The organism is Shewanella yunxiaonensis (assembly GCF_018223345.1).
Lineage (GTDB): Bacteria > Pseudomonadota > Gammaproteobacteria > Enterobacterales > Shewanellaceae > Shewanella > Shewanella yunxiaonensis.
On sequence record NZ_CP073587.1, the window covers coordinates 2,457,202 to 2,687,887 of the forward strand.

210 protein-coding genes, 8 tRNA genes and 1 pseudogene (2 of these 219 running past the window's edge) are annotated in these 230,686 nt (G+C 47.5%); 76 read left to right on the plus strand and 143 right to left on the minus strand.

Annotated elements, in window-relative coordinates; translation table 11 throughout:
- Together purK and KDN34_RS11215 are read left to right on the plus strand one after the other, a co-directional pair.
- On the plus strand, positions 1-228 hold the end of the coding sequence (gene purK / locus KDN34_RS11210; protein ID WP_212593868.1) for a 5-(carboxyamino)imidazole ribonucleotide synthase. Its footprint begins 855 nt before the window's first position; 228 of the gene's 1,083 nt are visible here — the last part of the coding sequence; its start codon lies beyond the left edge, outside the window; it ends in the stop codon at positions 226-228.
- A gap of 30 nt (positions 229-258) precedes the next feature.
- Positions 259-1,422: a sensor domain-containing diguanylate cyclase gene (locus KDN34_RS11215; protein WP_212593869.1), complete on the plus strand. Its 1,164-nt coding sequence runs from the start codon at positions 259-261 to the stop codon at positions 1,420-1,422.
- Between the two features lie 9 nt (positions 1,423-1,431).
- Here the strand turns inward: KDN34_RS11215 and KDN34_RS11220 are convergent, their stop codons facing one another.
- The 4 genes from KDN34_RS11220 to KDN34_RS11235 all read right to left on the minus strand — a co-directional run bounded on the left by KDN34_RS11220 (position 1,432) and on the right by KDN34_RS11235 (position 7,311).
- Complete coding sequence (locus KDN34_RS11220) at positions 1,432-2,025, minus strand: transglycosylase SLT domain-containing protein (protein ID WP_407695769.1); 594 nt, start codon at positions 2,023-2,025, stop codon at positions 1,432-1,434.
- Between the two features lie 145 nt (positions 2,026-2,170).
- Positions 2,171-2,566, minus strand: a complete 396-nt coding sequence (locus tag KDN34_RS11225) for a hypothetical protein (RefSeq protein WP_212593870.1) — start codon at positions 2,564-2,566, stop codon at positions 2,171-2,173.
- Between the two features lie 29 nt (positions 2,567-2,595).
- Positions 2,596-4,188, minus strand: coding sequence for a glutamate--cysteine ligase (gene gshA, locus KDN34_RS11230; protein ID WP_212593871.1), 1,593 nt, complete (start codon positions 4,186-4,188; stop codon positions 2,596-2,598).
- A 261-nt stretch (positions 4,189-4,449) separates the two neighbouring features.
- Entirely contained in the window at positions 4,450-7,311 is a 2,862-nt protein-coding gene (locus KDN34_RS11235; protein WP_212593872.1) for a M16 family metallopeptidase, read from the minus strand.
- Between the two features lie 437 nt (positions 7,312-7,748).
- On the opposite strand from KDN34_RS11235, the gene KDN34_RS11240 reads away from it, so the two are divergent.
- On the plus strand, positions 7,749-8,993 hold the full coding sequence (locus tag KDN34_RS11240) for a dicarboxylate/amino acid:cation symporter (RefSeq protein ID WP_212593873.1): 1,245 nt from the start codon (positions 7,749-7,751) through the stop codon (positions 8,991-8,993).
- A gap of 105 nt (positions 8,994-9,098) precedes the next feature.
- A complete protein-coding gene (locus tag KDN34_RS11245) occupies positions 9,099-9,266 on the plus strand; it encodes a hypothetical protein (protein WP_212593874.1) in 168 nt (55 codons plus the stop codon).
- A gap of 611 nt (positions 9,267-9,877) precedes the next feature.
- Here KDN34_RS11245 and KDN34_RS11250 read toward each other — a convergent pair.
- From KDN34_RS11250 to recA, 11 genes are all read right to left on the minus strand, one after another.
- Positions 9,878-9,969, minus strand: a tRNA-Ser gene (locus KDN34_RS11250).
- Positions 9,970-9,975: 6 nt separating this feature from the next.
- Positions 9,976-10,052: transfer RNA gene (locus KDN34_RS11255), tRNA-Arg, on the minus strand.
- Between the two features lie 27 nt (positions 10,053-10,079).
- Positions 10,080-10,156 (minus strand) — tRNA-Arg (locus KDN34_RS11260).
- 37 nt (positions 10,157-10,193) lie between these two features.
- Positions 10,194-10,270 (minus strand) — tRNA-Arg (locus KDN34_RS11265).
- A gap of 27 nt (positions 10,271-10,297) precedes the next feature.
- Positions 10,298-10,374: transfer RNA gene (locus KDN34_RS11270), tRNA-Arg, on the minus strand.
- A gap of 29 nt (positions 10,375-10,403) precedes the next feature.
- Positions 10,404-10,480: transfer RNA gene (locus KDN34_RS11275), tRNA-Arg, on the minus strand.
- 19 nt (positions 10,481-10,499) lie between these two features.
- Positions 10,500-10,591: transfer RNA gene (locus KDN34_RS11280), tRNA-Ser, on the minus strand.
- A 208-nt stretch (positions 10,592-10,799) separates the two neighbouring features.
- The gene (csrA, locus tag KDN34_RS11285; protein WP_133039664.1) at positions 10,800-10,997 is read right to left on the minus strand and encodes a carbon storage regulator CsrA; all 198 of its coding nucleotides are present in this window, start codon (positions 10,995-10,997) and stop codon (positions 10,800-10,802) included.
- A 524-nt stretch (positions 10,998-11,521) separates the two neighbouring features.
- Positions 11,522-14,143, minus strand: a complete 2,622-nt coding sequence (alaS, locus tag KDN34_RS11290) for an alanine--tRNA ligase (protein WP_212593875.1) — start codon at positions 14,141-14,143, stop codon at positions 11,522-11,524.
- 331 nt (positions 14,144-14,474) lie between these two features.
- Positions 14,475-14,909 (minus strand): regulatory protein RecX, encoded by a 435-nt coding sequence (locus KDN34_RS11295; RefSeq protein WP_212593876.1) that lies wholly within the window; start codon positions 14,907-14,909, stop codon positions 14,475-14,477.
- Between the two features lie 11 nt (positions 14,910-14,920).
- A complete protein-coding gene (recA, locus tag KDN34_RS11300; RefSeq protein ID WP_212593877.1) occupies positions 14,921-15,991 on the minus strand; it encodes a recombinase RecA in 1,071 nt (356 codons plus the stop codon).
- Positions 15,992-16,290: 299 nt separating this feature from the next.
- On the opposite strand from recA, the gene mutS reads away from it, so the two are divergent.
- Positions 16,291-18,879 (plus strand): DNA mismatch repair protein MutS, encoded by a 2,589-nt coding sequence (gene mutS / locus KDN34_RS11305; protein WP_212596626.1) that lies wholly within the window; start codon positions 16,291-16,293, stop codon positions 18,877-18,879.
- Positions 18,880-18,935: 56 nt separating this feature from the next.
- Here mutS and KDN34_RS11310 read toward each other — a convergent pair.
- From KDN34_RS11310 to KDN34_RS11360, 11 genes are all read right to left on the minus strand, one after another.
- Positions 18,936-20,164 (minus strand): IS3 family transposase gene (locus tag KDN34_RS11310; protein ID WP_212593878.1). Its coding sequence is split into 2 segments (ribosomal slippage): positions 18,936-19,813 and positions 19,813-20,164, totalling 1,230 coding nucleotides; the frame shifts between segments, so codons are not numbered across the junction.
- A 98-nt stretch (positions 20,165-20,262) separates the two neighbouring features.
- Positions 20,263-21,153 (minus strand): RNA polymerase sigma factor RpoS, encoded by an 891-nt coding sequence (rpoS, locus tag KDN34_RS11315; protein ID WP_228730484.1) that lies wholly within the window; start codon positions 21,151-21,153, stop codon positions 20,263-20,265.
- A gap of 132 nt (positions 21,154-21,285) precedes the next feature.
- Positions 21,286-22,161 (minus strand): peptidoglycan DD-metalloendopeptidase family protein, encoded by an 876-nt coding sequence (locus KDN34_RS11320; protein ID WP_407695803.1) that lies wholly within the window; start codon positions 22,159-22,161, stop codon positions 21,286-21,288.
- 89 nt (positions 22,162-22,250) lie between these two features.
- Complete coding sequence (locus tag KDN34_RS11325) at positions 22,251-22,889, minus strand: protein-L-isoaspartate(D-aspartate) O-methyltransferase (protein ID WP_212593880.1); 639 nt, start codon at positions 22,887-22,889, stop codon at positions 22,251-22,253.
- Complete coding sequence (gene surE, locus KDN34_RS11330; protein ID WP_212593881.1) at positions 22,886-23,632, minus strand: 5'/3'-nucleotidase SurE; 747 nt, start codon at positions 23,630-23,632, stop codon at positions 22,886-22,888. Before surE ends, KDN34_RS11325 begins: the two co-directional genes overlap by 4 nt.
- A 6-nt stretch (positions 23,633-23,638) precedes the next feature.
- On the minus strand, positions 23,639-24,703 hold the full coding sequence (gene truD / locus KDN34_RS11335) for a tRNA pseudouridine(13) synthase TruD (RefSeq protein ID WP_212593882.1): 1,065 nt from the start codon (positions 24,701-24,703) through the stop codon (positions 23,639-23,641).
- Entirely contained in the window at positions 24,697-25,197 is a 501-nt protein-coding gene (gene ispF / locus KDN34_RS11340; protein ID WP_212593883.1) for a 2-C-methyl-D-erythritol 2,4-cyclodiphosphate synthase, read from the minus strand. The genes truD and ispF overlap by 7 nt, the downstream gene beginning before the upstream one ends.
- A 23-nt stretch (positions 25,198-25,220) precedes the next feature.
- Positions 25,221-25,955, minus strand: a complete 735-nt coding sequence (gene ispD / locus KDN34_RS11345; RefSeq protein ID WP_228730323.1) for a 2-C-methyl-D-erythritol 4-phosphate cytidylyltransferase — start codon at positions 25,953-25,955, stop codon at positions 25,221-25,223.
- A 45-nt stretch (positions 25,956-26,000) separates the two neighbouring features.
- Positions 26,001-26,303 carry a cell division protein FtsB gene (ftsB, locus tag KDN34_RS11350; RefSeq protein ID WP_212593885.1) on the minus strand — a complete coding sequence of 101 codons (303 nt, stop codon included), beginning with the start codon at positions 26,301-26,303 and terminating at the stop codon, positions 26,001-26,003.
- Positions 26,304-26,418: 115 nt separating this feature from the next.
- Entirely contained in the window at positions 26,419-27,714 is a 1,296-nt protein-coding gene (gene eno, locus KDN34_RS11355; RefSeq protein ID WP_212593886.1) for a phosphopyruvate hydratase, read from the minus strand.
- Between the two features lie 188 nt (positions 27,715-27,902).
- On the minus strand, positions 27,903-29,540 hold the full coding sequence (locus KDN34_RS11360; protein ID WP_212593887.1) for a CTP synthase: 1,638 nt from the start codon (positions 29,538-29,540) through the stop codon (positions 27,903-27,905).
- Here KDN34_RS11360 and KDN34_RS11365 point away from each other — a divergent pair.
- Positions 29,425-29,664: a hypothetical protein gene (locus KDN34_RS11365; RefSeq protein ID WP_212596715.1), complete on the plus strand. Its 240-nt coding sequence runs from the start codon at positions 29,425-29,427 to the stop codon at positions 29,662-29,664. The two genes, KDN34_RS11360 and KDN34_RS11365, sit on opposite strands and share 116 nt — an antisense overlap.
- A 15-nt stretch (positions 29,665-29,679) precedes the next feature.
- Here the strand turns inward: KDN34_RS11365 and mazG are convergent, their stop codons facing one another.
- From mazG to rlmD, 3 genes are all read right to left on the minus strand, one after another.
- A complete protein-coding gene (gene mazG, locus KDN34_RS11370) occupies positions 29,680-30,465 on the minus strand; it encodes a nucleoside triphosphate pyrophosphohydrolase (protein ID WP_212593888.1) in 786 nt (261 codons plus the stop codon).
- 34 nt (positions 30,466-30,499) lie between these two features.
- Positions 30,500-32,707 carry a GTP diphosphokinase gene (gene relA / locus KDN34_RS11375; RefSeq protein ID WP_212593889.1) on the minus strand — a complete coding sequence of 736 codons (2,208 nt, stop codon included), beginning with the start codon at positions 32,705-32,707 and terminating at the stop codon, positions 30,500-30,502.
- 120 nt (positions 32,708-32,827) lie between these two features.
- Positions 32,828-34,162 carry a 23S rRNA (uracil(1939)-C(5))-methyltransferase RlmD gene (gene rlmD, locus KDN34_RS11380; protein WP_212593890.1) on the minus strand — a complete coding sequence of 445 codons (1,335 nt, stop codon included), beginning with the start codon at positions 34,160-34,162 and terminating at the stop codon, positions 32,828-32,830.
- A 95-nt stretch (positions 34,163-34,257) separates the two neighbouring features.
- Here rlmD and barA point away from each other — a divergent pair, with 95 nt between their 5' ends.
- Complete coding sequence (gene barA / locus KDN34_RS11385; protein WP_212593891.1) at positions 34,258-37,026, plus strand: two-component sensor histidine kinase BarA; 2,769 nt, start codon at positions 34,258-34,260, stop codon at positions 37,024-37,026.
- A gap of 4 nt (positions 37,027-37,030) precedes the next feature.
- Positions 37,031-37,630: a YjaG family protein gene (locus KDN34_RS11390; RefSeq protein ID WP_212593892.1), complete on the plus strand. Its 600-nt coding sequence runs from the start codon at positions 37,031-37,033 to the stop codon at positions 37,628-37,630.
- A 73-nt stretch (positions 37,631-37,703) separates the two neighbouring features.
- Here KDN34_RS11390 and recN read toward each other — a convergent pair whose 3' ends face one another.
- On the minus strand, positions 37,704-39,365 hold the full coding sequence (gene recN / locus KDN34_RS11395; protein ID WP_212593893.1) for a DNA repair protein RecN: 1,662 nt from the start codon (positions 39,363-39,365) through the stop codon (positions 37,704-37,706).
- A 200-nt stretch (positions 39,366-39,565) separates the two neighbouring features.
- Here recN and KDN34_RS11400 point away from each other — a divergent pair, with 200 nt between their 5' ends.
- Positions 39,566-40,477 (plus strand): LysR family transcriptional regulator, encoded by a 912-nt coding sequence (locus KDN34_RS11400; RefSeq protein ID WP_212593894.1) that lies wholly within the window; start codon positions 39,566-39,568, stop codon positions 40,475-40,477.
- A gap of 42 nt (positions 40,478-40,519) precedes the next feature.
- Here KDN34_RS11400 and KDN34_RS11405 read toward each other — a convergent pair whose 3' ends face one another.
- The 4 genes from KDN34_RS11405 to KDN34_RS11420 all read right to left on the minus strand — a co-directional run bounded on the left by KDN34_RS11405 (position 40,520) and on the right by KDN34_RS11420 (position 44,915).
- Positions 40,520-41,488, minus strand: a complete 969-nt coding sequence (locus KDN34_RS11405; protein ID WP_212593895.1) for a PstS family phosphate ABC transporter substrate-binding protein — start codon at positions 41,486-41,488, stop codon at positions 40,520-40,522.
- A 181-nt stretch (positions 41,489-41,669) separates the two neighbouring features.
- Positions 41,670-42,971: a phosphate regulon sensor histidine kinase PhoR gene (gene phoR / locus KDN34_RS11410; protein ID WP_212593896.1), complete on the minus strand. Its 1,302-nt coding sequence runs from the start codon at positions 42,969-42,971 to the stop codon at positions 41,670-41,672.
- Between the two features lie 74 nt (positions 42,972-43,045).
- Positions 43,046-43,735, minus strand: coding sequence for a phosphate regulon transcriptional regulator PhoB (gene phoB / locus KDN34_RS11415; protein WP_212593897.1), 690 nt, complete (start codon positions 43,733-43,735; stop codon positions 43,046-43,048).
- Positions 43,736-43,982: 247 nt separating this feature from the next.
- Positions 43,983-44,915: a porin gene (locus KDN34_RS11420; protein WP_212593898.1), complete on the minus strand. Its 933-nt coding sequence runs from the start codon at positions 44,913-44,915 to the stop codon at positions 43,983-43,985.
- A gap of 290 nt (positions 44,916-45,205) precedes the next feature.
- On the opposite strand from KDN34_RS11420, the gene rdgC reads away from it, so the two are divergent.
- A complete protein-coding gene (rdgC, locus tag KDN34_RS11425) occupies positions 45,206-46,120 on the plus strand; it encodes a recombination-associated protein RdgC (RefSeq protein ID WP_212593899.1) in 915 nt (304 codons plus the stop codon).
- A gap of 75 nt (positions 46,121-46,195) precedes the next feature.
- Here rdgC and KDN34_RS11430 read toward each other — a convergent pair whose 3' ends face one another.
- Positions 46,196-48,007, minus strand: coding sequence for a M61 family metallopeptidase (locus KDN34_RS11430; RefSeq protein ID WP_212593900.1), 1,812 nt, complete (start codon positions 48,005-48,007; stop codon positions 46,196-46,198).
- Positions 48,008-48,153: 146 nt separating this feature from the next.
- Here KDN34_RS11430 and KDN34_RS11435 point away from each other — a divergent pair, with 146 nt between their 5' ends.
- The 5 genes from KDN34_RS11435 (at position 48,154) to KDN34_RS11455 (ending at position 54,670) form a co-directional block, all read left to right on the plus strand.
- Positions 48,154-50,307, plus strand: coding sequence for a tetratricopeptide repeat protein (locus KDN34_RS11435; RefSeq protein ID WP_212593901.1), 2,154 nt, complete (start codon positions 48,154-48,156; stop codon positions 50,305-50,307).
- Between the two features lie 145 nt (positions 50,308-50,452).
- Positions 50,453-52,006, plus strand: coding sequence for a GGDEF domain-containing protein (locus KDN34_RS11440; protein WP_212593902.1), 1,554 nt, complete (start codon positions 50,453-50,455; stop codon positions 52,004-52,006).
- 33 nt (positions 52,007-52,039) lie between these two features.
- Entirely contained in the window at positions 52,040-53,395 is a 1,356-nt protein-coding gene (ppnN, locus tag KDN34_RS11445; protein WP_212596628.1) for a nucleotide 5'-monophosphate nucleosidase PpnN, read from the plus strand.
- Positions 53,392-54,159, plus strand: a complete 768-nt coding sequence (gene xni / locus KDN34_RS11450; protein WP_212593903.1) for a flap endonuclease Xni — start codon at positions 53,392-53,394, stop codon at positions 54,157-54,159. The genes ppnN and xni overlap by 4 nt, the downstream gene beginning before the upstream one ends.
- Before the next feature lie 58 nt (positions 54,160-54,217).
- The gene (locus tag KDN34_RS11455) at positions 54,218-54,670 is read left to right on the plus strand and encodes a DUF3192 domain-containing protein (RefSeq protein ID WP_212593904.1); all 453 of its coding nucleotides are present in this window, start codon (positions 54,218-54,220) and stop codon (positions 54,668-54,670) included.
- 65 nt (positions 54,671-54,735) lie between these two features.
- On the opposite strand, the gene KDN34_RS11460 is transcribed toward KDN34_RS11455, so the two are convergent.
- Positions 54,736-57,561 (minus strand): prolyl oligopeptidase family serine peptidase, encoded by a 2,826-nt coding sequence (locus KDN34_RS11460; protein ID WP_212593905.1) that lies wholly within the window; start codon positions 57,559-57,561, stop codon positions 54,736-54,738.
- A gap of 248 nt (positions 57,562-57,809) precedes the next feature.
- Here KDN34_RS11460 and KDN34_RS11465 point away from each other — a divergent pair, with 248 nt between their 5' ends.
- The gene (locus tag KDN34_RS11465; RefSeq protein WP_212593906.1) at positions 57,810-58,817 is read left to right on the plus strand and encodes an isocitrate dehydrogenase; all 1,008 of its coding nucleotides are present in this window, start codon (positions 57,810-57,812) and stop codon (positions 58,815-58,817) included.
- Positions 58,818-58,945: 128 nt separating this feature from the next.
- A complete protein-coding gene (locus KDN34_RS11470) occupies positions 58,946-59,299 on the plus strand; it encodes a hypothetical protein (protein ID WP_212593907.1) in 354 nt (117 codons plus the stop codon).
- Between the two features lie 19 nt (positions 59,300-59,318).
- Here the strand turns inward: KDN34_RS11470 and rlmM are convergent, their stop codons facing one another.
- The 7 genes from rlmM to pomA all read right to left on the minus strand — a co-directional run bounded on the left by rlmM (position 59,319) and on the right by pomA (position 65,865).
- Entirely contained in the window at positions 59,319-60,401 is a 1,083-nt protein-coding gene (gene rlmM, locus KDN34_RS11475) for a 23S rRNA (cytidine(2498)-2'-O)-methyltransferase RlmM (RefSeq protein WP_212593908.1), read from the minus strand.
- 57 nt (positions 60,402-60,458) lie between these two features.
- The gene (locus KDN34_RS11480; protein ID WP_212593909.1) at positions 60,459-60,842 is read right to left on the minus strand and encodes a DUF423 domain-containing protein; all 384 of its coding nucleotides are present in this window, start codon (positions 60,840-60,842) and stop codon (positions 60,459-60,461) included.
- Positions 60,839-61,489 carry an alpha/beta fold hydrolase gene (locus KDN34_RS11485; RefSeq protein ID WP_228730324.1) on the minus strand — a complete coding sequence of 217 codons (651 nt, stop codon included), beginning with the start codon at positions 61,487-61,489 and terminating at the stop codon, positions 60,839-60,841. Before KDN34_RS11485 ends, KDN34_RS11480 begins: the two co-directional genes overlap by 4 nt.
- Positions 61,470-62,381 carry a transcriptional regulator GcvA gene (locus tag KDN34_RS11490; protein WP_212593910.1) on the minus strand — a complete coding sequence of 304 codons (912 nt, stop codon included), beginning with the start codon at positions 62,379-62,381 and terminating at the stop codon, positions 61,470-61,472. Before KDN34_RS11490 ends, KDN34_RS11485 begins: the two co-directional genes overlap by 20 nt.
- A 180-nt stretch (positions 62,382-62,561) precedes the next feature.
- On the minus strand, positions 62,562-64,016 hold the full coding sequence (gene thiI / locus KDN34_RS11495; RefSeq protein ID WP_212593911.1) for a tRNA uracil 4-sulfurtransferase ThiI: 1,455 nt from the start codon (positions 64,014-64,016) through the stop codon (positions 62,562-62,564).
- A gap of 135 nt (positions 64,017-64,151) precedes the next feature.
- Positions 64,152-65,093, minus strand: a complete 942-nt coding sequence (locus KDN34_RS11500; RefSeq protein ID WP_212593912.1) for a flagellar motor protein MotB — start codon at positions 65,091-65,093, stop codon at positions 64,152-64,154.
- Positions 65,094-65,097: 4 nt separating this feature from the next.
- A complete protein-coding gene (gene pomA, locus KDN34_RS11505; protein WP_212593913.1) occupies positions 65,098-65,865 on the minus strand; it encodes a flagellar motor protein PomA in 768 nt (255 codons plus the stop codon).
- Between the two features lie 394 nt (positions 65,866-66,259).
- Between pomA and xseB the strand changes: the two genes are divergently transcribed.
- The 5 genes from xseB to dgcS all read left to right on the plus strand — a co-directional run bounded on the left by xseB (position 66,260) and on the right by dgcS (position 71,634).
- Positions 66,260-66,499: an exodeoxyribonuclease VII small subunit gene (gene xseB / locus KDN34_RS11510; RefSeq protein ID WP_212593914.1), complete on the plus strand. Its 240-nt coding sequence runs from the start codon at positions 66,260-66,262 to the stop codon at positions 66,497-66,499.
- Positions 66,500-67,381 carry a (2E,6E)-farnesyl diphosphate synthase gene (gene ispA / locus KDN34_RS11515; protein WP_212593915.1) on the plus strand — a complete coding sequence of 294 codons (882 nt, stop codon included), beginning with the start codon at positions 66,500-66,502 and terminating at the stop codon, positions 67,379-67,381.
- Positions 67,382-67,402: 21 nt separating this feature from the next.
- Positions 67,403-69,280 (plus strand): 1-deoxy-D-xylulose-5-phosphate synthase, encoded by a 1,878-nt coding sequence (gene dxs / locus KDN34_RS11520; RefSeq protein ID WP_212593916.1) that lies wholly within the window; start codon positions 67,403-67,405, stop codon positions 69,278-69,280.
- Positions 69,281-69,407: 127 nt separating this feature from the next.
- Complete coding sequence (locus KDN34_RS11525; protein ID WP_212593917.1) at positions 69,408-70,541, plus strand: patatin-like phospholipase family protein; 1,134 nt, start codon at positions 69,408-69,410, stop codon at positions 70,539-70,541.
- Between the two features lie 214 nt (positions 70,542-70,755).
- Positions 70,756-71,634: a diguanylate cyclase DgcS gene (gene dgcS, locus KDN34_RS11530; protein ID WP_212593918.1), complete on the plus strand. Its 879-nt coding sequence runs from the start codon at positions 70,756-70,758 to the stop codon at positions 71,632-71,634.
- A gap of 47 nt (positions 71,635-71,681) precedes the next feature.
- Here dgcS and KDN34_RS11535 read toward each other — a convergent pair whose 3' ends face one another.
- Positions 71,682-73,133, minus strand: a complete 1,452-nt coding sequence (locus tag KDN34_RS11535; RefSeq protein ID WP_212593919.1) for a RimK family protein — start codon at positions 73,131-73,133, stop codon at positions 71,682-71,684.
- A gap of 67 nt (positions 73,134-73,200) precedes the next feature.
- On the opposite strand from KDN34_RS11535, the gene KDN34_RS11540 reads away from it, so the two are divergent.
- On the plus strand, positions 73,201-74,304 hold the full coding sequence (locus KDN34_RS11540) for a GNAT family N-acetyltransferase/peptidase C39 family protein (RefSeq protein WP_212593920.1): 1,104 nt from the start codon (positions 73,201-73,203) through the stop codon (positions 74,302-74,304).
- Positions 74,305-74,326: 22 nt separating this feature from the next.
- Here the strand turns inward: KDN34_RS11540 and tilS are convergent, their stop codons facing one another.
- From tilS to rpsB, 17 genes are all read right to left on the minus strand, one after another.
- Positions 74,327-75,715, minus strand: a complete 1,389-nt coding sequence (gene tilS, locus KDN34_RS11545) for a tRNA lysidine(34) synthetase TilS (RefSeq protein WP_212593921.1) — start codon at positions 75,713-75,715, stop codon at positions 74,327-74,329.
- Positions 75,716-79,189: a DNA polymerase III subunit alpha gene (gene dnaE, locus KDN34_RS11550; protein WP_212593922.1), complete on the minus strand. Its 3,474-nt coding sequence runs from the start codon at positions 79,187-79,189 to the stop codon at positions 75,716-75,718.
- Between the two features lie 85 nt (positions 79,190-79,274).
- Positions 79,275-79,892 (minus strand): ribonuclease HII, encoded by a 618-nt coding sequence (gene rnhB / locus KDN34_RS11555; RefSeq protein ID WP_212593923.1) that lies wholly within the window; start codon positions 79,890-79,892, stop codon positions 79,275-79,277.
- Entirely contained in the window at positions 79,892-81,043 is a 1,152-nt protein-coding gene (gene lpxB, locus KDN34_RS11560) for a lipid-A-disaccharide synthase (RefSeq protein WP_212593924.1), read from the minus strand. Before lpxB ends, rnhB begins: the two co-directional genes overlap by 1 nt.
- Positions 81,044-81,056: 13 nt before the next feature.
- Positions 81,057-81,827 (minus strand): acyl-ACP--UDP-N-acetylglucosamine O-acyltransferase, encoded by a 771-nt coding sequence (gene lpxA / locus KDN34_RS11565; protein WP_212593925.1) that lies wholly within the window; start codon positions 81,825-81,827, stop codon positions 81,057-81,059.
- On the minus strand, positions 81,824-82,285 hold the full coding sequence (gene fabZ, locus KDN34_RS11570) for a 3-hydroxyacyl-ACP dehydratase FabZ (protein ID WP_212593926.1): 462 nt from the start codon (positions 82,283-82,285) through the stop codon (positions 81,824-81,826). The genes lpxA and fabZ overlap by 4 nt, the downstream gene beginning before the upstream one ends.
- A 32-nt stretch (positions 82,286-82,317) precedes the next feature.
- A complete protein-coding gene (lpxD, locus tag KDN34_RS11575; RefSeq protein WP_212593927.1) occupies positions 82,318-83,343 on the minus strand; it encodes a UDP-3-O-(3-hydroxymyristoyl)glucosamine N-acyltransferase in 1,026 nt (341 codons plus the stop codon).
- Between the two features lie 3 nt (positions 83,344-83,346).
- On the minus strand, positions 83,347-83,817 hold the full coding sequence (locus KDN34_RS11580) for an OmpH family outer membrane protein (protein WP_212596630.1): 471 nt from the start codon (positions 83,815-83,817) through the stop codon (positions 83,347-83,349).
- A gap of 112 nt (positions 83,818-83,929) precedes the next feature.
- The gene (gene bamA / locus KDN34_RS11585; RefSeq protein WP_212593928.1) at positions 83,930-86,410 is read right to left on the minus strand and encodes an outer membrane protein assembly factor BamA; all 2,481 of its coding nucleotides are present in this window, start codon (positions 86,408-86,410) and stop codon (positions 83,930-83,932) included.
- Positions 86,411-86,441: 31 nt separating this feature from the next.
- The gene (gene rseP / locus KDN34_RS11590) at positions 86,442-87,815 is read right to left on the minus strand and encodes a sigma E protease regulator RseP (protein ID WP_212593929.1); all 1,374 of its coding nucleotides are present in this window, start codon (positions 87,813-87,815) and stop codon (positions 86,442-86,444) included.
- A gap of 16 nt (positions 87,816-87,831) precedes the next feature.
- Positions 87,832-89,019, minus strand: a complete 1,188-nt coding sequence (gene ispC / locus KDN34_RS11595) for a 1-deoxy-D-xylulose-5-phosphate reductoisomerase (RefSeq protein ID WP_212593930.1) — start codon at positions 89,017-89,019, stop codon at positions 87,832-87,834.
- Positions 89,020-89,024: 5 nt separating this feature from the next.
- Positions 89,025-89,882 (minus strand): phosphatidate cytidylyltransferase, encoded by an 858-nt coding sequence (locus KDN34_RS11600; RefSeq protein WP_212593931.1) that lies wholly within the window; start codon positions 89,880-89,882, stop codon positions 89,025-89,027.
- A gap of 23 nt (positions 89,883-89,905) precedes the next feature.
- Entirely contained in the window at positions 89,906-90,730 is an 825-nt protein-coding gene (uppS, locus tag KDN34_RS11605; protein ID WP_212593932.1) for a polyprenyl diphosphate synthase, read from the minus strand.
- Positions 90,731-90,811: 81 nt separating this feature from the next.
- Complete coding sequence (frr, locus tag KDN34_RS11610; RefSeq protein ID WP_407695804.1) at positions 90,812-91,333, minus strand: ribosome recycling factor; 522 nt, start codon at positions 91,331-91,333, stop codon at positions 90,812-90,814.
- Between the two features lie 65 nt (positions 91,334-91,398).
- Positions 91,399-92,127 carry a UMP kinase gene (gene pyrH / locus KDN34_RS11615; RefSeq protein ID WP_212593934.1) on the minus strand — a complete coding sequence of 243 codons (729 nt, stop codon included), beginning with the start codon at positions 92,125-92,127 and terminating at the stop codon, positions 91,399-91,401.
- Positions 92,128-92,196: 69 nt separating this feature from the next.
- Entirely contained in the window at positions 92,197-93,072 is an 876-nt protein-coding gene (gene tsf / locus KDN34_RS11620) for a translation elongation factor Ts (RefSeq protein ID WP_212593935.1), read from the minus strand.
- A 128-nt stretch (positions 93,073-93,200) separates the two neighbouring features.
- Entirely contained in the window at positions 93,201-93,929 is a 729-nt protein-coding gene (gene rpsB, locus KDN34_RS11625; protein ID WP_212593936.1) for a 30S ribosomal protein S2, read from the minus strand.
- A gap of 368 nt (positions 93,930-94,297) precedes the next feature.
- Between rpsB and map the strand changes: the two genes are divergently transcribed.
- The 3 genes from map to dapD are packed head-to-tail and all read left to right on the plus strand — an operon-like array spanning position 94,298 to position 98,533.
- Positions 94,298-95,098: a type I methionyl aminopeptidase gene (gene map, locus KDN34_RS11630; protein WP_212593937.1), complete on the plus strand. Its 801-nt coding sequence runs from the start codon at positions 94,298-94,300 to the stop codon at positions 95,096-95,098.
- A gap of 21 nt (positions 95,099-95,119) precedes the next feature.
- Entirely contained in the window at positions 95,120-97,693 is a 2,574-nt protein-coding gene (glnD, locus tag KDN34_RS11635) for a bifunctional uridylyltransferase/uridylyl-removing protein GlnD (protein WP_212593938.1), read from the plus strand.
- Between the two features lie 15 nt (positions 97,694-97,708).
- Entirely contained in the window at positions 97,709-98,533 is an 825-nt protein-coding gene (dapD, locus tag KDN34_RS11640) for a 2,3,4,5-tetrahydropyridine-2,6-dicarboxylate N-succinyltransferase (RefSeq protein WP_212593939.1), read from the plus strand.
- Between the two features lie 70 nt (positions 98,534-98,603).
- Here dapD and purU read toward each other — a convergent pair whose 3' ends face one another.
- The 3 genes from purU to KDN34_RS11655 form a co-directional block, all read right to left on the minus strand.
- Positions 98,604-99,440, minus strand: a complete 837-nt coding sequence (gene purU / locus KDN34_RS11645; RefSeq protein ID WP_212593940.1) for a formyltetrahydrofolate deformylase — start codon at positions 99,438-99,440, stop codon at positions 98,604-98,606.
- A gap of 98 nt (positions 99,441-99,538) precedes the next feature.
- Complete coding sequence (locus KDN34_RS11650) at positions 99,539-101,041, minus strand: PTS transporter subunit EIIC (RefSeq protein ID WP_212593941.1); 1,503 nt, start codon at positions 101,039-101,041, stop codon at positions 99,539-99,541.
- A complete protein-coding gene (locus KDN34_RS11655) occupies positions 100,987-101,457 on the minus strand; it encodes a flavodoxin (protein WP_212593942.1) in 471 nt (156 codons plus the stop codon). Before KDN34_RS11655 ends, KDN34_RS11650 begins: the two co-directional genes overlap by 55 nt.
- A 115-nt stretch (positions 101,458-101,572) precedes the next feature.
- On the opposite strand from KDN34_RS11655, the gene KDN34_RS11660 reads away from it, so the two are divergent.
- The gene (locus tag KDN34_RS11660; RefSeq protein ID WP_212593943.1) at positions 101,573-101,740 is read left to right on the plus strand and encodes a hypothetical protein; all 168 of its coding nucleotides are present in this window, start codon (positions 101,573-101,575) and stop codon (positions 101,738-101,740) included.
- 13 nt (positions 101,741-101,753) lie between these two features.
- On the opposite strand, the gene truC is transcribed toward KDN34_RS11660, so the two are convergent.
- Complete coding sequence (gene truC / locus KDN34_RS11665; protein WP_212593944.1) at positions 101,754-102,560, minus strand: tRNA pseudouridine(65) synthase TruC; 807 nt, start codon at positions 102,558-102,560, stop codon at positions 101,754-101,756.
- Entirely contained in the window at positions 102,538-102,855 is a 318-nt protein-coding gene (locus tag KDN34_RS11670; protein ID WP_212593945.1) for a YqcC family protein, read from the minus strand. Before KDN34_RS11670 ends, truC begins: the two co-directional genes overlap by 23 nt.
- A gap of 104 nt (positions 102,856-102,959) precedes the next feature.
- Here KDN34_RS11670 and KDN34_RS11675 point away from each other — a divergent pair, with 104 nt between their 5' ends.
- From KDN34_RS11675 to KDN34_RS11695, 5 genes are all read left to right on the plus strand, one after another.
- On the plus strand, positions 102,960-103,976 hold the full coding sequence (locus KDN34_RS11675; protein ID WP_212593946.1) for a DUF3549 family protein: 1,017 nt from the start codon (positions 102,960-102,962) through the stop codon (positions 103,974-103,976).
- Positions 103,973-104,350 carry a DUF3301 domain-containing protein gene (locus tag KDN34_RS11680; RefSeq protein WP_212593947.1) on the plus strand — a complete coding sequence of 126 codons (378 nt, stop codon included), beginning with the start codon at positions 103,973-103,975 and terminating at the stop codon, positions 104,348-104,350. Before KDN34_RS11675 ends, KDN34_RS11680 begins: the two co-directional genes overlap by 4 nt.
- A 797-nt stretch (positions 104,351-105,147) precedes the next feature.
- Positions 105,148-105,378: a DUF2789 domain-containing protein gene (locus tag KDN34_RS11685; protein ID WP_212593948.1), complete on the plus strand. Its 231-nt coding sequence runs from the start codon at positions 105,148-105,150 to the stop codon at positions 105,376-105,378.
- 478 nt (positions 105,379-105,856) lie between these two features.
- Positions 105,857-106,198 carry a hypothetical protein gene (locus KDN34_RS11690; protein ID WP_212593949.1) on the plus strand — a complete coding sequence of 114 codons (342 nt, stop codon included), beginning with the start codon at positions 105,857-105,859 and terminating at the stop codon, positions 106,196-106,198.
- Positions 106,198-106,971 carry a Zn-ribbon-containing protein gene (locus KDN34_RS11695; protein WP_212593950.1) on the plus strand — a complete coding sequence of 258 codons (774 nt, stop codon included), beginning with the start codon at positions 106,198-106,200 and terminating at the stop codon, positions 106,969-106,971. The genes KDN34_RS11690 and KDN34_RS11695 overlap by 1 nt, the downstream gene beginning before the upstream one ends.
- Positions 106,972-106,979: 8 nt before the next feature.
- Here the strand turns inward: KDN34_RS11695 and syd are convergent, their stop codons facing one another.
- The gene (gene syd, locus KDN34_RS11700; RefSeq protein WP_212593951.1) at positions 106,980-107,627 is read right to left on the minus strand and encodes a SecY-interacting protein; all 648 of its coding nucleotides are present in this window, start codon (positions 107,625-107,627) and stop codon (positions 106,980-106,982) included.
- A 59-nt stretch (positions 107,628-107,686) separates the two neighbouring features.
- On the opposite strand from syd, the gene queF reads away from it, so the two are divergent.
- Complete coding sequence (gene queF, locus KDN34_RS11705; protein WP_212593952.1) at positions 107,687-108,544, plus strand: NADPH-dependent 7-cyano-7-deazaguanine reductase QueF; 858 nt, start codon at positions 107,687-107,689, stop codon at positions 108,542-108,544.
- Here queF and KDN34_RS11710 read toward each other — a convergent pair.
- Positions 108,483-109,277 (minus strand): 4'-phosphopantetheinyl transferase family protein, encoded by a 795-nt coding sequence (locus tag KDN34_RS11710; protein ID WP_212593953.1) that lies wholly within the window; start codon positions 109,275-109,277, stop codon positions 108,483-108,485. The two genes, queF and KDN34_RS11710, sit on opposite strands and share 62 nt — an antisense overlap.
- 326 nt (positions 109,278-109,603) lie before the next feature.
- Here KDN34_RS11710 and KDN34_RS11715 point away from each other — a divergent pair, with 326 nt between their 5' ends.
- Together KDN34_RS11715 and KDN34_RS11720 are read left to right on the plus strand one after the other, a co-directional pair.
- On the plus strand, positions 109,604-110,590 hold the full coding sequence (locus KDN34_RS11715) for a DUF4382 domain-containing protein (RefSeq protein ID WP_212593954.1): 987 nt from the start codon (positions 109,604-109,606) through the stop codon (positions 110,588-110,590).
- 232 nt (positions 110,591-110,822) lie between these two features.
- Complete coding sequence (locus KDN34_RS11720; RefSeq protein ID WP_212593955.1) at positions 110,823-111,311, plus strand: glutathione peroxidase; 489 nt, start codon at positions 110,823-110,825, stop codon at positions 111,309-111,311.
- A gap of 1,192 nt (positions 111,312-112,503) precedes the next feature.
- Here the strand turns inward: KDN34_RS11720 and ubiT are convergent.
- Positions 112,504-113,037 carry a ubiquinone anaerobic biosynthesis accessory factor UbiT gene (gene ubiT / locus KDN34_RS11725; RefSeq protein WP_228730326.1) on the minus strand — a complete coding sequence of 178 codons (534 nt, stop codon included), beginning with the start codon at positions 113,035-113,037 and terminating at the stop codon, positions 112,504-112,506.
- 123 nt (positions 113,038-113,160) lie between these two features.
- Here ubiT and ubiU point away from each other — a divergent pair, with 123 nt between their 5' ends.
- Together ubiU and KDN34_RS11735 are read left to right on the plus strand one after the other, a co-directional pair.
- A complete protein-coding gene (gene ubiU, locus KDN34_RS11730; protein WP_212593956.1) occupies positions 113,161-114,162 on the plus strand; it encodes a ubiquinone anaerobic biosynthesis protein UbiU in 1,002 nt (333 codons plus the stop codon).
- A gap of 10 nt (positions 114,163-114,172) precedes the next feature.
- Positions 114,173-115,024 carry a U32 family peptidase gene (locus KDN34_RS11735; protein ID WP_212593957.1) on the plus strand — a complete coding sequence of 284 codons (852 nt, stop codon included), beginning with the start codon at positions 114,173-114,175 and terminating at the stop codon, positions 115,022-115,024.
- Here the strand turns inward: KDN34_RS11735 and KDN34_RS11740 are convergent.
- Positions 115,021-115,716, minus strand: coding sequence for a DUF998 domain-containing protein (locus KDN34_RS11740; protein WP_228730327.1), 696 nt, complete (start codon positions 115,714-115,716; stop codon positions 115,021-115,023). The two genes, KDN34_RS11735 and KDN34_RS11740, sit on opposite strands and share 4 nt — an antisense overlap.
- A gap of 451 nt (positions 115,717-116,167) precedes the next feature.
- On the opposite strand from KDN34_RS11740, the gene KDN34_RS11745 reads away from it, so the two are divergent.
- On the plus strand, positions 116,168-117,538 hold the full coding sequence (locus tag KDN34_RS11745) for a YjiH family protein (RefSeq protein ID WP_212593959.1): 1,371 nt from the start codon (positions 116,168-116,170) through the stop codon (positions 117,536-117,538).
- Between the two features lie 166 nt (positions 117,539-117,704).
- Positions 117,705-119,408 (plus strand): annotated as a pseudogene (locus tag KDN34_RS11750) (GNAT family N-acyltransferase); the annotation flags it as partial.
- A 76-nt stretch (positions 119,409-119,484) separates the two neighbouring features.
- Here the strand turns inward: KDN34_RS11750 and KDN34_RS11755 are convergent.
- The 7 genes from KDN34_RS11755 to KDN34_RS11785 form a co-directional block, all read right to left on the minus strand.
- Entirely contained in the window at positions 119,485-119,775 is a 291-nt protein-coding gene (locus KDN34_RS11755; protein WP_212593961.1) for a TapY2 family type IVa secretion system protein, read from the minus strand.
- Positions 119,772-120,164 carry a type IV pilin protein gene (locus KDN34_RS11760; protein WP_212593962.1) on the minus strand — a complete coding sequence of 131 codons (393 nt, stop codon included), beginning with the start codon at positions 120,162-120,164 and terminating at the stop codon, positions 119,772-119,774. Before KDN34_RS11760 ends, KDN34_RS11755 begins: the two co-directional genes overlap by 4 nt.
- Positions 120,165-120,170: 6 nt before the next feature.
- Positions 120,171-123,761 carry a pilus assembly protein gene (locus tag KDN34_RS11765; protein WP_212593963.1) on the minus strand — a complete coding sequence of 1,197 codons (3,591 nt, stop codon included), beginning with the start codon at positions 123,759-123,761 and terminating at the stop codon, positions 120,171-120,173.
- A 3-nt stretch (positions 123,762-123,764) separates the two neighbouring features.
- Positions 123,765-124,208 (minus strand): pilus assembly PilX family protein, encoded by a 444-nt coding sequence (locus KDN34_RS11770; RefSeq protein ID WP_212593964.1) that lies wholly within the window; start codon positions 124,206-124,208, stop codon positions 123,765-123,767.
- Position 124,209: 1 nt separating this feature from the next.
- The gene (locus KDN34_RS11775; protein WP_212593965.1) at positions 124,210-125,190 is read right to left on the minus strand and encodes a PilW family protein; all 981 of its coding nucleotides are present in this window, start codon (positions 125,188-125,190) and stop codon (positions 124,210-124,212) included.
- Between the two features lie 7 nt (positions 125,191-125,197).
- Positions 125,198-125,743 (minus strand): type IV pilus modification protein PilV, encoded by a 546-nt coding sequence (gene pilV, locus KDN34_RS11780; protein WP_212593966.1) that lies wholly within the window; start codon positions 125,741-125,743, stop codon positions 125,198-125,200.
- A gap of 322 nt (positions 125,744-126,065) precedes the next feature.
- Positions 126,066-126,629, minus strand: coding sequence for a hemerythrin domain-containing protein (locus tag KDN34_RS11785; RefSeq protein ID WP_212593967.1), 564 nt, complete (start codon positions 126,627-126,629; stop codon positions 126,066-126,068).
- Between the two features lie 272 nt (positions 126,630-126,901).
- Between KDN34_RS11785 and nfo the strand changes: the two genes are divergently transcribed.
- On the plus strand, positions 126,902-127,753 hold the full coding sequence (gene nfo / locus KDN34_RS11790; protein WP_212593968.1) for a deoxyribonuclease IV: 852 nt from the start codon (positions 126,902-126,904) through the stop codon (positions 127,751-127,753).
- A gap of 54 nt (positions 127,754-127,807) precedes the next feature.
- On the opposite strand, the gene thrC is transcribed toward nfo, so the two are convergent.
- Genes thrC through thrA form a run of 3 tightly spaced genes read right to left on the minus strand, consistent with a single transcriptional unit; the run spans position 127,808 to position 132,538 of the window.
- The gene (gene thrC / locus KDN34_RS11795; RefSeq protein WP_212593969.1) at positions 127,808-129,091 is read right to left on the minus strand and encodes a threonine synthase; all 1,284 of its coding nucleotides are present in this window, start codon (positions 129,089-129,091) and stop codon (positions 127,808-127,810) included.
- 34 nt (positions 129,092-129,125) lie between these two features.
- Positions 129,126-130,073 carry a homoserine kinase gene (thrB, locus tag KDN34_RS11800; protein ID WP_212593970.1) on the minus strand — a complete coding sequence of 316 codons (948 nt, stop codon included), beginning with the start codon at positions 130,071-130,073 and terminating at the stop codon, positions 129,126-129,128.
- Complete coding sequence (gene thrA, locus KDN34_RS11805) at positions 130,070-132,538, minus strand: bifunctional aspartate kinase/homoserine dehydrogenase I (RefSeq protein WP_212593971.1); 2,469 nt, start codon at positions 132,536-132,538, stop codon at positions 130,070-130,072. Before thrA ends, thrB begins: the two co-directional genes overlap by 4 nt.
- A gap of 529 nt (positions 132,539-133,067) precedes the next feature.
- Here thrA and slyD point away from each other — a divergent pair.
- The gene (gene slyD, locus KDN34_RS11810; RefSeq protein ID WP_212593972.1) at positions 133,068-133,694 is read left to right on the plus strand and encodes a peptidylprolyl isomerase; all 627 of its coding nucleotides are present in this window, start codon (positions 133,068-133,070) and stop codon (positions 133,692-133,694) included.
- A 57-nt stretch (positions 133,695-133,751) separates the two neighbouring features.
- On the opposite strand, the gene trpR is transcribed toward slyD, so the two are convergent.
- Positions 133,752-134,027, minus strand: a complete 276-nt coding sequence (gene trpR / locus KDN34_RS11815; RefSeq protein ID WP_212593973.1) for a trp operon repressor — start codon at positions 134,025-134,027, stop codon at positions 133,752-133,754.
- A 171-nt stretch (positions 134,028-134,198) separates the two neighbouring features.
- On the opposite strand from trpR, the gene KDN34_RS11820 reads away from it, so the two are divergent.
- The gene (locus KDN34_RS11820) at positions 134,199-134,651 is read left to right on the plus strand and encodes a c-type cytochrome (RefSeq protein ID WP_212593974.1); all 453 of its coding nucleotides are present in this window, start codon (positions 134,199-134,201) and stop codon (positions 134,649-134,651) included.
- A 50-nt stretch (positions 134,652-134,701) separates the two neighbouring features.
- On the opposite strand, the gene KDN34_RS11825 is transcribed toward KDN34_RS11820, so the two are convergent.
- Positions 134,702-135,361: a cytochrome b/b6 domain-containing protein gene (locus KDN34_RS11825; protein ID WP_212593975.1), complete on the minus strand. Its 660-nt coding sequence runs from the start codon at positions 135,359-135,361 to the stop codon at positions 134,702-134,704.
- A 359-nt stretch (positions 135,362-135,720) separates the two neighbouring features.
- On the opposite strand from KDN34_RS11825, the gene hpf reads away from it, so the two are divergent.
- On the plus strand, positions 135,721-136,056 hold the full coding sequence (gene hpf, locus KDN34_RS11830; RefSeq protein ID WP_212593976.1) for a ribosome hibernation-promoting factor, HPF/YfiA family: 336 nt from the start codon (positions 135,721-135,723) through the stop codon (positions 136,054-136,056).
- A 256-nt stretch (positions 136,057-136,312) separates the two neighbouring features.
- Positions 136,313-138,253, plus strand: a complete 1,941-nt coding sequence (gene pheA, locus KDN34_RS11835; protein WP_212593977.1) for a prephenate dehydratase — start codon at positions 136,313-136,315, stop codon at positions 138,251-138,253.
- A 60-nt stretch (positions 138,254-138,313) separates the two neighbouring features.
- On the opposite strand, the gene KDN34_RS11840 is transcribed toward pheA, so the two are convergent.
- The 10 genes from KDN34_RS11840 to ffh form a co-directional block, all read right to left on the minus strand.
- The gene (locus KDN34_RS11840; RefSeq protein ID WP_212593978.1) at positions 138,314-138,649 is read right to left on the minus strand and encodes a hypothetical protein; all 336 of its coding nucleotides are present in this window, start codon (positions 138,647-138,649) and stop codon (positions 138,314-138,316) included.
- A gap of 114 nt (positions 138,650-138,763) precedes the next feature.
- The gene (locus tag KDN34_RS11845; RefSeq protein WP_212593979.1) at positions 138,764-139,849 is read right to left on the minus strand and encodes a hybrid-cluster NAD(P)-dependent oxidoreductase; all 1,086 of its coding nucleotides are present in this window, start codon (positions 139,847-139,849) and stop codon (positions 138,764-138,766) included.
- A 55-nt stretch (positions 139,850-139,904) separates the two neighbouring features.
- Complete coding sequence (hcp, locus tag KDN34_RS11850; protein WP_212593980.1) at positions 139,905-141,563, minus strand: hydroxylamine reductase; 1,659 nt, start codon at positions 141,561-141,563, stop codon at positions 139,905-139,907.
- Between the two features lie 225 nt (positions 141,564-141,788).
- Positions 141,789-142,928, minus strand: a complete 1,140-nt coding sequence (gene tyrA, locus KDN34_RS11855) for a bifunctional chorismate mutase/prephenate dehydrogenase (protein WP_212593981.1) — start codon at positions 142,926-142,928, stop codon at positions 141,789-141,791.
- Between the two features lie 13 nt (positions 142,929-142,941).
- Entirely contained in the window at positions 142,942-144,033 is a 1,092-nt protein-coding gene (locus KDN34_RS11860; protein ID WP_212596632.1) for a 3-deoxy-7-phosphoheptulonate synthase, read from the minus strand.
- A 200-nt stretch (positions 144,034-144,233) separates the two neighbouring features.
- A complete protein-coding gene (rplS, locus tag KDN34_RS11865) occupies positions 144,234-144,587 on the minus strand; it encodes a 50S ribosomal protein L19 (RefSeq protein WP_133038059.1) in 354 nt (117 codons plus the stop codon).
- Positions 144,588-144,626: 39 nt separating this feature from the next.
- Entirely contained in the window at positions 144,627-145,364 is a 738-nt protein-coding gene (gene trmD / locus KDN34_RS11870) for a tRNA (guanosine(37)-N1)-methyltransferase TrmD (protein ID WP_212593982.1), read from the minus strand.
- Between the two features lie 16 nt (positions 145,365-145,380).
- Positions 145,381-145,911: a ribosome maturation factor RimM gene (gene rimM, locus KDN34_RS11875; protein WP_212593983.1), complete on the minus strand. Its 531-nt coding sequence runs from the start codon at positions 145,909-145,911 to the stop codon at positions 145,381-145,383.
- Positions 145,912-145,932: 21 nt separating this feature from the next.
- Positions 145,933-146,181, minus strand: coding sequence for a 30S ribosomal protein S16 (rpsP, locus tag KDN34_RS11880; RefSeq protein WP_212593984.1), 249 nt, complete (start codon positions 146,179-146,181; stop codon positions 145,933-145,935).
- A 168-nt stretch (positions 146,182-146,349) separates the two neighbouring features.
- Positions 146,350-147,723, minus strand: coding sequence for a signal recognition particle protein (ffh, locus tag KDN34_RS11885; RefSeq protein ID WP_212593985.1), 1,374 nt, complete (start codon positions 147,721-147,723; stop codon positions 146,350-146,352).
- A 270-nt stretch (positions 147,724-147,993) separates the two neighbouring features.
- On the opposite strand from ffh, the gene KDN34_RS11890 reads away from it, so the two are divergent.
- The 3 genes from KDN34_RS11890 to KDN34_RS11900 all read left to right on the plus strand — a co-directional run bounded on the left by KDN34_RS11890 (position 147,994) and on the right by KDN34_RS11900 (position 150,889).
- Positions 147,994-148,782, plus strand: a complete 789-nt coding sequence (locus KDN34_RS11890; protein ID WP_212593986.1) for a cytochrome C assembly family protein — start codon at positions 147,994-147,996, stop codon at positions 148,780-148,782.
- 100 nt (positions 148,783-148,882) lie between these two features.
- Entirely contained in the window at positions 148,883-150,151 is a 1,269-nt protein-coding gene (locus KDN34_RS11895) for an HlyC/CorC family transporter (RefSeq protein ID WP_212593987.1), read from the plus strand.
- Positions 150,152-150,286: 135 nt separating this feature from the next.
- Positions 150,287-150,889, plus strand: coding sequence for a nucleoside deaminase (locus tag KDN34_RS11900; RefSeq protein ID WP_212593988.1), 603 nt, complete (start codon positions 150,287-150,289; stop codon positions 150,887-150,889).
- A gap of 53 nt (positions 150,890-150,942) precedes the next feature.
- Here the strand turns inward: KDN34_RS11900 and acpS are convergent, their stop codons facing one another.
- The 11 genes from acpS to rpoE form a co-directional block, all read right to left on the minus strand.
- Entirely contained in the window at positions 150,943-151,320 is a 378-nt protein-coding gene (acpS, locus tag KDN34_RS11905; protein ID WP_212593989.1) for a holo-ACP synthase, read from the minus strand.
- A gap of 3 nt (positions 151,321-151,323) precedes the next feature.
- Positions 151,324-152,061, minus strand: coding sequence for a pyridoxine 5'-phosphate synthase (pdxJ, locus tag KDN34_RS11910; RefSeq protein ID WP_212593990.1), 738 nt, complete (start codon positions 152,059-152,061; stop codon positions 151,324-151,326).
- Between the two features lie 43 nt (positions 152,062-152,104).
- Positions 152,105-152,785: a DNA repair protein RecO gene (gene recO, locus KDN34_RS11915; RefSeq protein ID WP_212596633.1), complete on the minus strand. Its 681-nt coding sequence runs from the start codon at positions 152,783-152,785 to the stop codon at positions 152,105-152,107.
- A gap of 6 nt (positions 152,786-152,791) precedes the next feature.
- Entirely contained in the window at positions 152,792-153,778 is a 987-nt protein-coding gene (era, locus tag KDN34_RS11920) for a GTPase Era (RefSeq protein ID WP_212593991.1), read from the minus strand.
- Entirely contained in the window at positions 153,771-154,454 is a 684-nt protein-coding gene (gene rnc / locus KDN34_RS11925) for a ribonuclease III (RefSeq protein ID WP_212596634.1), read from the minus strand. The genes era and rnc overlap by 8 nt, the downstream gene beginning before the upstream one ends.
- Positions 154,454-155,365: a signal peptidase I gene (gene lepB, locus KDN34_RS11930; protein ID WP_212593992.1), complete on the minus strand. Its 912-nt coding sequence runs from the start codon at positions 155,363-155,365 to the stop codon at positions 154,454-154,456. Before lepB ends, rnc begins: the two co-directional genes overlap by 1 nt.
- A gap of 156 nt (positions 155,366-155,521) precedes the next feature.
- A complete protein-coding gene (gene lepA / locus KDN34_RS11935; protein WP_212596635.1) occupies positions 155,522-157,312 on the minus strand; it encodes a translation elongation factor 4 in 1,791 nt (596 codons plus the stop codon).
- A gap of 108 nt (positions 157,313-157,420) precedes the next feature.
- Positions 157,421-157,912, minus strand: coding sequence for a SoxR reducing system RseC family protein (locus tag KDN34_RS11940; RefSeq protein ID WP_212593993.1), 492 nt, complete (start codon positions 157,910-157,912; stop codon positions 157,421-157,423).
- A gap of 10 nt (positions 157,913-157,922) precedes the next feature.
- Positions 157,923-158,855, minus strand: coding sequence for a MucB/RseB C-terminal domain-containing protein (locus tag KDN34_RS11945; RefSeq protein ID WP_212593994.1), 933 nt, complete (start codon positions 158,853-158,855; stop codon positions 157,923-157,925).
- Positions 158,856-158,864: 9 nt separating this feature from the next.
- Positions 158,865-159,473 carry a sigma-E factor negative regulatory protein gene (locus KDN34_RS11950; protein WP_212593995.1) on the minus strand — a complete coding sequence of 203 codons (609 nt, stop codon included), beginning with the start codon at positions 159,471-159,473 and terminating at the stop codon, positions 158,865-158,867.
- A gap of 27 nt (positions 159,474-159,500) precedes the next feature.
- Complete coding sequence (gene rpoE / locus KDN34_RS11955; protein WP_212593996.1) at positions 159,501-160,079, minus strand: RNA polymerase sigma factor RpoE; 579 nt, start codon at positions 160,077-160,079, stop codon at positions 159,501-159,503.
- Positions 160,080-160,281: 202 nt separating this feature from the next.
- On the opposite strand from rpoE, the gene nadB reads away from it, so the two are divergent.
- Complete coding sequence (nadB, locus tag KDN34_RS11960) at positions 160,282-161,892, plus strand: L-aspartate oxidase (protein WP_212593997.1); 1,611 nt, start codon at positions 160,282-160,284, stop codon at positions 161,890-161,892.
- Here nadB and KDN34_RS11965 read toward each other — a convergent pair.
- The 10 genes from KDN34_RS11965 to rppH form a co-directional block, all read right to left on the minus strand.
- Positions 161,880-162,278: a protein YgfX gene (locus KDN34_RS11965; protein ID WP_212593998.1), complete on the minus strand. Its 399-nt coding sequence runs from the start codon at positions 162,276-162,278 to the stop codon at positions 161,880-161,882. The genes nadB and KDN34_RS11965 overlap by 13 nt on opposite strands.
- A gap of 7 nt (positions 162,279-162,285) precedes the next feature.
- A complete protein-coding gene (locus tag KDN34_RS11970; protein ID WP_212596636.1) occupies positions 162,286-162,525 on the minus strand; it encodes an FAD assembly factor SdhE in 240 nt (79 codons plus the stop codon).
- A 77-nt stretch (positions 162,526-162,602) separates the two neighbouring features.
- Positions 162,603-163,511: a transcriptional activator NhaR gene (nhaR, locus tag KDN34_RS11975; protein ID WP_212593999.1), complete on the minus strand. Its 909-nt coding sequence runs from the start codon at positions 163,509-163,511 to the stop codon at positions 162,603-162,605.
- A 15-nt stretch (positions 163,512-163,526) separates the two neighbouring features.
- Positions 163,527-163,910 (minus strand): hypothetical protein, encoded by a 384-nt coding sequence (locus tag KDN34_RS11980; protein ID WP_212594000.1) that lies wholly within the window; start codon positions 163,908-163,910, stop codon positions 163,527-163,529.
- Positions 163,907-165,082: a Na+/H+ antiporter NhaA gene (gene nhaA / locus KDN34_RS11985; RefSeq protein ID WP_212594001.1), complete on the minus strand. Its 1,176-nt coding sequence runs from the start codon at positions 165,080-165,082 to the stop codon at positions 163,907-163,909. The genes KDN34_RS11980 and nhaA overlap by 4 nt, the downstream gene beginning before the upstream one ends.
- A 118-nt stretch (positions 165,083-165,200) precedes the next feature.
- The gene (thyA, locus tag KDN34_RS11990) at positions 165,201-165,995 is read right to left on the minus strand and encodes a thymidylate synthase (RefSeq protein WP_212594002.1); all 795 of its coding nucleotides are present in this window, start codon (positions 165,993-165,995) and stop codon (positions 165,201-165,203) included.
- Positions 165,995-166,822 (minus strand): prolipoprotein diacylglyceryl transferase, encoded by an 828-nt coding sequence (lgt, locus tag KDN34_RS11995; protein ID WP_212594003.1) that lies wholly within the window; start codon positions 166,820-166,822, stop codon positions 165,995-165,997. The genes thyA and lgt overlap by 1 nt, the downstream gene beginning before the upstream one ends.
- A gap of 34 nt (positions 166,823-166,856) precedes the next feature.
- Complete coding sequence (locus KDN34_RS12000) at positions 166,857-167,660, minus strand: sulfite exporter TauE/SafE family protein (protein ID WP_212594004.1); 804 nt, start codon at positions 167,658-167,660, stop codon at positions 166,857-166,859.
- Positions 167,661-167,705: 45 nt separating this feature from the next.
- Positions 167,706-169,940: a phosphoenolpyruvate--protein phosphotransferase gene (gene ptsP, locus KDN34_RS12005; protein WP_212594005.1), complete on the minus strand. Its 2,235-nt coding sequence runs from the start codon at positions 169,938-169,940 to the stop codon at positions 167,706-167,708.
- A 24-nt stretch (positions 169,941-169,964) separates the two neighbouring features.
- Positions 169,965-170,492, minus strand: a complete 528-nt coding sequence (gene rppH, locus KDN34_RS12010) for an RNA pyrophosphohydrolase (protein ID WP_212594006.1) — start codon at positions 170,490-170,492, stop codon at positions 169,965-169,967.
- 675 nt (positions 170,493-171,167) lie between these two features.
- On the opposite strand from rppH, the gene mutH reads away from it, so the two are divergent.
- Complete coding sequence (gene mutH, locus KDN34_RS12015; RefSeq protein WP_212594007.1) at positions 171,168-171,842, plus strand: DNA mismatch repair endonuclease MutH; 675 nt, start codon at positions 171,168-171,170, stop codon at positions 171,840-171,842.
- Between the two features lie 122 nt (positions 171,843-171,964).
- On the plus strand, positions 171,965-173,038 hold the full coding sequence (locus KDN34_RS12020; RefSeq protein ID WP_228730328.1) for an adenylate/guanylate cyclase domain-containing protein: 1,074 nt from the start codon (positions 171,965-171,967) through the stop codon (positions 173,036-173,038).
- A gap of 7 nt (positions 173,039-173,045) precedes the next feature.
- Here KDN34_RS12020 and oxyR read toward each other — a convergent pair whose 3' ends face one another.
- From oxyR to KDN34_RS12040, 4 genes are all read right to left on the minus strand, one after another.
- Positions 173,046-173,960 (minus strand): hydrogen peroxide-inducible genes activator, encoded by a 915-nt coding sequence (oxyR, locus tag KDN34_RS12025; protein ID WP_212594008.1) that lies wholly within the window; start codon positions 173,958-173,960, stop codon positions 173,046-173,048.
- A gap of 170 nt (positions 173,961-174,130) precedes the next feature.
- Entirely contained in the window at positions 174,131-175,639 is a 1,509-nt protein-coding gene (locus KDN34_RS12030) for a Na+/H+ antiporter NhaC family protein (protein WP_212594009.1), read from the minus strand.
- A 474-nt stretch (positions 175,640-176,113) separates the two neighbouring features.
- A complete protein-coding gene (locus tag KDN34_RS12035) occupies positions 176,114-176,479 on the minus strand; it encodes an Hpt domain-containing protein (RefSeq protein WP_212594010.1) in 366 nt (121 codons plus the stop codon).
- Positions 176,480-176,615: 136 nt separating this feature from the next.
- Positions 176,616-177,524 (minus strand): TIGR01212 family radical SAM protein, encoded by a 909-nt coding sequence (locus KDN34_RS12040; protein WP_212594011.1) that lies wholly within the window; start codon positions 177,522-177,524, stop codon positions 176,616-176,618.
- 467 nt (positions 177,525-177,991) lie between these two features.
- On the opposite strand from KDN34_RS12040, the gene gltB reads away from it, so the two are divergent.
- The 7 genes from gltB to KDN34_RS12075 all read left to right on the plus strand — a co-directional run bounded on the left by gltB (position 177,992) and on the right by KDN34_RS12075 (position 187,351).
- On the plus strand, positions 177,992-182,440 hold the full coding sequence (gene gltB / locus KDN34_RS12045; protein WP_212594012.1) for a glutamate synthase large subunit: 4,449 nt from the start codon (positions 177,992-177,994) through the stop codon (positions 182,438-182,440).
- Between the two features lie 7 nt (positions 182,441-182,447).
- Positions 182,448-183,854 (plus strand): FAD-dependent oxidoreductase, encoded by a 1,407-nt coding sequence (locus KDN34_RS12050; RefSeq protein ID WP_212594013.1) that lies wholly within the window; start codon positions 182,448-182,450, stop codon positions 183,852-183,854.
- Positions 183,855-183,977: 123 nt separating this feature from the next.
- Positions 183,978-184,670, plus strand: a complete 693-nt coding sequence (locus KDN34_RS12055) for a 5'-methylthioadenosine/adenosylhomocysteine nucleosidase (protein ID WP_212594014.1) — start codon at positions 183,978-183,980, stop codon at positions 184,668-184,670.
- Between the two features lie 4 nt (positions 184,671-184,674).
- On the plus strand, positions 184,675-185,661 hold the full coding sequence (locus KDN34_RS12060) for a cobalamin biosynthesis protein CobD/CbiB (protein WP_212594015.1): 987 nt from the start codon (positions 184,675-184,677) through the stop codon (positions 185,659-185,661).
- A 60-nt stretch (positions 185,662-185,721) separates the two neighbouring features.
- Positions 185,722-186,102, plus strand: coding sequence for a DUF2721 domain-containing protein (locus tag KDN34_RS12065; protein ID WP_212596638.1), 381 nt, complete (start codon positions 185,722-185,724; stop codon positions 186,100-186,102).
- A 212-nt stretch (positions 186,103-186,314) separates the two neighbouring features.
- Positions 186,315-186,788 carry a nuclear transport factor 2 family protein gene (locus tag KDN34_RS12070; RefSeq protein WP_407695805.1) on the plus strand — a complete coding sequence of 158 codons (474 nt, stop codon included), beginning with the start codon at positions 186,315-186,317 and terminating at the stop codon, positions 186,786-186,788.
- A gap of 101 nt (positions 186,789-186,889) precedes the next feature.
- Complete coding sequence (locus KDN34_RS12075) at positions 186,890-187,351, plus strand: hypothetical protein (RefSeq protein ID WP_212594017.1); 462 nt, start codon at positions 186,890-186,892, stop codon at positions 187,349-187,351.
- Positions 187,352-187,391: 40 nt separating this feature from the next.
- Here the strand turns inward: KDN34_RS12075 and tyrS are convergent, their stop codons facing one another.
- Positions 187,392-188,591 (minus strand): tyrosine--tRNA ligase, encoded by a 1,200-nt coding sequence (tyrS, locus tag KDN34_RS12080; protein ID WP_212594018.1) that lies wholly within the window; start codon positions 188,589-188,591, stop codon positions 187,392-187,394.
- A gap of 123 nt (positions 188,592-188,714) precedes the next feature.
- On the opposite strand from tyrS, the gene KDN34_RS12085 reads away from it, so the two are divergent.
- The 4 genes from KDN34_RS12085 (at position 188,715) to KDN34_RS12100 (ending at position 192,119) form a co-directional block, all read left to right on the plus strand.
- On the plus strand, positions 188,715-190,118 hold the full coding sequence (locus KDN34_RS12085; RefSeq protein ID WP_212594019.1) for a peptidoglycan DD-metalloendopeptidase family protein: 1,404 nt from the start codon (positions 188,715-188,717) through the stop codon (positions 190,116-190,118).
- Positions 190,119-190,132: 14 nt separating this feature from the next.
- A complete protein-coding gene (locus KDN34_RS12090) occupies positions 190,133-191,242 on the plus strand; it encodes an anhydro-N-acetylmuramic acid kinase (protein ID WP_212594020.1) in 1,110 nt (369 codons plus the stop codon).
- Positions 191,243-191,353: 111 nt separating this feature from the next.
- Positions 191,354-191,695 (plus strand): DUF2750 domain-containing protein, encoded by a 342-nt coding sequence (locus KDN34_RS12095; RefSeq protein WP_212596639.1) that lies wholly within the window; start codon positions 191,354-191,356, stop codon positions 191,693-191,695.
- A 10-nt stretch (positions 191,696-191,705) separates the two neighbouring features.
- Positions 191,706-192,119 carry a hypothetical protein gene (locus tag KDN34_RS12100; protein WP_212594021.1) on the plus strand — a complete coding sequence of 138 codons (414 nt, stop codon included), beginning with the start codon at positions 191,706-191,708 and terminating at the stop codon, positions 192,117-192,119.
- Between the two features lie 68 nt (positions 192,120-192,187).
- Here KDN34_RS12100 and erpA read toward each other — a convergent pair whose 3' ends face one another.
- The 3 genes from erpA to clcA all read right to left on the minus strand — a co-directional run bounded on the left by erpA (position 192,188) and on the right by clcA (position 195,116).
- Positions 192,188-192,538 carry an iron-sulfur cluster insertion protein ErpA gene (gene erpA / locus KDN34_RS12105; protein ID WP_212594022.1) on the minus strand — a complete coding sequence of 117 codons (351 nt, stop codon included), beginning with the start codon at positions 192,536-192,538 and terminating at the stop codon, positions 192,188-192,190.
- Positions 192,531-193,337 carry a DUF6776 family protein gene (locus KDN34_RS12110; protein ID WP_212594023.1) on the minus strand — a complete coding sequence of 269 codons (807 nt, stop codon included), beginning with the start codon at positions 193,335-193,337 and terminating at the stop codon, positions 192,531-192,533. Before KDN34_RS12110 ends, erpA begins: the two co-directional genes overlap by 8 nt.
- Positions 193,338-193,547: 210 nt before the next feature.
- Positions 193,548-195,116: a H(+)/Cl(-) exchange transporter ClcA gene (gene clcA / locus KDN34_RS12115; protein ID WP_228730329.1), complete on the minus strand. Its 1,569-nt coding sequence runs from the start codon at positions 195,114-195,116 to the stop codon at positions 193,548-193,550.
- A 343-nt stretch (positions 195,117-195,459) separates the two neighbouring features.
- Here clcA and KDN34_RS12120 point away from each other — a divergent pair, with 343 nt between their 5' ends.
- The 3 genes from KDN34_RS12120 (at position 195,460) to nhaD (ending at position 199,359) form a co-directional block, all read left to right on the plus strand.
- Complete coding sequence (locus KDN34_RS12120) at positions 195,460-196,479, plus strand: aspartate carbamoyltransferase (RefSeq protein WP_212594024.1); 1,020 nt, start codon at positions 195,460-195,462, stop codon at positions 196,477-196,479.
- 27 nt (positions 196,480-196,506) lie between these two features.
- Complete coding sequence (hemL, locus tag KDN34_RS12125) at positions 196,507-197,790, plus strand: glutamate-1-semialdehyde 2,1-aminomutase (protein WP_212594025.1); 1,284 nt, start codon at positions 196,507-196,509, stop codon at positions 197,788-197,790.
- 321 nt (positions 197,791-198,111) lie between these two features.
- The gene (nhaD, locus tag KDN34_RS12130) at positions 198,112-199,359 is read left to right on the plus strand and encodes a sodium:proton antiporter NhaD (RefSeq protein ID WP_212594026.1); all 1,248 of its coding nucleotides are present in this window, start codon (positions 198,112-198,114) and stop codon (positions 199,357-199,359) included.
- A gap of 48 nt (positions 199,360-199,407) precedes the next feature.
- Here nhaD and KDN34_RS12135 read toward each other — a convergent pair whose 3' ends face one another.
- Both KDN34_RS12135 and KDN34_RS12140 read right to left on the minus strand, forming a co-directional pair.
- Positions 199,408-200,358 (minus strand): general secretion pathway protein GspB, encoded by a 951-nt coding sequence (locus KDN34_RS12135; protein ID WP_212594027.1) that lies wholly within the window; start codon positions 200,356-200,358, stop codon positions 199,408-199,410.
- A complete protein-coding gene (locus KDN34_RS12140; RefSeq protein WP_212594028.1) occupies positions 200,358-201,977 on the minus strand; it encodes an ExeA family protein in 1,620 nt (539 codons plus the stop codon). The genes KDN34_RS12135 and KDN34_RS12140 overlap by 1 nt, the downstream gene beginning before the upstream one ends.
- 160 nt (positions 201,978-202,137) lie before the next feature.
- On the opposite strand from KDN34_RS12140, the gene KDN34_RS12145 reads away from it, so the two are divergent.
- Both KDN34_RS12145 and KDN34_RS12150 read left to right on the plus strand, forming a co-directional pair.
- Positions 202,138-203,382 carry a multifunctional CCA addition/repair protein gene (locus tag KDN34_RS12145; protein ID WP_212594029.1) on the plus strand — a complete coding sequence of 415 codons (1,245 nt, stop codon included), beginning with the start codon at positions 202,138-202,140 and terminating at the stop codon, positions 203,380-203,382.
- Between the two features lie 182 nt (positions 203,383-203,564).
- Positions 203,565-203,831: an Lpp/OprI family alanine-zipper lipoprotein gene (locus tag KDN34_RS12150; RefSeq protein WP_212594030.1), complete on the plus strand. Its 267-nt coding sequence runs from the start codon at positions 203,565-203,567 to the stop codon at positions 203,829-203,831.
- Positions 203,832-203,949: 118 nt separating this feature from the next.
- Here KDN34_RS12150 and KDN34_RS12155 read toward each other — a convergent pair whose 3' ends face one another.
- The 3 genes from KDN34_RS12155 to folB are packed head-to-tail and all read right to left on the minus strand — an operon-like array spanning position 203,950 to position 205,631.
- Positions 203,950-204,756 carry an undecaprenyl-diphosphate phosphatase gene (locus KDN34_RS12155; protein ID WP_212594031.1) on the minus strand — a complete coding sequence of 269 codons (807 nt, stop codon included), beginning with the start codon at positions 204,754-204,756 and terminating at the stop codon, positions 203,950-203,952.
- Positions 204,757-204,772: 16 nt separating this feature from the next.
- Positions 204,773-205,270 (minus strand): 2-amino-4-hydroxy-6-hydroxymethyldihydropteridine diphosphokinase, encoded by a 498-nt coding sequence (gene folK / locus KDN34_RS12160; RefSeq protein ID WP_212594032.1) that lies wholly within the window; start codon positions 205,268-205,270, stop codon positions 204,773-204,775.
- Positions 205,271-205,280: 10 nt separating this feature from the next.
- Positions 205,281-205,631 carry a dihydroneopterin aldolase gene (gene folB, locus KDN34_RS12165; RefSeq protein WP_212594033.1) on the minus strand — a complete coding sequence of 117 codons (351 nt, stop codon included), beginning with the start codon at positions 205,629-205,631 and terminating at the stop codon, positions 205,281-205,283.
- 231 nt (positions 205,632-205,862) lie between these two features.
- Here folB and plsY point away from each other — a divergent pair, with 231 nt between their 5' ends.
- On the plus strand, positions 205,863-206,462 hold the full coding sequence (plsY, locus tag KDN34_RS12170; protein ID WP_267459527.1) for a glycerol-3-phosphate 1-O-acyltransferase PlsY: 600 nt from the start codon (positions 205,863-205,865) through the stop codon (positions 206,460-206,462).
- A gap of 7 nt (positions 206,463-206,469) precedes the next feature.
- On the opposite strand, the gene tsaD is transcribed toward plsY, so the two are convergent.
- A complete protein-coding gene (tsaD, locus tag KDN34_RS12175; protein WP_212594034.1) occupies positions 206,470-207,483 on the minus strand; it encodes a tRNA (adenosine(37)-N6)-threonylcarbamoyltransferase complex transferase subunit TsaD in 1,014 nt (337 codons plus the stop codon).
- Between the two features lie 204 nt (positions 207,484-207,687).
- Between tsaD and rpsU the strand changes: the two genes are divergently transcribed.
- From rpsU to KDN34_RS12200, 5 genes are all read left to right on the plus strand, one after another.
- A complete protein-coding gene (gene rpsU / locus KDN34_RS12180) occupies positions 207,688-207,903 on the plus strand; it encodes a 30S ribosomal protein S21 (protein WP_006080725.1) in 216 nt (71 codons plus the stop codon).
- Positions 207,904-207,911: 8 nt separating this feature from the next.
- On the plus strand, positions 207,912-208,355 hold the full coding sequence (locus tag KDN34_RS12185; protein WP_212594035.1) for a GatB/YqeY domain-containing protein: 444 nt from the start codon (positions 207,912-207,914) through the stop codon (positions 208,353-208,355).
- Positions 208,356-208,436: 81 nt separating this feature from the next.
- Positions 208,437-210,155: a DNA primase gene (gene dnaG / locus KDN34_RS12190; protein ID WP_212594036.1), complete on the plus strand. Its 1,719-nt coding sequence runs from the start codon at positions 208,437-208,439 to the stop codon at positions 210,153-210,155.
- A gap of 136 nt (positions 210,156-210,291) precedes the next feature.
- Entirely contained in the window at positions 210,292-212,145 is a 1,854-nt protein-coding gene (gene rpoD, locus KDN34_RS12195; RefSeq protein ID WP_212594037.1) for an RNA polymerase sigma factor RpoD, read from the plus strand.
- Positions 212,146-212,320: 175 nt separating this feature from the next.
- Positions 212,321-212,397: transfer RNA gene (locus KDN34_RS12200), tRNA-Ile, on the plus strand.
- Positions 212,398-212,505: 108 nt separating this feature from the next.
- Here KDN34_RS12200 and amrS read toward each other — a convergent pair.
- A complete protein-coding gene (gene amrS, locus KDN34_RS12205) occupies positions 212,506-213,543 on the minus strand; it encodes an AmmeMemoRadiSam system radical SAM enzyme (RefSeq protein WP_228730330.1) in 1,038 nt (345 codons plus the stop codon).
- Between the two features lie 65 nt (positions 213,544-213,608).
- Here amrS and amrB point away from each other — a divergent pair, with 65 nt between their 5' ends.
- Together amrB and amrA are read left to right on the plus strand one after the other, a co-directional pair.
- Positions 213,609-214,394 carry an AmmeMemoRadiSam system protein B gene (gene amrB / locus KDN34_RS12210; RefSeq protein WP_212594038.1) on the plus strand — a complete coding sequence of 262 codons (786 nt, stop codon included), beginning with the start codon at positions 213,609-213,611 and terminating at the stop codon, positions 214,392-214,394.
- A complete protein-coding gene (amrA, locus tag KDN34_RS12215) occupies positions 214,366-214,965 on the plus strand; it encodes an AmmeMemoRadiSam system protein A (protein WP_212594039.1) in 600 nt (199 codons plus the stop codon). The genes amrB and amrA overlap by 29 nt, the downstream gene beginning before the upstream one ends.
- A 10-nt stretch (positions 214,966-214,975) precedes the next feature.
- Here amrA and dinB read toward each other — a convergent pair whose 3' ends face one another.
- Positions 214,976-216,046: a DNA polymerase IV gene (dinB, locus tag KDN34_RS12220; protein WP_212594040.1), complete on the minus strand. Its 1,071-nt coding sequence runs from the start codon at positions 216,044-216,046 to the stop codon at positions 214,976-214,978.
- Between the two features lie 109 nt (positions 216,047-216,155).
- Between dinB and KDN34_RS12225 the strand changes: the two genes are divergently transcribed.
- Positions 216,156-217,379, plus strand: a complete 1,224-nt coding sequence (locus KDN34_RS12225) for an ISL3 family transposase (protein ID WP_212594041.1) — start codon at positions 216,156-216,158, stop codon at positions 217,377-217,379.
- Between the two features lie 83 nt (positions 217,380-217,462).
- Here KDN34_RS12225 and KDN34_RS12230 read toward each other — a convergent pair whose 3' ends face one another.
- The 14 genes from KDN34_RS12230 to KDN34_RS12295 all read right to left on the minus strand — a co-directional run bounded on the left by KDN34_RS12230 (position 217,463) and on the right by KDN34_RS12295 (position 229,476).
- Positions 217,463-219,469 (minus strand): methyl-accepting chemotaxis protein, encoded by a 2,007-nt coding sequence (locus tag KDN34_RS12230; protein ID WP_212594042.1) that lies wholly within the window; start codon positions 219,467-219,469, stop codon positions 217,463-217,465.
- A 126-nt stretch (positions 219,470-219,595) separates the two neighbouring features.
- On the minus strand, positions 219,596-219,766 hold the full coding sequence (locus KDN34_RS12235) for a hypothetical protein (RefSeq protein ID WP_212594043.1): 171 nt from the start codon (positions 219,764-219,766) through the stop codon (positions 219,596-219,598).
- A gap of 118 nt (positions 219,767-219,884) precedes the next feature.
- Complete coding sequence (gene bfr / locus KDN34_RS12240) at positions 219,885-220,352, minus strand: bacterioferritin (RefSeq protein ID WP_212594044.1); 468 nt, start codon at positions 220,350-220,352, stop codon at positions 219,885-219,887.
- Positions 220,353-220,362: 10 nt separating this feature from the next.
- Complete coding sequence (gene bfr / locus KDN34_RS12245) at positions 220,363-220,836, minus strand: bacterioferritin (protein WP_212594045.1); 474 nt, start codon at positions 220,834-220,836, stop codon at positions 220,363-220,365.
- Between the two features lie 213 nt (positions 220,837-221,049).
- Positions 221,050-221,274, minus strand: a complete 225-nt coding sequence (gene nqrM / locus KDN34_RS12250) for a (Na+)-NQR maturation NqrM (RefSeq protein WP_212596643.1) — start codon at positions 221,272-221,274, stop codon at positions 221,050-221,052.
- A 182-nt stretch (positions 221,275-221,456) separates the two neighbouring features.
- Positions 221,457-222,713: an NADH:ubiquinone reductase (Na(+)-transporting) subunit F gene (gene nqrF / locus KDN34_RS12255; protein WP_212594046.1), complete on the minus strand. Its 1,257-nt coding sequence runs from the start codon at positions 222,711-222,713 to the stop codon at positions 221,457-221,459.
- 44 nt (positions 222,714-222,757) lie between these two features.
- On the minus strand, positions 222,758-223,366 hold the full coding sequence (gene nqrE / locus KDN34_RS12260) for an NADH:ubiquinone reductase (Na(+)-transporting) subunit E (protein ID WP_212594047.1): 609 nt from the start codon (positions 223,364-223,366) through the stop codon (positions 222,758-222,760).
- Positions 223,367-223,371: 5 nt separating this feature from the next.
- On the minus strand, positions 223,372-224,004 hold the full coding sequence (locus tag KDN34_RS12265; protein ID WP_212594048.1) for an NADH:ubiquinone reductase (Na(+)-transporting) subunit D: 633 nt from the start codon (positions 224,002-224,004) through the stop codon (positions 223,372-223,374).
- Entirely contained in the window at positions 224,004-224,789 is a 786-nt protein-coding gene (locus KDN34_RS12270; protein ID WP_212594049.1) for a Na(+)-translocating NADH-quinone reductase subunit C, read from the minus strand. Before KDN34_RS12270 ends, KDN34_RS12265 begins: the two co-directional genes overlap by 1 nt.
- Positions 224,782-225,981: an NADH:ubiquinone reductase (Na(+)-transporting) subunit B gene (locus KDN34_RS12275; RefSeq protein WP_212594050.1), complete on the minus strand. Its 1,200-nt coding sequence runs from the start codon at positions 225,979-225,981 to the stop codon at positions 224,782-224,784. Before KDN34_RS12275 ends, KDN34_RS12270 begins: the two co-directional genes overlap by 8 nt.
- The gene (locus KDN34_RS12280) at positions 225,978-227,312 is read right to left on the minus strand and encodes a Na(+)-translocating NADH-quinone reductase subunit A (RefSeq protein WP_212594051.1); all 1,335 of its coding nucleotides are present in this window, start codon (positions 227,310-227,312) and stop codon (positions 225,978-225,980) included. The genes KDN34_RS12275 and KDN34_RS12280 overlap by 4 nt, the downstream gene beginning before the upstream one ends.
- A gap of 564 nt (positions 227,313-227,876) precedes the next feature.
- Complete coding sequence (luxS, locus tag KDN34_RS12285) at positions 227,877-228,386, minus strand: S-ribosylhomocysteine lyase (RefSeq protein WP_212594052.1); 510 nt, start codon at positions 228,384-228,386, stop codon at positions 227,877-227,879.
- 65 nt (positions 228,387-228,451) lie between these two features.
- The gene (locus KDN34_RS12290; protein ID WP_212594053.1) at positions 228,452-228,751 is read right to left on the minus strand and encodes a BolA family protein; all 300 of its coding nucleotides are present in this window, start codon (positions 228,749-228,751) and stop codon (positions 228,452-228,454) included.
- Between the two features lie 83 nt (positions 228,752-228,834).
- Positions 228,835-229,476: an alpha-ketoglutarate-dependent dioxygenase AlkB family protein gene (locus KDN34_RS12295; RefSeq protein WP_228730331.1), complete on the minus strand. Its 642-nt coding sequence runs from the start codon at positions 229,474-229,476 to the stop codon at positions 228,835-228,837.
- A gap of 83 nt (positions 229,477-229,559) precedes the next feature.
- Here KDN34_RS12295 and KDN34_RS12300 point away from each other — a divergent pair, with 83 nt between their 5' ends.
- Positions 229,560-230,686: the 5' portion of a methyltransferase gene (locus KDN34_RS12300; protein ID WP_212596644.1), read on the plus strand. It continues 4 nt past the right edge of the window; the window shows 1,127 of its 1,131 coding nt (coding positions 1-1,127); it begins with the start codon at positions 229,560-229,562; the stop codon falls past the right edge of the window.

Consider the following 230,686-nt stretch of genomic DNA (forward strand, 5'->3'; position numbering starts at 1 on the left):
GTAAATCTTATCGGTATTGATAAAGATGACCGCTGGTTAAGTCTGCCCAACGCAGAACTTTTCTGGTACAACAAAGAAGTAAGACCTGGCCGAAAAGTTGGGCACCTTAATCTGTCGGTACATAATCGGGTACATTTGGCAGACAGCATTAATCAATTGAAATTGTGGATGCCACAGCAATATCAGGCACCACTAGATTGGATTATGGCGGAGTTTTTTAACGCCTGATCGCAAGTTTTATGCAACAGGACTGCAGCATTGACACCATTTACCAGTTTCAGACCCTTGGTGAAAACCGGCTTCCTCTGGTGGTTGCTGGTGGTGTCTTTGCTGCTGATTTCGTTACTGTTCTGGGCTTTCAGTGGCGGTCAGCAGGTACCTTGGTTGTTACTGATCGGGGTCTGTACTATTTTCATTCTTGCCAGCACCTTGGGGTATTTTCTCTACCAGGGACAAATGAATCGTCTGCAGCAGCAGTTGCAACAATTGCAGGAGTTGGGCGACGCTACCAGTGAATTACTGGCGTTACCGGCAAAGTGCGAATCTGAATCGAGTTTTCTGAATGCCTTTTTAAGTAAGGCGGTAGCACTGGTAGAAGGTGCAGAGATGGGGTCCGTGATTGTAATCCAAGGGCCCGATCGTAAACTGCATTTTGCTGCAGCTTACGGCCAAGAACTTAAACAGTTACAACAACTTAATATGCTATTACCGCAGACATTCCAATATCGGCTGACGGGTGGTCGCTGTGATCGCGTCATTATCATTAATGATACCGACAATACAGATGATCAAATTGCCAGGCAGCTGTTTGGTGGCCAATTGATCCGTGCGACACTCTCCAGCCCGATATATGTTGAAGGAAAACTTTACGGGTTGCTCAATCTCGACAGTACAGAGCCAGATTGTTTTAATGACTATGATTCAACGGTCATTGATATTCTCTCCAAAGAGGCGGCCAATGCCGTCGCCTTATATCAGAAATCCCAGCAAATTCATCAGCTCAGCTGTTACGACCAGCTCACCGGGCTCGCAAATCGCAGTTATTTCGATCAGCAAGCGTCACAGTGGCCATTGCGCCAGCAGTTACAAAGCTATCTGATCCTACTGGATATCGATGAGTTAAAACGGATTAACGAAGAACAAGGTCATGATCATGGTGACGAGGTGTTGCGGCAACTGGCGAATATATTGCGGCAGAAGTGGCCAGCCAAAGCACTGATGTGTCGTTTAAACGGCGACAAATTCGCGATACTTTCCTATGGCGAACACACGCAATTATCAGAATGGCTGCAACAAATCCGCAACGATTATGCTATGCAGCAACCGGGAATTAATTTTAGTTGTGCCACAGTGCCATTCAACGGTAACGTGGCGGAAAGCATTGATTTAGCAGCGAGAGTGATAGACAAACACCGTCAATAAGCCCACCTCTTAACCGAAAAATAACCGCCACAGCCAAGAGGAATCCAACTCATCTTTGCACCCGCGGTACTGGATGGCGTAACGTTTGGCTCGCGCTTCAACTTTATCGGATACCTTGATTAACCAGCGTTTGCTGCGATAGCTTCCGCGCTTAAAACCACCCCAACCTTCGTGGTAATTGAGGTAAAGATTCTTGGCATCCCACTTTGAAACGCCATTGATTTTATGGGTTTTAGAAATAAACCATCCCATAAAATCCATTGCATCATCAAAGTCACTGCGACTGGACCAGCTGTTGCCTGTTTCGCGGACATAGTCGTCCCAAGTCATGGTTTTGGCTTGAGCATAGCCATAGGCGTCACTGGCACGGCCAATAGGAATGAACCCCAGAAAATACTCCATCGGTGGCGCGGCATCGTGTTTGAATGAGCTTTCCTGATACATCATTGCCAACGGTACATGCACAGGTACGCCCCATTTGTCGCGGGCATCCACTGCAGCATCGTACCAGGAGCGATGTTCGTTAAAGATGGAGCAGATGTTGTCTGGATCTTTAGGCGGTGACGCCGCACATCCAGACAATAAAACAACAGCCAACGCCAAAGGCGCGGCCCGCAGGCAAGAAAAACATATGATACGGTCACAAACCACGAGCATTACCCATTGTTTTGGGAAGTACTTAGGCTACGTCCCAGATAACATCAATGCTAGTTTCACCTGAATTATCAGCGAATTGCAACCATGAAAATCAATTATCAGTTGGCAGTTCGCATTCTGCACTTTCTTGTGAACGGATCTGCGGCTGCCAGTAACCGGTATCATCCCCACTGTACTGGCGATCGGTATTAAATTTTGCCGCCAATTGATAACGCTGCCCGGCTTGCACCTTAACGTTGATATCTTTGGGGACTCTGGCCGCCAAGCGCACTTTCAGCTCAGGGGCATCAATCAGCTCCGAGACACGAAAAGTATGCATGCCTGGTGATAACTGGTAATTCGGTTTCGATATCACCGGCTTGCCATCAACATGCGTCACTACCAACCGGTAAAATTCCTGCGCGGGGACTGGCTCAGCATAAGTCGAAACGATGCCACAGGCTGTGGCATCATCAGGTGACGAGGCGCATCCACTCAGAAACGGCATGGATAACGCCCATATTAACGGCCAAAATTTCACGTAAACTGCACATCCTTCGCTGTTGTGGTATTGAAATACTGCGCCAGGAAATCATCGAAATTCAATGTATCTTCCTGCTCCTGCTGTTGCTGCTTAGCGATTGAAGCGGCAGCTTCCGCCTCAAATGAAGCAATAGATGCGGTCGATAGGGGATAATCAAGCAATTGCTGACGATACTGTTCAGCCAAGGCTTTCACCCAAGCGCCATGTGATTGACCACTTTCAGTCAACCGCGACAACACCCGCCCAGAAAGGGTCTTGTTAGGATCTTCCACCGCTTGCTGCCAGAATGCCAGGGCTTCACGGTATTGGTAAGTGTCATTACCATCGAGCAGCTCTGCTAACATTGACAGCTTGGCAAACAGCGCCTGTAACCACTGATGTCTGGAAATTGCCTTTCCATCACGTTGTAACATTAAATCGGGTTTACGACCTTCGAGCACTACTGCCTTCAGGTTGGCGGCGACTTCTTTCTCGCCAGCATCATCAGTTACGGCTGACGGTGATAACAGGCAGTACAACAAAAACAGGTCCAACAGCCGCAATTGCGATGCTTCAACGCCAACCGGACTGAAAGGATTGACATCGAGTGCTCTGACTTCAATATATTCAACACCTGCACGCGCTAATGCTTCAGAAGGCTTTTCTCCGTCATGCGCTACCCGTTTCGCACGGATAGGCGCATAAAATTCGTTTTCGATCTGCAAAATATTGGCGTTAAGCTGACGATATTCGCCATCAACTTTGACGCCAATGTTGGCAAATTTCTGCGAGGGCATTTTAATGGCTGCGCGGATGCCATCCAGATACTCAGTTAACGAGTTATAACTGATGGAGAGCTTTTCCTGTTCTTTATTGGTATAACCCAAATCACTCATGCGCAACGACGTGGCATAAGGTAAGAACAGGGTTCCCTGCCCCATTTTTTCAAATGCCAATTCGGTTTTCTGTCCCTTGATAAACGAGCCACACAACGCCGGTGAAGCGCCAAACAAATAGGGCAAAACCCAAACTAAACGGCGGTAATTTCGGATCAATCCAAAATAGCGTTCTGATTTAAAATCACACAGAGTCAAATGTTTATCACTCTGTTCATATAACAACTGCCAAAGCTCATCAGACACTGAAAAGTTAAAATGCACCCCGGCAATAATCTGCATCAGAGCACCATAACGATAAGTCAATCCCTTACGGTAAAGGCGCTTCATTTTGCCGTTATTTGAGGTGCCATAATAGGCAATGGGTATTTTTCGCTCATCCCCGACATAACAAGGCATACTCACCGGCCATAACTTCTGGTCATTGAGATGACGTAACGCAAATGCATGAGTTTCCGTCAGACCTTTAAGCATTTCATCAATATCACCGCAAACCGGAGTAATAAATTCCAGCAAGGCTTCACTGTAATCAGTGGTAATGCGGGAATTGGTCAGGGCGGCGCCCAACGCGGCTGGATGAGGGTCCATCGCAAGCTGATTATCAGCATCAATCCGCAACGTTTCCCGTTCGATCCCTCGCTGCATACCCAACAGGGCTGCGCGGCCGCCAGCATTGGAGAGCTGTGCTAATGTTTCGCTAAATGGCTTCAAATTGATTATCTCTTTTCCGGCGACTGCATAAATACCATTACAGTCGAGACACCCGAATTCCCAGAGAATCGAGCTCTGGTCGCGACGGACATTCCGGTGCTGCTTGTAAGATGCTGCCCAACATAAGGCCTAAGAGGGCTGTCAGGCAAGTGCAATTTATTCGGACACAGAGCGATGACAGTTACTAACCATCATCGCTCTGTTAATTATCTGACCACCTTTTGGGGGTGATCATCTGGATATGGGGGTTGAAATTCGGTATTACAAGGGCAGGTTTACTACCTTATAACCTAACGCTTGCAACCCCGCCTCAATTTTAGACTTATCCCCTACCACCAACATCTGCATTGATGCAGGATCCAGCCACTGTTTAGCCAGTTGGTTCAGCTGTTCTATGCTTATCTGTGCAATAATTTTATCCTGCTCTGCGGTAAAATCATGCGGCAACTGGTATTTCTGGATCATGCGGATAAAACCAGCTTTCTGATAGGGCGTTTCATAATCCAGAGCTTTCCCTTGGCTGATGGATGCCCGCATAAATGCTTGCTCATCAGGCGTCATACCATTCGCGTAGTAATGACTGATTTCTTTCATAAATTCCGCCAGCGCCTTATCGGTGACATCCGTTCGCACGCTGGCGGTGGCTTCGAAATACCCCAGCTCACTGCCGCCGGCGAAGAAGCTACGAGCGCCATAGGTGTAACCTTTATCCTCACGAAGATTCAGATTGATACGGCTGTTAAAGGCGCCACCGAGCGGGTAATTCATCAGATAGGTTTTAAAGAAATCGCCAGTGGCATCATAGGGTAAAGCCCTTTTACCAATGCTGATCACGGATTGTGCGGCCCCGGGTTTATCAATCAGGAAAACCACACCTGGATGACTTTCCGGTAATGAGCCTGCTGCAGGTAATGGCATGGCCGTCCCTTGCCACGCAGTCAAAGGCTGCAGTTTTGCCAGCAATTGTGCTTCAGGCAAATCGGTGACAGTAACCATCTGGGCATTACCTGCACGATATTGCTCGGCATAAAAGGCCTTAACATCAGCTAACGTGATACCGGCAACGGTTTGCAACGTGCCGCCGCTACTGATTCCGAGACTGTTGTCACTACCAAATAACAGTTTGGAGAACCCTTCATTGGCCAGATAGTTAGGATCTGACGCCATATGCTGCAGTGTCTGTAACGTTTGCTGTTTGACACGGTTGAAGTCCGTGTCTTTGAACCCTGGTTCTAGCAAACGTTCTTTGACAATGGCTATCGTCTTATCCAGATTTTCTGTCAGTGATGTCACGCGGATCACGCTCTGGTAGTCGCTGGCACTGAAGCTGACACTTGATCCCAGTAATTCCAGGGCCTGGGCCAGATCTTCACTACTACGTTTTGCACTGGATTCATTAAGCATATCGGCAGTGAGTGCGGCCAGTCCGGATTTATTCAAAGGCTCCAGACGATGACCACCATTCAGGTACACGATCAGTTCGGTGGTGGGAGTTTCAGTGCTCTGCGTTCCCATGATTGCAATGTGATCCGTCAACTTCGCATCCCAAAGTTCAGGAACCTTCAGCACTGGGGCTTTGGCCGCTAGCGGCATGACATTGCGATCAAAGCTGCTGTGCTCCGGTAGCGCGGCGGCGGACAAGCCCATCACAGCCTTATCGGCAATAGCGGGCTTGGTCGGGGTAAAATTATCTGCTGCTGCGACTAAGGCTTCGCCGCCCTTAGGGACCACACTGATGACAACTGAGGGTTTACCTCTGACGTATTCACGGAACACGCGCATAACATCATCTTTAGTTACGGCATCATAACGCGCCAGATCGTTGCCAATCTGATTGGGATTACCGGTAAAGGTCTGGTTTGCAGCTAATGAAGAAACTTTGCCAGAAACACTTTGCAACGAGAAAATAGAGTGCGCCCGAAACTGAATTTTTACCTTCTGCAAATCCTCATCTGTCACACCCCGGGTCTCAAATTCATCGATAGATTGACGGATCAGCTTTTCGATGGGAGCCAGGGCGCTGCCTTTAGCTGGATTTGCCAGTGCGTAAACTGTCAGTTTGCAAGATAATTCCTGACAAGGATGACTGGCGCCAGCCTGTACGGCATAACCATCTTTCACCAGGTTCTTATAGAGGATCGATGTCTTGCCACCGCCTAAAATATTGGCCAGTAAATCCAGCGGAGCCTCATCTTTATGGCGGGCGTATACCGTTGGGAAACCGATCTGGATCAGCGGCAAATGGATATTATCTTCCATCGACACGTAACGGGTCTTGTCCAAAGTGACCAAGGGTTTTGCTAACGGTGTAACGTCTGGTCCGCGAGGAATGTCACTGAAGTACTTATTGACCCAAGTAAGTGTTTGATTAACGTCGATATCGCCGCCAATGGTTAAGGTCGCGTTGTTAGGGCCATACCAACGACGGAAAAAGTCTTTTACATCCTGAGCAGTGGTACGATCTAAATCTTCGGGCCAGCCAATCACAGGCCAACTGTAAGGATGTCCCACCGGATAAAAGGCCTGCTCAAACCGTTCATTCATCCGCCCATAAGGGCGATTATCTATTCGCTGTGCTCGCTCGTTTTTTACGGTAGCGCGCTGAACCTCAAATTTTTGCTCCGTCAATGCAGGAAGCAAATAACCCATACGATCGGATTCGAGCCACAGCATTTTTTCCAATTGATTGCTGGGAACAGTTTCAAAATAGTTAGTACGATCACTATTGGTCGTACCATTCAGTTCACCGCCCGCTTCAGTGACCACTTTAAAATGCTGCTCATCGGCGACGTGCTCAGAACCTTGAAACATCATGTGTTCAAACAGATGGGCAAATCCGGTTCTTCCCGGCAGTTCACGGTCTGAACCGACATGATAAGTTATATCAACTTTGACCAGTGGATCAGAATGATCCTCATGTAACAATACCGTCAGTCCATTCGCTAAGCGATATTTCCGATAGGGAATACCGATTTCCCCAGCTTTTGGCGTGTAGGTCTCTACCAACGTCACGCCAGCGGGCAGTTGAGCTGCAGCAGTAGCCCCGACCTGTTGCGGCAACTGCTCTGCGGCGCATCCTGCTAGTGCCGCAGATACTGCTGCTACCAATAACCATCGTGTCATCTGTTACTCCTTAACATTTCATTGAACCCGTCTGGATTATAAATGGTTAATTTACACCTTTGTTAAGACTAACCGGTGTCGGTGATAAAGCTTAAGGCTGTAATTTGTAAATGGAAGTTTCGCCAGATTAACTGCACTGCTGGATGTTGAGAGCAGAACGGCTTAACCGCGCTAAAATAACTGATTCATCGCTAAAACAAAGCGGCGAAAAGTTACCCCAACGAAATAGTCGCAACCGTTATGGTTAACATCAATTTAAACTTTAAAACAATTAAGACAAATTTTATTATGACTATAAGCTATAAGAAAAGGTTTTATCTGGGGCTAATAGCAAAGGATTACAATTCCTATTCGCGACTATGACTCAATATTACTTCCTCATGGCCGACACCATAATCACAACAGGTCGATAACGACCAATAAACCCTGGATTTCACATGATTTGGCAAACTTATCAACGTATTCCATTTTGGCAAAAAGTTATCACCGGCTTTGTCCTGGGCGCACTGTTAGGTGTGATCCTTGGCGATAAGGCCACAATATTAAAACCACTAGGTGATCTGTTCATTAAAGCCATCACCATGCTGGTCGCACCTCTAGTATTTTGTGCCATCGTTTCCAGTATCACTGCATTAGGCAGCGAAGTTGGGCTTAAACGCCTAAGTGCCAAAACCCTGGGCATGTTTATGCTCACCGGCACCATTGCCTCCCTTATCGGTTTGGCCGTAGGTAGTGTTATCGATATGGGGGGCACCATGAATCTGGCGGCTACTGAGGTGCGCGAACGCAATGTGCCAGGCTTCGCACAAGTGTTACTGGATATGATCCCGCTGAATCCATTCCAGTCGCTTGCGCAAGGTAAGGTCTTACAGATTATAGTGTTTGCAGCATTGGTCGGAATTTCCATCAATATGGTGGGCGAAAAAGCAAAACCACTCAAAGACGCCATCCACTCCGGTGCTGAGGTGATGTTCCAACTGACACGGCTGGTACTTAAATTAACTCCAATTGGTGTCTTTGGGTTGATGGCCTGGGTAGTCGGTAAATATGGTCTTTCAACGCTAGCGCCTTTAGCTAAATTTATCCTGGCGATTTATATCGCCGCACTGCTACACATCATTTGTGTCTATGGCGGCTTAGTGAAATTTGCTGCAGGCCTCAGCCCCTTGCAATTCTTCCGTAAAGCAATGCCTGCCCAGCTGGTTGCATTCAGCACCGCATCCAGCTATGGCACTTTGCCTGTCACTACGCGTTGCACGCAGTCGATGGGCGTATCGGAACGTTACAGCGCCTTTGTACTACCGCTTGGTGCCACCATGAATATGGATGGCTGTGGCGGCATCTACCCGGCCATTGCCTCTATTTTTATCGCTCAGATTTATGGCATTCCATTGGATATGACGGATTATATGCTGATTGCCATTACCGCTACGGTCGCGTCCGTAGGTACTGCCGGCGTTCCAGGCAGTGCTATGGTGATGTTAACCGTAACATTAGGTGTGATCGGTCTACCACTGGAAGGGATAGGATTTATCGCTGCAATAGACAGGGTAATAGATATGATCCGCACTTGTACCAATATCACTGGTGACATGATGACGGCTGTTGTGGTCGGCAAGTCAGAAAATGAGTTTGACCAAGCGCAGTTTTACCGCGCCGAGAATCAAGCAGAAGCCGCCTAACAAGGCTAGGTAACATACTATTAAGGCCGCGTTATAGCGGCCTTTTGCTTATCTGAAATAACCACTGCTATCATAATGCCAAGCAATTGAAAGGAACCTTTGTCTATGGGGCGTTTTCTTTTTTTACCGCTCATTTTATGTTTATTGTGGCTGGCATTTTTACGCTACAACGGCATTCCGATATCACAGGGAGCCCGAGGCTTTGTATGGATCATTGGGGTTAGTGCTATCATCATCTGCATGCTTGCATTAGCCATCTGGCTAACCGCTTAGCTTGTAAACAATACCGCCGTTTTGACTCTTAGATAATGTTAACTGGCAGGAGTATGAATGGCGGACTGAAAATGGCTAAACGGCGAACGACATCCACGCTAAAGCGTTCTGAATGACCGCCGGATGCTCATCCTAGACCGGGAGGCTGCCGGCATCCGACAGAAGTCAGAAGGGAATTCCCCGCTGATATTATGGCTGGCCGTATCCGAGGGCTGCTATATGGCAGAGCAGATAGGGAAATCTGCAACAGGAAAAGAACCAAAATGGTCAGGATAACCGAGACGATTTACGCGAACGGTGACATGAAAATTTCCACTGCAAACATTACCCATATCTGCCGGCTACCCCGCATGACCGCTGCTATTACTATTCCAGCGAAATGCAGTAACATGAGTTTGACCTTGACTAGTAAGGGAAATGTCATCGCCATGCTAACTCAGTTACTGGCTATCCACCCAACGGAACCAGTGAAGCATGATGGGATGATGCGCAAGAGCTCGCTCGGCTATGAATCCGCCGGAGACATACACACCTGACCCTATGGAAAAACGATTTAACAAACAGTCGGGAAATAGTGGACACTACAGTCCAGTGCCACTCAAGGAATAAAATGGCGGAGAAGGAGGGATTCGAACCCTCGATGGGAGATAAAGCCCATACTCCCTTAGCAGGGGAGCGCCTTCGGCCACTCGGCCACCTCTCCGCAAATTGGTGCGCATGGAAGGAGTCGAACCTCCGACCACCTGGTTCGTAGCCAGGTACTCTATCCAGCTGAGCTACATGCGCATAATTTGAAAAAAAATAGGCAGACAATGGTGCGCATGGAAGGAGTCGAACCTCCGACCACCTGGTTCGTAGCCAGGTACTCTATCCAGCTGAGCTACATGCGCAGTTGATTGTCTGTTAAGCGCAGGCGATAAATCCCAATGGTGCGCATGGAAGGAGTCGAACCTCCGACCACCTGGTTCGTAGCCAGGTACTCTATCCAGCTGAGCTACATGCGCATGGAATCAATGGGAAATAAAGCAGAATGGTGCGCATGGAAGGAGTCGAACCTCCGACCACCTGGTTCGTAGCCAGGTACTCTATCCAGCTGAGCTACATGCGCAGAACGTATTCTTTACTGCTAAAACGAAATGGTGCGCATGGAAGGAGTCGAACCTCCGACCACCTGGTTCGTAGCCAGGTACTCTATCCAGCTGAGCTACATGCGCAGTTTTTTCGTTAAGAAAATGGCGGAGAAGGAGGGATTCGAACCCTCGATGGGAGTTAAAGCCCATACTCCCTTAGCAGGGGAGCGCCTTCGGCCACTCGGCCACCTCTCCGCTTTTTCTTGGCGCACATATTACTGTTTGAAGAAAATAAGTCAAACGCTTTTTGGGAAAGGCAAACCGTTTGCCCTGTTTTTAATCATATCGCGCAATAACGCTGCAACACCGCCAAAAACAAGGCTTTTTAGATGTTGAGTAAATAAAAAGCCAGCTATCAAAGCTGGCTCTTCAGACTACATCAGGCAGATCCAACAGCATAGGATCAATAGTCGCCGCCTTCAGAAGAAGAGCCGCTCTTTTCGGACTGAATGCGTTGATAAATCTCTTCACGATGCACAGAGACTTCTTTGGGCGCATTTACGCCGATACGCACCTGGTTGCCTTTTACCCCCAACACAGTCACTGTGACTTCGTCACCAATCATCAGTGTTTCGCCAACTCGGCGGGTCAAAATCAGCATTAGATTGCTCCTCTATTATCCATATCTTTATTACGGCGCTTATCCGTTCTGATGTCTATTATAAGGTGAGCTTAGTACAAAATAATAGTATTCAATACTAAAACCCTTGTTTTGCGATACCTTATTTAGTCAAAAACCGTGATGCAGCACGCGAACAGCCCTATCAGCATATGCGTCAGTTATTCATCTGACGAATATGTCGTCTGTAAATTCCGCAGCTTAACAATGATAAATTTAAGCATGCGCCGCCTACTTATGTCACACATAGCTGTTTTTTATGAACACTCACCGACACGATTCGGGGTTCCGTAGCAACAGCTAGGGGGGCCAAAAACTAAAGTCCATTGGATTCCCTGTTCGCAAGTTGCTGGCAATAACGTTCGCGCTCATCTCATGTGATATCAAAAATAGGTCGGCGCTAAATCAATGGGCTCCACAGAACCCATTGATTTAGCGCCGACCGTTTACTGACGACTGAGAATTACACTGATAAAAGGCGTTCACCAGTCGCTCAGATTAATGACTTACAGACGTTCCTGCAGCCAAGGTAACACCGATGCCAGAGCAGCGGGGAGTTTTTCTGGTTCGCTTCCGCCAGCCTGAGCCATATCAGGACGGCCACCACCTTTTCCCCCCACCTGAGCGGCAACCATTGCCACCAAGTCACCCGCTTTGACTTTAGCAGTAAGATCCTTGGTCACACCCGCGATTAGGTTAACCTTGTCATCATGAGCAGTGCCAAGAACCACGATACCTGATTGCAATTTTTGTTTCAGTTCATCCTGCAATCCGCGTAAAGCGCCCGCATCAACCCCTTCCAGCAATTTAACCAGTACCTTAGTGCCTGATACATTAGTCGCTTCAGTGACTAAATCAGCGCTTGCAGCAGCAGCCAATTTATCTTTTAGCTGCGAAATTTCTTTCTCCAGTTGCTTAGCGCGATCTAATTGCGCTTTAAGCTTAGCAACAACAGAGTGAGTATCACCTTTGAGCAATGCCGCAGCTTCAGCCAGTTCCTGTTGCTGCTGGGCAATATATGCCATGGCAGCTGCGCCAGTGACGGCCTCAATACGCCGAATGCCAGCAGCAATACCACTTTCAGAAACAATCTTGAAAACGCCGATATCACCGGTACGCCCCACGTGGGTACCACCGCATAATTCCACAGAAAAATCGCCCATAGTCACGACGCGAACACGGGTATCATATTTTTCACCAAACAGCGCCATTGCCCCTTTGGCTTTCGCCTGTTCCAGATCCATTTCTGCGGTCTGCAATTGATGATTGCGGCGGATCTGTGTGTTCACCAGATCTTCCACTTCTTGCAGTTGCGCTGCAGTCATCGCTTCAAAATGAGAGAAGTCAAAACGCAACCGTTCAGGTTCAACCAACGAGCCTTTTTGCGCCACATGAGTTCCCAAGACCTTGCGCAGGGCTGCATGTAATAGGTGTGTCACAGAGTGGTTTAACTGCGTCCGGTGACGCAACTTTTTGTCTACTAATGCTTTTACGGTCTGACCTAGCTTGAGACTACCGCTAGTGAGTACCCCAATATGCCCGATTGCCTGAACATATTTCTGGGTATCTTGTACATCAAACTCAGCAGCCTCAGCCAACAGTTGGCCTTTATCGCCTACCTGACCACCTGACTCACCATAAAAAGGGGTATTGTCGAGAATAATTACGGATTCCTGTCCAGGCAATAACGCATCTACCAGTTGACCGTTCACATAGATTGCCTGAACCTTGCCTTCACCGGTTAATGCGTCATAACCACAGAAATGACTGTTGATATCAGTTTTGATACCTGCATTGTAGTCCGCAGCAAATTGACCCGCAGCTTGAGCGCGGCTGCGCTGAGCCGCCATGGCGACATCGAAACCAGCTTCATCTACGGTAATGTTGCGCTCACGACAAACGTCTGCAGTCAGATCTAATGGGAAGCCATAGGTATCGTATAGTTTGAAGGCTGTTTCACCATCAAGTACATCGCCTTTAAGATCGGCTAATGCGCCATCGAGGATACCTAAGCCACGTTCCAGTGTGCGAGCGAACTGTTCTTCTTCGGCTTTCAAGGCATTTTCAACAACGCTTTGGGTTGCTTTAAGATCTTTAGCCGCATCGCCCATCACTTCAATCAGAGTGGGCACTAATTTGTAGAAGAACGTATCTGTGGCACCGAGCTTGTACCCGTGGCGCACGGCACGGCGAATAATACGGCGCAACACATAACCTCGACCTTCGTTGGACGGCATTACACCATCAGCGACCAGAAAGGCACAGGAACGAATATGGTCGGCGATTACCCGCAGGGATTTTTCTTCAAGATCACTGACACCAATGATTTCTGCCGCCTTGGCAATCAGAATTTTGAATACGTCGATTTCATAGTTGGAATGTACCTTCTGCATAATCGCAGAGATACGTTCGAGTCCCATGCCGGTATCTACTGACGGCTTCGGCAATGGCAGCATACTACCGTCTGCTTGACGGTTGAACTGCATGAACACGATATTCCAAATTTCGATAAAACGATCACCGTCTTCTTCTGGTGTACCTGGACGGCCACCCCAGATATGTGCGCCGTGATCGTAAAAGATTTCCGTACAAGGACCGCAAGGACCGGTATCGCCCATCTGCCAGAAATTGTCGGACGCATATGGCGCGCCTTTATTGTCGCCGATGCGAATAATATCTTCTGCCGGAATACCTATCTCTTTATTCCAGATATTGAAGGCTTCATCGTCATTCTGGTAGACGGTAACGCACAGCTTTTCTTTTGGAAGTTTTAACTCTTCAGTCAAAAAGGTCCAGGCAAAGCGAATCGCATCGTGTTTGAAATAGTCACCGAAACTAAAATTACCTAACATTTCGAAGAATGTATGGTGACGTGCAGTGTAACCGACGTTATCCAGATCGTTATGTTTACCGCCAGCTCTTACACAACGCTGCGCGGTAGTCGCGCGGCTGTAACTGCGTTTATCATTGCCAAGGAACACATCTTTAAACTGGTTCATCCCGGCATTAGTGAACAGCAGTGTTGGGTCATTCCCTGGCACCAGGGAACTGCTGTCTACTACCTGATGACCATTTTTTCGGAAAAACTCCAGAAATGCACTTCGCAGTGCGGCGGTGGTCTGATACATGAAATCGTCCTGAATAACTTGGGCTGTAAACTACAAAAAATGGCCTGGAGCTAGGCTGCCGGCCACTGTTACGCGTAATAGTCAGTCATTATAAGCGTGCAGGCACAGAATACCAATCAGAATCACCCAGGTCAGAGTGGATATATTAACAACAAAAAGGACATCAGCCCGATATTTAGCGCGATAGCTAACCAAGCAAGGAGCAATGAAAAACCGGGTAATTAAGAAGAGTGGTAAACGCGTAAAAAATCTAAGGCTGAAAAGCCCCTTTTAGAGCAGTAACCTGTATTAGTAACCACTATTTGTATGAAACAAGTTAACTGTGTGATGCTTACTCGTAAGGATCATAATCAAGTCCATAAGCTATCTGATCATAGCTAAAGCCTTGCCCTATCAAGTGCCGAATCCGTCTAGCACGTTCTTTAGCATCAACTGCGCTGGCATTGTTGCCATACTTCTTTAACGCTCTTTCACGAGCTAACGCAAACCAATCACAATCAGCAGCAGCTAACGCCCCATCAATACAGTCTTTAGATAACCCCTTTTGTAATCCACTTTGGCGAATGCGTGTCGGTCCATGCCCTTTGGCAATCTGAGCGCGAACTAAAGCACCGGCATAGCGTGAATCATCGATAAAACCCTTGGCTTCTAATGTACTGGCAGCCACATCAATATCTGTTTTGGTAAATCCTTTATCTGCCAGCCGGGAACACAATTCTCCCCGACTGTAATCGCGGCGCGCTAGCAGCGCAACCGCGATATCCATCAGTGAATCGCTCAGAAGATTTCTCCGGTTTCCATATCGATATTATCTTCACCAACGGTTTCAGTAGCCGCTGTTGCACCAACACCACCTTTATGCAGCAGCATTTCCCGCAACTGGGTATCAATCTCCTGCGCCACTTCTGGATTATCCTGCAGGAATTTGCCCGCGTTGGCTCGGCCCTGGCCAATTTTATCGCCTTTGTAGCTATACCAAGCGCCAGCCTTTTCAATCAACTTATGAGCCACACCAAGATCGACCAATTCACCAACTCGGTTGATGCCTTGACCATATAAGATCTGGAAATCGGCTTGTTTGAATGGTGCAGCAACTTTGTTTTTCACCACCTTAACGCGCGTTTCGTTACCAACGACTTCATCACCTTCTTTGATAGAACCCGTACGACGAATATCCAGACGCACGGACGCATAGAATTTCAGCGCGTTACCACCGGTTGTGGTTTCCGGGTTACCAAACATCACCCCAATCTTCATACGGATTTGGTTAATAAATATAAGCAAGGTGTTGGATTGTTTGAGATTACCAGCGAGCTTACGCATGGCCTGACTCATCATTCGTGCTGCCAAGCCCATGTGAGAGTCACCAATTTCCCCTTCAATTTCTGCTTTGGGTGTTAACGCTGCTACCGAGTCGACGATGATGACATCCACAGCACCACTGCGAGTCAGAGCATCACAGATTTCCAGTGCCTGCTCCCCAGTATCTGGCTGAGAACACAGCAGATTATCAATATCTACCCCTAACTTACGGGCATAAATAGGATCCAAAGCATGTTCGGCATCGATAAAAGCACAAACCTTGCCTTCCCGTTGCGCGGCAGCGATCACTTCTAAGGTAAGCGTAGTTTTACCAGAAGATTCAGGTCCGTAAATTTCAACGATACGGCCTAATGGTAAGCCTCCAGCCCCTAATGCGATATCCAGAGAGAGCGAACCGGTGGAAATCGTTTCCACATCCATGCTTCGATCTTCACCCAATTTCATAATCGAGCCTTTACCAAACTGCTTTTCAATCTGGCCCAACACGGCGTTTAACGCTTTCTCTTTATTCGGATCAATCTTCATTCTGGTTCCCTCTTACGACAACCAAATTGTTGTCTGAAATGCCTGTCTGCACCCAATCGGGTATAAATCGTTATCACGTTTATCCAGTAGTATACTGTACAATCATACAGTATCAAGTCCTGTGTATGATTAATTTATTTGCATTAATAATGCATTAGCAACAATGTCCTTTTTGTATCAAAGAGATGGCAAAATTTGTGAGAGTAAACTTCATCACTTTCAAATAACTGTTAATATTGCCATCCAGATTGCGGACATCATTGTCCGGATAACGAAGGAAAGACCCGCACAAGTTTATGATGCAAAATTCAGCTATTAGCCTCGATGACGATCTCGAAAAGCACACCCCCATGATGCGGCAGTACCTGTCGACGAAGGCCCAACACAGCGATATGTTGCTGTTTTATCGCATGGGAGACTTTTACGAGCTGTTTTACGATGACGCACGTCGCGCCTCCGAGCTGCTGGGGATCTCATTGACTGCTCGAGGTAAGAGTGGCGGAGAGCCGATTCCCATGGCGGGCATCCCCTATCATGCAGTGGAAACCTACCTGGCGAAACTGGTGCAACAGGGCGAATCCGTGGCAATCTGTGAACAGATTGGTGACCCTGCGTTGGCAAAAGGACCGGTTGAACGGAAAGTTGTACGTATCGTTACCCCCGGAACACTGACTGATGAAGCATTGCTACAAGAGCGGCAGGATAACCTGCTAGCTGCAGTTTATGAGGGGAAAACCGGCTTCGGCTATGCCACGCTAGATGTTGCGTCAGGACGTTTCATCGTTACAGAACTGGAAGATCTTGAAAGTCTAGAAGCTGAGTTGCAACGAACCAGACCCGCAGAGCTGCTATATAGCGAAGATTTCTCGCAGCAACAACTGCTAAGCAGCATCAAAGGTAAACGTCGCCGTCCAGAGTGGGAATTTGATTTTGATACCGCCATGCGCTTTTTATTGGATCAGTTCGGTACCAAAGACTTACAGGGATTTGGCATTCATCAAGCGCGCTTGTCGCTGCAAGCGGCTGGCTGCTTAATGCAATATGTGCGTGATACTCAGCGCACCGCCCTGCCCCATATCAATGCGATTCATCAATTCAGCCCAAGTGACAGCATAGTGCTGGATGCGGCCACCAGACGAAACCTGGAGTTAACACAGAACTTATCTGGCGGTCGCGAAAATACCCTTGCATCGGTATTGGATGCCACCGCAACGCCAATGGGTAGCCGTATGCTGCAACGCTGGATCCATCAACCACTACGCAGTCGCACATTGATTGAAGCACGGCATAATGCAGTGGCAGAATTACTGTCTTGCGGACAGTATGAACAGCTGCACGACGTGTTGAAATCGCTGGGAGACGTTGAACGAATTGTCGCCCGTTTAGCGATCCGTAATGCCAGACCGCGGGATCTAGCGCGTTTGCGTCAGGCCTTAGAACTGCTTCCTGAGATCCAACAACAACTCAGTACGATGAAGCAACCACACCTGCGTTACCTCAGCGAGCAGATCAGCGAATTTCCTGAGGAATTGTCACTGTTACAGCGCGCCATCATTGATAATCCGCCCGTACTAATTCGTGATGGAGGTGTCATTCGCGAAGGCTATAACGCTGAACTTGATGAGTGGCGAAGCTTGAGCGACGGCGCGTCCGATTATTTACAGCAGTTGGAAGTACGAGAAAAAGAACGAACCGGTATTGCAACATTAAAAGTTGGGTTTAATCGGGTACATGGTTATTACATTGAAGTATCCCGCGGACAATCGGCACAGGTTCCTTTGAGTTACCAACGTCGTCAGACGCTGAAAAATACCGAACGCTATATTATTCCTGAGTTAAAAGAGTATGAGGAGAAAGTGCTTTCGAGTCAGGGCAAAGCCTTAGCACTGGAAAAACAGTTATGGGACGAACTGTTCGACCATCTGCTACCCAAACTTTATGCACTACAGTGCTTCGCGGTGGCAGCATCAGAACTGGATGTGTTGAGTAATTTTGCTGAACGGGCTGAATCCTTTGGTTACTGCCAGCCTAACCTGACTGACAGCACCGGTATTGATATCGACGAAGGGCGACATCCTGTGGTCGAAAGAGTGAGTCAATCGCCTTTTATCGCGAATCCGGTTGTCCTAAATCCAAACCGACGAATGCTCATTGTGACCGGTCCCAATATGGGCGGTAAATCCACCTATATGCGTCAGGTAGCCTTGATCACACTGATGGCCCACATCGGCAGTTTTGTCCCAGCAGCGCACGCCACGATTGGCCCGGTTGACAGAATTTTTACGCGAATTGGGGCCTCTGATGACCTGGCTTCAGGCCGCTCTACCTTTATGGTTGAGATGACAGAAACGGCAAATATTCTGCACAATGCCACGGCCAATAGTTTGGTACTGATGGATGAAATTGGTCGAGGTACTTCAACCTATGATGGGATGTCATTGGCCTGGGCAGCCGCAGAATACCTGGCTCGTCAATTAGGAGCCTTAACGCTGTTTGCCACCCACTATTTCGAATTAACGCAGCTATCTGAGTTATTACCACAGGTCATAAATGTGCACCTGGATGCCATGGAACATGCCGACACCATTGTGTTTATGCATGCCGTACAGGAAGGCGCGGCCAGTAAAAGTTATGGGTTACAGGTAGCGGCGCTGGCTGGCGTACCGACGACGGTGATCAAAGCTGCCAAAATGAAATTGAAAGAGTTGGAAGCGAGAGACAGCCACCAGCACCAAGGTGCCGTTACACCGCTGCAATCCAGCCTGCCATTTGAAAATGAAATTTCAGAAGTGGAACTAACGCTTAAGCGACTCAACCTTGATGAACTGACGCCAAAATCGGCACTGGATTTGTTATACAAACTGCAAACATTAGCGAAACAGCACTAAACATCTCCTTAGCTGAATAACAGTAACTGTCCCGTCCTAAGATAGGTTGACAGTTTTTAGGCCAGCTCCCGTAGCTGGCCTTTTCTATTGTGCACCTGATTGGGTGTTGCCATATCTAAACTCAGGTGTGGTCTCATTTCGTTATATATCGCTATCGATTCTCGAACAAGTCTCTTCAGCTCTTCCAGCGTTTTACATCGATACAGGAAAAACTCTTGCTTCAGTATGCCATTGACTCTTTCCGCTAGTGCATTTTGATAGCAATCATAACCGTCTGTCATTGACGGCTGAATATGGTTCGCTATCAGTTCATCCTGATAAACGGCTGCGCAATACTGCGCTCCCCGGTCTGAGTGATGCACTGCATTAGCGATATAGCGCTTATCCCTAACCGCCATTTTCAGCGCTTTCACCACGCTGTCTGCTTTCATGTCTGTACTCAAGTGATGACCGACTATCTTGCGTGATACGGCATCGGTAACCAGTGACAGATAGTGCACGCCTTGGTCTGACTCAAGATAAGTGATATCGCTGACCAGTACATGCGCTGCATCATGCAGCCCGTCTGCTTTCAGCAGGTTGGGATGCTTCTTCATCCAGTGCTTGCTAAACGTCGTTTTGGTGTAACTTCGCTTAGGCTTCACCAGCAAGCCCTCATTTCTCAAATAGGTAAAGAATCCATCCCGTCCGAGTTTGATATCCTGTTCAATCAGCATAGGTTTTATCAATGTGTAGAGCTTGCGTGTGCCCAATCGCGGCATATATTTACGCCAGTATTGTACGGAGTCTTTGATGACCGATAATTCCGTTCTCCGACTATTCATCCGGGCAACTGCCTGGTAAACACCTTGCCTTGAAATACCGACAGCACGACATACGGCTGCCAGGTTTATTTCTCTTTTGGCTTTGGCTTGCCAGACATACCGGATAAGTACTTTTTTCTTAAACCAGCTCCGTATTCATTATCCATGATATCGACCATACCATTGAGGATTTGGTTACGCAGTTTCTCTTCGGCTAACTCACGCTCAAGGCGTTTGATAGTTTGTGCTGGGGTTTCTTTTGAATGTGGCATAAGGGGATGCTGAAAAGGTTTCGACCAATCGAGTCTACCATGCTTTCTGAGCCAAACGAGTACGGTTGTCTTACCCTGAATGCCAAAGCGCTGCTGGGCTTGTTTGTACGTCATCTCGCCTTTTTCGACACGCTCTACGACACCTAATTTAAAGGCTAAGGTGTAATCACGTTGCGTGCGCTTACGGCTTGAGTTAGTTGATGTCGCCATAAAGAAGTCCTCTTTATGTCAACGTATTTCAGGACGGGACAAACTGACACAAAAAAGCGCACGTTTATGTGCGCTTTTTAATCCAAACAGCGACTGAATTACATTTTAAACAGGGCTTCTACTGACAACCCTTGCCCTGAAATCATATCACGCAGACGTTTTAACGCTTCCACCTGGATCTGTCTGACTCGTTCTCGAGTCAGACCAATTTCAGCGCCGACATCCTCCAGCGTTGCTGGCTCATATCCCAGCAGACCAAAACGGCGCGCTAACACTTCCCGCTGTTTGGTGCTTAGTTCATTCAGCCATTTCACCACAGATTTAGAGATATCCTCATCCTGTACCTGCGCATCTGGTGTATAGCTATCATCGTCAGGCAACACATCCAATAAAGCTTTTTCATTATCACCACCGATGGGTGTATCCACCGACGTAATTTTTTCATTAAGCTTAAGCATGCGACTAACGTCAGCACTTGGCAGTTCTAACTTTGACGCGATCTCTTCCGCAGTAGGCTCATGGTCCAACTTGTGTGCTAGTTCCCTGGCGGTACGCAGATAAACGTTAAGTTCTTTTACAACATGAATAGGTAAGCGAATAGTACGGGTCTGATTCATAATGGCCCGTTCAATAGTTTGACGGATCCACCATGTAGCATATGTAGAGAAACGGAAGCCTCGTTCTGGGTCAAATTTTTCTACGGCTCGAATGAGGCCGAGATTACCTTCCTCGATCAGGTCAAGCAGTGCTAACCCGCGATTGTTATAACGACGGGCAATTTTTACTACCAATCGTAGATTGCTTTCAATCATTCGGTTGCGCGATTTTTCACAACCGCGGAGAGCTTTGCGCGAAAAATAAACTTCCTCTTCGGCAGTTAATAAGGGGGAAAAACCGATTTCACTTAAATACAGCTGAGTGGCATCTAAATTCTTTTGCAGATCATCCTGTACACGCTCTGCTAAGGCATCAGCCTGCTGTAAATCCATCTCAACTGAAAAATCTTCAAATTCTTGCACGGAAGCGTTGGTATTATTTCGGCTCATAATGTGCTCTCCCAAAATTTGGATAAACAATCTACATCTGGCGTTTTCCTCCAATGCCAAAGTGGCGCCAAACCATCAACGTTTGGGTAAATATTTTAGTGGGTTAACAGATTGACCATGGTAACGAATTTCAAAATGCAACATTACTTGGTCGGTACCTGTACTTCCCATCGTGGCAATAGTCTGTCCTGCGGACACGTTTTGCTGTTCCTTAACTAAGATTTTATCGGTATGGGCGTACGCACTAAGATAATCATCACTGTGCTTGATAATGACGAGATTCCCATATCCTCGTAAAGCATTACCCGCATAGACAACCCGACCATCTGCAGCGGCTTTTATAATATCGCCACGGTTACCGGCAATCTTTATCCCTCTATTGCCTTGCTCGGTACTAGAAAAAGTTGCTACCACATTCCCGTTCGCTGGCCACAACCATTGACCAACTTCGTCAGGTAAGATGGTACCTGAACTGTGGATAATTCCGTTAACATCTTGTTTACTAGTGGTTACAGAGTACGCAGACTTGTGATCGGAATCAAGTGTTTTTTGTGATGCCGGTCGCACTGACTGAACTGTTGCATTTTTTAATTTATCATTTTGTTTTTTATTAATTTTATCTCCATAGTTTTCATTCTTACGTTTGGAGTAATTGCTCAAATTATGTACTTTTTTATTTGATGAAATGGGGTTCAGGTGAAGTATCTGCCCAGGGTAAATGGTGTAAGCACTGTCTAGACGATTTATCTTGGCCAACTCTTGATAATCTTTATCCGCTGCCCAGGCGATTGAATAAAGGGTATCACCTTTATTCACTTTGTAAGTTTTAGCTGAGTTGAGATAGCCCTTTGCAATAATCGGGTGGGATCCGTTAACCGAATAAACGGGAGCGGGATGATAAGACTGGAAGCTACAAGCTGAAACGGACAATATCGCGGCAACGATTACCACGCCATAGCAGAGCCTTCGGCACAATATTTGAAAAGCGCTATGACGTTCTTCCTGGGACACTCCATTCCTCTCTAATCGCTTGACGCAATTTATGCCAAAGCCCCACTGACTAATGGTACAAATCGAACCGATTCAATCACGCTGGATGTATATTTTTCTCCCTGCCGGATAATTCTCAGCAATTGCTGATTATCTTCCCCCACAGGCACTATCAGAACACCGCCATCCGCTAACTGTTGCAATAAGGCTTCTGGGATCTCAGCAGCAGCGGCAGTAACCACAATTGCATCAAATGGTGCACGATTGACCCAACCTTGCCACCCGTCACCATATTTAAACGATACGTTGTGCAGATCTAACCGTTTCAGTCGCTGTCTGGCCTGTATTTGAAGACTTTTAATGCGTTCAACTGTGTATAACTGCGGAACTAGTTGCGCCAGAATTGCGGCTTGATAACCTGACCCTGTGCCAATTTCCAGCACCTTTGTCGGATTGACCGCTAACACCTGTTCGGTCATACGTCCAACGATATAGGGCTGAGAAATGGTCTGCCCAGAACCTATTGGTAAAGCGGTATTCTCATAAGCCTTGTGCGCCAGTGCACCATCGACAAACATCTCCCGAGGAGTTGCTGCCAACGCCTGTAGCACTGCGGGGTGAGTGATACCCGCCTCGCTTAATTTTCGGGTTAACTGTAATGCCGCAGATGCAGATGCTGCGCGACTCATAGTTTCTCAATCCACTGTTGCAGTTGTGATAGCTGACGATAGGCGGTCAAATCTACTGTTAACGGCGTAATAGATACAAAGCCCTGCGCCACAGCATAAAAATCGGTATCGTCGCCCACATCCAGTTCTATTCCAGGAGGGCCAAGCCAGAATATCTCACGCCCATGAGGATCGGTAGTTCGCACCATATCCTCCGCTTTGTGTCGCGTTCCCAGTCGGGTAACTCTGATCCCCTGGATCTGATCCATAGGTAAGTCCGGCACATTAATATTGAGGATCTGATCGGAGGCGATTGGAAAGCGTTTCAGCCCTTCAATAATTTTCAGCGTGTATGCGGCGGCAGTACCGTAATGCGTTAATGCCCGCCCCGCTAAAGATACTGCTACTGCTGGTAAACCCAGAAAACGCCCTTCCATAGCAGCCGCCACCGTACCTGAGTATAAGGTATCATCACCCATGTTCGCGCCAGCATTAATACCGGATACCACCATATCAGGCTCGCCATTACAGAGTTCACGTATGGCTAAATGCACGCAATCTGTGGGGGTACCGTTAACCGAGATATAACCGTTATCTAACTTATTAATCCTTAAAGGATTAGTCAAGGTCAACGAATTACTTGCACCAGAGCAGTTACGATCTGGCGCGACAGTTTGCACCGAAGCAACCTGCGACAGTGTCTCTGTCAGCACTTTAATCCCTGGAGCCATGACACCATCATCATTACTGACCAGAATCTTCATCGTCGCTTACCCGCCCTGATTTGCTTCTTTTTCGGCAACGGCCTGTTGCCAGCGCATTTCTGCAACATCGGTATAATCCAGCACTTCGCGCAATACCGAGGTGGCATAAGCCCCCGCGGGTAATACAAAGCTAACTTTCAAGCCTTCCGGGATCAAAGACCAACTCATCGCTTGCGGACACAGAAATAATGGTCGCCGCTCCTGAGATAACCCCACATCTTCTAGCCCCTTAAGATCATCGGCATAGGCTTCCAGGACACGACTTTCAAATGCTAAGGCATCGCCAGTACACAACGGTGTACCTCGCCCCCATAATGGTGCCGACAGTTGAATATCCTGCTCCGCTAAACGTCGTTTAAGGACTTCATCCCACTGTTCTGCCACAAAAAAACTGTTGCTTCCAGCCAGCATCACACAATCGCCAGCCAACAATGCTTGAGAATGCTGCGATAATCTGGTGGAGGTCACGGCGTTAAACAGCATAGATCGCAATGCTGACAGATAGAGTGAACGTTTATTACGGTCTTTAACTTTTCTCCCAGCCAACATTTCGCGAGCTTTAGTGATATTGCCCCCTTGATGACCGAATCGCTGCTCGCCAAAATAGTTAGGCACACCATGTTCACGGATCTGCTGTAAACGCTTTTGGACGTCATCAGGATCACTGAGTTCTCTTAAAATCAGCGTAAACCGATTACCGGTCAATGCACCAATTCTCAGCTTTTTGCTATGACGATGACTGGCTAACACTTGCAAATTGTCGGCATTCAATTGTTGCCAATCAGGCGTTTCTTTTCCCGGAATGCGTATACCAAACCATTGTTCTGTGACTGCATTTTTATCTTTCTGACCAGCAAAGGTCACTTCTTTAGGATGTACACCAGCAAATTTAGCCAGCATTTCCGCTACCGCAGCGGTATTTAACCCGCTCTTTCGAATATGCAGTAAGTGATGTTCGCCTTCACCAGTTGGTGCAAATGGCAGCAATTCCTGTACTAAAAAATCTTCGTTGTAGGTTCGCAGATTCCCACAACTATGAGGCTTTCCATATAGATAATGGAGTTCTACCACGCGACATGCTCCTCTGCAGCTGATTGCAGCAGTACTACCGCTTCGACCGCAATACCTTCTTTGCGACCAGTAAACCCAAGTTTTTCAGTAGTAGTCGCTTTAACATTAATCGCATCTAGCTCTGCCTGTAAATCGACCGCCAGTACCATTCTCATCGCGTCGATGTGCGGTGCCATTTTAGGCGCTTGCGCAATAATGGTGACATCAAGATTGCCCAGGCCAAAACCGCGCTGCCTAACGAGCTCAAAACAATGACGCAGCAACACCCGACTGTCAGCTCCTTTAAACTGAGGATCTGTATCAGGGAAATGGTGTCCTATATCCCCGAGAGCCATCGCCCCCAACAACGCATCTGCTACGGCATGCAGCACCACATCACCATCCGAATGTGCAACCAAACCCGTTTCGTAAGGCACAGTAACACCGCCGAGGATCAACGGTTGAACACCGCCGAATTTATGGACATCAAAACCATGTCCGATACGTATCTTCATCAATTACTCCAGTTGCTCCGGACTTAACGCTGCTCTCGCTGATGACGCAGATATAACGTTGCCAATGGCAGGTCATCCGGATGCGTTATCTTAATATTGTCACTCCGGCCGGTTACCAGCCCGGGATGAACCCCCGCCCACTCCATAGCCGAAGCTTCATCCGTCACCTGAATACCGGCTGCAATCGCTGCTGCGAGATTCCGTTGTAGTTCTTGCGCAGGAAATAACTGGGGTGTGAGCGCATGCCAAAGTGCTTCGCGAGATACCGTGGACGCTACACAACCATCAGCAGAGGCTCGCTTCATGGTATCGCGCACTGGCGCTGCCAAAATGGCACCTTGAGGAAATTGTTGCCGTGCCGCCAACAGCCTATCGATATCCTGATGAGTCAAACATGGTCTTGCGGCATCGTGTACCAAAGCCCAGGCATTGGTCTCATGGACATTTTGTAATGCGGCCAGAACCGAATTCGCACGCTCAAGTCCCCCCTCAACGGTATGAAGTTTTGGGTGTTGAGCTTGTGATAATGTTGAAAAGAATTGATCCTGTGAATGTAATGCCACAACTACCCGTGCAATATCAGGGTGGTCCAACAATAGTTGCAACGTAATGCCAAGAATGCAGCTATCCAACAACGGCAAATATTGTTTGGGACGATTGGCGCCCATACGACTGCCAATACCTGCTGCCGGAACGATAGCCACTACGGATTGAGACGCATATGCTTCATTATCAAACTGCGTTTCAGATTGTTTCATGGTGCCCTGCATTTAAGAAATATAGACGATGAACAGCACGATATATCAGTTACTAGACACGGTCATTGAACGTTGATCGCCACCAACCACCCGATAAAAAGTTTCACCCTTTTTAATGAGCCCCAGTTCATTGCGCGCACGTTCTTCAATAGCTTCTTTGCCACTGCGCAAATCAGAAATTTCCTCTTTTAACGCCTGGTTTCTGGCATCCAGTTCATCGTTATTCTGTTGCTGCTCGGCAATCTGATGATCCAAATGATAATACTCAGTGAGGCTATTTTCGCCCCACCATAAGCGATACTGCATCAGACCAAGCAACAGGCATCCTAACAAGAGCAAAGGTTTCATAAGTCGCGTGCAACCATTCCTGATAAAACGTTCTGCGACAGATAGTACAACAAAAAAGGCCACCAAGTGGCGGCCTTTTTGCATCAGTTTATATCTGTGTCGCTAAAAAGCAGGCTTATGCCTGACCTTTAATCGCTGACCGCCCCCAAAAAGGTGCCTTTTCACCTAACTGTTCTTCGATACGTAACAGTTGGTTGTACTTGGCAATACGATCTGAACGGCACAGAGAGCCGGTCTTAATCTGTCCAGCAGCAGTACCTACCGCAAGATCCGCAATAGTAGCATCTTCAGTTTCGCCGCTGCGGTGAGAAATCACAGCCGTGTAACCAGCCGCTTTTGCCATGCGAATCGCAGCCAGGGTCTCAGTCAGTGAGCCAATCTGGTTGAACTTGATAAGAATGGAGTTACCGATACCCTGTTCGATACCGCGAGCCAGGATTTTAGTGTTGGTCACAAACAGATCATCACCCACCAACTGAATTTTGTCACCGAGGATCTTGGTCAGATACGCCCAACCTTCCCAGTCAGACTCATCAAGACCGTCTTCAATAGACACGATCGGATATTGTTCTGTCAGTGATTTAAGGAAATCTGAGAATTCTTTGTCGGTAAACACTTTGCCTTCACCGGCGAGATCGTACTTACCATCTTTGTAAAACTCTGACGCCGCACAGTCCAGAGCCAAAGTCACGTCAGTACCCAGATTATAACCGGCTGCCGCAATCGCTTCTTTGATAACAGCCAAGGCATCAGCGTTAGATGACAGGTTCGGCGCAAAACCACCTTCATCACCAACGGCAGTATTCAATCCTTTGGCTTTCAGGACTTTCTTCAGATTATGGAAAATTTCAGAACCCATGCGCAATGCTTCACGGAAATTTTTTGCACCTACAGGCTGAACCATAAACTCTTGAATATCGACGTTATTATCAGCATGTTCACCACCGTTGAGAATATTCATCATCGGCACCGGCATGCTGTACTGACCGGGTGTACCATTCAGCTCGGCGATGTGGGCATACAATGGCATCCCCTTGAAGGCTGCGGCAGCTTTGGCGGCAGCCAATGATACGGCCAGAATTGCGTTAGCACCGAGTTTATCTTTGTTTTCGGTACCGTCCAGTGCAATCATGATGTTGTCAATCTCAGCTTGGGCTGTAGCATCTTTGCCCAACAGTGCATCACAGATCGGGCCGTTAATGTTAGCCACGGCTTTCAGAACGCCTTTGCCTAAATAACGGCTTTTGTCACCATCACGCAGTTCCAATGCTTCACGGCTACCGGTAGAGGCGCCTGATGGCGCTGCCGCCATACCGATAAATCCACCTTCCAGATGCACTTCAGCTTCTACAGTGGGGTTACCGCGCGAATCCATGATTTCGCGACCAATGACTTTAACGATCTTAGCCATAATATCCTCAGTTCAGAGATAAAGATTAAAAGATAAAACCCATACCCATATAGCATCCCCATGACATGGGTACAGGGCTTTTGATACTGCCGCAATGTCTCATCATACGACATTCTCGGACGCTTGATGAGGCATCGCAGGATTAAATAAAAAAGCCGGTGCAATTAACTCGCACCGGCTTGTATGTTTTAGCCTAATTTGCTTTTTTGATAGGCGCTGGCTGCCGCGACAAACCCTTCAAACAGCGGATGACCATCGCGCGGTGTTGAAGTAAATTCCGGATGGAACTGCCCGGCGACAAACCAAGGGTGATCCGGCAATTCAATCATCTCAACCAATTTACGATCTGACGATAAACCACTGAACACCAACCCCGCCTGTTCAAGTCTAGGAACATAGGTGTTATTCACTTCATAGCGATGGCGATGACGTTCAACGCAATTTTCACTGCCATAAGCCGCTGCAGCTTTGGTGCCTGGTATCAAATGACACAACTGAGCCCCCAGTCGCATAGTACCGCCCAGATCTGAGTTTTCGCTGCGGTGTTCAACATGGCCTTCTTCATCAATCCATTCGGTAATAAGACCAACCACTGGGTAAGGTGTTTTGGGTTCAAATTCAGTAGAGTGGGCACCTTCCATGCCAGCAACGTGACGAGCAAACTCAATCAGTGCCACCTGCATACCCAAACAAATACCGAAATAAGGCAGCTTATGTTCACGGGCGTATTGAGCAGCCATGATCTTGCCCTCAATACCACGAGAACCGAAACCACCTGGGACCAGAATACCATCAAGCCCTTCCAGTACTTCTACGCCCTTCGCTTCGACAGTCTGAGAATCAATGTATTTAATATGCACTGAGACGCGAGTCTTAATCCCGGCATGTTTCAAGGCTTCGTTAACGGATTTATATGCATCAGGCAACTCAGTGTATTTACCCACCATGCCGATGGTCACTTCAGCATTCGGGTTGGCTTCCTGATAAATCACGTTTTCCCATTCAGAAAGATCGGCTTCCTGACATTGCAGGCCAAAGCGTTTAACGACCAGTTCATCCAATCCCTGAGAACGCAACAGCGCCGGGATTTTATAGATAGAATCAACGTCGCGCAGTGAAATAACCGCTTTTTCTTCGACGTTACAGAACAGGGAAATTTTAGCGCGCTCAGTCGCCGGAATTGCCCGGTCGCCTCGGCACACCAGAATATCAGGCGCAATACCGATAGAACGCAGTTCTTTAACTGAGTGCTGTGTCGGTTTGGTTTTCACTTCCTGAGCAGGGCCAATAAATGGCACTAAAGTCAGGTGCATGAACATGCTGCGCTCGCGGCCCAGCTCAACCCCCAACTGACGAATAGATTCGAGGAATGGCAAAGACTCGATATCACCGACAGTACCACCAATTTCAACAATGGCTACGTCGTGACCTTCACCGCCTTCCAGCACTTTTTCCTTAATCGCATTGGTGATATGGGGGATCACCTGAATAGTCGCGCCCAGATAGTCACCACGGCGTTCCTTACGCAGCACTTCTTCGTAAATACGGCCGGTAGTAAAGTTATTCCGGCGGCCCATTTTCGTGCGAATAAAACGTTCATAGTGGCCCAAATCCAGATCAGTTTCCGCACCGTCTTCTGTGACAAAGACTTCGCCGTGCTGGATAGGACTCATGGTTCCCGGATCAACGTTGATGTAAGGATCCAACTTCATGATGGTCACATTGAGGCCCCGCGCCTCTAATATTGCAGCCAAAGATGCTGCTGCAATGCCTTTGCCAAGTGATGAAACCACACCACCGGTTACGAAGATATACCTTGTAGTCATGCTGAACCTGAGAAAAAGAGTGAGAATTCAGCGCTTGGATGAAGCGCCTGGACGGGGCGACAGTATATCAAAGACGGCTGGATTTACCAAACCAACAGAGGCAGAAATTTACCTGAATATTTAAATAAAAGGCGGCAGATTAGCTACGCTCCTGCTGTTTCACCTGCTCCCAGTACTGGTCCAATGACATTAAAGAATGTTCTTCGAACGCTTTTCCAGACTCATGAACCCGTTGCTCTACCCCACGAAAACGGCGTTCAAATTTGTGATTAGCCTGCCGCAGTGCTTCTTCCGGATTCACCCCCAGATGCCGTGCAAGATTCACTGCGGCAAACAGCAGATCACCAACTTCTTCCTGCACTTTCTGTGGTATTTGCGGTGAAGTTTGTGCTTCGACAATCACTTCATCCAACTCTTCTCGCACCTTGTCGACTACCGGCGATAATTCGCCCCAATCAAAACCGACTCGCGCTACCCGCTTCTGGATTTTTGCTGCCCGAGTGAGCGCAGGTAATGCGTTCGGAATGTCATCAAGTATGGAATTCAGCTGTCTTGCCTGCCGCTCACCCGCTTTAAGTTTTTCCCAGTTATCATGCAAATCTTTAATATCCGCATCGGCAAATACATGGGGATGGCGCTGCACCAGTTTGTCGCAGATACGAGAGACTACTGTGCTAAAATCGAACTGTTGCTGCTCTTTGCCAAGCTGCGAATAAAACACTATCTGAAACAGTAAATCGCCCAGTTCTGCCGGTAACTCCGCCCAGTCTTCACGCTCAATAGCATCGGCGACTTCATAGGCTTCTTCCAGAGTGAATGGAATGATCGACGTAAACGTCTGTTCCTTGTCCCAAGGACAGCCCTGCTGAGGGTCGCGGAGTTTTTCCATAATTGCCAACAGGCGTTCAATATCGGGATTACTCACAGCTGTCTATACCTATCACTCATATCACGACCGACTACAAACGGCGCGCTTCCAGAACACCATCGACCAGATTCAGTTTTGAAATCACGCGCGACAAACCTTCCACATTATAGAGTTCCATCTCTAACTCTATGGTAGCGGTCTGGGTTTTCACGTCAGATGAGGTGTTCATCGCCAGCACATTCGACTTTTCAGCCGCTAACACCGAAGTTAAATCCCGCAACAGACCGGTGCGGTCATTAGCCAATACCCGCAATCGGACTTTATAGCCGCCAGAGTAGTTTTCGCCCCAGACCACATCCACTAAACGCTCCGGATGCGCTCGCATCAACTCTTTCACTTGTTCGCAGTCAGCTCTATGTACCGAGATGCCACGACCTTTTGTGATAAAACCAAAGATCTCATCACCGGGAACAGGCTGACAGCACCGGGCCAGATGACTCATAAGGTTACCGACGCCATTCACTTCAATACGATCTTTGCTACCACTGCTGGCTTTTTGACCGCCCTTTTTCACCAGTTCTTCAATGGCGTCTTCTTCAGAAGGTTGTTCCTGACGGAACTGCCCCTGAACATAGTTCACCACTTGGTTTAAACGCACATCACCGCCACCTATGGCCGCCAATAGGTCGTCCATATTGCCCACATTGAAACGCTCAACAGCGATATTGGCATCCTTAAGATTAAGGCCAATGCGTGATAATTCCGCCTCCAGCATTTCTCTGCCTGCGGCCAGATTTTTATCACGGTCCTGCTGCTTCAGCCAATGCAGGATCTTGCTTCGCGCACGCGAAGTTTTGATGTAACCCAAGTTGGGGTTAAGCCAGTCGCGTTTGGGATTGGGGGTTTTAGAGGTAATAATCTCGACCCGCTCCCCTGTTTGCACCTGATAAGTAAAGGGGACGATACGGCCATCGACCTTGGCACCGATACAGCGGTGACCAATCTGCGAATGAATATAGTAGGCAAAGTCGAGTACGGTAGACCCCCCAGGCAAGTCGACGACTTCACCGGTCGGGGTAAACACATACACCCGATCTTCAAACACCTGAGAACGGATCTCTTCCACCAGGTTACCACTTTCAGCCACATCTTCCTGCCACTGCAGGATCTTACGCAGCCAATTGATCTTCTCTTCGTAACCGGTTTGTTTACCCGCAGTACCTTCTTTGTATTTCCAGTGAGCAGCGACCCCCAGTTCGGCGTCTTCATGCATCTGCTGGGTACGGATCTGGATCTCGACGGTTTTACCTTCCGGCCCGACAACCACAGTATGAATTGACTGATAGCCATTAGGCTTGGGGTTAGCAATGTAATCATCAAATTCACGGGGAATGTGATGCCACAGCGTGTGCACCACCCCCAGCGCGCCATAGCAGTCCTGCAATCGTTCGGTGACGACCCGCACGGCACGCACATCAAATAACTCGTCAAATTTTAGGTGCTTACCGCGCATCTTTCGCCAAATTGAGTAAATATGCTTGGGGCGTCCATACACTTTGGCGCGAATTTGCTCTTCATCCAGCTTTTTTTGCAGTTGATCGACGAAATTCTCGATATAGACTTCGCGGTCAAGCCGTTTACCGTCTAACTGCCGGGCAATTTCTTTGTAGGTATCGGGATGCAGGTAACGAAAGGAAAGATCTTCCAACTCCCATTTCAGTTGACCAATCCCCAGGCGGTTTGCCAGCGGCGCGTAAATATCGGCAATCTCTCTGGCAAGCAACACCCGGGTTTCTTCATCTGACCCCTTGACCTGTCGCAACAGAAATACTCGTTCGGCCAATTTGATAACCACCGCGCGTACATCTTCCACCATCGCCAACAACATTTTACGGATGTTATCGATTTGCGGCTCGGCCGCACGGCTATCCTGATTCAGCTGCAAATAACCAATGGCATCCATGGTCTTCACGCTGCGCACTAATGCAGCTAATCCTGACGAACACTTTTCCTGCAAATATTCTTCATTTAGCAGTCCGGCTTCAAAATAGACGAACAGTGCTGACGCCAACAAGGTGTCGATATCCATATTCAGCGGCGCCAGGATCTCAATTAATTCGCGGGATTTGGCCTGTAGCTCCGCCTGCGGAATACGGCACTTACCGAGCGGCAAGCTTTCAAGCTGCTGGAATAACACCAGTAGCTTCTGAGCTTCCTCGGGCTGAGCGACGTGGCGTTTGACCCACTCGTCCAACGTAAAGTCCGGATCCTGAAAATGCGCTTCGCGAACAGATACCATCTTTGCTTCCTTTTTTGGGTCTGATAAACAGACGCGTCAAGACTCTCTATCTTGGGTATTGCTTGCGGGAAGTCAAATCCCTTATGTCGCTTTTTGGAAAATCTCGCGTAAAGCTGGCGTTTATTTGTGCGAAAAGAGTGCCATGGCCTCAATATGATGCGTCTGTGGAAACATATCCAAGAGCACCAGTTTATCTAGCTGATAACCTTGTTCTACTAATCTGACACTATCCCGCGCCAGATTGGCGGGATTACATGATACATAAACCAATGATGCCGGTTGCAACTTTGGCAGGCACGCCAACAACTCCCAGGCACCGGCACGACTAGGATCCAGCAATAACTTATCGACTTGAGTCAGCCAAGGTTGTCCACGTAAATCGCCATTCAAATCCGCGCAATAAAATTCCGCATTGCTCAGTCCGGCAGCGATGGCGTTAGTTTGAGCCTGTTCAACCAGCGATGGCACCCCTTCAACCCCGGTGACCTTGGCACCAGTTGCCGCAATAGGCAGGCTGAAATTTCCCATACCACAGAATAAGTCGAGAATGTGTTCACCCGTTTTTGGGGCTAGCCACTCTAACGCCTTGGCGATCATCAGTTGATTCACTCCGCCGTTTACCTGAATGAAGTTACCCGGGTTAAAATGCAGTGTCAGCGGCTGGCTGGCCAGAGTGAATCGATAAAATGGCTGGGCACCATGCAGGTAGTCATACGCACCATCCTCACCTTGCAATACCAGTTGGCAATCGAGTTTCTGTGCTAATGCCAATAAGCGCTGCCGGTCTTTGTCTGATAATGGCTTTGTCACCCGCAGAACGACCAAAATGCCACTGTCAGCTGCGATCAATTCCACGTGCCCAAGACTGGTAATTCCCTGTAACTGTGCCAATGACGACGCCAAGGGTTTTATCAGTGCTGACAGCGCGGGAGCCAATACCGGACATTCATTCACAGCGACGACCTTGCTACTTTCTCGCGCACGGAAGCCCATGAAAAAACGCTTGCTAGTCTTGTCAAACCAGGTTGCTAAACGCGCTTTACGACGATATGCCACAGGCTCACCACTAAGCACTTCAATTTCGGGCAACACGTCGATACCAGAGAACTTTTCGAATAATTCAGTCAGGACTTGTTGTTTGTAGCGACGTTGCGCCTCAATCTGCAAATGCTGTAAATCACACCCACCACAACTACCGTAGTAATGACAGAGTGGCTGACAGCGCTGCTCAGAGGCCTGTTGTACTTTTATCAGCTGCGCGCGAGCATATTGCTTTTTATCCTCGGTCATTTTGACTTCGGCCACTTCCCCGGCCAACAGCCCAGGCACGAATAACACTTTGCCATCAAGCTGCGCGACCCCCGCGCCAAGATGATCCAGGGTACTAGCAGTTACCTGGATCTTTTTCGGCATTAACGCCGATGTTTTTGGTTTTGCTTTGAAAAATTGTGCCATGAAGCTCTCTTGGACAATAAAAATACTGGTAAAAGTAACGCCTAATCTGGCAGTCTAGTAACGTTTTAACTCTATTGCGGAATACGCCCTTGTCGATGAAAAGCCCCAACTACATGACCAAATACAGCCTGCGCTCCTGGGTACTGGTGCTGGCGTTGGCACCGACAATTTTGGTGGGTATTCTGCTGGGCGCGTATTTTACCATAAATCGCTTCTATGAATTGGAAGATACGCTGCGCGACCAGGGGAGTAATATCATTGAGCCACTGGCCATCGCTGGTGAGGCCAGTTTGATGAGTAATAACCGCGAAGCGGCCAAAAGACTCCTCGCCGCGGCACAACTTAACAAATCAACACTCGTACAATCCATCGCCATTTTTAATGCTGACAACCAACTGTTTGTCACCTCCCACTATCACAAAGACTTTGAGTTGATGCGTTATCCGCAGGATATTTCCACACTGACCCAAACCCAATTTGAGCAGATGGGTGATAGTCTGGTGGTCAGAACCCCGATCTATGCCAGTGGTAATTTACTGACACTGGATGACGTTCCCGGAGTCTCTCAGGCCGACAAGCCGGTTGGCTATGTCGCGATGTTGTTAAATAAAGAACGGGCACTGCTGGAGCAACATCGTGCGGCATTAGCGGCGTTTATCATCGTATTGATTGGCGTTCAGCTGAATTTATTGTTCACTTTCCGCTTGGTAAAAAACGTGACGCAACCCATTACCGAAATGGTACGGGTCGTGGCGAAAATCCGCGAAGGTAAACTGGATACCCGGGTCGGTGGTAATTTGATTGGTGAGCTGGATCTGCTAAAACGCGGGATCAACGCCATGGCCGGTTCATTGTCTGAGTACCATGATGAGATGCAACAAAATATCGATCAGGCGACATCAGATCTGCGGGAAACACTGGAGCAGATTGAAATCCAGAACGTAGAGTTGGACTTGGCCAAGAAAAGAGCATTGGAAGCCAGTCGCATCAAATCGGAATTCTTGGCCAACATGTCGCATGAATTACGCACGCCGCTTAACGGTGTTATTGGCTTTGCCAGACAGTTGTTGAAAACCCCCTTGCACGCAAGTCAGCTCGACTACATCCGCACCATTGAGCGTAGTGCCAGTAACCTGCTAAGCATCATCAATGACATTCTGGATTTTTCCAAACTGGAAGCCGGTAAAATGGTGCTGGAAAATATGCCATTTTCACTGCGGGAAAATCTGGAAGAAACCGTGATGTTGCTGTCGACTCAGGCACATGAAAAGCAGTTGGAACTGGTCGTTGATGTGATGCCAGAAGTTCCTGATACCGTGAGTGGCGATGCCATGCGCGTCAGCCAAATCATCACGAACCTCGTGGGCAATGCCATCAAATTTACCGAGAAAGGCAGTGTGTTGCTGAAGGTCGATGTCAACAGCTTGCAAGATGACCGTGTCGAGCTGCACTGCGAAGTTTCAGACACGGGTATTGGCATCGAAGCTGAGCAACAGGAGTTATTATTCCAGGCATTTGGTCAGGCAGACTCTTCGATTTCCCGTCGCTACGGCGGCACCGGCTTAGGCCTGATTATTACAAAACGCCTTATTAATCAGATGGGGGGGCAGATTGGTTTTACTTCCCGCCCGGGCAAAGGCTCCACCTTCTGGTTTACCCTGCCCCTGTCGCAGAGCCCCTATCCCTTGGGTGAACATCTGCCGCTGCAACAACTCTCTGGCAAAAGCGTCATGCTGTTTGAACCACGGACGCTGTCTGCCGCGGTATTGCAGCGACGGCTGCAATATTGGCATATGAAAGTTGAACAGGTAAATAGCGATGCCCAACTTAAACAGTTGCTGGCGAAGCAACCCGCGTTTGATTTTATGTTGTTAGCCTGCGATGAGTTTACCGATAAAACGACACTCAAGCAGATGTTAAAAAGTTCACGCAAATGCACTAAGGTGCTGATTGCCTTATCTGACTCTCATGATCAGCAATTATTGAATACGATTATCAGACCATTGGCAGACACAGTGCTCCGCAACCCAGTGGGTGAACATGCGTTGGTAAGAAATATGCTGGAATTGCAGATAGCACCCGAAGCTATCATGCTTCCGACCACAGCGCAGGAATCCACCCAATTAGCGATGAAAGTGTTGGCGGTCGATGATAATCCCGCCAACCTCAAACTGATTGACACTCTGCTACAGGAATTGGTTACCGAGGTACAAACGGCGGAAAATGGTCAACTGGCAGTCGAGGCTGCCCGGCAAACGGCTTTCGACGTGATTTTTATGGATATCCAGATGCCGGGAATCGATGGTCTTACGGCTACTGCGGCCATCCGCGAAAATAGTCTCAATCAAAATACGCCGATTATCGCGGTCACTGCACACGCCATAAATGAAGAGCGAGAACGTATTCTTAGCGGAGGCATGGATGGCTACCTACCGAAACCGATAGATGAAATTGCCTTAAAAGCTATTCTTAACCGCTGGCACTCACAGCCTAAAATCGTACCGATTGATCATCGAACCTTGAATTGGGCTCTTTGTATCTCACAGGCCAATGATAAACCGGCACTAGCGCAAGAAATGTTGCAAATGTTGGTTAATACTATTCCAGACACCCGCGCTGATATTGAAGCGGCGTTAGAACAACGGCAACAACCGCGACTCCTGAGTATTATCCACAAATTACATGGGGCATGTTGCTATTCTGGTGTGCCTACCTTGCAGCAGTTGTGTCAGACAGTAGAGTCAGCATTGAAGCATGGTGCGGCACTAAGCGATATGGAGCCGGAAATTCTTGAGTTACTTGATGAGCTGACTAAGGTAGAATCTGCGGCCCAAAAGTTACTCTCATCTCTTGTAACGGATTGAACCCATGAATGTAAAAGCGGGATTTTTCAAACGGCTTAAAGCACTAAGTCTGCCGCAGAAAAAATTGTTTGCCATTGCACTGTGCCAGCGCATGTTACCAAACTATCAGCTATTTTCCGATGTATGCCAATTTGGTAACCCGGCAGTGCTTGATACGCTATTGCAGCTGTTATGGCAATCGTTATACGACAATAAACTAAAATTAAACATAGAGTTACAGTTAGCAAAACTGGAAGAAAACACTCCGGAACCAGAAAATTTCGATGTCTATGGTGTGTATCCAGCACTTGATGCAGTGGTCGCGCTGTCGTCGTTATTAGGTGCCCTTGAAAGCAAAATTGAAGATGACATTATTAATATTTCCAAACTGTCATCGTCTACCGTTGCCAATTATATTGAAGCAATTGCGCCAGAGGCGCTTACAGAACAGCAACTGGAAGATTTCGTCTTTGCCCACGAAGTCATGCAGGAAGAGCGTGAGTTGCAAGAATCATTGCTGGCAATTATTGAAGAGCAGCCGCAGCTCAATGCTGAGTTTATTAAAGAATTGCGCAAAGAGATTGTAGCTGCCGGAGTATCAAATATCGGCATCACGCTTAACTGAGCCATGGGAAAGTTGCTTGACAAGGCCGGCGACCATCCGGCCCTTTATTCAGCGTTTACCCTAATTACCGCCATCAGGCATTCAGTAATTCACGCGCATTGGCAAGCGTGTTGTCTGTAATAATGTCGCCCCCCAGCAGCCGTGCCAGTTCCTGGATCCGTTGCTCATGATCCAAGGGCACCATTGAGGTTTCTGTCATGCCACCCTTACTTTGTTTCGCCACATACATGTGCTGATGCCCATTGCCCGCCACCTGCGGTAAATGCGTGACACATAACACCTGAGTTGACTCCCCGAGTGACCGCAACATTCGGCCAACCACTGCGGCAGTAGGGCCAGAAATCCCCACATCCACTTCATCAAAAATCAGCGTAGGCGTTGCGACTTTACGGGCGGTGATCACTTGAATTCCAAGCCCGATACGCGACAATTCACCGCCAGATGCCACCTTCGCCATATTCTCCAGCGGCTGCCCAGGGTTGGTACTCACACGAAACTCCACATTGTCACTGCCATGCAAGGTCATCAGCTGCTCATTGAACTCGACAGCGATGACAAACTTGGCTTTGGGCATATTCAGCTCACGGATAGATTCGGTGACCAGCTTTTCCAACTCTTTGCCGTAACGTTGGCGACTTTGGCTCAGTTTCTGTGCCTGAGCCAAATAATTATCGCGACTGGCGGAAAGTTGCTGTTCCATCTCTTGCAACCGAGACTCATCAGAATCCAGCGAGGCTAATTCTTGCAGTAATTGCTGATGATGTTGATACAGTGTTGACGGTTGCACATGATGTTTGCGGCTAAGCAACATCGCTTTTGACAGGCGCTCTTCTATCTGTATAAAAACTTCTGGATCCAACTCCAGCTTATCCAGATATCGTTGTAACTCACTGCAGCTTTCCTGCACCTGGATTAAAGCATCATTCAGCATATTGCTAACAGAAGCTAATTGAGGATCGACAGTTTCGACTTCAGCAGCCACACTGATGGCTTTATTAAGCAATGAGTCGACATTACTTTCTTCACCATCACTTAACAGATAAATAGCGTTCTGACAGGCTTCCATCAATGCTGAGCCATTAGCCAGCTTTTTATGTTCCTGCTCCAGTTCGGCAAATTCCTGTTCTGCCAACCCGAATTCGTTCAGCTCCTCAACCTGATAACTGAGTAACTGCTTACGAGAAATACGTTCTTGTTGAGAACGTTGTAATTCCAGCAACTGCTGTTCGTTAGTACGAAACCGCTGATATGCCGCACTTACCGCGTCAAGCAGTAATCGATGGTTAGCATAGCTATCTAACAGTATCAGTTGCTGCTCGGTTTTGAGTAATGCGTGATGAGCATGTTGACCATGGATGCCCACCAACAACGGTCCAAGCGCTTTTAACTGTGCCAACGGCACTGGGTTACCGTTAATATATGCCCGCGAACGACCATCGCTGCCGATGGTACGCCGCAAAATACACTCATCATCCAATTCGAGGTCGTTATCCTCCAACCATCGTTTGGCTAAGGGAACGTCCAATAACGAAAAGCGGGCACTGACTTCGACCTTCTCGGCGCCAGGTCTGACACAGCCGGCGTCGGCGCGATTCCCCAGACACAAACCAAGGGCATCGATAGCAATCGATTTACCAGCACCTGTTTCACCGGTAATACTGGTCATTCCGGCACGGAAATCCAGCTCAAGAAAACGCACAATGGCAAAATTGTTGATGCTGAGTTGGCAAAGCATAAAATATCCCCAAAGCACTGTATTAATGAACAGTATATACTGATTTTTTATACAGTAAATAGCTGTTCAATAATTCTCCCTCGTCGCCAGTTGTACCTTTTGTGAATAAACGTTAATGACAGATTGCAGGCCGTCGCTATCACACAGCGATAGCTATCCGTTATTATACAAAGGTAGTGAACGTAATCATTGAGGATAAAATGCCAGCGCCATCCCCCGAACTCCAGTTGATCTACCTGTTCGTGCATCTCGTGAATGCTGGCAGTTTTTCTGCGGCGGCTCGGCAGTTAGACATGCCGGTTGCGACGGTGAGCCGCAAACTCGCACGTCTGGAAGAACAGCTTAATCGGCAGTTGTTGATGCGCAGTACGCGTAAATTGCGTCTGACTGAAGAGGGCCTGGCACTATTTCAAAAATACCAGGAAGTTGTCTCACAATTTGATGCCTTGAGCCATAGCGGCAGTCCGGAAAAACCGGAAGGCACGCTCAGACTTGCCGCGCCTATCTCAATCATCGCCAATTTACTGATTGGCACGCTCACTGAGTTTTGCGAGCAATACCCAGAGATACAGTTACATATTGCGCAAAGTAATGAAGAGTTTGATCTGGTAGACAAAGCGATAGATGTGGCAATTGTAGGAGGTACGCAACCGGACTCCTCCTGGATCTCCTGCTCATTGGGCGTACTGGACTATCGTATGGTGGCATCGCCTGGATACTTAAGAAAAGCCCCGGCACTGCAACACCCGCAACAACTACACCGACATAAGATTATTAAGGCTTGGCCTTTTTTCAACTGGACGTTACGACATGCCGACGGTGATGCATTTTATTACGATGGACCAGCCAATTTAACCCTGACAGATCTCAATGGTGCAATACGCGCCGCCGAGCTTGGTGGTGGGATACTTTATGGCCCCGAGTTATTTGTGAAGCAGCAGTTGCAGCAGGGAACTTTGCAGGTATTGTTACCGGAATGGCGCGGTGAGAAGCGGCGGATCTCGCTGTTATACCATCAGCGTGGGCAACAACCGTTGAAAGTGAGGCTCTTCATCGAATTTATGCAGGCACGTGCCGCTAAGTTGTTTGCCATGAATGATGCTGAGTCGTAAAAGATAAAACCCGCGATTGCGGGTTTTATCTGCAAAACAACATCACAATTTGATGCCGGCCTTGGCGAGATCTTTTTCTATCACGCTTTTGGGCAGCGCCACATAACCATCTTTTTCAACAACTTGCTGCCCCTGTTTGGACAAAATGTAGCGAATGAATTCACGCTGCATTGGGGGCAATTCCTGATTTGGATGCTTATTCACGTAAACATACAAATAACGTGATAGCGGATAGGTGCCTGTGGCAGCATTCTCAGCGGTAGCAGCAATATAGTCATCACCTTTTTTAGAGATTGCGACGGCTTTCACCCCCGCCGTCTTATAACCGATCCCAGAATAACCAACCGCATTTAATGACTGCGATACCGATTGCACCACGGACGCACTTCCTGGCTGCTCATTTACACTGGGTTTGAAATCCCCTTTACATAAGGCGTGTTCTTTAAAGAAACCGTAAGTCCCTGATACCGAGTTACGACCATAAAGTTGAATATCTTTAGTGGCCCAGTTGCCTTGTAAGCCAACATCCCCCCACCGGGTCAAATCGCCGGAGCCACATTTGTGGGTTGACGAAAAGATGCCGTCGACCTGTTCCAGACTTAAGCCCTTGATGGGATTGTCCTTATGGACAAACACAGCCAAAGCATCAATCGCTACACGGATCCGAGTTGGTTTATAGCCATAATGTTTTTCAAAAGCTTCTTCTTCATTGGGCTTCATTGAACGGCTCATGGGGCCAAACTGAGAAGTTCCTTCGGTTAACGCTGGTGGTGCGGTGGACGAGCCGGCGGCTTGAATTTGCACGTTCACATTAGGATACATCTGCTTAAACTCTTCCGCCCACAAGGTCATCATATTCGCCAGGGTATCCGAGCCTACGGACGAGAAATTTCCGGATACACCGCTGGTTTTCTCATAATCCGCTAAGGACGGATCTACTGCCGCGATGGCGGCCGCAGAGAACAAACCGGCGGTCAGGGTCATCGCGCCTACAAGCTGTTTCAGTTTCATGTTTCGCTCCAGTGCAGTAGCAACACAATTATTGGGTGTCAGTATTGATTGACTCGGTGAACAGTCTATGACTTTTTGATGACAGTTACATGACAACCAGCATCATCACTGAAATATAAATAATTTAATAGATTCAATAAGAAAGAAATTAAACTAGGTTGCTAACTCTAATAATTTTGGTTTATTTTGGTGAGAGTGCCAGCAAATGCTGCGGAATAACAAAACTGAAGGTACTGCCCTTGCCGGGTTCACTCATCACCAGCAACTCACTGTGGTGATGGCTCAACGCATGCTTCACAATGGCTAATCCTAAACCTGAACCGCCAGTCTGACGCGAACGGGCGCTATCAACGCGGTAAAACCGTTCAGTCAAACGTGCGATATGCTGCGGTGGAATACCGATCCCAGAATCTTTCACACTGAACATGGCGCCGGTAGCCACCTTCTTCCAACTGATGACAATTGTGCCGCCAGGCTCTGTGTAGCGAATGGCATTAGAGATCAGGTTTGAACAAGCACTGCGCAATTGCAACTCATTGCCGTGCACATCTAGTTGGCCGTCAAATTCAAACGTCAGCTGATAGCGACCACGGGACAAAGCTTCAGCCTCAGTCCGCAATACCGCCAACATCTTATTCATATCAACCACATTTTCCAGATTGATTTCAGCGGCGTCTTCAATTCGCGACAACATTAGCAGTTGCTCTACCATCGACTGCATACGGCCAGTTTGCTGTTGCATCAACTGCAATGCTTTGAGATTAGGGTCTTTCGCATCCGCCATGCTTTCCATCATTTCCAGATAACCCTGCAACACCGTGAGTGGCGTTTTCAATTCATGAGAAACGTTAGCCACAAAATCCTTACGCATGCCTTCCAGTTGCCTGACGCGGGTGATATCTCTGGCAATTAATAACAGTTGTCGATCGCCATACGCCATCAACCGAAGTTCCAATAAGCGTTTTTCAGAAACAGGAGAAGGAAGTTCAAGAGGTTCTTGGAAATGGCCTTTCTTGAGGTAAGAAGAAAAATCCGGATGGCGGATCAGATTATCAACCCGTTGCCCATTATCCTGCGGCCACACCAACCCTAACATCAGTTGGGCAAGCTTGTTACACCAGAGAATATTGAGACTCGAATCCAGCACTACCGCCGCATCCGGCAATGCCTCGGCACCTTGTCGAAAGCGCCCCAGCAATCCGGCTAACTGACTAATACGTTTACGATTTTTTCCCTGCAGACGGTAAATACCGTTGAATACGCCTTCCCAACTGCCGCTGCCCTGAGGGGGGGTTAAGCGGCGATCTTTCCACAACCAATAGTTAAGACGCATCAGCTGTCGATAGTGCCAGGCCAACATCAGAAAGGCGCCGAGGCAAAGCACTTCTAGCACATGGCCAAAGACCAACCCAAGCAACAGACAACTCAACAGATACAGCACGAGTCGCGAGAACAGCCGATATCCGGAATAAGCGTCAAACATAAAAGAAGGCCCTGAATTCAGCCAGATGGGGCACAAGATAGCGCAAAAAACGCGATGTGCCCATCTCAGAATGGTCAGCTACGGGTCGAGAAGCGATAACCTGCGCCACGTACGGTCTGAATCAACCGATCATGACCTGAAGGCTCGATGGCTTTACGCAAACGGCGAATATGCACATCGACGGTGCGATCTTCTACATAAACGTTGGTGCCCCAAACATTGTCTAACAACTGTTCGCGGCTATAAACACGTTCGGGGTGAGTCATAAAAAAGTGCAGCAATCGAAACTCTGTCGGTCCCATATCCAGTACAGACTCGCCCACAGAAACCCGGTGACTGACGGGATCCAATGTCAGCCCCTGCACCTCAATCATGTCTTCTAATCGCGTCGGAGCAGCGCGCCGTAATACGGCTTTAATGCGCGCCACCAGCTCTTTGGGTGAAAACGGCTTGGTAATATAGTCATCGGCCCCGACTTCCAGTCCTTTGACTTTATCTTCCTCTTCGCCTCTGGCGGTGAGCATAATAATGGGAATAGTGCGGGTAAATTCATCTTGCTTGAGAGACTTGGCGAATTGGATGCCACTGCCTCCCGGAAACATCCAATCCAGCAGGATCAGATCTGGATAGGGTTCCTGTAGCTGTGCCATGGCAGAATCGAAATCCTCTGCACTGCTGGCAACAAAGCCATGTTGTTCCATCACAAAGGTGAGCATTTCACGAATGGCCAGCTCATCTTCGACAATCAAAATCCTTGCAGTCATAAGCGTTTCTGTCAGTGAATTAACACGTAGCTATTATTGGTCAGTTTTGTGACAAAATTATGAAACGCAGTCACAACTCAACATAAACTGCCACTATTGTGTCATAAAAGCCATCAACCAGGCAGTTTTATTGGGGGATCTCAGCGTAGATCCAAAACTACAGTAGCGTAAGTGTCATACAGGTTTTACAACCAGCAAAAAGCCAGTCACATGACTGGCTTTCATTTAAATATTCTATACCTAAGTCTTAGAACTTGTGTTCCAGACCGATACCAATGTAGTTATCACGATCGGTATTCACATCCATTGAGCGGCTAGTGTAGAAAGCAAATAACTTGGTAGGTTTAGCCAGTTTGTAATCAGCGCCAACTGACCAGCCGCTACCAGTATCGTCCATATCCTGATACTGAGCTTTCAGAGTCACAGCATTAACATCATATGCAGCACTTACTAAATAACCATTAATGCTGTTGCTATCACCCTCAGATTTTTCCTGCTGCTGGTACATACCACCCAGTTTGAAGTCGCCCATTTTGGCTTGCATAGTTGCACGCAACACGTCATAGCCACTGACTTTTGAGTCATAAGCGATTGCTGCGTAAACGGCAGTTCTCTTAAGACTGGCATCACCATACATCAGCGCAGATGAAAAACCGTTGTCACCGTTTTGAGAAGCATCGGCATCGGCAACATAAGTCGCGCCGAAACGCACTTCGCCCATTGCCGGGCTCAGATAAGTTACGGTTTGAGCCATACGGTTATCCCCCTTAAACAGATATTTAAGGTCACCAATTAAATCATTAAACTGATCAACATGTCCCTGAGAACCCTTCATTAAAGTATCGTTACGGCCAACAGAGATCGCACCAAAATCGCCCTTCACACCCACAAATTGGTTACGGGCTTTAAAGTTAGTGCTAGAAGAACTGTCTGTCGCTACTTCATATTCAACGGTGTAGAAAGCTGTCAGTGAATTACCCAGGTCGTAATCACCTTTAACGCCAAAACGAGAGGCGTTACTTTGAACAGAAGTCACCGAATCAGCACCGCTTTCGTCATTGTTTTGAACAGTCACATTCAACTTACCATAAACTGTCAACGGATCAGCTGCTTGAGCAGAAGCAATGGAAGCGGTAGCGATAGCAGTAGCGAGTAGGGTTTTGCAAAATGCGTTCATCATTCTTTCCTTTCGACGTTCTCTCGTCTGGGTTATTGGTTTGGAACGAGCGCAAGTGTGCAGTGGCCTTGTTGCAGATTTATTTCATTTTTTTCGCGTCTATGTGACAGTCAATTTCGCAGTATTTCTGATCCCCATCAAACCCATAATTGCCGCGACTTCCAAGGAAATCAGCGGCTTTGTGACATTTTGATTAAATCTGTTTTATTGACTAAAACTTGTGCTACCGCTAAGGTTTACCGCCAGCAAATGTTGGCTTACACTGCGGCTTTATTTTTCTCAGAGCTGTTGTCATGTGGTTTAAAAATCTCACGCTTTATCGTTTCAATAAGCCGTTTACCGTTACTCCAGAATCACTGGAGCAAGCATTAGCGGGTTACCCATTTACGCCCTGCTCAAGTCAGGACATCAGCAAGTTCGGGTTCAGCAATGCCCTGGGGAAACTTGGACAGAACTTAGTGCATAGTGCCAATAACCGGCATCTGATTTGTGCGACCAAAGAAGAAAAGATCCTGCCATCTCAGGTGATCAGAGAAGCCCTTGATGAACAGGTCAGCAAACTGGAAAACGAAGAAAATCGTAAAATCACTAAGAAAGAAAAAGAAGCACTGAAAGAAGACATTACCAGTACGCTATTGCCACGTGCTTTTTCGCGCCGCAGCCAAATCCATGCATTATTGTTACCTGAGCAGCAACTGCTGCTGGTAGATAGTTCCAGCGCCAATAAAGCGGAAGAACTATTGGCACTATTGCGCAAAGCACTGGGCTCACTGCCAGTGGTACCGGTAACAGTGAAAACTCCGATTGAATTGCAGTTAACCGAATGGCTGAAGCAGGGTCATGCTCCCGCACCTTTTGATATTCAGGACGAAGCCGAACTGAAAGCGGCCACCGAAGAAGGTGGCATTGTCAGATTCAAACAACAGGATCTAGCTGAAGAGGAAGTTCTCGCCCACCTAGAAACCGGTAAGCAGGTACACAAGTTAGCCTTGCACTTTGAGCAGTCTATTGCATTCGTGTTGCAGGCAGATGCCAGTGTCAAGCGGCTGAAATTTGCCGAAGAATTCCGGGCGCAGACAGATGATGTTGCCGGAGAAGATCCTGCCGCTAAAGCAGATGCTGATTTTGCGTTAATGAGCGGAGAAGTGCTGGCCCTGGTTTTAGCCTTGGTAAATGCGCTGGGCGGTCTGGACGACGCGGCGCTCTGACGTAACGGTTACGTAGTATCCACCATTAAAAAGGCGCTATTGGCGCCTTTTTAATGGTGGAATCACGCCGAGATATCAGCTTAGCGATTTGAAATTGCCTTTATCATCAAACGGCCAGTCAATGCCTAGCCAGGCTTTGAAAAAGGCTTTTTGGTTATGAGAGACTTTTTTTAACGACTGCAGTTGCAGTTTTCCTGAGGGTTGTGCCCCGAGAACAACCTGACGCGTCACTAAAGTATCGTTACTGAACAAGGTCAGCGTAATCGTATCACCGGCTTTAAAGTCATTAATTCGCTTATTGAGCCCATCAGCAGTGACCTTAAGCCCATTAACAGCAACCAATTCATCACCGGCGCCAACGCCTGCCTGCCATGCAGGACTGTCCTTGGCAACTCGACTGAGCTGTAATCCATCCCCTAAAGTGATACCAAGATAAGGTTCTACCTTGCTGTCTTTTCCGTAGTTGAGTTGTAATCCTGCATGCGCCAACAATGACGGAAAATCCAGAGTCATCGGCGAATCGACATGTTGTTGCCACCAGTCATGGTAATCTCGGCCGGAGAGCTGCTTCAGTATCAATTGCACATCATTCACGCTGTAATCTTTAGGGAGTCGAAACTCCCGATACAAGCGCTTATGGACATCACGATAAGAGGCGTTTAGATGGGTCTCTTGCAGCAGTGAAAAATCCAATGCCAGTGACGCCATATAGCCTTCAGCATAGATATTCACACTGTTATTAGTCGCATAATCGCCACCAGTGCTGGTCCACTGATTAAGACTGGAAGCTGCGACCGATTGAATTCCCCGCCCAGGATTATGCTGATTCGCGTCAATGCGCTTTGCCAGATCTTCCAGAAACTCTTGCGCTGTCATAACGCCAGCTCGCAGTAACAACTGATTCTGGAAATAACTGGTGGAACCTTCAGCCATCCATAGCAACGGCGTCATATTTTCCTGTTGATAACGGTAAGGCACCAAACCCGCCGGACGATAAGCCTTGACGTTCCAGGTATGGATAAATTCGTGAGCGGCAGTACTAATGAACCGCAAGTAATCTTTGCGCTCGCGAAAATTAAAACGCGGCGTTTGAATGACAGTAGAATTGATATGCTCTGTCGCCCCACGCGCACCATTAGTCGCATGGACCATAAACAGATAATTATCGAAGGGATATCCATCCCAGATAGTCTGAGATGCTGCGGTTACCTTTTGCAAATCACTGACAATCTGCTCCGGGTTATAATTGCCCTCGCCCCAAATCACCAATTGATAATCTTTACCATCGGCAGCAAAACTGCGTTGTTGACTAATCCCGGTTTCAATCGGTGAATCGACCAATACATCATAATTCGCTGCGGTAAACTGCTGCTCAGCAACACGAGTTAAGCCTGAATAGCTGTTCCAGTTCTCCGGGACTTTCAACGCAACTGTCAGCGGTTGCTGACGGAACTCGGGGCTATACATAAATACGCCACTGGCATCCAAAAATGCATGTGTTGCATCGATATGGCGCACTCGCTTGCCGAGCTCATTTGCGTACAACTGATAGGAAATGGTGACATTCGTCGGTTGAGCCAATGTCACCTGCCATTCACCGGTTGCCGTTCGTTGCCAGGGTAATAACTTTCCAGTCGCATCCCGCGCTTCAAACAAGCGCACACCATCAGCTAAAGGCAACACTTCGTAACGCCCGGTGCGCCAAACCGGCAGATTTACCGTAAAGTCACCGGCACGGGTTTTCGGAAACACCGCGCGCACTTTCGCCATATGATGTTGCGGCGTGGATAAATCTATCTGATAACGCACCTCAGCAATCGCATGAGACCAGATCCCCAATGTCAGTAACGAGGTTAACGACAGCATTGACAAACCGCTGATTTTCACTCGTAATTCCTTCCTTAATTATTGTTGGTATATAGGTTATTGTTGGTATATAAGTCGTCGATTATAACAACGGATAAAGGCTGACTCAGTAGTTCCACATAAAAACTAACAATTAAAATATTCCTTTCACTTTGAGGCGAAGTGACATGCGTTTCTGGACGACTGCATTAGTGCTTTTTTTAAGTTGTTGGATATCAAATGTTTTTGCTGACGACTCCCATGAGGCAGAAGTTGCATTTAGAGAATCACCACACGCGCTTTACGAAAAAATCGCCGCTGAAATTCCAACCAATTTACAGCTTAATAGCCGAGAAGAGTTAACCGCTCAGGCAAAAGCATTACAGCTCAGTCCCGAGCAAATGATTTTTAATATGGTGTTGTTAGCACGCTTGAATCTGAATATTCAAATTCATAAAAGCAGTAAACAATCAGATGCGAAACACCTGATCGATATGTTGCAAAAGGTGGTGCAAGGCGACGATGAAAATGCCGCATTATTGAATCTTGAAGGTCGATTTCAAGGCGTGGTTAATCAGGACTATAACGCCACCATTCAATCGAATAATGATGCGTTATCATTAATTGCTGATGACAATGATCAGCGAGCGATGCTGCTGAAATATGTGATTTATGAAGACCTAGGCATCGTTAATTTAATGACCAAGAAATCACAGGCGGCCTTAAACAATCTCACACAATTGAAAGATATTGCCTATCGCCTACGTGATGACTATCTGATTGCTGAAGCGGAAACCAAACTGGGTAAATATTTTCGCGATCAAGGCCAGTTGAACCGCGCGTTAGAGCACTACACCGAAGCCTACCGCATTGCGGCAAAAATCAATAAGCCTTATCAAAAAGCAATCTTGCAGTTTAATCTCGCCAAACTGTACCGGGATCTTCAGCAATGGGACGACGCACTCAATTATATTTATCAGGCCATTGATTCATTTAAAGCGTTGAAATTGGACATTTATCTATCCAACAGTATGACGGTCATTGCCACCATCTATGCTAACCAGGGGAAATGGAACAAAGCCATTGATTACTACTTAAATGCCCAACAGATTGATGCCCGGCTACAGAATTTTACCGCGCAAGGGCTTAACTTCCATAATCTTGGTGAAGCGTATTTCAAATTAGGAAATACCCAAAACGCGCTGGATTACTTATACCAGGCTAACAAAATATTTCGCGACCGCAAAAGTGATCACTATCTTATCTATAATGAACTGCTCATAGCACAAGTTGCCAGCGCCAGTAACACTTGGGATCTGGTTCTGGAACATGCTCGTAATGCCGAAGTATTAGCCCAAAAGCTGAAACTTAATAGTGAATTAGCCGAAGCCTTGGAATATCAAGTCAACGCCTTGAAAGCCAAAGGAGAGGAGCAAGCAGTCATTGGCTTGCAAGATAAAATTATTTCCTTGAAGCAAACACTGTTGGAACAGCAAAAAAGCCGACAAGAAAACAACAACGTCAGCGAACTTAACGAACAGCAATTGTTGTTGAAACTGACAGAAATGCAACAACAGATGCGGCAACAGCGTGAGATGCTAAATACCCGTGACTATTTTATCATCACGGTGCTAATTCTATTGATTATTAGCGGTAGCTATTGCTTGTATCTGCTACGACGCCGATACCACAGTCAACGGCAGCTGCAGGAGTTACTGGCGTTAAGCGTCTTGGAACCAGTGACCGCCTTACCCGGCTATCGCGGCTTCTGTCAGCAACTTCAACAAGGCAATTGCCATGCAATCGCCTTACTTGGTATTGCCAGCGATTTCGACCACGATCTGAGGTATGGTCATCACCAAACCTGCAATAAACAACACAGTCTGCTTCATAAATTACGGCATCTGGCTCAAGCGAATGTTTACAGTATTCGACCAGGCCTGTTTGCACTGACTTTTGTTGAAGCCACCAGTGCCAAAGAGATCATGCAGCGACTGCAAGAACTCAGCTGGAATGAGCAGCCGCTAAACTACAATTTGGGGTTTCTTGGGCTGCCGTTACTCGCAGATACGGATATTCAGTTACCTCCCGTTATTTTATTTGAAACACTGCAATTAGCGCTCGCAGGCAGTCTGAGCTTGCCGCGACATCAAAATCACTATGTCAGTTTATCGGCATTGGACTTTACCCCGTCCGGTATTTTTTCCAATCCACTTTACCTGCAACTACAGAAAAGTATCGAACGTGGTTTTATCCGAGTGGAAACCAATGGAAACAAGAGCGACATCCAATGGCCCGAACCGTTAATGAGCGCAACATCAGACTATCGCGACGTTATTTGATCTAGCTGTCAAAACTAAAGAGGCAAATATATTAGATCATTTGCAGACACAAGCATTTGCTATAACATTAGCGATGAGCGAAGCGTCTATATTTTGACGCTCGCTAAACACGCAGAATTTCCGATGCCTAGGGAACTCAACAGGAATGAATGACGATAGTTCTGAAATGTCACAAATAGGTCTGTTGAAACAAAAATTGCAGGCCACCAAAGTGGCATTGGAAGAAATCAATGATGATCGCAACAGCAAACTAATAGCGCTGACCCAGTTTATTACCCAAATGAGTCTGGCCTGCAAGGGTCAGAATCTCGAGCTTGATAACAAGCTCGCTAAGCTACGCGTCAATATGGGCAACTTCGAGCATCTGGATGAGGTGTTGCCTGAACTTCCTGAAATTGAGCGACTGCTGAAAAGCCAATATCACCATGTGATGGGTAAGCTGGAACAAGGGCGCTCTGGCCTCACTAATTTCAGTCGTGAGCTGCTGCGTATTAAACACATTCCAGAAAAACTGTCGCGTGAAATCAGTATCTTTCGTCAGGAACTCAGCAAGCCATTCCACTCGTTATGGGACTACATTCCCAAAGTTGAGCAACTGATCAGCTATTACGAACAAGCACTGCTGCAGAATGTTCAAGATGAACCCTTAATTATTCTGCCAATACACAGACAGCTATCCTATGAGCTGGCACAGCTGATATCGGATATTGAGTTTCCTAAGGCGCAGCGGGAACAGGTGTTACGGCTGAAGGATATTCTGGCGTCAGATTCGTTGCAGGTTGAAACGCTGCTTGAAGCTTATCAGACCATTCTCCGATTGTTGTTAGAAAACATTGCCCGAGAAAAAGCCACCTCACAGGAGTTTCTGCAGACACTCAATGACGCGCTGACATCCGTACGGGATATCGTGAGTGAGTCGTTTAGTCAGACTCAACACAGCCAGCAACTGAAACAGCAGCTTAACGGTGAAATTAACAATCAGGTCAATAATGTCCTGAACAGCCTCAATGAAATCGATGAGATTTCACAGCTGAAGCAGAAAGTCACAGAACATCTCGCTGAAATCCAGAACCGTCTGGCGCGAAAGGAAGCCCTAGAACAGCGTGAAATGGCGTTGCTCCAAAAATCGGTAAATACTCTACGCAAAGAGTTGGCAGATCTTTCAGCTGAGACCTTATCTTATCGAGAACGGCTGTGTGAACAGCAAAAAATTAATCAACTGGATAGCCTCACTCAGTTACCTAACCGCGCGGCGCTGGATGAACGTATGGACCAGGAGTTCCGCCGCTTCCAACACAATAACAGTACTCTGTGGGTTGCCGTAGCTGACATCGACCACTTCAAACAGATCAACGACAGTTTTGGCCATAGTACCGGTGATAAAACCCTTCAGGTCATTGCGATGGCATTGAAAAACTCGCTGCGCGATACTGAATTTGTCGCCCGCTATGGCGGTGAAGAATTTGTCCTGCTGATCCCTGATGTATCGGCAAATGACATCGCACAACTTTTGAATCGGGTTCGTGAGAAAATTAAAAATATTCCGTTTAAATTTAAAAATCAGCGCATTACAGTTACATTATCAATCGGCGCAGCGCAAGTGCTCAACGGCGAGCACATTCTCGACACCTTTGAACGTGCCGATGCAGCGCTCTATAAAGCCAAACACGAAAGCCGGGATCGCGTCATTATCGATTAATTTTCATGATGACATCCCGGTGTAGGAGTCATGATGATTGTCAAAGTAAACCCCAGAGGCAGCATGGATCAGCTGTCGCAACTGGAAGTAGAACTACTCAAACAGAGCTCACAAAGCGAACTGTATCAGTTATATCGCAACTGTTCGTTGGCAGTGCTGGCCTCCGGTTCAGAAACAGATGATGCCCGGGCATTGTTCAAGCAATTCGATGATTTTGAAATCAATGTGGTCCGGCGTGAACGCGGGGTAAAACTGGAACTGCACAACCCTCCGGCCTGTGCCTTCGTCGATGACCAAATTATTGTGGGGATCCAGGAACATCTGTTTGCCGTTTTACGCGATATTATTTACGTCAGTAACAAATACAGTCATGTCACTCATCTGGATTTCAGCAATCCGGATCACATCACCAATGTGGTGTTCGATATTCTGCGTAATGCCCGCGTCATCTCCCCTGCGCATGAGCCCAATGTCGTTGTGTGTTGGGGTGGCCACAGCATCAGTGAGTATGAATATAAATACACCAAAGAAGTTGGCTATCAGCTCGGGCTTAGAAAACTGGATATCTGCACCGGTTGCGGCCCAGGTGCCATGAAAGGGCCGATGAAAGGCGCAGCCATCGGTCACGCGAAGCAACGGATCCACGACGCCCGTTATATCGGTATCACCGAACCCGGAATTATCGCTGCCGAGCCACCAAACCAAATCGTTAATGAATTAGTGATCATGCCGGATATTGAAAAACGTCTGGAAGCCTTTGTGCGGATGGGGCATGGCATCTTGATATTTCCTGGCGGTCCGGGAACTGCAGAGGAACTGTTGTACCTGCTGGGTATTCTCTTGCATGAACAGAATAAAGACATTCCGTTCCCCTTAGTGTTGACCGGCCCAGCTGGCAGCGCCGAATATTTTGCGGAAATTGACGCCTTTATCGGTGCAACACTCGGTAAGGAAGCACAGAGCCGTTATCAGATCATCATTGATGATCCGGCGGCCGCCGCTCGCAAAATGCGTTATGGTATGGACGAGGTCAGGGAACACCGTAAAACAACCGGTGATGCCTACCAATATCAGTGGGGCCTGAAGATTGATGCGGATTTCCAGCTTCCCTTTGTGCCTACACACGCAGCGATGGAACAGCTGGATTTACACTTCCAACTAGACAAAGCCCGTCTAGCGGCAAACCTGCGCAAAGCGTTTTCTGGTATTGTTGCCGGCAATGTTAAGCGCGACACCATTATGAGCATCGAACAACAAGGACCGTTTTGTCTCAAGGGCGACAAAACCTTGATGTCGATGATTGATAAATTGCTGGCGGCATTTGTGCAGCAGGGTCGCATGAAGTTGCCCGGAAGTACCTACGTTCCCTGTTACAAGGTCTGCCAGTGAATCGACTACTGATCATTGATGGCATGAATCTGGTGCGCCGCCTTTATGCGGCGCAGCCAGATGAACAGGATCTGGCCGGCTTAGCACAGCGGGCACTCAATGCTTGCCAGAAATTATGTCGACATCACCAACCAAGCCATCATGCTATTGTCTGGGATGGAGAACAGGAATCCTGGCGTAAACAACTCTACCCTGACTACAAAAAGGGACGAAAACCCATGCCAGTAATGCTGGCGGATTACTTGCCTCAGCTAAAACAGCTGTTGGCGACAGCGAATATGCACTCGGTAAACGCTGAAGCTGAAGCCGATGATGTGATAGCGACACTCGCCTATAAAATCTGTCAGCATGACGGCGAGGCAATTATTGTGTCTACGGATAAAGGTTTCAGTCAGCTACAGTTCAAAGGGGTGCAACAGTGGGATCACTTTGCTAACAGCTGGCTGGATATCGAGGCACTGGAACAAAAACTCGGTATTGGGCGCCATCAACTTTTGGATTTCATGGCGCTGAGCGGCGATAGTGGTAACCGTATCCCGGGCATTCCGGGCATTGGTCCGAAATCCGCTGCCGAACTGCTGAAAAGTTTTCGTTCATTGGCCAATATCTATAATGCCTTGGATAAGCTGGGTCAGAAGCAAGCAGAAAAATTACGCTCAGGTTACGATATGGCGCGTCTGAGTTATCGCCTGGCAAAGCTGCGTACCGATTTAGAGCTTCATCTCAATCTGAGTCAGTATCGTTGGGCCCCGCAGAATAGCTAAAATTATTACCATTAATATCAATATGTTAATATTTAACTAATAGCTTTAAGGATAACGAATGAAAAGTAAAATCCCGGTGGTTATTGGTACCCTGTTTTTGGCGTATATGGCATTTGTTGCGGTGATTGTGCTGGTGTACGAACCTAATCCAGACGATATGAGTTGGGAAGATCGTCAGGCGTATAATCAAGAAAAACTCACCGAAATAAAATTGGGACAATCTGGCGAAGAAATTATCACCATGATGGGACGTCCTGATTTTAGCGAAGCCAAACTCAGCCAAGGTCAAGCACTCAACATCCTGTTTTATAGAACACATCAGACTAAACCCGATGGTGCAACCACCAAGGATGAATGTACACCGCTGCTGTTTCGCAATGATCGTTTAATTGCATGGGGTGAAGACACCTATCAGCAATATCTAAAATCAGCGACAGATACAGACAATAACGCGCTCACAAACGGCCACAGCGAAGCCACTAATAACGGCAGCCAACAGTTGTCAAAGTAAACGCTCACCACTTCCATAGGAAGTGGTTTAAATTTGATAAGAAAAAGGGGCAACCGCCCCTTTTTTCACTCTTCTTTCGCTGGTTCCCGATAGGGTTCGCCGTGCATCATCCATTCAGGCGCCTGCCGCCCTTTCAGATAATGATCGAAAAACTGCTTCATTCTGATGGTGTAATCCAGCTTATTGGGATACTTCTTCAAATGATGAGGTTCATCATTATACTGCAGCATAATCACTTCTTTACCCGCACGGCGCATCGCCAGATACAGCTCAATCCCCTGCTCCCAAGGTACCGCGTCATCGCGATCACCGAACATGATTAACAATGGGGTATGAATTCGGTCAACGTAAAATACCGGCGAGTTTTCGATATATTTCTGCGGTGCCTGCATCAAACTTTCGCCAATACGGCTCTGCCCGGCTTCGTATTGGAACTGACGGGCAAGCCCGGTGCCTAACCGGATGCCACTGTAGGCACTGGTCATGTTGCTTACCGGTGCTCCCGCCACGGCAGCTTTGAAAATATTCGTTTGCGTGATATCAAATGCGGTCTGATAACCACTCCAGGAATGGCCCTGTAAACCGATAGCATCAGGATCAGCAATTCCCAGTTCAATCAGCTTTTGTACGCCAGCGGTCAAGGCTTTAACAGAGCTACTACCGGGGTAGCCAATTTCAAAGCGAATATCGGGCAGGAAAATCACATAATCATCTGCGCTATACCAGGCAAAATTGGGGCGGTGATTGATTTTCATATCCGGGAAGGCAAACAAGCGATCGCTCATAAAGCGGTAGTAGTAAACCATCACCGGGTAACGCTTTCCCTTCTGATAATGAGGTGGCTTGATTACCACGCCATCCAGCAGACGACCATCACCATCGCGCCAATGCACCAATTCCGCTTTACCCCAAGGCAAGTTCTGCCGCTGCTGATCCAGCTCGGTTTGCCTTATGGCCTTGGCCGGTTCCAGCACATCTGCGGTATAAAGATCCGGGAACAGATCATAACGCTGTTGACTAAACACCATCTTATGGGCGTTATTGGCCCGAGCGAGCACTTGCAGTTTTGCTGGCGCATTCAGCAGTGATGTAACGCCAGCCTTACCAATCTGGGCGCGATAAAAAGCATCAGCTTTGGTGCGTTCACTGTAACCCTGCAGCAATATCGCCGCACCGTCAGCAATTGTCGGTTGGAAGGCCTTATCCGGTTGCGGAGTCGCTTCAACACGAAAACTGATGTGCTGCTTACGGCCTTCGCCATCCGTTAACATGAAACCGTTATGGCTGGTGGTATCAAACTGCCAGATATCATATTTGTCGTACACCAGAATGGCAGAGTCATCTGCCAGCCAGGGGCCAAATCCGTAACCTGGAGCGACTGAAGGATAATCATGATCTTCATTGGCAAATGGGGTTTTAATGCTAGCCGTTAGCGATAGTTTGCGACCTTCTGCAATGTCATATAGGAAGATCTGACCTTGTTGATACCAGGCAAGATATTGGCCGTTTGGCGAATATGTTGGTTCACTGTCACTGGGTTGCTGCGTCAGCACCATTGTTTTGTGGCCAGTATTCATATCCACCAGATAAAAATCTCGGTAAAAGCCCGCCCAGGTAATCATCTTGCGATAGGGAATATCCGAACTCGCCAGCAAAAAGCGCTTATGCTCAGATAATGTCACATCTGGCACTTGCGTATCGGCCAGTTGCACCACACTGCCCGATTGTACATGTAACACCGCCAGATAAGTGCGCTTCAGTTCTTTGGGATATTGTTTGATTTCGTTAGGCTTGATCAGCGGATCATCGCCGTGCCAGATATTGAGCCCGCGTTGCTCAGTGATTAGTTGCTCGTTGTAAAGATCCGCTTCGTTTTCAACTTTAGGTAGATGAAATTGCTGACTGATCTGCGGTACCCGTCCGAAAAACAGCCGCTGACCATCGGCAGAGAACTGCAATTGGCTATAGCGGTTCAGTAGCCAGCCATCAGTATCTTTAGTCGCTTCCTGAACTGTTGAAAATTTGCCGGTATCAAGGCTATACAGTGCTAAACGATAAGGCCGTTCGGCAGCCACAACCAATGCGTTGCCTGCAGTATACGCCAGATGCTTGGCATCTCGGCTCAGCGCGACCGCACCTATCTGTTCGGTTTTGCTGCTCACCAGTTCCGCCTGGTTAAAACTGTCAAGTCGCACCAGCAGCAGTTTATGTAGTGCTGTGGCGCTATCGTTCTGAGCCAATGTCAGATAACGGCTGTCGTAGGAAAAACGCCAGTCAGTGATATGGTCAAATTGCAGTGATTTGCCGCTGGCAAGATTAACCACGGTAAATTGCGTTCCGGCATCATCCTTCGCAGTTTTCTTTGGCGACAATGCCTCTTTAGCACTTACGGTTGCACTATGGGTTTTATCTTCGGTGTCGGTTTTGGCCTCTTTGGTCTCAGCTTCATCGAACCATAAGGCGAGGTACTTGCCATTCTCGGAAAAGGCATGGGACTTAACCCGCTCAAAATGCTGAATCTCACCGCTCTGGTTATCTATCAGCGCCAGCCCCGCTTTTAACTTCTTGCGCGCTTTGGCGGAGGCTTGTTCTGTAGATAACAACGATGGTTTAACGGTAAACACGCTATATCGACCATTATTGCTGACCGATGGCTCTGAACCACCCGCAACCAGATACTGTTGTCCATCCGCTAACCATTTAACAAAACCCTGGCTATCACCGCGGTCCGGGGCGGTGCTGTACGCTAAGATCCGACCTTGCGGATCCAATACTTGTTCAGTTATCGACTGGAAGTGCATCACATCTTCCAACGTAAGATTATTCTTTGCCTGTGCGGCCAACGACAGGCCAGCAGTCAACAGCAATGAAGCAATAGTAGAAAACTTCAATGTCGTCCCCATACGCTAAAGGATGGCAATCAAGGCGGCGTAACATCGCCAAACATTGGCCACCAAGTAAAAATTTTGTAACGTTTAGCCTACATAAAAAGGCGCTGTTTTGCTCACTAATTCCCTGTGAAAAGTGTTTAAAAGTGTTTAGAATAAAGGAGATCTATATCACAGAATTTTCTGACACAATCCGTGTTCATCATGCGGTTGTACTTTCGTCTATACGCTAACCCGTGGAAGGATTCTCCATGCCAAAAAGAACCATAACCGTGATCCCCGGCGACGGGATCGGTCCAAGTATTATTGAGTCAGCTATACAGATTTTAGATAAAGCAGGATGCGATTTTGAATATGAATTTGCCGATGCTGGCCTCGCAGCCTTGGAAAAGTACGGTGAATTGCTGCCACAGCGCACGCTGGATTTAATCGAAAAAAACCGTATCACGCTTAAAGGTCCGCTAACCACTCCTGTCGGCGAAGGCTTTACCTCCATCAACGTTACTCTGCGTAAAAAATTCAGTCTTTATGCCAATGTGCGTCCCGTGCTTTCATTTAAAGGCACCCAGGCACGCTATGAAAACATCGACATCATCACTGTACGTGAGAACACCGAAGGGATGTATTCGGGTTATGGGCAGAAAGTGTCTGAAGATGGCTCAACCGCTGAAGCCACCAGCATCATTACCCGTCAGGGCGCGGAACAGATCACTACCTTTGCTTATGAACTGGCACGCAAAGAAGGCCGGAAAAAAGTCACCATCGTGCATAAAGCCAATATCATGAAGTCGACTTCTGGCCTGTTCCTGAAAACTGCCCGTGAAATCAGTCAGCGTTATCCGGATATCATCACAGAGGAAATGATTGTTGACGCCACCTGTATGAAGCTGGTGATGAACCCTGAGAACTTCGATGTGATTGTTACCACTAACCTGTTTGGTGACATTCTCTCTGATCTGTGTGCGGGCTTAGTAGGTGGTCTGGGCATGGCCCCTGGGGCCAATATCGGTAAAAATGCCGCTATTTTTGAAGCTGTACATGGCAGTGCTCCTGATATCGCCGGGAAAAACCTTGCTAACCCCACCTCAGTCATTTTGGCTTCAGTACAGATGCTGGAATATCTGGGAATGTCGGATAAGGCAGCGCAGATCCGCAGCGCCGTTTCTGCAGTCATAGCAGAAGGTGATCGCACTACCCGTGATTTGGGTGGTAGCCATGGCACCACCGATTTTACACAAGCGGTACTGGATCGTCTGTAACACGCGATTATGGTTAACAAGGGGGCTTCTAAGTCCCCTTTTTGTTATACAGATTTGTCACGTAGACTTGATCTCACCGACGCTGGCGCTCAAGATAAAAGTAGCAATCGCGAATTTAGGGAGTCAACGTGTTTAAAGCCAGTCTTGCTCAGCTCCGCGGCAGCAAACAGACGGTTCTCGAAAAGGAACTCGCCAAGGAGCAATCCACCGCTCTCGGGAAAGCCGGTCGTCGCCTCACGGCTGCTTTAGAGGCCTATCAGTCAGATAAAGCCCATCAATTTAGACGCCATACAGAAGCATGGCATCATCAACAACTGACCGAAGCAGTATACAGTTTGATGGTTACCCGTGAATTTTTAGGCTTTGTGGACTGCAATATCGAATGGATTTGTCAGCAATACCCACTGCCGCCCGCAGTATTGGAAAATCTGGTGCCTAAATCGCAAATGGAATATCTAGAGCGGGAGTGGCATTACCGCTAGCTCCCGCTAATTTTGCCGCTTAAATGTGACTACCAGGACGTAAATACAGATGCACGGTCACTTCATCGCGGTCATGGTATAAGTGTTTGCAGCGTATTTGGAATCGATTAAAGCCATTTTCCTGCAGTACTTCCGCCATCCGCTGCAAAATCGTAGTCACTTCTTTATAGCGACTTTTCATCGGCAGTTTCAGGTTAAAGATGGCCTCGTGGAACCAACCATTGATTGCCCAGTGTTCCATTAACTCAGCAACCCGCGACGGCTGTTCCACCATGTCGCATACCAGCCAATAGATATTCTTGCGCTTAGGTTCAAAGCGGAAACCGTCTTCCCGGTAATGAGTCACCTGCCCGGTCTGCATCAGACTGTCAGCCATTGGCCCATTATCCACTGCAGAAACGAACATGCCTCGGCGTACCAGCTGATAAGTCCAACCACCAGGACAGGCGCCAAGATCTACAGCATTCATACCACTGTGCAACCGCGTTTCCTGCTCATGCGGCGCAATAAAATAATTGAAAGCTTCGTCCAACTTAAGGGTAGACCGACTGGGTGCGGCAGAAGGGAACTTTAAGCGCGGGATCCCCATAAAAAATGGCGAGCTGTTATTGCTATAGGAATAACCGGCATAGGCGCTATCCGAGCCTAAAAAACATACATGCACTATAGGCCGTCGCTGGTTTTCACTGGCCAGGAGTATCTCCTGCTTTTTTAAGGCGGCACGCAGCGGGACGGTAAATTTACGGCAGAAAGTCAGCAGTTCTTTGGCTTCGTTGGTATCAGGGGTTTCAACTCTGAGTTCACCGCCTTTTTCAATGGAAGACAACGCCTGCACAATAGGCGATACTCGGTCGTCCGCAGGCAAATCTTGCAGTAGTTCACTACAAACGAACATCTGTCTGGCAAAAATCAAGGTATCCAACGGTAACTCACGCCCGAGCTTATCCGCATCACCTTCTGCAAAGCATTGAAAAACAACATAAGCATTGTTAGCCGCTGCTTTGACATATCCGGCGACACCCAACTCGGCAGCGCGATCCTGAATTTCTGCCGCGCACTCTTTTTCATAACCTGCACGACAGAACAAAAACAGATTGTTCATTGATAATCCTGTAACCAGCCATTTGGCAAAGTCGCCAAGTATACCAGAACTCGGCAATTACAGATCGTCTGTACGATGCCGCCACATCGAGGAAGCTAACAGCGCCCAACCAACTAAGAAACAGAACCCCCCCATTGGCGTGATAATACCGAGCACCTTTACTCCGGTAAGTGCATACAGGTACAGCGACCCCGAAAACAGCAGGATACCCGCGATAAATAACCACGCTGCCCAGTCGAGCAACGGCGATTTCACCCAGTTACCGGCAAGTGCCACAGCGATCAGCGCAAAGGTATGATAAAACTGATATTCCACGCCGACATCAAAGATTTTAATCAGCTCTGGAGTGGTCACCGCTTTCAGACCATGAGCCGCAAACGCCCCGAGTGCCACAGCTAAAAAACCACTGATGGAGGCCAACATAAACAGGCCTTTTTTCATAACAAACTCCTGATAAACGACAGTGATCCATCGATCACTTTGGCATAATTCATTGCTAATGAGGTAGCAGCAGCTTTTCGCGGAACAAAGCTGTGGTCGCCATCATCAACAAAATTGAGATTTAACGAAGTTGGCAAATGCCATTGTGGTATTTGGACTTTACCACCAAAACTATCGCGTTCTCCCTGAAAAATCATTAATGGTAGCCGACATTGCTGCAGTGGCTCCAATCGCGGCAACAATTTACCTTTAGGCAAAAATGGATAACCCAAGCAGATTACACCGCGCACCTCGGCCAGCAAATCTTCTGAGGCCAACATGATTGCCATACGTCCGCCCATAGACTTACCCATCAGTATTATCTGGTCAGGTGCAAATAGTTCTGTGACTAATCGCAATTGTTGTCGGAAATTCTCCAGTAACGCCGGTGCGCGATCTGGTGGGCGCCGTTTGCCATCAAGACGGCACTTTGCCATATAGGGGAAATTAAACCGGACAACATCTAGGCCATTTGCGGCAAGACCTTGAGCAATAGCCACCATAAATTCGCTGTCCATATCTGCCCCAGCACCATGGGCGAATAGCACCACAGTGTTGCTGTCAGCATTGCCCTTATCTACCCGCCAATTATCCGGGTAACAACTCACTGCGGGACTCCTCGGCAAACATATCCAGCATCCACTCCCGGAACGCCACTATTTTTCCAAGCTCAGCATGTTTTTGCTGACACACCAGATAGTAAGCATCTTTGCTGACCAACACTTCTTGGAAAGGACATACCAACCGCCCGGCCAGGATGTCCGGTCTTGCTAGCACGCTGTAACCCAGCGCCACGCCCTGACCATGAGCTGCGGCCTGCAACACCAGAGAAGAATGACTGAAAATAGGCCCTTGATTTACATTAACGTCCGTGACGCCACATTGCCGGAACCAAGCCTGCCAATCATGGCGACTCATATCATGCAGTAATGTATGAAATTTCAGATCTGAGGGTTTCTCTAACGGCTTAGGACCTTTGAGTAACAATGGCGAACACACAGGGATCAACACTTCGTTACGCAATTTATCTGAGCGCAATCCCGGCCAATTACCTTGACCGTAATAGATAGCGACATCAACATCATCGGCTAATGAATCTGTGGCGCTGTCAACGGCCTTGATACGTACATCAATATCCGGATTTTTCTCGCTGAATTTTGCCAAGCGGGGTACCAGCCACTGAATCGCGAAACTGGGCGGCATACTGACCGTTAATGAGCCAATAGCACTGCGCGCTAACAATCGGTCAGTGGCATCAGCTAATTGCCCAAAAATGTCTTTGATTTCGAGAAAATAACTCTGTCCCTCTTCCGTCAGCAACAACGAACGATTCTTACGGCGGAACAATTTCAGCCCCAGAAAATCTTCCAATGCTTTAATCTGATGGCTAACCGCCGCTTGTGTCACAAACAGTTCCTCAGCTGCGCGGGTAAAACTGAGATGACGAGCAGCAGCTTCAAACGCTTTAACGGCATTGAGCGGGGGAAGTCGCTTTGACATGAGCATCCATTCCAAATTTTTAATTAGTTTTTCTAATCCAGATTGTTACATTTAATCATGTGAGAGTGCCAGTATTTTTATCTGGATTCACCGAAACTGCACAGTTCAGCAACTTTATGGCCCCGAATTGCCTACAAAAAAGCCGCATCACTTGATGCGGCCAGTTTGCAAAACAGCGAATTAAGGTCGATAAACCTTCACATTGTCATAGCCCTGTTCCAATAAATACAAGGCTTGCAGTTTACTCATTACCCCGCGGTCACAATAAAGCAGGTAAGTCTTGCTGCTATCGAGCTCCGCAAATGCACTGGATAACTTAAAGAATGGAATATGAAGCACCTCAGCGCCAGCCACCGCCAATGGATGACGTTCTTCCTCTTCAGGGGCGCGGATATCCAGCACCACCTGCTCAGCGCCGACGCTGGAGACAGTTTCTGTTTCGGTTACTTTGGTATCCATTGCTTTTGGTATCTCCCGGATATCAATCACTTCTGCAGCTTCCAGGACTTTATCCAGCATGTCCGGAGAAAATTTAAGTTCTTCAGCTTCTACTTTTGCCAATACTGCTTTTACCGTTGGCCGCTGAGAAATAACACCACAATATTCTGGCATCGATTTAGCAAAATCTTCAGTACCAATTTTGCGGCTCTCATTGATGATATCTTGCTTATCCATGGTAATAAGTGGCCGCAGGATCAAGGTATCAGTACAACGGTCAATCACATTGAGGTTAGTCAGGGTCTGACTGGACACCTGCCCCAGACTTTCGCCTGTCACTAACGCTTGAATTCCCATGCGTTCAGCCACCCGACTCGCCGCACGCATCATGCAACGTTTCAAGATAACCCCCATCAGGCCGTTATCAATACGTTCCAAAATTTCTGCCACTACCGGTTCAAAAGGAATGGTGACAAATTTAACTCTATGGGATTCACCATAGGTTTGCCACAAATGATGCGCCACCTGCTTCACGCCGATTTCATGCTGCGCACCACCGAGATTGAAAAAGCAGTAATGGGTACGAGCCCCTTTCTTAATAAACTGGAAGCTGGACACCCCGGAATCGAAACCACCAGAGATCAATGACAACACATCTTCCTGAGTCGCCATCGGGAAGCCACCAAGACCCGATACTTTTTTCTCCACCAGATACAGCTTATCGTTGTTAATCTCCAGATTAACAGTGATCTCCGGGTTCTTGAGTTTTACACCGGCAGCTTCTGTATGCTGATTCAGTCCACCGCCAACATATTTTTCCACGTCAATAGAGGTGAAATCATGATGTCCGCTACGCTTAACCCGGACACAGAAGGTCTTACCTGCCAGTTCATCGCCAAAGGCTTTCAAGGTATGCAGATAGATATCGTGTACAGTTTGGAAGGTGTATTCATTTACACGAGCAACAGTCGCGATCCCTGGGATACAAGTCAGGCGTTCGCCAACACTGTCCAGCAGTTCTGGTTTGTCCTGTGGTACCCCGACCATGATGCGGTCCCACTGTCTTACCACAGTGACACCTTCATCAACTTTTTTCAGTACATTCCGGATATTAGATTCCAGCATTTTAGTGAAGCGCAAACGTACTGGCTTGCTCTTCATCATGATTTCGGGGTACAGCTTAACGATAAACTTCATGGATTTTCCGCAGCATAAAACGAGGTCAAAAACGCAATCGCGGGATTATAGCAAAGTGACAGGAACAGTCCCAGCATCGCGGGAAAAGTCTTCCAGTAACAACCAACCTGCCCAAGTGCCGGTTGGTTGTTACTGCTATTGGGCTTGATTGGGCGTGACCTGAAGTTCATCCGATAACTTGGCTTTGCCTTGTTCAATTGCAATCTCTACCCGACGATTACGGGCACGATGTTCAGCACTGTCATTCGGCACCAGTGGATTGGTATCAGCGAGGCCCTCCACTTTCATGCGTTCAGGATCAAACCCTTTCACCCGAATAAGTTCGTGCGCGACCGCTAAGGCTCTTTGCGCTGACAGATCCCAGTTCGACTGATAGAGCTCGTTGCTGATCTGGATATCATCGGTATTACCGGATACCGTCACTATGCCAGGCACATCTTTCAGTAACTCACCAATCGCCCGGATCACCGATTTAAATTGTGGCTGCAAAAAACCTGAACCGGAGGCAAAAGAGCCTTTTTCCCGGATGCGAATGATGATCTGTTGTCCCAAAGACTCAATTTCGATGGCACCATCAACGATTTCCTTGTTGAGCTTTTCTGCCATTTTTTTCGCTTGATCGTTAACCTGCTTTTGCGTGGCTTCATACTCTTGAGTACGTTTGGCCTCGGCTTGTTCCTGTGCCGTTGCCGTTGACTCACCACCACGCTGGTCACCGCGCTGCTTCTGAATACCACCGGCGCTTTCATCGTCACCCGCCTGGAAGGTCAACGTCGGCTGCGTCATTTCATTGGTTTGCTGGTTTATCACTTCAATCGGTGACGGATCCGGACGCCCGGGGCGGAACTCCAGCGCAATCACCGAAGTTCCCTTGGGAATATCCTTGACTTCAACTTTGTTCTGGACACCAAAGGCATATTTCATTGAACCAGCGATTTGCTTAAATTTAAGCACGTCCATCTCGGAAAAAGACAGCAACAGCACAAAGAAGCACATCAGCAATGACATCAGATCAGAAAAGGTTGCTAGCCAAGGCGGTGCTGCGGGTGGACAGTCAGGACACTTTTGCTTCGCCATGACGCTATTCCCCGCTCGTGGTTTCTATCTTACGTTTCTTCTCAGCCAGATAGTTTTTCAGGAAGCTCTCGATGACGCGCGGGTTCTGACCATCCTGAATGGCCAATACCGCATCCATAATCAGGTTGCGATTAAGCATTTCTTCGCTCATACGCAACGCCAGTTTGTCAGCTATCGGCAGTGCCAGCAGGTTCGCCATCAACGAACCATACAAGGTGGTCAGCAAGGCTACAGCCATTGCGGGACCGATTGACTTAGGGTCATCCATGTTAGACAACATCGCCACCAACCCCACTAAGGTACCAATCATTCCCATCGCCGGGCCAACATCCCCAAACGCCTTAAAGATAGCGATGCCGGATTTATGCCGCTCTTCGGTCAGTGCAATGTCCTTTTCCAGCGCTTCTCGCACAACATCGCCATCATGCCCATCCACCAGCATGTCGACAGCTTTCTGCATAAAGGTATTAGAGATCTGGGCTTCTTCTAATGCCAGGAAACCGCCTTTACGGGCAGCATCTGCCATAGTGACCGACTGTTCAATTAGATCTTCTGGATTATCCAATTTGAAGATAAAGGCTTTGGCGGCAATCTTCATCGCACCGAGATATTGCTTGAGATTGAACTTCATCATCACCACAAAGAGAGAGCCAACGAACACAATTAATACCGAAGGAACGTCAATGTAAACGGAAATACCGCCAGCGCTGACCATGGCCCAGAACATCACACCAAATGCGCCAATAATGCCTATCAGGGTTGCTAAATCCACTGTTGCTCCTCGAGTCTGTACTGTCGTCCCATCCGCTCACCCATCGACCAGCAGGATATCATGATGCAAAATCCGGAAAACTGGCTGTCGCTTGTCCAAACACAGCCACGGAAAGGGAATGTCACGCTTTTCAACGGCTTCTATTTCTGTTTATCGGACCAAACTTAGGCAAGTTTAGAGGGATTTTATTCCGGGGCGAAAATATTTTTGTCGCAAAGCGTGCTTTTGAGCAAATTACCAGCGCTGGCATTTGACCCTACGCCAGCGCTGCTATAACGTGTCAACCGATAAAACTGCCGCCAGTCCTAACCTGACCCCTTTGCAGACCCTGCCTCGATTCCGCAAGAGGATCGCTGGTATACTCTGTCCGCAGTGTTAATCCAAGGAAAACAACGTGGCTAAAAAACCTGAGAATCTCAGTTTTGAAGAATCCCTGAATCAACTTGAACAGATAGTGACTGAGCTCGAACAGGGTGAAGTGTCGCTGGATGATGCGCTCAAGCAATTTGAACGTGGAATTAATCTGGTCCGCAGTAGCCAAAATAAGTTAGAGCAAGCGCAGCAAAAGGTTGCCATCTTATTATCCGATGATGCACAAGCGCCACTGAGTCCATTTGATGTCGAGGAAGAGTAATTGTTAACTGATGCCATCAATCGCTGCCAACAACGTATTAATCAGCATCTTACTGCAATTTTTGACGCGCTGCCGGTCAGTGAACCACGATTACAAGAAGCGATGCGTTACGGTGTCTTGTTGGGTGGTAAACGAGTTCGCCCGTTTTTGGTCTATTCCGTGGGAGAGATGTTAGGTGTTGCTGCCGAGCGCTTAGATAATTGCGCCGCAGCCATTGAATGTATCCACGCCTATTCGTTGATTCACGATGATTTGCCCGCCATGGACAATGATGAATTGCGGCGCGGCCAGCCAACAGTTCATGTCGCATTTGACGAGGCAACAGCCATTCTCGCCGGGGATGCGTTGCAGACATTGGCGTTCGAACTGATCAGCCAAGAAACTGGCGATTTCAGCGCCCAGCAGCAACTCCTCATGATTAAGGCATTGGCCAACGCCTCAGGCTATCTCGGCATGTGTGGCGGGCAAGCACTGGATTTGGCGGCGACAGATAAAGAAATCCCGCTGAGTGAGCTGACCCGCTTACACCGTCTAAAAACAGGTGCCTTAATTCGCTGTGCAGTGCAATTAGCTGTTATTGCTGCCAACGTAGATGCACAACAGCGTCAGCAACTATTGGCCTATGCTGATGCCATCGGACTGGCATTTCAAGTCCAAGATGACATTCTGGATATCACATCCAGTACCGAAGAACTGGGCAAACCACAAGGTTCCGATACCCGTTCCAACAAGAGTACATACCCTAAATTATTGGGATTAGCTGGGGCAAAAGCAACGGCTGAAGCGCTACTAAAAGAGGCACTATCAGCCTTGGGGAATTTGCCCTACAATAGCCGACTAATTGCTGAATTCGCTCGCTATATTATTGAGCGGCGAGTATAAAAGAGACAAAAGTAGCTCCTTATGAGTCTGGATATCACTCAATTTCCGGTATTGGCCCAAGCCAATACACCCGAAGAGTTGCGCCAGTTGCCACAGGCATTATTGCCGCAACTTGCCGACGAACTCAGGGCTTTTTTGCTGCAATCCGTAGGGCAATCCAGCGGCCATTTTGCTTCTGGATTAGGCACAGTGGAACTTACCGTAGCACTTCATTATGTGTATAACACGCCGTTTGACCGATTGGTGTGGGACGTCGGCCATCAGGCATATCCGCATAAAATCCTCACTGGACGTCGCGATCAGATGCACACCATTCGCCAAAAAGGTGGACTGCATCCATTCCCATGGCGCGGCGAAAGTGACTATGACACCTTCAGTGTCGGTCACTCCAGTACCTCAATCTCGGCGGCGCTGGCAATGGCAATTGCTGCAGATAAAGAACAGGCAGGCCGCCGCGTTGTCGCGGTTATCGGTGACGGAGCCATGACTGGTGGGATGGTGTTTGAAGCCATGAATCACGCCGGCGATCTGCACAAAGATATGTTAGTGGTACTTAACGATAACGAGATGTCTATCTCCGAAAACGTAGGTGCACTGAATAAACACTTTGCCCAACTGATGTCAGGCCGCTTCTATTCCAGTATTCGTGAAGGCAGTAAAAAAGTGCTGCAGGGAATGCCGGTTATCAAGGAGATGGCTCGCCGGACGGAGGAACATCTTAAGGGTATGATGGTTCCGGGCACCTTGTTTGAAGAGCTCGGTTTTAATTATATCGGCCCTATTGATGGTCACGATGTGAATGCACTAGTGGAAACCCTGCGTAACATGCGCAATCTGGGCGGGCCGCAACTGCTGCACATTATGACCAAAAAAGGCAAAGGCTATGAGCCAGCGGAAAAAGATCCTATTGGCTGGCATGCCGTGCCTAAGTTCGATCCGAGTCAATTCCGCAAACCAGCCACCAAACCTGGCTTACCCACCTTCTCTGAAGTGTTCGGCAAATGGCTGTGTGATATTGCCGCAAAAGACGACAAAGTGGTTGGCATTACTCCAGCCATGCGTGAAGGTTCTGGGATGGTGGAGTTTTCTCAGAAATTCCCGGAACAGTATTTTGATGCGGCGATTGCCGAACAACATGCCGTAACCTTAGGTGCCGGATTTGCCGCTGAAGGCTACAAACCTGTTGTTGCAATTTACTCCACTTTCCTACAGCGCGCCTACGATCAGGTTATTCACGATGTGGCCCTGCAGAAACTGCCGGTGTTGTTCGCTATTGATCGCGGTGGCATTGTCGGTGCAGATGGTCCAACCCATCAGGGTGCTTTTGACATGAGCTTCCTGCGTTGTGTTCCCAATATGGTGATCATGGCACCTTCCGATGAAAACGAATGCCGGCAAATGCTGTATACCGGATACTGTTATCAAGATGGACCGGCAGCGGTGCGATATCCTCGTGGCAGTGCCACCGGTGCCCATCAGGAAGAACAGATGACAGCGCTGCCCATTGGTAAAGGCGTGCTTAAGCGTCAGGGGCAGCAGCTAGCTATTATTAGCTTTGGGACACCGTTGGCTGCTGCGCTGGAAGTGGCAGAAGAAATGGATGCTACGGTTGCGGATATGCGCTTCGTGAAACCGTTAGATGAAGCCTTGCTTACACAGTTGGCTGAAACTCACGAAGTGCTGGTTACTCTCGAAGAAAATGCCATTATCGGTGGTGCCGGTAGCGGTGTGCTGGAATTCCTCGCGAAAAAGCAGCTGCGTAAACCGGTGTTACAGTTGGGCTTGCCTGATGAATTTATCAAACATGGCAGTCCGCAGGAGATCGTTGAAGAACTGCAATTGGACGCTCCCGGGATACGAGCCCAGATAACGGCATTTTTGAAGCAATTAAATGCCTAAAACATAAGGCCAACCAACTAAAAAGGTTGGCTTTTTTATGTGATCCGTCCACATCTTCAAAAGCTTCCGCGCTATAGTTACACTGATAACTCTTAAAAACGCGTTGCAGTCATTTAGGTGAAGGGGAATGGCAGTCAAGGAAAGCTGTGCATTGATGTTAGGGGGTGGCGGTGCCAGAGCCGCCTATCAAGTTGGCGTGCTTAAAGCGCTGGCACAACTGTATCCACGTAATCACGGTATCCCTTTTGATGTCATTTGTGGCACCTCCGCCGGTGCCATCAATGGTACCGCGATGGCAACCCATGCCTCTTGTTTCCACCTGGGAGTAAAAAAACTCGAATGGATCTGGCGCCATCTGGATACCAGTCGGATTTATAAATCCTCCATTCCCGGCGTGTTGCAACATCTCAGCGCGATGTTCTTAAAGGGAATGCAAACAGATCTGGCCAACACCGATGCCGGCAGTCTGTTGGATAATGCCCCATTACGAGATTTACTGAACGAGCTGATTAATTTTGAGCGGATAGACCGTAATATTGAAAATGGTCATTTAACGGCTATCAGCATTGACACCTCGTGTTACAACAACTCCCAATCCGTAAGTTTTTTTCAGGCCAAGAGCGAATTAGATGATTGGCGCAGAGCTCGCCGAAGCGGCGTACGCACAAGGCTTAACACTGAACATCTGATGGCCAGTTCCGCAATACCGTTAGTATTTCCCTCTATTCGTTTAGGAAAATGGTACTACGGCGATGGTTCTGTGCATCAGTTGGCGCCGCTTTCCTGCCCCATTCACCTGGGGGCCAGTCGGATTATGGTAATTAACCTGGAAAGCCCGCATAAACAACAACCGAAAGATCTGGAATATCATCCAAAAACCGCTACGGTTGCAGGTCATCTGCTGGATACCATATTTTCTGATACGTTAAATAGCGACCTGGAACGTCTGACCCGCGTTAACGGTACGCTATCATTGATCCCCCCCACCAGTCGTGAACTGCTGAGCCTGAGAAACATTGATACATTAGTCATTAAGCCCAGTGAAGACCTGAGTGAAATTGCCAAACGTTTTTACATGGAGATACCGTTTGCAATCAGGCGACTCCTGGGACTTATCGGCATTAACAGTCAGTCAGAGTCCAGTATCGTGTCATATTTGCTGTTCGAAAAAGCCTATACTGGAACCCTGATTGAACTGGGGTTCAATGATGCCATGACCCAGATGGACGAGATCAAAGCCTTTTTCAATATTGCCCGCTAATTGCCGTTTCGTTTTGAGAAACACTAGATGATGTTTTTCTGTCAGTCGCGTTTACGCCGCGATTGGCAGCTGAAGGTTTAGTGTCAAATTCTCGACATTGCACAGCTTGCCAAAAGCCCCTTTTATTGAAATCCGATGGTTACAAGACGTATAAAAAAGGCACATATTTTGCTTATGCCAGAATAACGATACCGGCAGCAGTGGAGTATTCCATTTGGACTATATCAGTAATATCAGTGGATTCAGTGGTTCTACGGAACAGTGGCGTGATGAGTCTCGCCATGTTTCTGAACCATTTGAACCACTGCAACTGTTACAGAAACTTCACAGTAGTCTTGACCCACGGACAGTGTTCGCCTGTTACGGCAAACATTTGCAACGAGATTTGCCGCTGTATGGCATCTATTGCAAATGTGGAGATATCGAACTGCGATGGGGCCGGATGAAAGGCATAAAACTGACCCATGAGATCCAGTTAGGTGATGACATCGCTCAACTTGAATACTGCTTGCCCATGCCATTGAGCCTGGGAGAATCGCTGTTGCTCCAGCAAGTTGAAGCGCTGTTACCCCAACCGCTATTCAATGCCGCCCGGTATCAGAAAATGGCATCGCAGGCGATGTTCGACGCCTTAACCGGACTCGGCAATCGCCATTTCTTTGGTCAGGCATTCCGCACAGTGCTTGCTCGTGCGCAGCGTAATCGTAATCAGGTCAGTTTGCTGTTAATGGATCTGGATAACTTTAAACTGCTCAATGATAACAAAGGTCATCATTATGGTGATCAGGCACTGGTGCGCTTTGGGGAAATTGTGCACCGTTGTATCCGCCGCTGTGATCAACCCTTCCGCCTAGGCGGGGATGAATTTGCGGTTCTGGTGGAAGGTGATGCCTCTGCGGCCGTCAGCATTGCCGGCCGAGTACTGCAACACATGCAAACAGAGGCTATTTTCAACCAACATAACGTGGGTTGCAGCATGGGTATCGGCAACTGGCAACCGTTATTGAATCAGGACCAGTTGTTCAATAAAACTGACGCGGCGCTCTATCGGGCCAAGAGTGCTGGCCGCAATGGTTACGCTATCGCAGATTGATATCTGTCTTCGCTAAAAAGGCGCCAAATGGCGCCTTTTTATGCAGGTTACAATCCTCGCAACTGTATTCGTCGTAAGAATTCAGTCATGATGCGATCGTACAACAGGTCGCCATAGAACAGATCTTCAATCCCATGATCAATACTTGGATTATCATTTATTTCAATCACATATGGTTGACCATCAACTTCTTTCAAATCCACACCGTAGAACCCAGAGCCAATGAGATTCGCCGATTTCAGTGCCGCATCCACTACCTGTGACGGCACTGTTTTAAGATCCTGCGCATCATAACTACCACTGGTGAACTTACCGTTTTTGTGGTGTTCGTAAATCTGCCAGTGGCCACGACTCATGTAATAACGGCAAGCATATATCGGCTGACGATTGAGAATACCGATACGCCAGTCGAAAGGTGTAGGCAAATATTCCTGCGCCAGGATCAAGGTACTGTGTTCAAAAATACGCTTGGCTTCTGCGCGTAAGCTATCAATATCCTTAACCTTAACCACCCCCAGAGAAAACGCACCATCCGGGACTTTAAGTACCGCTGGCAACCCTATCTCCTCCAACAAAGTTTCTTCCCAATTTGGATCCGACTCGTTAAGGATCAAGCTCTTAGGTACTGAAATCTTGTGGTTCAGCAACAGTTCTGTCAAAAATACCTTGTTGGTACACTTCATAATGGATTCCGGGTCATCCATGACCACCAGTCCCATTTGCTCGGCATTTTTGGCAAAACGGTAGGTGAAATTGCTGATGTTAGTGGTCGCCCGAATAAACAAGCCGTCAAACTCGCTCAAACGACTCATATCTCGGCGTCCCAATAACTGCATATCCATACCGATACGATTTGCCGCTTTGATAAAGCGTTTAATGGCACCGTTGTTGGAAGGTGGCATCTTTTCATTTTCATCCACCAACATGGCCATCTCGTACCGATAAGATTTTTTGCGTTTAGGTGCACGCCATACTTTACGGGAAAAAGCTTCCAGGTAATTAGCAAACAGATCCTGTTCTGAATCGGTTAGTTGTTGAAATGGAAAGGGGGCGATATGACTGACTTGCCATTTATCGCCCCCTTTAACTAATTCGACATCCAGCACAGGTACGTTAAAGCGTTCAAAAATTTTGTGTCCAATCCGTTCCAGTTCCTCGCGCTCACTCTGTCCAAAATACAGTTTAAATCGCAGACGAGTCTGTTCCGGCGAGAGTCGGTCCAGTCCCGATTGAGGCAAACTGAAAAATCGGTCCTGTGACAGATCGTTAATCGTCATCACAGAGGGGATCACCCGATGTCCTCGAGCTTCGGCCATCAGAGAACAGTAATACCCAGTAGTGAGATAGTCGTAACTGCGGCACAAATTTAGTACCTGCACACTGTTGTTGTCAGTAAACGCCCCCATATTAAGATAGTCGTTTACTGTCACCATACTGTCACTGGGCAGATACGGTCGCCAATCACTGGCGTCGTCAGTTACGATAAGCAGTTGTGCCATAAATAATTGTTGCCTCCCAAATTAGTTGGGGATTAAATATCAGAAGTTTGTCTTCTACCTGAACATCATGGAAATACGTGCCGCTACACAGGCCGAACTTTCAGCGCTCGATCAACTGGAACTCTCCGCCTTCAGCGGTGACCGCATTAGTCACCGCCAAATGAAACGCTTTATTCAATCAACCCACGCCCGGCTATTTGTAGCCATGGACGAAGGACAGCTCGCAGGTTATGCCCTGTTGTTGTTTCACCGAGGAACCAACCTGGCAAGGTTGTATTCTCTAGCTATTGACGCCAAGTGGCGTGGACAGGGACTCGCAAAACAATTGATGTCCCGGTGTGAACAGGAAGCTATTCACAGAGGCTATATTACGTTACGCCTGGAGGTGCGCAATGACAATATCGGAGCGCGCCGACTGTACGAAAAATTAGGCTATAAAGTGTTGAAAGCACTGGTGCATTACTATGATGACCTAGCCGATGGCGTGCGTATGCATAAACGGCTAGATCCACCAGGGCCCAGCACAATATTACCGATGCCATTATATGCTCAGACCACAGCTTTCAGCTGCGGACCTGCCAGTCTGCTAATGGCCTTTGCTGCATTAAAATCTGATGCAGTCCCCAGCCGGATTGAAGAACTGCGACTGTGGCGTGAAGCCACCACGATCTTTATGACCAGTGGCCATGGTGGCTGTTCTGCGCATGGCTTGGCACTCTCGGCCCTGCGGCGTGGCTTTGGCGTCAAACTCTTCAGCCGCTCCGAGTCCGTGCCGTTCATTGATGGGGTAAGAGATCGCAATAAAAAAGCGGTGATCCAACTGGTCCATGAGGATTTCTGCCAACAGTTGCAAGCTCGAGGCGTTAGTGCGCAGGCGCGCGCGCCCTCACCTGCTGAGTTACGCAAATTTTTAGCGCAGGGGGCGGCCGTGCTACTGATGGTGAGCAGCTATCGTTTCAGTGGTGAAAAAGGCCCGCATTGGATTGTGCTCAGTGGCTGTAATAGCCAGTTTTTCTTTTTCCACGACCCCAATGTGGAGAAGGCTCGCGATGCCATCGGGTCCACTTATGTGCCAATCAGTGACGGTGAGCTGTTACAAGTCATGCGTTATGGCCGCCAAAAGCAACTGGCATGCGTAGTGGTATTCCCGCAGTTACCGGATATGCCATAACGCCATTAGAAGTGAGCCGTGACTAACTGAGAGAAAGCGCGATGCCCGGCTGCTGCTCGGCTGCCAGTAGCTGTTTGTCGACGAACAATCCGGCCATCGCCAGCAAGGTGCCATCAGCGGAAGTCAACGCCGGGATCCGTGGGCGTAACCAGTATGGCACCTGCGCTTCCTGCCATATTTTTTTCAGCTCCCGCGCTTTGTCCCGGTAATGAGGATGACAACGCAGGCTGCCTGGCAGCGCATAACTCAGTGATAAGGGTAATACCAATGCGTAAAGCGCCAGTCTAGGTCCGGTATCGGTGAGGCTGCAATTTAGCTGCCGCAGCGGTGCAGACAGTGGCAGTTGCAAAGTCCCTTGCTGCAATGCCAGTTGCTCAGAAGCGGTGAGCGGCTGTGATGCACGTAATGCGGGCAATGCCGTCATCGCATAAATATGTCCATAGGCGCGGCGCAACTCCAGCTCACCAAATTTTAAATGCACTTTGGCATCATCATCACTTTGTAATAGCTGTAACAGTGCTTCATCCAACTGCACCATCGACGGCAACGGTAATGACTGCTGCTCAATAAACGCTCGCAGCAATTGCCGTTGCCAACGGTCAGGAAACTGGCGTAAACCCGCTAATGCTAATAACGGCGCTCCGGTGAAGCGGCAAGAATCTAGCAGCGGTTGTAATTTTTCCTGCGTGATCTCATCCAGCAACTGTTGCTGTTCGGCACACAATGCAGCGCTGCGACTAATGGTGGCCGGTAATTCTGGCCAGCGCATTTTTAACTTCGGCACAATATCTCGCCGTAAAAAATTACGGTCATAACGGATATTGTCATTACTTTCGTCATGGACATAATTCAATGACAGTGCCGTTACCCGCGCCAAAATCTGCGCCCGACTGAAGTTTAATAACGGCCTTAACTGCCAGCAGTTGCCCATAAAACGCTGACAGCTGCCCATAGCCGATAACCCTTTAGGTCCCTGTCCACGCTTCAGCGCCAACAGCACGGTCTCCAGTTGATCATCCTGATGATGTGCAGTTAACAACACATCGCCCGGGGCCATCTGCTCAGCAATCACCTGATAACGCGCGCGGCGAGCTTCCGCTTCAACACTGACACGCGGGCCGAGCTGTAGCTGTACCGGTAACACCTGACAAGGAAGAGCCGCAGCTTGCGCCGAGCGACAGCAGTGCTGCGCCCAGCTATCAGCATGCTGACTTAACCCATGGTGAATGTGTAACAGATGGATGCGAGAGCGCCATTCGGGAAATTTTTTCGCGAACAACCCGAGGATATACGCTAAATATTCGGAATCTGCGCCGCCGCTGTAGCCCAACCAAATAGCGTTTGGCAATTGTGGCAGCGTTGCCATTAAACGCTGCAGTTCATCAATCACCGCAGACTCCGAGAGTTTCATCTAAAACAGGATCCTTACCTTGTCAGTACCAAACATGGTTTCCAATGCCAGCATCAATTCGTCGGTGGGATTAATCCGCCAGTCATCGGCCAGTCGCAATCGGCCTTTGGCATCACTCATAGTGTAGTTGATGACTAACGGCACGCTACCGTTGCGCCACGGCGATACCGTGTCATAAAGTTGCGTTAGGCGTTCTTCGGACAACATTTCTTGTGTCAGTGAGAGCTCAATTGCGGAAGCGAAATGATTACGGGCTTCACCCATATCGATAATTTGCCGGGCGGTCATACGATTGCCGCCAGAAAAATCATCAAAGCTCACTTCACCTTCACAGATAAGAATACGGTCTTTTTCCAGCAGATGGTTGTATTTGTCAAATGCCTCAGTAAACAGCATCACTTCAAGGCGACCACTTTTATCATCCAGCGTCACCAGCCCCATCTTGGAACCACGTTTAGTGGTCATTACCCGACAGGCAACAACCAGACCAGCAACTTTGACCGTTTTGCCGCGTTCCGTGGGATGGATATCATTCAACCGCCCGGAGGTATAATGTTTCAGCTCCGGCAGATACTGATTGATCGGATGACCAGTGAGATACAGGCCCAAGGTTTCCCGCTCACCTTCGAGCCAGATTTTATCGGGCCACGGAGCACATTCAACAAACTGCTGACGGCAATCCTGTGGATCGTCATTCAGCAGGCCGAACATGTCGTTCTGACCAATTGCGGCGTCTTTAGCATGTTGCTCGGCAGCCAGCATGGCTTCAGGCAAGGTTGCCATCATTGAGGCTCGATGTGGCCCAAGCGTGTCCAGCGCTCCTGCGGTAATGAGTTTTTCCATCACCCGACGGTTAAGCTTCTTCAGATCAACGCGCGCACAGAAATCGAATAAGTCTTTAAAGGGGCCAGATTTTCGCGCCTCAATAATCGCCTCGACGGGGCCTTCCCCCACACCTTTAATGGCGCCAATGCCGTAAACAATATTCTGCTGCTCATCAACGGTGAATTTAAACAGACCTTTATTGACGTCGGGCGGCAGGATCTTACAGCCAATGCGCTCACACTCATCGACCAGCGTGACAATCTTATCGGTGTTATCCATATCCGCGGACATTACCGCCGCCATAAATTCTGACGGGAAATGCGCCTTCAGCCATAGCGTGTGATACGACACAATTGCATAGGCGGCTGAGTGGGATTTGTTAAAACCGTAACCGGCGAATTTCTCCACCAGGTCAAAGATCTTCATCGCCAGATCCGGGTCAACCCCCTGGCCAATAGCGCCTTTACGGAACACATCGCGCTGTTTGGCCATCTCTTCCGGCTTTTTCTTACCCATGGCACGACGCAACATGTCGGCGCCACCAAGAGTATAGCCCGCCAGCGCCTGCGCAATCTGCATTACCTGTTCTTGGTAAACAATAACGCCATAGGTAGGTTCAAGGATCTCCTTCAGACATTCATGTTCGAAGTCTGGATGTGGATACGCCAGTTTTGCCTGACCATGTTTACGGGCGATAAAGTCATCTACCATGCCGGATTCCAACGGCCCCGGGCGGAATAACGCCACTAACGCGATCATGTCTTCAATGTTGTCGGGTTGCAGGCGTTTGATCAGATCTTTCATACCGCGGGATTCCAACTGGAAAACGGCGGTAGTTTCGTAGCGCTTCAGTACCCGGAAAGATTCTGGGTCGTCCAGAGGAATGCTGGCAGTATCGATCGGTGCTTTACCCTCACGCAACATGCGCGGGTTGATCATCTCCAGCGCCCACTGAATGATGGTAAGTGTTCGCAAACCCAGAAAGTCAAATTTTACCAGTCCGGCGTATTCCACATCGCCCTTATCGAACTGGGTAACCGGGTTTTTCCCTTCGGCATCACACAGCAATGGCGAAAAATCGGTAATGGTGGTTGGGGATATCACGACGCCACCGGCATGTTTACCCGAGTTGCGGGTGACCCCCTCAAGCTTTCGGCACATGTCGATAAGCTCTTTGACTTCCTCATCACTATCGTAGGCTTCCTGCAACGCCGGTTCTGCAGCAAAGGCTTTCTCCAGCGTCATGCCCGGTTCTGCGGGCACCATCTTCGAGATTCGGTCGACAAAACCGTAAGGATGCCCCAACACTCGGCCCACATCGCGGATGACTGCTTTGGCCGCCATGGTCCCAAAGGTAATGATCTGCGATACCGCATCGCGACCATACATCTGCGCAACGTGCTCAATCACTTCATCCCGACGATCCATACAAATATCGACGTCAAAATCAGGCATGGACACACGTTCCGGGTTAAGGAAACGTTCGAACAGCAGGTCAAACTCTAACGGATCCAAGTCGGTAATTCTGATGGAATATGCCACTAAAGAACCAGCACCAGAACCTCGACCTGGGCCGATGGGAATACCGTTATCTTTGGCCCACTGGATAAATTCCATCACGATAAGAAAGTAACCAGGAAACCCCATCTGATTGATAATGCCGAGTTCATATTCTAGACGTTGGTCATAGGGTGGACGCTTTTCAGCGCGAACCTGTTCGTCTGGATATAAAAAAGCTAACCTTTCCTCCAGACCCGTTTTGGCTTTGTGCACCAAAAAGTCAGCGGTAGACATATCACCGGTGGGGAAATTAGGCAGAAAATACTCGTGCAAGCGCACGGTTACATTGCAGCGCTTGGCGATTTCGACAGTATTAATCAATGCCTCGGGAATATCAGCAAACAGCTCGCACATCTCATCTTCGGATTTGAAGTACTGCTGTTCACTGTATTGTTTAGGACGGCGCGGATCGGCCAAAGTAAAACCATCGTGGATAGCGACGCGAATTTCATGGGCTTCAAAATCCGCCTTATTCATGAACACGACTTGGTTAGTGGCCACTACCGGCAATCCGGTGGCTGCCGCGTGAGCAACCGCTAAGTGCAGATAACGCTCTTCATCAGTGCGACCAGTGCGGATGAGTTCCACATAGTAACGATCAGCAAAATGCTGCTGATAAAACCGGGTCAGCTCGTCAATCTGTTGCTGATTACCTTTCAGCAGTGCCTTACCCAGATCCCCTTCGCGAGCCCCCGATATCAGTAAAATACCGGCGTTATGTTCCAGTAACCAGTCTTGTTCGATGGCGGGCCGATCGCGGATATAACCGCGCAGATAGGATTTACTCAGCAGTTGTGTGAGGTTCTGATAACCTTCGTTGTTCATCACCAGGATAGTTAAGTGGCAGAACTCCCCCTCAAATCCCGGGACACACATCCACACATCAGCGCCGATTATCGGCTTGATACCATTGTCGTTGGCAGCGCTATAGAACTTCACCAAACCACACATATTGCCTTGGTCAGTAATGGCAACCGAGGCCATGTTCTCACTTACCGTTTTCGCAACGATGGGTTTGACCTTAGCCAAGCCATCGCTCATGGAAAAATCGGTATGAACACGCAGATGTACAAAACGAGGGTCGGCCATAAGTCAGTTATCTGTTTAGAATCGTGTGAAGAATGAAGTTCTTGTCGTTATGCTAAAACCTCACGACAAGGACAACAAGTTTGTTTTATTCGAGACCCAACGCTTGTCGCACTGGCCGGAAACTACGACGATGCTCGGGCAGTACACCATAACGGGCAATCGCCTCAAAATGCGCCTTTGTCGGATAGCCTTTATGAGCGGCAAAACCATATTGCGGAAAACGTTGGTCCAATTGTGCCATCTCGCGATCACGAGTCACTTTGGCAATGATCGAGGCGGCGCTGATGGCCGCGATTAAGCCATCACCTTTAATGACCGCATCGGCAGGGATGCCAAAGTCAGGCGTACGGTTACCGTCTACTAACACTCTTTCTGGCCGCAGAGGAAGACCAGCCACCGCACGCTGCATGGCTAACATGGTAGCGTGTAGAATATTCAGTTCATCGATCTCGACCGGGGTCGCGGCCCCTAAGGCGACACAGAGGGCGTTTTCCATGATCACATCAAACAATGCATCACGTTTTTTTTCGCTGAGTTTCTTGGAATCGTTAAGGCCGGTAATTGGGCGCGATGGATCCAGGATCACGGCCGCAGTTACCACATTACCTATCAGCGGGCCACGCCCCACCTCATCAACACCCGCAACTAAGCCCTGCCCTAATGCCATCGCTGCGGCGTCAGATAAATTCCGGTAGATGGTCATCAGTTATGCTCCGGTAATAGTGCCACCACGGCATCCGCCGCACGCTCACTAGCATTTTGCCGGAGTTGTTCATGTAAGCGAGAAAACGCTGCCATCAGCGGTCGGGGATCCTGATTTAGCTGCACCGCAATCGCATCGGCAATCTTTTCTGGTGTGCAGTCTTGCTGGATCAGTTCGGGAACCAAATTTTTGCCCGCCAGCAAATTGGGCAATGAGAAGGTGCGGATGTTTACCAACCATTTGGCTAATTGATAAGTAACCGGACTCACCCGATATGCAACGACCATCGGCCTTTTTACCAGCATAGCTTCCAACGTAGCAGTACCAGAAGCTAACAAAATGCAATCCGCCGCCGCCATCACCTCTCGGGAATGACCATCAACCAGATGAATCTCCAGATCTGGCGCATATTGCTTTAACGCCGCGGTAAACTGTTCGCGACGATGGGCGTTGACTAACGGTGTTACAAACCGAATATCAGGGAACCGCTGTTTGATCAGCATCGCAGCCTCAATAAAAGGTTGCGCCAGCATCTTTAACTCGCCACCACGAGAACCGGGGAGGATCGCCAGATATTCAGCCTCCGCATCCAACCCCAATTCAATGCGCGCCTGTTGCTTGTCACTATGCAACGGAATCGTGTCTGCCAGCGTATGCCCGACAAAGGTACAGGGCACCTGATAGCGATCATAAAACGCTTTTTCAAATGGCAATAACGACAGCACCATATTGGTCGCTTTGGCAATTTTGAAGATCCGTTTAGGACGCCAGGCCCACACTGATGGACTGACGTAGTGAACAGTTGTTATCCCATGTTGTTTAAGCTGTAGTTCAACGCCCAAGTTAAAATCTGGTGCATCAATGCCGATAAAACAGTCGGGTTGGAGAGCGCATAGCTGCTGGACTAAAGCTTTGCGCAATTTCAATAGTCGCGGCAGATGGGCAAGCACTTCGACCAGCCCCATGACCGCCAGCTCTTCCATGGCGAATAAGGATTCGAACCCCAACGCCTCCATACGAGGGCCACCGATACCAATAAAACGGGCATCGGGGTATCGCTGCTTAAGTGCTGCGACTAAAGCTGCACCTAAAATATCGCCGGAGACTTCTCCGGCGACCATTGCAAAAATCCGTTGCGAGTGTTGCGTCATAGGCTCAAATGTCTCAGCGGATAATGCCCCGCTCTGAAGCAGTCACAAAATCGAGGAACTGTTTTACTTTTGGCTGAGCAGCAGCGTCTTCTGCTAACGCGTCAACTGCCTCAGCGATAGTCATACTGCTACGATAAAGGGTTTTATAGGCTCTGCGCAGTGCCAGCTGTTCATCTTTGGTAAAACCACGGCGCTTTAAGCCCTCGGCATTTAACCCACGCGGTATCGCTGCCTGGCCAGAGGCCATGACAAAAGGCGGCACATCCTGCAATACCAGAGAATAACCTGCAGTAAACGCATGCGCCCCTATATGTACAAACTGGTGCACACCAGTCATACCACCCAATATCGCCCAATCATCAACATGGCAATGACCGGCAATCGAAGCATTATTAGCCATAATAATGTTATCGCCGAGCACGCAATCATGCGCAATATGCACGTATGCCATCAGCAGGTTGTTGGAACCGATACGGGTAATGCCTTGATCCTGAATCGTGCCACGGTGAATAGTCACGGACTCACGGATCACATTATTGTCACCGATCTCCAAGCGTGTTGGTTCACCCGCATATTTCTTATCCTGGCAATCTTCACCTACCGAGGCAAATTGATAGATCTTGTTACCCTTGCCAATCACGCTCGGGCCCTTGATCACGACATGTGAACTGATCCAGCAATCATCACCGATTTCTACATTGGGCCCAATATAGGTCCAAGGACCAATGGTGACATTGTTACCAATTTTGGCTTCTGGGTGAACAAACGCTAATTTATCGATCACGAACGAATCTCTCTACGGGCACACATGATATCAGCGGAGCAAGCCAATTCACCATCCACGGTAGCTTCTCCGTAAAATACGCCAATCCCGCGGCGTTCCTTGATCATTTTGACATCAAAACGTATCTGATCACCAGGGCCGACCACGCGCTTAAAGCGAGCGTTATCAATCCCTGCAAAATAATACAGCACGTTTGGAGACGGCTTTTCGCTCATGGTTTTGAACGCCAGCAAACCAGTGGCCTGCGCCATAGCTTCCAGAATTAACACTCCCGGCATTACCGGCTGAATTGGGAAATGTCCCTGGAAAAAGGGTTCGTTGATAGTGACGTTTTTAATGGCTGTCAGAGTTTCACCAGGAGTGAAGTCCAGCACTCTGTCGACCAATAAAAATGGATATCGATGTGGCAGAAATGCCATAATTTCCTGGATATCCATGGTGTTCATTTCATTAGACACGGGCTCTTTTCCTCGCGCCGGCACAGCGGCGGTTATTCTTCTGTATCCAGCCGTTTTTCCAGCTTTCGCACACGTTGGAACAGCTCATCCAACTGCCGGAAACGGACTGTATTTTTTCGCCATAGACGGTTATCCATGGCCACAGTGGCGGAAGAGTATAACCCAGGTTCCTTAACATCGTTAGTGATGTTAGTTCCACCGGAGAGATGAACACCATCGACAATGCTTAGATGTCCAGAAATCGCACAGCTACCACCAATAATACAGTATTTGCCGATAGTTACACTGCCCGCAAGTACGGTACACCCGGCAATCGCGGTATGCGCACCAATAATATCATTGTGGGCAATCTGTACCTGATTATCGATGATCACACCATCGTGAATTTCGGTATGTTCCAGCGCCCCACGATCAACCGTTGTGCCCGCACCAATTTCGACATTATCGCCAATGCGTACGCCACCAGTCTGGGGGATCTTAATCCAGTTGCCACGTTCATTGGCATAGCCAAAACCGTCTGACCCCAGCACGGCACCGGAATGAATAATACAATTCATCCCCATGTGCACATTATGGTAGACAGTCACGTTTGCCCACAAACGACATCCTGAACCGATAACCACATCCGGGCCGATAACACTACCAGCACCGATTTGAGCGTTTTCACCGATGACAACATTGGCACCGATAACAACGTTAGCCCCAATGGCAACGTCCGCCCCCAGCTTGGCAGAAGGGTCTATCTGCGCAGAAGGGTGAATGCCTTCGGCGGCCTTTGGCGTGGTATCCAGAAGCTGCGCTGTTCGGGCAAAACCGACATAAGGATCTTTGACAATTAACGCATTGCCGGAAAAGCCCTCTTGCATATCCTGACTCAGGATCACCGCAGTCGCTTGAGTTTCATCCAGCTGATGGCGCAATTTTGAATTGGACAGAAATGACACTTGTCCTGGAACAGCTTTGTCGAGCGGTGCCACCGATGACACAAGCTCATCGGCGTTTCCACGAAGTTCAGCACCTAAATGCTCGGCAAGCTGCTTGAGTGACACACCATTCATCAATTACTGGCCTTTGCTCAGCGCATCGACAACTTTGCTGCTGATATCCTGCTCAGGTTTTACATAGATAACTGCGCCACGCTGTAACACCATGTCATAATTTTCTTTCTTGGCGATCTCATTGATAACTTTCTGCACTTTAACCAGCAGTTTGTTCTGTTCTTCGCCCTGGCGACGACGCAAGTCTTCATCTAAAGCCTTACCTTTCAATTGGTAATCCGCTTTTAAAGATTCCATTTTACGTACCAGATCAGTTTTCTGGGCATCGGTCATCAGTTGTGCGTCACGCTGTTGTTTTTCCAGCAGACCTTTCAGCTCATCCTGCAGCTTTTGTACTTCAGCCATACGATCACCAAACTCACTTTTCAGCTGTTTGGTCACCTGCTCACGCTGTGGCATCTGCTCGAACACGGCACCCATATCGACGACAGCCAACTTCTCTGCATAAGCTGCCATTGGTGCGCCTACTAACATTAGCGACACCAGTGCGCCGTTGATTAACTTTTTCAAAATTCAACTCCTTGTGTGGTTTAAGCAATGCTTGCCGATTATGTAGTTTCAGCAATGCTTGCCGAGTTTATGTGTTTTAGAATGTTTTGCCAATATTGAACGAGAATATCTCAGTGTCGTCGTCATCGTACTTCTTAATTGGCCAGGCAAGAGCAAATACCATGGGGCCCATCGGTGAAATCCACTGCAAGTTAACCCCCCAAGACGCCCTTATCCGGTTCGGATCGGAATAATCGGCCAATTTAGCAAATTCATCAGCCGGCAGCCCCCGGTAAGAATCGTAATTGAACTCAGTATCCCATACGTTACCGGCATCCACGAAGAAGCTGGTACGTACCGAGTTGGTGTAAGCCTCATCCAGGAACGGCGTAGGAACAATTAACTCCATACTGGCTGTCGCCAAGGCGTTACCGCCGACGGAGCGGCTACTACTAATGTAAACTGAGTTGATGTCACCGGATAACGTACAGCCGTCCCCAGTCGGATCAGGCGCGCAGTTAGCACTGTCGCGATACATGTAGAAGGCACGAGGACCAACGGTGTTAGATTTAAAACCACGCAGATAGGTGCTGCCGCCAGTGTAATAGTTTTCCCAGAATGGCAGGATCTGGTCATTCCCATTGTACTTACCGTAGCCATTGCCATAAGCCAAACGGGCTCGGGTAAGGAATACAAAGTTATGCGAGCGAGTCAGTGGGAAATAGAAACTGGTTTCAAAATCAGTCTTGAAGAACTTCAGATCTGAACCAGGCACGGTCATGCGGCCAGACAATCGCTGAGTAGAACCATCCGTTGGGAATGAACCACGGTCCAAAGTACTACGAGACCAACCCAAACTGATCTCAAAGTTGTCAAAACTCAGGTCTGAATTGGTATAGGAGTTACGATAGATATCGTAAAAACGCAACGCCTGTTCATAGTCAGAAGCATCAGAAATAGAGTTATGACGATAACCAATACCCGCATTGATACGGTTGGTTTCGTTGATGGGGAAACCTAAACTGGTCATGACACCATAAGAGTTATTCTTATAGCGCTCAAGGTAGGCGGAGTTCGCGTCGAACGCACTCCAGAACACGCTGCCACCGAGACTGATACCATCTTTGGTAAAATATGGATCGGTATAAGACAAGTTGATACTCTTAGAGTATTTGTTGGTGTTTAAGGTAATCCCCGCTTGGTTACCAGACCCCAGGAAGTTTGACTGAGTCACGCCAAATTGCAGACTCAAACCAGAGGAGGTACCAAACCCCACCCCGGCGTTAAATGAACCGGATGGCTGCTCTTTTACTTTGAACAGCACGTCAACCAGGTCATCAGTACCGGCAACTTTTTCGGTCTCGGTGTCAACGGTTTCAAAATAACCCAGACGGTTCAGACGGGTTTTGGACTGCTCCACCAAGGCTGAGTTAAGCCAAGCACCTTCCATCTGACGTAATTCACGGCGCATTACTTCATCTGCGGTAACAGCATTACCGGTGAAGTTAATCGAGCGCACATACACACGCTTACCTGGATTGATGTTGATGTTAAGGGTGACTTCCTTATTTGCATCATCAATTTCCGGTACCGTTTTCACTTCGGGATAGGCATAACCAAAACGGCCAAGGAACTTGCTATACATCTCTTCGGTAAAGGTTACGTCAGCACCGTTGTACTGTTCGCCAGCCTTCAACGGCAGAATTGTTTTCAGAACCGCCTCACGGCCCATCAGATCACCGGTCAAGTTAACCGCTTTCACTTTATACTGCTCACCTTCATTGACATTGATGGTGATATACAGCCCTTTACGGTCCGGGGTCATTGACACTTGGGTCGAGGTGACCTCAAAGCGGATATAACCGTGGTTGTGGTAAAACGTCTTAAGCGTCTCTAAGTCTGCCTCAAGCTTCTGCTTCTGATAACGGCGCTCGCCAAACAGATTCCACCAGGCGACGAAATCTTTAAGTTCCAGCAAATTTGCCAGTTCTTCGTCACTAAAATGCTTATTGCCGACAAAGTTAATCTGACGAATTTCTGCTGCTAATCCTTCAGTGAATTTAAACTTTAGTTCGACGCGGTTACGCGGCAGGTTAATCACCTGGGCGTGAACCTTGGCACCGTATTTACCGACACCGTAATAGAAATCTTGCAGCGCCTTTTCGATGTCGGACAGCATAGTGCGGTCCAGCGCCTCACCGACTTTTACGCCGCTATCATTCAGACTCTGTTTTAGCTGCTCTTCTTTGATGTCTTTGTTACCATCAAAAGTGATAGAGCTGATGGTTGGTCTTTCACGCACCTGAACGACGAGCACATCGCCGTCGCGGGAAACCTGAATATTTTCGAAGTTGCCGGAAGCATAAAGGCTTTTAATCGCCTGTTGCAGCTTCAGTTCGTCCAAGGTATCCCCGACTTTGACCGGCAAATTTAACAGTGCGGCCCCGAGGGCTACCCGTTGTAAACCTTCGACTTGAATGTCAGTAACCTTGAAGGGTTTGAACGTCTCGGCCCAACTATTCCCTGAAAAAGCGGCGCCGACCAGTAACATAGAGGCAAAAAGTTTATTTATTCGCATAGAGCACTTCTAATTATTTGTCAGTCCTTGCTCAGAGTCGGGCAAAATCATTGAAAAGGGCAATGCTCATCAATACCAGCAGCAAGGCCGCCCCAAATCTGAATCCAATTTCCTGAATCCTATCGGAAACAGGCTTACGCGTAATTGCTTCAATTACGCAATACATCAAGTGTCCCCCATCCAGCACCGGCAAAGGCATCAAGTTAATGATCCCCAAGTTGACGCTAATCAGGGCGAGGAACCCTAGAAAATATACCAATCCAAATGACGCTGTATTCCCAGCCCCTTGAGCAATAGAAATCGGGCCACTCAAACTTTTAAGAGACACATCCCCAGTAAATAATTTACCCAGCATTTTGGCGCTGATAGCGGTTAGCTGCCAGGTCTTTTGAGCCGCCATGGACAGTGACTCTAGCGGACCATAATGCAACTCTATTTGCATATTTTCTGGCCACTGGGGGACTACAGGAGAAATGCCCACATAGCCGACAGTGTGTCCATCAGTGTCCAGATGGCTATCTGGTGTCACTGGCAGGATCTGTTGTTCACCGTTACGTTTTATGGTCAAGTTAAGTGTCTTACCGGCCGACGCCTTTACCTGTTGAACAAACGCGTCCCAACTGCTAATCAGCCCACCATCTATCGCGACCAAGGTATCGCCCACTTTCAGGCCAGCTTTATCGGCAGCACCACCGCTAACCACTTCGGCCAAGGTCGGAATGATTTCAGGTCGATAAATATGTAAACCCAGTGCAGAAATCGGCGATTCCTTATCGGGATCGAAATGCCATTGACGAATATCCAACGCATATGTTTTTCCGTTGGTATCTGACGGTTCCTGAAGGTCACTGACAGGAGATAATGTCAGTGATAACTGCTGCTCACCAATATGGCTTACCAACGCTAAATTTACGTCTTCCCAGGTTCTCACTTGCTGACCGGAAACCGCTACAATCTGCTGAGGCTGTTGCAGGCTTATCACCGCGGCCGGGCTATTGGCCGTGGTGCTGTCAATGACCGGCTTAACCGCTGGGACGCCAATCAGGTACATTAAGTACAACGCAATAATGGCAAAGATGAAGTTGGCAATTGGTCCAGCCGCCACGATCGCCATACGCGCCCAGACGCTTTTTCGATTAAAGGACTCGCCCTGCAGCTCCGGTGGAACGTCTTCCACACGCTCATCCAGCATCTTAACGTAGCCACCGAGCGGGATCATCGCTACAACATATTCGGTGCCATCCTTGTCGACATGGCGCCAAATCGCCTTACCAAAACCAATGGAAAAACGCAGCACCCGCACACCACAACGGCGAGCGATGTAAAAATGTCCGAATTCGTGGGCAGTGATTAAAATCCCTAACGCTACAATGAACGCGCCGAGATTCCACAAAAAAGCTAGCATCAGCCGTTAATAATCCTCAATGACAAAGCGCCAGTCCTTTACGGGCACAGACGCGGGCTTCACCGTCTAGCGCAAGAATATCAGCAATCGAGTCAAGAGGCGATTGCACAACCTGCTCCAGACAAAATTCATTAATTTTTGCAATATCGGTAAAGCGGATCTCCCCTTTCAGAAAATGCGCTACCGCCACTTCGTTGGCGGCGTTTAATACCGTTGTTGCTTCCTGACCGGCTCGGCAGGCGTCCATCGCCAATTTCAGGCAAGGGAACCTTGAAAAGTCAGGTTCACAAAAGCTTAATTGTCCGACTTTAAAAAAGTCTAAAGGTTCCACACCAGAGACAATTCTCGCGGGATAGGCCATACAATGAGCAATTGGTGTGCGCATATCGGGATTTCCCAATTGTGCCATCACGCTACCATCTTGATATTGCACCATAGAATGGATCACGCTTTGCGGGTGAATCACCACCTGTAATTGTTCCACTCCCGCATTAAACAACCAACGCGCCTCAACATATTCCAGCCCTTTATTCATCATAGTGGCTGAATCGACAGAAATTTTCGGTCCCATAGACCAATTAGGATGTTTAATGGCCTGCGCAGGCGTAACGGTTGGCAAAGTCGCAAGCTCTGCGCGAAGGAATGGTCCGCCGGAGCCTGTAAGCAATATTTTGGATATCCCTGCAGCTTTAAGATCGCAACGTCCCAACTGTTGCTGAGTTTCTCTTGGTAAACATTGAAAAATGGCGTTGTGCTCACTGTCGACAGGCAACAGTGTGGCACCATATTCAGCAACAGCTTCGATGAATAATCTACCAGACATCACCAAGGCTTCTTTATTGGCCAACAGCACACGTTTCCCGGCCTTTACCGCCGCAAGTGTGGGTGCCATCCCAGCGGCCCCGACAATCGCCGCCATGACGCTATCCACTTCTGGACGTGACACTAAATCCAATAACTCTGACTCGCCGCTGGTGACTTCTACATCCAATTCAGCGATTGCCACTTTTAGCTGCTGCGCTGCGGTTGCATCAACCATATGAGCTACGGTGGGTCGATGCAGCCGACACAACTCTGCCATCCGTTTTACGTTAGTGTTGGCTACCAGGGCGAACACGCGAAAAGCATCAGAATTTTCTGATATCACACTTAGCGTGCTGGTTCCGATTGAGCCGGTCGCGCCTAAAATAACCATATTCTGCATTTCAGTTACATCCAGAAAACTATGTAAAGGAGGGTGAATATCGGCAATGCTGCGGTAAGACTGTCAATGCGGTCAAGCACACCGCCATGACCAGGAAGAATAGTGCCGGAATCCTTAATCTGGGCTACACGTTTAAACATACTTTCCGACAGATCGCCTAATGCCGACGCCAACGCCGTGAACAGTACCACGCCGACGACTAGGCCTAATTCCTGCTCCGGTGAAAAATACATCACAATAGCAACAACGATTAAGGTGGTAAGTAAGCCGCCGATAAAACCTTCCAAGGTTTTGCCGGGGCTGACATGTGGTGCCAATTTTATTTTGCCAATGGCCTTACCAGCGAAATAGGCTCCGGAGTCTGCCGCCCACACCACCAGCATTACCAGCAATACCAAAATACCCCCCCAGTACGGATCCGTTGGGGTGCTAAGTGATTTCAAGGCAATAAAAGAAACGAATCCTGGCAATAATGTGAGTTGCCCAAACATCGATTTCAACATTGGGCTATTTTTCCACCAGCCAGCGCTTCGAGGAAAAAGCACAACTAATAACAGAGAGAAAAGCCACCACAATGCCCCCACTAAGATGACTGCCAGTATAATCGGGTGCAGATGGCCTCGCAGCCATACCGCATCCGCAGGCACCAACAGATTTAGCGCTATCAGCACGATCCCCAGCGTTATCGTAAAACTCCATTGGGTGACATGGCAGTCTTTATCAATTATCCGTCCCCACTCCTTAGCGGCGATCAAAAATACAGGTACCAATACCCAAGAAAAATAGTTGGATGGCAACAAAAATATCGCCCCAAGCACCAGTGGAATTAGCCAAATTGCAGTTATTATTCGTTGTATTAGCAAAAAACTTTCCTCGTCCAGAGACGCTAAATATTGCGTATCTTGTCTATCTGGTTACCGGTCAATCCGAAGCGCCGCTGTCGGCTACTAAAAGTTTCGACAGCCTGACAAAATGTCTGTTCATCAAAGTCGGGCCATAAAGTATCCATAAATACTAATTCGGCATAAGCCGCTTGCCACAATATAAAATTACTAATGCGATAGTCACCGCCGGTGCGGATCATTAAATCAACTTCACCCTGATTTTGCATGCTTAAATGCTCTGCAAGCGCAGTTTCCGTCACCTGACTGCTGTTCATTTCACCAGTTGCGACTTTTTCCGCCAGGGTCCTGGCTGCCTGGACAATATCCCAGCGGCCACCATAGTTGGCTGCGACATTGAGAATTAACTCGTTATTATCAGCGGTGAATGCTTCCGCAGCGCGGATTTGCTTCTGTAAACGTTCCGAAAACCGGTGGGTATCGCCAATGATATTCAGCCGCACACCATTAGCATGCAGTATTTTGATTTCACGTTTAAGTACCGTGAAAAAAAGCTCCATCAGCAAGCTGACTTCCTGATCAGGGCGACGCCAATTTTCACTGGAAAAGGCAAATAGTGTTAACGAGCGCACCCCGAGTTTCCTCGCTGTACTGACAGCGCGGCGAACCGCCTTAACACCTGCACGATGCCCGACAACCCGTGGTTTTCCCTTAGCCTGGGCCCAACGGCCATTGCCGTCCATAATGATGGCAACGTGGTTGGGAATTGCCTGCTTCACCAAATCGGACAACTGCTCCGGCAAGCGCTCTGATGTCTGACATTCCTTTGTTAAGTCAGGAGTAGAAGCGGCGTCCATGTTGGATGACATCTAATTACAACCCTTAATATAGAAAAACGCCGTGTAGTATAACGCTACACGGCGCTTCAACTCTAGTTTAACAAGCCAATATCAGACTTCCATCAATTCCGCTTCTTTGGCAGTCAAAAGTTCGTCAATTTTTTTGATGTACTGATCGGTCATCTTCTGAACTTCGTCTTCACTACGACGGACATCATCCTCAGTACAAGCCTTGTCTTTTTCTAGCTTTTTCACTTCAGAGTTGGCGTCGCGGCGCACGTTACGCACAGCTACACGGCCATTTTCAGCTTCAGCACGTACCACTTTCACTAAATCGCGTCGACGTTCTTCTGTCAGTGCGGGCAATGGAATGCGGATAACCGCACCAGCAGACATAGGGTTCAGGCCGAGGTCAGACGACATGATTGCCTTTTCAACCGCTTGGATCATGCTACGATCGAAAACACTGACAGCCAGCGTCCGGCTGTCTTCTATAGAGATGTTACCGACCTGCTTTAAAGGAGTCATAGTACCGTAATATGAAACCTGGATTGAATCCAGCAACGCTGGATGCGCACGACCGGTACGAACCTTAGTCATCTGTGCCTTGGTCGCTTCCACACATTTTTCCATGCGGGTCTGTGCATCTTTTTGAATAGTATCAATCACGTTAGAGTTCCTTTTAATTCAAATTCAGATCAAGCCTTTACCAAGGTACCTTCAGTCGGATCTCCCATCACGACCCGCCGCAAAGCACCCGGTTTGTTCATATTGAACACCATAATTGGCATGTTGTAATCACGTGCCATGGTAAATGCTGCCAAGTCCATAACTTTCAGTTCTTTATCAAGTACTTCAGTATAGCTCAGTGTATCGTATTTGGTGGCATCAGGGTTCGTCATTGGATCGTCAGTAAAGATCCCGTCGACTTTAGTGCCTTTTAGCACGACTTCTGCTTCAATTTCAATGCCGCGCAAACAGGCTGCCGTGTCAGTTGTAAAAAACGGGTTACCAGTACCGGCAGACAGAATCACTACCCGGCCAGATTTGAGCAGGCTGATCGCCTCAGCCCAGTTATAGCCATCGCATACGCCATTCAATGGAATAGCAGACATCAGACGGGCATTCACATAAGCACGATGTAATGCATCGCGCATAGCCAAACCGTTCATCACGGTCGCCAGCATTCCCATGTGATCACCCACAACCCGATTCATGCCAGCCTTTGCCAGACCTTCGCCACGAAACAGGTTACCCCCGCCAATGACCACGCCAACCTGAATACCGAGTTCCACCAGTTCTTTAATTTCCTGAGCCATACGGTCCAGGACTTTAGGGTCGATACCGAAACCTTCATCACCCATCAGGGCTTCACCACTGAGTTTCAGTAAAATTCGTCGAAATGCAGGTTTGGGATTGGTGCTCATGTTCATATATCCTGGTCATAATAAGACCGCAGCGATTGCTGCGGTCTTCAAGGTCACTGTGACGGCTGATTAAGCCTTTTTAGAAGCTGCAATCTGAGCAGCTACTTCAGCAGCGAAATCTTCTTCTTTCTTTTCAATGCCTTCACCAACTTCGATGCGGGTGAAGTTGATAACATCTGCGCCTTTCTGCTTCAGCAGATCAGCGACATGAACAGATGGGTCTTTCACAAATGGTTGACCAGTCAAGCTAACTTCACCGGTAAACTTGGCCATACGGCCTGCAACCATCTTCTCGGCAATCTCTTTTGGCTTGCCGCTCTGCATCGCGATCTCGATCTGGATTTCTTTTTCTTTCTCAACAACCTCAGCAGGTACGTCTTGTGGTTTAACGTACTGAGGGTTAGAAGCCGCAACATGCATAGCCAGATCTTTGGCCAGCTCATTGTCAGAACCAGTCAGCTCAGTTACAACACCGATACGACCGCTGTGGATGTACACGCCGAGGTTCTCACCTTCGAAGCGGAAAATGCGACGTACGTTGATGTTTTCGCCGATTTTAGCAACCAGAGCAGCGCGAGTGTTTTCAACGGTTTCACCGTCTAAATCAGCAGCCATCAGAGTTTCAATATCAGTGATGTTGTTAGCCAGCGCCAACGCAATTACTTTATTACCGAAAGCCAGGAAGCTGGTATCACGAGCAACGAAGTCAGTTTCGCAGTTAACTTCGAGCAGAACAGCGACGTTACCTTCGCTCTTGGTCAGGATCACGCCTTCAGCAGCGATACGGCCAGCTTTTTTAGCTGCTTTAACCGCACCGTTTTTACGCATATTTTCGATTGCCAGCTCGATATCACCGTCAGTTTCGGTCAGCGCTTTTTTGCAATCCATCATGCCGGCGCCAGTGCGCTCACGCAGTTCTTTAACTTGGGCAGCAGTAACAGCCATTGTTAAATCCTCAATTGATAATTCGACAAAAGTTACCAGGTTATCTTATAAAACAGGGGCCATGTGGCCCCTGTTAACCATCAGATACCTCGGTTAATAAGGGAGATGTTGTCATCGCACCTTATTAATTACTCAGCTTCGATGAAACCTTCTTCTTCAGCTTGAACAGCCAGATCCTGACCACGGCCACTCTTTACCGCAGCAGCAACAGAATCAGCGTACAGGCGAATAGCACGCATCGCGTCATCGTTACCTGGGATAACATAGTTCACGCCATCAGGAGTAGAGTTGGTATCTACTACAGCTACAACTGGGATACCCAGATTGTTAGCTTCTTTGATAGCGATGTGTTCATGATCAGCACCGATGACGAAAATTGCGTCTGGCAGGCCGCCCATGTTCTTAATACCGCCCAGAGATTTTTCAAGCTTTTCCAGTTCACGGCTGCGCATCAGCGCTTCTTTCTTGGTCAGCTTGTCAAAAGTACCGTCTACAGACTGAGTTTCCAGATCTTTCAGACGCTTGATTGACTGACGAACAGTTTTCCAGTTAGTCAGCATACCGCCCAACCAACGCTTGTCGACATAAAACTGATCACAAGAAATTGCAGCTTCTTTGATGGAATCGCTAGCAGCACGCTTAGTGCCCACGAACAGGATTTTACCTTTTTTAGAAGCAACGTTGCTTACGAAAGCCAGCGCTTCGTTAAACATTGGCACAGTGTGCTCAAGGTTGATGATGTGTACACCATTACGTGCACCAAAAATGAATGGCTTCATTTTTGGGTTCCAGTAACGAGTCTGGTGACCGAAATGTACACCGGCCTGGAGCATATCGCGCATAGAAACTGTAGTCATTTTATCTACCTTAAATAGGGGGTTATACCTCCACGAATCCCATATTTCCGACCCTGAGGGCACCCCGGAAAATGTGTCGATTCGTGTGTGATTTAGTATTTAACATAAATGCCATGTATAATGGCCGTCAGCTCGGATCTTGAACACTGCAGTCTTATGACATCGTAATGCGATAAAAACCTGGCTCAAGAGACAAAACATAACGGCGCGCTTTATACCATAAATGCCCGAAAAACACAAATGCGAAAGACCCTACAAAGGCGGTCTTTTTTGGTGGGTCAAACGAGCGTATCATCGTTCAACTCCCTAAGTTTTAACCTGATTTATGCTATTACCTGAGTTACGGGTAATAGCGCCGAGATATCACAATGAGTATCACGATCAAAACTGCTGAAGAAATTGAAAAAATGCGTGCCGCTGGCAAGCTAGCCGCCGAAGTGCTGGAAATGATTGCACCTCATGTAAAACCCGGCGTCACTACCAATGAACTTGATCGGTTATGCGCAAAATTCACCGAAGATAATGGTGCCATTTCTGCACCGTTGGACTATCACGGCTTTCCCAAATCGATTTGTACTTCTATTAATGAAGTGATTTGTCATGGGATCCCCGATGATGAACCATTGAAAGACGGCGACATCATCAACCTTGATATTACTGTGATTAAAGATGGCTATCATGGTGATACCTCGCAGATGTTTTTGGTAGGAGAAGTCAATCCCAAGGATCGCCGCTTATGCCGAATTGCCCAAGAATGTCTCTACGCCGCAATCCGTAAGGTTCGCCCGGGGATGCAGTTGGGAGAGATCGGTACCATTATTGAAAAGTTGATCAAATCCACTAAGAGCGGTGTCGATAAATTCTCCATCGTACGCGATTATTGCGGCCATGGAATTGGTAAAGGCTTCCATGAAGAGCCTCAAGTTGTTCATTATCGCAATAACGATCGCACTATTCTTAAGCCTGGCATGTGCTTTACCATCGAACCGATGATCAATGCTGGTCGTTACCAAACCGTCCTAAACGAAGAAGACGGCTGGACTGTTACTACCGTGGATGGTAAAAAATCAGCCCAATGGGAACACACCTTACTGATCACTGAAACTGGTGTGGAAGTACTGACACTGCGCAGTAATGAAGATTTCCCGCGTATTATTAATCATGTGTGATCGTATTAATTAAGGACAACAATGGCCACTGCGCAAGCCGTCAAAGCCGCTATTGGCGAGCATTTACAGCATCTGCAACATAGGTTTGCCAACCGCGATAAAATTACTGAACTGGTGGCTGAACGCAGTCGCTTTGTTGACCAACTATTAATTGAACAATGGCAGCAGGTGGGGCTCAATGACTCTGGCATCGCGCTCATTGCCGTAGGTGGCTATGGACGAGCGGAACTGCTTCCCCATTCTGACGTCGACCTGCTTTTTCTAATGCCTGACCACGCAGGTGCTGAAGCCGAGGCCCGTCTCAGCGAGTTTATTGCATTTCTATGGGACACCGGCCTGGAAATCGGCCACAGTGTCCGCTCACTGCAGCAGACACTTGAACAAGGTCGTGGCGATATCACGATTGCCACCAATCTGCTGGAAGCACGTCTACTAGCAGGACCAGAAGCCAGCTTCGATCTCTTGTATGACAAAATTCGGGAGCAAGATTTCTGGCCTTCCAGCGAATTTTTTCGCGCCAAAAGAGACGAGCAGCGTTTGCGTCATGCCAAGGCTAACGCCTTCGACCTTGAGCCCAATATCAAAACCTGTCCAGGTGGCCTCAGGGATATTCAAACTATCGCCTGGGTCGCCATTAGGCATTTTAATGCGGCGAATTTACGAGAACTGGTCGACCACCAGTTTTTAGAGCCCAATGAGCTGGAAGAGCTGCTTGAGTGTCAAAACTTCCTGTGGGAACTCAGATTTGCACTGCATATCGCCATGGGACGTGATGAAAACCGCTTGTTGTTTGACGTGCAAAGACAAGTTGCCGGACTGATGGGGTATGAAGATGCCACACAACTGGCAGTGGAGCAGATGATGAAGCGCTATTACCGGACAGTACGTCGGGTAATGGAGCTAAACGAAATGCTGCTACAACTTTTCAAACGCGCCACTTTGGGGGATGGTCGGGCACTGGAAATTCAGCCGATTGATGAACATTATCAGCGCTGCGGCCCATTCATTGAAGCGCTCGACAATGTACCATTCCAACATCCAGAAGAGATTGTTAAGCTGTTTCTGTATGTTGCCCGCAATTCCAATATTCTCGGGATCTATGCCCCGACATTACGGGCACTGCGTAACGCAAGGCGTGATTTAGTGCAACCCTTGATGGAACATGAAGAATGCCGCGAAGCTTTTATGGAAATCCTCAAGCATCCTCGTGGCATCAAAGCATTATCGTTAATGCATAAGCACGGTATCTTATCGGCCTATCTACCCGCCTGGCGCAATATTGAAGGACAGATGCAGTTTGACCTGTTTCATGCCTACACCGTTGACGAACACACCCATCGCTTGTTGCTGAATATCGAACATTTTTCACAGCAGGAGCAACGTGACGAATTTCCGTTAGGCTCAATTCTCATCAACCAGTTGCCCAAAAAAGGCTTGTTAGTACTCGCCGCAATTTTCCACGATATTGCGAAAGGACGGGGTGGCGATCATAGTAAATTGGGCGCGGTAGATGCGCTGGAGTTTTGCAAGCTACACGGGCTTAACAGTCATGATGGCAGAATGGTTAGCTGGTTGGTGGAAAATCATCTGGTAATGTCCATTACGGCGCAGCGCCGCGATATTTCCGACCCAGAAGTGGTTGCGGAGTTTGCAGATAAAGTGCGTGATGCCTCTCATCTAAGTTATCTCTACTGTCTGACTGTGGCGGATATCTGCGCCACCAACGAACACACCTGGAATAGCTGGAAAGGTTCGCTGCTGCGAGACCTCTATTTCTCCTCACAACGAGTCTTGGCACGCGGCAAAGAAAAACCCGTAGACATCCGCGCACGGGTTCGTGAACATCAGGCCAAAGCCAGGAAGGAACTGCTGCGCCGGGGCATAAAAGAGAAAGCATTAGAAACCCTTTGGCAACGCTTTAAGGCTGATTATTTCCTGCGTTATCAGCCGAACCAGATTGCCTGGCATGCTGAAGCGATTCTGAAACATCGACAAGATGAACCGCTGGTGCTGGTCTCAAAACACATGACCCGTGGCGGTACCGAACTGTTTATCTATTGTAAAGACCGCCCCAGATTGTTTGCCACGGTGATGGCGGTGCTCGACAATAAAAATATCAACGTACATGATGCAGGCATCATGACCACCAAAGACAATTTCGCCGTTGATAGCTTTGTGATCCTGGAACAAGACGGTACGCCGGTACAAGCGCTATCGCGGATCCAGAGTATCCGTAAGGCGTTAGAAAAAGCCTTATCCGGTGATACAACTAAGATGCCGAAATTCCGCAAAATGGCGCGGATCATGAAGCCATTTAGCGTGCCAACCCAAGTGACATTTCTACCGAGTCAGCGCCACAGCACCAGCATGATGGAGTTGATTGCACTGGACGCGCCGGGACTCCTCGCGAAAATTGGCGATATATTTTACCGCTGCGGCATTACGTTGCAGTCAGCCAAAATCACCACTATCGGTGAACGCGCTGAAGATTTTTTTATTCTGCAAACTACGGATGGTGAGGCGCTGGATAATACCCGCCAGATGCAGCTCAGGGATGTATTAATCAGTACCCTTTCCAATCAACAGACACAGTAAAAGACGGAGTAAATTATGGAGGCGTTACGCCAACGTATTGAGGTGGCTTTTGAAGCCCGCGCACAGATCAGCCCGGCAACCGTAGACGCGAGTCTGCGTGCCGATGTCGAAAAAGTGATCGATATGCTGGATCGCGGTGAAGTCCGAGTTGCCGAGAAAATCGATGGTGAATGGCATGTGCATCAATGGCTTAAAAAGGCTGTATTACTGTCATTCCGCATTTTTGACAATGGCGTAATCGACGGAAATGAAACCAAATATTTTGATAAGGTGCCAATGAAGTTTGCTGGCTACGATGATGCCCGTTTCCGCGCTGAAGGCATTCGCGTAGTGCCACCAGCCGCCGCCCGTAAAGGCTCATTCATTGCAAAAAATACCGTGTTGATGCCATCCTACGTTAACCTTGGAGCCTATGTTGACGAAGGCACTATGGTTGATACTTGGGCGACAGTTGGTTCTTGTGCACAGATTGGTAAAAATGTGCATCTTTCCGGTGGCGTCGGCATCGGTGGGGTATTAGAACCACTGCAAGCTGGCCCAACCATCATTGAAGACAACTGCTTTATCGGCGCCCGCTCTGAAATTGTGGAAGGCGTCGTGGTTGAAGAAGGCTCGGTCATTTCCATGGGCGTCTTTATTGGCCAAAGCACCAAGATTTATGACCGTGAAACCGGTGAAATCCATTATGGTCGAGTGCCTGCCGGTTCTGTGGTTGTTTCTGGGAGTCTGCCTTCAAAATGTGGCAAGTACAGTTTGTATGCGGCCATTATTGTGAAAAAGGTCGATGCTAAAACCCGCGGCAAAGTGGGCATCAACGAACTTTTACGCATTGTGGACTAAGCCTCAGCCCTTAATTAACAAACCCGCCATCAGGCGGGTTTGTATTATCTGGCGAACCAACAACTCAGCATTATTTAAACACTAGCGTTTTGTTGCCATTAACGACAACCTGATTATTCACCACCAACGCTAACGCACGGCTCAGCACACTCTTTTCCACATCGCGTCCGGCCTTTGCCATATCTTCTGCACTATAGTTGTGATCAACCGGAATCACGTCCTGTTTAATAATCGGCCCCTCATCAAGACTGTCATTCACAAAATGCGCCGTGGCACCGATGATTTTTACTCCGCGTTCCCATGCCTGACGATAGGGGTTAGCCCCAATGAATGCAGGCAGGAATGAATGATGGATATTAATGATCCGATTCGGGTATTGTTTGACAAATCCCGGGGTCAGGACGCGCATAAATTTCGCCAATACTACGTAATCGGGCTGATATGGCGAGATCTGATGCAATAACGCCTGTTCGTGTTCTTCACGGGTTAAGCCCTCGTGAGATACAAAATGAAAAGGTACATCAAACTTACCTGCTAACGATGCCAGCGTTTCATAATTGCCAATCACCGCGGCTATCTCGACATCGAGCGCACCGTAATAAGCCTTCATGAGTAAGTCACCCAGGCAGTGCGCCTCTTTAGTCACTAACACAACTACACGTTTACGACCGGCATCAATTAACCGCATCTGATTTTTCTGCGGTAAAACTTCCTGAAGATCGGCTAACAACTGCTCCTCATGGAATTCACCTTCTAACTCGGTGCGCATAAAAAAACGTTGTTGCAGATTATCAACAAACTCACTGTTTTTTATGATATTTAATTGATGCTTAAAACATACACTGGTGATCTTGGCAATGAGGCCACGCTCATCGGCGCAGTCCGTCATTAGAATTTTACGCTGCATTTCCTTCCCCAAATAACATCTGGACTGCAGAATATGCCATAGCAAACGTAAAAATACCCAATAAATCCTAATAAAATTTAGATATAACTATAAAAAATTTAACTAATACCACTATCAAGGTGTTGTTGCATTATTCGGCGCATGGCTTCGGCTTTTGTACCAAACACGACTTGTACGCCCTGCCCCATCACAATCACACCCTTGGCCCCCAGCGCCAACAGTTGCGATTTATCCACTCGCAAAGGGTCAACGACATTAAGGCGTAACCGCGTCATACAAGCCCCAAGAGTATGGATATTGGCAGCGCCACCAAGGGCATGGATTATCAAGCGAGAGGTATCAGCTGACTCACCAATACCGAGAGTGAACATGCTTTTATGCAGCTCATCAGGCTCCATTCTACCCGGCGTTTTCAGATTAAAAATCACAATCGCGGTACTGAAGATCGTGTAATAAAGCACTGCGGTTAGCGGGCCGAGAATAAGAAACCATCCCGCATTGGAGGCATTATGCCACATCAGCACTAAATCCAGAGCCCCCTGAGAAAAGCTGACGCCATAGTGAATGTTCAATAACACACATATCAGATAAGCCAAGCCACAGAGCAAAGCGTGCAGCAGATATAACACCGGTGCGACAAACAAAAAAGCAAACTCTATCGGTTCGGTTACTCCGGTAAACCAGCTTGTTGCCGCCGCTGAAAGCATAATCCCTGCGACCCGGTTACGTTCGGTTTTGTCAGCACAGCGCCACATGGCAAAAGCAGCAGCGGGCAATCCCCACATTTTGATCAGATATCCCCCGGCGAGATTACCGGCCTGCGGATCTCCTGCCAGGTAACGCGCAATCTCCCCGCGGACGATTTCCCCATTGGCAGAATATTGTCCAAATTCCAGAAAAAACGGCGCGTTCCAAATATGATGCAATCCCAGCGGCAACAACAGGCGTTCTACCGTGCCATAGAGTGCAAATGCCCATTGTGGTTTCTGATACACCGCCCAGTCAGAAAAAAGCTGAATATAATGCGCTAATGGCGGCCACAGATACGAAAATACCCAAGCCATGAGTAACGCCAGCGGTAACATTAATAGCGGGCCACTGCGGCGACCTTCAAAAAAAGAGAGAACTGACGGCAGTTTAACAAAGCGGCTAAGGTATACCGCCAAGCAAGTTAATCCGCCCAGTACCATGCCACCAGCAATACCAGTATCCAGCGTATTAATACCTAAGATCATGTTTCCCGGGAGATGTTTATCTGAAACAAGCACGCCAAGTCCCGCAGTAAATACTCCGTAACCAAATACAGCGCTAATAGCGGCGGCACCTTGTTCCCGACAAAAACCCACCGCAATCGCCACGGCGAACAGCAGCGGCATCATTGCAAAGATGAAATTACCGACGTTTGATAATAGCTCGAAGAGTAACGGCGGCATTGCTGTGGACAATGTTCCCGCCAATCCAATCATCAATCCTGCGGCGGGGAGAATAGCAATAGGTGTCAGCAATGCCTGACTGAGATTCTGGGCGAACTTAAACCAATGTTTATTCAGCCAATTTGCTGACTGACTGAGTCTGCCAGTGGTAGCCACTTTTTCAGCCATTGAAGTGCCTCAGTTTCTGGTTCCATCGTTTCACACGCATCAATATCTAAGCGCTCACCAACACGTTTAGCCCCAAGTTCACTTAACAACGCATCTATCTGTTTGCCACCACCACAAAAGGTGTCGTAACTGGAATCACCCAGCCCAATGACAGCGTAATGCAACTCCGGTAGATAGGGTGCACGATCCTTCATCATAATGAACCAGGGTGCGATATTGTCCGGGAGATCACCATCACCGGTTGTTGACGTCACCACTAATAGCAGCTCATCTTCGGGCGGCACAAAATCCGACAAATGCTCAGGCTGCCATAATTGCACTTGGCAACCCGCATCATTAAGCGCAGTGTCCAATGTTTCCGCAACATATTGTGCACTTCCATAAACTGATCCGAACACTATGTTGATTTTTTTCATGCTATACTTCGCGACCGGGAATATTTCTTATCCCAAAATACTTTATCGACTGCCCCGCCTGCAACTAGACCAAAGCAGCCGACTTCACATATCTAGGTCAGAAAGGAACGCAGTAATGCGACAGAGCAGCCGCCAGAAACTGATTAAACAACATCAGCGTATTACCCACACACGCAAAATTTGTTATTTCCAGGCGATTCGCCAACAAGATCAGCACCACCACCACTTCACATTGGATGCTTATATGCCCTTATTGGACATGATGCAGCAACGTAACAAATAGTTTTTCAGCGTTATTAAGCACCTGTAACTAATACGGCGTCTGAGGTCGACAACTCACTCGCCCCCCATCCTAGAGCAGTGAAAACCTGTTCCCATTCTGGCTCCGGTTCAGTCACAATGGTGAGTGGCTCACCAGATACTGGATGTGTCACTGAGAGCTTTTGCGCCAGCAACCATAAACGATTGATGCCGGTATATTCGCGAAAAAGGCGATTTTGTTTACCATCGCCATGAGCGGTGTCACCGATAATCGGATGACGCAGATGATCCATGTGGCGCCGCAACTGGTGTTTGCGTCCAGTCAGAGGCTGTAGCCGTAATAACGCAAACCGCGAGGTTTGATAACGTCCTGAAGGCACCGGAATTTCCGCATTCAACAATGGATCGAAGCGAGTAATAGCAGATTGGGCTTCCCGTTCCTGATTCGCCATTTTATCAGCGACCTCATCTAGTTCCTCTTTGAGCGGATAGTCCAATAAGCCACCGTCGAACACATTCCCGCGCACTAACGCCAGATAGTATTTGCTGACTTGGCGCGCCTCGAATTGCATACAAATCTGATGCGCAATCTGGCTACTTTTAGCGAACAATAATACGCCGGAGGTGGGGCGGTCCAGCCGATGCACCGGGAAAACATGACATCCCACTAAATCACGCGTCATCTGCATTGCAAAATAACGCTCGCGCCGAGCCAGATAGGTTTTATGTACCAGCAATCCGGCAGGTTTGTGGATGGCGACTAAATACTCATCCTCGTAAAGGATGTTAATTTGCGGCGCTTCACTCAACGCTGTTTCTTCATTTTCCACCGAGCAACTCATCCAGCCTCTCCAGTACAACGATTAAATCACGGGTTTCCTGTTTTTGTGCCCAGACATATTGCGCCATTGGGGCAATAGCGATTTTGGAAGGTAACGGCTGCTGACTACTGATTAATTGATGCATTTTGGGCAAAAAAATAAATTGTAGCCAATGTTCCAGCGGCAAGGTGTCACAAGCAAAAGGGGCCGTGCTAGCGAGCGCAATAGCAGCAGGTTTGGTCGCACTCCACATTGCCAGTCGCTTAAGCTCATTTTCGATAGCGTGCAAATGTAATAGTGTCTGCTGATAAAGCATATTGCGCTCATTAGATAGTCTGCAATTAATTGGTGCTTATCATACCATCCTGCAGTAGTTATCCCTATAATGCGCGGCAATCTTAACCGCAGACTGAAACCGCTATGCACACAATCTCTACCTTTGGTGAATTACTAAATGCCGCCAACAGCCAGTATCTGATTTATGACATGGGCCGCAGGGTGCAGTCTATAGATGTTATGGCTTTTCGACAGATTGAGGCATTAACTGCACCATATCCCTACCCTATTCAGGGGCATGCGTGTTTTGCATTAGTGTTTTGGGAACGACCGACCGCCCCCTTTATTTGGTTTTTGAAGTTGCCATTGGATGAGCAGGGACTGTTAAATCCCGCTGGACGCAGTCAGTTTATTGAAATGTTGCTTGAAGCTATGGGAACAGACCTTAAAAAGGAACTGACAGAAGCGCAGCAACAACAACTTGCAAGTCACCCTTTCAGCTTTCGGCCATCGCAGGAAAAATTAGCGTTATTCAATGCACTGGTGCGGCGTCAACTTGGTCAACCAGCATCCGCACAATATGAATATGCCTGTCAGTATCTTTCTGGCAATGATGCAGCGCAACATTGGCAAGCCGTTGGCTTACAGGGACTCGCTGATGTCTGCGCTCGCGCAGAGCAACTCGAACATCCGAAATTATTGGCAGAAGCCCTAGGATCAGCGGCAGTTGAAGTCCGTATTGCACTCTGCCAAATGTTGGAACACGTTACAATATCTAAAGAATTGGCCGCAAAAATTAGTGCTTATCTTCCCAACCAAGAAGCGACAGTGCAGTCCTATTATTTGAGGGCTTTGGCATCTCAGCCTGATAGTTGTGCGACTGCGATTGAAACATCAGTCAAGGAGGAAGCATGGTTGAGCCGGGATATGTTGTTAGCCATTGCTGCCCGTTGCTGGATGGTCTTAAAACAAGAGCAATGCCGCAAAATCTTTCTGGAGTCATTGGCAAGGCAACCTCTGGACTTCTTTATTACAATCTTTGCTGATATTGTGGCGATTCCCGCGATACGCACGGTGTTATTAGGTGAATTGCGAAATCCGGAGCGTAGTGTGCAACTCAGTACCGCAATTGGCGGACTCTTCAGGAACACGCAAAGATGATGACTGATTTTTTAATGATGGCAGGCCTGGTAGTGATCGCCGCTTTCTTTTGGCAACTGCGGCAAATGGCAGAAATTTGCCGCCAATTTGCGGAACGCGAGGTTAAGCGTCAACGAGTACAACTACTCTCAGTAGCCATGAACTCTGCACGTCCCTGCCTAGGCGCGGGATTGGGCTGGAAAGCTAATTTCCAATTTGAATTCAGCACCGATGGGATTAACCAATATAAAGGTCACATTCTGATGATCGGCAAGCGTATCCAGAAAATTGAATGGCCGATTTTTCCAGAACCAGAATGGGAACAAGCACCTACCAGTCGGGGCAAAGTCAGTGGTGGCTGTGGTGGTGGATGTCGCTCCGGCGGATGCCATTAATTAATTAATCAATCGATCTGACCAAGCAGCAACGCTATCGATTAGTGCGATTAAAAAAGAAAAGGCGCGACTCATTGAGCCGCGCCTTTCTGTTACATTGCTAAGCCGTCCCGCTATGCAATTGCTTCCCTGCTCCATCCCTGCGAATGAGATGCGTCCTTTGCTCCGTAACCTTCCTGGTGAGTCCCTGTATCCTCGTACCAGTCCCTTAACACCGATAGTTCCGTTTATCGGTCTATGCCCAGTCCTTAAGCGTGTCCAACATCATCCTTGAGCATCCAGCAGTAACGTCCTGTACTTTGTCCTGATGATGATTTCATCCCGAAATCACTTTCTACATCCATGTTGATCCGACTTCATGTCAGCATACTTTCCTTGTATCATCCCTGAACCGCTTCCCTCCAGCTTACTATCATCCTGATAGTATCCATTAAGTACCGTTCCGTGGACGAGATAAATATTACTCTAAAGAGGTATAAAAACGGCGTAGGCATATTTTTTTATTCGTCCCCCCCATAATTATCTAGTCCGCAAAAAAACACTAATATACTGAATTTAATTAATATTATTTTAAATGAGTGGATATTTCAGCGAGAAAATTTCTTAAATGTCTCACATGTTTGTAAGACATATCTCACAAGCTTATGAGCAGAAGTGGAAAGCTATATATAATAAGCACCATATCGATGGTATCAAGCACCCGCCATATCAGCTGAAATAGCAGATTCTTTCTGGCAAAAAGTGGCATCGTGCTATTGCTGATATACTTTGAATATCAGCAATAGCGGAGAACAGTTATGGACACTAGCCACAATAATATGGCCGCGCTATTTCAACAGCTAGGTCTTGAAAGCAGTAACAACGCCATCCAAGATTTCTTTCAGCGCCACTATCTTCCCAAGGAAGTGAACCTCGTGGATGCGCCTTTCTGGACGCCAGCGCAAAAGGCCTTTTTGAAAGAATCGCTTGATGCCGATGCCCAATGGGTAGAAGTGATTGATCATCTGGATACATCTCTTCGACGCTAATAACAACTGTTGGTCAGCACCACTCTCATCAGCGTAATGACGCCTGTTGATTAACCACCACAGGCGCCCATGTATCGTAATTGCTATTGATTGACGGAGGCTCAACAGGTCGTCAATCCGACTGATAAATCTCACTAACAACAACTTCCCATGCCAGGTTGCATTTACTGCTAGAGATCCTCGGTTTGAAGCGCATGAATCATAATGGATTTAACAGTAAGATTTTCTTCAAACGGTGACTATTCCAGTCTTCATCATTACTGACATTGACCACGCGATTCCTAAGCCCTAAGCTTGCAGTCCCCATGACGGGTAACGATGGGTAATCCATTAACTTTCTGAACTCAGGAAAATATTGCACCATAAAAGTCGGGAACATGAGCAAATTTCACATACTTCAACATATTGATTTTCAGATGCGTTAAAGCTAATCAGCACTGTTCTTGAGGTACAGCCAATCAATGAGGTTTTCGCCACTATGTCACTTGAGTTATCACAGATAATTGCCGCCGCAGTAACCCTCAGCCGCAAAGGTCAAACCCCGACACTCGCGCGGTTAAAAGCTAAAGTTGGTGGGAAGGTCCCGATGCCTTTATTGGTCGCGGGATTGCAGCGATTTAAAGCGATGACAGACGAGGAAATTGACCGAGTGGCAACTAGCATTACACCAACATCGGTCACGGCAGAGGGAACGGAAACCGCCCCCGCAGAAACACAACTAAATGACATACAATTACAAATAGCTCAGCTTACCGATTACTGTCACCGCTTAGAACAACGTATAAAACAACTAGAAAATAATCAGTTGGAGCAAGATTAATGTTTGTCACAGAGCTTCGGTTTGACTGCTACGCTGACACAACAGTATCTTTGGCAGAAAAAGCGATTAACAATCTGTTAGAAGCCTGGCGGGCAAATGGCCAAGTCATGGGGAGAGAATTTGCGGTCGCATTACATGAGGGTTCCTTTAGGGTTCGGCTCTTGTTGCCCGAAACACAAAGTCTTGCTAACCGCTTTAATAGTCCTTGGGCCAAGCAAGCGTTACATGCGCTCGCTGATGCAAAATTATTGGCTCCGCGCGAAAAATTATTGGGACAGGATATCAATTCTGAAATAAGTTGTGAGGAAAGCCCCTCCTGGCAACTTTTATATACCAGTTATGTTCATATGTGCTCGCCACTGCGAAGTGGAGACTCACTTCTGCCAATTCCGCTGTATCGCATTCCGGCAACCTTTAATGGCGATCATAAACAGCTGATCCGCTGGCAAACGGAGTGGCAAGCATGTGATGAATTACAGATGGCGTCTGCCACAGCGGCAGAATTTGCCGCATTACATGAACTCAGTGACACCTCAAGTGACCTCTTTCGCCGAGGTTGGGATTTGCGCGGCAGAATAGAGTACCTGACAAAAATTCCTACTTATTACTATCTCTATCGTGTTGGTGGAGAGAGCCGAAAGGCAGAAACGCAACGCGGCTGCCCACGATGCGGCAGCAAAGATTGGCGTCAAGCAGAGCCCATTCTTGACTTGTTTCACTTCAAATGTGACCACTGCAGAATCGTTTCCAATCTTTCTTGGGACTTTCAATAACCCGGTATTTAGCGCTTGGGAAACAAGTTAAGCCACATGCGTTTAAGACTGGCGAATATACCTGGATGGACTGACGCGCTAGTAGAGTCATCAAGTTCCTGATAACGCACGGCGTCTGTCACTCGTGGTGATAACATTCGTAAAAAATCAGCAAGATTGTCAGCCAGTCGCTCGTATGGTGCCTCACCTGGTCGCTCAGCCCAAACTGAACCATCGTTATTGTCCACTGTCAGCATCTCTTCATGTTGCTCAAGTATTCCAATGAACCACGTTGGCGACTGACGCAGCCTTTTTTTCATCATCAGGTGCCCAATCAGATTCTCCTGCAAGTAGCCGAAGTCCTTATCATTCCATACTTGCAGTAACTCACCGCTGCCAAAAGGTGAATCAAATTTCAGTGGCCCCGCAAAAAAATGGCCATAAAACTGTTCGATATCAGGATGCAAGTTAATCGACAGCGCCTCCCCCACATTGGCAAATGAAGCGGTTGATTGTCGGTGTATGGCTTGCCACTGAACCGGATCGTCATGTTCCCCGTCTAACACACATTCTGATGGTTCACCGCCTGCATAAAAACGTGGGAATTCGCCTAATGCAGATTGGTAACATTGTTGGTATTGGGCAAAAAATTGCTCTAGGGCCTCGGCACAAGACACTTATGAACGCTCACAAATCGAGTATAATGACTTCATATTTTGGCACGAATTCACCATTGATGACACAGAATCAAACCCCATACGAAAACGCGGAAGCCCTGGCTAAGTTGACTCTAGGCAAAACCACTCGTTACCGCGATACCTATGCACCAGAATTGTTACAGGCAGTGCCAAGGCAATTAAATCGTGATGCCATTGCATTGTCTGCCCCAATGCCCTTTCACGGCGCCGATATCTGGACCGCATACGAGCTGTCCTGGCTGAACACTAAAGGAAAGCCAATGGTGGCCATGGCCGAAGTCCATCTGGATGCTGAAAGTAAGAATCTGGTGGAGTCAAAGTCATTCAAACTTTATCTCAACAGTTTTAACCAGACCAAAGTTGAATCTGTAGAACAACTGCAACAGATGCTGACACAAGACTTGTCTCGCTGTGCAGATGGAAACGTAGCGGTAAAGGTGATTGAGCCAAAACAATTTTCGGGACAACGTATTACAGAACTTCCAGGGATCTGTATTGATGATATTGATATCGATGTTGTGGAGTACAGTTTCAATCCTGACTGGTTGCGCAATAGCACTGACAGCAAACAGATCGTTGCTGAAACCCTGAATTCTAACTTGTTAAAATCTAACTGTCTTATCACCTCTCAACCTGACTGGGGTAGCGTGATGATCCGGTATCAGGGGCCCAAGATCGATCGGGAAAAGTTACTGCATTACTTGATCTCATTCCGTCAACATAATGAGTTTCATGAACAATGTGTCGAGCGCATATTTACAGATCTCAAGCGTTATTGTCAGTGCAGTAAATTGACGGTATATGCACGTTATACCCGTCGAGGTGGATTGGATATCAACCCTTTTCGCAGCGACTTTGAACATCTGCCAGAAAGCAATCGCCTGGCACGGCAATAACATCGGACAAGTTCCCAGCTTGTAGATACCAAGTATCGGGTGAATCCTGACACACCCGATAGAGGTTGAGCGAGTCGCCATTAGCCGAAGAAAATGGCGATTCGCTACCGACGGCTAACGCCAAAGATGTGTCACCCACTGCGCCATGTAAAATACACCAGCTGAAGTGTTGTGCAAATCCGTCACCAGACACTGAGTTTAAAGAAAAATTAGCGAGTGGCTGCGATGAATTCAGATCAAAACTAAAGGTATTTAACCCTTGAGATAGCCCTTGGCCAGTGGCTTTGACATAAGCTTCCTTCATTACCCAAAGACGATAAAACGCAGCGGTATAATCCTCTTTTGATAGCGCCATTAACTGTGCTTGTTCTGCCGCTGAAAAATAATGCTCAGCGATCGAACGAATATTGCGACTGCGCTTAATTTGTTCAACATCAACACCGACGCAGCTAGATGTTGTCGCCTGTTCCAACACCGCAATCACCAACCAATCGCGGCTATGACTCAAATTAAACTGCAATTGACTATGCGCTTGTTGAATATCAATCAGTGTGGGCTTTCCGTGGGCTCCCGTCTGGAATCGCCAATCATCCGGAGAAAAGTTTTGATGAAGCGACAGACAATAGCGCAACAGTTGCTGATTTAGCCGTCGACGCGACGTTGGAGATGCCGCTTCAGACGGTGCCTGTATGTATGAACTTTTATAACGATGACAATAGAGACGGATAATCATAGTCTGGTGTCTTATAAAAATTTCGCCTTGAAAGTAACACCATTTTTGAAGGTGAAACGGCAGTCGGCAAGCGACCTTTTGGGATAGTGTATCACATCGCAACAGATCGCTTTTGCCACGCTGATTGTTGAAAGCAGGCACGACAGTTTCGCGATTGACTATACTCATCTATTAATCCACCGATATCTGCTCCAACGGGTGCACGCGCTTTTTCCAGTCTCATCGTCATTCAGGGATTGTTAAGCCAACACCGCATATTGTGTAAACAAAATTAAAGTTTTTGTAACCCAATGTTTGGAACTCACAAGATTGAAAGGGAGTAATCGATGAAACACAGCAAATTATTTTATCTCACACCAGTAGTTGCCTCTATGATGCTGGTAGCTTGTGGCGGCAGCGATACCACTGACCCTACTAAAAATATGGCGAAAGTGTCCTTTTCCGTTTCTGATGCACCAGTGGATAGCGCCCAAAAGGTCGTCATTGCCTTTGATCAAATTGAATTGGTGAAAAGCGGTCAGGACAACATTGTATTAGACGTTTCTGGCCCGAACGGCGAAAGCTACCGGCAACTCGACTTAATGCAATATCAAGGCACTGACAGTGCCATGATCATCACGGACCAGCCGATTCCAACTGGGACATACGACAACCTGATCCTGCATATCCTAGATGAATCTACCGGTTCAGATCTGAGCTATGTTGTAGATGACAACGGACAGATCCCGCTTAAACAACCCAGCCAAAAATTACAACTTGGCGGGTTCACAGTCGGCCAGGACAGTGTCCAGAGCTTTACCATTGAGTTTGATTTACGCCAATCCTTGGTAGAAAACAGTAATGGGGCTCGATATAACCTCAAGCCTCACGGCGTAAAAATCCTTAACAACGCCGCTGTTGCTGCCGTATATGGCAATGTTGACATCAACCTCTTCGGTGCTAACGGATGTAACGCCGATACCGGCAACTTTGTCTATGTTTACCCTGGTCATAGCTTGGACAGCAGTAAACTTGCTGACAATTACGACCCGGATACCAATACCGCTACGCTGCCAGAGGGGATTATTGAACCATATGCCTCCACTGGTGTGACCTGGGATTCTGGAAACTACGGAAGTTACTCGTTTGGATATCTGCCTACCGGTGACTATACTGTTGCCTTTACCTGCAGCGCTGAAAATGACGAGCCGTCCCAATATGATGGTATTGTCATTCCTAATCCAACTGAGCAATTGCATGAAATATCAGTGGTCGCCGGTCAGGATGTACAGCAGGATTTCAATGCAGTAGTCGCACCAACAACCGCACAATAATACTACCGGGACAAAGCGGTTAAGCGCTTTGTCCTGCTTTTGATATCTGCCTAACGCAAATTCAGCAACTGAGTACCCGCGCCCCCCAGGCTTCCCCATTTCCGCTTTATCGTTTTCCGGTCTAAAGTGACATCATTCAAGCTGACCTTACAGAATAAATGACAGAAAATTAAGTTGTGTACAATTTTTATTTCAACCTATACTGCCATCAGAAAAACCATTGGAGAAGCATATGAGCAGCTCGATATATGATATTGATATTATTGATATTCAAGGAAATAAAAGCAATCTCGCCTTATATAAAAATAAAGTCATGTTAATTGTAAACACTGCTAGCAAATGTGGTTTTACGCCTCAATATCAGGGCCTAGAGGAGCTATACCAAGAGTTTAAAGATAACGGGTTGGTGGTTTTAGGATTTCCTTGTAATCAGTTTGGCGCACAGGAGCCGGGCAATGAACAAGAGATTGCTAGATTCTGTGAGCTCAACTATGGCGTCAGTTTTCCGCTGTTCGCAAAAATCGACGTCAATGGTGCTAATGCTCATCCCTTGTATCAATTTTTGAAAAAACAGGCGCCTGGCGTTTTCGGTTCTTCAGCAATCAAATGGAACTTCACTAAATTTTTAGTAAATCGCGAAGGAAATGTAGTTGACCGGTTTGCACCGACAACCAAGCCAGATGCATTGAAAAAGCAACTATCTGAATTATTGAAGTTATAATTTTCTGTTGAAATTTTTATGGAATGTTGGAACCTTTTATTCCCTGAATACTCCAATGAAATGAGCAGAGATTTTTTGTTCATCATTCTCCCTAGCGGGGCTTCTAGCGCAGCCCCATTGATCCAGATGGATCAGAAGGCAGTCATCATGTGACTGCCTTTTTTTATGGCATGTCGAGATTATTTTCATCATCAGGGAACTGACAGATTTATTATATGTCTTACGTATTAGAGCCGATGAGCTCGGTTTTCCCTTTTAACTGAGCGTCCCGTTATCGGTTTCTACTCCTTGTAAATTCCTTCTTTTCGGCAACTGGATAGTTGCCGTTTTTTTATTTAGGGCTTTTAAAAATATTTTGCGTTCCCTGGGAACTAATGAATGTAGGTCTAGTCTGATTAAGCAAGACATGGTCTTGTGTTTCATCATCTCCCTTTTGACAAATACTGTGCTAGTCCACAGCATGTTTGTCCTGCTATAAAGTATTAATATTCCGGCAACCTTTGGGTTGCCGCTTTTTTTATAAATCCTAAAAAATTTCGTCCTTCATGGGAACTAAAGACTGCAAGCTTAGTCTGATTAAGTAAGACTTGGTCTTGTGTTTCATCATCTCCCTTTTTGACAGACACGGCTCTAGCGCACTGTGATTTTGTCACTTTACATGATTCATTCCGGCAACCTTGGGGTTGCCATTTTTTTGTCACGCTAACGCGCTCAATAACGGCCGTTTCGATTAAATCACTTCGACACAACTTTATGATTTCTTAATGGCGTTAAACAGATTTAAAATTCTCAACTAAAAATTAAACCATTTTTGAACTATTTCGAAGACGCCCAGTCATATCTTATGAAACGGATTTTCGTGTTCATCATTAACTCCCTTGGAGAGCACATCGTTCTAGCGCACTGTGTGCTTTCAAATAATTCTCTGGCAACCTTTGGTTGCCATTTTTTTTGTCAGAACGCACATAAAGTTGACTAATTAACAATAGCTGTTCATTTATGTTACAGATGAAAATCCTAATAAATGTTATTTGATAAAATTTATTAGATTTTAAGGAACTGTTTTGAACAACAGTAGTCTGAAAGGACGATAGGTTTTGATTTTCATCATATCCTCCCTTTTGAAATAGCGCGATTTTTCAGAATGTGTGTCTGAAAATACTAAGCGACCCCCATGGGTCGCTCTTTTTTTTTAGGCCGGTTGCACCTGTGTGATAGAGGTTTGCTGTAGCCACAGCAATGATTTTGCCAGCTTATCCAGAAGAGTTCGCACTGATGACGGAAATTGTTGTAAGTCAATCGCCAGCAACATATTTTTGACCTCGAGCCCTAACTCTGTATCACCTTCAATACACAGTCTTCGTTGAAAAAATAGAGTATCGGGATCTTCCTTACCAGCAGCGACAAGCAATAAATCGCCACTGTTCGCACTAAACGTCACAGCAGGCGAGCTAACTGGTCTTACTGTAAATCTGTGCTCAAAGCTAACTTCAAAAGATAACTGAAGATCAGCAACAGATACGGCTACCCAATGACCCTGTAAAAATTCCAGTTCATCGGCGGCAATCTGCTCAGATAACAGGTGTTGCAGCAATTGTTCTATCACTTTCGCTTTCGCAGCAAAAGGGATCATCACCAGTGGTTTTGCGGCGATTTTAGGCACTACAACCAACAACTCCTTGGCCATGCGAGACATCAACTCGTTAGGCATTGTTTTATTCTCCATTAAAGGCTACCGGCTTGGCATTTTAGCCACTATTTATGATCTCAAACCTGTTTTACATCAATTCTTAACAGATCAAACCTCGATAAACTTGCCCCTTTGTATCCATAGGGAGCACTTTTCGACATGGAACTTCTGTGTCCCGCTGGGAACCTGGCCTCACTGAAGGCGGCACTGAATGCTGGCGCTGATGCGGTGTACTTGGGATTGAAAGATGACACCAACGCCCGTTCCTTTGCTGGATTAAACTTTACGCCGCAAAGACTGCAGGAAGCAGCAACATTAGTTAAACGCAGCAAACGTAAGTTTTATCTGACCATAAATACATTCCCGCAACCGGGGCAAGAACAACGTTGGCATCAAGCCGTAGACTTGGCTGTGAATAGCAGTGCTGATGGCCTGATCATGGCCGATATTTCGTTATTAGACTATGCCCACAGCCACTACCCAGAAATACCCTTGCACCTGTCTGTGCAGGCCAGTGTTACCAATCTGGCAGGGTTGGATTTCTATCAAAAGCAATTCAATATCCAACGTGCCGTGTTACCCAGGGTGTTATCTATTAAACAAGTCAAAGACCTCGCCAAAGTCAGTCCGGTTGATCTCGAAGTGTTTGCTTTCGGCAGTCTCTGTATCATGGCCGAAGGTCGCTGCCAACTGTCGTCATATGTGACAGGCGAATCACCCAATAGCGGCGGTTCGTGTTCGCCAGCTCGCTATGTCCGATGGCAGGAACAAGGTGATAATCGCTTGACCCGTCTTAATGAGGTGTTAATCGATCGTTCAGGCATTGATGAACAGATGGGCTATCCGGTGGTCTGCAAAGGTCGGTATTTAGCAGAAGATGCTGGAACCGCACAATTTTTACTGGAATCCCCCACCAGCTTAAGTACTTTGGAATTGATCCCTGAATTAGCTGCTGCCGGAATAGTGTCGTTAAAAATAGAAGGACGGCAACGCAGTCCGGCCTATGTCGAACAAGTGACGCGGGTATGGCGAGATGCTATCGATAGCTATTTGGCAGCACCTGCACAATTCCAAAGCAAAAAAGAATGGTTGTCCGCACTGGCCAAGGTGTCTGAAGGACAAACCACTACGCTCGGTGCATACGAACGAAGCTGGCAATAGGAATCAACAGATGAATATATCTTTGGGACCATTGATGTACTGCTGGTCCAAATCTGATGTTTTTACTTTTTACGATGATGTGGCCAATAGCCCTATCCCACTGGTCTATCTTGGTGAAACAGTGTGCAGTCGGCGGCGCCAGGTCAAATGGGCTGACTATGTTGCACTGGCAAAAATGCTCCAGTCCACCGGTAAGCAAGTTGTGCTATCCACACTGGCACTTATCGAAACCGCATCTGAACAAACGGAACTCAGGAAGCAACTAGAAAACGGTGATTTCGCCATAGAAGCAAACGATATGGCGGCGGTTGCGATAGCCAATGAATTAGGAATACCTTTTATCTGCGGACCCACCATCAACAACTACAACCGAGCAACACTAGATAAAATGGCTGAATGGGGTATGCAACGATTTGTCATGCCAGTCGATCTTTCCTGTGACTGGTTAAAGGCGGTGTTAACACCTTTAGCAAATTTTGAAGCGGAAGTGATTGGCTATGGTCATTTGCCTTTGGCGCACTCTGCACGTTGTTTCACCGCGCGGCTGAAAGGACTGGCAAAGGATGGATGTGGTATTGCCTGTGAACAATACCCACAAGGTGTGCTGGCGCAAACCCAAGAACATCAGCCGTTACTGCGACTAAACGGGATACAGACGCAGTCTGCCGCCTGTTGTGACTTACGTCAGCAAATACCGGTGATGGAGGCTATAGGCGTTTCGTGGTTCCGAGTGTCACCGGTAAATCAGCAATCTATTACCATGGCGACAGAATTAACCCGCGGCGAGTTCCCAGATACTATTGCTGCAAATGCTTGCAATGGGTATTGGCACAACAACGCGGGAATGGAAAGGGTTATTTAATCAGAGGGTTGCTTTAAATTGTGGAAGCATTCAAGCAGTAACGTAGCAAGCCATAATATAAACCAACCCAAACTCAACCATTGCAAAACAGCTGGCCACCACAAATGTGGGCGAGTGATTTCTAACACCATTTCTTGATAGAAGGGTCGATTGCCATCGGTAAAATCCAATTCAAATAATGGTAAAAATAGGAATACGGCGAAATTGATACAGCTAAGTAATGCCGTTACCCATCCCCAACGCAGATGATTTCCAGCCAATGAAACCGCCTGATTCACCATAAACATCAATGTGGTAGCACACCCAAAAATAAAAAACCACTTCAACATGAACACATGAAGGTGATAGACATTGACCGGAAACAACCCAATGCCCGCTAAGGCCATACAGGTAACGGCTAACCCCAAATAACTCAATACACCAGTGATGGTTTGTGATAACTGCAAAGAATAGAGGCTAAACAGCACTAAGCTTAAGCTGCCAAAAAACAGGCCACCATTTAACGCCACAGCAAACGGAGAATGGCCATAATTACCCAATTCACTCATGGTGTGGTTGGTAAGTCTAAAACTGTCATCTGCCAGTGCACTGTACCCGGCAACCGACAGGATCACGCCCAGCAATAATCCGAGGAGTCCGAGAATCCCGAACCCCAGCGCCAATCTATTCAATCGCTGCTTTTTTCCGATCATTACTGTCATCCCCAAGACGCTCTGGTGTGCGCCACAAATGTTACAGTGACTTACCACCAATCACGCATAATTTTACCGGATAGCATCTAACAAAGGTACATTGTTACAAGTTGATGCGCCACTTGGCAAAGTAACAATTCGCCTCGATAGTTGCGCAGATGATGGATGCCCCGCATTTACGACAGAAATGGTTGAAAACTTTTTTAATTACATATAGCTACTTCCGCGCTGGAATAATGTAACTGTTAATGTCCAAGCATCATGGTGTCATTTGGGAATTCTTGCAAAAACGCTTAGCCACTTGAATATATTCTCACGGTTGACCACATAAGTACTCGCCCCGGTACAGACAAATTTACAAGGTTGGCCCGAGGCGGTAATCTTGTGACTTTCATGCAAGGATTTTTGCATAGTAATGCGCGGCCGATAGGCCAACACTCAAATAATAACAATGGGCCTAAACGTGACCGAACCTCGTAACCATAATATAAAAACCATCCTCACTTTTATTATTCCTTCCCTGATCGGTGTTTTATTGTTTATGACACCCGTCAGTTTTAACGATGCCATCACCATTCCCGTTGCCATTCTCGCCAAAGGCTTACAACATTTACTGAATGATTATCTCACCACCATCATTTTAGTTGTTGCCCTGTTTATGGCATCGGCAACATTGCTGGTCAAAATTTTTCGCCCCAAGGCTGTTAGGACACATCACTTTCTCAATGCATTGTTCAATATCAGTCCATTCTGGCTTCTAGTAAGGGTAACTGGTGCAACATTCGTCACCCTGACTTATTTGGGGATCGGTCCGGAGGCAATCCGTTCTGCGGATACGGGCGGTTTAGTCATGAACGATTTACTTCCCGTATTGTTCTGCGTGTTTTTCTTTGCAGGTTTGTTATTACCGCTGCTACTGAACTTTGGCTTATTGGAGTTGTTTGGCACCTTGTTGACCACTGTCATGCGGCCAGTATTTAATCTGCCAGGAAGAAGTGCCATCGACTGTATGGCATCATGGTTGGGAGATGGCAGCGTCGGCATTCTGCTGACAAGTAAACAGTATGAAGACAATTTTTATACCCAACGGGAAGCCGCCATTATTGGGACAACCTTCTCAGCGGTCTCCATCACCTTCAGCTTGGTGGTAATTACTCAGGTTGGCTTGGAAGCAAAGTTTATTCCCTTTTATCTAACGGTATGCCTCGCTGGGGTGGTAGCAGCAATTGTGGTTCCTCGATTACCACCACTATGTTGGAAAAAAGATAACTATCTCAATGGCACTCCGCGCAAAAAAGACGATGAAGCCGTACCAGAAGGTCATCATGCATTGTCTTGGGGGATTCATTTAGCGTTAAATAAAGCGGCACACACCGGTGGAGTAAGCAAGATCCTAGAAGAAGGCAGCAAAAACGTTATCGACATGATTTTTGGCATTATCCCCGTGGTGATGGCCATTGGCACGATTGCGCTGATGATTGCCGAATACACCCCCGTTTTTGATTATCTTGGGATGCCATTTATTCCATTACTCGAATTGTTGCACATTCCAGAAGCCGCTGAAGCGTCTAAAACCATTGTTGTGGGTTTTGCCGACATGTTTATTCCTTCAATTCTTGCCAGTAATGGAATTCACGCGGAAATTACCCGCTTTATCATTGCAGCACTATCAGTCACTCAGCTTATCTATATGAGCGAAGTCGGGGCACTGCTTATCGGCAGCAAGATACCTGTTAACGCCTGGGAGTTATTCGTTATCTTTTTACTACGTACACTCGTTACCCTTCCGGTTATTGCTGGAATGTCTCACTTGTTCTTCTAATTTTTAGTGCGCGAAGGGTGATGTTTTATCATCCCCCTTCGTCACTGTCATAAGACTGCCATCCAGCCTTCATCTACCGGTCAATTTTCTAACTTATCTTCTGCCTGGATCTGCCCTACATCTGTATCGCTTTGGCGAGACATAATTAACAGTTCAGGACTCCATCATGATTTTTACCGTCGACAAAGTCATCGAAGATAACCTGCCACAACTCAACAATAAGCCATGGCTCGTCAAACCCACCAAAGCAATGCTGCGCTACCTCTTAAATGAACAACAGTGCAATGAAATAGCGTCTCAGTTTAGTCACTTAAAAGGGATAGACTTTGTTGAGCGGGTCCTTCAAACCTTTAATATCAGCTACACAGTACCAGATAATCAGCTCGAAAATGTGCCACCACAAGGGCGTGTAGTTATCTTTGCTAATCATCCTATTGGCTCGTTGGATGCGCTGGTTTTAATAAAACTGTTAAATGAAATCAGAAGCGATTTGAAAGTGGTTGCCAATGAAATGCTGATGACCTTGGAACCCTTACACAATCTGTTGTTACCAGTAAAAAATATGACTGGTGGCACGCCGCGCCAATATCTGGAAAAGATCCAAGAGCATTTACGCAATGATGCCGCAGTTTTAATCTTTCCTTCAGGTGAGGTCTCTCGTTTACGGCCTAATGGTGTAAGAGATACACGCTGGCATAGTGGCTTTTTACGGATGGCTATTAGTTGTGATGCGCCGTTGTTACCCATGTTTGTTGATGCGCGCAACTCTCCAACTTTTTATGGGGCGTCGATGTTGTACAAACCTTTGGCTACCTTACTGTTAGTCAAAGAGATGTTTAAACAGGCCAACAACAATCTGCCGGTACGGATCGGCGAGCTCATCCCGGCTGACGTGGTAAACGGGAATGATTTCCCGATTAAAACTAAAGTTAGCCTGCTGAAAAATCATTTATACCGCATTGGTAAAAATCGTGTTGGTTTATTCAGAACCCAGAGAGCCATTGCTCACCCAGAAAACCGTTTAGCGCTTTATAAAGCGCTAGCGGAATGCGAACTTCTAGGGGAAACGCAAGATAATAAGCAGATCTATCTTTACCGGCACCGAAGCAGTAATCCCATCATGCGAGAAATTGGTCGGCTCAGAGAAATGGCTTTCAGAGCTGTAGGAGAAGGCACTGGCGAGCGTCGTGACACTGATCAATATGACCTACATTACTTACATTTGGTGTTATGGGACCAAGCGGAGATGGAGTTGGTTGGTGCTTATCGTTTTGCCAGCGCACAGACATTACATGAGGCAGGTCAAACACTATATAGTGAGTCGTTATTTCATTATCAACCAGCGTTCACTCAGTATTTCCAGCACGGTCTGGAATTAGGGCGTAGTTTTGTCCAGCCGAAATACTGGGGCAAACGCAGCCTGGATTATCTCTGGTACGGTATTGGCGCGTTTCTGGCCAAGAACCCGCAATATCGTTATCTGTTTGGCCCAGTCACTATCAGTAATCAGTTACCGGCACCGGCTAAAGAAATGCTGGTCCACTTTTACCTGTCCCAGTTCCCATCAACACTACTAGCAGAATCACTCCATCCTTACTCAATATCCAGCATACGACAACAGGAACTGGATGCTTGTTACCAAGGGCTGGGGTACGAACAGGCGTTTAAACATCTCAAACAGACGCTTGCCAGTATGGGAGCGGCCGTGCCCACACTCTATAAGCAATATGGTGAACTGTGTCAGCCACAAGGAGTAAAATTTCTGGCTTTTGGTATTGATGCTGATTTTGCAGACTGTATCGATGGGCTGGTGCTGGTCGATATAGAAAAATTAAAAGAGAAAAAACGCTTACGTTACATTGGTTCGTAGTAAGTGTAATGCCGAATAGCCAAAAGGCATGGTAAGTAACTGCCATGCCTTTCTACTACAACAGCGCTTTAATACTTCATCGCAGAGTTTGTTTATCCAGTTTCTTCGCTACTTCAGAACTGAATTCATCGGACATTTTCACGCATTCTTCAACGGCTTTGACGTAATAAGTCTTCCCTTTGGCATCGGTACGTTTTGATGCCACTATAGTCGCCTGTTTAGCTGCAAAGTCATCTTCGTTCCACCGGTAGAAAGCAATCTCCTGACCTTTGGTCGTAAGCAAATAGCATTTATAACTCACTTTTGCTGCCATCGATGGTGCAGTCATAAAGGTCAGAAACAAACCACATACCAGATATTTATTCATTTCCAACACTCCGCCGAGGGCCCTTTTTCGCCAGTATCTGTCAAGGTAAGACTGCCACATTGAGTATCACGAGTTGCCTGTGAACCTTTCGGGGCGGCTGTTAATGTATAGCTGCTAGTTCCAGTAGAACTGACACTATAGAGTCCATTTTCAGTTACATAAGGACTGGCACTCAGGCCGAGCGCGGTCATATCGGTAGTATACGTCCGATTATCCAGGTAATACTGTTCCTGCAAATTTGCAACCCGCAACAAAGCGGCCTGGCCTTCTGAGCGATTACTGCGTGTAATGTATTGAATATATGAAGGGTAGGCTATCGAGGCTAGGATACCCACAATAACCACCACAATCATCACTTCAATAAGCGTAAATCCCGTTAATTTTTTCATCTGCATTTATTGATTTTCATTTATATGATAGTAAATACGGTTGGTAGTTAGTCCGCTCCCCAGATTGATCGTGCCGGTACAGGTACCATTTGTACATTCTCCCTTACCCACACCAATAATATATGCTTGGGAAACATTCCCCTTCCCCGGGTCGGGGACCACAATTTGTGGGGTATCAGGGATAGTGGTACCAATATCGTAGTAGGTACTACTATAACTTCGTGTGCCACGGTGCAAATCAAATACATATAGTCTCGCCTGACCGGTGCCACTATCACAGACACCGGTATCATAATTTAATATGCCAGACACTGGTGGAATGTAAGATGTAAAATAAACCTTACCGTTATATATCAATGAAGCAGACAGAGTCTTTTCTCCGGTATCGGTGTAGTCATAATACCAACCTTTGGAACTAGACATATCCGTAGATGCTGAGATGGCACTTGATGAAACATCTACTAAATCAGATATCGTAATCGTCGAAGGTGTCGAGGTAAAATTTTGGGTTACCACGTTGCGATCCTGCAACATGAAATACATATCTTGCGTGTCTGTATCTAACGGATGAGTCCGATTGCCAGAGCCTAATGTCACCGCATCATAAGGAATAGTTTGAGCAGTTGTAACTGTCCCAGTGCTAGTAGTTGTAGTTATGATATTGCTAAATTGTGTTTGAGCTACAGTCGGCTCTGCAAAAAACATTCTGCCACTACCGCCATCTAGTGAGGCGAATTTATAGATCCCCCAAGTTGACGTGTCTGTCGATGGCATATCCATGCGCCAAACGTTTCCAGCAATATCAGAGGCATAAAGTCTATCTGTAATACCATCGTTATTGCTATCTAATGCGGCAACTTTAGTCACCACACTGTTCACAGATGCCGTACCATCCGACGTAGAAAAAGTGTATATATGTTCGCCGGTCAAAGCATCTGCAATATAAATTTCCTGCCCAGTTCCATCACTGGAGTCCATGCCTCCACCGAAAATCAACACAGGCTTATTGATTCCTTTACTGTCAACATAACCAGGTATTTCCGTGACCGTAGGTTCGGACCAACTATCGCCCATATCTTCAAATCCGGTGCTATTAGAATCAATTTTCCACCTTAAAGAGGGATCTCCAGAAGCTGTTACGTTCAATGCATAGTAAGACGTGCCACCTCGACGCATCCCCATATAAACAATCGCATTATTAATTGAGCCATTCGTATTATACGATTCGACATAACTGACCGGCGACAAATCCATGCCATAAACACCATGTGCGCCACCATCTGAATAATTTTTTCTTAGAATGATGAGATTAGGTAGCAACTCCTTGGGAATGAATGCCCAGTCTTCGCTGATAGTATTGGCACTATCGTTATCGGTAAACATGTGTACCAAGCCCTGATTGGTACCCAGGATTATTTTCACATTGGGAGCGCCATCAGTGCCAAAATCAATTGCCAACGGCTTAGAATGCAACGGATCCCCCATAATATCTTTGCGGGGTTCCGATGTGTCACCATCGCCATCGTCATCGTCAACGTCATAACCATAAAGCCACTTAATCGTGTTAGCTAAATAGGTATCTGTATAGTTACCACTGCTATCAATCAACGAAGTATCGATTGCATTCAGTTTTTGCATGGCATTATTTGCGGCCGTATTGGTAATAATGTTTCGAGACTGATAATTAGCCATTAAACTCTGTATTGCCCCTCCCATCTTGACACTATTGCCATCCTTGCCAGCGGAACAATCAGACCAAAAAGTACAAACATCATCTCGTATATTACCATCATCATTAATTGCACTAACTGACGAATCCTGCGCATACAGCACACCAGAAGAAGAGACTTTCAACTTCTTCAAGTTACCACTCCATCGAGGTCCACCACTATCATCTGGCAAAAACATCGCGTAATAAGCGGAATTAAGTGTTTGTGTTTTATCAAAGTTGTTGGTGGCAATACTGGGGGATGTATATGTGGAACTTTTAGTCAGGATCGATTTCAACGCGTTGACGATTGCCGCAGAAAGATCGAGATCGGTAGTAGCCTTATAGTATCCTTTGGAAACGAGATTTCCTGAATCATCTTCTTGCGCTAAATTTCCACCACGAATCGCAGTTTCATTCAATAATGCCGCAGCTGCATCGGCACCTGCCGAGAATCCTATGGTAAAAGTTTGCACATTTTGCTTATGGTCAGTCCCATTTTGATCAACCACATCTGACACCAGATCATTGTTATACATATAGGAAGCTAAAGCTGGCAGATAACTTTGTTCCTCTTTATTAGTCTCGGTATTAGTGTACGTATACTCCGTATATAGCCCCGCGCCATCTGCACCTGAAGTGAGAGTTTTGATTAACCCGTCTGCTGATTTATCCAGTGTAGGTGCACCATCAGTAATGTAGATAATGTATGCGGTTTCTTGGCATTTTTTAAATGGTGATGTGTAGGGGCCGTCACCAAAAACATTCGGTGGATCGTTGGGGGTATAATCTTGTATCAAGTTATCATTATTTTCGGTACCCGTGAATTTGGTATCTTTATTACCAAAGACTACGGGGCCACCAGAAAAGTATTGGTAGGCCTCGTACAACGTTTCACATAAAGGGGTATTGGTCTGAGCAGGCATACCATCGATCAAGCTTATCAAAGACGACTGATTTGCTGACGTCATGTGAGTTATTGGATAAACAATACGTCCACCATCCCTATCGCCCTCATTAGGGTAGTCAAGGTTGAATACCGCCAGCCCAGCATCGACCTTATCACCTAATTCCCCCAACGCACTTGTGATTGCTTCTTTAGCCACATCTAATCTAGTCTCAGTGGTGCCGCTATTTTGCCCTTCATCAGTAGTTGTCACCCATGTATACCAAGCTAAATAGCGATACGAGTATAAGGTAACCAATGTTGCACCAGTGTCAGCAATAAGTGTTGTCGCATCAGGCTTATTAGTTTTTGAGTAATGACCGGTGACATTAGCAGGATAACCCGAATAAGGAGTACTTGAACCCGTACTGACGTAATCTGTTGTATCGTCATTTTCAATGTCTTCCACACAATCAACGATTACGTTACTGGTGTTTAAACCATTGTCATTATTAACCGCTGACCAATTAAGGTCTGATTTTTTTGTGCTATTTTGAATTAAATAGCCGGTCCAACGTCCCTTTTCAAGTAAGGCCTTACGTGCAGTACCGCAGTTATTAATACTTTGTTCAAATCGCCGGGCATCATTGGGATCGTTAGGCGTAGTTGATGACACTGAGTTATCAATCCCACCCGCATTCCAGTAAATAGCATCCGCTGTGGTGTAAGTATCTTTATAAGTTTCCAGATATTTATCAAAAGCAGCGCAACTTGTTGCCAGGGTAGAGCCATCAGTAACACTATCGCCACAAAATTTGTTAACCGCATTTTCCTCTTCGGTGCTCATACTGCCGGAATTATCAAAAATGATCAGTACCTGTGGTCGATGACCACTGACACTTGCGTCGATCTGATAAAGCTCTGTGTCATCCGCATAACTAAATGCAGACAAAAAACACATGGAGGCAACCACTACACCAATAAGAAATTTTAATTTTTTCATAAGTTAGTTACCTGTTAATACCTGTTGTTCAACACCTGTTGTTACAGTTAATGAGCCCATATCATCTCGTCCATATGCAACGGTATTAGTAACTTCAATACGCCGACAACTAATTAAATTTGCCGAGGTAGCATTGACAGTACGTTGGCAACCTACGTCTTTAGGATCGTCTTTAGGCAAAGGAGTAATGGTCTGATTACCATTAAATGCTGTTACCGTAGTTTGGGAATTCATGGTCGCGAAACTACTCCCAGCATTGGCATTAATCACAGCAGCTAAACCACCATCTGCAATGGCTTTAGCTTCAATTCGCTCAGAACCAGCCCCCGCCATTCGCAGAGACTGTCCGGAGTTTACCGCCAACGCTACGCCAATAACTGTCATAACAATTAACAGTATTAAAGCAAAAAAAAGTACAACACCCGATTGTCTCTTTAAGCCTTTCATCTCAATTCCTAATCAACACCGGATTTTCCAATACCACAGTGGTAGACAACACTTTACGGCGGTAATGATCGTTAAATGGACCAAGTTTCTTATCACCGAGTTCATAGGTGATGTCGTTGGTATAGCTGTTATCTTGGTCGATAGTTCGGACCAACAAGAAGATTTTGACCGCTACAATGCGTTGGAAGGACTGGTTATCCCACATCAAATCTGTCACATCTTCAACGGGAAGAAAACTATCAGGAGTGTCATCCCCATCATCATCATAGCCGTATAGAATTCGCATATTTTCAATGCCTTCAACTAACTGCTCTTCGTTGTTAACACCACTCGAAGATAAAGCTTTACGACTTAAAACAGGCACGTTTCCTTTTGCAGTGCATGAGGCATTCTGAGTATCTCCCAGACATCGGATAAAATAGACATGATGCAGATATTCCCATACCCGCTCATTTTCTATTGCAGGATCTGCGGCAGTACCAAAAAATATGACCTGGCTGGAAGTTGTGGCAACTCTAAAACCATTTGTGGCACCAGCAGGTCCCATTAATCGCTTTAGCTGGATAACGTCAGTACCTTCCATAGCATTAGTAACGCAGTCGACTGATTGCCCCCCACTCAGTACTTCATATCCCCAGATAAGTCTAAAATGCGATGTGGAAGTAATATCTGGTAAAGTGGCGTCATTTGTGCCCGGGCCGATACAGTCACCGGAGATAGCCCCGGTGATTGTAGTATTGGATTGCACAAAATCTGATCCGGTAAAATCTCCAAAAAATGCTGTTTGCTCGATATCCGGCGCCATTATGGCCAATGCTATACGGCCATTTTCCTGCAACTGATTGTATTGCCCTGTCGTTGTCACATTGGTCGCAGACATGCTAAACATGGCAAATACGCCCAAGGTAAGAAATAAACTGATGACCATCGCGACCATCAATTCAACCAATGAAAAACCGGAGATGTATTTTTGTTTTCTCATCTCGCAACTATCCCTGATCCACAACTGTATCTAACACATACAGACGACGCTTAGTACCTAAGGTACTCCCACAAGTGGATGTGGTGTTTGTCGTTCCGGCTGTTCCCTGAATGCCTTTCCAGGCAATGGCTATTGTCACCGAGTTATCGGTACCAACGGTGATACAAGCAGTTGTTGAATCCAATCCACCAACTTTGGCACCAGAAGCATTAATCTCCGCGCCACCAGAGAATAACCAACGCCATTGATATATATCCCAAAGTTCCATATTGGCAGGGGAACATGTGACTCCAGCTTTATCACACGATGTGGGAGCAGTTTCACTACCAAGCACACCGTAAGTTCCTGCATAATTCGCCAACACAGTTTTATTCAATTTCATTCTATTTAAGATATCATTAGCCAGATAAGCCGCTTGAGTCTGCTCAAAAGATTCAAAGCTCGCGCGCTTTGCCACGATATGAAGATTAAAAATCCCTATCAAGCCGATCACCAAAATGACCAACGCCACCATGACTTCGATGAGAGAGAATCCCGCCCTCTTACTTTTCATTAACGTCAAATCTCCGGCTACTGCCAATCCAATGACGAGAAAATTGTTAAATATTCTTTATTTTTCTGTCAGTTATCGTCATGGCGCAAAAATACCAGTTAATGATAGTTAATGAATTTGTGATTGGCTAGTAATAAAGATAAGGGGTTAGAGGGACAGTTTAGAAAAATTAGAAATATGAAAAATAGTCAACGCGGTTTACTTCAACAGTATCAATCTAGAATTTTATATAACAACATGATTTAAATAATTAAATTTCATTATAATGAAAACTAATGGGCATGCCGGTACAAGCCCGGCACCCAAAAACCAGAAGGAAAATTTAATGGCCGAGCGACATGCCGGATGTAGGTTCAACTGTCTGAATATACTGTCGCAGTTCATCAAACATCTGATCATCACTACTGAACAGGGGATCATCGATAAGTTTCAAGGCACAGTTTCGTTCGATCTGTTCCCAATCACTTTCAGTCAGTTTTCGTTGCAATTTTGGAAAAATATATTCTTCTTCATAGATCATGTGTTGCTCCTGCAACGTGACATAATCTCGTAATTCCTGAACCAGCTTTTCTTTGGCAACGACGATATCGTTGAGGATGAGGTTTAGCGTTGACGCCAGTGCGGCAGAAGCAGCGACCACTTTGCCATGTTCTTCCGTCAAACGCTTAGTAGATTCCTCTTTGGCAAATTTTCCCACGTAGTACTCATACACTATGTCTTCTACTGGATGATGGCTGTGGTCGGCATACTCCTGCATATACTCAACAACATCACGTACCAGGCAAAAATTCACCTGTTCACCTTCAGCGAGCTTCTGGTATTTTCCTTTAAGCAAATTGAGCAATACAGCTATATGCTTGTGATCATTCATTAATCTTTGCAGCATAGAGGCTCTCCTTCATTTAGGGGCCGTTTACTCAATAATAGCAGCAAACAACCTGGCGAATTTTAATGTTAACCAGTGTTCTTTATTTAATACATGACAAAGATCAAGGAAAACCCGTCACAAATTGCTTAAAGAGCTGTTCGAATTCACAGATTTGACAGGTATCTGCCCCGTTCATACGGATTGCTACAGGGCTAGAAGTAACGGATTACATCAAAACATCGCTACGATGTAGACTAAAAAGACACACAAGCAAAAGACTTGAGGAAAAGATGATACAGCAGAGATGGGTTGGTGCGCATGTCAGTGCTCAAGGCGGGGTAGCAAATGCCCCCCTGAACGCCGCAGCCATAGGCGCCACTGCGTTTGCTCTTTTTACAAAGAATCAACGACGCTGGACTGCGGCGGCCTTAGATGAGCCAGAAATTGCAAAATTTAAACAGCATTGCGCAGAACATCATTTTAGCGCATCACAGATACTACCTCACGACAGCTACCTGATTAATCTAGGTCATCCAGACCCGAATATGCTGCAAAAATCCCGAGATGCATTTTTAGACGAAATGCAGCGTTGTGAACAGTTAGGGTTAACACTTCTCAACTTTCATCCAGGGAGTCATTTGCGCGAGATAAGCGAATCATTATGTCTTCGCAATATTGCTGATTCCATTAACCTGGTGTTGGAACAAACGACAGGTGTTACTGCAGTATTAGAGAATACTGCCGGGCAAGGCTCTAACCTTGGTCATCGATTCGAGCAGCTGGCAGAGATCATTGAGCAAATAGAAGATAAATCACGAGTAGGGGTCTGCCTAGATACCTGTCATCTCTTCGCTGCGGGTTATGAGTTACGCACCACGGATGCCGTCAGCAAAATGTTTGCAGAATTTGATGATGTTGTTGGCCTAAAGTACTTAAAAGGTATGCACCTTAATGATTGTAAAAGTAGCTTTGGCAGCAGAGTCGATCGGCACGACTCACTCGGTTATGGCACTATAGGCAAGGCGGCTTTTAGTGCCATCATGGCGCATCCTGCCACGACGAAAATACCGCTGATCCTAGAGACCATTCGCCCTGAAATCTGGCCAGAAGAGATAAGCTGGCTTCAGACTCAAAGCCGTTAAACCGTTTCTAAGAAAAAACCCCGCTTACGCGGGGTTTAAAACCAGCCACCAATGTTATCCGAGCACCGATAACATGTGCGTCTTTAACGCAGCAAAATCTGCCGGTAAAGTTGCCGACAAAACTGGTTTTTCTTTTACCCTTTGCAGCTCTGGCGGCAAGGCTAAATCTGTACCAAGTTCTCTGTCGACTACATCTTTGAATTTCGCCGGATGAGCGGTAGCCAGGAAAATACCGCGCTCATCTTCTTTCATGCACAAATTGAGTGCTTCTGCAGCCACTGCAGCATGGGGCTCTGCCTGATACCCCAAATCTTTAAGTGCCACCATTGAGTCATGTGTTTGCTGCTCAGATATTGCTACCCCGGTGAGTTCACTCAAAGGCCATTTCATTTCACTGAAAATAGCTTCCACGCGAGGCCAGTTACTCGGTTCAGACACATCCATGGCGTTAGACATGGTTGCCATCGTTTGCCGAGGAGCCCAATCACCAAAAGTCAGATAACGTGGGACGGTGTCGTTGCTGTTTGTTGCTGCAATAAAGCGCTTAACCGGTAGTCCCATCGCTTTCGCCAATAAACCCGCGGTGAGATTACCAAAGTTACCACTTGGAACAGCAATGACCGGTGCATCATGATACTGCTGACGGTAGCGAGTGACCGCTTCAAAGTAGTAACAAATTTGAGCTAACAAGCGGCTGATATTAATCGAGTTTGCGGAGTTCAGGCGCAAACCATCGCGGATATCTGCATCTTCAAATGCTTGTTTTACCAACGTTTGGCAATCATCAAAATCCGATTCAACCGCGACGGTATGAATATTTCCGCCAAGAGTAGTGAACATTTTTTCCTGTAGTTCACTAATTTTTCCTTTTGGATACAACACCATCACTCTGACGTTATCAAGACCATAGAACGCATCCGCCACGGCGGCACCAGTATCACCGGAAGTAGCGGTCAGAATTGTAAGAGGAGCTTGTCCCCCCAACGCGCCCAAACACTGTGCCATAAACCGGGCACCAAAATCTTTAAACGCCAAGGTTGGTCCATGAAATAATTCAAGGCTACTGCGGCGCTCATCGACCTGAACCAACGGCAGTTGGAAATTAAAGGCTTTGTCGACTAATTCATCTACAACAGATTGGCCCAACTCATCCGCCAACCAGGCCCCCAACACTAGCTTACTGCGCTCAATAAACGGCAGTGCTAGCAAGGCATCGACATTCTGCAGCTGTGGGATACGGGTGGGGAAAAAAAGCCCCCTATCAATGCCCAACCCTAGTTTTAATGCCTCGGTAAACGTCACCCGTTGTTCAGGATGTTTAAGGTTATACAGTTCCATATTACTCTTTTGCCCTTGCTCTTTATTCTCAGTATTAACCTTGTGGTAATACCCTTGCACCTACATTATCCAATCGGCAGATATGACTAAAGCCGCCGGTTTCTGTTAAGTAGTGCTGTTCCAACCACGCTTTTGCCTTTTGTGCAGTCTCCAGGTCCCGACATACGGAAAATAATGTCGGACCACTACCTGATATTCCGGTAGTCAACATACCAACTTCGGCCAATGCCTCACGCGCCTGCAAATAGCCGGGGATTGCCGGAGCACGATAAGGTTCAGCCAAAACATCTTTGAGCACTGCAATTGCTAGCGCCTCATCTTGCCGATAACTGGCATGCACAAAGGCACTCAGATTACGACCAAAATCAATGACAACACTACGCGCGTACTCATTTGGCATCAAGGCTCTCATCTTTGCGGTCGACAAAGAGATCCCTGGATACGCCACAACCCAGAACCAATCTTCAAAAGCGGGAATAGATTCACAGATACGCTGGGGCAGATCCAACATCAGTTGCATCCCGCCCAGATAACATGGCGCTACGTTATCGTAATGGACGGCACCGCTAATGCGGCCTTCAAATTCCCCCATCAGCGCCAGCAATTGCTGCTGATTGCAGGGTTTACCAAAAAATTCGTTAAGCGCAAATAGTGCGGCCACAACTGAACTTGCGCTCGAACCTAAGCCACTTCCCACCGGCAAATTTTTGCTTAGGGTTAATGAAACACCCCCTTGAATAGCAAATTTTTGCAGAAAAAATTCGGCACATTGATACACAATATTCTGTTGTGGCGTGTCAGGAAGTTTATGAGCCCATTCGCCAATTTGCGTTAAGGAAATACCACTATCAGCAGCAGCAATAGTAACGGTATCTCCGAGCAGGCTGCCATCCACCGGCGCTAATGCCGCCCCCAGTAAATCAAAGCCAACGCCCACGTTACCCATTGAAGCTGGAGCGTAAACTGTTAAAGACTGACTCATAAATCCACCTCACGAGTCCAGTTTAAGGTGCGCAGCAAATCGGCAAACACCCCGGCAGCAGTAACTTCTGTGCCTGCACCGTATCCTCTTAACACAAACGGGATCGGTTGATAATAACGACTGTAAAACGCCAAGGCGTTTTCCCCCTCTTTTACTCTAAATAATGGATCGTGCTCGCCAACCGCCTGGATGCCTACCCGGCAACCTTCTGCAGTAATTTCGCCGACATAACGCAGCACTTTCGATTCAGCTTTGGCGCTGGCAACTTTAGCCGCCATCCATGCATCAGCACTGGAAAGTCGTTGCATAAAATCCTGTACATTACCACTGCTGTCGAACTCCGGTGGCAACACTGGCTCTACCACAATATCTTTCATTTCCAGTGGCATTCCGGCTTCACGCGCCAGAATTAACACCTTGCGCGCCACATCCATGCCGTTTAAATCATCACGGGGATCTGGCTCAGTAAAGCATTTTTCACGGGCATGGGTGGTCGCTTCTGACAAGGTCATGCCTTCTTCGAGCTTACCGAAAATATAAGACAGTGAACCAGATAGAATCCCCTTGAAATGCAGTAACTTATCACCGGCAAACATCAACTTTTTGAGATTATCGATGACCGGCAATCCCGCACCGACGTTGGTTTCATATAAAAACTGACGACGCTGAGCCAGTGCGGTCTGCCGTAGTTTCTTATAAAACGCCATATCACGGGTATTTGCCTTTTTATTAGGAGTTACCACATGGAAACCGGAAGACATCACTTCGGGATATTGGGAAGCAATTTCATCGGAAGAGGTGCAATCAACCAACACCGGAGTTAATAGTTGCTGCTCTTTCGCCCATGACAACATTTTAGGCAAATCGAATGGCTCACCCTGTTCGTTTAATTGTGATTGCCACTGTGCTAATTCAATGCCGCCCGCTTTTAGCAGCATTTGGTTGGAGTTAGCAATGCCGCAGACCCTGATGCTGATATTCTGACTGCGTAACATCTGTTCCTGATGGGCTATCTGCGCTAACAAGCCTGCACCGATATTGCCTGAACCGACTAAAAACACATCCAGATATTGCTGTACATCGAAAAATCCCTGATGACAGGCCTTTATGGCATGTGGCGTTTTCCGCTGCTCGATAACAGCCGAGATCGACCGTTCTGATGAGCCCTGTGCGATAGCGATGATATTGACACTTGCCTGAGCTAACGCCTGGAAGAATTTAGCTGCGACCCCTTTATGGGTGCGCATGCCATCACCGATAAGAGAAACAATGGCTAACTGATGCCGCATCACCAGCGGCTCAAGCAACTCACTTTTAAGCTCTAATTCAAATTCTTGTTCCAGTGCTTTTTTGACACGTTTGGCTTCCACGGTCGGGACACAGAAACTGATGCTGTATTCACTGGAACTCTGAGTAATTAGTGTGACTGACACACCACTACGTGCGATAGAAGCCAGAATGCGGGAGGCCATGCCCACCATGCCTTTCATCCCAGGACCAGATACATCCACCATGGTCTGATTATCAAGGTTGGAAATCGCTTTCACTTGTAAGCCAGTCTGATCAGGATGACTGGAGACTAAAGTCCCTGGAGCAGAAGGATTGAAACTGTTTTTGATATAACAAGGAATTTGGAACTGTGCGATAGGAGAGATCGTGCGAGGATGCAGCACTTTTGCGCCAAAATAGGAAAGTTCCATGGCCTCTTGGTAACTGAGCTGAGACAGTAACTTCGCATCAGGTACGACTCGTGGATCTGTATTGTAGATACCGTCTACATCCGTCCAGATCTCACAACTGGAGGCATCCAAACACGCTGCCAGTACCGCAGCTGAATAATCAGAGCCGTTACGTCCCAACGTCACCACTCGCCCTTGCTCGTCAGCGGCAGTAAACCCCGGCATCACCCAGACGCGCTTTTCGTCCAACCCCAACAAACGAAAACGTGGTTTGCTTACCCCAATATCGACCGTGGATTCCATTGGGGTGCCATGTGCCAGAAAGAGCGCCTGAGGATCAAGTAAACCCGCGCTTAACCCTTTAGCTTCCATAACTCTGACCATCAGCGCTGCCGACATTTTCTCACCAGCGACGACAATCTCCGCTCTGACGCTATCAGGACACTCGCCTAACAACATGATCCCTTGCAGTTTTTTTGACCATTGTTGTAGCTGAGCGTCCAACAGCTGTTCCAAAGCTTGTTGCGTTTCAGGGTTGGCTAACACATCAAATGCAGCGCCATATAACGTGCGAAATACGGCTTCAACCTTACCCAGTGCCGCGGCGACATCTCCCTTTTCCAAGGCAGTATCCACCATCGCTAATAAGCCGTTTGTTACAGTTGCTGGAGCGGATAACACCGTAGCCACGCTTTCCTCTTTCGCAGCGTCGGCAATAATGCATGCAGCCATATCAAATCGCTGCCAATTTGCTAAAGATGTACCGCCAAACTTCATCACCTTCATTGAGTCTCTCCTGTAACCCACTGCCCAGAAACGAAAAAGCCCACTCCTGGGTGGGAGCGGGCTTGTTTTTACACTTCCTAAAGGATGCGTCAGCCCGCCTCCACACCGGTAATGGTGGTGGTTGTAATAATGGTGGTAATCACAACGCTGGCGAACATCATCTTAATTAAGCCTTTAGGTGTAGTGTAAAGTTGTTGAATGTGTAAACAAGTATGTCGCACAGAATTGCTTTTTTCTTAGTGTATTGTCAAGCGCTTTTTTGGAAGCTATACCAACAATTCTGCTTATTGGCTGCATATATCTCAACAAATAATGCCCTTTGCTAAATATATACCAACCAAATGCCGTCGTTTACAGCCAGTATTGTGACCTGGGAAATCGATTTTCATATTACTTTGACATTAGTTAAGCCGGTCATGACCCCAGCAAAGCTTAAACTATGTGCAGCAGATAGCATTCGCCAACAACAATGGTCGCCAGTCTTGCATTTCCACGCTATTATGCGCCGACACGATTAACGGGAGGCGATATGCAAATCACCCAAAACAGCGCGGTAACGATTCATTACCGTTTGACTGACGCCAAAGGCCAACTGATCGAAAGCTCCTTTGACGCCGATCCACTAGTTTATCTTCATGGAATGGGCAACCTGATCCCAGGTCTTGAAAAAGCACTTGAAGGCAAGACTCAGGGCGAACAGCTTGAAGTCACAATTGATTGCGAAGATGCTTACGGTCCATACCATGATGGTCTGCGTCAGGAAGTACCTTTGGAAGCGTTTGGTGATATTCAGGATATCGTTCCCGGAATGCGCTTTATTGCTGAAACAGAAATGGGGCAGCGTCCAGTACAAGTAACTGATGTCCTGGAAAGCTCAGTGGTTGTCGATGGTAATCATCCATTGGCAGGCCAGTCCCTGACATTTGCTGTTGAGGTACTGGAAGTGCGTGAAGCAACTGCGGAAGAGTTAGCTCATGGTCATATTCATGGTGGCGGTCATGACCATGAAGGTGGCTGCTGTGGTGGTCACGACCACGAAGGCGGATGTTGTGGAGGTGAGCACCACCATGAAGACGGTTGCTGCGGCGGCGGTCATCATGAAGAGGAAGGCTGCTGCGGTGGCAGTGGCAAAGGCGGTTGTGGTTGTCACGGCTAGCCACATCACGTTTTCTTTAAAAAAGAGCCCACCAGTGGCTCTTTTTTATTACCAGGCTCACAAAATCAACGCCTGCACATTTGCCAATGTTGGTGCCGACATATTCTTTAAGTAATTGGAGCAGCGGGTGATCGTGGCAATACTAATTCCGTACTCGGCGGCGATCTGCCGTTGACTTAGCTGTCCCTCAAGCAATAACTGAAAAACTTTTAAACGACCGGCGAATGCTTGTCGCTCCTCTTCTGTTAACAATAACTCAAATAAGCAATCGAGCTGCTCGTTCTGAGGATGTTCAAGGATTAACTGCTGAACAGCTTTCCACTGAGGTCTCATAAAGTAACTGTCATCATGTAATGATACATGATGACAGTATACCGACTCGCTTGCATGAAAAAAAGTGTATGAGGATCTCGATATTAGCTATCCATCATTAATGTTGACGCACCAATGTCTTATCAGCTAAGAATGGTGATCGAAATCACACAACTCAAGGAATGGACAAACATGCGCATTAAATTGACGTTGCTAACTTCATTAGGAGCAGTCTTCTTGGTTTCCGCACACGCTGGAGAATTCAAAAAGCCAGCAGATGCCATACACTATCGCCAGGCGGTGTTTGAAGTGATGGCGCATAACTTCGCCGATATCGGTGCCATGGTTAAAGCGAAAAAGCCCTTCGACAAAGCTACGGTATTAATGCGCGCCCAAAATGTGGCGACACTGTCTAAGTTACCGTTAGAAGGTTTTATCGAGGGTACCAGTAGCGGCCATACAGACGCCTTACCGGTGATCTGGGAAAACAAAGCTGATTTTGAAGCCAAACTTACAGCAATGCAGCAAAATGCCGCCCAATTGCTGCAGGCAGCGCAATCGGGTGACGAAGATGCCGTGAAACAGGCATTTGCCGTGACCGGGAAAAGCTGCAAAGCCTGCCACGATTTGTATAAAAAGGATTAAGCCAATGTGCAGTAGTGTCAGTCTGACTGATGCTACTGCATCAATTCACTCTACAGAGTCGCCAGCAACGGCCAAATCAACCAATAACCAATTGGGGCTGAAATTAGTAGCATCACCCACAACCAACGCTTTAGCGTGACATTACCCTGCTGGCTAACCGATACCAGAGTTGTCTGCTTGTTGCCAGTTACCATTGCCGCAATTAGCCGCTGGCCACGGATTTCATAAAACACCACGGCACTGACGTGTATCACCACCAAAACCAGTAGTAAGTTAAAGTTGCTTTTATGCAACCAGGTAAGCCAGCGCGACAGATCATCACTGACCCACGAGTAAAAGGGTCCTTCGGTGACAATGTCATCTGTGGCAAACATTCCACTACTCACTTGTAACAACAACACTAAAATCAGCGCCAGCACCATATAACCACCCAGCGGATTATGCCCTAGAGAGGGTTCATCAGGTTGTTTGCGCACGTAGCTGATGACCTGGAACGGCGACCGCAGAAAATCGCTGAATCTCGCATATTGGCTACCGATAAACCCCCAAACAATTCTGAGTAGTAGATTGATCATTAACAGATATGCAAACAGCTGATGCCATTGCATTTCACCTTGTTCTGCACTCCACCATAACAATGCTACCAGCAACAATGTCAGCCAGTGGAAAAATCTAACCGGAACATCCCACACCATCATTTTCTGAGTCATGTTTATATTTGCCATATCCGATATAAATTTTCGCACCCAAAATGCGCAGTAGAAAATATTCACCTAAGCTTAACTAACAAGGAAGGTAACGGAATGACGCCAATTTGACCAGTGAAGGACAATACACCGCAGGTGACAAACGAAAATTTCAGGAGGATAGCTTGCGAGCCATTCCGTCAACTATGACCCGTTACGTGCCACTATTCAAGCATTTCAACGCTTGAGTTAGAGAACTTGTATGGAGGATCAAACTTCTACGTCAACGACATTTTATTAAAAACAATTGTTGATAGAGATCACATTTCAGACCACCGCAATTGGTAATCTGGATTCACGGAAATGAAAGAGGGTTAGACAATATGCTTAAAATCACCAGCAAAGAATTCAATGTCACCGAAGCTATCCGCAACCGTATCGAAAGTCGGCTCGAAAAGCTCGATCGCTACGATGTGCAGTTAATTAACCCCCACGTCATCATCCTTACTGAAGGACCTTGGTTTAAAATAGAAACCTCCATCAAATTAGGGAACGGCCAGTTATTTGCCCAGGCCAAGCACCAAAATCTCTATGCGGCCATCAATGCCATGGGACAGAGACTGGAGAAGCAACTGAATCGACTGACTCACAAACCCGCCAAACGCACCCTGTTTAATGGGGATCTGGCAGAAGATTATGCCACCGAAGATGCGGCCTGATGAGAGTCAGCGTTTCAAGCGCCCCCACCTGGGGGCGCTTTTTTATATTTGAAACTACCTTGTGAATTTTTCGTTGACACTGTTAACTCTTCGCTTTAGTTTAAATCCGTGAACACCGTATTAGCTTTATTTTTCGTTATCGTTTATGTCCTCGATTTGGGGAGCTACTATTATTTCAGCGAAGATAACGAAATCATCAGGCCTCCCCAACGGGAGGCCTTTTTGTCTATAACCGCAATGACGTATCGGGGTTAGAATGAAAAAGGCGCCGCAACTAAACTTAGTCCGAGAACAAATAACTAGTGTCGATAAATCACTACTGGAATTGCTGGCAAAGCGGCGGCAACTAAGTCTGGAAGTAGCTCGCAGTAAAGAGATTGATATCCGTCCTATCCGTGACACCAAACGCGAAAAAGAGCTGCTGGCAGACTTGGTCAAACAAGGCAGAGAGCATGGTTTGGACGCACACTATGTGCTTAGTCTATACCAATCAATTATTGAAGATTCCGTTTTAAATCAACAAGCTTATTTACAATCACAAGCGGATTTTGCTGGCAGGAAATTACTCTATAACATCGCTTATCTAGGTGCGCGAGGCTCCTACTCCTATATTGCCGCCCATCGCTATTGTGAACGGCGAGACATGGAAATGCAGGATATGGGCTGCCATAGCTTCGGTGAGATAATTCGCGCAGTTGAATCCGGACATGCCGACTATGGCTTTCTACCGATAGAAAACACCTCTTCAGGTTCCATCAATGAAGTCTATGACTTATTACAGCATACCAACCTGAGTATTGTTGCTGAGACGACTATTGAAGTTGGGCACTGCTTGTTAGCAAAGCCAAACAGCAGTCTTGAACACATCAAGACGGTTTACGCGCATCCACAACCGATCAGTCAATGTAGTCGTTATCTTAACGAACATCCGAATATCAAATTGCATTATTGCGCCAGCAGTGCCGAAGCTATGGAACTGGTGAGTAAGGGTGATAACACCGTAGCAGCCATTGGCAGTGCGGAAGGAGGTGCTTATTATAATCTCGAAGTACTCGATCAAAATCTGGCCAATCAGAAAATTAATCAAAGCCGCTTTATTGTGGTTGCCCGCAAAGCCGTCAGTGTCCCGACCCAGATACCTGCCAAGACCACGTTAATCATGACAACTGGGCAAACGCCCGGCTCATTAGCCGATGCGTTGCTGGTATTGAAGCTGCATAACCTCAATATCACCAAACTGGAATCTCGACCAATATACGGCACCCCATGGGAAGAGATGTTTTACCTGGATATTGATGGCAATACCGCCCACCGACATGTGCGCCAGGCTTTACACGAAATGGAGCGTATTACTCGCTTCATCAAAGTGCTGGGATGTTACTCCTCTGAAAACGTGAAACCGACACAATTAGAAAATAGTCAGCTACTCATCGAGCCAGATAGTTCTAAGAACGCACTGCCACAGGAAGCCGACAGCGCCCGTTACTCAAGAAGTTTTAAGGAACATAATACCGAGGTCGTCAGTGGTGAACTGCATATCGGCAATGGCGCTCTTGCAGCAATTACGTCGCTTAATGTGACCACGCTTGGTAACAGTTATAGTCAGCAAGCTCAAGCGTTACGCGAAGCGGGATTTCAAGCAGTTATTGTGGACGGTATCAGCCAGGTCAATAACGATGTGCTGTCGCATTTCAGAAATCAACTCAATAACTTGGGACTGCAATGCATTATCAGTGTGCAACAACAAGCCGATCTGTTATTTGCGAAATCACATGCCGATTTGCTGTTAATTCCCGGCGAGCAAATGTTCAATAAAGAACTGCTGAGCCAGCTCGGGGCCATGAATATGCCAGTGATACTGGAACGCAATAATATGGCGAGTGAGCAAGACTGGTTATCTGCGGCAGATTCACTGCTTTCTTGCGGCAATCAGCAACTGATCTTGTGTGAAGCGGGGATCCGTAGCTTTAGTCATCCAGAGCAGTTAACGCTGGATTTGGCGGCACTGGTGAATATTAAATCGATTAGCCATTTACCGATGATCATCAATCTCAGTTACATCAATGCCGATTTACAGCCGCAACTGGCGCAAGCGGCAGAACACCTGCATGCAGATGGTATTGTGTTACCAGCGGGAAATCTGAAAGAACAGCGACAACTGCTGGCTGAAATTTACCGGCAGCATAGCCAGCCATAATGCGACCAAACATAAGGCCCTGAAATATCAGGGCCTTATGTTTCTAATGCTACACGTAAATCACATTGCGACGCCATCGGTCAGATTCAACCAACCTTTAAAGATACGGTAACTAAACCAAATCATTCCCAATGCGAAGAAACTCAAACTGAGCCACAACGCACTCACCCAATACCCCAATAGCATCAACATCAACAAGCCGAAAATGCTATGTCGTTGCCACCGCAAATGGCTACCCATTAATGACGCTGGCGCAACCTGTCGCTGACTAAAATTAATCAACAGACTCAGTACCACTGGCACTAAAAACAGCGGAAACGCACACATAAGCCCGTATAGGAAATGTCCTAAACTACGATCTTCTGCGAGTATCAATTGCGAGTGGGCACCGGTCATCGTTTTTCTCCAGCCAACGTCAGTGAAGATAGGGCTACCAGCAGCCCGTCACTTTAACCATACTTTGTGAACTCTAATTGTGCAATGCCCTATCATTAATTCTTGTTTAACCAATTAATTTCCCAGTGCTAATTTAATATCAGACAATGGTCGACTCGAGCAGGCTAATACCATCCCTGACGCGATCTCGTCAGCTGTAAGTGTTTGTTGACTATCAGACGCCACGTCACCTTCTACGACTCGGCATTTACAAGCACCACAAACGCCGCTACGACAGGCCGCAATAATTGGCAGTTGCAGTGCTTCAATCCCTTCCAGCAGGGTCTGCGTGCCATCAAGAGATGTTTCATTACCATCCACTTGCAGCGAATATGAACCGACAGCCGCCTTTAAGCTTGGGGAAACTTCCATCCCAAAGCTTTCTTGGTGATACCTGGACATATCAAATCCAAGCGCTTCAAACAGACTTTTACACGCGTTCATAAATCGTTCGGGGCCGCACACAAAAACAGTGCGGTCAAGAAAATCTGGGGCCAATTGCAACAAACGTTCGGCATCAAGATATCCGCTAAGCCACTGTCCACGCTCAGACTGAGGTAACACCAGTTCGTGCTGCACTAACACTCCCAGAGAAAAGCCAGCGTAGTGTTCAGCGATTGCGTGTAAGCTGTCACGATAGATAGTGTCGGCTGCAGTCCTGGCGCTATGAATAAAGCAGATATCCGCATCAGGCCCTAAGGTGTCTGTCAGGTAACGCGTCATAGAATATACTGGGGTGATCCCACAACCGGCGCTGAGAAACAGGTATCGCTCCGCTGGGATATCAATCAGGTTAAAATCACCATAGGGACCTGATGCCAATAAACTGTGTCCGGGCTGCAGATTATCCAGCAGGTAATTAGAGACTTTGCCGCCCTCCACCCGTTTAATCGTCACCGTTAGCGAATGCGGCCGCGACGGTGATGACGAGATGGTGTAAGAACGATGAAATAATGAATCGCCAATCTCCAAGTGAAAGGTTATAAACTGGCCGGGCTTAAAGCGAAATTTGATCGGTTCGGCAGCTCTAAAACGAAAACTTACCACATCAGTTGTTTCCTGCCAGCGCGCCGTGCAGATCAGCCTCAGCTCACCCGTTTGCCAGTCATTTGCGATAAAATGCTGCGCCGCTGCGCCATACAATTCAGTGGCATTAATCATCGGTTATTCTCCCTCAAAACGATAAGCGCGACAGGTGCCGCGCTTATCAACAACATCAGGCAGCACCTAAGATGCTGTTAAGATCTTCTTCTACTGTACTGACATTTCGCAGACCAAATTTATCTTCCAATATCTTCAACAAATTAGGTGTGAGGAACGCGGGAGGAGTCGGCCCGGTACGGATGTTCTTTACGCCTAGGGAAAGCAGCGTCAGCAGGATGACAATTGCCTTCTGCTCAAACCAGGACAACACCAGGCTCAGCGGTAGCTCATTCACACTGCAGTCAAAAACTTCTGACAGGGCCAGTGCCAGTTGGATAGCGGAATAGGCATCATTACACTGACCAATGTCCAGCAAGCGAGGGATCCCGTTGATCTCGCCAAAATCCAGTTTGTTGAATTTATATTTACCGCAGCCAAGCGTCAGGATCAGACTATCTTTCGGCGTTGCTTTCGCAAAATCGGTAAAGTAACTGCGTTCAGCCTTATCACCATCACAACCACCCACCAAGAAGAAATGGCGGATATTACCGTTCTTCACATTTTCAACTACGGCAGGAGCGGCGTTCATCAGCGTGTTACGTGCAAAACCTATGGTGATCAGGTGTGGGATTTCATCATACTTAAATCCTTCCAGTGCGAGAGCCTTCTCAATCACCGCTGTAAAATCGTCGCCGGTCAGATGCGTAACACCAGGCCAACCGACGATACTGCGGGTGAAGATGCGGTCAGCATATTTACCGACATTCGGATCAATAATGCAGTTGGAGGTCATCACTACGGCACCCGGGAAATTGGCAAATTCTTTTTGCTGGTTTTGCCAGGCACCACCGTAATTTCCGACCAGATGTGGGTATTTCTTCAGTTGTGGATAAGCCAGTGCTGGTAGCATCTCGCCATGGGTATAGACATTAATGCCCTTGCCTTCCGTTTGCTGCAGGATAAGCTCCAGATCTTTCATGTCATGGCCAGACACCAGAATCGCTTTACCTTTTACTGGCTTAGTATTCACTTGTGTTGGCTCAGGATGACCGAATGTGGCGGTTTCACCACTATCCAGCATCTCCATTATTTGATAGTTCAGTTGGCCTATATCCATCGCGGTAGTGAACAGCTTGTCTGCATCTTCACTATCAGTAGCTAAAAATCCCATGATCTCGTGAAATTTTCCCGCAACTTCGCTGCTGGTTTGCCCCAACACCCGTGCATGTTCCATATACGCTGCAGCGCCTTTAAGGCCGTAGAGGCACAACAGACGTAAGCCTAAGATATCTTCGTTAACTTCGCCCCGATTCGGTGCCGCTTGTTTTGCCTGAACTAATAATTCAGGTTTGGTGGTAGCCAACAACAACTTGGCAGCAACTGGAAACTCCTCTGGCACCAGACCATTTTCAGTACAGATCAATTGATATTGTGCCTGCAAGCGGTCACGTAACGCGGCAGCGATACGGGCATAATCGACGATACGCTCGTCATCAAAATTCACATTCGTTAGGGTAGAGAAAAACGCTTTGGGAACAAAGGTATCGACTTCTGCATCAATTACCCCAAATGTTCTCAGCCGTGCGGCGTAAAGAGATACACCTTGTAGCATATAAATCAGCAGATCCTGGAGATCTGATGTTGAAGCCAATTTGCCACACATGCCTTGGGAATAACTACAGCCATTAGCGGCTGGGGTTCGGATGGTTTGCTCACATTGAATACAAAACACAGTAGGTCTCCTTAATCATGCATATTTTTTACATGTTTTAAGTTAGTCTACTGAAAACTTAACCAAGGCCAACCTCGTTGTAGCAAAAGAGAGAGCCAGATCACCTTACTTTTTCGTTGGTGACGTTAAGAAAAAATATAACTAATTGAATAAAATAAAAAATGCCCTAGACATACTGAATATCGAGGACATTTTTTTAACTAAGAGGAAAACCGCTAGAAGTGCTTAATGACTTTTCAAATCATTAACTGACTGTAACATGGCCCGGCTTTCATGCTGAAATTGCGGTGCCAATTCGCCAAACCATTGCGCCACTTCACGGAAGCGACGAATGAACTCTTCGCGATCACCAGATTCCAGTACTGTCAAAGCCTCAGAATAATTGGCCAGATAATCAGATATCGCCTTAAGGCTACCTTTTTGCGCGAAAATGATATCGGCATATAGCTCAGGACTCTGTGCAAACAAACGACCAACCATCGCCAATTCAAGACGATAAATAGGTGAACTAAACTGCAGTAAACTTTGCATATCTGCATGTTCGCGACATAGATTCAAACCATATACGAAGGTTGAAAAATGCCGCATTGCCTGCACCAGTTGCATCGCTTTATCGTGTTTCACGGCTTCAGCCTCAACCAGTCTGGCACCCCAAATCTTAATCTGCTCCAGTAACCAGCCATAAGCCTCTGCATTTCTGCCATGGCACACAACAACAACTTGCTTCGCGAAGCTGCCGACATCTGGGCCAAACATCGGATGAAGTCCCACAACAGGCCCTTTGTGCGCCGCTAGCATGGCTTCTAATGGTGCAGCTTTAACCGATGTCAGATCCGCCAGAATACAATGTTCAGATAACTTAGTGAGTTTTTCCTGGATCAGCTCACAGGTCACTGATATTGGCACGGTGACTAACACCAAGCCGGCACCATCAAATAATGACTCAGCCATATGCCAGTCATTCTTGTCTAGCAGATGCACATCATAGCCAGATAAACTGAACATATGAGCAAACAACTGTCCTAGCTGACCTTTACCACCGATAATGACGATCTTACCGAGCTGCTCTTTTACCTGTTTAAAACCGACATCCTTTTCATTCAGGTAAGATTCCCGCATCAGTCTTCGCAACACATCTTCAATGAGTTGCGGTTGGATCCCCATGGTTTCCGCCTCTGCGCGGCGCTTGGCAAGCATTGCTGCTTCCCTTTCCGGCGCGTAGATCGGCAAACCAGCACTATGTTTCACGGCACCGACTTGAGCGACAAGATCCAGGCGCTTACGCAGCAGATGTAATAATTGCTGGTCAACACCGTCAATAAGATCCCGTAGCTTTTCCAGCTCTTCGGTGGTCTTCTCATTCATATTATATTTTCCCTCAGGCATTAGCGGCCCTGAGCATATCAAAACGGGTTGGCAGGATTGGCGCTAGTTGCTTCGCTCCTTGCCGTAATAAAGATTCAGTGGAGGTCCAGTCAATACAAGCATCAGTCACCGAGACCCCATACTGCAATTCTGCCAGAGGTTTATCACATTTCTGATTGCCTTCAAACAGATGACTCTCCAACATCACACCGATAACAGATTTATTGCCTTGAGCGATCTGCTGGAAAACATCACGACACACCAATGGTTGGCGCCGATGATCTTTACTGGAATTACCGTGGCTGCAGTCAATAATCAACCGCGCAGTCAATCCGGCTTTATGTAACGCTTCAGCACTCTGCGCAACACTCTCAGCATCATAATTAGGTTGGGCGCCACCACGTAAAATCACGTGTCCATCTGGGTTACCACGGGTTTGTAACAATGCTACCTGCCCTTGTTGGTTAATGCCCATAAACCGATGTTTGCTGGCGGCCGATTTCAGTGCATTGATCGCAACATCAATACTACCATCAGTGCCATTTTTAAAGCCAACCGGCATTGATAAACCGGAGGCAAGTTCACGATGAGTCTGCGATTCAGTCGTTCTGGCCCCAATGGCTGACCAGCTGATAAGTTCCGAGATATACTGAGGACTGATAGGATCCAGCGCTTCGGTGGCCACAGGTATTTCCAACTCGGCGAGGAATAACATTAGCTCCCTTGCCTGACGTAATCCTTTTTCCAGATCAAAAGATTCGTCCATATCAGGGTCATTGATCATCCCTTTCCAGCCAACCGTAGTGCGCGGCTTTTCAAAATAGACTCGCATCAGAATATAAAACTGATCTTGAAGTTCATCTCGCAGTTGCTTGAGTTTCAGGGCATACTCTTTAGCAGACGCCAGATCATGTATTGAGCATGGGCCAGTGATAACCAGTAAGCGGTTATCTCGCTTATGCACAATATCGGAAACTGTTTTACGGGCGTTAAGGATAAATTGATGGGCTTTCTCAGAAAGCGGTAATTCCTTTTTTAGCTGTTCCGGAGTGAACAGTACCTTTTCCGCACGTATCCTTACATTTTCCAGCGGATTGGCTTGCATTGATTGTTCTGACACTTACTTCACCTGATATTTGACTGAACGACTCGTCGTATTATTGTAACGTTACACCATTACATCACCAAATCAGTCTGCCTTTATTTTCTAACAGGATCAAGCATTGTTTTTAATATTTACAAAACAAAAACCCGCCATATAGGCGGGCTTCTGTGCGAACACTTGCGTTATCTAAAGTAACTGACTTATTTAGTAGCCAGTTTTTCGCGGATACGTGCAGCTTTACCTGACAGATCACGCAGGTAGTACAGCTTAGCACGACGCACGCGACCACGGCGTTTAACTTCGATGCTGGCAACCAGAGGGCTGTGAGTCTGGAACACACGTTCAACGCCTTCACCGTTAGAGATCTTACGTACGGTGAACGCTGAGTGCAGGCCGCGGTTACGCTTAGCAATAACCACACCTTCGAACGCCTGCAGACGTTCTTTGTCACCTTCTTTAACACGTACCTGAACGACTACGGTATCACCGGCGCCAAAGGCTGGTACGTCTTGTTTCATTTGCTCATCGTTGAGCATTTTGATGATTTTGTTCATTTGTATCTCCGTTCTAGAATTAACTGAGCTTGACCACGCTTAGTCCATTTGCTCAACGAACTGCGCTAACAGGGTCTTTTGTTCGTCAGTCAGAGCTAGAGTTTCAAACAATTCCGGCCTTCGCTTAAGAGTTCTCATAAGACTCTGCTGCAAACGCCAGCGTCTAATTTGTTCGTGGTTACCACTGAGCAACACTGCTGGAACTTCTTCGCCATCCAGTACTTCCGGCCTCGTGAAATGAGGGCAATCGAGCAATCCGTCAGAGAAGGAATCCTGCTCTGCTGAGGCTTGTTTTCCCAGAACCCCGGGAACTAACCTCGAAACGGCATCAATTAAGGTCATCGCCGGTAACTCACCGCCCGAAAGCACGTAATCACCTACAGACCATTCCTCATCAACTTCCGCATTGATGATGCGCTCGTCGATACCTTCGTAACGACCACACACTAGAATCAGCTTGGAAGCCTGTGCCAGCTCAGCTGCGCCTTGCTGTGTCAGCTTGCGTCCCTGAGGTGACAGATAAATCACTTTAGCACCTTCGCCTGCTGCTGCCTTGGCAGCATGTATAGCTTCGCGAAGCGGCTGTACCATCATCAACATTCCTGGACCACCGCCGTAAGGTCGATCGTCCACCGTGTTGTGGCGGTCATACGTAAAATCACGAGGATTCCACGTTTTTAGTTCCAACAGACCGTTTCTAACGGCCCGACCCGTAACACCAAAATCGGTTACTGCTCGAAACATCTCCGGGAACAGGGTGATGACCCCTAACCACATAAGCTGTTTCCTCGACTTAGAAGTCCGGATCCCAATCCACGATTATCTGCTTTGCCGTCAAGTCCACCTGTTTGATGAACTGTTCGGTGACAAAGGGAACCATACGCTCCACCTTGCCAAAGGCATCTTTAGCGTTGGCTTTAATCAACAAGACGTCATTAGATCCTGTTTCCACGATCTGATCGACCACGCCCATGTTGTAACCTTGCGTGTTAACCACTGCACAACCGATAAGGTCACGCCAATAGAATTCATCTTCCGGCAATGATTTCATCTGTTGTGGCAGAATACCGATGTCACAGTTAGTGAGCATCTGTGCCTGCTCGCGAGTTTCCATACCTTCCAGCAAGGCAATCACTGTATTGCCATGGAAACGCCAGCGATCAACTTTCACTTCACGCCATTCACCCTGTTGTTGAATATACCAGGGAGAATACTCAAAAATACCTTCAACAGCTTCGGTATAGGCGGTGATTCTCAGCCAACCTTTTACACCATAACTGGAGCCTATTTTGCCCAGTACAACTGGTTCGGGGTTACTGCTCATCAATCTATACCTTTATTACGATCAAGCAGCTTTAGTAGCGTCTTTGATCAGTTTTGCAACACGTTCGCTGGTAGCAGCACCGTTAGCCAGCCAATGCTGAACACGGTCCATATCCAGACGCAGCGCTTCTTCCTGGCCACGAGCCAGTGGGTTGAAGAAGCCAACACGCTCGATGAAACGACCGTTGCGTGCGTTGCGGCTGTCTGCCACTACGATGTTGTAGAATGGACGCTTTTTAGCGCCACCACGAGATAAACGAATGGTAACCATGCGTTCTAGTTCCTCTGTTTGATTTGCTTGCCAGCAAAATAAAAACTGGAACCCTGTGTTCGCCAAGAGTCCCAGCATAGAAAGCCGGGGAATTTTACCTGACTTTTAGCCAATTGCAACCGCATCAGGCCAAAATTACCCCATGAAAATCATAGCCCGCTAACGTGTTTAACGTCCCGGGAAACGCATTCCTGGCGGCATCATTCCGCCCATACCACGCATGAGTTTGCTAATACCGCCTTTACCCGACATCTTCTTCATCATTTTTTGCATCTGGGCAAACTGTTTCAGTAGGCGGTTAACATCTTGAATCTGCGTGCCAGAACCGGCTGCAATACGACGCTTACGCGAGCCCTTGATAATATCAGGGTTGCGACGTTCACCCGGCGTCATGGAATTAATCATAGCTTCCATCTGACCAGTCAGCTTACCGCCTTGCAATTGAGCCATGGCATCTGGGGGCAATTTACCCACGCCGGGCATCTTTTCAATCATGCTCATCATGCCGCCCATGTTTTTCATCTGTTGCAGTTGTTCGCGGAAATCTTCCAGATCAAAACCACCGCCGGACTTCACTTTCTGAGCAAGTTTCAATGCCTTTTCTTTATCGACACCACGTTCTACCTGCTCAATCAACGACAGAACATCGCCCATCCCCAGAATACGTGAAGCAACCCGATCTGGGTGGAACGGCTCCAGAGCATCAGTCTTTTCACCAACACCTAAGAATTTAATCGGTTTGCCCGTAATGTGGCGAATCGATAACGCCGCCCCACCGCGTGCATCCCCGTCAACTTTGGTGAGAATAACGCCGGTAAGTGGCAATGCATCATTAAATGCTTTTGCAGTATTAGCCGCATCCTGACCCGTCATGGCATCCACCACAAACAACGTCTCTATCGGATTAACGGCAGCATGCAGCGCTTTGATCTCATCCATCATCGCTTCATCGACATGCAGACGGCCGGCGGTATCGAGAATCACAACGTCGATAAATTTACGTTTGGCATGTGCAATCGCAGCACTCGCGATATCGACAGGCTTTTGGCTGACATCGGAAGGGAAAAATTCTACTTCCACTTCCTGCGCCAAGGTTTCCAACTGTTTGATAGCGGCCGGACGGTAAACGTCGGCACTCACGACCAATACAGATTTCTTCTGCCGTGTACGCAAAAATTTCGCTAATTTGGCTACGCTGGTTGTTTTACCGGCCCCTTGCAAACCCGCCATCATCAATACGGCGGGGGGCTGGGTTGCCAGATTTAGTGCCTCATTAGCCTCGCCCATCGCATTTTCGAGTTCACTCTGGACGATTTTGATAAATACCTGCCCAGGCGTCAGGCTTTTGGTAACTTCCTGACCTACAGCGCGCTCTTTAACGCTGTTAACAAATTCCCGCACTACGGGCAACGCAACGTCGGCTTCCAACAGCGCCATGCGTACTTCGCGCAGCGTATCTTTGACGTTGTCTTCAGTGAGACGACCGCGACCACTGATGTTCTTCAGCGTTCGGGAAAGGCGGTCAGAGAGATTCTCAAACATGGCGTGTTCTGTTCCGTATATTTAATTACTGCAGTTGCAGCGTATTATAACCATGTCGTGGCAAGATGCCACCAAGCAAGGCATAGCGAATACCGCTGACTCCGCAACTGGAACTTATTACACGATTTTGCAACTAAAGGATTGTGAACAATTTAATTTTTGTTGTCTGTGTCACTGCCCAAGCGTGTATCACTCATGTTATTCTTACGGCAGCAATTTCTTGCGGTTTACCACCGTATCTTTATCAATAAAGGAATAGGTTAACGTCTGATGGTCATTCTTCCTGCTGTTGCAATGGTGTTTTACGCCGTGGCACTGATTTTGGTGACAAGTCGCCTTTTTCATCCCGAAGGCCCGAACAGGAAACTGGTGACAATTTTTGCAGCCATTGCTGTATTGCTGCATGCCTTTGCCCTGTATCCAGCCCTTTTCACTTCTCATGGACAGAACTTCAGTTTAACCGTTGTGATTTCCATGGTGTGCTGGATCATTGCGCTGACATTCACCATTGTGATGTCACACATTAAAGTGATCGTATTGGTGCCTGTGGTATTCGCCTGTTCAATTATCGGTGTAGCTTTATTATGGCTAGTACCTCCACAATACATTTTGCATTTCGACCAACATCCAGAAGTGTTGGTGCATGTGGTATTATCGCTGATGGCATACAGCGCGTTACTGATTGCGGCGTTATATGCGGTACAACTGCTGTTTATTCAGAATAAACTGAAGAAAAAGCAGCCACTGATGACGCATGCTATTCCGCCATTGTTGACAGTTGAAAAGCAACTTTATCACTTGGTGATCATCGGTCTGATTCTGCTGAGCTTGTCGTTGGCAACAGGATTTATCTTCATGGATAGCATGTTTGCCGGGGGTCAGGGACATAAAGCGGTTTTGTCTATCATGGCATGGTTTGTTTATATCGCCATGTTGTGGCAACAGTACACTGTTGGCTGTCGTATCAAGACTGCCGTCATCTATACCATCACCGGTGCCGTGTTATTGTCACTCGCGTATTTTGGTGCCCGTGCGGTAAAAGAGCTTATCCTCAATTAAAAGAAAATGCCTGGCGGCAGCCAATCTGCCGCCTGATAGCTTGACACCTACACTAATTCCCAGTATTTACTAGGCTTATTATTCCTTACGGAGCCCATTTTTGGACGCTATATCGACCGGCGCGCTTCTACTGATCCTGCTAGTCCTGATCCTAATTTCAGCTTATTTCTCCGGTTCAGAAACCGCTATGATGACCCTGAACCGTTACCGACTGCGCCACCTCGCCGGCAATGGCCATAAGGGAGCCCAACGGGCTCTGAAACTGCTGGAACGCCCTGACCGCCTTATCGGGCTTATCTTAATCGGTAATAACCTTGTTAATATTCTTGCCTCTGCGGTCGCAACCGTTTTAGGTATGCGCCTGTATGGTGATGTAGGAATTGCAATTGCGACTGGCGTTTTGACCTTTGTCGTGCTGGTTTTTGCAGAAGTGACCCCCAAAACACTTGCCGCACTGCGACCAGAGCCGGTAGCGTTCCCCTCCAGTTTGCTGCTGAAATGGCTGTTATGGTTGTTACTGCCACTAGTAAAAGTGATGAACTGGATTACTTCATTCATCCTGCGAATGATGGGGGTTAAATCGGTCAAACACAGTGATGCACTAAGCCAAGAAGAATTGGCAACGGTGGTGCATGAAGCTGGCGCACTGATCCCGCGTCGCAATCGCGATATGCTGTTATCAGTTCTCGACCTCGGCAATGTGTCTGTTGAAGACATTATGGTGCCACGCAACGAACTGTACGCCATCAATATCAATGATGATTTTAAAAGCATCAACAAGCAGATTATTCAGAGTCCACATACCCGAGTACTGCTGTTTCGCGACAATATTGATGATGCCGTCGGTTTTGTCCATTTACGTGATGCACTGCGTCTGCAATCTAAAGGACAATTCAGCAAATCGTCGCTACTTCGTGCGGTCAAAGAAATCTACTATGTGCCTGAAGGAACGCCACTGAGTGTACAGCTGGCAAATTTTCAGAAAAATAAAGAACGCATCGGACTGGTGGTTGATGAATATGGAGATATCCAAGGGTTAGTTACACTGGAAGATATTCTGGAAGAGATTGTTGGGGATTTTACAACGTCGATGATCCCGACCGCCAGTGAGGAAATTACCCCGCAACAAGATGGTACTTTCCTGATCGATGCCACCATTAATATCCGGGATCTCAACAAAGAGAAAAATTGGAATTTCCCCACCGATGGTCCTAAAACACTCAATGGCTTAATTTTAGAGTATCTGGAAGATATTCCCGCCGCCAACACTGGGCTGCGTTTGGCTGGCTATCCCATGGAAATCATCGAGGTTGCGGATAACATGGTAAAAACGGTTAGGGTAATGCCCCAGTTTTACCGCGCCTCCTAATTACTGCCATACGATATAAAGGCACCTGCGGGTGCCTTTATTATTAGCTAATAAATAGGAAACTGTAGTTCCGACTTTACCGCCACTTAGCAGCTGTTACACTGGTCGGCTGAAATAAGGACAGAGGTTAGTGATATGTGTGGTTTGCATTCCCACATTTTTCCCAATTCACCCGTATTGGCCGTCAGTATCCACTTACCCGACTGGGTTGAGACACTGATTAACTGGCAGCAACCCTTGGTAACAGATGAGGCCAAAATGTCGTTGGCGTTATCGCTGGCACAGGAAAATGTCCGCCGAAAAACCGGTGGTCCATTCGCCAGTATCATTGTGCATCGGCAGTCAGGACTATTGTTGAGCATTGGTGTTAACCAGGTCGTACCGCAGAATAATTCCACACTCCACGGTGAAGTGATGGCAATTATGCTGGGAGAACAACGTCTGAAACAATATAGCTTAGGCTTGGCAGAAGACTATGAACTGTTTACTTCCTGTGAGCCCTGTGCCATGTGCATGGGGGCGATATTGTGGTCTGGAGTAAAACGGTTGGTTTGTGCCGCTACCGGGGAAGATGCGCGAGCAATCGGTTTTGATGAAGGCCCGGTGTTTGAAGCGTCATATGATTATCTGATACATGCCGGGATAAAGGTAGAGCGGCAAGTCCTGCAACGTCAGGGGCGGGAAATATTGCAGGCGTATGTGGCTAACGGTGGTCTGCTATATAACGGTGCAGAGTAAAAATATACTCGCATAAAAAAGGGCCTGCCGGCCCTTTTTTACATGGTTAATAATTAACTCAGGATCACGGTTGCCACCGCATAATGGCGCTCATCAGCAATAGACAATAATGCTGAGGTGGCCCCCAAGGCCTGTAATTGCATTAACGCCCCCTCAGATAAGGTGAGCTCAGGCGCACCGGCCGCATTATTGGAGACGCGGATATGTTGGAATGAAACGCCTCGACCAATACCGGTGCCTAAGGCCTTTGCCGCGGCTTCTTTAGCTGCAAAACGTTTCGCGAGAAATCTCGCGGGCTGCTTATGTGCATTAAAATGCTGCAACTCCGTGACGGTTAATACGCGTTCAGCCAATCGCAGCAACGCTGTTGGCTGCATCTCGGTAAAGCGTTTTATTTCAACGATATCGGTCCCAAGCCCGAGAATAGCCATGGATTATTCGCCTCTGCGGCCTTCCAACATCAGCTGTTTCATATCCGCCACCGCTTTTGCCAGGCCGTCAATTGCGGCGCGGGCAATAATGGCATGACCGATATTTAACTCGTATAACTCTGGAATGGCGGCAATCGGCTTGACGTTGTGATAGTGCAGACCATGACCCGCATTCACCACCAGACCTTTGCTATGTGCATAAGCGGCCATTTCACTGATACGCTTCAGCTCTTGTTTGGCTTCTGCATCAGTTTTAGCGTCAGCATAATGACCGGTATGGATCTCAATGACTGGTGCGCCGACTGCTACAGCGGCATCAATCTGGCGCTGATCGGCATCGATAAACAGCGATACACTGACCCCGGCATCTTTCAGGCGTTTAACCGCTTCGCTCATTTTGTTCAGTTGTCCCGCGACATCCAAACCACCTTCAGTGGTCAGTTCTTCGCGCTTTTCTGGAACCAGACAGCAGTGTGGCGGCTTAATATCACAGGCGATTGCTAGCATCTCTTCTGTCACTGCCATCTCAAGGTTCATACGAGTCTGCAAGGTTTTCGCTAACAGGTAGACATCGCGATCTTTGATATGTCGGCGGTCTTCACGTAAATGCACCGTTATCCCTTCAGCACCGGCATGTTCAGCCACTGCGGCGGCATGGACGGGATCTGGAAAATCCGTACCACGTGCATTTCGCAATGTGGCGATATGATCAATATTGACCCCTAACAGAATTCTTCCCATAACCTTTCAACTCCTGCATGTTGATGATGTGCTGGCATCATCTTTATTGTTGATTTGTTGGTAATTCACGTTTGCTAAACAGCTGCCGACTCATTAACGGTTTGTCACCCACCACAGGTTGTAACAACAGACGAGTCAGGCGCTTCGCATGCGGCCAATCGGCATCGAGTAACTCTCTGGCAGCCAGCGCCAATAACACTCGCCCCGGAATGATGCCGTCCCCCGCCAGAAATCCCGATTCAGGTAACCAGCGGTAGTGGCTAGCAGCATCTACGGCTACGCCATTGGCATCCAGTGTCAACGATGGCAAACAACCGAGTTCGTCCAGCAGTGTTAGCTCAAAAAAACGTAGCGGTGTCTGACTGAACTCTCGTGCCAGCGCCATCAGTGTCTGATGATAAGGCACAAACAGCGACTCGCCACTTTGCACCTGACCCAATGCACGTATCAGTAACTCATTCAGATAGAGCGCTGAATACAAAGCGTCCCCGGTCAGCGGTACTGCCGGGGACGCACTTTCAATCTGACTCAGACTACGCAGTTCACCGCGGCCCGAGAGTTCAAATAACAGCGGTTGAAATGGCTGTATCACGCTTTTGAGAGAACGCTTACCGCTGCCAAGCCTTGCAATGGCGTCTATACGCCCGAGGCCATCTACCAGCAGTCTAAGCAATGCACTGTTTTCACGATAAGGCTTGGCATGCAGCACATATCCCCGGTGCATCACAACTTAATCTTCGCCATACCCGAGACTGCGCAGCGCACGTTCATCATCCGCCCAGCCCGATTTCACTTTCACCCAGACTTCTAGAAACACTTTGTTGTCGAAAAGCTTTTCCATATCCAAACGAGACTCGGTGGCAATGGTACGAATGCGCTCGCCGTTTTTACCAATCACCATACGCTTCTGCCCCTCCCGTTCCACCAGGATCAGCGCATTGATTTGGTATACTCCGTTTTCCATCATCTTAAACTGTTCAATTTCGACGGTCGCATCATAGGGAAGTTCATCCCCCAGATAACGCATCAACTTTTCGCGCACAATTTCCGATGCCATAAAACGCTGAGAACGATCGGTAATATAATCTTCCGGGAAAAAATGCACACTTTCAGGCAAACATTGACGTGCCAGCGACAGCAATTTACCCACGTTAGTACCGGACTTAGCGGAAATTGGCACAATCTCGTCAAAGGGAAATTTCTGTCCCAATTCTTGCAGATAAGGAAATAGCGCTTCTTTATCTTTTATATGGTCGACTTTATTCACCGCTAATACGGTTTTGCGCTCATCGGCGCCACGCCGCAGCTTATTCAGTACCATTTCGTCGTCAGCCGTCCAGTGCATGCCATCGACCACGAATATCACCATACACACATCGGCAATGGAGCTGGATGCCGCACGATTCATCAGACGGTTAATGGCACGCTTTTCTTCCATATGCAGGCCAGGTGTATCAATAAATACCACTTGTGAATCACCATCGGTATGGATGCCCATGATGCGATGGCGAGTGGTTTGTGGCTTGCGGGAAGTGATACTGACTTTCTGTCCCAGCAACTGGTTCAGTAGGGTCGATTTCCCCACGTTAGGGCGACCGACGATAGCCACCATACCACAATAGGTCTTATCGTAGGTCGGCGTCTGTGGCTGATTTAACTTGGCCAGCAACTCATCAAGACTAGGTTCCTGTTCCGGCATTTGCGGGGTTTTACTCATGCTTCATCAACTCCAGCACTTGTGCTGCGGCCTGTTGCTCGGCTTTACGTCGTGAACTGCCAGTACCTGTCACTGGCGCAGATAACTCTGCCACGCGGCACTCGACCGTAAATGTCTGATCGTGTGCTTCGCCTTCCACCTTCATTACTTCATATTCGGGTAATGGCTTTTTATGGCCTTGCAACAATTCCTGCAACTGAGTTTTGGCATCCTTCTGCCCTTCCCCCGGTTTTATCGCAGCCAAGCGTGCTTCATACCACCCTAATAACAGCGTTCTGACCACTTCCAAATCGGCATCCAGATAGATGGCACCGATGATGGCTTCAACAGCATCTGCGAGGATCGATTCTCTACGGAATCCACCACTTTTCAGCTCGCCGGGACCCAATGTCAAATAATCGCCCAATTTGAACTCTTTTGCCATTTTAGCCAGTGTATCACCACGAACCAGTGTGGCGCGCATGCGGCTGAGATCACCTTCCGTGACTTTAGGAAACTGATGAAATAACTGATCAGAAATGACTACCGACAGAATGGAATCGCCGAGGAACTCCAAACGTTCATTGTGTTTGTTTGCGGCACTACGGTGCGTCAGTGCCTGTTCCAACAGTGCCAAGTCTTTAAATTCATAGCCTAAAGTACGACAAAGTCGTGGCAGATTTTTAATTGGTTCCATCATTGTATGCCACCAACACGGTTAAAACGCACACCGGTTGGGATCCAGGTTGGCAAAAAGTCATCCGGCTTGCGATCAAATTCAAAACTTATCCAGATACAAACGGCCCGTCCTACTAAATTCTTTTCTGGAACAAAGCCCCAAAAACGACTATCGGTGCTGTTATCGCGGTTATCACCCATGGCGAAATATTCCCCTTCAGGCACGACGAATTCACCTGCAGGTAAATCATCTTGGCGATAATAAAACGCCTTAGGTTCGCCTCTGGCGGGATCGATCAGTATATCGTGCGTCACATTGCCGAGTTGCTCGCGGTAACGGATCTGCGGCACCCCATCGAGACTGAATTCACCACGGTTAACTTCCGCGCGCAGGACCAATCTTGGTTCTGGACACGGGCTCTGCTGATGGCAAGCCTCCTGAATGTACAGTTCCTTATTGCGGTAGATAATACGATCACCAGGCAAACCAACCACGCGCTTGATGTAATCCACAGATTCATCTTTAGGATATTTAAACACGATGATATCGCCACGTTTTGGTTCACCGGTGCTAACCAGTTTAGTGCGCCACACGGGGTCTTTAAGACCATAGGCAAATTTTTCTACCAGAATAAAATCACCAACCAACAGCGTTGGCATCATAGAACCTGACGGGATTTGGAACGGCTCATAAATAAAGGAGCGCAGGATCATGACAAACGCTATCACTGGGAAAATGGATTTGGATGTTTCAACGATTGCGGGCTCTTGCAGCAATTGCGCTTTGGCTTCTTCTGGCAGTTCTCCCTGCCCTTCTGCCAGCGCTAACCGTGCCCGTCGTTTCGGCGCCAATAACCAGGCATCAAACGCCCAAACGATACCGGTAACCAAGGTTACCAACACTAAAAAAATCGAAAAGTAGGCCGCCATGGGTCAGTTATACTCCTGCCTTGATTTCAATAAATACCTTCTTGCCAACTTTGGTTAGTGTACCTATACAGAAATAGCTCTCATTCACCAGGCATACTAACCAAAGCGCCGCGAACCGCGGCGCAAAGAAAGTCATAAACACAGCATTGGACAACGTTATTCGTTGATCTTCAATACCGCCAGGAAGGCTTCCTGAGGTACTTCAACGTTACCCAACTGCTTCATACGCTTTTTACCTTCTTTCTGTTTCTGCAACAGTTTCTTCTTACGAGACACGTCACCACCATAACACTTGGCGGTCACGTCCTTACGTAATGCTTTTACCGTCGAGCGAGCCACTACCTGACTTCCGACTGCCGCCTGAATCGCAATGTCGAACATCTGCCGCGGGATCAGCTCTTTCATTTTATCCACCAGCGCGATACCACGATGACGGATGTTAGAACGGTGCAGGATCATGGCGAGCGCATCCACCCTATCACCATTAATCAACACGTCCAATCGCACCATATCTGCTGGCTGGAAATACACAAAGTTATATTCCAAAGACGCGTAGCCACGGCTGGTAGATTTCAGTTTGTCGAAAAAATCCATTACCACTTCCGCGGCAGGAATATGGTATGTCAGGGCGACTTGATTGCCGTGATATACCATGTTTTTCTGCACGCCTCGCTTATCGACACACAGGGTAATCACATTACCCAAATAGTCTTTAGGCACCAGGATATTCGCTTCAACAATCGGTTCATGAATTTCTTCAATATTGTTGATTGGTGGCAATTCGGATGGGTTGTCTACATAGACGGTCTCACCATTAGTGAGCACAACTTCATACTCTACTGTTGGCGCGGTGGTGATCAGATCGAGATTATATTCCCGCTCCAGACGCTCCTGGATGATCTCCATATGCAGCAGGCCAAGATAGCCAATACGGAAGCCGAACCCCAATGCAGAAGAGGTCTCCGGTTCAAACTGCAGGGAGGCGTCATTCAGACTGAGCTTGTTCAGTGCATCACGGAAACTTTCATAATCGTCAGTAGATACGGTAAATACCCCGGCATAAACCTGAGGTTTTACCTTCTTAAATCCTGGCAGCGGTTTGTCGGCACCATTTTTTGCTAATGTCAGCGTGTCGCCCACTGGTGCACCATGGATCTCTTTGATCCCGGCAACAACAAACCCTACCTCACCGGTTTTTAGCTCACTCTTATCGGTTTGCTTCGGTGTAAAAATCCCGACCCGCTCGGCAATATAATTCTGCCCGGTCGACATGACTTTAAACTTGTCACCTTTTTTGAGACTACCGTTTTTAATGCGCACCAATGACACCACGCCCAGATAGGCATCAAACCAGGAGTCAATAATCAATGCTTGCAGAGGCGCGTCAGCATCGCCCTTTGGTGGAGGAATTTGAGCAACGATAGTTTCCAAGACTTCGTCGACACCGACACCAGTTTTCGCAGAGCAACGCACGGCATCCTTGGCTTCGATACCCACGATATCTTCAATTTCTGCGGCGACTCTTTCTGGATCAGCTTGTGGTAAGTCAATTTTATTCAGTACTGGCACCACATCCAGATTCATATCGAGTGCGGTATAACAGTTAGCCAGCGTCTGTGCTTCTACACCTTGTCCGGCATCAACAACCAATAATGCGCCTTCACATGCCGCCAGAGAGCGGGAAACCTCATAAGAAAAGTCAACATGTCCGGGCGTATCGATAAAGTTAAGCTGATAGATTTCACCGTCTTTGGCTTTATAGTCGAGCGTGACGCTTTGAGCTTTAATGGTGATCCCGCGCTCACGCTCCAGATCCATTGAGTCCAGTACCTGTTCTGCCATTTCACGGTCAGTCAGACCGCCGCAAACCTGGATTAAGCGGTCAGAAAGAGTGGATTTGCCATGGTCAATGTGGGCAATGATCGAGAAGTTTCTGATGTGATTCATCATGCTGCGGTAACTAAGCTCTTGGTTAAATGTGTCAGTTAAAGGTGCGGAATTGTAACTGATCGCGATGCCAATACCAATTAGATTCGCTGCTGGAGCAGAAGCGGCTCAGGAGTGGCAGCAATGATTACTATCATCACATTCGGTGCTCATCGGTCTGCCGAGATTTGCCAGTATTACCGGCTGCGCAGCACCTTCAAGCACTTTGGCACGACGTTTACCGAAATACCAGGCAGCGACAGCCACCATTAGAGCCATCAACATACTGGTGGCATCTGAATTAGTTCCAGTAAGCTGGGCAATGCTGCCGCCAAGAATACCGCCAATAAACAAGCCGATAAGAGGGAGCAAATACACCAGCGCTGCCGCTTTGAGAATAACGCTTTCTGGAAGTCCTAAACGTAACAGAGTACCTGTGGAGTAATGTTCAACCGCGGGCAATGAAAACTCTTGATAACGCCCGGTAAACGCTTTGGCTACCGCTGAGGTGCCGCAACTCTCCCCCTGGGAACAATGGTTACAGGCGCTTTTCATTTCAACGCGAACAGTTACCCAACCGTCCGCATCTGAACCAATGACTGTTGCAACCTGCTCCATCATAAGCTTACCCTCAGTCTAGCCTCAAACCTGACGCAATACGGACCAATGTTTGTGTCGGCACTTTGCCAACCGCAACCACTTCCAGATTGCCCACGCGCTCAGACGCCATCGATATGCCATTACGCGTCATTAGCTCCTCTGGTATTGGTGCCTGCCCTGAACGTGCCACATAGACTGAAATATTGCTTAATCCGTCGGTCAATGCAATGTATTCCACCGGTTCGTGGGAACCGATTAAACGGTGGTGATCGCGAACAATGACCTTAAACCCCGGAGGCAACCAATCAAACTGCCAGTTTTGACCATCTTCCCGTTCTGCGGTATTCATGACCGGTGGCCATTTCTGCTTGTAAGCATCTTCAAGGATTGGCGCGGGTGTTTTCGTCTCCAACAGTTCGATGACTAACAACTGCTCTAATAACTGCTTATCCTGCGACAGCATGTCATATCGTAGCGGTAGATAGGTATCAACATCGATCCACACTTGAAAGGCATAGCGATATTCGTCATTAGGCACCAAACGGATCATTTGTCCAGTGCGCCCGGCAATCCGCGCACGGCCGCCAAGCACTATCTGATAGCCTTTCTCAAGTTCAGCAACATCCCCAGCAAAAGCTGCGGGGATCACACCTTGAATGCGATTGGCGGTCATGCTGTAAGCCGGTTGATCATGCTCGATAAAAGTGACGGTATTACCTACACGCACCGCATTTTTTACCGGTCCGTTTAAGTGCTCAAGAAACGCCACTTCCTTTCCTTCAACGATACCGTGGAGGTAGATCAATGGCCGGATGTTATCCGCTTGAAGCTGGATGAGGGAAATTTTGAACTGCTTTTCACGTAAGGCCTGACTCATATTATCGAGCCAGGCTTTGGCGGTGAGTTGTTCCTGCGCAAACGCAGGCAGAGCAAAGGCCAGGAAAGCCAACAGGATGAGACGCAAAAGACTTCCTTATTGATTCAACGGAACAGTAACGACCTCGTTATTGTTATCCATAACCACACCGGCATTCAATCGCTGTTGCAGCATATGGTCCTGAATATAACTATTAATACGACGACGTTGTTCCATTAACTGTTCGTTAGTGTACCCCTGAGGCTGTTGTACGGCGTCAGTCTGTAAACTCACTGGCGAGGCGCCGCCCACTAAAGGACGAGTCATCAAGACTGGTGATGCTGCATCGTCAGCGCTGCCAGAGCCAGAATAATTCTGTACACCGACGACGGCCACTAGCGCCACAGCGGCGGCAATAGCATACTGACCAAACTGCTTGAATAAAGGTGCAACTATCGTGTTGCCATTTTGCGGTTTGCTAACTTGCTGCTGTGGTCGCGCGACAGGAACCAAGATTGCAGGCTCTTGCTCAATAGCGGCGGCAATACTATCAGACAAGTCCAGTTGGAGTGTCTGCGGTAACTCACCCCGCATGGCATCACCAATAAGATGGTAATTGCGCCATTTATCATGAGAAGATTTATCACTGGCCAAATCTGCCAGAGCCTGAGGGCCGGCTTCACCGTCCACTGCAGCGGAAACCCACTCCTGACCTAATTTTTCCATTACTCAGCTCACCTGTTAGTTTAAGGGTTATCTTTCCAGCAAAGGCTGGAGCTTTTTGTCGATGGCTTCACGAGCGCGAAAGATACGTGATCTCACTGTGCCCACCGGACAATCCATAATATTGGCGATATCCTCGTAACTCATGCCATCAAGCTCTCGCAAGGAGATCGCCATTTTTAACTCTTCAGGCAGTGACTCTAATGTGTCAAACACGACCTTTTTGATCTCATCTGACAACATCAATCGCTCAGGCGATGCAAATTCTTTAAGTGCATCACTGCCATCGTAATATTCAGCTTCATCAGCATCGACATCATTGGCAGGAGCTCTACGCCCCTGAGACACCAGATGGTTCTTTGCTGTATTTACTGCAATTCGGTACAACCAAGTATAAAACGCACTTTCACCGCGAAAATTTGGTAACGCCCGGTAAGCTTTAATAAAAGCTTCTTGCGCTACGTCGGCTACATCGGCCTGATTTCTCACATAACGTGAAATCAGGTTAATCACTTTTCCCTGGTACTTTTGTACCAAAAGGTTAAATGCGTTTTTATCGCCCTGTTGTACGCGCTCAACTAACTGTTGATCACTAGTCTGTCCACTCATCCGAGCCGACTTCTCCCAACTCTTATAATGCTGATTTTTCAGTCGCTCGAATCATATTCACGTATGTAGACCAGCGCCTTTATGAAAAGTTCTTAATGAAATTTTAAAATTTCACTATAAATGTGTTTTGGGTCAAAAATTATACCCAATATAGAGCAGTTGGTTTAGGATAAGCCCTCTACCAATCGGCTCATGATACCCTATGAAACAAGCAGTTGAACACCAAGCCGACATACTGATTATCGGCAGTGGCGCCGCAGGTTTAACACTGGCGCTGCACCTCGCACAGCACTGCAATATTATTGTCCTGTCTAAAGGCGCACTCAGTGAGGGCTCAACCTACTATGCACAAGGCGGTATTGCTTCCGTTTTCGACGAAGAGGATACCATAGAATCCCACGTGACCGACACGTTAGTTGCCGGTGCGGGACTATGCGACGAAACAGCGGTGACTTTCACGGCCAAGAATGCCAAGGCAGCCATGAAATGGTTGATTGAGTGTGGTGTTGCCTTCGATAAAGATGAACGGCCAGACGGGACCATTGATGAATCGAGCTACCATCTGACGCGCGAAGGTGGTCACAGCCATCGACGGATCTTACATGCGGCCGATGCCACTGGCAAAGAAGTACAGACGACATTGCAGCAACGAGTGCTAAATCATCCCAATATCCAAGTGTTAGAACGCTATAACGCGGTAGACTTGATTTCTACCCGTAAATTAGGGCGTCCTGGCAATCGGGTTTTAGGCGCTTATGTCTGGAACCGCACACAGGAACAGGTTGAAACGATTAAAGCGCGCTTTGTGGCGTTAGCAACCGGTGGTAGTTCCAAGGTGTATCAATACACCTCTAACCCCGATGTGTCTTCTGGTGATGGCATCGCCATGGCATGGCGTGCAGGTTGCCGTGTCGCCAATATGGAATTCAATCAGTTTCATCCAACCTGTCTCTATCACGCAGATGCCCGTAACTTCCTGCTGACAGAGGCACTCCGTGGCGAAGGTGCGCTATTAAGACGTCCTGATGGTAGTCGTTTTATGCCGGAATATGATGAACGTGCCGAACTGGCACCGCGGGACATCGTGGCTCGGGCCATCGACCATGAAATGAAACGCCTGGGTGCCGATTGTGTGTTTTTAGATATCTCACACAAAGATTCGGAATTTATCATTAAACATTTTCCGACCATTTACCGGCGCTGCATGGATTTGGGCATCGATATCACCAAGCAACCCATTCCAGTAGTGCCTGCGGCCCACTACACCTGTGGTGGCGTCATGACCGACTTGCATGGTCAGACGGACCTGAACGGCCTGTATGCGATTGGTGAAGTGGCTTATACCGGATTACATGGGGCGAACCGACTCGCCTCTAATTCATTGCTTGAATGTCTGGTGTATGCCCGCGCCGCGGCCAGCGACATCCTGAGTCAGTTGCATAAACAGCAGATGCCCGGTGCAATTCCCTCCTGGGATGAAAGTCAGGTATCTGATTCAGATGAAGAAGTTGTAATTGCGCATAACTGGCATGAACTGCGTCTGTTTATGTGGGATTACGTGGGGATTGTGCGTTCAGATAAACGGCTGGAGCGAGCGCTGCGGCGTGTCACTATGTTGCAACAAGAGATCGAAGAGTATTACAGCAATTTCCGTGTAAGTAACAACTTGTTGGAACTGCGCAATCTGGTACAAGTAGCAGAATTGATTATTCGTTGCGCGATGAACCGTAAAGAGAGCCGCGGTCTGCATTACAACATTGATTATCCTGAAAAACTACCCGATCCCAAGCCCACCATTCTTCAGCCGGAGTAAGGGCTATTACGATTGAGCAACAGGCGACACAGATGACGGTAATCTGTGTCGTCAAACATATCGCTAAAAAGGTAAAGACGTCGAAAGCCCGTCGGCAACTGACAAGAAAAACTGACTAACCAAGGTGTCACCATCACTGGCTCGGCGACATCAAAACTATCACCCGTTTCAAATTGCCCGCCACCGTTACCCGCCAGCCAAAACTCAAGCTGCCAATACCGTAATCGCCATAGCCGAACGCTAAAATATCCGATCAACGTGGTAACCATGAGCCAACGCAACGGTTGATAAAACAGATAATCTAAATCGGGCCAGAAACAGAAACTGAGCAAACAAACGGCAGCCAGTACCATCAACGCCAGGTACTGGCCAAATGAGGATTTCACGGCAAATCTATGGTGCGGCACGCCCACGAACCTTAGCCACCATATCCGCTAACTGCGGATCAGAACATTTCGCATGCCCCATAAACCAGGCAAACAATTGCGGATCTTCACATTCCAACAATCGCACAAAGGTGGCTTTGTCAGTATCAGTGAGATCCTGATAATATTTTTCGACAAACGGCTGGAATAACACATCCAATTCCAGCATCCCACGCCGGCAAGCCCACTTCACTCGGGCATAGTTCATCAAATCAGCCACCGTTTAACTCCCCTTATTAAAATACTGTTGCCAGTTTACCCCCTGCGGCAGTGACTGTCGAATCACTAAAGTTTCTGAAGTTGAACATCATAGCCAGCAAAAAGCACTTCGAAATCAGTCTCAAGCAGACACTTGACCGCTGGATGCTGGATCATCCGTTCTGCAAACATCACGTGATATTCTTCCTTAATATCCAGCGTTGCCCCCAAGAGCCGCACATTGTGGTTGAGAATGTCCTGTTGATAGATGGAGGGTGCCACAAAAATTCCGCGGCCAAAGTACCCAAAAGCCTTCATCATCGCGGCGTCGTCAAATTCTCCGAGGATGGTGACATTCAGATTTTTCTCATCAAACCAGCGATATAACTGTTGGCCAATGGACGAGCGTTTACTGGGTAACAGAATAGGTGCTTCCTCCAAACAGGCAGGAAACGGTTGAGTCAGTGGCATCGCCGAAAAAAAGGCCACACCACATTCACCCAATTTTTTCGAGAGAATTTCAGGATATTTTAACGACTCCCCGGCGCAATCGGAGAGGATCATATCGAGTTTATGCTCGCGTAACCGCGCCATCAGATGTTCATGAGTGGCTTCGTAGCACGCTAACTGCATACTCGCATCGCGCGGGATCACAGACATTAACACTCGACTAGCGAGTGTTTTCGACAGTGCGTCAGCAATACCGACCTCAAACAGTAAACTGTTCTCTTTGGTGTAGTTGAGCACATCCAACATTTCGTATGAGAGCGCGAACATGCGATCCGCATAACGAAACACCAACTCCCCTAATTCAGTGGGTTCCAATCGACGCCCATTACGTTTAAACAGACTGCCGTTGAGCCGCTCTTCAAACGCGCGGATCTGTCCGGTGACGGTCTGCGGTGTAAGACACAAGGTCTCAGCCGCTTTGGTCACCGAGCCTTTTTTTTGTACCATCCAAAAATAGTAAAGATGGTTGTAATTCAGATGTGACATGGGCAATCCATCTCGCTATTGCAGTCGCTGACAATCCAACAAGCTGAATACTGCCGTTTGCAAATCCGCTTGCACCGTCACCTCACCACTGTCTATCGCTTCAGTCAGACCGGTGACCAAGCTAACTCTTTCAGGTAAACGGTCCAGACAAAACTGGCGATTAGCTTCCTGGAAGCGTTTACCTCCACGGTATTTCAACGCCCGCGATAAATAGTCATTACTTTCCAACCGAGCCCCCACGGCTAATGGCTTATACATTAACGCACCATCAACAATTCCTTCCAGATAACTTTGGCAAATCTTACCTTTGCTATCCGTTTTACAAGCTTCCAATTGCGACGCTTGTGCAATTGGCGTCAGCAGCATTAACAGCGCGATGCTTAAATATTGGCTTTTCATACTTTGTCTCCTGTACCGGCTAACGTTTTTGATAACCATAAATATCCCAATGCGGCGGCCGTCATGGAACCGAGCAAAATGCCCAGGCGAGCCAAATCACCGTACAACACCCCACCGTGTTCAAACGCGAGCGAAGCAATAAACATCGACATGGTGAAACCAATCCCGCACATTACCGCAACTGGGGCAATGTGATGCCAACCAATCCCGCTGGGTAACTCGGCTAACTTAAGTTTTACCGCAAGAAAGCTGAATAACATCACCCCAATGGGTTTTCCTAATAGCAGTCCCAGCGCGATCCCCATCGGGACCGGAGACAACAGACTCTGCAGCGACATACCGTTCAGCGACACCCCGGCATTTGCAAAGGCAAACACCGGCAGAATAAGGAATGTGCTCCAGGGATGCAGAGCATGTTCCAGATGTTGCGACGGCGAACGGCCGTCTTTGCCTCGCAACGGAATGGCAAATGCGATAATTACGCCAGCCAACGTGGCATGCACACCCGATTTCAAAACCGCGACCCATAAGATCGCCCCAAGCAGTCCATACGCCCCTAACGAAGTCACACCTTTAACGTTAAGCAAAATAAGTCCCAACACCGCGAAAGCCGCGACTACAAGACTGATGATGGAAAGATCATTGCTGTAAAACAGTGCAATGATAACGATGACGCCTAAGTCATCAATGATTGCTAACGCTAACAAGAACACCTTAAGTGCTACAGGCACGCGACTTCCAAGTAACGCCATAATGCCCAGTGCAAACGCGATATCTGTCGCAGCAGGGATAGCCCAACCACCTGAAGTTATCGGATCTTGATAGTTGAATAACAGATAGATAGCGGCTGGAACCATCATGCCACCTAATGCTGCAAACGTTGGCAACGACGCTTTTGCGACACTAGACAGCGCCCCTTCAATAAGTTCTCGCTTTACTTCCAAACCGATCAGCAAGAAGAACAACGCCATCAAGCCATCATTAATCCACAACAGCAGTGGCTTATGAATATCTAATGCGCCAACACGTATCTGCAATGGCATGTCGAGAAAACCTTGATAGACTCCCACCAGCGGAGAATTGGCAGATAGCATGGCCAGCACCACAGCCGCCAGCAACAAAATGCCACCTGCCGATTCCTGGCTAAGGAAATCCCGAATAACTTTTTCCATGACGAACTCCAAAATCGATAATTCATCAAAGTGTAGCTAACGGAATTTAACAAGGAAAATCGAAAGATTCTGCCATTAACCTCGGGATTTCCGAGCTTAATGGCTTTAAGAAGGAAAATCAGACGGCGACAGGAGCCTTGATATGAGGATGAGGATCATAACCAATCAATTCGAAATCTTCGAATTGATAGTCAAAAATCGAGGCGGGTTTGCGCAGGATAGTCATCGTTGGCAATGCTCTGGGCTCACGACTTAACTGCAGCCGTGTCTGCTCAAGATGATTGGAATACAGATGAGTATCTCCACCGGTCCACACAAAATCCCCTAATTCGAGTTCACATTGCTGTGCAACCATCATCGTTAATAACGCGTAACTAGCGATATTAAACGGTAGCCCGAGGAAGATGTCACAGCTACGCTGGTACAACTGGCAGGACAATTTGCCGTCGGCAACGTAAAACTGGAAAAATGCATGGCAAGGCGCTAACGCCATTTTATTCAGTTCGGCTACATTCCATGCAGAAACGATTAAGCGCCTTGAGTCTGGCTGCTGCTTTATTTGCTGAATAACCTGACTGATCTGATCAATATGCTGGCCATCAGGCGTTGGCCAACTGCGCCATTGAGCACCATACACTGGGCCGAGATCGCCATTGTCATCTGCCCACTCATCCCAGATAGAGACGTTATTTTCTTTAAGGTATGCAATATTGGTGTCACCGTTAAGAAACCACAGTAGCTCATGGATAATGGAACGCAGATGGCATTTTTTGGTAGTGACTAGCGGGAAACCTTTACTGAGGTCAAAACGCATCTGGTAACCAAACACTGAAAGCGTACCGGTGCCGGTACGATCAGTTTTTTCAGTACCGTGTTCCAGTACATGTCGCATTAAATCAAGATATTGCTGCATTACTGTTTCCCTTTTACCAGACTGTTTACCGGCGCTTTACGTACCAGTAGATAAATACCAAAGATAATCATCGGTGCCGACAGGATTTGTCCCATCGTAATATCTCCGAGGAAAAATCCCAATTGAGGATCCGGCTGACGGACTAATTCTGCCACACTGCGGAAGATACCATATCCCAACAGGAACATGCCGGAAACTGCGCCACGTTTATCCGTTTGGCGACTGTACCATTGCAACAAAATAAACAGCGCAACGCCTTCCAGTGCAAACTGATACAATTGCGATGGATGACGTGGTTCTGGGCCCCCTGTCGGAAACACCATTCCCCAAGGAAGATCGGTCACTCGCCCCCAAAGTTCACCGTTAATGAAGTTGCCAATACGTCCCGCCCCGAGACCAATAGGGACAACTGGCGCGACGATGTCTGACACCTCAAAGAATGTGCGCTGCTGTTTGCGAGCAATATAGAACATTGCCAGTATCACCCCAACCAGACCGCCGTGGAATGACATACCACCTTCACTGATTTTGAACAGGTACAAAGGATCTGCCAGGAAATAGTCGAGATGGTAAACCAGCACGTAGCCGATACGGCCTCCAAGGATCACCCCCAGAAACGCATAAAACAACAAGTCTGAAACTTGGTCCCTTGTCCATAGGCCATTGGATTTGTCGGCTTTACGGTTAAGCAAAAACATCGCCGCCATAAATCCCAGAAGATACATAAACCCATACCAGCGTAGCGCTGGATGGAAACTCTGACCAAAAATTTCAAAAGGCCCAAAAGACACGATCACAGGATCAATGTGAGGAAATTGCAACGCCATAAAGAAGATTACATCCTGGAGTTTTTGATTATTGCTAGCTAAACATCAATTTGAGACCCACCACAAGCAGTAACGCTGCGAAGATCTTTTTCAGTACTGGCGTCGGCCAAGTACTCGCTGCTTTAGCACCAACGGGGGCCAGCAACATGGAAGTGATCACTATGCCCACCAGCGCTGGGAGATAAACATACCCCAAGGAACCCAGCGGCATGCCCTCGATATCCCAGCCGGCAATAACATACCCTAAACTGCCCCAAAGCGCGATCACCAAGCCATTAGCTGAAGAAAATCCGACCGCTTGCCGCATCTGCAGGCCACACCAACATAGGAATGGCACAGTTAACGTACCACCGCCGATCCCCATCAATCCGGAAATCACCGCAATGAACGCCGACGCCAGAAACAACACAATTGCTGGCGGCAGTTTTTTGCCTTCAGAAGAGGGCTTGTAAGGGAATGCCATGTTCGCTGACATTAAAATCACGAAAACGGCAAACCCGCGTTTCAGGTCATTGCCGGATATTAATTGCGCAATAAACCCTGAGCACAACGCCCCGATAATGGTGCCGGGCAGCATTGGCTTGAACAGCGACCAATCAATATTGCCGCGAGCGTGATGTGCTCTGGCTGATGAAAATGAGGTGAGAATAATGGCGGCCAACGAGGTGGCGATGGCGACATGCGGCAGATAATTAGCAGGAACATGCACCCATGGCAGCATATAAATTAATGCGGGCACCGCGATTAGTCCGCCGCCGATACCTAATAAGCCGGCTGAGAATCCCACCACAATTCCCAACAACAAACAGGCACCCCACACTAATAGAAGGCTTTCCACATTGATTCCTTAGCAAAATGTCAGTAACTATCGCTGATAAACGTCCTAGTTGAGAATTGCCGCTAGTCCCTTTTCGCCCAAATAAGCGCGTAATAATTCTCGCACTTCAGAACCACAACGTAATGACAGTGCCTGTTGCAACAGCACCTGTAATTCATCCATGCTCACCCGACGCATCAGGTAGTTAATCTTTGCTAATGCGCCCTGGTTCATGCTCAATTCACGATAGCCCATGGCTGACAACAATAATGCCCCGGCAGGTTCGCCCGCCATCTCACCGCAGATACTGATCCCCAAGCCATAGTGACGGCATTGCTGCAATGCCGTTTTAAGGTAACGCAAAACACCAGGATGATAACTGTCAAATAACGAACTCACTCTAGGGTTGTTGCGATCAACGGCTAATAAATATTGAGTCAGGTCGTTTGACCCCACTGACACAAAATCTACCCGTTTGGCCACTTCATCCAACTGATACAGTAAAGCGGGCACTTCCAGCATCACGCCTAACTGTGGTTTTGAAAGCAAGGGATTCACATCTGATTTCAGCTCACTGTAAGCTTGCTCAAAGTATTCCAGCGCGTGGTCAACTTCCTCAAGGTTACTTACCATTGGCAGCAAAATCTTCAGTTGCTCGCTCGTGCCATTGGCTTGCAGCATGGCGCGCATCTGCACTAAAAACAGTTCAGGATGGTCCAGCGACATACGAATACCACGCCAGCCCAAGAAAGGGTTGTCTTCTTTAATCGGAAAATATGGCAACGGTTTGTCGCCACCGACGTCCAGCGTGCGCATCACTACCGGGCGCCCAGCCACCAAATTAAATACTTGGGAATAGACTTTTATCTGCTCGCTCTCACTGGGAAAGCGTTGCTGTAACATAAACGGAATTTCCGTACGATACAGCCCGACACCATCAGCGCCTTCGGCCAACTCTGAAGCTAAGCCACTCAGTAATCCGGCATTAATGAACAGATTAATCCGCTCACCATCTAAGGTTTCGGCGGGCAGGTGCACTTCCTGCATATATTGTCGTTGTAGCGCTTTTTCCGCATTCAGCAAACTGCGGTATTCGCTGATAACAGCACTGGAAGGCGACACCATCAGCTGGCCACGAGTAGCATTTAACACCATCATCTTTTTATCGATGTTGGATGCCAAAACCTGTTGCACCCCGGTAAGTGCCGGGATCCCCAAGGCCCTTGCCAGAATTGCTGCGTGAGAATTCACGCCGCCCAATTCAGTGACGATCCCCGCCAGCTTGGCTCTGGGAAACTCCGCCAGCAAAGTCGTATCGGCTTCCTTAGTCACCAGAATCACTGGCTTATCCGAATCCAATACCAGGCGATCCGGTTCAATCAACTGACGTAACACCTTTTGCCCTAAATCGCGGATGTCGCTGGCGCGCTCCTTGATATAGGGATCTTCCATCGACTGGAATTGCTCGATATAGCGCAGCGACACCCGACTGATAGCCGATTCTGCACACCACCCCTGCTCAACTTCGCGGACATATTCGCCACCGAGACTGGATTCATCCAACAACAAGGTTAGTGCAGAAAAAATCGCCACGACCTCCTGATCCTGCTCACGGTCGAAGCGCTGGGAAAGATTACCGAGATTATTACGGCATCGCGTGATGGCAGTACTTAATCGCTCCAGCTCCACTTTAACATCCGCCGCTTTGCGATTCGGCTGTCGCAACGCAATCTCGCCCCCCAGCACTAAAGCATGAGCGATAGCGATACCATTGGATGCGGGAGTTCCCTGGAACAAGATCTGCTTTTCACGGCCTTTAACACTGGCTTTTTGTTTCAAACCACGAACGGCCATTGCCAGCTGTGCCGCCAAGGTCATCAGAAAAGCTTCTTCACCTTCACTGAATTGACGGGCACTGGCCTGCTGGACCACGATCACACCAAGGAGTTGCTTCTGGTAAATAATAGGAACTGCCAGAAAGGCGCGATATTCTTCTTCTAAGGCTTCAGGAAACAACTTAAAGCGAGGATGTTGACGCGCATCTGCCAAATTGATGGCTTCTTCACGTTCGGCAACCAAGCCTACAAGTCCTTCGGTAATCGGCATACGCACGTTACCGACGGCATTAGGCTCCAGACCATCGGTCGCAGATAATATCAACTCATCCTTGTCGAGGATGTAAATGGAACAACACTCGGTCACAATCGCAGCCTTGATCTGTTTGACCAATAACTCCAGCGCCGTATCCAAATCGCCGGCGCTGGCGACTGCCTGAGTGATGTCCCTGAGTGTGTTTAACAACGCTCTCCTCCCACGTTAATCCTGTCAGCGAGACGGTCGATTTCTACCCTTCCGACGAAACGGCTCCCGTTGCTGCTGTAACGCCAGCGCAGTAGAAGCAAACTCCTTCATTACTTTGCGGTATACGTCGCGTTTAAAAGAAACCACTTGCCTTACCGGGTACCAATAACTCACCCAGCGCCAGTCATCAAACTCCGGATGACCGGATAAATTAAGATTTACCGCGCTATCTTGGCTTTTCAACTGTAACAAAAACCATTTCTGCTTTTGTCCGATACACACGGGCTGGCTGTCCTGACGCACTAGGCGCTTAGGTAACCGATAGCGGAGCCATGAACGAGTAGATGTCAGTATCTGCACATGTTCTGGCTTGAGCCCAACTTCCTCGAATAACTCGCGGAACATGGCTTCTTCTGCCGACTCGCCGTCATCCACCCCACCCTGTGGAAACTGCCACGAATGCTGACCGAAACGACGGGCCCACATGACTTGCCCAATTTTATTACAGATGATTATGCCCACATTTGCGCGAAAGCCATCGCCGTCAATCACATGGACTCCGAAAACTCGATAAATTTCAATGCATCGATTGTTTCACAAAGCTTGCGCGGCAGCAATTAGCAGTTGTACAGCTTTTGATATCTAACGCGACGATATGCCGCCATTATTTGGCTGAACCGATGTTATTCACACTATCCACAAAATCTGTGGAAAAGGTTGTTGGAAACCGGGAGAAAACGTTGGAAAGTTGCCATAAACTATCCAAAGCCTTACATAAAACATCATCAAAATATCTGTTAACTATTGTTTTATATATATTTTATCTCAATCCTACTTTTGTATTTGCAAAAATAGCTGTTGATGTTTAAAAAATCTCCACCGCAATTTTTACCATTTTTGCTTGGCAATACCGCTCGACAACATTCAAATCTAATCGATTTTAATAATTAAAATATGATAATTTAAATCGTATTTATGACTAATAATTGTTCATGTCACCCAATCACACGATTTATCCCGAAATATTGTGGATAAAGTTGTTGGCAACTATGGAACATCCGGCGAGTAATTTGGTACAAATGCACTAACCCTATTTTAAACTTTAATAAACTCATTGAAATTCAAAATAATAGAAACATTTACTCACTTGAGTATCTTGTACAGAAGATGACTGAACAGATTTTGTTCGGCGTTGTACAACATTGGAATTAGGGTAAACTGCCAGTTATGAATCCCTTAATATCCCCTCCAGAATCCATTGACGTCTTGCTACAACGTGCAGAGGCCCTTGCTGGCTTATCGCTGGGTCAATTAGCACAGTCATTCGGGATTCAACCACCCACCAATCTTCGTCGTGACAAAGGTTGGCCGGGACAGTTATTGGAGATCGCATTAGGCGCTAATGCCGGCTCGAAGCCGCAGCAGGATTTTTTGCATCTGGGTGTCGAACTCAAAAGCATTCCTGTCGACCAAAACGGTATGCCCATGGAAACCACGTATGTCTGTGTTGCCCCGCTAATGGACATTACCGGATTACGTTGGGAACAAAGCCTGGTTTACCACAAACTGCAGCAGGTGCTGTGGATACCCATTCAAGGTGAACGAACGCTAACGCCAGCTACACGCCGCATCGGCATGCCAATTTTGTGGCGGCCAGACAATGAACAATTGCGGCAGCTGCAACAAGACTGGGAAGAGATAATGGAACTGATCAGTCTCGGTAAAGTTAGCACTATTACGGCTCGCCATGGTGAAGTGCTGCAGTTACGCCCAAAGGCCGCCAACAGTCGCGCATTAACTGCTAGCATTGCTGAAGATGGCAGTATTCAGATGACCAATCCCAGAGGGTTTTACCTTAAAACCAGTTTTACCCGTCAAATCCTGCGACAATATTTTGGCTAACCACACAAAAGATGTGAGTTTGATTTGATATGGATCACATTTATCGCTGGCATCACCCTGCTGATATCGATAAACTACCGCCTCTTAGTAAGCCAATGAAATTGTAGGAACTGTTCCATTCCGTGAGAGCACGTGTACAGGCAAAGAAACTCTTGTTCGCCATTCTGGCCTGGACCGGAGCTATGTCGGCCTTCGTCTTTTTCCGATATTCCCAATCGACTGAGCTTCCCCAGTGGGCAGTTGGCTCAGGGGATCTGGCCACGCTTGCTGTTTACATGGGCATCATCTTCGGCAGTTTGCATTGGATGTCTAACCTGATTGCTGATTTCAGTGCTATCAACCGGCTACCCTATATATTCTCCGTTATTTTCAAAGGGTTATTCCTTCTTCTTGGTGCCACGACATTAGCGTATATGACGCAATATCTGAACATGTGGGCGATTGAAAACCACATAGCGACTTTGCGGCAGATGTTGACAGTGCACATCCTGTATAGCCCATCGTTCCAGGCATTGATGATCTATCTGGTGGTTGTACGAGTCGGTTTGGCATTTATTGAGCAGATGGCATTGCTGGTTGGTCCGCGCATTCTGCTGAATATTGGGATGGGTAACTATCATCGTCCCCGCTATGAACAGCGCCTGTTTTTGTACATAGATATGGTGGCGTCCACCACGCATGCTGAATCACTGGGCGATTACCGTTTCAGTCGTTTGATCCAGGATTGCTTTAGCTTGCTGTCAGAAACTATCACCAATAACGATGCTGAAATCTACCGCTATATGGGGGATGCAGTGCTGATCCACTGGCCGCTGCCACAGGGCATCATCAATGACCGTTGCATGAATGTGTATTTTGAATTCAGCCAGCAACTCAACTGGCAACGCCACTATTTTGAAGAACAGTATGGATTTGTGCCCAAATTTAAAGCGGCAGCACACTGTGGGCAGGTTGTGGCGGCAGTCGTTGGTGTACAAAAGCAGGAAATCAGCTTCTTCAGCGACGTACTGAATACACTTGCACGACTGCAGGACCAATGTAACCCGCTCGGACAACGAATGTTGCTATCTGGCGCGTTAGTTGCGCGTCTGGAAAACAATCATAGTGAGTATCAACTGACCAACTTTGGTCCGGTGAAACTCAAAGGCAAACAACATTCCATTGAAGTCTATGGCGTAAAACCTAAGCAGGGTTAATTACACGCTATCCATCAATCTTCTGCTGTAACAGCTTTTGTACTTCTAAGCCAAGGGTTCTGAAGGTGCGGATACGACTGGTAGTCTGGCGCCAGACTAAGCCGATATCTCTGAAAGGAGAGTCGCCAGGCGGATTTAACACCACTAAATCGGTATCTTTAAGGATGCCAGCATCAATTGCCATTTGTGGCAGGAAAGTGGTTCCCAGTTTACTGTTCACCATCTGCACCAGTGTATGTAGGCTGGTGGCTGCAAAGGGATTTACTTTACGGCTATCGCCGAGTTTACAAGCACTGATAGCGTGACCGGTAATGCAGTGTTCACTCTGCAGTAAAAAGATGCTCTCATCAGGTAATGCCTGATAATCCACTGGCTCATGCACATTATTGGCGAGGTCTTTATGGATCACCATCTTAAAGGGATCGATGCCCACTTTCATGCTGTGATAGCCGGTAACATCCGCAGGTAAAGCCAACAGCAGTAAATCGAGTTCTCCTTTGCCAAGCGATACCAATAAACGCTCGGTAGTATCCTCTTTAAGCAGCAAACTCAACTGCGGATAACTTGCTTGGCATTGTTTTACTAGGCGACTCAACAAGAACGGCGCAATGGTTGGAATACACCCCAACCGGATTTCCCCAGTCATGGGTTCGCCTTGGTTCTTCACCAACTCTACCAGATCATCCACATCGGTGAGAATTTTGAGCGCTCGCTGTACCACTTCTTCACCGATGGCGGTGAACATAAAGGATTTATGATCCCGCTCGATCAGTTGATACCCCAGTTGCTCCTCTAAATTTTGGATACCACTGGATAATGTTGACTGGCTGACATGGCAAATGCCGGCAGCTCGATTAAAATTCTGCTCTTGATGCAAATTCACCAGATAATAGAGATTCTTAAGACTTGGTAAAGGTTTCATCGAGTCAATTACCGCGCATTTCACCAATGGATGTTTCCGACCAATTTACCATAAAACCGCTACAACGCAGCAGGTGAATTGATGCTACATCTCACTAAGGCAACCAACTCAACGATTAAATAACACAGAGAACCCCGCAGAATTACATTCGGCATTGCGTTTTAGAAACATTAATCTTCCATAAGCCCTAATGAAAAGCGGTACTGATAAAACCTTGCCAACAGCCATACTGCCGCCAATTGCGCCAAAATGGCCAGGACGAATATCCACGGCGACTCATGCAAACCGGCAACGATAAAACTCACCAGCGCAATAGTGCCATTGAGCAGCGCATATGGCAGTTGTGTACGAAAATGCTCAAATTGATCACACCCAGAACCCGTAGAAGAAAAAATCGTGGTCTCTGATATGGGAGAACAGTGATCACCAAATAAACCACCAGACAGAACCGAACCAATACACACTAATAATGGTGCGTCAATGGCCGCCGAGGTTGGGATCACCAACGGCATCATAATGGCGAACGTCCCCCACGATGAACCAGTGGCAAATGAAATAATCGCGGAAAACAGAAATGCTGCCGCAGGCAACAACCAGGCGGGGAATCCCGCCTGCGCCTGTTGCGCAATATAGGCAGCGGTGCCTAATTCTTTACCTACGGTACTGAGTGTCCAGGCCAGTATCAATACGATGGCAATCTGCATCATATTGTTCATGCCCTTAAGATAAACGCCGATACCATCACTTAAACGGCGCACTTTGCGGTAAGCCATCAAGGTGATCAGTGTCATCGCCGCAAAAAAATAGGCACTGGATAACGCGGCCCGAAATACGGAGCCTGATACTTGTCGGAACGGGAACCCCAATGGCGCCAGCATTGACACCATCACCAAGCCCATGACCAATAACGGCGCCCAAACAAACGAGGCTCTAGCCTGAGGATGGGAAAAAGCCTGCAATGACAGGTCACTGTTGCCCATGTGCTTTCCCAACAAGGCATCGGCTTCTGCTTGCGCCATCGGGCCAAAATCAAGTTTCTTGAAAGCCACCAGCGGAATGATAACAATGGCGAGGATTGCGTAAAATTGGTACGGAATGGCGCCAACAAAAGCGCTCCATTCGCTGACATCACTGTTTAGAGCCGATAATTCTTTTTGAATTAACCCCATGATGTAGACCCCCCAACCAATAAACGGGATCAGAATGGCTACTGGCGAAGCGGTTGAATCAATAATAAAAGCTAACTTCTGCCGCGACACATTCAGTTTATCAAATAAGGGACGAAACACCGGACCGATAATCAACGGCGTACCCAAGTCGGAAAAAAAGATACAGATACCACCAAACCATGCCGCCAGTTGCACCCGGCAACGAGTACTAACCCAGTGCGTCACCTTCTGCGCAAATGCATGACCACCGCCAGATTGCTCCATCAATGCTACGAAGCCACCGATAAAAACCAGCAACACTAACACCCCTGCGTTATAGCCATCGGTTAACTGGGGCACCAGATAATCTTTAACCATAACCCCGAAGGTCTCAAACGGCTGCCAGCCACTCAGCATAAAGACGCCGCTCAATACGCCGACGAACAATCCAATAACGACATTTCGGGTAATTAAAGATAACGCTAACGTTAAAACAATAGGGATAAGAGATGTCGCATCTGTCTGAACCACAATACTTCCTTACAGACAAGGCAATCGATTTTTTAATCAATTGAATTTTAGTTATAAATTTGCACATTGAGACGCACGTGCATCCAATGGTGCATGTTAAATAGCGTCACTCCCTGACTCAGAAAAACGCCAACAGCGAAAAAATCTTGGTTTTTATGACCGCAATAATTTTCAGCTAACCGACAGTACTGCCAGCTTATTAGGCAAAATATCGCAATGGCAATGTAACATTGATATCACTATATAACCACAATAGAACAACATTCATGGTAATAACGGATAATGGCTTAGGTAGTCCTGCGGATGTCAGATAAGGGGATAAAGTGAGTACCAGGCAGCGGTTAGGCGCTTAGCTTAGCTAAAGATAATCACAACGAAACGGAATATCAGATTAAGACAGGTTCGGGAGGGGGAGAAAAGCTGATTGGTCTCACTGAAAAACTCAAATACCAATCAGCGGTGAATAGCGGCAGTCTATGCTTTCGCTTCTAAAAACGACTTCAACTGCTGTAAGTCTGCATCAACATAAGTCATAACAGCTTCAAGCCAAGCGGCATGCTGACCATCCCATTCGGGATCTTCGCCGTGTTGTAATAACTGTGCATAATGATGCACGCGTTTCAGGCCGACAGAACCGGCAGCGCCTTTAAATTTGTGGGCTTCAGAACAAAGCTGTTCTTTATCAGCAGCAGCGGAGGCCTGTTTCAGATTATTCAGATATTCTGGCAGCAGCTGTTCAAACAGCACGACGCTTTTCAGCAGTGTACCGGCACCAATGGCACTACAGTATTGTTCGAGTGTATTGAGATCCAGTACTGAGTCCAAATCTGGGTTAACCATGTAGGCACTCCTTTAGAGCTAAAATTTACCACATCATACCCAGTAAAATGCTGGGTGCAACCTAATTACTGCCAATAGCGATGCTTTGGCGTACCGTTAACAAAATTCTGACAAAATCTGCTAATGAATTTAAAAATCAAGATAATGCCGCGCCTTGTCCACCGAAGTTTGCCAGATTATCCACAATGGCAATCAATCCTTTCCACCGACTCGAGCACCATTGCGGCGCCAATAAATCAGGCGGTTTGGCATACGCAGTGACACGGTGAAATACCACATTTTTAGGTGTATGTCGGATAAGTTCACCAGCACTTGCCGCATATTGTTCAATTGTCGGCGGCAACAATCGCCCCGCTTGCCAGGCCCGCGCCATGATGCTGCCATCAACAATATGCAAAGGATGCAGTTTCAAACCATCGACCCCCTCAGCTAATACTTTCTGCAACGTCTCAAGGTGCATTGCGATATTTTCACCAGGTAAACCAAGAATTAAGTGGGTACACACTTTCAAGCCACGCTGGCGCGCTCGCGTTACCGCATCCACATATGCAGCAAAATCATGCCCCCGGTTAATACGTTTCAAGGTGGTATCGTGAGCGCTCTGTAACCCCAATTCCAGCCACACTTCTCGCCCTTGCTGTTGATATGTCGCCAATAAATCAAGCACATTGTCTGGAAGACAATCCGGCCGGCTCCCGACACACAGACCAACCAAATCCGCAGAGTTTAACGCTTCATCATATCGTTGCTGCAGTATGGCGTATTCTTCATAGGTACTGGTATATGCTTGGAAATAAGCTAAAAACTTAGAGGCTTTGGCACGTAACCGCTGTTTACCTTCAGTTAATTGAGTGGCGATAGATTGACCGCTGCCAAGCGCATAACTAAATGAAGTGACGTTACAAAAAGTACAACCACCGGTCCCCAAAGTGCCATCGCGATTGGGGCAGGTAAAACTGGCATCAAGTGTCAGTTTTTGTACCCGTTCACCAAACTGTTGTTTGCAATACGTCGAGAACGTTGTAACAAAATCGTCTAAGCCCATGAGTGAATGCGGTGCCAGTGAGAAAGGCGAAAGTTTAGCAACTCACCCTGCAAGTGAGATTGCCCTATATCAAACTTTACTGAAATAGCGGTCGACATTTAAGTAATCAACACGCACACTTGCATAGTTAGTCACGCCAAATGATTATTTAATTAATTTTTTTTAGTATAAAAAATAAGCATTCGGTATGAGAATTTCGCTATTATTACGTGTTAAAATTACGTGTCATAAATTTTAATAAATTTATAAATTTCCATTTATTCATAATGTTATAGCTTTAAAAACACAGTTAACGTTAACGGAATATGATTAAAAATTCTTTATATGATCCGGTTATTTTAATTCAATATATGCAATTTTTTGGTTTGACCTTTGAAGAGTCTCAGGATAATTTGGTTCGTTCGGGTGCATATCTATAGAAATTTGTGGCTATAGAGCAGTATGTGGACGTTTAGTTGGGGGTTTGTATGAGTTTGTATCATCCCAGTTTCGAACGGGAAAACTGTGGGTTCGGCTTGATTGCACAAATGGATGGCGAAGCCAGCCATCGCATCGTGCGAACGGCTATTCACGGTCTTGACCGCATGAAACACCGAGGAGGAATCGCCGCTGATGGGCGCACCGGCGATGGTTGTGGTTTGCTGATGCAAATGCCAGTCAGTTTTTTTGAGGCAATTGCCGCAGAAGCAGGCTGGCACTTGAGTCGAAAATTTGCTGTTGGTATGTTATTTCTTAGTCAGAATGAAGAGCAGGCTGCAACTGCCAAATACCTGACCGAGAAAGAATTAGAAAAAGAAACCCTCAGTATTGCAGGATGGCGTAAAGTCCCCGTCAATGGCGATATTTTAGGTGAAATCGGCAAAGCCAGTATGCCGCAAATATGGCAGGTACTGGTGAATGCTCCAGTAGGTTGGCGCATTGAAGACGTCGAGCGCCGTCTGTATATGGCGCGCCGTCGTCTTGAGCAACAGTTGATAGATGACAAAGATTTTTATGTCGCCAGTCTGTCCGGTAAAGTGATCGTCTACAAAGGCTTGATGATGCCAGCAGATTTGCCGGAATTTTATTCCGATCTGGCTGATATGCGATTGCAGAGCTCCATCTGTCTGTTTCATCAGCGTTTTTCAACTAACACATCCCCCAAATGGCCACTAGCACAGCCGTTTCGTTTCCTGGCACATAATGGTGAAATCAATACCATTACCGGAAACCGCCAATGGGCCAGAGCCCGTGCATACAAATTCAATTCACCACTGCTGCCCGATTTACAACAAGCTGCACCATTCGTAAACGAAACCGGTTCTGATTCGTCATCTCTGGATAACATGCTGGAGATGCTATTAGCTGGCGGCATGGATTTATACCGTGCTATGCGTTTGTTGATCCCACCAGCCTGGCAAAGTAACCCGGAAATGGATGATGAGCTTAAAGCGTTTTACGACTTTAACTCTATGCATATGGAACCCTGGGACGGCCCAGCGGGTATCGTAATGACCGATGGACGGCATGCCGCTTGCGCGGTAGACCGTAATGGTTTGCGTCCTTCCCGTTACGTCATTACTAAAGACCGTATTATCACCCTCGCATCTGAAGTCGGCATTTGGGATTACGCACCGGACGAAGTGGTCGAAAAAGGCCGTGTGGGCCCAGGCGAGTTACTGGTACTGGATACCGTTCAAGGTCGCTTGTATCAGTCATTTGAAATTGATAATGACCTTAAGCGACGTCATCCGTATAAAGAATGGATGGCGAAGAACAGCCGCACGCTGGTCCCTGCCGATGAGTTACCGGTAGCGCAAATGGGCGTCAGTGAACTTGATGAAGCCACCCTGCTCAAATATCAGAAGATGTTTGGCTATACCCGTGAAGAGATGGAACAGGTCATCTGGGTATTGGCCAGTAAGGGTGAAGAAGCTATCGGCTCCATGGGTGACGACACCCCAATGGCCGTGCTGTCACGTAAACAGCGCACCATGTATGACTATTTCCGTCAGAAATTTGCCCAGGTAACCAATCCACCAATCGATCCATTGCGTGAAAAGCACGTCATGTCATTGGCCACCTGTATCGGTAAAGAGCAAAACCTGTTTAATGAGACGACTGGTCATGCCTATCGCGTGATGTTTAACTCGCCAGTTCTACTCTATAGCGATTTTCATCAGTTACTTGCGCTCGACAGCACTTACTATCGCGCCAATATTATCGATCTGTCTTATGAGCCAGAAGAAGGCTTACACCAGGCAATCAAGCGCATTACTGACGAAGCTGAAAAGCTGGCACGCAGCGGCACCACATTAGTGGTGTTGTCTGACCGCAATATCAGCAAAGAAAGGTTGATAATCCCGATGGTAATGGCGGTGGGCTCGGTACAACAGATGCTGGTAGCCAAAAGCCTTCGCTGCGATACCAATATCATTGTGGAAACCGGCAGTGCTCGAGACCCTCATCATTTTGCAGTGTTATTGGGCTTTGGTGCCACCGCGATCTATCCATATTTGGTGTATGAAGCAGTCGCTCAGTTAGCCAAGCAGCATCAACAAGAAGATGTTATCAGTGCCATGCTGAGCTACCGCTATGGCATTGAAAAAGGTTTGCGGAAAATCATCTCCAAAATGGGGATTTCCACCATTGCCTCCTATCGTTGTAGTCAACTGTTTGAGGCGGTTGGTCTTGCAGATGAAGTCATCGAACAATGCTTTAAGGGCGTTGTCAGCCGCATTCAGGGCGTAGACTTTGTCGGTATTGAAGCGGATGTCAAACAACGCACACAAGCCGCCTTCAGGCCGCACCAGCCTGTGGCTCAGGGTGGTCTGCTGAAATATGTCGAAGGAGGCGAATACCACGCCTTTAACCCCGACGTAGTCAATACTTTGCAAAATGCACTGAATCATCAGGATTATGCAAAATATAAGCAGTTCGCTAAGTTGGTAGATGAACGTCCGGTAACGACCTTCCGCGATCTGATGCAGATCAGTAGTGACCGCCAGGCCATTGCTATCGGCGATGTGGAGCCGGATAAAAATCTTTATCCACGCTTTGACACTGCCGCCATGAGTATCGGGGCGCTGAGTCCAGAAGCTCATGAGGCACTGGCGATTGCGATGAACCGCTTGGGCGGTCGCTCTAACTCTGGTGAGGGTGGTGAAGACCCACGCCGATTTAACACCGAGCGTAACTCCGCGATTAAACAGATTGCCTCAGGCCGTTTTGGGGTGACTGCGCACTACCTGATTAATGCTGATGTGTTGCAGATTAAGGTGGCACAAGGTGCTAAACCCGGTGAAGGGGGCCAATTACCAGGCCATAAAGTCAGCGTGGAAATCGCCACGCTGCGATACTCTCGTCCCGGTGTAACATTGATTTCGCCACCACCACATCACGATATCTACTCTATCGAAGATTTGGCGCAGTTGATTTTTGACCTGAAACAGATCAATCCCAAAGCGATGATCTCGGTAAAGCTGGTTTCTGAGCCAGGCATCGGCACTATTGCTACCGGGGTAGCCAAAGCTTATGCCGACATGATTACTGTAGCCGGCTATGACGGCGGCACCGGCGCCAGTCCATTGACCTCGGTGAAATATGCCGGAAGTCCCTGGGAACTGGGATTGTCTGAAGTACATCAGTCGCTAGTGCAAAATGGTCTGCGCCATAAAATCCGCTTGCAAGTGGATGGCGGTTTGAAGACCGGGGCCGATGTTATCAAAGCAGCACTATTAGGTGCCGAAAGCTTCGGTTTTGGTACGGTGCCGATGATTGCGCTCGGTTGTCGTTACCTGCGTATTTGTCATTTGAATAACTGTGCGACTGGGGTGGCAACTCAGGATCCGAACCTGCGTGAAAAGCACTTCCACGGTTTGCCTGAGCGGGTAATGACCTACTTCCAGTTTGTGGCAGAAGAAGTCCGTGAATGGATGGCTAAACTGGGGGTTTCTCGTTTTGAGGAACTGGTTGGCCATACTGAATGGCTGAAACTGTTGCCGGGTGAAACCGACAAACAGCAAGGTCTGGACCTGTCACCGATTTTGTACCGTCCTGAAGTCAGAAGTTCAACTTCTCTCACCTGGCAGGAACTGAATGAACCTGCTGATAAAGGGGTATTGAACCAAGAACTGCTGTCTAAATGTGGTGAATTGGTCGATAAAGGCGAAGGTTTTGATGCCTGCTTTACTATCAATAACACTGACCGTTCTGTGGGTGCCGCATTATCAGGCTATATTGCCAGTAAATGGGGGCTGAAGGGGTGTCCGCAGCCAATCAAGGTACGTTTTAACGGCAGTGCCGGTCAAAGTTTTGGTGTATGGAACAGTCCGGGGCTGGAACTGTCTCTGTGCGGTGATGCCAACGACTACGTTGGTAAAGGTATGTCCGGCGGCAAACTGAGTATCTATCCGCCGCATGGCAGCCCATTCAAATCTGAACGCAGTGCCATTATTGGTAACACCTGTCTCTATGGTGCTACTGGTGGCAAGCTCTATGCTGCAGGCCGAGCTGGCGAACGATTCGCCGTGCGTAACTCCGGCGCGCTGGCAGTGGTTGAAGGTGTGGGTGACAACGGTTGCGAATATATGACCGGCGGTATTGTCGTCGTGCTGGGGACTACCGGCGTGAACTTCGGTGCTGGGATGACCGGTGGTTTCGCCTATGTATTTGACCAATTTGGCCGTTTCAGTCGGCGCGTAAACAAAGAGATGGTCGAACTGCTGAAGGTCGATTCCCCCATCCACCAGCAACATCTCAAAGGCCTGATTGAAGAGCATGTTGCCGAAACAGGCAGTGACCACGCCAAAGCCATCCTGCATGACTTTGAAAACTGGCTCGATTGTTTTGTGCTGGTGAAACCGAAAAATATTGCAGCGGCGGATCTGCTAAAGACACAGACACCAAGCCCTGAACTGGCTGTAAAAGCGGGGTAATGAGTTAATGAGTAATAATTTTCAGTTTATTGAAGTAGACCGTGTCGATCCCGACAAGCAGCCAGTGGAGCTGCGTAAGACACAGTTTATTGAGATTTATCAGCCGTTCACTCAGCAACAGGTTAACCAGCAGGCTGACCGTTGTCTGGACTGCGGCAACCCTTATTGTGAATGGCGCTGTCCACTGCATAACTATATTCCTAACTGGTTAAGCCTCGCTAAACAGGGACGGATTATGGATGCTGCCGATCTGGTCCATGAAACCAATACCCTGCCGGAAGTCTGCGGCCGGGTATGTCCCCAGGACCGGCTGTGTGAAGGTTCATGTACCTTGAATGCAGAATATGGCGCGGTGACCATAGGTAATGTCGAAAAATATATTACCGATACCGCGCTGGCCCAGGGCTGGAAACCCGATATGAGCAAAGTCGTGCCGCGTAAAGAGCGCGTCGCGATTATTGGTGCTGGCCCGGCCGGACTTGGCTGTGCTGATATTCTGGCACGCAACGGTGTAAAAGCGGTCGTTTACGATCGTTACCAGCAGATTGGTGGCTTGCTGACCTATGGCATTCCCGCCTTTAAACTGGATAAATCTGTTATGGCAACCCGCCGCCAGGTGATGGAAGGCATGGGCATTGAATTCCGTCTTGGTACTGAAATAGGCAAAGATGTGGCATTTAGCGCATTGCTGGATGAGTACGATGCAGTATTCTTGGGGATGGGAACCTACACCGCCATGAAGGCTGGTCTTCCCGGTGAAGATGCGCAAGGGGTTATCCAGGCACTGCCCTATCTTATTGCCAACACCAAAGAGTTGTTAGGTGAGAAGGATGCACAGCAGTCATACGTCAGCCTCAAGGGTCAAAAGGTGGTAGTGCTAGGTGGTGGTGATACCGCCATGGACTGCGTACGTACTGCCGTGCGTCAAGGTGCCGAGTCGGTGATTTGTGCATATCGTCGTGACGAAGCCAACATGCCCGGTTCACGCCGTGAAGTCAAAAATGCCCGCGAAGAAGGCGTTGAGTTCCTGTTCAACCGCCAGCCCACAGCAATCAAGACTGTCGCGGGAAAAGTTGTCGGCATTGAATGTGTAGAAACCCGTATGGGTGAAGCGGATGCCAGTGGCCGTCGTCGTCCAGAACCGATTCCTGGAAGCGAGCAGTTACTGGAAGCCGATGCCGTTATCATCGCCTTTGGTTTCCAGCCAAGTCCTGCCAGTTGGTTCGCGGACTATGGCATAGAGGTCGATGACTGGCAGCGAGTAAAGGCACCCAAAGAAAGCGACACACCATTTCAGACCAGTAATCCAAAAGTGTTTGCCGGTGGCGATATGGTGCGCGGCTCAGATCTGGTAGTCACTGCGATTGCCGAAGGTCGTGACGCTGCCCGCGGTATTCTTAACTTTTTCGATTAGCGCTAAGGATACTTCCTGTCCTGTTGCGCATCACGGTTTTCCGCGATGCGCATTTTTTTGTGGCGATGAAATTCACTATGGTATATTGAGCCGTTTTTTTACTGAATTGATAAAGGGTTATCCATGAAAATCGGGATCATCGGCGCCATGGAGCCGGAAGTTGCTCACCTCATTACGGAACTGAGCAATGCACATTCGCTCACTATCGGCGCGGTAGAGTTTGTTAGCGGCCAACTGGCGGGAAAAGAGGTTGTGATCACCCGCTCAGGAATTGGCAAAGTGGCGGCAGCAATGGCGACCAGTTTACTGATTGAAAAATTTGCCGTTGATGCAGTGATCAATACGGGTTCCGCCGGGGGTTTCGTAGACAACCTGGACATTGGCGATATCGTCATTTCGAGTGAACTGCGCTATCACGATGTGGATGTTACCGCATTCGGATATGAAATTGGGCAGATGGCGCAACAGCCGGCAGCATTTACCGCCGATGCAAAATTGATCACTGCCGCCAAAGCTGCGATTAGCGGGCTGGGAACAGTTAAAGCGATGGAAGGCTTAATCTGTACCGGTGATAGTTTTATCTGCGATCCTGAACGGACCGCTGTGATGCGTCGTCATTTTCCGCAAATGGCAGCCTGTGAAATGGAAGGAGCCGCTGTTGCGCAGGTATGTCATCAGTTTAACGTCCCTTTTGTGGTGATCCGTTCACTGTCTGACAATGCTAATAACGATTCTCCGGTGGATTTTGATACATATCTGATAAAAGCCGGCAAGCATTCTGCCCTAATGGTTATCGGCATGCTGCAGCAACTATGAACTTATGCTGGCATCTTTCGTTGATAAGTTAGTGAGTCAGGACGGGCAGCTGCTGCAGTATTTCGCCACCGTGCTTTTGCCGTTAGTGGCGGTGAAATATCTGCCACTGCCTGCACCGTTACAGCCACTGCGCTGGCTGGGTGAACTGGCAAAATCGCTGGCAGCTAAAGTTCTGCATACCGAACGGGCCTCCAGCCAGCAGGCACTGGCTGGGGTATTGTCGTTATTGTTACTGGTATTACCCTTCTGGGTGATCAGCTCACTGCTACTTTACCTCGCGGAATATCCCTGGTTTTTTGAAATGCTGCTCATCTATTTGTGTTTGCAAGATTTACACATTCTGCGAGCAGCAGGTGACATCACCACCGCATTACAAAACGGCGACAAATCCAGTGCGCGCAGTTTATTGTCAGATTGGGTTGCCAGAGACACGGCCGAGCTGTCTGAAACCGGGATCGCCAAAGCGACGATTGAAGCATTGGTCACCGTCCCAGGATACCGATTACTCGCTAGCCTCACGACCTATCTGTTATTTGGCGCACCAGTAACTTTGTTGTTTGCAATGTTATGGCAGTTGCAACAGATCTGGTGGCCACAAAACCCGCGATATCATTATTTCAGCCGTGCGTTGAGCTGGAGCAATCAGCTACTGTTTTGGGTTCCGCTATTACTGTGGCGATTTTCACTGTCACTAAGTGGCGGCATAAACTGGTTATTTACAACGCATAAGATTAGTCATCATCAAGACTTGCGCAGTTATCAGCAACTGTGTGCCATGGTAGCTGCCATGCTACACATCGAATTAGGTGGCCCACAGAAGTATAACGGCGTAAAAGTGAGCAGTAGCAAGCTCACTTATGGCAATTTACCGACCGCAACAGATATTCGCCGAGCGACTGTGCTGGTCAAAGCCGCCATAGCTTTTTGGATAATTCTGTTAACGGCTATACCGGTGATATGGATTGGCTTACGCTGGTTCCACACACACTAAAAGCTTTTTATAATGTGCTGACTGGCATCAAAAATTCAGGGAGAGGTTATGTTGGAACAGATGTCTATTTCGCTTACGACACCAGCGTTGTTATTTCCCGCCATCTCGCTGTTATTACTGGCCTATACTAATCGTTTTTTCTCGCTGGCAGCACTGATCCGCAGTCTGAGTGCTGCGGATAAACCGATCGCCAGTGAACAGCTGAAAAATCTGCGACGTCGGATTGTCATCATTAAACGCATGCAGGAAGCGGGCGTATCCAGCTTTGCCCTGTGTGTACTGTGCATGATTATGATTTATTTGGGCTTTAATAAATCTGGCTCGCTGATCTTTGGTGCCAGCCTCTTGTTATTGTTGTATTCACTGATCCTATCAGTGATTGAAATCCGTATTTCAGTGGATGCGCTCAACATTCATCTGAAACAAATGGATGATCGTTAACCCATCATTTTACGATTTTCCCGCGTATAGACGGTTGCTTACATTTCCCTGCCGACAGAGGGTTGATTCACTCAGGAGCAAGAGGCATTATGCCAGAGCTCTCCGGAATTTTCTGCCAATGGTATTTTTCTACAGTCCGGACGACACTATCTGCGGCAACATTGAGTGAGCCGCTTCTTGCGTCAATATTTTTCCGGAAAGAGACTTATAGTTTGCGTTATCTGTTGTTGATATTAGTTCTGATATGTTCCCCGCTGTTGGCAGATACTGGCGAAATGCCGCCAGAACAACAGATGGCGATGAGCTATATCGACGCTTATACCAACCATGATTACCAAAAGCTGGCGACTTTTTATAACCGCGATAGTGTCTTTGTGGATGTCACGGCTGGCCGTTCATATACCGGAAGCCGTCATATCATTGACTTTCTGGAACGTGCTCACCGGGGTGTGCTGGAGTACGAATTTAACATTGAACACATGTTTAACTCTGGTTCATTGGTTGTAATGATTGGTAACTACCACTTCAAAGGCCCTGGAGAGCAATTTGGTAAACCCGGAAAAATTATTGATATCGCTATCCCAGGTGTTACCACGCTGAATCTGGACCTACTGAACCATCGGGTAACCAAACACCAAGACTTTATTGATTACCAAACCATGGCAGACCAGCTGTCGGCGCAATAACCGTTTGACCACAATCCTTGGAACTCACGCCCCCCAATGCTGTCCGATACAAGAGAGAAGTGAAAGCGCTCTCGGTTTAAATTAGGATGGATGAGGTGTTCATGAGATGTGTTTCAGCCATTAGCTCTGTAGCGCTGTTACTGTTGTATTGTCATACGGCGGTGGCGACGATTAAGTCTGTCGCTAACCCAGCACTGCCAGAACCGCCGTTAGTGCTGTCCTATGCCACACAGCCGGTTAGTCATTTCAATAAGTCCCTCGCCATAGCGCAACAACAGCAAGCGAGCTGGAGCCATGACCCACAGCAGATCAGTCAGCAATATTCAGGAACCGGGTTTGAACTGGTCACCGCAAAGGAATATCAAGGTAAAGTGATCACCTATAGTGTAAGGCCATCCCAATCAGGCCACCCGCAGATGCTGCTAATTTTGGCGTTGGGCAAGAAAAAGGGCCACTGGGCGTTAGAAAAAGCCCGCTTAAGCTGGCGTTGCAGTGAAGACAATTTCTTTAGCACCAATCATTGCAACATAACGGCCCACACAGCTGACAACAAGCTGCAATAAAAAAGGGCCATCAGGCCCTTTTTTAATTCACCAGCGCCCTTTAGGCCACGGTGACCTTAGCAAATTTACGCTTACCCACCTGGAATATGGCAGTGACGCCAGCATTAAAATGCAGCTTGCCGTCATCCACTCGCTCGCCATCCATTTTCACCGCGCCCTGTTTGAGCATACGCAGCGCTTCTGACGTCGACGCTACTAATCCGGCATCTTTCAGCAAATTAGCGATGGCAATGCCCTCGGCGCCCGCGCTCAGGGTAATTTCGTCGATATCCTCGGGCAAAGCCCCTTTCTGGAACCGATCAATAAAGGCCTGGTGTGCTGCTTCAGCCGCTTGCTCATCATGAAAACGCGTAATGATCTCTTTTGCCAGCAGAATTTTAATATCACGCGGGTTGGCGCCATTGGCAACGTCGACTTTAAACTGTTCAATCTCGCCCAATGGACGGAATGACAGTAACTCAAAATAGCGCCACATCAGTTCATCGGAAATGGACATCAGCTTACCAAACATCTCGTCTGGCGCTTCACTGACACCAATATAATTGCCTGCAGATTTGGACATTTTCTTAACGCCATCCAAACCTTCCAGCAATGGCATCATGATCACAGCCTGTGGCTTTTGCCCTTCGGCTTTCTGCAGTTCTCGCCCCATCAGCAGGTTAAACTTCTGATCGGTACCCCCGAGTTCAATATCCGCTTTCAGCTCCACGGAATCATAACCCTGTAATAACGGGTACATAAATTCATGAATGGCGATTGACTGGCCGGATGCATAACGCTTTTTAAAGTCATCACGTTCCATCATGCGCGCAACAGTCTGCCGCGCCGCCAGACGGATCATGCCGGCAGCTCCTAATTTCTCCAGCCAAGTGGAGTTGAATTCAATGCGCGTTTTCTCAGGGTCGAGAATCTTGTAGACCTGCTCTTTATAGCTCTCGGCATTCGCCATCACCTGCGCATGCGTTAATGGCGGACGAGTGCTATTTTTACCGGTTGGGTCACCCACCATACCGGTGAAATCCCCGATTAAAAATATCACCTCGTGACCGAACTCCTGGAAAGTGCGCAGCTTATTCAGGATCACTGTATGCCCCAGATGAATATCCGGTGCAGTTGGGTCGGCGCCCAGTTTAATTCTTAGCGGACGTCCTTCTTTCAGTTTCTCCACCAGATCAGATTCCAGCAGGATTTCCTCTGTACCGCGTTTAATCTCCGCCAATACCTGCGCTAAATCAGCCATTTTGCCAACAACTCCCGAGGCTCTACAAAATCAAAGAGACTTATGTTACTTGTTAGCCAGCCTAATTTAAAGTGTGTAAACTGACGGGCAATGCCCAAGTTTTACGATTTGGTACCGGGGTCAATGGCAAAAATTATCACGCTCTTCAGATTACTACCGAAAAAGCACCAGATTTTGCTCGGTATTCTCTCTCTTGTCGCCTTCATTATTCTGATTTTTCCGACTGAAGAGGCCTCCGCTTTTCGACAGACACCACCAGCCACCACCAATGTTCGTTACGATGTACCGTTAGCATTCCGCACCCCAGAAGCACCGAACACAGTGGAAAGTTCGGAAAGCGGTGCCGTGGAAGAATCTGAAGCGGCCGCCGAAGCCATCACCTCGGAAATTACCGAAGAAACCCAGCAATCGCTTGAACCGCAGTCAGATGTGCAGCCTGATACTATGGCGGAGCTGGAACATTTCGATATTAAAAAAGGCGATACGCTGGCGGCGGTCTTCAGCCGGGCGCAGCTCACGGCCAGAGAGGTTTACGATATTACGCAGCTCCCGCTGGCGAAAAAAAACCTGATAAAAATTATGCCCGGGGAAGAGATTGTTATTGGCAAGAATGCCGATGGCTCGTTGCAGCAGTTGCGTTACCAAATCGATGCCATCTCAACCCTGCTTATTAAGCAACACGGCGATGGTTACCAGGCGACGGTTATCGATAAGGACGTTGAAAATCGACAGCAGTTTGCACGCGCTGAGATAAAAAGCAATTTTTGGAATGCCGGTATAGATGCCGGATTAACCCCCGCCCAAATTATGCAACTCGCGACTATTTTTGGCTGGGACGTCGATTTTGCATTGGATATTCGTGAAGGAGACAGCTTTGCGCTCATTTATGAGCAGGAATATGCCGACGGCGAATTTCTCCGTAACGGTAATATCTTAGCAGCAGAATTTATCAACCAAGGACAGCATTATACGGCGGTACGGTATACCGACGGCAATTACTATTCGGCTGATGGCCATAGCATGCACAAAGCCTTCTTACGCTCACCAGTAGACTTTAAATATGTCAGCTCTAATTTCAATCCTAAGCGTCTCCACCCTGTGACCGGACTAGTGAGGCCACACCGCGGGGTTGACTATGTTGCTGCCATCGGCACACCTATCAAGGCGGCCGGCGATGGTAAAGTAATTGAAGCCAGTTACAACCAATACAACGGTAACTATGTGTTTATTAAACACAACGAAACCTACACTACGAAATATCTGCACCTTAACAAGCGTAAGGTCAAACGTGGTGATACGGTGAAACAAGGCCAGATTATCGGCACTCTGGGGCGGACCGGTCGCGTCACCGGCGCACATCTGCATTACGAATTTATCGTCAATGGAGTACACCGTAATCCCAGAACGGTAGACCTGCCAAAAGCACTGCCAATTGCATCGAAAGAGAAAGCCGCCTTTACCGCGCTCAGTCATCAGTTGATGGCAAAACTCGCACAGAATCAGCAAGTCAGAATTGCTAAGCAATAATGGAAAAAATGGATATGAAAACCGCTTATTATATCGGACTGATGTCCGGTACCAGTATGGATGGCGTGGATGCCGCACTTGTGGACTTTTCAGCACAAAAACCTCGACTGGTGGCGCATCATACCGAGGCTTATCCAGAGCATTTGTACAAAGGGCTGCAGCGGCTATGTCAGCCGGGCAACGATGAAATTAATCGGCTTGGCCGGCTTGACCGCACCGTGGGTAAAATTTTTGCCGAGGCAGTCAATCAACTGTTGTCTAAGGCACAGGTGGCACCTGAAGATATTATTGCAATCGGCAGTCATGGACAGACAGTACGGCACATGCCCAATCTGGAAGTCGGTTTTACCCTGCAGATTGGTGACCCTAATACCATCGCCGTTGAAACTGGCATCGATGTCATTGCCGATTTTCGCCGTAAAGATATTGCCTTGGGGGGACAGGGGGCACCGCTAGTTCCCGCTTTTCATCAGCAAATTTTCGCCAAACCAGGAGTGACGCGGGTGATCCTGAACATCGGAGGTATTGGTAATGTGACATATCTACCCGGTGACAGTCACCAAGTCCTGGGTTTTGATACCGGCCCCGGTAATACACTGATTGACGCCTGGATCCAACAGGTCAAGCAAGAACCCTTCGACCAGCACGGTTTGTGGGCCGCCAGTGGTAAGACGCATCAAGGGCTACTGCAACAGTTGCTATCACATCCTTACTTTTCACAGGCGTATCCGAAGAGTACCGGGCGTGAACTGTTTAATCAGGCGTGGCTTGAACAACAACTTTCAGAATTTGGCCAGTTAAGTGAAGAAGATATTCAGTCAACCTTGTTGGACCTCAGTTGTTACAGTATCGCTAATGATATTCAAAAGCTCTGTAGCACTGGTGAGGTGTATGTCTGTGGCGGCGGTGCGCTTAACGATACATTGATGCAGCGTTTAGCCGCATTGATGCCACATCATCAGTTATTGACTACGGATGCGCTGGGGGTTGATCCCAAGTGGGTTGAAGGTATTGCTTTCGCGTGGTTAGCTTTACGCCATGTGGAAAACTTGCCAGCTAACTTGCCAGCAGTCACCGGCGCGACTCGTGAAGCGGTGCTGGGTGCCAGATTTCCAGCGAAATAATCGCGCGAAAGGCTTTATCATCCACATGTGCGGTGGTAGCATGCGCCGCTTCAACCGTTGACAGGAATCGATGCAGTGAACGCTGAATCTCCGACTAAAAAGCAGCAAAAGATGTCACCCGAAAAACGCTTTGATTACATGATTGAGCAGGTCCGCGAGCAAAAAGAGCTGTGGGTACTGCATGATGATACTGGCTGTGTAATGCTCACCACCGACGATGAAGACTGCATTCCGGTATGGCCCAGTGAAGATGCAGCCAGAGAATGGGCGCAGGAAGATTGGGCAGATTGTCAGCCATTAGCGGTTAGTTTGCAGGATTGGCAGGATCGCTGGACACCCGGCATGGCAGATGATGAGCTGTTGGTTGCGGTATTCCCGCAAGTAGATGATTTAGGCGTGGTGGTATCGCCTTACGACTTCGACAACAGTCTGTCACCCAAAAAGTCTCACTGAGGCATTGACGATGACTGCAACAACAAAATCCCCCTTTCCAAAACGCTTGTTGTTGCTGATGCTGGTATATGCTCTGCTGTCATTAACCTGTTTCATCGGTGGTTTTGCCGTAATGTTCGCGATGCTGACGATAATGATGTTGATGGCCATCATGGCACGCCACAAGGCTGGGCTATGGCTGTTAAGGGGATATGCCATTTTCGGACTGGTTAGCAGCAGTTTATTGCCTTATGTCCTAGATTTAAATCCGCAACTGCTGCAACAACTTCAGCAATCACGGATATGGCCTTACCTGGCCAACATCCCTGGATGGTCGATTATCGCCGTGTTGATTTTGCTGACCATGCTGCAACTTTGGGTCGTATTCACACCTAAAGTTGGCGCTGTTTTTGAGCGGAATATTAATTTCAACATTATGCAGTGATGCTTAATGCTATGAATAGTTAACAAAAAACCGCCTAATTCGGCGGTTTTTGTTATGCAGCTTTAGCGTTACACGGAAAAACTGGCACCGCAGCCACAGGTGGTCTTGGCATTGGGATTCTTCACAAAGAAACGAGAACCTTCCAGACCGGAAGTATAATCCACTTCACCACCAACTAAATATTGCAGGCTCATTGGGTCAACCACCAGCTGCACCCCTTGTTTCTCTACTGTCAAATCACCATCGTTAACCTTTTCATCGAAGGTGAAGCCATACTGAAATCCTGAACAGCCGCCACCAGTCACATAAACTCGCAGTTTAAGTGCACTGTTTTGTTCTTCTTCCAGCAAAGCTTTGACTTTTGCAGCGGCCGCATCGGTAAAACGAATGGGCATCACTGATTCAGCTTGTTCAGTCATTACTACCTCTTACATCTGATTGCTGTGGCGGATTATCTAATACCTGACTTTCTTGTTCAAGTATTATCCCGGAGTCTTTTTCTCCGGTCAGTAATTCCGGCACACTGTAACTTTGTTCGGTCTCGCCACCTTTGCTCCATCGACTTGCCGGAACAATAACTTTGGCAGAGAGTCGCTGCAGTTCAAACGCTTCCGGCAGGACAAATTCGACTTCTAGCACTTGAAAATATTTGAAACTGAAACCCAATTTGTCTTTACCAATCAAAGACTCAAGTTGGATCTCGTTTTCTTTGCCCGACTTCAGTCCTTGCAAAGAGACCTCAGCGCGACCAGTCAGCGATTGTTTACGTTTCTGCAACTGGGTGAGCACTATCCGCAAACGATAACTCCGTTTTTTGTGCCCGGGTTGCAACTCAATACCATTAATAGCGACGCCATCAACGTTGTTTTCGGGCGCCATAATACTGCGGTAAAAGGCCAATTCCCGTTCAAGATCCTGCTGCTTTTGATGTTGCTTGGCGAACATCTCCTGCATCTCTTTATTGGACTCCTTTGCCAACTGTAATTCAAGATTACGGCTCGCCAATATTTGTGACTGGCTATTCAATTCTGACGTTAATTGATTGATCTTCTTAACATTAGATTTATTCGATGTGGGACTGTTGTCTTGCCACAATGACAGTGACAGCGCACCGACAGCAAACGCTACCAGCAACAATCCCAGCAGATACAGAGATGAAGGCCTGATACTACGTTCCAGTAACTGCAAACGCAGTAACCAACGGTGATAGTTTGCCATTATCTTACTGCCCCTTTATGCAATTGTTAGTGGGAAGATACACAGGCACCGGCGACGCCACCGGAAGCAATGTATAAATAAGGCACCATAGCCAGCTATGGACACAAATGTTGGATTCTACGGACTTAACACCTTGCTGGCGAGCACATGACGCACAATCGTCAAGTTTCGTTCAGCATCGCCAGCCGTTAACCTGAAATCTGACCACGGTTAAACTGATGGCGTAGGTTTATCCTGGGCTTCTGCGCTGGCCTCGGTATCAGTACTGGCGGGTGACACACTAGCGCCTTCGGTAGGAATCGCAGCGTCAACAGCTGCCGCATTAGTTGACGCATTGGCTTCCGCGCCATTAACTTCTGCAGCCTTAGCCGCCAACGATTGTTGTAACAGCGCAGAATACAGTGGACTGCCGCCAAGTGCTTGCGCGATGAAGGTCGCGCCCAGACAAGTTGCCAATAATGGCAGGATCAACTGGTAGTTATCCGTCATTTCAACCACCAACACAATTCCCGTTACCGGTGCGCGCACCGTCGCGGCAAACAACGCGCCCATGCCAGCCACGGCATACACACCAGGTTCAGCAACTAAATCAGGGAACAAACCCGCTGCAATAATGCCATAAGCCAGCCCTAGCAAGGTGCCCAATGCCAGCATAGGGGCAAATACACCACCCGGTGCAGCCGACGCAAAACAGCCAATGGTGGCCAGCACTCGGAGACCAAATAGAATCACCAGAACCACCCAGGCCATCGGTTCCCGCACAAAAGTGGTGATCAGCGCAATCCCCCCCCCGGCCATATCAGGCACATATAACTGGAAGAACGCAAACACACCACCAAATAGTGCTCCGGTAATCGTTACTTTCAACAACCGGTTATTGTGATAGCGCTTAAACGCTGCGGTGGCCTTTAAAATCCAACGGTTAAAGTAGATGCCGACGATACCGAAGATGATCCCCAGGGCTAAAAATAACCATAGGGAGGCCAGAGGCGGTACCTTAAAGGTGGGAATATCCATCACCGCTTCTTGACCGCGGAAGTATCGTAATACAATGGTTGCGGTAAGTGTTGCCAGAGTGATGCATTTAAACGAAGTGAAGTTGTAGCGAAACTGTGGTCGCATCTCTTCCACAATAAATAATATGCCTGCCAACGGCGCATTAAACGCCGCCGCCAGACCAGCCGCCGCACCGGATGCCGTCAACACATGGGGTGCGTACTGAAAACGTTTAGCCGCTTCAGCACACATGCGCCCTACCGCCCCACCGATCTGCACGGAAGGGCCTTCGCGTCCTAACACCATGCCAGAACTGATAGTGCAAACCCCGGCAATGAATTTAACCGGTAACACTCGCCACCAACGGATATCATGCAATCCGTCTAAGGCGCCCTCAACATGAGGAATACCACTGCCTGACGTTTCTGGTGCAATACGCGCTGTCATCCAGAAACCTAAGGCGGAAATAACAGCACCGGCAAGAATGACTAAAATTGCGGTAATCCAGGCTGGCAATCCTAAATAATCAAAATAATGGATGCGGTAATCCGTCATAAAATGAATGGCAATTTCAAACATGGACACAATTAAACCTGCAATTGCCCCCACCAGCGCTGACAATGCCAGTAACACCAGATAATCCGGATGAGTGGTAAAATAGTTAGAACTAAGACGTAGTCTTAGTTGGGTCCCCGGGTGAAAATGAAAGTCTGGAAACTTGGGCATCTGATTGGGTACTTTAACGGTTAGTGAAATTGCCGGAAACGTGGCTTTCGCTGTCATTTAGCAGCGGGCTAATGCTATGACATACTGCCGCATTTCTCCATGTTTTTTAAGAATACATTAGTATTCTGTGGTATGTGCAACATACTCAGGCCCAGCCGCTGTTATATTTGGTCCACAGCCATCAGCAAAACCCTTGGCAATGTCGCGTCAAAGACCATTTGCTGGAAAATATTGCCGATGAGCCTAATAGCAAAATCGCCGTTATTATCTGGGTATCTTTCTGTAATTTTCAGAGACAGATCATTTTATTGATTAGGGGCATCTGTTATAGTTTCGCCTCAGCCAAACACCCTCTAACCATTGTGTCTTTAACGACACACCCTACACGGAAACAAGGCTGATGAACCAATTCCAGGGATCACACATCCTGTCTGTAAACCAGTTAGATCTGGATGCCATTCAAACCATTTTTGAAGTTGCTAAACGTATGACGCCATATGCATTGCGGGAAAAGCGTACCCGTGTGCTGGATGGAGCGATTCTGGGCAACCTGTTTTTTGAACCCAGTACTCGTACTCGTGTCAGCTTTGGCTGCGCCTTCGACCTGCTTGGTGGGCGTGTAGCTGAAACCGTTGGTATGGCTAACTCATCCTTATCTAAAGGCGAATCGCTGTACGATACAGCCCGGGTGCTGTCCAGCTACTCCGATGTGATTGCCATGCGTCACCCGCAGTCATTTTCAGTGAAAGAGTTTGCTGAAGGTTCGCGCGTACCAGTGATTAATGGCGGTGATGGCTCCAACGAACATCCAACGCAAGCACTGCTGGATCTGTTCACCATCAAAAAAGAGTTGAACAGTAATGGCCTGACCATTGATGGCATGCACATTGCGATGGTAGGCGATCTAAAATTTGGCCGCACAGTGCACTCACTGTCGCGTTTGCTGTGCATGTACAAAAACATCAGCTTTACGCTGATTTCACCAAAAGAACTGGCGATGCCAGACTCTGTGATCGCCGACATTGAAAATGCCGGGCATCGCGTCACAATTACCGATCAATTGGAAGGTAATTTACATGATGCTGATATTCTGTATCTGACACGGATCCAGGAAGAGCGCTTCCCGTCTCAGGACGAAGCCGATAAGTATCGTGGTAAATTCCGTTTGAACAGTGCCATCTATACCAAAAACTGTAAGTCCAATACCGTTATCATGCATCCGCTGCCTCGCGATTCCCGTGCGCAGGCAAATGAACTGGATAACGACCTCAACAATCATCCCTATCTGGCGATCTTCCGTCAGGCAGACAATGGCTTGTTGATCCGTATGGCGCTGTTCGCCCTGACACTCGGAGTTGCCGATCAACTGGAAAAATATGAGTGTCCGGTTAACTGGTATTCACGTAAGGCCGACAGATAAGTCGGCTATCAACTGTAAGGAAATGATATGACCCGTTCTGAAGACCTGTTTGAACAGGCCAAGCAAACTATTCCCGGCGGTGTTAACTCACCGGTGCGCGCCTTCAACGGCGTTGGCGGCACCCCACTGTTTATCGACAAAGCCGACGGTGCATATATCTATGACGCGGACGCAAAGGCTTATGTGGATTATGTGGGCTCATGGGGACCGATGATTCTGGGTCACAATCATCCCAAGATCCGTGAAGCGGTATTGAATGCTGTGGCAAATGGTCTGTCTTTCGGTGCCCCAACTGCACTGGAAGTGGAAATGGCGCAGAAAGTCCGTGAAATGGTGCCATCCATTGAACAAGTACGTATGGTGAGTTCAGGCACCGAAGCTACCATGAGCGCTATTCGTCTGGCGCGTGGTTTTACCAAACGCGACAAAATCCTCAAATTTGAAGGATGTTACCATGGCCATGCGGATTGCCTGCTGGTAAAAGCCGGATCTGGCGCGCTGACGATGGGCCAGCCAAGTTCCCCTGGTATCCCAGAGGACTTTGCCAAGCATACGCTGACTGCCGAGTACAATAATCTCGATTCAGTAAAAGCCTTGTTTGAACAGTACCCAGATGAAATCGCCTGTATCATCGTTGAACCCGTTGCCGGGAACATGAACTGCGTACCACCACAGCCCGGCTTCCTGCAAGGATTGCGTGCTATCTGTGATGACTACCAAGCACTGTTGATCATCGATGAAGTGATGACAGGTTTCCGCGTCTCCAAAGGCGGCGCCCAAGGCTATTATGGCGTGACACCCGATCTCACCACTTTGGGTAAAGTGATTGGTGGTGGTATGCCCGTTGGTGCGTTCGGCGGTCGTAAAGATGTGATGCAATACATTGCGCCAACCGGGCCGGTTTATCAGGCAGGCACGCTTTCTGGTAACCCCATAGCAATGAGTGCCGGACTGGCGCAACTGGAAGCGCTATGTGAACCAGGGATCTACGAAGCGCTGGCAGCAAAGACCAAACGTGTCGCCGAAGGCATCAAGGCGGCAGCGGCCAAACACGGTATTGCGATGGCTGTTAACTACGTCGGTGGCATGTTCGGCCTTTTCTTCACCGATGCTCCCGAAGTGACTAACTTCGCTCAAGTTACCAAATGCAATGTTGAACAGTTCAAAGTGTTCTATCACGGCATGCTGAATGAAGGTGTGTACCTGGCACCTAGTGCGTTCGAGGCAGGTTTCTTGTCGTTGGCTCACGGCGAAACAGAGATTGAAGCGACCTTGGCAGCGGCAGACAAAGTGTTTGCCAGCATGAAATAAGTCGGTATCTACATCAAAAACGGGACCTTGTGTCCCGTTTTTTATTGCCCTTCAAACTCGGGGGGTTATCAACACGGCAATAACGTTTGAGTCGTAGCACCAACACATACAACGACGCCAACGCTACAGCATATAACAGCCGAAATAGTCAATACCACCCCGACTAAGGTCCCATCAATTCAAGGGCTTTAGCGCATTGCATCAAGATTGATGATGTGGTCAGATCTGTGCGCTTTATCACATAAACCTTAATTGAAGCTTGATGGTTAGCTCCCAGGCAGTTTCGAGCTTAAGCGTCATGATTTCTGGCGGGAATAGCTCATGCTGCATACTTTTTTGCTTATTCTGGCAGTGCTGGCACTGCTCAGTATCATTTTTGAAGAAGTCACCCACATCAACAAAGCTAAAACCACCCTGTTTTTGGGTTGTATCTCCTGGATAGCCTTGTTTATTGCTGCTGGCGACAGCGGTCATCAAAAATTGATGCAGGGCCGACTGTCTGAAAACCTGTTAGACATTGCCACGCTCTGGCTATTTTTGATGTCGACCATGACTTTCGTTGCTTACCTCAATGCAAAAGGGATGATCCAGATTATCGTAGGAAAGCTGTTTCCAAAGCAGATAACGGTGCGGATGTTGATGCTCCAGGTAGCACTGTTCTCGCTGGGCCTGTCCGCCATCTGTGATAATGTCACGGCAACCTTGGTATCACTTGGACTGTTGACGACCTTTCAGCTCGACAGTCATCTCAAACAGCGGATGGCCGTATTAATTATTTTTGCGGTTAACTCTGGTGGGGTTTCATTAATTACTGGCGATGTCACAACACTGATGATCTTCCTCAGTGGTCATGTCCATATGGCCGATTTATTGTTGTTAGTGCTTCCGGCAGCGACAGCCGTCATTATATTAGCAACGCTGTTCTCACTAAATGCCAAAGGTACAGTTACCGCACGCCCGGCAAAGCAGGATTATGAAACCGTTGATTTGATCATTGGATTGATATTCATCAGTACCATCATCCTGACCATGGTGCTCAATATTCTGTTTAGTATTCCTCCGGTACTCACTTTTTTAACCGGCCTGTCAGTGATGTTTCTGGTAGGAAAGACAGTGCATACTGATACCGAAGAGATCCGTATTCTGGAGTATATTCGACAGGTGGAATATGACACGCTGCTGTTTTTCCTTGGCATATTACTTTTAGTGGGAATGCTGAAAGAGATTGGTGTATTGGATCAACTGGCACAAGTGTATGCAGCACATAATCCCGATATTGCCAACTTTGTCACCGGAATGGGGTCATCATTGTTAGATAACGTGCCATTGACCGCAGCACTGCTGAAAGCCGACCCACAACTGCAGCTTTCCGGCTGGTTAGGACTCACCTATTCGGTAGGTGTTGGTGGTTCACTCCTCGTGATTGGCTCAGCTTCCGGTATTGTTGCCATGAGTAAGGTTAAGGAGCTGACGTTCGTCTCCTACCTGAAATATGTACCACCGCTAATGTTGTCCTACTGTATCGGTTATGGACTCACATTGTGGTTAGGACACACCCTTAACCAATGACAGTAATAACTAAGGCACCCACGGGTGCCTTAGTTATTACCAAAATGGCTAAATCGCCGGAACCTTAAATCGCGTTCCCTGGATTTCTAGCACCACATCCTGAGGGCGGATTTCAATGATCGTGAGTTTGCCTTTAATCTTGTCGCCTTGCTGCAACTCTTTACCATCCACGTTAAGCCAACGTTTAGCCGGATCTGTCGCGTACATATGCGCGGTAATATTAAACTCAGGGACTTGTAATTGCAGACTCGCCGGTAAGTTACCATAGGATGGATACTGCAACTGGGCAGGCGGCTCCATTGGCTTGAGCTCATCCGGCAGGGCAGCGGGCTTATCGATAGCATTGCGCCGCTCAACTTCGCTCAATGCGGCCTGAAATTTGGCGATCAACGCTTGTTGATCATCCGTGGCAGGTTGCGGTTGATCTTCAATACCACTTTCATCTGCCGCTGTCTGCACCGCTCCTTTCAATTCCTTCAGCGCCTGCAAACCGCGTTGATTCGGTTGAGCCCCCAAGATGATGGGTTCATTACCTTCGTCGGCATCATTATGAGCAGTCGTTGCCGGACTTTCGGTTTGGCTTTGAGTTTGGGGCTGAGTCTGAGGTTGAGTCCCGACATTAACGTCAGAGGCTTCCGGCGGCGAGGACTCAACAGTTGTCCTAACTTGTGGTGCTGGCAATGGCTGCGCAATCGGCAAAGCTGCCCTGCCCGCCATTCTGACGCTTGGTTCAGTTTTTACCGGTTCAGATTGTGCAACTTTCACCGCAGGCTCTGATTTTGGGATGACTGCCGCTAGCGGCTGGGGCGGAACATGCCATTGCTGCCAACCGTATGCCATCGCACCGCCAGCAACGAGGGCAGCAACTACCACTAATGCCGGTTTCCAAGGCAATGAACGCGGCGCTTCCTGAGGCATTCGCGGTGCCAATACCGGATCCAATGCGTCGTCTAACTGTTGCTGTTTCGCCCGGGTAACTGCATCCAATAAAATTGACATCAGCGAATTTCCTCACTCTGCAGCACCGGACCGGAAAGATGCTGGTAAATACTCAGCTGTGTCAACGTTGCCAGGGAGGCCACGCCTTCCTGCGGTAACCCATGAGTTTGCTGGAACGCTTTTAACTCCTGCTCAAGTTCAGTGTCAAAATAACTCATTACCCGAGACTGGCGCTTTCCTGTTTTGGCTAAAGCATCCTCAAGCCATTGGACTTTGGTCAGGCTGGAGGATGCAGTGATCGGTTGCTGCGCTGCTGCTGTTGGCTGCCATAAAACTTCGTACATGCCACTGAAGTGTTGTTCAAACCATTCTTTCGTCACCCAGAACTGTTGTTCATCGAGTTGCAGTAATAATTGATCTGAACTGCTGGATACCAGGGTGCCATAAAACAATTTTCCGGCTTCATCAGTCAAATAAACCACGGCCGGATAATTCAACGCCAGCAATGCAGCCAGATTCCCCTGTTGTTGATAACAAGCCAGTCCTAATTGGCTGGCCGACTGGCATGCTGACACGCCCGCGTAGGGTGCTTTATTCCAAAGTCCAAATAATGAGGCGAAAGCCGTGTCGATATTACGGCTCTGATCAATAGCGGTCGTCAGCACTGTTGCAGTCAGGTCTTCCTTTTTAGCCGGTGCATCAGGTAACTTTGGTGTTATCTCAATCGGTTGGCTGCTTGCTGTGGTGGTATGTTCCGAAGCCTGCGCTAAGTTAAATCCTTGGTAGTAATTCAGCCCATAATAACCGCCACCAAATGCAAGAACCAACGCCGTTAATGCCGAAACCGGCAACCACCAGTTACGCTGCTTAGGTAAGTCCCCCAGCACTTCCGCCGCGGCAGCATTCACCATCCTACGATCTATCGGCGTTTTTGACTGGCCGTAACCCGCCATCAGCGCTCGTTCACAAAGCAAGTTAATAATACGAGGGATACCGCCGCTAAAACGATGCAGTGCCCGAATAGCGCCTTTATTGAACAATGGCTCCATTCGACCAGCAACCTGCAATCGGTGTTGCACATATAACCCCACCTCCTGCTCTGTCAGCGGCAATAGGTGATAACGTGCGGTAATACGCTGTGCAAGCTGGCGTAATTCCTGACGTTTCAGCAACTGCTGTAATTCTGGCTGGCCGATAAGGATCACCTGTAACAACTTCTTGGTGTCGGTTTCCAGATTGGTCAACAGCCGCAGTTGTTCCAGTACTTCCGGACGTAAATGCTGCGCTTCATCAATAATCATCACGGTATTTCTGCCCGCTTGATGATTGTTAAGCAGAAAACCACTGATGAGATCCGTCAGCTGTTTCAGGGAGGGCGACTCGCCGTAATGAATCCCCAGCTCATCACACAAGGTTGCTAGCAGTTCTGCCTCCGTCAGCGATGGATTCAGAATAAACGCGGTGTCGGTATTCTCAGGCAACTGCCGCAATAGACACCGAGAAACTGTCGTTTTGCCTGTACCTACTTCGCCAGTCAGCAGCACAAAACCACCGGTTTCGCCCAGACCATATTTGAGGTGTGCTAACGCTTCCCGATGACGATCACTTAAAAACAGGTAAGTGGGGTTAGGAGCAATGGAAAACGGGTTATCACTCAGTCCGTAAAACGCCTTGTACATGAGCTCGGCAATCCTTGGTTGAAAGAGACAGTTCAGTTTAAGACAAGGGCAGTGATTGTCAAAACCCCCTAACATGAATTGTGTGATCATCCGAGAAGTCCACAGCATACGCCGGCCGTGTTATTCTGTTCACATCCATTCGATTAAGGATTTAAGGCAAGTGCAGATATATCTGGTTGGCGGTGCGGTGCGTGACCAATTATTAGGTTTGGAAATCAAAGACAGGGATCATGTCGTTGTTGGCGCAACAGAGCAGCAAATGCTGGAGTTGGGCTATCGACAAGTGGGTAAAGATTTCCCGGTGTTTCTGCACCCCAAAACACAAGAAGAATATGCGTTGGCACGTACCGAACGAAAAACCGGCCGTGGCTATGGCGGTTTCAGTTGCTATGCCAGTCCAGATGTCACGCTGGAGCAGGATCTGTTACGACGCGACCTGACCATTAATGCCATGGCACTTGACGATGATGGTCATTTATACGATCCCTTCAACGGTGAGCGGGATCTGCAACAGAAGCTATTGCGCCATGTCTCGCCAGCGTTTATCGAGGATCCGCTACGGGTGCTGAGAGTGGCCAGATTTGCCGCCCGCTACGCACCGCTTGGATTCAAAGTTGCCGATGAGACATTAGCACTGATGCAACAGATTGCTGCCAGTGGTGAGCTGCAAGCGTTAACGGCCGAACGCGTATGGCAGGAACTGGAAAAGGTGCTGCAATGCGATGAACCCCAAGTGTTTTTTGAGGTGTTACGTGCCAGCCAGTCACTACAGCCATTAATGCCAGAACTGGATGCACTGTTTGGTATCCCACAACCAGCGAAATGGCATCCTGAAATTGACACCGGCATTCACACTATGATGGCACTGAAACAAGCGGCCAGACTGACCAGCGATACTCAAGTGCGCTTTGCCACGCTGGTACATGACTTGGGGAAAGCACTTACCCCCAAAGAACTGCTGCCCAAACATCATGGTCACGGGCAACGGGGACTGGTTCCGATTCGCCAATTATGTGAACGCTTGAGAATTCCGGCTGAATACCGGGACCTTGCCTTGCTGGCAAGCGACCAACACCAGAACATTCATATTCTGGAGGAGCTGAGAGCCGAAACCATACTAAAACTGTTTGATAAAGCCGACTTCTGGCGCAAACCCGCCAGATTAAGACAGCTTGCGTTAATTTGTCAGGCTGATGCAACCGGACGCCTAGGATTAGAGCAACAAAAATATCCTCAGGCACAGTTGCTGCAACAGTTGTTTGATGCTGCAGTAGCAGTAAATGTGCAGCCAATTATCGACGCTGGGTACCAAGGACAAGCAATACGACAACAACTTAACCTGCAGCGACTGGAACAAATCAGGCTTGTTAAAGAGAAGCATGCAAAAAGTAACCCCATTTGTTAGCAATTTCGTATAGAAATCCAGAATTTGCCCCTGAAACTTGCATTTCTGATCATATCGGATAAGGTAAAAGGACTTTTTGTTAATACCCATAGCAAATTAATTTGGCTATGAGATAATAAGCACGAATCGGTTGAGCATCAGCCGAACGACTAAAAACCAAACCTTCAAAAGGGATTTCTTCAATGAACAAAAAAGTACTGATGATTGCTGGCGTAGCAATGACTGCTCTGTTGGGTGGCTGTGCAAACACCACTGCTCTGGAAGAAAGTGTTGCCAACCTGGGTAACAAAGTTGACCAACTGTCTGCCGAAGTTAGCTCTCTGAAAGCTGACCAGGGCAAACTGTCTGCTGACGTGAAAGACGCTAAAGCAGCTGCTATGGACGCTCAGGCTGAAGCTAAACGCGCTAACGACCGTCTGGACAACGTAGCTACTCGCTACAAAAAGTAATAATGGTGGTTATATACACCAGAGAAATCGGCAACACCAAGGTGTTGCCGATTTTTTTTATCCGCGAGTAGCGCTGCAGAATTCTCAAACAGCATGTTCAAGAACGCGCATCATCACCTCAGTTATGTAATGCAATGAATACCACTAATCCCGCGCCCAACAGCAATCGGTAAATCACAAACGGTGTCATCCCCATTTTGCTGATAATTTTCAGAAAATAATGGATACAGGCATAAGCGGCTACAAATGAAATAGAGGTTCCCAACACCAGAGCATGCATATCTAATGGTTCGGGACTTTCAGCAAGATCTTTACCCACCAAAATAGCAGCCCCCAAACTCACGGGCACCGACATCAGAAAAGAAAAGCGAGCTGCCGCCTCACGTTGTAAGCCAAGCATCAACGCTGCAGTCATAGTAATACCAGAACGCGAGGTACCGGGGATCAATGCCAGTGCTTGTGCAAAGCCGATAAGCAAGGATTTACGCCAGCCAGATTGATATTCCGTTAACTCCAGACGTGAAGTTTTATCGGCCCACCAAAGCAGCAAACCAAAGGCAATCGTGGTAAAGGCAATGACTTCAGCACTGCGCAGATAAGTTTCCACAAAATCTTTAGCAAGAAACCCGAAAAAAACCGCAGGCAATGTCGCCAGGATAATCCACCAGGCGAGTTTACTTTCGTCATCGCTTTCGCGCTTGATGATACTGAGCGACCAGGCTTTGGCCATGTTGTATAGCTCAACCCGAAAATAGATGATGACCGCCAGTAAAGAGCCAGTATTGACAGCCACATCAAACGATAAGCCCTGATCTGGCCAACCCAATAATTGAGATGGCAAAATTAAATGTGCGGAACTGGAAATTGGTAAAAATTCGGTCAAGCCCTGAATAAGCGCCAGAATGACCACTTGTAACGTATCCATACAACTCCTTGAAATATCAGGCTAACAAGCCAAAATCTATAGCTACCGGCCAGAGTTTCTGACGCGACTTATCATATTCGGCCCACAGCTGGGCATAAGACTTACCCGCAGTTGGATGCACCAAGGCTGGCGCAAGTTCCGCTAGCGGCCATAAAACAAAGGCATTAGTGAGAATTTCTGGTCGCGGGAGAATAACGGGCGTATTACAGATCAAGTCGTCATACAACAGCAAATCCAAGTCCAACGTCCGTGAGGCAAATTTTTTCGCCCCGGGCAGACGCCCATGCTGTAATTCAATTGCTTTAAAACTGGCAATCACCGCTTCCACCGGCAACAAAGTATGTGCCGACACCACCATATTGAGGAAATTGTCGCCTTTGAAACCCACCGACTCACTTTCATAGACGGGAGAACAGGAAATATCGCCAAATATCGTCAGCAGCTCTTGCAGTCCAGCCAGCAGGTAGCGTTGCGGCTCAATATTGCTACCCAGGCTTATGTATATCTTTGCCATAGTTTCAAAGCTACCTGCTACGTTCGATTTCAACGCCAACGGCATTGGCTGCCGGCACCGCACCAGGTTTCATTACTCTGACTCTTACCCACGGGACCTGAAACTCGTCCAACAGACAGGTAGCGACACGTTCAGCCACGGTCTCAATTAATTCAATAGGTTTTTCTGAGATAAGCTGTGTCAGACGCCGACTGACAGTTTCATAGCACAGGGCCTTACTATAATCATCATGCTCCGCTGCAGCACGATTATCCCAGGCCATTTCCAGATCAAGACTCAGGGTTTGATGCAGCTTCTTTTCCCATTCGTAAATGCCGATGATGGTCTCAATCTGCAACCCTTGGATCAGGACTTTGTCCATAATATTCCTTGCATGTATCGGAGGTCAGATAAGCCGTACGCTAAAATACCGCTATAATCCGCGTCCGACATCTTGATATTAATGTTCGCCTCTTTCTACCTGAAACAAGTTTCAGTAGGATAAGACATTGATGGATAACCTGATGCACTGACAGAAACCCAGACCATCAACGCCACAGAGTCGCCTTTTTCGTGTGCGCGATAATACCTTAAGACGAGTAAGGAAACCAATTTGAATAGCGTAGTGCTGATCGTTGTTATGATAGCCATAGCCTATCTACTCGGCTCCATCTCCAGCGCCATTTTGGTATGTCGTCTGAAAGGCTTACCTGACCCGAGAAGCAAAGGTTCAAAAAACCCGGGAGCCACCAACGTATTACGTTTGGGCGGTGTCTGGGCAGCCGCGCTGGTGTTCTTTTTTGATATGGTGAAAGGGGCATTACCCGCCTATGGTGCGTACCTGCTAGGGGTTCACGGTATATGGCTGGGGGTGATTGCGATATCGGCCTGCTTGGGCCACATGTTTCCGTTATTCTTTGAGTTCAAGGGTGGAAAAGGTGTCGCGACCGCACTGGGAGCCATGGCACCGATTAGTAATATGGCCGTCAGCCTGATGTGCACCTGGCTGTTAGTGGTTATCCTGACCCGCTATTCTTCTCTCGCGGCAATTATCACATGCCTGATGGCACCAATTTATACGCTGTGGTTTGATGACCGCTTCACCTTACCCGTCACCATGTTGTCTGCCCTGATTATCTGGCGTCACAAAGACAACATTCGACGCCTGTTTAAAGGTGAAGAGTCAAAGATGTTCCATCGTAAAAAACGCTGAATATTTTTTAAATGGCCGCTAATGAATCCAACGGCCATCGAGGTTGTGCTTTGACGGACAACGCTTCTGTTTCCCCGGCCTTCAGCCGTTGTAATCCGGCATAAGCGATCATGGCACCATTATCAGTACAGAACTCACCGCGCGGATAATAAACTTTGCCATGACGACGCAGCATCAGCTCTGCCAATGCGCCCCGCAACCGCTGATTAGCGCTGACACCGCCAGCGATCACTAACCTTTGATATCCGGTCTGCTCTAACGCACGCCGACATTTGATCATTAAGGTATCAACAACTGCTTCTTCAAAAGCCCGAGCGATATTGGCACGAGTTTGTTCATCATCGGGTTCAGCCGCAATAGTGTTGGCCGCAAAAGTTTTCAGCCCGGAAAAGCTAAAGTCTAACCCAGGGCGATCTGTCATTGGCCGCGGGAATTTATAGTCTGCTACCTCACCTTTAGCGGCCAACTTTGACAACCGTGGCCCACCGGGATAATCCAACCCCATCAACTTGGCAGTTTTATCGAAGGCTTCACCCGCAGCATCATCAATCGACTCACCCAACACTTCATAGCGGCCGATACCCTGCACATCCACCAGCATTGAGTGCCCACCAGACACCAGCAATGCCACGAAGGGAAATTCAGGCGCATCGTCTTCCAACATTGGGGCCAACAAATGCCCTTCCATATGATGAACACCAACGGCAGGCTTGTTCCAAGCAAATGCCAGCGAACGGCCGACACAGGCACCAACCAACAATGCACCGATAAGCCCAGGACCTTTGGTGTAGGCAATACCATCCAGATCCTCAATACGCGTGTCCGCTTTTGTCAGCGCTTCACGAATCAGCGGCACTATTTTACGGACATGATCACGGGACGCCAGTTCCGGTACCACACCACCATAATCGGCATGTAGCTTTACTTGGCTGTACAACGCATGGGAGAGCAATCCCAACTTGTCGTCATAAATGGCGATACCTGTCTCATCACAGGAACTTTCAATACCTAATACCCGCATGATGCTTACTACAAAATCCAACAACTACAATGGGCGCTAATTCTACTGTGATTACCCAGGAATATCCAACCAGAATGCCATAAACTAACAGGGTGTCCCCCTTTACAAGCGAGGGGTAATCGGTTTAGAATTCCGCACCATTTTTAATCTGACTTGAGTCACTTCGGTGGCGCAATACAAATAACACCTAAGGGGTGATGGCGTATGCCAATTATTAAAGTACGTGAAAATGAACCATTCGACGTTGCTCTGCGTCGTTTCAAGCGCTCTTGCGAAAAAGCCGGTATTCTGGCGGACGTACGTGCTCGTGAGTTTTATGAAAAACCTACTACAGCTCGTAAACGTGCCAAAGCTGCTGCGGTAAAACGTCTGGCTAAGAAGCTTTCTCGCGAAAACGCTCGTCGCGTACGTTTGTACTAATTCCTGTTATGAGCCTAACAGAACAGCTTAAAGCGCAGATGAAACAAGCGATGGTCGCCAAAGAAAAGGCGCGCCTTAGCACTATTCGTATGGCGCTTGCTGCTATCAAGCAGGTTGAAGTGGACACCCGCGAGACCCTGACAGATGAGCAGGTAATAGCTGTGCTGACCAAGATGGTGAAACAACGGCGCGATGCAATCGAGCAGTATCAAGCCGCTGGACGTCCTGAGTTAGCCGCTGCAGAAGAAGCAGAAGTTCTGGTACTGAAAGAATTTCTGCCGCAACCTTTGACTGATGATGAACTTCATCAGATCATCGATGCTGCGATTAAAGCCACGGGTGCGTCGTCCATAGCCGATATGGGCAAGGTAATGGGTTTAGTCAAAAACCAGGTACTAGGTCGGGCTAACATGGGTGCAGTAAGCACTCAGATAAAAGCCAAACTTCAGTAATCTGGTGTTGTTTCACGAACAAGCCGTGCTTCAGCGCGGCTTGTTTGTTTACATCGGTCTAAGGGCAAAGACTGAAAACACATGGCAATACCTAGAGATTTTATCAACGAGCTGATTGCTCGAACCGATATTGTCGATCTCATCGACCACAAAGTGCCGTTGAAAAAAGCAGGCAAGAATTATGCTGCCTGTTGCCCATTTCATAGTGAAAAATCCCCGTCTTTTACCGTCAGCCGCGACAAGCAGTTTTACCATTGTTTCGGTTGTGGCGCGCATGGCAATGCGATTGATTTTGTCATGGAGTATGAGCGACTAGACTTTCTGGATGCTATCGGCGAGCTTGCCGGCCAACTCGGGCTGGAAGTTCCTAGAGAATCTGGCAATCGTGCAGATGAAAGTGTCAGTCGAGACCTGTATCAATTGATGGAAGAAGCTGGCCGCTATTTCCAAAAGCAGCTCCGTAGTCACCCACAAAAACAACGAGTGCTTGACTACCTGCAAAAGCGCGGCTTATCCGAAGACATTGTGGAACGGTTCGGCATAGGTTATGCACCAGATGGCTGGGATAACCTGATGAGCCTCTATGCCCAGAAGCCTCAGTTACAGGAAAAACTGCTGACAGCGGGAATGCTGATTAACAATGAGCAAGGTCGTCGCTATGACCGCTTTCGCGACCGCTTAATGTTTCCAATCCGTGACCGTCGCGGACGTGTCATTGCATTTGGTGGACGCGTCCTCGGGGATGGTACGCCGAAATACTTGAATTCGCCCGAGACGCCCATATTTCATAAAGGCAATGAACTCTATGGTCTTTATGAACTGCGGCAACAATACCGTGATCCTGAACGCGTGTTAATTGTTGAAGGTTATATGGATGTCGTGGCGCTCGCTCAGTTTGGAATTGATTATGCCGTCGCATCGCTGGGAACTTCCACCACGGCTGAGCAGTTTCAATTGCTGTTGCGCAGCGCTAAAGAAGTAGTGTGTTGTTACGATGGTGATAACGCCGGACGTGAAGCGGCTTGGCGAGCATTGGAAACGGCGCTGCCAATGCTCAAACCTGGTGATACGGTGCGATTTATGTTCTTACCGCAAACTGAAGATCCGGATTCAATGGTTCGCAAAGCGGGTAAAGAAGCATTTGAACAGCTCATCGAACAAGCACAGTCATTGGAAGAGTTTCTATTTGAAACGCTGACAGAACGTAATGGCAGCGATAAAGCCTCTCTTGCGAAGCAAGCGATAGCGCTAATTGAACGTATACAGGACAGCGTGTTACAAAATTTGTTGTTGGAAAACCTCACCTACCGGCTGCGTATGGGCAGTGTTGATGAGATGAAACGACGTCTGGGATTCCAGGCTAAAACTGCAGCGCAGCTTCAACAACAGCAAACATTAAAAGGTAGAGGTACCCCACTTAGACTGGCGATAGCTCTGCTCGTACAGGATCCCCGCTTGGGGTTTAAGTTAATGCCCCAACCGGCATTACAGTTTTTAAAAATGACCGGCGTAGAACTGCTGGTTCGCTTATTGGAATTAACTCGAACTGAAACGTTGAACAGCGCACAACTACTTGAATATTATCGAGATACGGAAGATTACCCGGTCTTAACTAAATTGACCCAATGGGATCATCAAGTGGCGGATGAAAATGTTCAGCAAGAGTTTAAAACAGCACTGGTATGGCTGAATAATCAATATATTGAACAGCGTTACCAGGAATTAAGTCTGAAGCAAGATCTGAGTAAAGACGAAAAGTTACAGCTCAAGAAGCTGATCGCCGCGATGAAGCGGTTATAACGTAAGATTTTTCCACTCTCAGATCCCGCCTCGGGCTGGCACAGTATTGTGCAAATGGTTATAATTGATGGTTTGCACGGCACATTAGATTTGTCGTTGCTTATCGTTGTAACAGTTACCAAATTGGATGATATCTATGGATCATACTCCGCAGTCGCAACTTAAACTGTTGCTCGCAAAAGGTAAAGAGCAAGGTTATCTAACCTATGCAGAAGTGAACGATCACTTACCTGCCGACATGGTCGATTCTGACCAGATCGAAGATATTATCCAGATGATAAATGACATGGGTATCAAGGTGTTTGAAGAAGCACCTGACGCCGATGACATTATGATGTCTGAAGACAATACTGACGACGATGCCGCAGAAGAAGCAGCTGCCGCGCTGGCTTCTGTTGAAAGCGAACTGGGACGCACTACTGACCCTGTGCGCATGTATATGCGTGAAATGGGTACCGTAGAACTGTTAACCCGCGAGGGTGAAATCCAGATCGCTAAGCGTATCGAAGAAGGGATTAACGAAGTCCAGGGTTCTGTGGCTGAATATCCACAAGCTATTTCAATGATCCTGGAACAATATGATCAATATGAAGCTGATCAGTTGCGTCTGTCTGACATTATCTCTGGATTTGTAAATCCTGATGAAGATGACATGGCCCCTACCGCCACTCATATCGGTTCCGAACTGTCTGATGATGATTTAGACGATGAAGATGATCTTGATGATGATGACGAAGAAGGCGAAGGCTCCGATAACGAGGATGATGACGGTTCAAAAGGACCTGATCCTGAAGAAGCTCGTGAACGTTTCGCACAGCTGCGCGCTGCATACGAAAACTCACTGAAAATCATCGAAGAAAAAGGCAGAAATCACCCACATGCAATTGGTGCCTTATTCGAAATCGGTGAGATCTTCAAAGAATTCCGTCTGGTACCTAAACAGTTCGACCGCTTAGTGAAAAGCATGCGTTCAATGATGGACAAAGTACGTGTCCAAGAACGTCTGATCATGAAATTATGCGTTGAACAGGCCAAAATGCCTAAGAAGAACTTCATTAAGTTGTTCGGTGGCAACGAAACCGATATCACTTGGTTCCAGAAAGAGATGGCCGCATCTAAAGCATATTCTGAAGCGTTAAAAGCTGTAGAAGAAGATGTTGTTCGCTGCCACGCCAAACTTGCCGCAATTGAAGTGGAAACTGGCTTGTCAATCACTGCGATTAAAGACATCAGCCGCCGCATGAGTATCGGTGAAGCGAAGGCGCGCCGTGCCAAGAAAGAGATGGTAGAAGCTAACCTGCGTCTGGTAATTTCCATCGCGAAAAAATACACCAACCGCGGTTTGCAATTCCTGGATCTGATCCAGGAAGGCAACATTGGTCTGATGAAAGCAGTGGATAAATTCGAATACCGTCGCGGTTATAAGTTCTCCACTTATGCGACATGGTGGATCCGCCAGGCCATCACGCGTTCTATTGCTGACCAGGCTCGGACAATTCGTATTCCGGTACATATGATCGAAACCATCAACAAGCTGAACCGTATTTCACGGCAGATGCTGCAAGAGATGGGGCGTGAGCCATCACCAGAAGAGCTGGCTGAACGGATGATGATGCCAGAAGACAAAATTCGTAAGGTGTTGAAGATTGCTAAAGAACCAATCTCCATGGAAACACCTATCGGCGATGATGAAGATTCGCATTTGGGTGACTTCATTGAAGACACTACGCTGGAACTGCCGCTGGATAGCGCTACTAGTGAAAGCTTGAAACAGGCCACTCACGAAGTACTGGCAGGCTTAACTGCTCGTGAGGCGAAAGTGTTGCGTATGCGTTTTGGTATCGACATGAACACGGACCATACATTGGAAGAAGTGGGTAAACAATTCGATGTAACTCGTGAACGTATCCGTCAAATTGAGGCTAAAGCCCTGCGTAAACTGCGTCACCCAAGCCGCTCAGAAATTCTGAAGTCGTTCCTGGATGAATAGCCATTATGCTTCCAAAGACCCCGCTTATGCGGGGTTTTTTATTGCCCATTGGCTACTCAGTGCGTAACAGATAACCAATTGAAAGCGAAGCAGTTCAATAAGCACCAAAACACGGGTGACAAGCCGGAGCAAAGTTCGTATACTCACTCCCGCTTGACGGAAGCACCGTTGGCACGGCCCCTTAGCTCAGTCGGTTAGAGCACACGACTCATAATCGTTAGGTCCACGGTTCAAGTCCGTGAGGGGCCACCATCTTTTTCAAAGGCTTAGTTCATTAAATTGACTAAGCCTTTGTGCTTTCTGAAATCAACTCTTTTCGGATGGCTATAGTTATAAAGGCAGTCACCATATTTTTACCATTTAGCACACCTCAAACCTTCCTGGGATCTTGGTCAGACAATTCGTGCACTCACCTTTAGCATTCAGTGAGTATTCTAGCAACTGATAGCGATGTCGACGTATGACGACATGCTGGCAATGGGGGCAATAGGTATTTTCACTATCATCATGCTGAATATTGCCGGTATAGACAAATTGAATCCCGGCATCTAGCGCAATATTTCGAGCCCGAAGTAAGGTCTCCAGTGGTGTAGGCGGCACGTCCATCATTTTGAAATCCGGATGAAACGCACTGAAGTGAAGAGGCACCTGCGGCCCAAGATTATCCACAATCCATGAGGATAGCTTTTGCAGTTCTTCTGAACTGTCATTATAGCCAGGGATCAGCAGTGTGGTGATTTCCAACCAAACATCAGTTTCATGTTTTAGATACAGCAAGGTGTCTAACACTGGAGCTAAATTACCGCTGCATACCTTGCGATAAAACTGATCTGACATCGCTTTAAGATCGATATTGGCTGCATCAATATAGTGATAAAACTCTTGCCGAGGTTTTTCGCACATGTATCCGGCACTGACAGCAACAGCCTGCAGTCCAAGCTCATGACAGGCAATGGCAGTATCTCGCGCATACTCAAAAAAGATCACTGGGTCATTGTAAGTAAAGGCGACACTTTTACAGTGAAGTGCCAGCGCCCTGCGAGCAATATTCTCTGGAGAACCTTCAGCAGAAAGAATTGACCGTTCTCGCGTTTTACTGATATTCCAATTCTGACAATACTTACATCCTAAATTGCACCCTTCCGTACCGAAGGAATACACGCGGCTTCCAGGATAAAAGTGGTTCAGCGGCTTTTTCTCTATCGGATCAATGGCAAAACCACTGGCTAAGCCATAGCTGGTCAGCACGATTTCTCCATCAGAGGCTTCCCGGATATAACAAGCGCCCTTCTTACCATCACGTAAAGCACAATGTCGCGGGCAAACATCACACACAACCCGCCCGTCGTCTAAACGGTGCCAGTACTGTGTTTTAAATTTTTCGATTGTTGTTCCCACACGCCATCTCTCAACGTTGTGCAGATCCTATACTCAATAATAGTGCAATTAGTGAAATTGGTTGAATGATGAACATCCGTCTGCCGGCCGTTGCCGGACATTTTTATCAACGCGATCCCGTACAGCTGCGTTCTCAAATTCAGCGCTGGCTGCATAATGAATTACATGAATCGAAGTCCATCAAAGCCATACTTGTCCCACATGCCGGTTATATCTATTCCGGTACGACAGCGGCATTAGCTTATTCACTGATAAATCGGCAAAAAAGTAGGTTCAATAAGGTAATTCTGGTAGGGCCTTCTCATCATTATTACTTTGACGGCTGCGCGTTGCCGGTTTGCGAACAATTCGGTACGCCTTTAGGTCAGATTGTTATTTGCCAGGAACATCGACAACAACTACAACATGTACCACTAGTAATTTTTTCCGATGAGGTTCATCAAAACGAACATTGTCTGGAAGTTCAGCTGCCATTTTTACAAAGTTGTCTTAACCGCTTTCAATTAACCCCGATTGTGACCAGTAATATCTCCGCCGAGGCACTGGCCACAGTTATTGCTCCACTTTGGCAGGAGGATACGCTGTTAGTGATCAGTAGCGACCTCAGCCATTATCATTCCTATGCTGAGGCGAATGAAATCGATCAACATACCTGCGATAAAATTGAGCACTTTCAAGCCTCAATCTCACCTGAAGAAGCGTGTGGTGCCACAGGAGTCAATGCGTTGCTAATACTCGCGGCAAGGCACCATTACCAACTGCGACTGCTTCAACGAATTAATTCCGGTGATTCTGCCGGGGATAAATCAAGAGTAGTGGGTTATGCCAGTTACATCGTCACCGACATATAACCATAAGCAAATAAAACAGTTACTTGCGGTCGCAAGACAAGCAATTAACGACTATTGTTCCGGAATTTATCAGAAGCCTCAACTGGGCCATTTCGATGCAGATTTATGCCGAATAGGGGCCTGTTTCGTTACCTTAGAAGTGGCACAAAAGTTACAAGGATGTATTGGTAGCATCATAGCTAACGCCCCGCTCATTGAAGAGGTTTATGATAAAGCGCACGCAGCAGCTTGTCAGGACCCACGTTTTCAACCATTAGAAGCATCCCAACTTGCTAAATTAACCATTGAAGTATCAGTGTTATCATTACCACAAAGACTAGCGATTAAAGATGAACAGACCTTACTGAACTATCTTGGCAATCATCACGTTGGTGTGATTTTAAGTGATGGTGTGCGCCGAGCAGTGTTTCTGCCACAAGTATGGGAACAATTGCCTGAGCCGGAAGCATTCCTGCATCAACTCAAATTAAAGGGCGGATGGCCGAGCACCTATTGGAATGCAATGATGCGAGTTGACATATTTACCGTCACATCGGCAAAAGACGCCTATGCAACTCACCACTCAACTTAACCAAATGCCTTCAGATATTCAGTGTCAGCTGACGTTCATTCGCATTGGGTTCTTTGGTAACTGCCGCACTTAACCCCGCAGCGATGCCGACTAACCTGATCCCTCGACCATTTGCTCGCAGCCACGCTTGCGTTAACAAGTTATCAAACAGTTGTGGCGATAATTCTGCCGCACGGCTTTCGATAGTCGTCTGGCGAAAATCCGCAAACTTCAGCTTTACCACCAATTTGCCAATCTGCTGCTCACGCGCATGTCGCTGAAATCTGCCAGCCAGCTCTTTCAGTAAATGCTGCATTACTTGTCGACACTGTTCAGCGCTATAAATATCGCGGGCTAATGTTGTTTCAACACCTATCGATTTGCGTATGCGATTAGGATTGAGCTCCCGCGCATCAATACCAAATGCGCGTTGGTGCAACACTTGACCAAACTTGCCAAATATCTCGACCAACTGATGCTGCGGTATACGTTGCACATCGGCACAGGTAAATAGCTGCATCTCTGCTAAACGACTCGCGGTAACTTTACCAACCCCGGGAATTTTCTCTAAAGGCAGCGCCGCAATAAAGTCAGGCAATGACTCCGGAGTAATCACATATTGCCCGTTAGGTTTGTTAATTTCCGACGCCACTTTAGCCAGAAATTTTACCGGGGCAACACCAGCAGAAGCAGTGAGTCCGGTTTCAGCCAGAATATCGCGACGAATAGCTTCGGCAATCAAGGTGGCAGAACTTTGATGCAGCTGACAATCCGACACATCCAAATACGCTTCATCCAGAGACAATGGCTCAATCTTATCGGTGTAGCGTTCGAAAATAGTATGGATCTGCCGAGACACGGCTTTATAAACTTCCATTCGGCCAGGAAGCAAGATGAGTGCGGGACACAGCTTTAGCGCATAACCGGTAGCCATCGCTGAATGAATACCAAATTTGCGCGCTTCATAGTTACAGGTACTGATAACACCTCTGCGCTCACGACTACCACCAACGGCCAGCGGCTTTCCCCGATATTCTGGAAAATCACGCATTTCTACAGCTGCATAATAACAGTCCATATCCACATGAATGATTTTCTTCATTTTGCTTTACCTTGGCACTCACACGCACAAATACTGTATATAAAAGGCTCTTCACTGAATGTGGTGGAACAGTTAAAGTTCACCCACAACATACTCTCAAAATTCAGTGATGAGCGAAGCTGCCTTATATCAACAAATCTTGGGATTAACCCCTCCCTGGAACGTCTCTAATGTTCATCTTGATGAACAACATCAGCGTATTATTGTCATTGTTGAATATGCTGCATCATCAAACATTCAATGCCCAATATGCGAGGCTCCCAGTCGTCACTATGACTCCCGTCAGAGAACATGGCGGCACTTAGATACTTGCCAGTATCAAACACTTATTCAGGCTAATGTTCCGCGTATTCACTGTCCGACACATGGTTACCAGACCCTTCAGGTTCCCTGGGCAAATGAAAGTAGCCGCTATACCGAATTATTTGAAATGCATGTCCTTACGCTGTTGTCGATGAGTACCCTTAATGCTGTCAGCCGATTTTTCAAACTCAGTTGGGGAGCAATTGATAGGATCATGGAGCGAGCGGTTAATCGTGGTTTGGCAAAACGCGGTGCGGTGAAGACCCAGCATTTATTAGTAGATGAGACGGCTCTTAAAAAGGGACATGAATATGTCACCTTACTTTCAAACCACGAAGGGCAAGTACTGGCGGTATCAGAAGGGCGTTCAGCGACCAGTTTTGCTGATTGTCTGGCACAACTCCCTGCAAATTCAGTAAGTCATACTCAGTCGGTGTGTATGGACATGAGCCCTGCCTACATTAAAGCGGCAAGACGACACATACCAAATGCCGAAAGGAAAATAGCCTTTGACCATTTCCATATCGCTAAATTACTGACTGAAGCGGTCAATAAGATCCGTAAAGCAGACCTCTTCGGATTGGCACCATCAATGAGACAAGAAGCTCATAGGACTCGTTTTAGCTGGTTAAAGCGGCAAGAAAATCTGTGCGATACAGACAAAGAAAGGGTTAATAAGCTTGTTCCCGCCATGATGAATACTGCACTGGCTTGGTATTTTAAAGAACTCGCAAGAAATATCTGGTACAGCAACCGAGTGAGAGGAGCTAAACAACGCTGGAGCAACTGGATAGCGTTGGCCAAAGCCACAGAGTTAAAACCGTTAATCGCAGTGGCAGACACAATAGAGAATAAGCTCTGGGGGATCCTTAACGCTATGCGTTTTGGTCTATCAAATGGACTAGCAGAAGCGATAAATAGCCAGGTTAGGCAACTAAGAGTAAAAGCGATGGGATATCGGAATTCGGCACGATTTCGACGTGCGATATTGTTTCATTTCGGAAAGCTGGATATGGGATTCCACCAATAACGGCGAAGAGCCATATAAAAACAGTATAAATGTAAAGCAAACAAAAAAAGGGAGCCTGAGCTCCCTGTTCAAGCGAGACCGGGTTAGCTAATACGGAATCGATTAATATTATTTGATAGCGCTTTACTTACTGTACGAAACGCTTTCATCTGTTCCACCAGAGCTTCGCTCGCAGTCAATGACTCATCAGAACGTTCTCGCACATCTTCAATATTGCGCGCCACTTCTTCCGATACGACAGCTTGTTGGCCAATGGCAGAGGTCATTTCTGCCGTCTGCTGTTGAATTTCATTAATCGCCGTAGTGATCTCATCTAACACTGCTTCAACTTGCACGGTCAACGCCCGCCCAGCATCCGCCTGCTTAACGCCACTTTCCATCACCTGTTCGGCCTGCTGCGCCTGTGACTGTAAAGTTTGAATAATATCTTGAATATTACTGGTTGAGTCCTGAGTCCGCGAAGCAAGGGTTCGAACTTCGTCAGCAACTACAGCGAACCCGCGTCCTTGTTCACCGGCACGGGCAGCTTCAATTGCAGCATTTAGCGCTAACAGGTTGGTCTGCTCTGCAATGGCTCGAATAACACTTAAGACCTCACCGATCTGTTCTGAACTGGTCTTCAGTTCACGGATCACACTCGCAGCTGAGTTAACCTGTTCAGATAACGCATACATGCCGTTAGCGGCCTTCTGCACCGTTTCAACACCAGCTAACGATTGACTATGAGCCGCGTCTGCAGAGTCTGCCGTACGTTGGGCCCCGGCAGCCATCTCCTGACTGGTATGTGCCATTTCTGTTGCCGCAGTTGCTACCGATGCAATTTGTTGCTTTTGCGCCCTAACAGAACTTAATGCTTGCTCGCAGACAGCAACAGAACCATCCACACCGCGGTCGACCTCATCTGTGAGTTGTCGCGTTTCCTGAAGCATATCCTCGACTTTAGCGGCAAACTTATTGAACGCAGCGCTGAGTCGACCTAATTCATCATCGCGTGACATCTCAATGCGACGAGATAGATCGCCATCGCCGTCGGCAATGTCTTCCATCGCCAGTAATAATTCCTTTAAATGGTGACGAAAAGGTTGCAGCACAATCGAAATCAGCCCAACCACCAACAAAATGATCCCGATTGCCATCCCACTGGTCTGCCAAAACTTATGTTCTACCGGTGCCATGAATACCGCATCAGGTAACATAAACCCCAAGTACCAACGCACTTTTGGGTAATCGCTATCAATGCTCACGTAACTCACATGTTGCCGCTGGCCCTGATAAGTGACTTCAGACACACCTTCACCCATTGACCGCATGGTTTGCTTCAGTGCAGCGAAGCCAGCATTGTCATTACTTAAGGTGTCAACTTGAGTAATGTCTGTCCCAGGCGTAAAAGCTTTATTAAAGCCAGGGAAATAGACCAATTTACCCTGTTCTGTCATCAAAAATGCCTGACCTTGTCCCTGATATTTGATAGGCGAAAGCAGATTTTTACCTATGGTGTCGATGAGAATGTCCATCCCCCCGATACCGATCAGCTTTCCAGAACTGTCCTTAACGACCGTCTTTACCGTAGCTGATACCGTACCATCATTGGCATCAACTGCTGGATCAGCCACAAACAGACCATTTTTATCAATAGCTTCCTGCCACCATGGACGCTTATTGGTGTAGTAATTAGGATCGCCATCATAACGGCCATTCAAATCAAAATATTCGAAAGTATTGGCTGAGCCCAAAAATACCGACTTAATATCTTTGTCTCGCTCGGAGAAAAAATGAAAATATTTAATTAATTGATGGTATTGCTGATCATCAGACAAATCAGAGCCACGCTGTTTGTAATCAGCAAACCATTGGACAACCCAAGGATTAGAAAAGATCGAATGGATGATCTGACCTTTGGCGTAGAAGTAACTGCCAATTTCTTGCGCCTTCAGATCTAACATGGATGAAATATCACTGTCGATACGGACTCTTGTCTCATTACTATCAGTTTTGACCACGACCGCAGCGACGATAGTGAGCAAAATTGCCAAAGCACCGGCAATTGTCACTACCAATTGTAGACTCAATGAACGTCTTATTTGCAACATCAGGGCTCCCACTCTTGCTTTTCTTATTAAGGAGCCGTCAATGTACCAAATGTGCCAGTACTCTTTTAGTTAAAAATTACGTAACAAAATGTTAAAAGGCAGCGATATGGGCAAATTCAATGATGATTAGCGAAACAGCGAAAATATGTAGGCGAGTTCTTCTTTACTAACAAGGGGTTGTTGCGGATTGTCACAAGTGGTTGTCTTTTTGACAACCACTTTATCTGGCACGACCTCTGGGCGTTTGCGCGGGGAAGTCCGCGTTGCCAAATGCAGGTTACTGGATATTTCGTTCATAAGCGTTTCCTTTTGTTACTGATTAAATAATAATCAGATCACACTGAATATGCACTGAACGCTTACGTAAATTATCCTCTAATAGTGTAAACGATAACTAATATTATCATTACATAAATTACATCTTTGACTGCAGGTAATTTTGTAGTCCAATTTTCTTAATCAAGCCTAACTGTTTTTCCAACCAGTACATATGATCAGCTTCGGTATCTTCCAGTAATACCTCGAGAATTTCCCTCGTCTGATAATCATTGAGTTGCTCACATAAGGCGATGCCCTGACGCAAGGAGTCCGCAACTTTGTATTCATATTGCAAATCGTTGTAAAGCATCTCTTCTACGTTGCCACCAATAGTTAATGCTTCCCGGCTTTCTATGTCAGGCTTACCTTCAAGAAACAAAATACGAGAGATAAGCTTTGCTGCATGTCCTCGTTCATCCAGTGACTCATGGTTTATTCGTTCATAGAGCTCAGTCAATCCCCAGTCTTCGTACATGTGTGCATGAACAAAATACTGATCCATCGAAGAGAGTTCGCCAGTCAATTGCTTATTCAGCATGGCAAGAATTTGCGGATGTCCTTTCATATGCAACTCCTTATGCTTCGCTCATTTGAGATTGAAGGTAATTTTGAATACCTGTGATCCGGATTAGCTCAAATTGGGACTCTAGCCAATCGAGATGCTCTTCTTCATCCTCAAGAATATCTTCAAGCAAATCACGGCTAACGTAATCCTGTTCAGTTTCACATATGACAATAGAGTCTCGCAGTAATTGCAGCTGCTCTTCAAGCATCAACTTGTCACAAGACAGCATCTCTTCACTGTGTTCACCAATCCTCAATTTATCTAGTTGCTGTAGATTCGGTAAGCCTTCAAGAAATAGCACTCTTTCTATCAACTTATCCGCATGCTTCATATCCTGAATCGATTTCTTGTAGCTGCGATGATTCAGTCCTTCGAGGCCCCAGTTTTTAAACATCCTGGCGTGAAGAAAGTACTGGTTGATCGCGGTGAGCTCACATGTCAGCACCTTGTTGAGCTGCATAACAATATTCGGTTGACCTTTCATGGCATAATTCCTTGATAGCGACAATTTGATCTATATCAATGTTTAAAGCCTAACCTCAGATATTAAAAATATCAAATTACCTCTTAATTTCAGTTATTTAATAAAAATAAATGATTACTATTATCAATCTAAATTATAAGTGGATGGATGGAACTTACGGAAAATACTGATAAAAAAAACGGCTTAGCGCCGTTTTTTGATTATCAATGACAATTAGATAATACGGTGTTGAGCAAGTCGCTCCTGCCTGGCTTTCTCTTTGGCATCTTTAGCTTTTCGACGATCACATGGCTCATCGCAATCACAAGCCTTTTCAATGCCTAAAACACCAAGTCCACCACAGCTTCCCTGAACGGCTTTGCGCTTGATCAGATAACCGATAGACATCAGCAGAAAAAACACCAGCAAAAACAGAAAAGCGGCTATGAATGTACTCATCATGATTCCTCTTGCTCTCGGATATCTTAATAACCGATATCAGTATTATACCTTAAAGCAATTCATCTTTTCAGTGATTGTCCTGCTAGCCACAGACTGCTGTCCGCTAACAAACTCATCAACAGAATTAACCTCAACAAGGTAAAAAAATGGCACAGCGAACACTGTGCCAGATAGTTACATTAGCCACCGAAGTCATCCAGAAGGATGTTATCATCTTCGACGCCTAGGTCTTTCAGCATCGCAATAACAGCGGCGTTCATTACTGGAGGTCCACACATATAGAACTCACAGTCTTCCGGCGCTTCATGGCTCTTCAGGTAATTTTCGTACAGCACATTATGAATAAAGCCGGTGTACCCGTTCCAATCATCTTCAGGCTGCGGATCAGAGAGCGCGACGTACCAATTAAAGTTATCGTTTTCTTTGGCCAGCATATCGAAATCTTCAACATAGAACATTTCACGCTTAGAACGGGCGCCATACCAGAAACTCATCTTACGCTTAGTTTTTATACGCTTCAGCTGGTCAAAAATATGAGAACGCATTGGTGCCATACCAGCACCACCGCCGATAAACACCATCTCAGCATCGGTATCTTTCGCGAAAAACTCACCAAAAGGACCCGATATTGTGACTTTGTCACCCGCTTTGAGACTCCAGATGTAAGATGACATCTTACCGCACGGCAAGCTCAAATTACGTGGTGGAGGTGTTGCGATACGAACGTTAAGCATGATGATGCCGAACTCTTCTGGATAGTTCGCCATTGAGTAAGCACGTATTACTGGCTCATCAACCTTAGACTCGAGTTTGAAGAACCCGAAATGATCCCAGTCCTTACGATACTTCTCAGGAATGTCGTAATCCTTGTAGTATACGTGATGAGCTGGAGCCTCAATCTGGATATAACCACCAGCACGGAATGGTACCGATTCGCCGTCAGGAATAGCCAGCTTCAATTCTTTAATAAAGGTCGCTTTGTTGTCATTAGAAATGACTGTACATTCCCATTTTTTGATACCAAAAATGGCTTCGTCCAGTTCGATTTCCATATCGTTCTTAACGTTCACCTGACATGACAGGCGACAACCTTCACGCGCTTCACCTTTATTAATATGGCTCAGTTCGGTAGGCAAAATATCGCCGCCGCCGGATTTGACAATCACCCGGCACTGACCACATGAGCCACCGCCACCACAGGCAGATGACACAAAGATCCCATTATCCGCCAGCACGCCCAGCAACTTACCACCAGCCGAGGTTTTAATGGCCTTATCAGGATCGCCATTGATTGAAATTGTTATATCACCGCTGGACACTAGTTTGGACTTGGCGAATAAAATCACCAATACCAACACCAGTACAATGGCGGTGAACATACTCACACCGAGGTAAACCTCAAGTGGAGTGGACTTAAAAATACCAAGAATATCCATTAACTTATCCTTAGAAGGTCCAATTCAGGAAGCCACTGGCCGCATCAAAGCGACACACCAGAGAACGACATGAAACCCAATGCCATCAGGCCAGCGGTAAGGAAGGTAATTCCCAAACCACGCAGTCCTGCAGGCACATCCGCATATTTGAGTTTTTCACGGATACCAGCCATCAACACAATGGCCAATGCCCAGCCCATTCCTGAACCGAAACCAAATATCGCACTTTCACCCAGTGTGTAATCACGTTCTACCATGAAGGACACCGCGCCGAAAATCGCACAGTTCACCGTAATCAGCGGCAAGAAGATACCCAATGCGTTGTACAGTGGTGGAAAGTACTTATCCAATGCCATTTCCAGTATCTGAACTAAAGCAGCAATCACCCCGATAAAGGTGATGAACTTCAGAAAGCTCAGGTCAGCGTCGGGGAAACCAGCCCATGCCAATGCCCCCGGAGCTAACAGACCTTGATAGATGATCTGGTTAGCTGGCACTGAAATTGTCATCACCAGCACAACTGCGATACCCAACCCCATGGCGGTTTTGACTTTTTTAGACACTGCCAGGAATGTACACATCCCCAGGAAGAAAGACAGCGCCATGTTTTCGATAAAAATCGAACGGATCAATAAACTTAAATAGTGTTCCATGATGCTTATCCTTTCGCTTCAACCTGTTCGGGTTTCTTAGTACGAATTACCCAAATCAGCATACCTATCAGGAAGAAGGCACTGGGGGGTAACAACAGCAGACCATTGGGCTGGTACCAGCCACCATCAGAAATTTTCTGCAGGATCTGCACCCCGAACAAGGAGCCGCTGCCAAACAGTTCACGGAAGAAACCGACGGTCATCAGCACTGCGCCATAGCCCAGACCATTACCGATACCATCCATAAAACTCATCAATGGTGGTGACTTCATGGCGTATGCTTCAGCGCGTCCCATTACGATACAGTTGGTGATGATCAACCCCACAAACACCGACAACTGTTTAGACACGTTGTAGGCATAAGCTTGCAGTAACTGGTCAACCACGATTACCAGCGAAGCGATAATCGTCATCTGCACAATAATACGAACACTGCTAGGTATATGGTTACGAATCAACGAGATAAACAAGTTAGAAAACGCGGTTACTGCAGTAAGCGCAAGCGCCATCACCAATGCTGTTTCCAGTTTACTGGTTACTGCCAAGGCACTACAGACACCCAAGACTTGCAGCGCAATTGGGTTATTATTGAGAATAGGTCCGGTCAGAACCTGTCTCAGTTCTTTGGTATCAGCCATTAGCTCAGTCCTCCATTGCGTGCTTTTTCAATGAAGTGGGCGAAACCTTCATTACCCAACCAGAACGTCAAAGTGTGTTGTACGCCGTTACTAGTCAATGTCGCGCCAGACAGCGCATCGACACCATATTCTGATGCTGCCACTGCAGGATTCTTGGTCACTTTAATTGCGATATTGCCATTTTCGTCAAACAGCTTTTTGCCGTCCCACTTCGCTTTCCACTTCGGATTCTGCACTTCACCGCCAAGTCCCGGAGTTTCCCCCTGATCGTAATAAACCAGATTCTGCACCGTGTTCATATCAGGTTTTACTGCCAGGAAGGCATACATGGTTGACCACAAGCCGTAGCCATGCACAGGCATGATTACCGTAACAAGTTTTCCGGCTTCATCATGCACCAGATAAACGACCGCATTGTCAGCAACCCGCTTAACAGATGCAATATCGTGTTCCGGCACAAACGAGGTCGATGGGTCGCGAGATGCTTTTTTCTGATCATAGGTATCACCGTCAACGCCTGGCACCATATCGCCAGTTTTCAGATCTACCACTTTGGCTTGTACGTATTTTTTATATGTGTTCAGGATATCTTTCTTGTTCAGCTTTGCCTGAGGGTCTATCAGACCGGCAGCTTCAAGAATGTATTTTTGCTTATCCAGCAACTTGTTTTCCTGTTGGGTCGGCTTCAGCAAAACGGCCGCGGTCGATACAAATATGGAGCAGATCAGACACAAACCGACAACGATAAACAGAGTACTGGCAAATGAATCTTTATTCTTAGCCACGAGCAATCCTCCGCTTAATATTTGCCTGTACCACAAAATGGTCAAACAACGGTGCGAACAGGTTGGCAAACAGAATTGCCAGCATCATCCCTTCTGGGAAGGCTGGGTTGATTACCCTGATAAATACCACCATTGCACCAATCAAAATACCGTAAGCCCATTTAGCTTTGTTGGTAAAGGATGCAGACACTGGATCCGTTGCCATAAACATCATCCCGAAGGCAAAGCCACCCAACACTAAATGCCAATACCAAGGCATGGCAAACATAGGATTGGTGTTGGAACCAACAGCATTCAGCAGCAGCGATACAGCGATCATTCCGACCATCACACCACCAACAATGCGCCATGATGCGATGCGAGTGTAGATGATGATCAATCCACCAATGAGAATTGCTAACGTCGAAACTTCACCGGTAGAGCCTGGAATAAAACCAAGGAAAGCATTCCACCAACTCTGGTCAAAGGCATAACTCAATTTCCCTGCAGCAGCTTGACTCAGCGCGGTTGCGCCAGAATACCCATCTGCGACTACCCAGGTAGTGTCGCCGGACATATTGAGCGGATAAGCAAAGAACAAAAATGCACGTCCTGCCAATGCCGGATTGAGGAAGTTACGCCCGGTGCCACCAAAGACTTCTTTGGCAACTACGACACCAAAGGTGATCCCTAAGGCAACCATCCACAATGGAATTGTCGGTGGCAGGATCAGTGCGAACAGGATGGAAGTTACAAAGAAACCTTCATTAACTTCGTGCCCACGCACAGTGGCAAATAACACTTCCCAAATACCACCGATAGCAAAGGTGACAGCATAGATAGGCAGAAAGAAACACGCACCGTACCACATCAAAGTGGCCCAACCGGCATTCGCGGTTAACTCAGCACCGAACAGATGAAACAAACCCACTTGCCAAACATCAGGAGTACCATGACCTGCAACCAACGCCAACTGCGCTTGCAGACCAATATTGTACATGCCCACAAACATTGCCGGGAAAGTACAGGCCCAGACAGTAATCATCATCCGTTTCAGGTCCAGGTTATCACGCACATGGGTTCGCCCTGTGTTTACTTTACCCGGAGTGTATAAAATGGTCGCTGCAGCCTCATAAAGCGCATACAGCTTTTCGTATTTCCCGCCCTTTTCAAACTGCGGTTCAATACGCTCAAGAAAATCTTTCAAGCTCATAGGCCTTCCCTCTCAATGGTCTCCAGGCAGTCTCGAAGATAGGAGCCATAGTCATACTTACCGGGACAAACGAATGTACAGAGCGCCAGGTCTTCTTCATCCAATTCCAGCGCACCCAATGCCACAGCACTGTCGGTGTCGCCAGACACCAAATCCCGCAACAACATAGTTGGCAGAATATCCAGTGGCATGACCCGTTCGTAGTTACCGATAGGCACCATCGCACGTTCAGAACCGCCTGTACTGGTGGTCATATTGAATAAACGAGAAGGTGTTAAATGCCCCAGGAAAGCACGAGTGATAGAGAACTTGTCAGCACCAGGCATCACCCAGCCGAAGAACTCTTTCTCAGTACCTTCTTCAACTAGAGAGATCTGTAAAGAATACCGACCGAGATAAGCATGTGGCCCGGTTGCGGTTTCCCCATACAGCACAGACCCGGAAATCACCCGCACCTGACCATCAGCTTTTTCGTTCGCCAACAACTCGTCAGTACTTGCCCCCAATAAAGTACGAACTAGCCGTGGAGATTTTGCTTTTGGTCCGCCGATGGCGATTACGCGCTGACAGTTAAGCTCACCGGTAGTAAACAACTGACCGATGGCAATAACGTCCTGATAGCCTATATGCCATACGGTACGCTTTGAAGATGCTGGCATCAGGAAATGGATGTGCGTGCCAGGTAATCCTGCCGGATGAGGACCGGCAAACTCTTCCACCTGAGTGTCAGCCGCAGGGATATCTACTCCAGGCGCTTTACATAAGAAAACCTTGTCAGAAAGCCGAGAAATTACTTTCAGGCCATTCACAAAATCATCTTTATGTTCAGCAATAATTACCTGAGGGTCAGCAGCCAGTGGCTGTGTATCGATAGCAGTAACAAATACGGCAGCAGCAGAAGATTCTACGGCCGGGACTTTACTGAAAGGTCGAGTACGAAATGCCGTCCATAATCCTGAGTCAATCAGGTTTTTTCGGACGTCAGAGGCAGCGATAGTGTTGAGCGTTGCGGGTTCGTATTTGGCAAAAGAGACGGATTCACTCCCTTCTACTTCAATCACGACCGACTGCAAAACTCGTCGGGCGCCGCGGTTGATGTCTACAACAGTGCCACTGGCAAAAGCGGTATATTTTACGCCGGGGTTCCTTTTATCTTCAAAAAGAACCTGGCCCTTCGCTACTTTATCGCCCACTTTGATTTTCATCGTTGGACGTAAGCCAATATACTCTTCACCCAATGTAGCAACGTGTTTAATGGCTGGGCCATCATGGATAACTTGCTTTGGTTTACCTGCAAGAGGTAAGTCCAATCCTTTCTTGATTGTAATCATATCCACATGCACTACGGTTGAAGGAAAGACAATGCGCCGCGTTCCTGCCAATCCAGGGCATCACACAACCAATATGCCAAGCATTGAGTTAGCGCAGATTTTTCTCAGAAATGCGATCGCAATCACGTTGTTCGGCAGGCATTCTAACCCAATTGAAATGCTATAGCCACGAAAATTGTAGTATTTTTGTGCCCACAACCATCCCATGATCAACAATTTAACCAACAAATTTTTATCATTTTATTGACAACATAATGCAACAACCTGCCAATGCTGCATTAATGAACTACATCCTTCTTTTAAAAAGAATTATTTTTGTGACTTCTAGTGTAGAGAAAAAATAACTTTGCGTTTGATCACAATTAATGATCAACAAAATTCTCAGTCATCACACTTGCACCAGCAGAAGCAAATCAGCAATGACTTAACAATACCGTACACCATAGTGCAATTGGTATTACCATTGCTATTAAACTTTAGTAAGTGATGGCATTTCTTGCATAAAAAAACGACATGAATTGGCATTCATGTCGTTTCTAAAAAGTAAGACGAAACTAATAGCAGTTACAGTTGATGCAAAATTTCATCACTCAGTTTCAGCTCGTCGTTGTGATTGATACTAACACCGGCAGCAATAACATCTCGTGCAATCTGCTGTGCTTGTTCTAATGAATGCATGGTATATGTACCACACTGATATTCATTCAATTCTGGGATTGCGTGCTGATCTTTAACCTGTAATACATCCTGCATTGCTGCCAACCAAGCATCGGCGACACGTTGCTCGTCAGGCGTTCCGATTAAGCTCATGTAAAAGCCGGTTCGGCATCCCATAGGCGAAATATCAATGATTTCTACGCCATTACCGTTTAAATGATCACGCATAAAACCCGCAAACAGATGTTCTAGTGTATGGATACCACGTTCACTGAGAATGGTTTTATTCGGAACACAGAAGCGTAAATCAAACACGGTTATCTCATCACCTTTAGGTGTGGTCATTTGTTTAGCGACCCGCACGGCTGGCGCATGCATCCGGGTATGATCTACGGTAAAACTATCTAACAACGGCATAATGCCTCCCTTGTTAATTCTTTGACCACCGCATTAGTGCGATGGTTGAGGTAATTGGTCCAGTCTCAGCCACGACATTTTGGCGATGAAGGGACTTCCGCTAATGCTTGCCACTCGTCAGGGGTGTAAGTATGCATAGACAGGGCATGCACCCCATTGGCTAATTCATACGCCAGAACTTCATTCACTTTACGGTGCCTAGCTAATAATCGTAGCCCCTCAAAGGTGGAGCTCACCAGCACGACCTTAAAATGGGTTTCTGAATTAGGAGGCACATGATGATTATGACTTTCATTGAGTACTTCAATGTGTTCAGGCTTGAGTTCAGCCTGCAATTTCTGCTGGATAGTATCTGCAACTGACATAAGTAATTCCCAATGACTCCTTGAATGGCGGCAGGTTACTTGCTCAGGATACAAAGATCAATCTACAAAGAATAATGACTGATTCACTGACTGTGAAAGTACGGAATTAACTGACGAAAGGTGAAGTTAATGCGCGGCTCTTGTAATTTTAAGCGCTTAGGTAAGGCATGTTGCCATTGCTGCTGCATGGGCCAACGCATTAAAAGCAAATCGCCACTTTCCAACTGTAACCGTATTTTCTCATGTGTTTGCCGGGAACGAATATCAAAATCTCGGGCGGCACCAATTGTTACTGAAGCAATATCGCTCCCCGGTTGCAGCTCTGGCTCATCATCACTGTGCCAGCCCATACAGTCACGCCCATCCGCATATCGGTTTACCAGCACACCATTGCTCTGAAACTGGAAATCACGCTGTAACATCAGCCGTAAACGTTGACAATACTTTGGCCAAGCAAGTGCTCTCACCATCATACCGGAATACAGATAGTCACATCCTAGATCACCAAACCAAACCTGAGTTCTAGGGATCGGATGCGGTTTCCCGAAAACCTCTACCACGGGCTTTTGTAATGGGTACATGAGCGCTTCTTGCCATAAAATTTGCTGTTGTGCCTGACTAAGGTAGCCCCGCACCAACAACATCGGGGGGGCATTGAAAGTCTCCCGCTGCCGCTCACCAGCACCATCGAACAACAGCTCTGATTGCTGGGGTATTTTCGCCATAGCTGTCGATTCCATATAAGGAAGTCGCTATTCACAGAGGCTTCTGCGATAATTCGCGACAATTTTTCGGTGAATCAACGTTTATAATGGCTCAGTTCTCATTTGCAAACCAGGTACTGGAACTACAACGCTATCCCACTAATCAGCAGACCAACCTGCAAGCATGGGATGCTGCTGACGAACACCTGTTACATATGCTGGATGAGCGAGCCCTACCGGCATCAGTCATGATGCTAAATGATAATTTTGGTGCACTGTTGTGCGCATTAAAATCCAGACAATCAGATTTACGCTGTCTGTGGATTTCCGATGCAGCCACATCTCACTACGGTGCGGCCCAGAATCTCAGTCAAAATTGCCTGCCGACTGCGGATATTCAGTGGCTGGTAGAAGCGCCTGAAAAAATCGATAGCAAGCAATTGACCTTGATGAAATTACCGAAAAACCTCAATTATTTCGCCTGGCAACTCACACAACTGTCCAGAGTGTTACCTGCGGGAAGTGAGCTGTTTATCGGTGCCAAAGCAAAATCCATCAATCCACCGCTGCTGCAACTCATCGCCCAGTGTTTTGGCCCTGCAAGTGCCAGTCTGGCCTGGAAGAAAACGCGTGTTATTACGGCAGTTGCTGATGGTAAATTGCGACCAGAAATTGCCCCACAGTGCTGGCCGGTGCCGGAATATAAACTGCAACTTTCTAATTTGAGCAATGTTTTTGCGGCCAACAAATTGGATATAGGGGCTCGTCTGATGCTGCAACACATGCCACAGGGAAATTTCCAACAGGTTATCGATCTTGGTTGTGGCAATGGCATATTGGGGTTACGAGCAGCACAGTTGTTTCCACAGGCGCACATTCATTTTGTCGATGATTCTGCACAAGCAATTGCTTCAGCGCAGCAGAACTGGCAATTGAATAATTTAGCCGCCGAAAAAGGTCATTTTTACTGGGATGACTGTCTGACGAATCTGCCAGCGGACATTGAGACAGACCTAATCCTCTGTAATCCCCCGTTTCATCAGGGGGAAGCGATTACCGATCACATCGCCTGGCAGATGTTTGTAGATGCTAAACAACGTTTACGAGCCGGAGGATTATTACAAGTCGTCGGCAACCGCCATTTAGGCTATCACGTCAAACTCAAGCGCCTTTTTGGCAACTCTACTACGGTTGCCAGCAATCAAAAGTTTGTGATCTTACAAGCCGTAAA

What these genes read in the sequence shown, in the direction of transcription:
- KDN34_RS11785 (WP_212593967.1), bottom strand. Translation starts at nt 126,629, where the DNA reads ATGCTGCAAAGATTAATGAATGATCACAAGCATATAGCTGTATTGCTC.
- KDN34_RS11860 (WP_212596632.1), bottom strand. Translation starts at nt 144,033, where the DNA reads ATGCAAGCCAATCCGCTGGAAAATGTAAGGATACGTGCGGAAAAGGTA.
- KDN34_RS12090 (WP_212594020.1), top strand. Translation starts at nt 190,133, where the DNA reads ATGAAAACCGCTTATTATATCGGACTGATGTCCGGTACCAGTATGGAT.
- amrB (WP_212594038.1), top strand. Translation starts at nt 213,609, where the DNA reads ATGATGAACATCCGTCTGCCGGCCGTTGCCGGACATTTTTATCAACGC.
- KDN34_RS11670 (WP_212593945.1), bottom strand. Translation starts at nt 102,855, where the DNA reads ATGCTTTATCAGCAGACACTATTACATTTGCACGCTATCGAAAATGAG.
- nqrM (WP_212596643.1), bottom strand. Translation starts at nt 221,274, where the DNA reads ATGAGTACATTCATAGCCGCTTTTCTGTTTTTGCTGGTGTTTTTTCTG.
- uppS (WP_212593932.1), bottom strand. Translation starts at nt 90,730, where the DNA reads ATGTCATCCAACATGGACGCCGCTTCTACTCCTGACTTAACAAAGGAA.
- rdgC (WP_212593899.1), top strand. Translation starts at nt 45,206, where the DNA reads ATGTGGTTTAAAAATCTCACGCTTTATCGTTTCAATAAGCCGTTTACC.
- KDN34_RS11490 (WP_212593910.1), bottom strand. Translation starts at nt 62,381, where the DNA reads ATGTCAAAGCGACTTCCCCCGCTCAATGCCGTTAAAGCGTTTGAAGCT.
- truC (WP_212593944.1), bottom strand. Translation starts at nt 102,560, where the DNA reads ATGAGTTGCTCGGTGGAAAATGAAGAAACAGCGTTGAGTGAAGCGCCG.
- KDN34_RS12235 (WP_212594043.1), bottom strand. Translation starts at nt 219,766, where the DNA reads ATGAACGAAATATCCAGTAACCTGCATTTGGCAACGCGGACTTCCCCG.
- KDN34_RS11720 (WP_212593955.1), top strand. Translation starts at nt 110,823, where the DNA reads ATGAGCAGCTCGATATATGATATTGATATTATTGATATTCAAGGAAAT.
- KDN34_RS12155 (WP_212594031.1), bottom strand. Translation starts at nt 204,756, where the DNA reads ATGGATACGTTACAAGTGGTCATTCTGGCGCTTATTCAGGGCTTGACC.
- rpsU (WP_006080725.1), top strand. Translation starts at nt 207,688, where the DNA reads ATGCCAATTATTAAAGTACGTGAAAATGAACCATTCGACGTTGCTCTG.
- eno (WP_212593886.1), bottom strand. Translation starts at nt 27,714, where the DNA reads ATGGCTAAGATCGTTAAAGTCATTGGTCGCGAAATCATGGATTCGCGC.
- lpxB (WP_212593924.1), bottom strand. Translation starts at nt 81,043, where the DNA reads ATGACGCAACACTCGCAACGGATTTTTGCAATGGTCGCCGGAGAAGTC.
- rlmD (WP_212593890.1), bottom strand. Translation starts at nt 34,162, where the DNA reads ATGGCACAATTTTTCAAAGCAAAACCAAAAACATCGGCGTTAATGCCG.
- KDN34_RS11365 (WP_212596715.1), top strand. Translation starts at nt 29,425, where the DNA reads ATGATGGTCACATTGAGGCCCCGCGCCTCTAATATTGCAGCCAAAGAT.
- KDN34_RS12100 (WP_212594021.1), top strand. Translation starts at nt 191,706, where the DNA reads ATGACTGCAACAACAAAATCCCCCTTTCCAAAACGCTTGTTGTTGCTG.
- ispF (WP_212593883.1), bottom strand. Translation starts at nt 25,197, where the DNA reads ATGAAGATACGTATCGGACATGGTTTTGATGTCCATAAATTCGGCGGT.
- tsf (WP_212593935.1), bottom strand. Translation starts at nt 93,072, where the DNA reads ATGGCTGTTACTGCTGCCCAAGTTAAAGAACTGCGTGAGCGCACTGGC.
- surE (WP_212593881.1), bottom strand. Translation starts at nt 23,632, where the DNA reads ATGAAGATTCTGGTCAGTAATGATGATGGTGTCATGGCTCCAGGGATT.
- relA (WP_212593889.1), bottom strand. Translation starts at nt 32,707, where the DNA reads ATGGTATCTGTTCGCGAAGCGCATTTTCAGGATCCGGACTTTACGTTG.
- KDN34_RS12050 (WP_212594013.1), top strand. Translation starts at nt 182,448, where the DNA reads ATGAGTAATAATTTTCAGTTTATTGAAGTAGACCGTGTCGATCCCGAC.
- phoR (WP_212593896.1), bottom strand. Translation starts at nt 42,971, where the DNA reads ATGTTTGACGCTTATTCCGGATATCGGCTGTTCTCGCGACTCGTGCTG.
- mutH (WP_212594007.1), top strand. Translation starts at nt 171,168, where the DNA reads ATGAATCCCTTAATATCCCCTCCAGAATCCATTGACGTCTTGCTACAA.
- KDN34_RS11500 (WP_212593912.1), bottom strand. Translation starts at nt 65,093, where the DNA reads ATGGCGAAGCAAAAGTGTCCTGACTGTCCACCCGCAGCACCGCCTTGG.
- KDN34_RS11970 (WP_212596636.1), bottom strand. Translation starts at nt 162,525, where the DNA reads ATGAACTATGCCCGAGTGAAGTGGGCTTGCCGGCGTGGGATGCTGGAA.
- tsaD (WP_212594034.1), bottom strand. Translation starts at nt 207,483, where the DNA reads ATGCGGGTATTAGGTATTGAAAGTTCCTGTGATGAGACAGGTATCGCC.
- thrA (WP_212593971.1), bottom strand. Translation starts at nt 132,538, where the DNA reads ATGAAGGTGATGAAGTTTGGCGGTACATCTTTAGCAAATTGGCAGCGA.
- KDN34_RS12065 (WP_212596638.1), top strand. Translation starts at nt 185,722, where the DNA reads ATGTCTATTTCGCTTACGACACCAGCGTTGTTATTTCCCGCCATCTCG.
- ispD (WP_228730323.1), bottom strand. Translation starts at nt 25,955, where the DNA reads ATGAAACAATCTGAAACGCAGTTTGATAATGAAGCATATGCGTCTCAA.
- alaS (WP_212593875.1), bottom strand. Translation starts at nt 14,143, where the DNA reads ATGTATCAGACCACCGCCGCACTGCGAAGTGCATTTCTGGAGTTTTTC.
- KDN34_RS11580 (WP_212596630.1), bottom strand. Translation starts at nt 83,817, where the DNA reads ATGTTAGTAGGCGCACCAATGGCAGCTTATGCAGAGAAGTTGGCTGTC.
- dnaG (WP_212594036.1), top strand. Translation starts at nt 208,437, where the DNA reads ATGGCAATACCTAGAGATTTTATCAACGAGCTGATTGCTCGAACCGAT.
- nhaA (WP_212594001.1), bottom strand. Translation starts at nt 165,082, where the DNA reads ATGGAAAAAGTTATTCGGGATTTCCTTAGCCAGGAATCGGCAGGTGGC.
- KDN34_RS12040 (WP_212594011.1), bottom strand. Translation starts at nt 177,524, where the DNA reads ATGGGCTTAGACGATTTTGTTACAACGTTCTCGACGTATTGCAAACAA.
- KDN34_RS12060 (WP_212594015.1), top strand. Translation starts at nt 184,675, where the DNA reads ATGCTGGCATCTTTCGTTGATAAGTTAGTGAGTCAGGACGGGCAGCTG.
- KDN34_RS11650 (WP_212593941.1), bottom strand. Translation starts at nt 101,041, where the DNA reads ATGGCTGAAAAAGTGGCTACCACTGGCAGACTCAGTCAGTCAGCAAAT.
- KDN34_RS11840 (WP_212593978.1), bottom strand. Translation starts at nt 138,649, where the DNA reads ATGACCGGTGCCCACTCGCAATTGATACTCGCAGAAGATCGTAGTTTA.
- KDN34_RS12120 (WP_212594024.1), top strand. Translation starts at nt 195,460, where the DNA reads ATGAACCAATTCCAGGGATCACACATCCTGTCTGTAAACCAGTTAGAT.
- rpsB (WP_212593936.1), bottom strand. Translation starts at nt 93,929, where the DNA reads ATGACTACAGTTTCTATGCGCGATATGCTCCAGGCCGGTGTACATTTC.
- KDN34_RS11775 (WP_212593965.1), bottom strand. Translation starts at nt 125,190, where the DNA reads ATGAGAAAACAAAAATACATCTCCGGTTTTTCATTGGTTGAATTGATG.
- hemL (WP_212594025.1), top strand. Translation starts at nt 196,507, where the DNA reads ATGACCCGTTCTGAAGACCTGTTTGAACAGGCCAAGCAAACTATTCCC.
- KDN34_RS11240 (WP_212593873.1), top strand. Translation starts at nt 7,749, where the DNA reads ATGATTTGGCAAACTTATCAACGTATTCCATTTTGGCAAAAAGTTATC.
- acpS (WP_212593989.1), bottom strand. Translation starts at nt 151,320, where the DNA reads ATGGCTATTCTCGGGCTTGGGACCGATATCGTTGAAATAAAACGCTTT.
- KDN34_RS11760 (WP_212593962.1), bottom strand. Translation starts at nt 120,164, where the DNA reads ATGAAAAAATTAACGGGATTTACGCTTATTGAAGTGATGATTGTGGTG.
- ffh (WP_212593985.1), bottom strand. Translation starts at nt 147,723, where the DNA reads ATGTTTGAGAATCTCTCTGACCGCCTTTCCCGAACGCTGAAGAACATC.
- dnaE (WP_212593922.1), bottom strand. Translation starts at nt 79,189, where the DNA reads ATGGCCGACCCTCGTTTTGTACATCTGCGTGTTCATACCGATTTTTCC.
- KDN34_RS11940 (WP_212593993.1), bottom strand. Translation starts at nt 157,912, where the DNA reads ATGATGGAGCAGGTTGCAACAGTCATTGGTTCAGATGCGGACGGTTGG.
- KDN34_RS12135 (WP_212594027.1), bottom strand. Translation starts at nt 200,358, where the DNA reads ATGTCAATTTTATTGGATGCAGTTACCCGGGCGAAACAGCAACAGTTA.
- KDN34_RS11845 (WP_212593979.1), bottom strand. Translation starts at nt 139,849, where the DNA reads ATGATTAATGCCACTGAATTGTATGGCGCAGCGGCGCAGCATTTTATC.
- thrC (WP_212593969.1), bottom strand. Translation starts at nt 129,091, where the DNA reads ATGGAACTGTATAACCTTAAACATCCTGAACAACGGGTGACGTTTACC.
- KDN34_RS12095 (WP_212596639.1), top strand. Translation starts at nt 191,354, where the DNA reads ATGTCACCCGAAAAACGCTTTGATTACATGATTGAGCAGGTCCGCGAG.
- slyD (WP_212593972.1), top strand. Translation starts at nt 133,068, where the DNA reads ATGCAAATCACCCAAAACAGCGCGGTAACGATTCATTACCGTTTGACT.
- pyrH (WP_212593934.1), bottom strand. Translation starts at nt 92,127, where the DNA reads ATGAGCACCAATCCCAAACCTGCATTTCGACGAATTTTACTGAAACTC.
- rplS (WP_133038059.1), bottom strand. Translation starts at nt 144,587, where the DNA reads ATGAACAAAATCATCAAAATGCTCAACGATGAGCAAATGAAACAAGAC.
- recA (WP_212593877.1), bottom strand. Translation starts at nt 15,991, where the DNA reads ATGAAGATTGATCCGAATAAAGAGAAAGCGTTAAACGCCGTGTTGGGC.
- KDN34_RS11455 (WP_212593904.1), top strand. Translation starts at nt 54,218, where the DNA reads ATGAAAAGTAAAATCCCGGTGGTTATTGGTACCCTGTTTTTGGCGTAT.
- KDN34_RS12150 (WP_212594030.1), top strand. Translation starts at nt 203,565, where the DNA reads ATGAACAAAAAAGTACTGATGATTGCTGGCGTAGCAATGACTGCTCTG.
- KDN34_RS11890 (WP_212593986.1), top strand. Translation starts at nt 147,994, where the DNA reads ATGGTCATTCTTCCTGCTGTTGCAATGGTGTTTTACGCCGTGGCACTG.
- luxS (WP_212594052.1), bottom strand. Translation starts at nt 228,386, where the DNA reads ATGCCGTTGTTAGATAGTTTTACCGTAGATCATACCCGGATGCATGCG.
- KDN34_RS12295 (WP_228730331.1), bottom strand. Translation starts at nt 229,476, where the DNA reads ATGGCGAAAATACCCCAGCAATCAGAGCTGTTGTTCGATGGTGCTGGT.
- KDN34_RS12280 (WP_212594051.1), bottom strand. Translation starts at nt 227,312, where the DNA reads ATGATTACAATCAAGAAAGGATTGGACTTACCTCTTGCAGGTAAACCA.
- rpoD (WP_212594037.1), top strand. Translation starts at nt 210,292, where the DNA reads ATGGATCATACTCCGCAGTCGCAACTTAAACTGTTGCTCGCAAAAGGT.
- amrA (WP_212594039.1), top strand. Translation starts at nt 214,366, where the DNA reads ATGCCAGTTACATCGTCACCGACATATAACCATAAGCAAATAAAACAG.
- KDN34_RS11535 (WP_212593919.1), bottom strand. Translation starts at nt 73,133, where the DNA reads ATGGCACAACTGCTTATCGTAACTGACGACGCCAGTGATTGGCGACCG.
- oxyR (WP_212594008.1), bottom strand. Translation starts at nt 173,960, where the DNA reads ATGAAACCTTTACCAAGTCTTAAGAATCTCTATTATCTGGTGAATTTG.
- ftsB (WP_212593885.1), bottom strand. Translation starts at nt 26,303, where the DNA reads ATGAAACCTTTGCTCTTGTTAGGATGCCTGTTGCTTGGTCTGATGCAG.
- KDN34_RS12085 (WP_212594019.1), top strand. Translation starts at nt 188,715, where the DNA reads ATGGCAAAAATTATCACGCTCTTCAGATTACTACCGAAAAAGCACCAG.
- bfr (WP_212594045.1), bottom strand. Translation starts at nt 220,836, where the DNA reads ATGAAAGGTCAACCGAATATTGTTATGCAGCTCAACAAGGTGCTGACA.
- ppnN (WP_212596628.1), top strand. Translation starts at nt 52,040, where the DNA reads ATGATTGTCAAAGTAAACCCCAGAGGCAGCATGGATCAGCTGTCGCAA.
- KDN34_RS12265 (WP_212594048.1), bottom strand. Translation starts at nt 224,004, where the DNA reads ATGGCTGATACCAAAGAACTGAGACAGGTTCTGACCGGACCTATTCTC.
- dapD (WP_212593939.1), top strand. Translation starts at nt 97,709, where the DNA reads ATGGAGGCGTTACGCCAACGTATTGAGGTGGCTTTTGAAGCCCGCGCA.
- nhaD (WP_212594026.1), top strand. Translation starts at nt 198,112, where the DNA reads ATGCTGCATACTTTTTTGCTTATTCTGGCAGTGCTGGCACTGCTCAGT.
- glnD (WP_212593938.1), top strand. Translation starts at nt 95,120, where the DNA reads ATGGCCACTGCGCAAGCCGTCAAAGCCGCTATTGGCGAGCATTTACAG.
- KDN34_RS11690 (WP_212593949.1), top strand. Translation starts at nt 105,857, where the DNA reads ATGTCACTTGAGTTATCACAGATAATTGCCGCCGCAGTAACCCTCAGC.
- ubiU (WP_212593956.1), top strand. Translation starts at nt 113,161, where the DNA reads ATGGAACTTCTGTGTCCCGCTGGGAACCTGGCCTCACTGAAGGCGGCA.
- KDN34_RS11295 (WP_212593876.1), bottom strand. Translation starts at nt 14,909, where the DNA reads ATGGATATCGCGGTTGCGCTGCTAGCGCGCCGCGATTACAGTCGGGGA.
- KDN34_RS11660 (WP_212593943.1), top strand. Translation starts at nt 101,573, where the DNA reads ATGCGACAGAGCAGCCGCCAGAAACTGATTAAACAACATCAGCGTATT.
- pheA (WP_212593977.1), top strand. Translation starts at nt 136,313, where the DNA reads ATGAAAAAGGCGCCGCAACTAAACTTAGTCCGAGAACAAATAACTAGT.
- nqrF (WP_212594046.1), bottom strand. Translation starts at nt 222,713, where the DNA reads ATGGATATTCTTGGTATTTTTAAGTCCACTCCACTTGAGGTTTACCTC.
- clcA (WP_228730329.1), bottom strand. Translation starts at nt 195,116, where the DNA reads ATGACAGCGAAAGCCACGTTTCCGGCAATTTCACTAACCGTTAAAGTA.
- rnc (WP_212596634.1), bottom strand. Translation starts at nt 154,454, where the DNA reads ATGGAACCAATTAAAAATCTGCCACGACTTTGTCGTACTTTAGGCTAT.
- dxs (WP_212593916.1), top strand. Translation starts at nt 67,403, where the DNA reads ATGAGTCTGGATATCACTCAATTTCCGGTATTGGCCCAAGCCAATACA.
- nhaR (WP_212593999.1), bottom strand. Translation starts at nt 163,511, where the DNA reads ATGTCACATCTGAATTACAACCATCTTTACTATTTTTGGATGGTACAA.
- rpoE (WP_212593996.1), bottom strand. Translation starts at nt 160,079, where the DNA reads ATGAGTGGACAGACTAGTGATCAACAGTTAGTTGAGCGCGTACAACAG.
- KDN34_RS11765 (WP_212593963.1), bottom strand. Translation starts at nt 123,761, where the DNA reads ATGAAAAAATTAAAATTTCTTATTGGTGTAGTGGTTGCCTCCATGTGT.
- KDN34_RS11950 (WP_212593995.1), bottom strand. Translation starts at nt 159,473, where the DNA reads ATGGAAAAATTAGGTCAGGAGTGGGTTTCCGCTGCAGTGGACGGTGAA.
- gltB (WP_212594012.1), top strand. Translation starts at nt 177,992, where the DNA reads ATGAGTTTGTATCATCCCAGTTTCGAACGGGAAAACTGTGGGTTCGGC.
- KDN34_RS11655 (WP_212593942.1), bottom strand. Translation starts at nt 101,457, where the DNA reads ATGAAAAAAATCAACATAGTGTTCGGATCAGTTTATGGAAGTGCACAA.
- KDN34_RS11235 (WP_212593872.1), bottom strand. Translation starts at nt 7,311, where the DNA reads ATGACACGATGGTTATTGGTAGCAGCAGTATCTGCGGCACTAGCAGGA.
- KDN34_RS11675 (WP_212593946.1), top strand. Translation starts at nt 102,960, where the DNA reads ATGCACACAATCTCTACCTTTGGTGAATTACTAAATGCCGCCAACAGC.
- thyA (WP_212594002.1), bottom strand. Translation starts at nt 165,995, where the DNA reads ATGCAGCAATATCTTGATTTAATGCGACATGTACTGGAACACGGTACT.
- thrB (WP_212593970.1), bottom strand. Translation starts at nt 130,073, where the DNA reads ATGAGTCAGTCTTTAACAGTTTACGCTCCAGCTTCAATGGGTAACGTG.
- KDN34_RS11980 (WP_212594000.1), bottom strand. Translation starts at nt 163,910, where the DNA reads ATGAAAAGCCAATATTTAAGCATCGCGCTGTTAATGCTGCTGACGCCA.
- KDN34_RS12110 (WP_212594023.1), bottom strand. Translation starts at nt 193,337, where the DNA reads ATGGCAAACTATCACCGTTGGTTACTGCGTTTGCAGTTACTGGAACGT.
- KDN34_RS11420 (WP_212593898.1), bottom strand. Translation starts at nt 44,915, where the DNA reads ATGATGAACGCATTTTGCAAAACCCTACTCGCTACTGCTATCGCTACC.
- KDN34_RS11390 (WP_212593892.1), top strand. Translation starts at nt 37,031, where the DNA reads ATGAATGTAAAAGCGGGATTTTTCAAACGGCTTAAAGCACTAAGTCTG.
- rimM (WP_212593983.1), bottom strand. Translation starts at nt 145,911, where the DNA reads ATGAGCAGTAACCCCGAACCAGTTGTACTGGGCAAAATAGGCTCCAGT.
- tyrA (WP_212593981.1), bottom strand. Translation starts at nt 142,928, where the DNA reads ATGAATGAGAAGACCACCGAAGAGCTGGAAAAGCTACGGGATCTTATT.
- KDN34_RS11735 (WP_212593957.1), top strand. Translation starts at nt 114,173, where the DNA reads ATGAATATATCTTTGGGACCATTGATGTACTGCTGGTCCAAATCTGAT.
- KDN34_RS11400 (WP_212593894.1), top strand. Translation starts at nt 39,566, where the DNA reads ATGCCAGCGCCATCCCCCGAACTCCAGTTGATCTACCTGTTCGTGCAT.
- KDN34_RS12275 (WP_212594050.1), bottom strand. Translation starts at nt 225,981, where the DNA reads ATGAGCTTGAAAGATTTTCTTGAGCGTATTGAACCGCAGTTTGAAAAG.
- mutS (WP_212596626.1), top strand. Translation starts at nt 16,291, where the DNA reads ATGCAAAATTCAGCTATTAGCCTCGATGACGATCTCGAAAAGCACACC.
- rnhB (WP_212593923.1), bottom strand. Translation starts at nt 79,892, where the DNA reads ATGACCATCTACCGGAATTTATCTGACGCCGCAGCGATGGCATTAGGG.
- KDN34_RS11440 (WP_212593902.1), top strand. Translation starts at nt 50,453, where the DNA reads ATGAATGACGATAGTTCTGAAATGTCACAAATAGGTCTGTTGAAACAA.
- erpA (WP_212594022.1), bottom strand. Translation starts at nt 192,538, where the DNA reads ATGACTGAACAAGCTGAATCAGTGATGCCCATTCGTTTTACCGATGCG.
- bfr (WP_212594044.1), bottom strand. Translation starts at nt 220,352, where the DNA reads ATGAAAGGACATCCGCAAATTCTTGCCATGCTGAATAAGCAATTGACT.
- KDN34_RS11360 (WP_212593887.1), bottom strand. Translation starts at nt 29,540, where the DNA reads ATGACTACAAGGTATATCTTCGTAACCGGTGGTGTGGTTTCATCACTT.
- KDN34_RS11540 (WP_212593920.1), top strand. Translation starts at nt 73,201, where the DNA reads ATGGAAATACGTGCCGCTACACAGGCCGAACTTTCAGCGCTCGATCAA.
- dinB (WP_212594040.1), bottom strand. Translation starts at nt 216,046, where the DNA reads ATGAAGAAAATCATTCATGTGGATATGGACTGTTATTATGCAGCTGTA.
- KDN34_RS12185 (WP_212594035.1), top strand. Translation starts at nt 207,912, where the DNA reads ATGAGCCTAACAGAACAGCTTAAAGCGCAGATGAAACAAGCGATGGTC.
- trpR (WP_212593973.1), bottom strand. Translation starts at nt 134,027, where the DNA reads ATGAGACCTCAGTGGAAAGCTGTTCAGCAGTTAATCCTTGAACATCCT.
- nfo (WP_212593968.1), top strand. Translation starts at nt 126,902, where the DNA reads ATGATACAGCAGAGATGGGTTGGTGCGCATGTCAGTGCTCAAGGCGGG.
- pilV (WP_212593966.1), bottom strand. Translation starts at nt 125,743, where the DNA reads ATGAAAAGTAAGAGGGCGGGATTCTCTCTCATCGAAGTCATGGTGGCG.
- phoB (WP_212593897.1), bottom strand. Translation starts at nt 43,735, where the DNA reads ATGACTGCAAGGATTTTGATTGTCGAAGATGAGCTGGCCATTCGTGAA.
- KDN34_RS11820 (WP_212593974.1), top strand. Translation starts at nt 134,199, where the DNA reads ATGCGCATTAAATTGACGTTGCTAACTTCATTAGGAGCAGTCTTCTTG.
- KDN34_RS11695 (WP_212593950.1), top strand. Translation starts at nt 106,198, where the DNA reads ATGTTTGTCACAGAGCTTCGGTTTGACTGCTACGCTGACACAACAGTA.
- hpf (WP_212593976.1), top strand. Translation starts at nt 135,721, where the DNA reads ATGCTTAAAATCACCAGCAAAGAATTCAATGTCACCGAAGCTATCCGC.
- KDN34_RS11740 (WP_228730327.1), bottom strand. Translation starts at nt 115,716, where the DNA reads ATGATCGGAAAAAAGCAGCGATTGAATAGATTGGCGCTGGGGTTCGGG.
- trmD (WP_212593982.1), bottom strand. Translation starts at nt 145,364, where the DNA reads ATGTGGTTAGGGGTCATCACCCTGTTCCCGGAGATGTTTCGAGCAGTA.
- frr (WP_407695804.1), bottom strand. Translation starts at nt 91,333, where the DNA reads ATGGAAAAATGTGTGGAAGCGACCAAGGCACAGATGACTAAGGTTCGT.
- purU (WP_212593940.1), bottom strand. Translation starts at nt 99,440, where the DNA reads ATGCAGCGTAAAATTCTAATGACGGACTGCGCCGATGAGCGTGGCCTC.
- KDN34_RS11715 (WP_212593954.1), top strand. Translation starts at nt 109,604, where the DNA reads ATGAAACACAGCAAATTATTTTATCTCACACCAGTAGTTGCCTCTATG.
- barA (WP_212593891.1), top strand. Translation starts at nt 34,258, where the DNA reads ATGAAAAGCCCCAACTACATGACCAAATACAGCCTGCGCTCCTGGGTA.
- KDN34_RS11525 (WP_212593917.1), top strand. Translation starts at nt 69,408, where the DNA reads ATGGCAGTCAAGGAAAGCTGTGCATTGATGTTAGGGGGTGGCGGTGCC.
- era (WP_212593991.1), bottom strand. Translation starts at nt 153,778, where the DNA reads ATGAGTAAAACCCCGCAAATGCCGGAACAGGAACCTAGTCTTGATGAG.
- recN (WP_212593893.1), bottom strand. Translation starts at nt 39,365, where the DNA reads ATGCTTTGCCAACTCAGCATCAACAATTTTGCCATTGTGCGTTTTCTT.
- KDN34_RS11770 (WP_212593964.1), bottom strand. Translation starts at nt 124,208, where the DNA reads ATGAAAGGCTTAAAGAGACAATCGGGTGTTGTACTTTTTTTTGCTTTA.
- lepB (WP_212593992.1), bottom strand. Translation starts at nt 155,365, where the DNA reads ATGGCGGCCTACTTTTCGATTTTTTTAGTGTTGGTAACCTTGGTTACC.
- rlmM (WP_212593908.1), bottom strand. Translation starts at nt 60,401, where the DNA reads ATGAACAATCTGTTTTTGTTCTGTCGTGCAGGTTATGAAAAAGAGTGC.
- KDN34_RS12035 (WP_212594010.1), bottom strand. Translation starts at nt 176,479, where the DNA reads ATGGTTAACCCAGATTTGGACTCAGTACTGGATCTCAATACACTCGAA.
- KDN34_RS11225 (WP_212593870.1), bottom strand. Translation starts at nt 2,566, where the DNA reads ATGCCGTTTCTGAGTGGATGCGCCTCGTCACCTGATGATGCCACAGCC.
- rpsP (WP_212593984.1), bottom strand. Translation starts at nt 146,181, where the DNA reads ATGGTTACCATTCGTTTATCTCGTGGTGGCGCTAAAAAGCGTCCATTC.
- lpxD (WP_212593927.1), bottom strand. Translation starts at nt 83,343, where the DNA reads ATGAATGGTGTGTCACTCAAGCAGCTTGCCGAGCATTTAGGTGCTGAA.
- KDN34_RS11685 (WP_212593948.1), top strand. Translation starts at nt 105,148, where the DNA reads ATGGACACTAGCCACAATAATATGGCCGCGCTATTTCAACAGCTAGGT.
- nqrE (WP_212594047.1), bottom strand. Translation starts at nt 223,366, where the DNA reads ATGGAACACTATTTAAGTTTATTGATCCGTTCGATTTTTATCGAAAAC.
- pdxJ (WP_212593990.1), bottom strand. Translation starts at nt 152,061, where the DNA reads ATGGGAAGAATTCTGTTAGGGGTCAATATTGATCATATCGCCACATTG.
- ubiT (WP_228730326.1), bottom strand. Translation starts at nt 113,037, where the DNA reads ATGGAGAATAAAACAATGCCTAACGAGTTGATGTCTCGCATGGCCAAG.
- rseP (WP_212593929.1), bottom strand. Translation starts at nt 87,815, where the DNA reads ATGCTAGCTTTTTTGTGGAATCTCGGCGCGTTCATTGTAGCGTTAGGG.
- KDN34_RS12290 (WP_212594053.1), bottom strand. Translation starts at nt 228,751, where the DNA reads ATGTCAGTTGCAGATACTATCCAGCAGAAATTGCAGGCTGAACTCAAG.
- tyrS (WP_212594018.1), bottom strand. Translation starts at nt 188,591, where the DNA reads ATGGCTGATTTAGCGCAGGTATTGGCGGAGATTAAACGCGGTACAGAG.
- KDN34_RS12055 (WP_212594014.1), top strand. Translation starts at nt 183,978, where the DNA reads ATGAAAATCGGGATCATCGGCGCCATGGAGCCGGAAGTTGCTCACCTC.
- queF (WP_212593952.1), top strand. Translation starts at nt 107,687, where the DNA reads ATGACACAGAATCAAACCCCATACGAAAACGCGGAAGCCCTGGCTAAG.
- KDN34_RS12230 (WP_212594042.1), bottom strand. Translation starts at nt 219,469, where the DNA reads ATGTTGCAAATAAGACGTTCATTGAGTCTACAATTGGTAGTGACAATT.
- nadB (WP_212593997.1), top strand. Translation starts at nt 160,282, where the DNA reads ATGAAACAAGCAGTTGAACACCAAGCCGACATACTGATTATCGGCAGT.
- KDN34_RS11435 (WP_212593901.1), top strand. Translation starts at nt 48,154, where the DNA reads ATGCGTTTCTGGACGACTGCATTAGTGCTTTTTTTAAGTTGTTGGATA.
- KDN34_RS11465 (WP_212593906.1), top strand. Translation starts at nt 57,810, where the DNA reads ATGCCAAAAAGAACCATAACCGTGATCCCCGGCGACGGGATCGGTCCA.
- KDN34_RS11710 (WP_212593953.1), bottom strand. Translation starts at nt 109,277, where the DNA reads ATGATTATCCGTCTCTATTGTCATCGTTATAAAAGTTCATACATACAG.
- KDN34_RS11900 (WP_212593988.1), top strand. Translation starts at nt 150,287, where the DNA reads ATGTGTGGTTTGCATTCCCACATTTTTCCCAATTCACCCGTATTGGCC.
- csrA (WP_133039664.1), bottom strand. Translation starts at nt 10,997, where the DNA reads ATGCTGATTTTGACCCGCCGAGTTGGCGAAACACTGATGATTGGTGAC.
- folB (WP_212594033.1), bottom strand. Translation starts at nt 205,631, where the DNA reads ATGGACAAAGTCCTGATCCAAGGGTTGCAGATTGAGACCATCATCGGC.
- recO (WP_212596633.1), bottom strand. Translation starts at nt 152,785, where the DNA reads ATGCACCGGGGATATGTGCTGCATGCCAAGCCTTATCGTGAAAACAGT.
- lepA (WP_212596635.1), bottom strand. Translation starts at nt 157,312, where the DNA reads ATGAATCACATCAGAAACTTCTCGATCATTGCCCACATTGACCATGGC.
- KDN34_RS12075 (WP_212594017.1), top strand. Translation starts at nt 186,890, where the DNA reads ATGAGATGTGTTTCAGCCATTAGCTCTGTAGCGCTGTTACTGTTGTAT.
- bamA (WP_212593928.1), bottom strand. Translation starts at nt 86,410, where the DNA reads ATGCGAATAAATAAACTTTTTGCCTCTATGTTACTGGTCGGCGCCGCT.
- KDN34_RS11745 (WP_212593959.1), top strand. Translation starts at nt 116,168, where the DNA reads ATGGGCCTAAACGTGACCGAACCTCGTAACCATAATATAAAAACCATC.
- lgt (WP_212594003.1), bottom strand. Translation starts at nt 166,822, where the DNA reads ATGGCGTTGCAATTTCCTCACATTGATCCTGTGATCGTGTCTTTTGGG.
- KDN34_RS11325 (WP_212593880.1), bottom strand. Translation starts at nt 22,889, where the DNA reads ATGAGTCGCGCAGCATCTGCATCTGCGGCATTACAGTTAACCCGAAAA.
- KDN34_RS11480 (WP_212593909.1), bottom strand. Translation starts at nt 60,842, where the DNA reads ATGAAAAAAGGCCTGTTTATGTTGGCCTCCATCAGTGGTTTTTTAGCT.
- KDN34_RS11245 (WP_212593874.1), top strand. Translation starts at nt 9,099, where the DNA reads ATGGGGCGTTTTCTTTTTTTACCGCTCATTTTATGTTTATTGTGGCTG.
- KDN34_RS11680 (WP_212593947.1), top strand. Translation starts at nt 103,973, where the DNA reads ATGATGACTGATTTTTTAATGATGGCAGGCCTGGTAGTGATCGCCGCT.
- KDN34_RS11755 (WP_212593961.1), bottom strand. Translation starts at nt 119,775, where the DNA reads ATGAATAAATATCTGGTATGTGGTTTGTTTCTGACCTTTATGACTGCA.
- thiI (WP_212593911.1), bottom strand. Translation starts at nt 64,016, where the DNA reads ATGAAGTTTATCGTTAAGCTGTACCCCGAAATCATGATGAAGAGCAAG.
- tilS (WP_212593921.1), bottom strand. Translation starts at nt 75,715, where the DNA reads ATGAAACTCTCGGAGTCTGCGGTGATTGATGAACTGCAGCGTTTAATG.
- KDN34_RS11825 (WP_212593975.1), bottom strand. Translation starts at nt 135,361, where the DNA reads ATGACTCAGAAAATGATGGTGTGGGATGTTCCGGTTAGATTTTTCCAC.
- KDN34_RS12140 (WP_212594028.1), bottom strand. Translation starts at nt 201,977, where the DNA reads ATGTACAAGGCGTTTTACGGACTGAGTGATAACCCGTTTTCCATTGCT.
- map (WP_212593937.1), top strand. Translation starts at nt 94,298, where the DNA reads ATGAGTATCACGATCAAAACTGCTGAAGAAATTGAAAAAATGCGTGCC.
- rpoS (WP_228730484.1), bottom strand. Translation starts at nt 21,153, where the DNA reads ATGGATTTACAGCAGGCTGATGCCTTAGCAGAGCGTGTACAGGATGAT.
- KDN34_RS12225 (WP_212594041.1), top strand. Translation starts at nt 216,156, where the DNA reads ATGAGCGAAGCTGCCTTATATCAACAAATCTTGGGATTAACCCCTCCC.
- folK (WP_212594032.1), bottom strand. Translation starts at nt 205,270, where the DNA reads ATGGCAAAGATATACATAAGCCTGGGTAGCAATATTGAGCCGCAACGC.
- ispC (WP_212593930.1), bottom strand. Translation starts at nt 89,019, where the DNA reads ATGCAGAATATGGTTATTTTAGGCGCGACCGGCTCAATCGGAACCAGC.
- KDN34_RS11405 (WP_212593895.1), bottom strand. Translation starts at nt 41,488, where the DNA reads ATGAAACTGAAACAGCTTGTAGGCGCGATGACCCTGACCGCCGGTTTG.